Annotated in this window: 205 protein-coding genes and 2 tRNA genes (2 of these 207 running past the window's edge); 110 read left to right on the plus strand and 97 right to left on the minus strand. The window is 63.0% G+C overall.

Annotation, left to right across the window (positions count from 1 at the left end; all coding sequences use genetic code 11):
* The 11 genes from nuoL to AC6I6L_RS04465 form a co-directional block, all read right to left on the minus strand.
* A protein-coding gene (nuoL, locus tag AC6I6L_RS04415; protein ID WP_497916494.1) for an NADH-quinone oxidoreductase subunit L crosses the window boundary here: on the minus strand, window positions 1–1,413 show its 5' portion. It extends 633 nt beyond the left edge of the window; the window shows 1,413 of its 2,046 coding nt (coding positions 1–1,413); its start codon is at window positions 1,411–1,413; the stop codon falls past the left edge of the window.
* 1 nt (window position 1,414) lies between these two features.
* Entirely contained in the window at window positions 1,415–1,720 is a 306-nt protein-coding gene (gene nuoK / locus AC6I6L_RS04420; protein WP_497916495.1) for an NADH-quinone oxidoreductase subunit NuoK, read from the minus strand.
* Window positions 1,717–2,184 carry a hypothetical protein gene (locus AC6I6L_RS04425; RefSeq protein ID WP_497916496.1) on the minus strand — a complete coding sequence of 156 codons (468 nt, stop codon included), beginning with the start codon at window positions 2,182–2,184 and terminating at the stop codon, window positions 1,717–1,719. The genes nuoK and AC6I6L_RS04425 overlap by 4 nt, the downstream gene beginning before the upstream one ends.
* Window positions 2,181–2,447, minus strand: coding sequence for an NADH-quinone oxidoreductase subunit J (locus AC6I6L_RS04430; RefSeq protein ID WP_497916497.1), 267 nt, complete (start codon window positions 2,445–2,447; stop codon window positions 2,181–2,183). The genes AC6I6L_RS04425 and AC6I6L_RS04430 overlap by 4 nt, the downstream gene beginning before the upstream one ends.
* Window positions 2,448–2,489: 42 nt before the next feature.
* Window positions 2,490–2,951 carry a NuoI/complex I 23 kDa subunit family protein gene (locus tag AC6I6L_RS04435; RefSeq protein ID WP_497916498.1) on the minus strand — a complete coding sequence of 154 codons (462 nt, stop codon included), beginning with the start codon at window positions 2,949–2,951 and terminating at the stop codon, window positions 2,490–2,492.
* A complete protein-coding gene (locus tag AC6I6L_RS04440; protein WP_497916499.1) occupies window positions 2,948–4,030 on the minus strand; it encodes a complex I subunit 1/NuoH family protein in 1,083 nt (360 codons plus the stop codon). The genes AC6I6L_RS04435 and AC6I6L_RS04440 overlap by 4 nt, the downstream gene beginning before the upstream one ends.
* Window position 4,031: 1 nt before the next feature.
* On the minus strand, window positions 4,032–5,690 hold the full coding sequence (locus tag AC6I6L_RS04445) for an NADH-quinone oxidoreductase subunit D (RefSeq protein WP_497916500.1): 1,659 nt from the start codon (window positions 5,688–5,690) through the stop codon (window positions 4,032–4,034).
* Entirely contained in the window at window positions 5,687–6,394 is a 708-nt protein-coding gene (locus AC6I6L_RS04450) for an NADH-quinone oxidoreductase subunit B (protein WP_497916501.1), read from the minus strand. Before AC6I6L_RS04450 ends, AC6I6L_RS04445 begins: the two co-directional genes overlap by 4 nt.
* Entirely contained in the window at window positions 6,394–6,804 is a 411-nt protein-coding gene (locus AC6I6L_RS04455; protein ID WP_497916502.1) for an NADH-quinone oxidoreductase subunit A, read from the minus strand. Before AC6I6L_RS04455 ends, AC6I6L_RS04450 begins: the two co-directional genes overlap by 1 nt.
* Window positions 6,805–7,091: 287 nt before the next feature.
* Window positions 7,092–7,724: an AIR carboxylase family protein gene (locus AC6I6L_RS04460; protein ID WP_497916503.1), complete on the minus strand. Its 633-nt coding sequence runs from the start codon at window positions 7,722–7,724 to the stop codon at window positions 7,092–7,094.
* 20 nt (window positions 7,725–7,744) lie between these two features.
* Window positions 7,745–8,956 (minus strand): 5-(carboxyamino)imidazole ribonucleotide synthase, encoded by a 1,212-nt coding sequence (locus AC6I6L_RS04465; protein WP_497916504.1) that lies wholly within the window; start codon window positions 8,954–8,956, stop codon window positions 7,745–7,747.
* A 209-nt stretch (window positions 8,957–9,165) separates the two neighbouring features.
* Between AC6I6L_RS04465 and ribH the strand changes: the two genes are divergently transcribed.
* The 3 genes from ribH (at window position 9,166) to AC6I6L_RS04480 (ending at window position 11,124) form a co-directional block, all read left to right on the plus strand.
* On the plus strand, window positions 9,166–9,597 hold the full coding sequence (gene ribH / locus AC6I6L_RS04470) for a 6,7-dimethyl-8-ribityllumazine synthase (RefSeq protein WP_497916505.1): 432 nt from the start codon (window positions 9,166–9,168) through the stop codon (window positions 9,595–9,597).
* Window positions 9,594–10,742, plus strand: a complete 1,149-nt coding sequence (locus AC6I6L_RS04475; RefSeq protein WP_497916506.1) for a pyridoxal phosphate-dependent aminotransferase — start codon at window positions 9,594–9,596, stop codon at window positions 10,740–10,742. The genes ribH and AC6I6L_RS04475 overlap by 4 nt, the downstream gene beginning before the upstream one ends.
* A 127-nt stretch (window positions 10,743–10,869) precedes the next feature.
* The gene (locus AC6I6L_RS04480) at window positions 10,870–11,124 is read left to right on the plus strand and encodes an EamA family transporter (RefSeq protein WP_497916846.1); all 255 of its coding nucleotides are present in this window, start codon (window positions 10,870–10,872) and stop codon (window positions 11,122–11,124) included.
* 42 nt (window positions 11,125–11,166) lie between these two features.
* Here the strand turns inward: AC6I6L_RS04480 and AC6I6L_RS04485 are convergent, their stop codons facing one another.
* Window positions 11,167–11,628: a universal stress protein gene (locus AC6I6L_RS04485; RefSeq protein ID WP_497916507.1), complete on the minus strand. Its 462-nt coding sequence runs from the start codon at window positions 11,626–11,628 to the stop codon at window positions 11,167–11,169.
* Window positions 11,629–11,845: 217 nt separating this feature from the next.
* Between AC6I6L_RS04485 and AC6I6L_RS04490 the strand changes: the two genes are divergently transcribed.
* A tRNA-Gln gene (locus tag AC6I6L_RS04490) sits at window positions 11,846–11,918 on the plus strand.
* Window positions 11,919–12,482: 564 nt separating this feature from the next.
* On the opposite strand, the gene AC6I6L_RS04495 is transcribed toward AC6I6L_RS04490, so the two are convergent.
* Together AC6I6L_RS04495 and AC6I6L_RS04500 are read right to left on the minus strand one after the other, a co-directional pair.
* Window positions 12,483–13,310 (minus strand): alpha/beta fold hydrolase, encoded by an 828-nt coding sequence (locus AC6I6L_RS04495; protein ID WP_497916508.1) that lies wholly within the window; start codon window positions 13,308–13,310, stop codon window positions 12,483–12,485.
* Window positions 13,311–13,499: 189 nt separating this feature from the next.
* Window positions 13,500–15,101, minus strand: a complete 1,602-nt coding sequence (locus AC6I6L_RS04500) for a uracil-xanthine permease family protein (protein WP_497916509.1) — start codon at window positions 15,099–15,101, stop codon at window positions 13,500–13,502.
* A gap of 619 nt (window positions 15,102–15,720) precedes the next feature.
* Between AC6I6L_RS04500 and AC6I6L_RS04505 the strand changes: the two genes are divergently transcribed.
* Entirely contained in the window at window positions 15,721–16,227 is a 507-nt protein-coding gene (locus tag AC6I6L_RS04505) for a GNAT family N-acetyltransferase (protein ID WP_497916510.1), read from the plus strand.
* A 103-nt stretch (window positions 16,228–16,330) separates the two neighbouring features.
* Here the strand turns inward: AC6I6L_RS04505 and AC6I6L_RS04510 are convergent, their stop codons facing one another.
* On the minus strand, window positions 16,331–18,235 hold the full coding sequence (locus tag AC6I6L_RS04510) for a polysaccharide deacetylase family protein (protein WP_497916511.1): 1,905 nt from the start codon (window positions 18,233–18,235) through the stop codon (window positions 16,331–16,333).
* Between the two features lie 314 nt (window positions 18,236–18,549).
* Between AC6I6L_RS04510 and AC6I6L_RS04515 the strand changes: the two genes are divergently transcribed.
* The 7 genes from AC6I6L_RS04515 to AC6I6L_RS04545 all read left to right on the plus strand — a co-directional run bounded on the left by AC6I6L_RS04515 (window position 18,550) and on the right by AC6I6L_RS04545 (window position 29,205).
* Window positions 18,550–20,214 carry an alkaline phosphatase family protein gene (locus AC6I6L_RS04515; protein ID WP_497916512.1) on the plus strand — a complete coding sequence of 555 codons (1,665 nt, stop codon included), beginning with the start codon at window positions 18,550–18,552 and terminating at the stop codon, window positions 20,212–20,214.
* A gap of 112 nt (window positions 20,215–20,326) precedes the next feature.
* Window positions 20,327–22,099, plus strand: coding sequence for a carbamoyltransferase family protein (locus tag AC6I6L_RS04520; RefSeq protein WP_497916513.1), 1,773 nt, complete (start codon window positions 20,327–20,329; stop codon window positions 22,097–22,099).
* A gap of 138 nt (window positions 22,100–22,237) precedes the next feature.
* Window positions 22,238–23,431: a bifunctional sugar-1-phosphate nucleotidylyltransferase/acetyltransferase gene (glmU, locus tag AC6I6L_RS04525; protein WP_497916514.1), complete on the plus strand. Its 1,194-nt coding sequence runs from the start codon at window positions 22,238–22,240 to the stop codon at window positions 23,429–23,431.
* An 82-nt stretch (window positions 23,432–23,513) separates the two neighbouring features.
* Complete coding sequence (glmM, locus tag AC6I6L_RS04530; RefSeq protein ID WP_497916515.1) at window positions 23,514–24,845, plus strand: phosphoglucosamine mutase; 1,332 nt, start codon at window positions 23,514–23,516, stop codon at window positions 24,843–24,845.
* 119 nt (window positions 24,846–24,964) lie between these two features.
* Window positions 24,965–25,627, plus strand: coding sequence for a helix-turn-helix domain-containing protein (locus AC6I6L_RS04535; RefSeq protein WP_497916516.1), 663 nt, complete (start codon window positions 24,965–24,967; stop codon window positions 25,625–25,627).
* 278 nt (window positions 25,628–25,905) lie between these two features.
* The gene (locus AC6I6L_RS04540; protein WP_497916517.1) at window positions 25,906–27,411 is read left to right on the plus strand and encodes a right-handed parallel beta-helix repeat-containing protein; all 1,506 of its coding nucleotides are present in this window, start codon (window positions 25,906–25,908) and stop codon (window positions 27,409–27,411) included.
* A 156-nt stretch (window positions 27,412–27,567) separates the two neighbouring features.
* Window positions 27,568–29,205 carry a flippase gene (locus AC6I6L_RS04545; protein ID WP_497916518.1) on the plus strand — a complete coding sequence of 546 codons (1,638 nt, stop codon included), beginning with the start codon at window positions 27,568–27,570 and terminating at the stop codon, window positions 29,203–29,205.
* Window positions 29,206–29,352: 147 nt separating this feature from the next.
* On the opposite strand, the gene AC6I6L_RS04550 is transcribed toward AC6I6L_RS04545, so the two are convergent.
* The gene (locus AC6I6L_RS04550; RefSeq protein ID WP_497916519.1) at window positions 29,353–30,513 is read right to left on the minus strand and encodes a glycosyltransferase family 2 protein; all 1,161 of its coding nucleotides are present in this window, start codon (window positions 30,511–30,513) and stop codon (window positions 29,353–29,355) included.
* Window positions 30,513–31,790: a polysaccharide deacetylase family protein gene (locus AC6I6L_RS04555; RefSeq protein WP_497916520.1), complete on the minus strand. Its 1,278-nt coding sequence runs from the start codon at window positions 31,788–31,790 to the stop codon at window positions 30,513–30,515. Before AC6I6L_RS04555 ends, AC6I6L_RS04550 begins: the two co-directional genes overlap by 1 nt.
* A 200-nt stretch (window positions 31,791–31,990) precedes the next feature.
* Between AC6I6L_RS04555 and AC6I6L_RS04560 the strand changes: the two genes are divergently transcribed.
* Window positions 31,991–33,043 carry a glycosyltransferase family 2 protein gene (locus AC6I6L_RS04560; RefSeq protein ID WP_497916521.1) on the plus strand — a complete coding sequence of 351 codons (1,053 nt, stop codon included), beginning with the start codon at window positions 31,991–31,993 and terminating at the stop codon, window positions 33,041–33,043.
* A 94-nt stretch (window positions 33,044–33,137) separates the two neighbouring features.
* Here AC6I6L_RS04560 and AC6I6L_RS04565 read toward each other — a convergent pair whose 3' ends face one another.
* The gene (locus AC6I6L_RS04565; RefSeq protein WP_497916522.1) at window positions 33,138–34,469 is read right to left on the minus strand and encodes a polysaccharide deacetylase family protein; all 1,332 of its coding nucleotides are present in this window, start codon (window positions 34,467–34,469) and stop codon (window positions 33,138–33,140) included.
* Window positions 34,470–34,656: 187 nt separating this feature from the next.
* On the opposite strand from AC6I6L_RS04565, the gene AC6I6L_RS04570 reads away from it, so the two are divergent.
* Together AC6I6L_RS04570 and AC6I6L_RS04575 are read left to right on the plus strand one after the other, a co-directional pair.
* Window positions 34,657–36,369 (plus strand): asparagine synthetase B family protein, encoded by a 1,713-nt coding sequence (locus AC6I6L_RS04570; protein WP_497916523.1) that lies wholly within the window; start codon window positions 34,657–34,659, stop codon window positions 36,367–36,369.
* Between the two features lie 133 nt (window positions 36,370–36,502).
* Complete coding sequence (locus AC6I6L_RS04575; RefSeq protein WP_497916524.1) at window positions 36,503–37,036, plus strand: hypothetical protein; 534 nt, start codon at window positions 36,503–36,505, stop codon at window positions 37,034–37,036.
* Between the two features lie 182 nt (window positions 37,037–37,218).
* Here the strand turns inward: AC6I6L_RS04575 and AC6I6L_RS04580 are convergent, their stop codons facing one another.
* Complete coding sequence (locus AC6I6L_RS04580) at window positions 37,219–37,806, minus strand: DUF7344 domain-containing protein (protein ID WP_497916525.1); 588 nt, start codon at window positions 37,804–37,806, stop codon at window positions 37,219–37,221.
* Between the two features lie 387 nt (window positions 37,807–38,193).
* Here AC6I6L_RS04580 and AC6I6L_RS04585 point away from each other — a divergent pair, with 387 nt between their 5' ends.
* Complete coding sequence (locus tag AC6I6L_RS04585) at window positions 38,194–39,180, plus strand: DUF1616 domain-containing protein (protein WP_497916526.1); 987 nt, start codon at window positions 38,194–38,196, stop codon at window positions 39,178–39,180.
* 603 nt (window positions 39,181–39,783) lie between these two features.
* On the opposite strand, the gene AC6I6L_RS04590 is transcribed toward AC6I6L_RS04585, so the two are convergent.
* From AC6I6L_RS04590 to AC6I6L_RS04605, 4 genes are all read right to left on the minus strand, one after another.
* A complete protein-coding gene (locus AC6I6L_RS04590; protein WP_497916527.1) occupies window positions 39,784–41,778 on the minus strand; it encodes a hypothetical protein in 1,995 nt (664 codons plus the stop codon).
* Window positions 41,753–42,715, minus strand: coding sequence for a glycosyltransferase (locus AC6I6L_RS04595; protein WP_497916528.1), 963 nt, complete (start codon window positions 42,713–42,715; stop codon window positions 41,753–41,755). Before AC6I6L_RS04595 ends, AC6I6L_RS04590 begins: the two co-directional genes overlap by 26 nt.
* A 19-nt stretch (window positions 42,716–42,734) precedes the next feature.
* The gene (locus tag AC6I6L_RS04600) at window positions 42,735–43,805 is read right to left on the minus strand and encodes a DUF354 domain-containing protein (protein ID WP_497916529.1); all 1,071 of its coding nucleotides are present in this window, start codon (window positions 43,803–43,805) and stop codon (window positions 42,735–42,737) included.
* A gap of 72 nt (window positions 43,806–43,877) precedes the next feature.
* Window positions 43,878–45,326: a nucleotide sugar dehydrogenase gene (locus AC6I6L_RS04605; protein ID WP_497916530.1), complete on the minus strand. Its 1,449-nt coding sequence runs from the start codon at window positions 45,324–45,326 to the stop codon at window positions 43,878–43,880.
* 449 nt (window positions 45,327–45,775) lie between these two features.
* Here AC6I6L_RS04605 and AC6I6L_RS04610 point away from each other — a divergent pair, with 449 nt between their 5' ends.
* The gene (locus AC6I6L_RS04610) at window positions 45,776–46,459 is read left to right on the plus strand and encodes a helix-turn-helix transcriptional regulator (protein WP_497916531.1); all 684 of its coding nucleotides are present in this window, start codon (window positions 45,776–45,778) and stop codon (window positions 46,457–46,459) included.
* A gap of 616 nt (window positions 46,460–47,075) precedes the next feature.
* Window positions 47,076–48,884 (plus strand): glutamine--fructose-6-phosphate transaminase (isomerizing), encoded by a 1,809-nt coding sequence (glmS, locus tag AC6I6L_RS04615; RefSeq protein WP_497916532.1) that lies wholly within the window; start codon window positions 47,076–47,078, stop codon window positions 48,882–48,884.
* Window positions 48,885–49,526: 642 nt separating this feature from the next.
* Here the strand turns inward: glmS and AC6I6L_RS04620 are convergent.
* Window positions 49,527–50,486, minus strand: a complete 960-nt coding sequence (locus AC6I6L_RS04620) for a carboxypeptidase regulatory-like domain-containing protein (RefSeq protein ID WP_497916533.1) — start codon at window positions 50,484–50,486, stop codon at window positions 49,527–49,529.
* Window positions 50,487–50,977: 491 nt separating this feature from the next.
* Between AC6I6L_RS04620 and msrB the strand changes: the two genes are divergently transcribed.
* Entirely contained in the window at window positions 50,978–51,391 is a 414-nt protein-coding gene (gene msrB, locus AC6I6L_RS04625; RefSeq protein ID WP_497916534.1) for a peptide-methionine (R)-S-oxide reductase MsrB, read from the plus strand.
* A 25-nt stretch (window positions 51,392–51,416) separates the two neighbouring features.
* Here msrB and AC6I6L_RS04630 read toward each other — a convergent pair whose 3' ends face one another.
* A complete protein-coding gene (locus AC6I6L_RS04630; protein ID WP_497916535.1) occupies window positions 51,417–51,908 on the minus strand; it encodes a hypothetical protein in 492 nt (163 codons plus the stop codon).
* A gap of 162 nt (window positions 51,909–52,070) precedes the next feature.
* On the opposite strand from AC6I6L_RS04630, the gene leuS reads away from it, so the two are divergent.
* The 5 genes from leuS (at window position 52,071) to AC6I6L_RS04655 (ending at window position 57,272) form a co-directional block, all read left to right on the plus strand.
* The gene (gene leuS, locus AC6I6L_RS04635) at window positions 52,071–54,695 is read left to right on the plus strand and encodes a leucine--tRNA ligase (RefSeq protein WP_497916536.1); all 2,625 of its coding nucleotides are present in this window, start codon (window positions 52,071–52,073) and stop codon (window positions 54,693–54,695) included.
* A gap of 184 nt (window positions 54,696–54,879) precedes the next feature.
* Entirely contained in the window at window positions 54,880–55,170 is a 291-nt protein-coding gene (gene ddfA, locus AC6I6L_RS04640) for a DdfA family disk-determining factor (RefSeq protein WP_497916537.1), read from the plus strand.
* Window positions 55,171–55,233: 63 nt separating this feature from the next.
* Window positions 55,234–56,025 carry a J domain-containing protein gene (locus AC6I6L_RS04645; protein ID WP_497916538.1) on the plus strand — a complete coding sequence of 264 codons (792 nt, stop codon included), beginning with the start codon at window positions 55,234–55,236 and terminating at the stop codon, window positions 56,023–56,025.
* 48 nt (window positions 56,026–56,073) lie between these two features.
* On the plus strand, window positions 56,074–56,676 hold the full coding sequence (locus AC6I6L_RS04650; protein ID WP_497916539.1) for a DUF420 domain-containing protein: 603 nt from the start codon (window positions 56,074–56,076) through the stop codon (window positions 56,674–56,676).
* 89 nt (window positions 56,677–56,765) lie between these two features.
* The gene (locus AC6I6L_RS04655; protein ID WP_497916540.1) at window positions 56,766–57,272 is read left to right on the plus strand and encodes a pyridoxamine 5'-phosphate oxidase family protein; all 507 of its coding nucleotides are present in this window, start codon (window positions 56,766–56,768) and stop codon (window positions 57,270–57,272) included.
* A 13-nt stretch (window positions 57,273–57,285) separates the two neighbouring features.
* On the opposite strand, the gene AC6I6L_RS04660 is transcribed toward AC6I6L_RS04655, so the two are convergent.
* On the minus strand, window positions 57,286–58,059 hold the full coding sequence (locus tag AC6I6L_RS04660) for an ABC transporter permease (RefSeq protein WP_497916541.1): 774 nt from the start codon (window positions 58,057–58,059) through the stop codon (window positions 57,286–57,288).
* Entirely contained in the window at window positions 58,056–59,006 is a 951-nt protein-coding gene (locus AC6I6L_RS04665) for an ABC transporter ATP-binding protein (protein ID WP_497916542.1), read from the minus strand. Before AC6I6L_RS04665 ends, AC6I6L_RS04660 begins: the two co-directional genes overlap by 4 nt.
* A gap of 173 nt (window positions 59,007–59,179) precedes the next feature.
* Between AC6I6L_RS04665 and AC6I6L_RS04670 the strand changes: the two genes are divergently transcribed.
* From AC6I6L_RS04670 to AC6I6L_RS04690, 5 genes are all read left to right on the plus strand, one after another.
* Complete coding sequence (locus AC6I6L_RS04670; RefSeq protein ID WP_497916543.1) at window positions 59,180–60,136, plus strand: TIGR03557 family F420-dependent LLM class oxidoreductase; 957 nt, start codon at window positions 59,180–59,182, stop codon at window positions 60,134–60,136.
* A 188-nt stretch (window positions 60,137–60,324) separates the two neighbouring features.
* Window positions 60,325–61,218 (plus strand): ABC transporter ATP-binding protein, encoded by an 894-nt coding sequence (locus tag AC6I6L_RS04675; RefSeq protein ID WP_497916544.1) that lies wholly within the window; start codon window positions 60,325–60,327, stop codon window positions 61,216–61,218.
* Window positions 61,215–62,000 (plus strand): ABC transporter permease, encoded by a 786-nt coding sequence (locus AC6I6L_RS04680; protein ID WP_497916545.1) that lies wholly within the window; start codon window positions 61,215–61,217, stop codon window positions 61,998–62,000. Before AC6I6L_RS04675 ends, AC6I6L_RS04680 begins: the two co-directional genes overlap by 4 nt.
* Window positions 61,997–62,779: an ABC transporter permease subunit gene (locus AC6I6L_RS04685; RefSeq protein WP_497916546.1), complete on the plus strand. Its 783-nt coding sequence runs from the start codon at window positions 61,997–61,999 to the stop codon at window positions 62,777–62,779. The genes AC6I6L_RS04680 and AC6I6L_RS04685 overlap by 4 nt, the downstream gene beginning before the upstream one ends.
* A 122-nt stretch (window positions 62,780–62,901) precedes the next feature.
* Window positions 62,902–63,897 (plus strand): hypothetical protein, encoded by a 996-nt coding sequence (locus tag AC6I6L_RS04690; RefSeq protein WP_497916547.1) that lies wholly within the window; start codon window positions 62,902–62,904, stop codon window positions 63,895–63,897.
* 130 nt (window positions 63,898–64,027) lie between these two features.
* Here the strand turns inward: AC6I6L_RS04690 and AC6I6L_RS04695 are convergent, their stop codons facing one another.
* The 3 genes from AC6I6L_RS04695 to AC6I6L_RS04705 all read right to left on the minus strand — a co-directional run bounded on the left by AC6I6L_RS04695 (window position 64,028) and on the right by AC6I6L_RS04705 (window position 66,616).
* A complete protein-coding gene (locus tag AC6I6L_RS04695) occupies window positions 64,028–64,672 on the minus strand; it encodes a DsbA family protein (protein WP_497916548.1) in 645 nt (214 codons plus the stop codon).
* 108 nt (window positions 64,673–64,780) lie between these two features.
* On the minus strand, window positions 64,781–66,220 hold the full coding sequence (locus AC6I6L_RS04700) for a heme o synthase (protein WP_497916549.1): 1,440 nt from the start codon (window positions 66,218–66,220) through the stop codon (window positions 64,781–64,783).
* Between the two features lie 96 nt (window positions 66,221–66,316).
* Window positions 66,317–66,616, minus strand: coding sequence for a DUF7111 family protein (locus AC6I6L_RS04705; protein ID WP_497916550.1), 300 nt, complete (start codon window positions 66,614–66,616; stop codon window positions 66,317–66,319).
* Between the two features lie 160 nt (window positions 66,617–66,776).
* Between AC6I6L_RS04705 and AC6I6L_RS04710 the strand changes: the two genes are divergently transcribed.
* Window positions 66,777–67,682 carry a DUF3267 domain-containing protein gene (locus AC6I6L_RS04710; RefSeq protein ID WP_497916551.1) on the plus strand — a complete coding sequence of 302 codons (906 nt, stop codon included), beginning with the start codon at window positions 66,777–66,779 and terminating at the stop codon, window positions 67,680–67,682.
* A 67-nt stretch (window positions 67,683–67,749) separates the two neighbouring features.
* Window positions 67,750–68,046, plus strand: a complete 297-nt coding sequence (locus AC6I6L_RS04715) for a helix-turn-helix transcriptional regulator (protein WP_497916552.1) — start codon at window positions 67,750–67,752, stop codon at window positions 68,044–68,046.
* 109 nt (window positions 68,047–68,155) lie between these two features.
* Here the strand turns inward: AC6I6L_RS04715 and AC6I6L_RS04720 are convergent, their stop codons facing one another.
* The gene (locus AC6I6L_RS04720) at window positions 68,156–69,301 is read right to left on the minus strand and encodes an acyl-CoA dehydrogenase (RefSeq protein WP_497916553.1); all 1,146 of its coding nucleotides are present in this window, start codon (window positions 69,299–69,301) and stop codon (window positions 68,156–68,158) included.
* A 194-nt stretch (window positions 69,302–69,495) separates the two neighbouring features.
* Between AC6I6L_RS04720 and AC6I6L_RS04725 the strand changes: the two genes are divergently transcribed.
* Together AC6I6L_RS04725 and AC6I6L_RS04730 are read left to right on the plus strand one after the other, a co-directional pair.
* Entirely contained in the window at window positions 69,496–70,542 is a 1,047-nt protein-coding gene (locus tag AC6I6L_RS04725; RefSeq protein WP_497916554.1) for a phytoene/squalene synthase family protein, read from the plus strand.
* A gap of 66 nt (window positions 70,543–70,608) precedes the next feature.
* Window positions 70,609–72,210: an HTTM domain-containing protein gene (locus tag AC6I6L_RS04730; RefSeq protein ID WP_497916555.1), complete on the plus strand. Its 1,602-nt coding sequence runs from the start codon at window positions 70,609–70,611 to the stop codon at window positions 72,208–72,210.
* An 88-nt stretch (window positions 72,211–72,298) separates the two neighbouring features.
* On the opposite strand, the gene AC6I6L_RS04735 is transcribed toward AC6I6L_RS04730, so the two are convergent.
* Both AC6I6L_RS04735 and AC6I6L_RS04740 read right to left on the minus strand, forming a co-directional pair.
* Window positions 72,299–73,513 carry a hypothetical protein gene (locus tag AC6I6L_RS04735; RefSeq protein ID WP_497916556.1) on the minus strand — a complete coding sequence of 405 codons (1,215 nt, stop codon included), beginning with the start codon at window positions 73,511–73,513 and terminating at the stop codon, window positions 72,299–72,301.
* 162 nt (window positions 73,514–73,675) lie between these two features.
* Complete coding sequence (locus AC6I6L_RS04740) at window positions 73,676–74,530, minus strand: 3-hydroxyacyl-CoA dehydrogenase family protein (protein ID WP_497916557.1); 855 nt, start codon at window positions 74,528–74,530, stop codon at window positions 73,676–73,678.
* 135 nt (window positions 74,531–74,665) lie between these two features.
* Here AC6I6L_RS04740 and AC6I6L_RS04745 point away from each other — a divergent pair, with 135 nt between their 5' ends.
* Together AC6I6L_RS04745 and AC6I6L_RS04750 are read left to right on the plus strand one after the other, a co-directional pair.
* Window positions 74,666–74,959 (plus strand): hypothetical protein, encoded by a 294-nt coding sequence (locus AC6I6L_RS04745; RefSeq protein ID WP_497916558.1) that lies wholly within the window; start codon window positions 74,666–74,668, stop codon window positions 74,957–74,959.
* 69 nt (window positions 74,960–75,028) lie between these two features.
* A complete protein-coding gene (locus tag AC6I6L_RS04750; RefSeq protein WP_497916559.1) occupies window positions 75,029–75,181 on the plus strand; it encodes an AbrB/MazE/SpoVT family DNA-binding domain-containing protein in 153 nt (50 codons plus the stop codon).
* 70 nt (window positions 75,182–75,251) lie between these two features.
* On the opposite strand, the gene AC6I6L_RS04755 is transcribed toward AC6I6L_RS04750, so the two are convergent.
* Window positions 75,252–76,001 carry a nucleotidyltransferase family protein gene (locus tag AC6I6L_RS04755; RefSeq protein WP_497916560.1) on the minus strand — a complete coding sequence of 250 codons (750 nt, stop codon included), beginning with the start codon at window positions 75,999–76,001 and terminating at the stop codon, window positions 75,252–75,254.
* Window positions 75,998–77,221 carry a molybdopterin molybdotransferase MoeA gene (locus tag AC6I6L_RS04760; RefSeq protein ID WP_497916561.1) on the minus strand — a complete coding sequence of 408 codons (1,224 nt, stop codon included), beginning with the start codon at window positions 77,219–77,221 and terminating at the stop codon, window positions 75,998–76,000. The genes AC6I6L_RS04755 and AC6I6L_RS04760 overlap by 4 nt, the downstream gene beginning before the upstream one ends.
* Before the next feature lie 170 nt (window positions 77,222–77,391).
* Here AC6I6L_RS04760 and AC6I6L_RS04765 point away from each other — a divergent pair, with 170 nt between their 5' ends.
* The 13 genes from AC6I6L_RS04765 (at window position 77,392) to AC6I6L_RS04825 (ending at window position 90,854) form a co-directional block, all read left to right on the plus strand.
* Entirely contained in the window at window positions 77,392–77,985 is a 594-nt protein-coding gene (locus tag AC6I6L_RS04765; protein ID WP_497916562.1) for an SRPBCC family protein, read from the plus strand.
* Complete coding sequence (locus AC6I6L_RS04770; protein ID WP_497916563.1) at window positions 77,982–78,869, plus strand: FAD binding domain-containing protein; 888 nt, start codon at window positions 77,982–77,984, stop codon at window positions 78,867–78,869. The genes AC6I6L_RS04765 and AC6I6L_RS04770 overlap by 4 nt, the downstream gene beginning before the upstream one ends.
* Window positions 78,866–79,531 (plus strand): (2Fe-2S)-binding protein, encoded by a 666-nt coding sequence (locus AC6I6L_RS04775; protein ID WP_497916564.1) that lies wholly within the window; start codon window positions 78,866–78,868, stop codon window positions 79,529–79,531. Before AC6I6L_RS04770 ends, AC6I6L_RS04775 begins: the two co-directional genes overlap by 4 nt.
* Window positions 79,528–82,011: an aerobic carbon-monoxide dehydrogenase large subunit gene (locus AC6I6L_RS04780; RefSeq protein ID WP_497916565.1), complete on the plus strand. Its 2,484-nt coding sequence runs from the start codon at window positions 79,528–79,530 to the stop codon at window positions 82,009–82,011. The genes AC6I6L_RS04775 and AC6I6L_RS04780 overlap by 4 nt, the downstream gene beginning before the upstream one ends.
* Window positions 82,012–82,059: 48 nt before the next feature.
* A complete protein-coding gene (locus AC6I6L_RS04785; RefSeq protein ID WP_497916566.1) occupies window positions 82,060–83,169 on the plus strand; it encodes an XdhC family protein in 1,110 nt (369 codons plus the stop codon).
* Window positions 83,166–84,158, plus strand: a complete 993-nt coding sequence (locus AC6I6L_RS04790) for an AAA family ATPase (protein ID WP_497916567.1) — start codon at window positions 83,166–83,168, stop codon at window positions 84,156–84,158. The genes AC6I6L_RS04785 and AC6I6L_RS04790 overlap by 4 nt, the downstream gene beginning before the upstream one ends.
* A complete protein-coding gene (locus tag AC6I6L_RS04795; RefSeq protein ID WP_497916568.1) occupies window positions 84,155–85,621 on the plus strand; it encodes a VWA domain-containing protein in 1,467 nt (488 codons plus the stop codon). Before AC6I6L_RS04790 ends, AC6I6L_RS04795 begins: the two co-directional genes overlap by 4 nt.
* Window positions 85,618–86,595 (plus strand): Rossmann-like domain-containing protein, encoded by a 978-nt coding sequence (locus AC6I6L_RS04800; RefSeq protein ID WP_497916569.1) that lies wholly within the window; start codon window positions 85,618–85,620, stop codon window positions 86,593–86,595. The genes AC6I6L_RS04795 and AC6I6L_RS04800 overlap by 4 nt, the downstream gene beginning before the upstream one ends.
* A 10-nt stretch (window positions 86,596–86,605) precedes the next feature.
* Entirely contained in the window at window positions 86,606–87,775 is a 1,170-nt protein-coding gene (locus AC6I6L_RS04805) for an XdhC family protein (RefSeq protein WP_497916570.1), read from the plus strand.
* Window positions 87,776–87,789: 14 nt separating this feature from the next.
* The gene (locus AC6I6L_RS04810; RefSeq protein WP_497916571.1) at window positions 87,790–88,143 is read left to right on the plus strand and encodes a hypothetical protein; all 354 of its coding nucleotides are present in this window, start codon (window positions 87,790–87,792) and stop codon (window positions 88,141–88,143) included.
* A gap of 180 nt (window positions 88,144–88,323) precedes the next feature.
* The gene (locus AC6I6L_RS04815; protein WP_497916572.1) at window positions 88,324–89,025 is read left to right on the plus strand and encodes a DUF7409 domain-containing protein; all 702 of its coding nucleotides are present in this window, start codon (window positions 88,324–88,326) and stop codon (window positions 89,023–89,025) included.
* A gap of 168 nt (window positions 89,026–89,193) precedes the next feature.
* A complete protein-coding gene (locus tag AC6I6L_RS04820) occupies window positions 89,194–89,982 on the plus strand; it encodes a class I fructose-bisphosphate aldolase (protein WP_497916573.1) in 789 nt (262 codons plus the stop codon).
* Between the two features lie 2 nt (window positions 89,983–89,984).
* Window positions 89,985–90,854 (plus strand): class 1 fructose-bisphosphatase, encoded by an 870-nt coding sequence (locus tag AC6I6L_RS04825; RefSeq protein ID WP_497916574.1) that lies wholly within the window; start codon window positions 89,985–89,987, stop codon window positions 90,852–90,854.
* An 88-nt stretch (window positions 90,855–90,942) separates the two neighbouring features.
* On the opposite strand, the gene AC6I6L_RS04830 is transcribed toward AC6I6L_RS04825, so the two are convergent.
* Together AC6I6L_RS04830 and AC6I6L_RS04835 are read right to left on the minus strand one after the other, a co-directional pair.
* Window positions 90,943–91,161, minus strand: a complete 219-nt coding sequence (locus tag AC6I6L_RS04830; RefSeq protein ID WP_497916575.1) for a DUF8119 family protein — start codon at window positions 91,159–91,161, stop codon at window positions 90,943–90,945.
* A 105-nt stretch (window positions 91,162–91,266) separates the two neighbouring features.
* On the minus strand, window positions 91,267–92,430 hold the full coding sequence (locus AC6I6L_RS04835) for a hypothetical protein (protein WP_497916576.1): 1,164 nt from the start codon (window positions 92,428–92,430) through the stop codon (window positions 91,267–91,269).
* A gap of 249 nt (window positions 92,431–92,679) precedes the next feature.
* Between AC6I6L_RS04835 and AC6I6L_RS04840 the strand changes: the two genes are divergently transcribed.
* Both AC6I6L_RS04840 and AC6I6L_RS04845 read left to right on the plus strand, forming a co-directional pair.
* A complete protein-coding gene (locus AC6I6L_RS04840; RefSeq protein ID WP_497916577.1) occupies window positions 92,680–94,521 on the plus strand; it encodes an acyl-CoA carboxylase subunit beta in 1,842 nt (613 codons plus the stop codon).
* A gap of 196 nt (window positions 94,522–94,717) precedes the next feature.
* Window positions 94,718–95,068, plus strand: coding sequence for a DUF5658 family protein (locus AC6I6L_RS04845; RefSeq protein ID WP_497916578.1), 351 nt, complete (start codon window positions 94,718–94,720; stop codon window positions 95,066–95,068).
* A 54-nt stretch (window positions 95,069–95,122) separates the two neighbouring features.
* Here AC6I6L_RS04845 and AC6I6L_RS04850 read toward each other — a convergent pair whose 3' ends face one another.
* From AC6I6L_RS04850 to AC6I6L_RS04860, 3 genes are read right to left on the minus strand one after another with little or no spacing between them, the layout of a single operon-like run.
* Complete coding sequence (locus AC6I6L_RS04850) at window positions 95,123–95,731, minus strand: PH domain-containing protein (RefSeq protein WP_497916579.1); 609 nt, start codon at window positions 95,729–95,731, stop codon at window positions 95,123–95,125.
* Window positions 95,728–96,378, minus strand: a complete 651-nt coding sequence (locus AC6I6L_RS04855; RefSeq protein ID WP_497916580.1) for a PH domain-containing protein — start codon at window positions 96,376–96,378, stop codon at window positions 95,728–95,730. The genes AC6I6L_RS04850 and AC6I6L_RS04855 overlap by 4 nt, the downstream gene beginning before the upstream one ends.
* Before the next feature lie 3 nt (window positions 96,379–96,381).
* Window positions 96,382–96,852 carry a MaoC family dehydratase gene (locus AC6I6L_RS04860; RefSeq protein WP_497916581.1) on the minus strand — a complete coding sequence of 157 codons (471 nt, stop codon included), beginning with the start codon at window positions 96,850–96,852 and terminating at the stop codon, window positions 96,382–96,384.
* Window positions 96,853–97,007: 155 nt separating this feature from the next.
* Here AC6I6L_RS04860 and AC6I6L_RS04865 point away from each other — a divergent pair, with 155 nt between their 5' ends.
* Window positions 97,008–98,450: a carboxypeptidase regulatory-like domain-containing protein gene (locus AC6I6L_RS04865; RefSeq protein WP_497916582.1), complete on the plus strand. Its 1,443-nt coding sequence runs from the start codon at window positions 97,008–97,010 to the stop codon at window positions 98,448–98,450.
* Window positions 98,451–98,501: 51 nt separating this feature from the next.
* Here the strand turns inward: AC6I6L_RS04865 and AC6I6L_RS04870 are convergent, their stop codons facing one another.
* On the minus strand, window positions 98,502–99,902 hold the full coding sequence (locus AC6I6L_RS04870) for an NAD-dependent succinate-semialdehyde dehydrogenase (protein WP_497916583.1): 1,401 nt from the start codon (window positions 99,900–99,902) through the stop codon (window positions 98,502–98,504).
* Window positions 99,903–101,430: 1,528 nt separating this feature from the next.
* On the opposite strand from AC6I6L_RS04870, the gene AC6I6L_RS04875 reads away from it, so the two are divergent.
* From AC6I6L_RS04875 to AC6I6L_RS04895, 5 genes are all read left to right on the plus strand, one after another.
* Window positions 101,431–102,231 carry a class I fructose-bisphosphate aldolase gene (locus tag AC6I6L_RS04875; RefSeq protein ID WP_497916584.1) on the plus strand — a complete coding sequence of 267 codons (801 nt, stop codon included), beginning with the start codon at window positions 101,431–101,433 and terminating at the stop codon, window positions 102,229–102,231.
* 109 nt (window positions 102,232–102,340) lie between these two features.
* A complete protein-coding gene (gene glpR / locus AC6I6L_RS04880; RefSeq protein WP_497916585.1) occupies window positions 102,341–103,105 on the plus strand; it encodes an HTH-type transcriptional regulator GlpR in 765 nt (254 codons plus the stop codon).
* 523 nt (window positions 103,106–103,628) lie between these two features.
* Window positions 103,629–104,465, plus strand: a complete 837-nt coding sequence (locus AC6I6L_RS04885) for an ATP-binding cassette domain-containing protein (RefSeq protein WP_497916586.1) — start codon at window positions 103,629–103,631, stop codon at window positions 104,463–104,465.
* Window positions 104,466–104,671: 206 nt separating this feature from the next.
* Window positions 104,672–105,847: a sugar ABC transporter substrate-binding protein gene (locus tag AC6I6L_RS04890; protein ID WP_497916587.1), complete on the plus strand. Its 1,176-nt coding sequence runs from the start codon at window positions 104,672–104,674 to the stop codon at window positions 105,845–105,847.
* An 84-nt stretch (window positions 105,848–105,931) separates the two neighbouring features.
* The gene (locus AC6I6L_RS04895; protein ID WP_497916588.1) at window positions 105,932–106,909 is read left to right on the plus strand and encodes an ABC transporter permease; all 978 of its coding nucleotides are present in this window, start codon (window positions 105,932–105,934) and stop codon (window positions 106,907–106,909) included.
* Window positions 106,910–107,023: 114 nt separating this feature from the next.
* Here the strand turns inward: AC6I6L_RS04895 and AC6I6L_RS04900 are convergent, their stop codons facing one another.
* A complete protein-coding gene (locus tag AC6I6L_RS04900) occupies window positions 107,024–108,157 on the minus strand; it encodes a PfkB family carbohydrate kinase (protein ID WP_497916589.1) in 1,134 nt (377 codons plus the stop codon).
* Between the two features lie 337 nt (window positions 108,158–108,494).
* On the opposite strand from AC6I6L_RS04900, the gene AC6I6L_RS04905 reads away from it, so the two are divergent.
* From AC6I6L_RS04905 to pdxA, 5 genes are all read left to right on the plus strand, one after another.
* On the plus strand, window positions 108,495–109,277 hold the full coding sequence (locus tag AC6I6L_RS04905) for an SDR family NAD(P)-dependent oxidoreductase (RefSeq protein ID WP_497916590.1): 783 nt from the start codon (window positions 108,495–108,497) through the stop codon (window positions 109,275–109,277).
* Window positions 109,278–109,405: 128 nt separating this feature from the next.
* Window positions 109,406–110,107 carry a cyclase family protein gene (locus AC6I6L_RS04910; protein ID WP_497916591.1) on the plus strand — a complete coding sequence of 234 codons (702 nt, stop codon included), beginning with the start codon at window positions 109,406–109,408 and terminating at the stop codon, window positions 110,105–110,107.
* 70 nt (window positions 110,108–110,177) lie between these two features.
* A complete protein-coding gene (locus AC6I6L_RS04915; protein WP_497916592.1) occupies window positions 110,178–111,491 on the plus strand; it encodes a nickel pincer cofactor-dependent isomerase, group 22 in 1,314 nt (437 codons plus the stop codon).
* A gap of 145 nt (window positions 111,492–111,636) precedes the next feature.
* Window positions 111,637–112,926, plus strand: coding sequence for a four-carbon acid sugar kinase family protein (locus AC6I6L_RS04920; protein ID WP_497916593.1), 1,290 nt, complete (start codon window positions 111,637–111,639; stop codon window positions 112,924–112,926).
* Window positions 112,916–113,911 (plus strand): 4-hydroxythreonine-4-phosphate dehydrogenase PdxA, encoded by a 996-nt coding sequence (gene pdxA, locus AC6I6L_RS04925; RefSeq protein ID WP_497916594.1) that lies wholly within the window; start codon window positions 112,916–112,918, stop codon window positions 113,909–113,911. The genes AC6I6L_RS04920 and pdxA overlap by 11 nt, the downstream gene beginning before the upstream one ends.
* A gap of 245 nt (window positions 113,912–114,156) precedes the next feature.
* Here the strand turns inward: pdxA and AC6I6L_RS04930 are convergent, their stop codons facing one another.
* Both AC6I6L_RS04930 and AC6I6L_RS04935 read right to left on the minus strand, forming a co-directional pair.
* A complete protein-coding gene (locus tag AC6I6L_RS04930) occupies window positions 114,157–114,924 on the minus strand; it encodes an IclR family transcriptional regulator (RefSeq protein ID WP_497916595.1) in 768 nt (255 codons plus the stop codon).
* A 316-nt stretch (window positions 114,925–115,240) separates the two neighbouring features.
* Window positions 115,241–116,275 (minus strand): zinc-dependent alcohol dehydrogenase family protein, encoded by a 1,035-nt coding sequence (locus AC6I6L_RS04935; protein WP_497916596.1) that lies wholly within the window; start codon window positions 116,273–116,275, stop codon window positions 115,241–115,243.
* Between the two features lie 312 nt (window positions 116,276–116,587).
* Here AC6I6L_RS04935 and AC6I6L_RS04940 point away from each other — a divergent pair, with 312 nt between their 5' ends.
* Window positions 116,588–117,241, plus strand: coding sequence for a class II aldolase/adducin family protein (locus AC6I6L_RS04940; protein ID WP_497916597.1), 654 nt, complete (start codon window positions 116,588–116,590; stop codon window positions 117,239–117,241).
* 107 nt (window positions 117,242–117,348) lie between these two features.
* Window positions 117,349–118,812 (plus strand): rhamnulokinase, encoded by a 1,464-nt coding sequence (locus tag AC6I6L_RS04945; protein ID WP_497916598.1) that lies wholly within the window; start codon window positions 117,349–117,351, stop codon window positions 118,810–118,812.
* 192 nt (window positions 118,813–119,004) lie between these two features.
* Here the strand turns inward: AC6I6L_RS04945 and AC6I6L_RS04950 are convergent, their stop codons facing one another.
* Window positions 119,005–119,778 carry an SDR family NAD(P)-dependent oxidoreductase gene (locus AC6I6L_RS04950; protein ID WP_497916599.1) on the minus strand — a complete coding sequence of 258 codons (774 nt, stop codon included), beginning with the start codon at window positions 119,776–119,778 and terminating at the stop codon, window positions 119,005–119,007.
* Window positions 119,779–119,937: 159 nt separating this feature from the next.
* Here AC6I6L_RS04950 and dgoD point away from each other — a divergent pair, with 159 nt between their 5' ends.
* The 9 genes from dgoD (at window position 119,938) to AC6I6L_RS04995 (ending at window position 130,636) form a co-directional block, all read left to right on the plus strand.
* Window positions 119,938–121,095: a galactonate dehydratase gene (dgoD, locus tag AC6I6L_RS04955; RefSeq protein ID WP_497916600.1), complete on the plus strand. Its 1,158-nt coding sequence runs from the start codon at window positions 119,938–119,940 to the stop codon at window positions 121,093–121,095.
* 54 nt (window positions 121,096–121,149) lie between these two features.
* Entirely contained in the window at window positions 121,150–122,181 is a 1,032-nt protein-coding gene (locus AC6I6L_RS04960) for an NAD(P)-dependent alcohol dehydrogenase (protein WP_497916601.1), read from the plus strand.
* Window positions 122,182–122,249: 68 nt separating this feature from the next.
* On the plus strand, window positions 122,250–123,413 hold the full coding sequence (locus AC6I6L_RS04965) for an ABC transporter ATP-binding protein (protein WP_497916602.1): 1,164 nt from the start codon (window positions 122,250–122,252) through the stop codon (window positions 123,411–123,413).
* A 240-nt stretch (window positions 123,414–123,653) separates the two neighbouring features.
* A complete protein-coding gene (locus tag AC6I6L_RS04970) occupies window positions 123,654–125,018 on the plus strand; it encodes an extracellular solute-binding protein (RefSeq protein ID WP_497916603.1) in 1,365 nt (454 codons plus the stop codon).
* Window positions 125,019–125,044: 26 nt separating this feature from the next.
* A complete protein-coding gene (locus tag AC6I6L_RS04975) occupies window positions 125,045–125,980 on the plus strand; it encodes a carbohydrate ABC transporter permease (protein WP_497916604.1) in 936 nt (311 codons plus the stop codon).
* Window positions 125,980–126,825, plus strand: a complete 846-nt coding sequence (locus AC6I6L_RS04980; protein ID WP_497916605.1) for a carbohydrate ABC transporter permease — start codon at window positions 125,980–125,982, stop codon at window positions 126,823–126,825. The genes AC6I6L_RS04975 and AC6I6L_RS04980 overlap by 1 nt, the downstream gene beginning before the upstream one ends.
* Window positions 126,826–127,544: 719 nt before the next feature.
* Window positions 127,545–128,417 (plus strand): HpcH/HpaI aldolase/citrate lyase family protein, encoded by an 873-nt coding sequence (locus AC6I6L_RS04985; RefSeq protein ID WP_497916606.1) that lies wholly within the window; start codon window positions 127,545–127,547, stop codon window positions 128,415–128,417.
* Window positions 128,418–128,794: 377 nt separating this feature from the next.
* Window positions 128,795–130,051 (plus strand): Glu/Leu/Phe/Val family dehydrogenase, encoded by a 1,257-nt coding sequence (locus tag AC6I6L_RS04990; protein WP_497916607.1) that lies wholly within the window; start codon window positions 128,795–128,797, stop codon window positions 130,049–130,051.
* Window positions 130,052–130,135: 84 nt separating this feature from the next.
* Window positions 130,136–130,636 carry a DUF2062 domain-containing protein gene (locus AC6I6L_RS04995; protein ID WP_497916608.1) on the plus strand — a complete coding sequence of 167 codons (501 nt, stop codon included), beginning with the start codon at window positions 130,136–130,138 and terminating at the stop codon, window positions 130,634–130,636.
* Between the two features lie 81 nt (window positions 130,637–130,717).
* Here AC6I6L_RS04995 and AC6I6L_RS05000 read toward each other — a convergent pair whose 3' ends face one another.
* The 3 genes from AC6I6L_RS05000 to AC6I6L_RS05010 form a co-directional block, all read right to left on the minus strand.
* Window positions 130,718–132,136, minus strand: coding sequence for an FAD-dependent oxidoreductase (locus tag AC6I6L_RS05000; RefSeq protein ID WP_497916609.1), 1,419 nt, complete (start codon window positions 132,134–132,136; stop codon window positions 130,718–130,720).
* Between the two features lie 445 nt (window positions 132,137–132,581).
* On the minus strand, window positions 132,582–133,724 hold the full coding sequence (locus tag AC6I6L_RS05005) for an acyl-CoA dehydrogenase family protein (protein ID WP_497916610.1): 1,143 nt from the start codon (window positions 133,722–133,724) through the stop codon (window positions 132,582–132,584).
* Between the two features lie 121 nt (window positions 133,725–133,845).
* Window positions 133,846–135,030 (minus strand): DUF7544 domain-containing protein, encoded by a 1,185-nt coding sequence (locus AC6I6L_RS05010; protein WP_497916611.1) that lies wholly within the window; start codon window positions 135,028–135,030, stop codon window positions 133,846–133,848.
* Between the two features lie 186 nt (window positions 135,031–135,216).
* Between AC6I6L_RS05010 and AC6I6L_RS05015 the strand changes: the two genes are divergently transcribed.
* Complete coding sequence (locus AC6I6L_RS05015; RefSeq protein ID WP_497916612.1) at window positions 135,217–136,029, plus strand: RIO1 family regulatory kinase/ATPase domain-containing protein; 813 nt, start codon at window positions 135,217–135,219, stop codon at window positions 136,027–136,029.
* A gap of 212 nt (window positions 136,030–136,241) precedes the next feature.
* Here the strand turns inward: AC6I6L_RS05015 and AC6I6L_RS05020 are convergent, their stop codons facing one another.
* Window positions 136,242–139,646, minus strand: coding sequence for a PEGA domain-containing protein (locus AC6I6L_RS05020; protein WP_497916613.1), 3,405 nt, complete (start codon window positions 139,644–139,646; stop codon window positions 136,242–136,244).
* Window positions 139,647–140,043: 397 nt separating this feature from the next.
* Here AC6I6L_RS05020 and AC6I6L_RS05025 point away from each other — a divergent pair, with 397 nt between their 5' ends.
* On the plus strand, window positions 140,044–141,576 hold the full coding sequence (locus AC6I6L_RS05025) for an aldehyde dehydrogenase family protein (protein ID WP_497916614.1): 1,533 nt from the start codon (window positions 140,044–140,046) through the stop codon (window positions 141,574–141,576).
* 42 nt (window positions 141,577–141,618) lie between these two features.
* Here AC6I6L_RS05025 and AC6I6L_RS05030 read toward each other — a convergent pair whose 3' ends face one another.
* Entirely contained in the window at window positions 141,619–142,047 is a 429-nt protein-coding gene (locus tag AC6I6L_RS05030; protein WP_497916615.1) for a hypothetical protein, read from the minus strand.
* A 194-nt stretch (window positions 142,048–142,241) separates the two neighbouring features.
* On the opposite strand from AC6I6L_RS05030, the gene AC6I6L_RS05035 reads away from it, so the two are divergent.
* The 3 genes from AC6I6L_RS05035 (at window position 142,242) to AC6I6L_RS05045 (ending at window position 148,738) form a co-directional block, all read left to right on the plus strand.
* Window positions 142,242–147,191 carry a PKD domain-containing protein gene (locus AC6I6L_RS05035; RefSeq protein WP_497916616.1) on the plus strand — a complete coding sequence of 1,650 codons (4,950 nt, stop codon included), beginning with the start codon at window positions 142,242–142,244 and terminating at the stop codon, window positions 147,189–147,191.
* Window positions 147,192–147,193: 2 nt separating this feature from the next.
* Window positions 147,194–147,400, plus strand: coding sequence for a hypothetical protein (locus tag AC6I6L_RS05040; protein ID WP_497916617.1), 207 nt, complete (start codon window positions 147,194–147,196; stop codon window positions 147,398–147,400).
* A gap of 168 nt (window positions 147,401–147,568) precedes the next feature.
* Window positions 147,569–148,738: a hypothetical protein gene (locus tag AC6I6L_RS05045; protein ID WP_497916618.1), complete on the plus strand. Its 1,170-nt coding sequence runs from the start codon at window positions 147,569–147,571 to the stop codon at window positions 148,736–148,738.
* 455 nt (window positions 148,739–149,193) lie between these two features.
* Here AC6I6L_RS05045 and AC6I6L_RS05050 read toward each other — a convergent pair whose 3' ends face one another.
* The 9 genes from AC6I6L_RS05050 to AC6I6L_RS05090 all read right to left on the minus strand — a co-directional run bounded on the left by AC6I6L_RS05050 (window position 149,194) and on the right by AC6I6L_RS05090 (window position 156,367).
* Window positions 149,194–150,045 (minus strand): carbon-nitrogen family hydrolase, encoded by an 852-nt coding sequence (locus AC6I6L_RS05050; protein ID WP_497916619.1) that lies wholly within the window; start codon window positions 150,043–150,045, stop codon window positions 149,194–149,196.
* Entirely contained in the window at window positions 150,042–150,476 is a 435-nt protein-coding gene (locus AC6I6L_RS05055) for an SRPBCC family protein (protein WP_497916620.1), read from the minus strand. Before AC6I6L_RS05055 ends, AC6I6L_RS05050 begins: the two co-directional genes overlap by 4 nt.
* Before the next feature lie 165 nt (window positions 150,477–150,641).
* Window positions 150,642–150,866 (minus strand): DUF7123 family protein, encoded by a 225-nt coding sequence (locus tag AC6I6L_RS05060; RefSeq protein ID WP_497916621.1) that lies wholly within the window; start codon window positions 150,864–150,866, stop codon window positions 150,642–150,644.
* Between the two features lie 134 nt (window positions 150,867–151,000).
* Window positions 151,001–151,189 (minus strand): DUF7525 family protein, encoded by a 189-nt coding sequence (locus tag AC6I6L_RS05065; protein WP_497916622.1) that lies wholly within the window; start codon window positions 151,187–151,189, stop codon window positions 151,001–151,003.
* Between the two features lie 207 nt (window positions 151,190–151,396).
* Window positions 151,397–152,428 carry a PhoU domain-containing protein gene (locus AC6I6L_RS05070; RefSeq protein ID WP_497916623.1) on the minus strand — a complete coding sequence of 344 codons (1,032 nt, stop codon included), beginning with the start codon at window positions 152,426–152,428 and terminating at the stop codon, window positions 151,397–151,399.
* 194 nt (window positions 152,429–152,622) lie between these two features.
* Window positions 152,623–153,759: an ATP-NAD kinase family protein gene (locus AC6I6L_RS05075; RefSeq protein ID WP_497916624.1), complete on the minus strand. Its 1,137-nt coding sequence runs from the start codon at window positions 153,757–153,759 to the stop codon at window positions 152,623–152,625.
* A 263-nt stretch (window positions 153,760–154,022) separates the two neighbouring features.
* A complete protein-coding gene (locus tag AC6I6L_RS05080) occupies window positions 154,023–154,577 on the minus strand; it encodes a DoxX family protein (RefSeq protein WP_497916625.1) in 555 nt (184 codons plus the stop codon).
* 228 nt (window positions 154,578–154,805) lie between these two features.
* Window positions 154,806–156,023 (minus strand): TIGR04347 family pseudo-SAM/SPASM protein, encoded by a 1,218-nt coding sequence (locus AC6I6L_RS05085; RefSeq protein WP_497916626.1) that lies wholly within the window; start codon window positions 156,021–156,023, stop codon window positions 154,806–154,808.
* Window positions 156,020–156,367 (minus strand): Htur_1727 family rSAM-partnered candidate RiPP, encoded by a 348-nt coding sequence (locus AC6I6L_RS05090; RefSeq protein ID WP_497916627.1) that lies wholly within the window; start codon window positions 156,365–156,367, stop codon window positions 156,020–156,022. Before AC6I6L_RS05090 ends, AC6I6L_RS05085 begins: the two co-directional genes overlap by 4 nt.
* Before the next feature lie 148 nt (window positions 156,368–156,515).
* Here AC6I6L_RS05090 and AC6I6L_RS05095 point away from each other — a divergent pair, with 148 nt between their 5' ends.
* Together AC6I6L_RS05095 and AC6I6L_RS05100 are read left to right on the plus strand one after the other, a co-directional pair.
* Complete coding sequence (locus AC6I6L_RS05095) at window positions 156,516–157,658, plus strand: TIGR04053 family radical SAM/SPASM domain-containing protein (RefSeq protein ID WP_497916628.1); 1,143 nt, start codon at window positions 156,516–156,518, stop codon at window positions 157,656–157,658.
* A 53-nt stretch (window positions 157,659–157,711) separates the two neighbouring features.
* Window positions 157,712–157,918, plus strand: coding sequence for a dodecin family protein (locus AC6I6L_RS05100; protein ID WP_497916629.1), 207 nt, complete (start codon window positions 157,712–157,714; stop codon window positions 157,916–157,918).
* Window positions 157,919–158,004: 86 nt separating this feature from the next.
* On the opposite strand, the gene AC6I6L_RS05105 is transcribed toward AC6I6L_RS05100, so the two are convergent.
* The 3 genes from AC6I6L_RS05105 to AC6I6L_RS05115 form a co-directional block, all read right to left on the minus strand.
* Window positions 158,005–159,840 carry an acetyl-CoA carboxylase biotin carboxylase subunit gene (locus tag AC6I6L_RS05105; protein WP_497916847.1) on the minus strand — a complete coding sequence of 612 codons (1,836 nt, stop codon included), beginning with the start codon at window positions 159,838–159,840 and terminating at the stop codon, window positions 158,005–158,007.
* 86 nt (window positions 159,841–159,926) lie between these two features.
* Window positions 159,927–160,265, minus strand: a complete 339-nt coding sequence (locus AC6I6L_RS05110) for a DUF8022 family protein (RefSeq protein ID WP_497916630.1) — start codon at window positions 160,263–160,265, stop codon at window positions 159,927–159,929.
* A gap of 9 nt (window positions 160,266–160,274) precedes the next feature.
* The gene (locus tag AC6I6L_RS05115; protein WP_497916848.1) at window positions 160,275–161,819 is read right to left on the minus strand and encodes an acyl-CoA carboxylase subunit beta; all 1,545 of its coding nucleotides are present in this window, start codon (window positions 161,817–161,819) and stop codon (window positions 160,275–160,277) included.
* A gap of 250 nt (window positions 161,820–162,069) precedes the next feature.
* On the opposite strand from AC6I6L_RS05115, the gene AC6I6L_RS05120 reads away from it, so the two are divergent.
* On the plus strand, window positions 162,070–163,350 hold the full coding sequence (locus tag AC6I6L_RS05120; RefSeq protein WP_497916631.1) for an ABC transporter substrate-binding protein: 1,281 nt from the start codon (window positions 162,070–162,072) through the stop codon (window positions 163,348–163,350).
* 746 nt (window positions 163,351–164,096) lie between these two features.
* Here AC6I6L_RS05120 and AC6I6L_RS05125 read toward each other — a convergent pair.
* The 4 genes from AC6I6L_RS05125 to AC6I6L_RS05140 are packed head-to-tail and all read right to left on the minus strand — an operon-like array spanning window position 164,097 to window position 168,047.
* Window positions 164,097–164,801: an ABC transporter ATP-binding protein gene (locus AC6I6L_RS05125; RefSeq protein ID WP_497916632.1), complete on the minus strand. Its 705-nt coding sequence runs from the start codon at window positions 164,799–164,801 to the stop codon at window positions 164,097–164,099.
* Entirely contained in the window at window positions 164,801–165,625 is an 825-nt protein-coding gene (locus AC6I6L_RS05130; protein WP_497916633.1) for an ABC transporter ATP-binding protein, read from the minus strand. Before AC6I6L_RS05130 ends, AC6I6L_RS05125 begins: the two co-directional genes overlap by 1 nt.
* Window positions 165,622–166,938 (minus strand): branched-chain amino acid ABC transporter permease, encoded by a 1,317-nt coding sequence (locus tag AC6I6L_RS05135; protein WP_497916634.1) that lies wholly within the window; start codon window positions 166,936–166,938, stop codon window positions 165,622–165,624. The genes AC6I6L_RS05130 and AC6I6L_RS05135 overlap by 4 nt, the downstream gene beginning before the upstream one ends.
* Window positions 166,935–168,047: a branched-chain amino acid ABC transporter permease gene (locus AC6I6L_RS05140; RefSeq protein ID WP_497916635.1), complete on the minus strand. Its 1,113-nt coding sequence runs from the start codon at window positions 168,045–168,047 to the stop codon at window positions 166,935–166,937. The genes AC6I6L_RS05135 and AC6I6L_RS05140 overlap by 4 nt, the downstream gene beginning before the upstream one ends.
* Before the next feature lie 354 nt (window positions 168,048–168,401).
* Here AC6I6L_RS05140 and AC6I6L_RS05145 point away from each other — a divergent pair, with 354 nt between their 5' ends.
* A complete protein-coding gene (locus tag AC6I6L_RS05145) occupies window positions 168,402–169,751 on the plus strand; it encodes a sodium-dependent transporter (protein ID WP_497916636.1) in 1,350 nt (449 codons plus the stop codon).
* Window positions 169,752–170,010: 259 nt separating this feature from the next.
* Here AC6I6L_RS05145 and AC6I6L_RS05150 read toward each other — a convergent pair whose 3' ends face one another.
* Both AC6I6L_RS05150 and AC6I6L_RS05155 read right to left on the minus strand, forming a co-directional pair.
* Entirely contained in the window at window positions 170,011–170,733 is a 723-nt protein-coding gene (locus tag AC6I6L_RS05150; protein WP_497916637.1) for an SDR family oxidoreductase, read from the minus strand.
* Window positions 170,734–170,807: 74 nt separating this feature from the next.
* Entirely contained in the window at window positions 170,808–171,266 is a 459-nt protein-coding gene (locus tag AC6I6L_RS05155) for a response regulator (RefSeq protein ID WP_497916638.1), read from the minus strand.
* A 230-nt stretch (window positions 171,267–171,496) separates the two neighbouring features.
* Here AC6I6L_RS05155 and AC6I6L_RS05160 point away from each other — a divergent pair, with 230 nt between their 5' ends.
* On the plus strand, window positions 171,497–172,156 hold the full coding sequence (locus tag AC6I6L_RS05160) for a glycerophosphodiester phosphodiesterase (RefSeq protein ID WP_497916639.1): 660 nt from the start codon (window positions 171,497–171,499) through the stop codon (window positions 172,154–172,156).
* 73 nt (window positions 172,157–172,229) lie between these two features.
* Here AC6I6L_RS05160 and AC6I6L_RS05165 read toward each other — a convergent pair whose 3' ends face one another.
* The 7 genes from AC6I6L_RS05165 to AC6I6L_RS05195 form a co-directional block, all read right to left on the minus strand.
* The gene (locus tag AC6I6L_RS05165; RefSeq protein WP_497916640.1) at window positions 172,230–172,640 is read right to left on the minus strand and encodes a secondary thiamine-phosphate synthase enzyme YjbQ; all 411 of its coding nucleotides are present in this window, start codon (window positions 172,638–172,640) and stop codon (window positions 172,230–172,232) included.
* A gap of 86 nt (window positions 172,641–172,726) precedes the next feature.
* Complete coding sequence (gene arsN2, locus AC6I6L_RS05170; protein ID WP_497916641.1) at window positions 172,727–173,173, minus strand: arsenic resistance N-acetyltransferase ArsN2; 447 nt, start codon at window positions 173,171–173,173, stop codon at window positions 172,727–172,729.
* Window positions 173,174–173,241: 68 nt separating this feature from the next.
* Window positions 173,242–174,264 carry a HEAT repeat domain-containing protein gene (locus tag AC6I6L_RS05175; RefSeq protein ID WP_497916642.1) on the minus strand — a complete coding sequence of 341 codons (1,023 nt, stop codon included), beginning with the start codon at window positions 174,262–174,264 and terminating at the stop codon, window positions 173,242–173,244.
* A gap of 74 nt (window positions 174,265–174,338) precedes the next feature.
* On the minus strand, window positions 174,339–176,366 hold the full coding sequence (locus AC6I6L_RS05180; protein ID WP_497916643.1) for a SpoVR family protein: 2,028 nt from the start codon (window positions 176,364–176,366) through the stop codon (window positions 174,339–174,341).
* Window positions 176,359–177,690: a YeaH/YhbH family protein gene (locus tag AC6I6L_RS05185; protein WP_497916644.1), complete on the minus strand. Its 1,332-nt coding sequence runs from the start codon at window positions 177,688–177,690 to the stop codon at window positions 176,359–176,361. The genes AC6I6L_RS05180 and AC6I6L_RS05185 overlap by 8 nt, the downstream gene beginning before the upstream one ends.
* Before the next feature lie 28 nt (window positions 177,691–177,718).
* Entirely contained in the window at window positions 177,719–180,007 is a 2,289-nt protein-coding gene (locus tag AC6I6L_RS05190) for a PrkA family serine protein kinase (protein WP_497916645.1), read from the minus strand.
* A gap of 1 nt (window position 180,008) precedes the next feature.
* Complete coding sequence (locus tag AC6I6L_RS05195; RefSeq protein WP_497916646.1) at window positions 180,009–182,081, minus strand: PrkA family serine protein kinase; 2,073 nt, start codon at window positions 182,079–182,081, stop codon at window positions 180,009–180,011.
* Window positions 182,082–182,701: 620 nt separating this feature from the next.
* Here AC6I6L_RS05195 and AC6I6L_RS05200 point away from each other — a divergent pair.
* The gene (locus tag AC6I6L_RS05200; RefSeq protein WP_497916647.1) at window positions 182,702–183,115 is read left to right on the plus strand and encodes a DUF5820 family protein; all 414 of its coding nucleotides are present in this window, start codon (window positions 182,702–182,704) and stop codon (window positions 183,113–183,115) included.
* A gap of 151 nt (window positions 183,116–183,266) precedes the next feature.
* Window positions 183,267–183,713, plus strand: coding sequence for a UPF0179 family protein (locus tag AC6I6L_RS05205; RefSeq protein ID WP_497916648.1), 447 nt, complete (start codon window positions 183,267–183,269; stop codon window positions 183,711–183,713).
* Window positions 183,714–183,737: 24 nt separating this feature from the next.
* Here AC6I6L_RS05205 and AC6I6L_RS05210 read toward each other — a convergent pair whose 3' ends face one another.
* The gene (locus tag AC6I6L_RS05210; RefSeq protein WP_497916649.1) at window positions 183,738–185,021 is read right to left on the minus strand and encodes an MFS transporter; all 1,284 of its coding nucleotides are present in this window, start codon (window positions 185,019–185,021) and stop codon (window positions 183,738–183,740) included.
* A 63-nt stretch (window positions 185,022–185,084) separates the two neighbouring features.
* On the opposite strand from AC6I6L_RS05210, the gene AC6I6L_RS05215 reads away from it, so the two are divergent.
* On the plus strand, window positions 185,085–186,530 hold the full coding sequence (locus tag AC6I6L_RS05215; protein ID WP_497916650.1) for a short-chain fatty acid transporter: 1,446 nt from the start codon (window positions 185,085–185,087) through the stop codon (window positions 186,528–186,530).
* Window positions 186,531–186,635: 105 nt separating this feature from the next.
* On the opposite strand, the gene AC6I6L_RS05220 is transcribed toward AC6I6L_RS05215, so the two are convergent.
* Complete coding sequence (locus AC6I6L_RS05220; protein ID WP_497916651.1) at window positions 186,636–186,995, minus strand: winged helix-turn-helix transcriptional regulator; 360 nt, start codon at window positions 186,993–186,995, stop codon at window positions 186,636–186,638.
* 214 nt (window positions 186,996–187,209) lie between these two features.
* Here AC6I6L_RS05220 and AC6I6L_RS05225 point away from each other — a divergent pair, with 214 nt between their 5' ends.
* From AC6I6L_RS05225 to AC6I6L_RS05255, 7 genes are all read left to right on the plus strand, one after another.
* A complete protein-coding gene (locus AC6I6L_RS05225; protein ID WP_497916652.1) occupies window positions 187,210–188,097 on the plus strand; it encodes an ABC transporter ATP-binding protein in 888 nt (295 codons plus the stop codon).
* Window positions 188,094–190,061, plus strand: coding sequence for a PrsW family intramembrane metalloprotease (locus AC6I6L_RS05230; RefSeq protein ID WP_497916653.1), 1,968 nt, complete (start codon window positions 188,094–188,096; stop codon window positions 190,059–190,061). The genes AC6I6L_RS05225 and AC6I6L_RS05230 overlap by 4 nt, the downstream gene beginning before the upstream one ends.
* Window positions 190,051–191,214, plus strand: a complete 1,164-nt coding sequence (locus AC6I6L_RS05235) for an ABC transporter permease (RefSeq protein ID WP_497916654.1) — start codon at window positions 190,051–190,053, stop codon at window positions 191,212–191,214. Before AC6I6L_RS05230 ends, AC6I6L_RS05235 begins: the two co-directional genes overlap by 11 nt.
* Window positions 191,215–191,334: 120 nt before the next feature.
* Window positions 191,335–193,833 (plus strand): penicillin acylase family protein, encoded by a 2,499-nt coding sequence (locus AC6I6L_RS05240; protein WP_497916655.1) that lies wholly within the window; start codon window positions 191,335–191,337, stop codon window positions 193,831–193,833.
* A complete protein-coding gene (locus tag AC6I6L_RS05245; protein WP_497916656.1) occupies window positions 193,830–194,252 on the plus strand; it encodes a hypothetical protein in 423 nt (140 codons plus the stop codon). The genes AC6I6L_RS05240 and AC6I6L_RS05245 overlap by 4 nt, the downstream gene beginning before the upstream one ends.
* A gap of 116 nt (window positions 194,253–194,368) precedes the next feature.
* Complete coding sequence (locus tag AC6I6L_RS05250) at window positions 194,369–195,343, plus strand: aldo/keto reductase (protein ID WP_497916657.1); 975 nt, start codon at window positions 194,369–194,371, stop codon at window positions 195,341–195,343.
* Between the two features lie 292 nt (window positions 195,344–195,635).
* Complete coding sequence (locus AC6I6L_RS05255; protein WP_497916658.1) at window positions 195,636–196,631, plus strand: transcription initiation factor IIB; 996 nt, start codon at window positions 195,636–195,638, stop codon at window positions 196,629–196,631.
* 61 nt (window positions 196,632–196,692) lie between these two features.
* On the opposite strand, the gene AC6I6L_RS05260 is transcribed toward AC6I6L_RS05255, so the two are convergent.
* Window positions 196,693–197,241 (minus strand): DUF8170 family protein, encoded by a 549-nt coding sequence (locus AC6I6L_RS05260; protein ID WP_497916659.1) that lies wholly within the window; start codon window positions 197,239–197,241, stop codon window positions 196,693–196,695.
* 196 nt (window positions 197,242–197,437) lie between these two features.
* Between AC6I6L_RS05260 and AC6I6L_RS05265 the strand changes: the two genes are divergently transcribed.
* Window positions 197,438–197,854 carry a PadR family transcriptional regulator gene (locus AC6I6L_RS05265; RefSeq protein ID WP_497916660.1) on the plus strand — a complete coding sequence of 139 codons (417 nt, stop codon included), beginning with the start codon at window positions 197,438–197,440 and terminating at the stop codon, window positions 197,852–197,854.
* A 30-nt stretch (window positions 197,855–197,884) separates the two neighbouring features.
* Here the strand turns inward: AC6I6L_RS05265 and AC6I6L_RS05270 are convergent, their stop codons facing one another.
* From AC6I6L_RS05270 to AC6I6L_RS05280, 3 genes are all read right to left on the minus strand, one after another.
* The gene (locus AC6I6L_RS05270) at window positions 197,885–199,345 is read right to left on the minus strand and encodes a metal ABC transporter substrate-binding protein (RefSeq protein ID WP_497916661.1); all 1,461 of its coding nucleotides are present in this window, start codon (window positions 199,343–199,345) and stop codon (window positions 197,885–197,887) included.
* Between the two features lie 112 nt (window positions 199,346–199,457).
* On the minus strand, window positions 199,458–199,997 hold the full coding sequence (locus tag AC6I6L_RS05275) for a CBS domain-containing protein (protein WP_497916662.1): 540 nt from the start codon (window positions 199,995–199,997) through the stop codon (window positions 199,458–199,460).
* Window positions 199,998–200,054: 57 nt separating this feature from the next.
* Window positions 200,055–200,408, minus strand: coding sequence for a DUF555 domain-containing protein (locus tag AC6I6L_RS05280; RefSeq protein ID WP_497916663.1), 354 nt, complete (start codon window positions 200,406–200,408; stop codon window positions 200,055–200,057).
* A 331-nt stretch (window positions 200,409–200,739) separates the two neighbouring features.
* Here AC6I6L_RS05280 and AC6I6L_RS05285 point away from each other — a divergent pair, with 331 nt between their 5' ends.
* Window positions 200,740–200,910 carry a hypothetical protein gene (locus tag AC6I6L_RS05285; RefSeq protein ID WP_497916664.1) on the plus strand — a complete coding sequence of 57 codons (171 nt, stop codon included), beginning with the start codon at window positions 200,740–200,742 and terminating at the stop codon, window positions 200,908–200,910.
* Window positions 200,911–201,178: 268 nt separating this feature from the next.
* Entirely contained in the window at window positions 201,179–201,910 is a 732-nt protein-coding gene (gene psmB, locus AC6I6L_RS05290) for an archaeal proteasome endopeptidase complex subunit beta (RefSeq protein WP_497916665.1), read from the plus strand.
* 150 nt (window positions 201,911–202,060) lie between these two features.
* Here the strand turns inward: psmB and AC6I6L_RS05295 are convergent, their stop codons facing one another.
* Window positions 202,061–202,615 (minus strand): DUF7122 family protein, encoded by a 555-nt coding sequence (locus tag AC6I6L_RS05295; RefSeq protein ID WP_497916666.1) that lies wholly within the window; start codon window positions 202,613–202,615, stop codon window positions 202,061–202,063.
* Window positions 202,615–203,523 carry an RsmB/NOP family class I SAM-dependent RNA methyltransferase gene (locus tag AC6I6L_RS05300; protein WP_497916667.1) on the minus strand — a complete coding sequence of 303 codons (909 nt, stop codon included), beginning with the start codon at window positions 203,521–203,523 and terminating at the stop codon, window positions 202,615–202,617. Before AC6I6L_RS05300 ends, AC6I6L_RS05295 begins: the two co-directional genes overlap by 1 nt.
* A gap of 123 nt (window positions 203,524–203,646) precedes the next feature.
* On the opposite strand from AC6I6L_RS05300, the gene AC6I6L_RS05305 reads away from it, so the two are divergent.
* The 4 genes from AC6I6L_RS05305 to AC6I6L_RS05320 all read left to right on the plus strand — a co-directional run bounded on the left by AC6I6L_RS05305 (window position 203,647) and on the right by AC6I6L_RS05320 (window position 206,429).
* Complete coding sequence (locus AC6I6L_RS05305) at window positions 203,647–204,387, plus strand: proteasome assembly chaperone family protein (RefSeq protein WP_497916668.1); 741 nt, start codon at window positions 203,647–203,649, stop codon at window positions 204,385–204,387.
* Window positions 204,388–204,468: 81 nt separating this feature from the next.
* A complete protein-coding gene (locus tag AC6I6L_RS05310) occupies window positions 204,469–205,299 on the plus strand; it encodes an aldo/keto reductase (RefSeq protein WP_497916669.1) in 831 nt (276 codons plus the stop codon).
* A 71-nt stretch (window positions 205,300–205,370) separates the two neighbouring features.
* Entirely contained in the window at window positions 205,371–206,141 is a 771-nt protein-coding gene (locus AC6I6L_RS05315; protein ID WP_497916670.1) for a hypothetical protein, read from the plus strand.
* 96 nt (window positions 206,142–206,237) lie between these two features.
* Window positions 206,238–206,429, plus strand: a complete 192-nt coding sequence (locus tag AC6I6L_RS05320) for a DUF7333 family protein (RefSeq protein ID WP_497916671.1) — start codon at window positions 206,238–206,240, stop codon at window positions 206,427–206,429.
* A 58-nt stretch (window positions 206,430–206,487) separates the two neighbouring features.
* Here the strand turns inward: AC6I6L_RS05320 and AC6I6L_RS05325 are convergent, their stop codons facing one another.
* The 3 genes from AC6I6L_RS05325 to wecB all read right to left on the minus strand — a co-directional run bounded on the left by AC6I6L_RS05325 (window position 206,488) and on the right by wecB (window position 209,918).
* Entirely contained in the window at window positions 206,488–207,201 is a 714-nt protein-coding gene (locus tag AC6I6L_RS05325) for an HU family DNA-binding protein (RefSeq protein WP_497916672.1), read from the minus strand.
* A 168-nt stretch (window positions 207,202–207,369) separates the two neighbouring features.
* Window positions 207,370–208,341, minus strand: coding sequence for a phosphoadenosine phosphosulfate reductase family protein (locus AC6I6L_RS05330; RefSeq protein ID WP_497916673.1), 972 nt, complete (start codon window positions 208,339–208,341; stop codon window positions 207,370–207,372).
* A 461-nt stretch (window positions 208,342–208,802) separates the two neighbouring features.
* Complete coding sequence (gene wecB, locus AC6I6L_RS05335; protein ID WP_497916674.1) at window positions 208,803–209,918, minus strand: non-hydrolyzing UDP-N-acetylglucosamine 2-epimerase; 1,116 nt, start codon at window positions 209,916–209,918, stop codon at window positions 208,803–208,805.
* 402 nt (window positions 209,919–210,320) lie between these two features.
* Here wecB and AC6I6L_RS05340 point away from each other — a divergent pair, with 402 nt between their 5' ends.
* Together AC6I6L_RS05340 and AC6I6L_RS05345 are read left to right on the plus strand one after the other, a co-directional pair.
* Window positions 210,321–210,980: a phosphate ABC transporter permease gene (locus AC6I6L_RS05340; RefSeq protein ID WP_497916675.1), complete on the plus strand. Its 660-nt coding sequence runs from the start codon at window positions 210,321–210,323 to the stop codon at window positions 210,978–210,980.
* Window positions 210,981–211,064: 84 nt separating this feature from the next.
* A complete protein-coding gene (locus AC6I6L_RS05345) occupies window positions 211,065–211,394 on the plus strand; it encodes a cupin domain-containing protein (protein WP_497916676.1) in 330 nt (109 codons plus the stop codon).
* Between the two features lie 61 nt (window positions 211,395–211,455).
* Here the strand turns inward: AC6I6L_RS05345 and AC6I6L_RS05350 are convergent, their stop codons facing one another.
* The 10 genes from AC6I6L_RS05350 to AC6I6L_RS05395 all read right to left on the minus strand — a co-directional run bounded on the left by AC6I6L_RS05350 (window position 211,456) and on the right by AC6I6L_RS05395 (window position 220,427).
* Window positions 211,456–212,622 carry an SPFH domain-containing protein gene (locus AC6I6L_RS05350; protein WP_497916677.1) on the minus strand — a complete coding sequence of 389 codons (1,167 nt, stop codon included), beginning with the start codon at window positions 212,620–212,622 and terminating at the stop codon, window positions 211,456–211,458.
* Between the two features lie 226 nt (window positions 212,623–212,848).
* A complete protein-coding gene (locus AC6I6L_RS05355) occupies window positions 212,849–213,160 on the minus strand; it encodes a zinc ribbon domain-containing protein (RefSeq protein WP_497916678.1) in 312 nt (103 codons plus the stop codon).
* 303 nt (window positions 213,161–213,463) lie between these two features.
* The gene (locus AC6I6L_RS05360) at window positions 213,464–214,045 is read right to left on the minus strand and encodes a DUF7110 family protein (RefSeq protein ID WP_497916679.1); all 582 of its coding nucleotides are present in this window, start codon (window positions 214,043–214,045) and stop codon (window positions 213,464–213,466) included.
* A 122-nt stretch (window positions 214,046–214,167) separates the two neighbouring features.
* On the minus strand, window positions 214,168–214,512 hold the full coding sequence (locus tag AC6I6L_RS05365; RefSeq protein ID WP_497916680.1) for a glutaredoxin family protein: 345 nt from the start codon (window positions 214,510–214,512) through the stop codon (window positions 214,168–214,170).
* Between the two features lie 118 nt (window positions 214,513–214,630).
* Complete coding sequence (locus AC6I6L_RS05370) at window positions 214,631–215,950, minus strand: PQQ-dependent sugar dehydrogenase (RefSeq protein ID WP_497916681.1); 1,320 nt, start codon at window positions 215,948–215,950, stop codon at window positions 214,631–214,633.
* A 130-nt stretch (window positions 215,951–216,080) separates the two neighbouring features.
* Window positions 216,081–216,548 carry a DUF6691 family protein gene (locus AC6I6L_RS05375; RefSeq protein WP_497916682.1) on the minus strand — a complete coding sequence of 156 codons (468 nt, stop codon included), beginning with the start codon at window positions 216,546–216,548 and terminating at the stop codon, window positions 216,081–216,083.
* Entirely contained in the window at window positions 216,545–217,042 is a 498-nt protein-coding gene (locus tag AC6I6L_RS05380) for a YeeE/YedE family protein (protein ID WP_497916683.1), read from the minus strand. Before AC6I6L_RS05380 ends, AC6I6L_RS05375 begins: the two co-directional genes overlap by 4 nt.
* A 196-nt stretch (window positions 217,043–217,238) precedes the next feature.
* Window positions 217,239–218,819 carry an acetolactate synthase large subunit gene (locus AC6I6L_RS05385; RefSeq protein ID WP_497916684.1) on the minus strand — a complete coding sequence of 527 codons (1,581 nt, stop codon included), beginning with the start codon at window positions 218,817–218,819 and terminating at the stop codon, window positions 217,239–217,241.
* 238 nt (window positions 218,820–219,057) lie between these two features.
* Window positions 219,058–219,855: a M14 family metallopeptidase gene (locus AC6I6L_RS05390; RefSeq protein WP_497916685.1), complete on the minus strand. Its 798-nt coding sequence runs from the start codon at window positions 219,853–219,855 to the stop codon at window positions 219,058–219,060.
* Window positions 219,856–219,935: 80 nt separating this feature from the next.
* Complete coding sequence (locus AC6I6L_RS05395; RefSeq protein ID WP_497916686.1) at window positions 219,936–220,427, minus strand: DUF309 domain-containing protein; 492 nt, start codon at window positions 220,425–220,427, stop codon at window positions 219,936–219,938.
* Window positions 220,428–220,737: 310 nt separating this feature from the next.
* On the opposite strand from AC6I6L_RS05395, the gene AC6I6L_RS05400 reads away from it, so the two are divergent.
* From AC6I6L_RS05400 to AC6I6L_RS05415, 4 genes are all read left to right on the plus strand, one after another.
* A tRNA-Leu gene (locus AC6I6L_RS05400) sits at window positions 220,738–220,820 on the plus strand.
* A 365-nt stretch (window positions 220,821–221,185) separates the two neighbouring features.
* Window positions 221,186–221,998, plus strand: a complete 813-nt coding sequence (locus tag AC6I6L_RS05405; protein WP_497916687.1) for an inositol monophosphatase family protein — start codon at window positions 221,186–221,188, stop codon at window positions 221,996–221,998.
* A gap of 118 nt (window positions 221,999–222,116) precedes the next feature.
* Window positions 222,117–223,208, plus strand: a complete 1,092-nt coding sequence (locus AC6I6L_RS05410; RefSeq protein ID WP_497916688.1) for a DUF63 family protein — start codon at window positions 222,117–222,119, stop codon at window positions 223,206–223,208.
* 112 nt (window positions 223,209–223,320) lie between these two features.
* Window positions 223,321–224,007, plus strand: coding sequence for a DUF2391 domain-containing protein (locus tag AC6I6L_RS05415; protein WP_497916689.1), 687 nt, complete (start codon window positions 223,321–223,323; stop codon window positions 224,005–224,007).
* A gap of 68 nt (window positions 224,008–224,075) precedes the next feature.
* Here the strand turns inward: AC6I6L_RS05415 and AC6I6L_RS05420 are convergent, their stop codons facing one another.
* A complete protein-coding gene (locus AC6I6L_RS05420; RefSeq protein ID WP_497916690.1) occupies window positions 224,076–226,085 on the minus strand; it encodes an SLC13 family permease in 2,010 nt (669 codons plus the stop codon).
* 317 nt (window positions 226,086–226,402) lie between these two features.
* Here AC6I6L_RS05420 and AC6I6L_RS05425 point away from each other — a divergent pair, with 317 nt between their 5' ends.
* The 5 genes from AC6I6L_RS05425 to AC6I6L_RS05445 all read left to right on the plus strand — a co-directional run.
* A complete protein-coding gene (locus AC6I6L_RS05425) occupies window positions 226,403–227,002 on the plus strand; it encodes a metal-dependent hydrolase (protein WP_497916691.1) in 600 nt (199 codons plus the stop codon).
* Between the two features lie 137 nt (window positions 227,003–227,139).
* Window positions 227,140–227,808, plus strand: coding sequence for a hypothetical protein (locus AC6I6L_RS05430; RefSeq protein ID WP_497916692.1), 669 nt, complete (start codon window positions 227,140–227,142; stop codon window positions 227,806–227,808).
* Window positions 227,805–228,434, plus strand: a complete 630-nt coding sequence (locus tag AC6I6L_RS05435; RefSeq protein ID WP_497916693.1) for a DUF2238 domain-containing protein — start codon at window positions 227,805–227,807, stop codon at window positions 228,432–228,434. Before AC6I6L_RS05430 ends, AC6I6L_RS05435 begins: the two co-directional genes overlap by 4 nt.
* Before the next feature lie 194 nt (window positions 228,435–228,628).
* On the plus strand, window positions 228,629–229,981 hold the full coding sequence (locus tag AC6I6L_RS05440) for a hypothetical protein (RefSeq protein ID WP_497916694.1): 1,353 nt from the start codon (window positions 228,629–228,631) through the stop codon (window positions 229,979–229,981).
* Between the two features lie 218 nt (window positions 229,982–230,199).
* Window positions 230,200–230,686, plus strand: the 5' portion of a protein-coding gene (locus AC6I6L_RS05445) for an NOP5/NOP56 family protein (protein WP_497916695.1). It continues 383 nt past the right edge of the window; the window shows 487 of its 870 coding nt (coding positions 1–487); the start codon lies at window positions 230,200–230,202; its stop codon lies beyond the right edge, outside the window.

The following is a 230,686-nucleotide window of genomic DNA, read 5'->3' on the forward strand; positions in this document are numbered from 1 at the left end:
CGGTTCGCCGTGGAAGGTCAGGAAGACCATCCGGAAGGTGTAGAAGCCGGTGAAGAAGACGGCGACCAGCCCCATCGCGTACGCCGCGAGGATAACCGGATCCTCGAGACCGACGATCAGGGCGTCGTAGAGGATCTCGTCTTTCGACCAGAAGCCGGAGAACGGGACGATCCCCGCGAGCGCGAGCGCGCCGGCGAGGAACGTGTAGTAGGTGACGGGGGCTTTCTCTTTCAGGCCGCCCATTTTCCACATGTCCTGTTCGTGGTGCATCAGGACGATGACGGACCCGGCACCGAGGAACAACAGCGCCTTGAAGAAGGCGTGGTTCATCAGGTGGAAGACCCCGGCGACGTAGCCGCCGACGCCCAGTCCGAGCATCATATAGCCGTACTGGCTGATCGTCGAGTACGCGAGCACCTGTTTGATGTCGTCTTTGACGACGCCCATCGTCGCCGCAAAGAGCGCGGTGAAGCCGCCGACGAACGCGATGATCGCGAGCGCCGTCGGGCTGAGCGCGTAGTAGCCGAACATCCGGGCGACGAGATAGACGCCGGCCGCGACCATCGTCGCGGCGTGGATGAGCGCGGAGACAGTGGTCGGACCCTCCATCGCGTCGGGCAGCCAGGTGTGCAGCGGGAACTGCGCCGACTTCCCGAGGACCCCACCCAGTACGAGGAGCGCCGTGATCGTCACCCAGGTCTGTGCGTCGAAGCCGAACAGCGTCGCGCCGTCCCCGATCGCCGCGTCAGCCGCCGCGACGAACGAATCGTCGCCGGCGAACTGGACCGTGCCGAAGGTGGCGGCGATCGCGATGACGCCGATCAGGAAGAAGTAGTCACCGAAGCGGGTGACGAGAAACGCCTTCTTGGCCGCCGACGGTGCGCTCCGCGTGCGGAACCAGAAGCCGATCAGCAGGAACGAACACAGCCCGACGAGTTCGAAGAACATGAACGCCATCAGCAGATTGTCCGCGTAGACGAACGCGAGCATGCTGAACGTAAAGAGACCGAGACCGGCGTAGTATCGTGGGAGGCCGGTCTCGCCCTCGGCGTTCATGTAGCCGAGACTGAAGACGTGGACGAGGAAGGCGACGAGCGAGACGATCACGAGCATCAGCGCGGCAAGCGGGTCGATCAGAATGCCGAACGTGAATTCGATCCCCTCGGGACCTGCGGCACTGGCCGCGTCGCCGGCCGCCCACTCGTAGAGCGTCGTTTGGTAGAACCCCTCGTCGCCGGTCGCGACGGCCCAGGCCATCACCAGCGAGAGCAGCAACGAGCCACCCGTCGCGACGATACCCGGAATCGCGCCCTTCTTCGGCAGGTAGTTGCCGAACGCGAGCGCGATGACGAACGCCGCGAGCGGGAACAGTGCGATCGCCGGAGCGTAACCGAATAGAGTTGATCCTGTCATCTTACCACCTCATCGTCGTCGGAACCGTGACGTCGACATCACGGAAGTTGCGATACAGTACCAGAATGATCCCGAGTCCCACGGCGACCTCGGCGGCGGCAAGTGCCATCACGAACAGCGCGAACACCTGCCCGGTGAGGTTACCGTGATAGAACGCGAAGGCGATCAGATTGAGCGCCGCCGCGTTCAGCATGAGTTCGACGGACATCAGGAACAACAGCGCGTTTCGACGCGTCAGGATGCCGAAGAGACCGATACAGAACAGCCCCATCGACAGCAGGACGTAGTACTCGATCGCGACGCTCATTTCGCGTCACCTCCTTCGCCGTCGTCTGTCCGCGCGTCGGCGTCGTCGCTGCCGTCTCTTTGCTCGTTACCGCCGTCGGTAAACGCCCGATCGGTCGACGGGTTCCCACCGGTTCCCGCGTCGCTACCCGTGCGCGTACTCGAGAGCGCGGCAACTGGTTCGCCCTCCGTTTCGCGTTTTGCGAGAACGAGCGAGGCGTCGAGTGCGGCGTCGAGGACGACCGCGATAAGAATGAACGAGACGAGAAACGGTTCGGTGCCGGGCACGCCGTCGCTGGCTTGCAGCGCCGCGAAGTCGAACATCGCGTAGCCGAGTGCCGACGTGATCGCTACGCTCTCGGGGAAGCCCTCCATCGCGTCGAAGCCGGTGTTCAACACGATCAGGGCCATCACGCCGAAGAGGCCAACGGCGAGGAGTCCGGGTGCCAGCGTCTGGCCGAGTCGGAGTTTCGGACCGTTCGTCATGCCTGTACCACCTCGTCCGTCTCCTCGCGCTGTGTCAGCATCACGGCGAACGTGATGAGGATGAGCACCCCGCCGACGTAGACGAGGATCTGCATCATGGCGACGAACTCCGCCGCCAGCATCACGTAGTGAACCGCGACGCTGACCAGTGCCACGCCCAGCATGAGCGCCGAGTGCCACGGGTCACGCAGGAGCACGACGCCCAGAGCGCTGGCGAGCGTGACGAACGCGAACAGCGCGAACGCGATCAGCTCGTATGTCATTGTTGTATCAATATGCCCGTTTGCCGGGACGGGCGACCCGTGTTACTGGTAATCGACCTCCCCGTCGCCCTCGCCGATCCACGCGCCCCGATCGGGTTCGCGGGATTCGAGCGGATCGATGTCCTTGTACCAGGGAACGGCCTTCAGCTGTTCTTTGTTGTAGACCAGGTCGTGTTTGGTATCGCCCGTAAACTCGAAGTTCTGAGTGAGGAGGATAGCGTCGACCGGACAGACTTCCTCACAGAGCCGACAGTAAATACACTGCCCGATGTGGAGGTTGTACTGTTCGCCGTTTCGCTTGTCGTCCATCACGATCTGGATCGTGTCGTTCGGACAGACGTTCTCACACTGGCGACACCAGATACACCGCTCCTGGCTGAACTTGTGGACGCCCCTGAATCGCGGCGAGACGTCCGGTGCGGTCTCCGGATACTCGACGGTGAACGTCGAGCCGTCCAGTGCGTGTTTCATCGTCGTCGCCATCGATTTGAGTAGTCCGATCATGCTATCAGCCCCACAATTACTGCGGTCAAGATCAAGTTCGCAAAGGAAAGGACGAGCAGTCCCTTCCAGCCGATCTCGATCAGCTGGTCGATCCTGACGCGTGGCACCGCCGATCGGAGCCACTGGGTCAGGAAGAATACCGCCCAGATCTTGATGATAAACCAGACGATTCCCGGCAAGACGGGACCGGCTGGTCCGCCGAGGAAGATCGTCGCGATGATCGCACCGCCGAGGAAGATGTGGAGGAACTCCCCGAGGTAGATCAACACGAAGTAGACCGAGGAGTACTCGGTCTGGTAGCCGGCGACGATCTCGGTCGGCGCTTCGGGCGTGTCGAAGGGGTTTCGGCCGACTTCAGCGAAGTTCGCGATCAGGAACACGACGAACGCGAACGGGTTGACGATCGCGAACCACGCGGGGATCGTCACGATTCCGAGATCGACGATCGTCTGTTGTTGAACGGCGACGATCTCGCTCATTTGCAACGAGCCAGCGAAGATCACGACCGACATCCCGGTGACGACGAGCGGAATCTCGTAGGCGACGTTCTGTGCGACCGCCCGCAGGCCGCCGAGCATCGAGTACTTGTTCGAGGAGGCGTAGCCGGCCATTACTAGGCCGATACTCGCGATCCCTGCGACCGCAAAGACGTAGGCTAGGCCGACCTCGGGGTCCGCGAGGTGGATCCCGCTTCCCATCGGAATCACGGCGAAGCCGAGCAGCGCCGACGACGCGACGACGATCGGCGCGAGGTCGTAGGCCGGCCGATCGGCACCTTCGGGGATAATCAACTCCTTCGAGAGGAGTCGAACGGAGTCGGCAACGATGATGAACAGGCCGGCCGGGCCGAGCCGGTTGACGGCGATTCGATCCGTGAACGCGGCAGTAATCTTTCGTTTCGCCCACGGTCCAGCGACGCCGGTCATCGCGAGCATCAGGTTACCGACGACGAACGCGGCCAGAAACGCGGCGAGCAACTCGCCGGCGAGGCCGAAGCCGTCGAGACCGGTGAGCTCCCCGATTCGGTCGGGGAGCAACACCGTCTCCTGCAACGGAACGATCGGTACCGTCGCGGACATACTAGCGGTCCACCTCCCCGAGAACGATATCGAGGCTGCCGAGCGAGGCGATCAGGTCCGGAATGTACTCGTCTTGAACCATCTCCTCGAGCGCCGAGAGGTTGTGGAAACACGGACTCCGGATTTTGAATCGGCCGGGTTTGTCGGTGCCGTCCGATCGGATGTAGATCCCGAGTTCGCCTTTCGCGGCCTCGACGGCCCGGTAAACTTCGGTGTCCGCGTCCGGCTTGAGCGTCCGCGGAACGTTGGACTGAATCTCGCGTTCGTCTTCGGGCCACTCCTCGAGCAAGTCGAGACACTGCTCGATGATCTTCGCGGACTCCTCGACTTCCTGCATCCGGACGAGGACGCGGCTGTAGTTGTCACAGCCGTCCTCGGTGACGACGTCCCAGTCGAGGTTCTCGTAGTAGCCGTAGGGATCGTCCCGGCGCAGGTCGTAGTCGACGCCCGAGCCGCGGGCGACGGGCCCTGTACAGCCGTACTGCTTGGCCACTTCGGGTTCCAGAATTCCGGTGTCGACACAGCGAACCTGGAAAATCTCGTTCGAGGTGACCATGTCGTTGTACTCGTCGACCTTTGCGGGCAGTTCGTCGAGGAAGTCCCGCGTCTTCTCGAAGAACTCCTCGCGGGGTTCGGGGAGGTCCCAGGCGAGCCCGCCCAGCCGGAAGTAGTTGAACATCAGCCGCTGGCCGGTGAGGTCCTCGAGAATGTCCTGGACGACCTCCCGATCGCGGAAGGCGTACTGGAAGACGGCGGTGAAGTCACCGTAGACGTCGAGACAGAACGTTCCGAGCGCGAGCATGTGTGCGGCGATCCGACAGAGTTCCGCCCCCATCGTCCGGATGATCTGGGCGTACTCGGGAACCTCGATATCCGCCAGATCCTCCGCCGCGCGGGCGTAGGCCCACTCGTTTAACAGGCCCGCCGAGACGTAGTCCCACCGATCGGGGTAGGGCATAATCTGGTGGCGGTAGGTGCCCTGCTGGCACATCTGCTCTTCACAGCGGTGGAGGTAGCCCACGTCGGGGTCGACATCGACGACGGTTTCGCCGTCCAGCACCGTCTTGACGTGGAGCACGCCGTGGGTCGCCGGATGGTGTGGGCCGATGTTGAGGAACATCGTGTCCGACTCGGCGTCGTGGTGGTCCGGCTGAATCGGATTCGCGTGCTCGGAGAGGGTCACGATCTGCGGCTTTTCTTGATCGTAGTCGAGCGAGAGCGGGTGACCCTGCCACGTCTCGGGCAGGAGAATTCGGCGCGGATCGGGATGGCCCTCGTAGTCGATCCCGATCAGATCGAACGCCTCGCGTTCGTGCCAGTCGGCCGTCCGGAAGACCGGTTCGGCGGTCTGGCTGACGGGTTCGTCGGTCGCCGTCGGAACGACGATCGAGACTTCCTGCGTTGGATCGGCGTACTTCTTCAGATGGTAGATCGATTCGTACCGATCCGGATACTGCTGGGCGGTCAGACAGGAAAGGTGGTCGAATCCGGCTTCGGTCTTGAGATCGGAGAGGACGTTCTGTACGTCGTCCGGCCGGATGACGAAGCCTGGCGCGTTCAGGTGATCGTCGCGTCCGAGCGCACGATCGCCAATCAGCGCAGCAAGGTCGTCTTCGGTCACGTCGACGGCTTCCTGCCGTCTCTCGAGTCCCGTGCTCATGGCGAATCAGCCCAGTTGTACCGCATGACGAGGTCGTCCTCGTCGATCTCGCTCGCGAGTTTCTGGACGAGTTCGTCGCGAGGCAGGTCGCCGAACTCCTCGAGTTCGTACGGCTTGACCACTACCGGCGACGTTTCGCCGTTCCGGATTCGCTCCTGAAGCTTCATGACCCCGTAGACGAGCGCTTCCGGCCGCGGTGGACAGCCGGGGACGTGGATGTCGATCGGGATGATCTCCTCGGCACCCTTCACGACGTTGTATCCCTCCTGAAACGGGCCGCCGGAGATCGTACACGACCCCATGCCGACGACGAATTTGGGTTCGGGCATCTGGTCGTACACCCGCTTCATGCGAGGGCCGAACTTCGAGACGATCGTTCCGGGGACGATCATCACGTCGGCCTGTCGGGGCGAAGCGCGGGGGACGCCGGCTCCGAATCGATCGAGGTCGTGTTTGATCGCGTACGTGTGAATCATCTCGATACTGCAGCAGGCAATCCCGAACTGCAGCATGAACATGGAGTTCCCGCGAACCCAGTTCATGAACTGGTCGAACTTCGTGAGGATGAACGGAGACGCGCCGAATGCCTCACGGAGTTTCGAGTTGAAGCGATCGTCGACGCCCTCGCCCATCCGCGACTCACGGGTGTCCGTCGACGGGGCGGTACTCTCGTAGATCTCCTGCCGTGGGTTGTCGCTACTCATTATCGATCAGCTCCGGAATCTAGTTGCCGAGGCGTTTGTGCCCACTGTACGGCACCGTTGCGCCACGCCCACGCGAGTCCGACAAGCAGGATGGCGACGAACAGCAACATCGGCCCGAGCGCGTGGAGCAGTCCGTACTCCTCGGCCGCGAGCGCATCCTGGTAGACGACCGCCCACGGGAACAGAAGGACGGTCTCGATGTCGAAGACGACGAACAGAAGCGCAACCATGTAGTACTGAATATTAAACCGGATGCGCGTCCCGCCGGTCGGCACCTCACCACTCTCGTAGGTGGCGCGTTTGCTCGTTTCGGGAACGGTGGGCCGCAGGAGATACGATACCGTCATCATCCCGAACGGTATCAACAGCCCCACGAGCGCCAGCATCCCGATGGCGATCCAATCATTCATCTCCGTAACGTTCGGAAGTTCAAACCGCACGCATATAAGGGTTGATTGTTCATTTTGCGGGTCAGAGACGGCCAACAGCGCCGCCTTCGATGATTTTGAATCTCCCTGAATTGTCACCGAGTCCCATATGCGATCGTGTCAACCACAGAGAGAACTGTAACACGAGTTTACCGCTCGACGAGTGTAGCGCCAGCCAGAAATAGTAAGCAATCCTACAGAATCGGATCGAAGCGCGAACGTTTCTCCTCGTGACTGGGCGACGAATTCGTCCGCAGATGCTGGGGCGCTTACCGTTCGGAAAACGCGTCCGTTCCGCGATCGTGCAGTTCCCGAGAGACGGTCCCGACTTCGATTCTGAGGTTCTCGTGATACGCGAGGAGCCGATCGCGAATCTCGTCGTGCTGTCTGGCGAGTATCTGGGCTGCGGATAATGCCGCGTTGAACGATTTCTCCGCGTCGACGGCCACCAGCGGTGCGCCGGTCGGCATCCCAATGACGCTGTCGACGGATTTTTCCTGAACCGGGACCCCGATGACCGGCAGCGGGTACGCGATCGCCGCCGTCATGTTCGGCAGATCGGCGGATTTCCCGCCCGCCCCGGCGATGAGTACCTCGAGTCCTCGATCTTCGGCGGTCTCGGCGTATGCCGTCATTAACTCCGGTGTCCGGTGGGCCGACGTGACGTAGGTCTCGAATGTAAACCGCGATTCGGGCGGGTTCTCGTAGTCGGTTTGTTCGGCGAAGCCGAGTTCATCGACGAAGGCGTCGTAAGCCCCACGGCGACGGCCGCCGGTGGACATCACCTCGAGGTCGGAGTCGCTGCCCATGACGATTCCCACGTCCGGGGTTTCCTCGGTCGGTCGGTCCTGTTCGGCTTCGCGGTGCAGTCGATCGATCAGCTCTGAAACGGTGTCACTCATTGGTCTGGCCTGGTATTCGCTCAGTCGTCCGTCAACGTCTTGGAATCTGTGCCGCCGCCCGACCCTGTGCGCTCACTGACAAACGTCACCGAATCCTCGAGTTCGCGTGCGGTTTCGAGCAGGTCGGTCGTCGATTCGTCGTCCTGTGCGGTCAGGGTGACGTGGCCCATCTTTCGGAGCGGGCGGACCTGTCGCTTACCGTACCAGTGAAGGTTCGCGCCGGGCGTCTCGAGGATTCGATCGACGCCGTCGAGTTCGGCTTTCTGCGGTTCCTCGACGTCGCCGAGGAGGTTCACCGAAACGGTCGGTGCACGGAGCGCCGTCGCGCCGAGAGGCCACCCGAGTACCGCACGGACGTGTTGCTCGAACTGCGAGGTCTGGGCCCCCTCGATCGACCAGTGCCCGGAGTTGTGCGGGCGCGGTGCGATCTCGTTGAGCAAAATGTCGCCGTCGGTGGTTTCAAACAGTTCGATGCCGTAAATGCCGCGGCCCTCCATCACCGCGAGAACATCCGCCGCGACATCGCGTGCCGTCGCTTTCACCGCGTCCCCCGAACCGGCTGGAACGATCGTCTCTCGCAAAATTTCGTCCTCGTGGACGTTTTCTCCGATCGGGAGGGTCGCGATCTCGTCGGCTCCCTTGGCCGCGATCACAGAAATCTCGCGCTCGAAGTCGACGAACGCCTCGACCATCGCGGGCCCCCCGATGGAGTCGAGGGCCTCCTCGGCGTCGGCTTTCGACTCGACCGGGACGTTTCCTCGACCGTCGTAGCCACCCGTACGGGCCTTGAGCATGACCGGCGCGCCGTAGTCGTCGATCGCCTCGCGGATATCGTCGGCAGCTTCGACCGGCCGGAACGGCGGGACCGGAATCCCCCCATCCCGGAGTTCGCGCTTCTGGACGAGCTTGTCGTGGATGGTTTCGAGCGTCGAGGGCTTCGGGTGAACCGGCGTTCCCGAGTCCGCACTGACACGATCGAGGACCTCCTGGTCGGCGAGTTCGATCTCGAACGTCAGCACGTCTGCACGCGCAGCGAGTTCCCGAATCCCCGCTTCGTCGTCGAAGTCGGCAACGATCTGATCGCGAACGACCGGCGCGGCCGGACAGTCCGGCGTCGGATCGAGCACGACGAGTTCGACCCCGAGCGGTGCTGCCGCCTCCGCCAGCATCCGCCCGAGTTGTCCGCCGCCGACGACCCCGATCGTCGGGCCTGGCGTCTCCAGCGTTGTCATTGCGCGCCGGTTGGCTTCGACTTCGTTTAAGCGTTCTCACTTTCGGTCACGATCGTGCGCAACGCTCGGTGGGCAACTCGACGCGGTGGGCACGATCGAGAACATCGCGGCCCCGATCGGTCCCATCAATCGCCGTAGGAACCGTCTCGCTGTCGACGCAATCGCACGAGAACGGTACCTCTTTTAGGGAGCCACACCACGGCACGCCTATGACCACGCTCGGACTGGTGGTCGCGGAATTCAACCGGCCGATCACCGAGCAGATGGAGCAGGCGGCCACGGAGGCCGCGAGTACCGCCGGAGCCGAGGTGTTCGACGTCGTTTCCGTCCCCGGCGTCTACGACGCGCCGCTGGCCGCCGATCGCCTCGCGCGCCGCGACCCGGTCGACGCGGTGGTCGTCATCGGCACGGTCATCACCGGTGATACGGACCACGACCAGGTCATCACGGACGCTGCCGCCCAGCGATTGGCCGACGTGAGCCTCGATCGCGATACGCCCGTCACGCTCGGCGTGACTGGTCCCGGAATGTCCGCCGCCGAAGCACGCGAGCGCGTCGAGAACGCCGCGAAAGCCGTCGATGGCGCACTCGATCTCGCCGACGAACTTCCCGACCCAGATCCAGACGCTGATTCACAATGACGATGGAATTTACCGATCGCCTGACCCGAGTCGAACCGTCCGCCACGCTGGCCATCTCCGCACTCGCCACCGAACTCGAAAACGACGGCGCAGACGTCGTGGACCTGAGCGTTGGCGAACCCGATTTCCCGACGCCCGAAAACATCGTTCAGGCCGGCCAGGACGCGATGGACGCCGGCCACACCGGCTACACCACATCCGCCGGCATTCTCGAGCTTCGTGAGGCAATCTCCGAAAAACTGGCCGACGACGGCCTCGATCACGGACCTGAGGAGATAATCGTTACGCCCGGCGCGAAGCAAGCCCTCTACGAGATCGTCCAGGCACTGATTCAGGATGATGACGAGGTCGTCCTTCTCGACCCTGCGTGGGTCTCTTATGAGGCCATGGTCAAGATGGCCGGCGGCGACCTCACCCGCGTCGACCTCTCGGCCCACGACTTCCAGCTCGAACCCGCACTCGACGACCTCGCTGACGCCGTTTCCGACGAGACGGAACTGTTGGTCGTCAACTCGCCGTCGAACCCCACGGGTGCCGTCTACTCCGACGCGGCCCTCGAAGGCGTCCGCGATCTGGCCGTCGAACACGACATCACCGTCATCTCCGACGAGATCTACAAGGAGATTACCTACGGCGTCGAGCCGACGAGTCTGGGAACCTTCGACGGAATGGCCGATCGCACCATCACGGTCAACGGTTTCTCGAAGGCCTACTCGATGACCGGCTGGCGTCTCGGCTACTTCGCGGGTCCTGAGGACCTGATCGAGCAGGCCGGCAAACTCCACAGCCACTCGGTCTCCTCGGCCGTCAACTTCGTCCAGCACGCGGGCATCGAAGCCCTCGAGAACACGGACGAGGCTGTCGAAGAAATGACCGCGGCGTTCAGCGAGCGGCGAGACCTCGTCGTCGACCTGCTGGACGACCACGGCGTCGACGTTGCCGTTCCGGAAGGCGCATTCTACATGATGCTCCCTGTAGATGAAGACGATCAGGCGTGGTGTGAAGGTGCGATCGAAGACGCCCACGTCGCGACCGTTCCGGGAAGCGCGTTCGGCACGCCCGGCTACGCCCGCATCTCCTACGCGGCGAGCGAGGACCGACTGAACGAAGGAATCGATCGACTGGCCGCCGAAGGCTACCTGTAGCCCGACAGGTCCGATCGGAATCGCAGACTCGAACGACGGAACGCGCGGTCATCGAGCTATTCTGTCCCCGTTCACGTATCGCTCCATCCTCGGTGGTGCTTCGTGTGATACTTACGATCGCGCGTCTCTGCTATTCAGCATTCCCGCAACGGTCGTGGCCTACACGCTCTTTTTCTCGCTGCTGGAATGCCACTCGGCCATCGAGGTCACGCTCGTAACGTACCTGGTTCCGATCGTCGCGACGACCGCCGGCTGGTCGCTGTTTGCTGAGCCGGTGACGGCGACGATGGTCGCTGGATTCCTGCTCATCCTCGTCGGCTTCGGCGTGCTCAAACGACGGGAGCTTCGCGCCGAACTTCGTCGGTCCGTCGACAGCACCTGAGACTGGGGGTTACGGCGGTTCCAGCGCACCTTCGTCTGGCGCTCACCGGACGATCGTCACCGGAACGGACGCCCGCCTGGTCACCGCCTCTGCGACGCTTCCGAGAAGCACCCGCGAGACGCCCTCGCGGCCGTGGCTTCCGATGACGATGCCGTCGACATCGTGGTCCTCGGCGTAGTCGACGATCACACGCTCGGGCCGGCCGGATTCGGTCACCGTCTCGAGCGTCGTCTCCGCGGGCGACGCGTCCTCGAATCGGTGGCGGGCCTCCTCGAGCAATTCCTCCCCGCGGCGTTCGATCTCTTCGTGGGTCTCTGACCCGAAGAAGCCGCCCTCCGGGTCGGCAAAGAGACCCTCGTCGGCCGCCGCCGAAAACAGGCCGTCGACCGGGTTGAGCGCGTGTAACGCGGTGATCTGTCCGCCGCCGTGGTGAGCGAGCGCGTACTCGAAGGCTTTCCAGGAGTGTTCCGAGCCGTCGATCGGGACGAGAACGTGGGCTGTCATGTTCGTGGTACGATCGAAGTCGATAAAAACCCCGACCCGGCAGACTGCCTGCAACGCACCTGTTCGTGCTCGTGACCAGCGGTCCTACCGGGTAGATGGTGTGGGATATCGGTTGCCTCGTCGCTGGTGACAGCGATCGATCGCGAGTGAGAGAGTAACTCGGACGCGGGTCGAAAAGTAACACTATTGTACCGACGAGCGAATAGTGCGAGTGCGAAGTCCCGTGGTGTAGTGGCCAATCATATGGGCCTTTGGAGCCCACGACGGCGGTTCGAATCCGCCCGGGACTACTTCTGCCGCGAGCGGCGAATGTCCTCGCGGATTCGGGCCCAGAGGACGAGAGGATTCGAGTCCTCGCGGTTCGAATCCGCCCGGCATTATATCCATTTGTACGAATCCTCTTTTTAAGGGGTTCATTGCCAGGAGTTGCTGGTGGTGACGCCGGACTCGAACAGTCTCTGTGGCGCGCGCCAGAGCCTCCGTTCCTGACTAGTGATGTGTGCGTGTGACGCGTCATTTTGACTGGAGACCGCCACTTCGTCTAGATTACTAGTCATTTTATGGTTGTAGCGTACACCCACAGTAGTATAAATACGAAGACGGGTCGCGTACATCCTCAAAACTGCATGTAAACGACCGACTGTTCGTTGATCGAGGACGTTCCGCTCCCCCTTCGTACGCGGTGATTGACTAGCGGTGGGTTCGACTGGTGTCACCGTGTGTTCGTCGAAGGGGATCGCTCGCCGTAGCCTGATTCGATTACCGTGAGTCACATCTATGTCGAGCCACTTGGCTTCGGCTCCAAACGGTATTGAGACGACGGGGGTCGATCGACCGTCGGGCCGCTGTGAACATTACGCCGGGATGCGATCGTCGAGAAACGCCGTGCTGGCCTCGTTGAACGCGTTGGGTCGATCCTGATTGACGAGGTGTGCTGCGCCGTCGATACTCAGCCAGGTCCCGTCGTCGACGGCTGTAGCGATCGCTCGCCCCTGCTGTTTGACGAGGGGTGCCTCGTGAGCGCCGTGAACGACGAGTGTCGGGGTCTCGACGTGGGTAAGTGCCGGTGGTTCGTACTGGTAAAGCGCGTCGAACACTTTGCGAAACTCGGCCCGTGAGAACGATCCGACGGCGTCGATCGCCTCCTCGCGAACGTCTCGGGAGAGCGCCAGCCAGGGGCCACCCGTGGTCACTCGAATCGAAGCGAGCATGGAGCGAAACGTCGTCCTGGGGCCCGTCACCGCGAGCGACGTCGACAGCGCGGGAAGCGGCGACAGCCACGGCTTTGTTCCCGCCGGCAACTCGACGGGAGGCATCGACTGTACTGCACCGCCCATAATCGCGCCCGTCGCTCGATCGGGGTGGCGAGCGAGGAACTCCTGGACGACCATCGATCCCAGCGAGAGTCCACAGAGAATCGGCCGCTCGATCGCGAGGTGATCGAGAAGTGCCTCCAGATCGTCGGTAAAGAGTTCGATGGAGTACCGGTCTGGATCGGTCGCACCAGTCTTCCCGTGGCCGCGAACGTCAGTGGTGACGACTCGGTAGTCGTCGCTGAAATGTACAACCTGTGGTGTCCAGGCCTGTCCGTTCATCCAGCCGCCGTGGACGAAGACGATCGGGTGGCCCTCGCCCGTCGTCTCGTACCAGAGTGTGCCGTTTTCGCGTGAGAGTGTACTCATCCGGTAACGATCCGGGCCGAAGGCGTATAGGATTCCGGGTTGCGCATCGGATACTGGGAGGGGAAGTCCAAACGAAGCGTCCGAACGGTGGGTCGATGGGCCGTGAGGTGTCCAGACGTTCGATCGATCGCTGCGATGAACCGGCCGCCGGAGCCGTAGTCGGTCGCCCGAGAGTTGGTCGAGCGGTTCCTACCGACTGTCCGCATCGCCCGCGACTTCGTCACCGCCGAGCCAGCGATCCCAGAACGATCGGAACTCGGAATCGTCTTCCGTGATTCGCTCCCACTGTGCGAGCCCGCGTTCCTCGCGAGTGCCCGGAATGGTGTTGTCGAGGACGATCGCTGCGAGCCCTCCGACGGCCATGCCTGTCGACCCGATAATGAAGATGGTGTCGACGATCGCCTGTGCCCCTGCTGCCAGCCAGACTGCCGCGGCGGTGCCGGCGAGCGCCCCCGACTCGAGCAGCGGTGCGATCGTCGCTTCCAGTGCGATCGCCTCGCGGAACGCGATTGTGTTCGCGAAGTTGGCCATGTACTCGGGAATCGCGAGGCCGACGAACAGCGCAAAGCCGACGACGAAGACGTTCCGCGACGACTCGAGGTCGACGTGTTTGAGCGTTCCCAGGCCGACGGCGACGATCTGGGCGAACATGGCGACGAAGAGGCCGCCGACGATCGGGTCGGGGATGGTCGCGATCAGCTGCCCGAAGTACCCGAGAAAGCCGAAGACGAACATTACGACGGCCCCGACCTGGACGACGTAGCGGGAGGCGACGCCGGTGAGGCCGATCGCGCCGATATTTTCGGAGTACGACGTCGAACCGCCGGTACCCATGATCCCGGCGAAGACGTTCATCAGACCCTCCATCCCGATACCGTGGTTGATCCGTCGCTCGCTCGGTGCGGCCGCACCGGTGAGGTTCGCGACGGCGTAGTAGTCGCCGATACTCTCGACGATCGAGGCGAGCACGCCGGCAATCATCCCGACGACGAACGCCGCGGTCACCTCGGGCATCCCCCACTGGAACGGGACGATCGGCAACACGAGCGGCGCGTCGGTGACCGATTCGAGAGAGATGTAGCCCGGATGGTCACCGCCGATCGTGCCTGTTACAGAGAGGACGACCGCGAGCAGCCAGGCGATGGCGATCGCGAGGACGACCGGGTAGAGTCGGAACGCCCTGTATTCGACGTCGAGATACTGAGAAAACAACACGATGAGGCCGAGCGTCAACCCGAGTAACAGCCAGCTCTGGTCGGTACCGGTCACCTGCGGGGCGTCGAAGAGCGCAAGCCCGATCAACGCGATCGTCGGCGCGATTACGACCGGAGAGAGGAACCGTCTGAGCTTTCCGACGAGTCCGAGATAGCCCAACGCGACCTGAACGGTTGCGGCGACGATGATCGCTCCTTGGAGCTGTACCAGTGCAGTCTGCCAGTCGCCTGTCGGTCCCGGAACGCCGCCTGCGGTAACGACCCCGACGATCGCCAGCGCCGGCGCGAGCATCGAGAACGGTGCGCCCTGGACGATCGGGTATCGGTTCCCGAACGTCGTCTGGGCGAGCGTCGCGATGCCGGAGACCACGAAGAAGGTGCCGACGAACCGCGCAGTCACGTCCGATGGCATCTCCATTGCACCCGCGAGCAACAGCGGGACGGCGATGTTCGCACCGACCATCGTCAGATAGTGCTGTACGCCGAGCACCGCTGACTCGCCAAGCGGCGGCCGGTCGTCGATCCCGTATTCGATCTCGTCACCGGCACCTGACGTACCGGCGTCCTCGTCCGTCATTTCTGGTCGGCTAATAACTGGCGATCCCGTTGATATGGATGTCGGTTCGACGGCGATCGTCGGGCCGGAATGGGTCAGGCGAACGGGGCTAAATTGCCACGCCTTAGGGCGAACAGACGATGATCGCTCCGGGTAAGTCACGCCATCGCACTGACGGCGGGCTGGTTCGACGCTATCGGCGGCTGAAAACGGGGCCAAAATGACAACTGAAACGAATTGTGCATCGATCGCACTATGCGCGGTTCTCGCTCGCTATCCGTGGTTCTCACTCACTCCGTTCACTCACGGGTCACTGCTCGCGGTTCCCGTTGGTCACCGCTCGCTATTCGAGGCGCCAGGCGCCTCGCTTCGCTCCCCGTTCGCTGGCCGTGGTTCTCACTCACTCCGTTCGTTCCGAACCACGCTCGTTCCGAACCACGCTCGTTCCGAACCACGCTCGTTCCGAACCACGCTCGTTCCGAACCACGCTCGTCTCGAACCACGCTCCCGTCGTGCAATCAGGTATGCATTGACAGTCAGTGGCCACCATAGCACGTCCACCGTATCTGTGGATCCGCATCGCTCCCACCGATCGGGAATCCGAACTACCCTTAGGACGCCAGCTCCCCAACGATTCCGTATGGTTCCCTCCTCCGAGCAGCGGTCACCGTTTGAGCGTCCGCCGACGACGTTCATGGACCACGAAGAACGGACAATAACGATCGGTGCGTACGACGGCGACGTCGAGCCGCTGGTCGAGATGTACGCACACTTCGACGCGGAATCGCGGTCTCAGGGGTTACCACCGCGGACCGAGTCTCGAATTAGGGAGTGGATCGAAGACCTACTCGAAGACGGGCTGAACGCTGTCGCCCGACACGGCGACGATATCGTCGGCCACGCGGTTTTGATTCCGTTCGACGGGACGGCCGAACTGGCGATTTTCGTCCGGTCTGCGTACCAGGCGGCGGGTATCGGAACGCACCTCATTCGGGGCTTGCTCGCCTACGGACACGAACACGGAATCGATCACGTCTGGCTGACCGTCTCGCGAACCAATCGCATCGCGATGAACCTTTACCGATCAGCCGGGTTCGAAACGACGGCGCGAAAGCGCGGCGAACACGAGATGGAACTGCAGCTTTGAGGGACGCGACGACGGCGAATCGGTGCAACCCCGGTCGTAAGACGGCTACACGATCGGTCGTTAACGGCGACGAGCGGTCGTCAGACGCATCAGAGAACGCCGTTCAGGCGTCTTCGACATCGATCGTCCAGGTTCCGTCCGCTTCGACGTTGAGCCAGGTGACACCATCCGCGGCGTACGATCGCGAACTGTCGAACGCGCCGGTCTGGTTGACCAGTTGTTCGCGACTCCCGCCGACGCCGTAGCCGTCGACGGTGAACGTTTCCGTACCGTCGTGGGTGACATCGAGGCTCAGATCGTCCTCGGCCCAGAGCGGGCCGACGAATCCCGATCCGGTGTCAGAGGCCTCGATCGGCGGGTCCGCGAGGTCGTCGGCGTGGATCGCGGGTTGGGCGAGATCGATCGTCCACTGGCCGTCTGCCTCGACGGAGAGTCGGTAGGTTCCCTCTCCGACGGTGACGATCGATTCGCCGCTCGCGTCTCCCGTGGCGGTCACCAGGCGTTCGTTGGCGACGGTGCCGTCGATCGGGACCACGTCGACGACGAACGGGCCGTCGCCGTCGTGTTCGAACGTGGCGGTGAGGATCCCGTCGTCGAGACGGAACTCGTCGGACTCGACCGCGCCCGATCGCTCGAAGGAGTAGGCCTGGCCCGAGTCGAGGATCTGCCCGGTCGGCCTGTTGTCGCTCTCGTCTTCGGTCTGGTCTCCGGTGGTATCTCGGGCGATCGAGCCGTCGACCAGATCGGAGGGCGTGATCACATCGAGGCCGCGGTGGTCGATGTGATCGAGCAGGTGTTCGAAGTCGTCGAGCGTCATGACGTCGCCCTCGGCGTCATCGTCGTCTACGATCCGGGGCACGCGGATGACGGTGAGTTGCTGGTACTGATCGCAGAGGTTGATGTGCCGGCGAACGCCGTTGTGGAGCGCCGGTCCCCAGATGACGGGCGTCATGTGCATCCCGGTCGGCGGCGCGCCGGTGGGACAACTGCCAAAGAGGAACCCCGTTTCGTGGAGGTCGCGGACGATCTCGTGCGTCGTCTCGGTCATCCGCCGCCACGCGGGAGCGAAGAAGTGGCGCGCGCCGTCCGGAAAGCCCTGATTTGCCAGCGAGTTGCGGGCGGTACCGATGACCGTCCGTTGTCGGTCCTCGGGTTGGTCGGTTAGGTCGCGCTCGCTACGCGGATACGAACAGATATCCCAGCCCCGATCGCGCAGTTCTCGCAACTCCCTCAGGTCCATCTGGCCCTGCCCCCCGATGCGTCCGGGATCGACCGGGACCGCACCGGCCCAGCCCCGTTGTTCGAGTCGCTGCGCTGCGATGTCGTAGTGCGATTCGTCTCCGCCGTAGAACGCGAGAATCGCCTTCCCGTTGTCGACCGCCTCGGTCCGCCGGAGGTCGTCGACGACGATCCGCGTCGGACCGTCGTCGGGACCGACGGCGACGATATTGAGCCGGGTTACGTCCGACCGGTCCGGTTCGCCTTCGGGCTTGTGTTCGTAGCCGCAATCGAGGCGGAACCAGCCGTCGAACTCCGCCGGGATCGTCCGGACCGTGTTGAGGCGCTCGCCGCGCGTCGGGGCGATGAACTCGACGACGAGTCGGTTCGCGGACTCCGGCTTGACCGCGATTGAGGTGTCCCACCCCTCGAGATCGAGACCGTCCGGAAAGAAGATACTCGCGCCGGCCGTTCGCTCGTCGCTCTCGATGACCGCCGCCTGCGTGCCGATTCGGGCCTCCTCCGGTGCGGCCTCGATCCGCCCGGTCTGGGCCTCCCACCGATCGAGATCCTCGAAGTCCGAGAGGAGTTCACCAGCGTCGATCGCGGGCCAGGTCGTCTCCCCGCCATTGCTCCCCACTCCGTCGACACCCGTCTCCCCACCGTTGGAATTACTTCCGTCGGAGTCGCCAAACTCCTCGCCCGAAAAGACCGTCGTACAGCCGGCAAGCGCGGCCGAGGTGGTCCCGAGCGCAGCCAGTGCGTGCCGTCTGGAAATCGTCTGTTTCATCCTGCTCGTCTCGTGTCCATCGAGGCATTTGGTGATGGATTTCTTAACTGAGGTTCGCCGTTCGGAACTCCGCGTTCTCCTCTGGAACGTTCGATCCATCGCTCGGAACGTGTTGATCGGTGGCGTGCGTACGATCTGAAACGCACTTAGCCACGTGTTAAACGCCGCTTCGCCGGGTCAGCGGGGCGAACTCGTCACGGAACCGATGCAGGTTCGCTCCATCCGACACTGTTCCAGTCCACTCGTGCGACGATACGCACCGATTTTACCAGATATTAATAATCACCCCCCTGCCCGCACGATGACGTATCTAAATGACACGGACCGCCACGACCGAGGGTGAAAATATAGATCCGGCGACGAACCGGATGGACGCCTTGCTCATCGGCATCGATGCCGGTTGCCGACCGGTGTTCGATCGTCTCACCGATGAGAACGTTATCCCGAACATCCAGTCGCTACTCGAAAGCGGGGCTGCCGGTCCGCTCGAGTCTCAGATTCCGCCGTGGACGCCGAGTGCGTGGCCGTCGCTGTTCACCGGCGTCAACCCGGGCAAACACGGCGTCTTCGGCTTTACGGGCTTCGACGGCTACGATTTCCACGTCGTGAAAGGTGAGGACGTCGACGCCCACCGTCTGTGGACGCTGCTCGACCACCACGATCGATCGAGCGTCGTCGTCAACGTCCCGGTGACCCACCCGCCCGACGAGATCGACGGCGCGATCGTCCCGGGGTTCATCGGGCCGGAGGACCCGCCCTGTCACCCGGAGGGGATCCTCGACGACGTTCGCGACGCGATCGGGGAGTATCGCGTCTACCCTCGATACGCGAGGGGCGACGACTCGCTCTCGGATGCCGAGAAAATGGACGAGTACTGCACACTCGTTGGGATGCGCGGTGACGCGTTTCGCTACCTGGCCGATCGCTTCGAGCCGGATTTCGGTTTTCTCCAGTTCCAGAAGACCGACACGGTCTTTCACGAGTTCGATGGAGAGTGGGAGAAGGTCGAGCGAGTGTACGCCGCCGCGGACGAACAGATCGGCGCGGTGCTCGAGGCCTGCGAGCCCCGGCGGGTGTTCGTTGCGAGCGATCACGGGATGGGACGGTACGAAAAGCCCGAATTCCGCGTCAACGCCTTTCTCGAAGACGGCGGCTACCTCGAGACCACGCTCGGCGGCAAGGGAATGCCGACCTGGAACGTGATGCGAGACGACCTTCGGGAGGGCGAACAGGCCGACGGGTGGGAACCGAGTACCGCGGAACGGGTCGCCGCAAAAGTGGCGAGCGTCGGCCTGACGACCCACCGAATCGGCACGGTCTTGCGGCGACTCGGCCTCGCGGAGGTCGCGAAAGCACACGTCCCAGACGGCGTCGTCCGCACGGGAAACGAGCAGGTCGACTTCTCGAACTCGATAGCGTACGTCCGCGCGCGCACCGAACTCGGCGTCCGGATGAACGTCGCGGGCCGAGATCCCGAGGGGGTGGTTCCGCAAAACGAGTACGAGAACGTCCGGGCCGAACTTATCAGCGAACTCGAATCGGTGACCGCCCCCGACGGCGAGCCCGTTTTCGAGCGGGTCGCCCCCCGCGAAGAGTTCTTTTCCGGCCCGTACACCGATCGTGCTGTCGATATCATCACGATCCCGAACGATTTCCAGCATTTCCTCTCAGCTCAACCGTCCGACGAGTACTTCGTCGAGACGACCGAACCCTGGAACCACAAACTCGACGGCATCCTCGTCGCCGGCGGCGAGGGGATCGACACCGCTCAGTCCGTCGACGGCGCTCACCTGTTCGACGTCGCGCCGACGATTCTCGCGGCACTCGGCGTCCCCTACAGCGATCGCATGGACGGGCGCGTGCTCCCGATCGTCGAGCCGACGGAGCCAATGGCCTACCCCGACTACGCGTCGACCGGCCGAACAACGGTCGATTCCGCGGTCGAGAACCGACTCGCCGATCTGGGGTACGTGGAGTGATCTCCGCGATGTCTGAGCGCGATCACATCCTGATACGACTGCACGATCGCTCCTCCGGCAGCCTGGTCAGTGACACCGCAACCAGTCAACCGACTTCGAGACGATCAACGTCATGAGGGACAGCTACACGCTCTCGTTCAAGCCGGCGATCGGTCTCTACGGCCAGCACGACCCGAGTGCGGCGCTCTTTCGCGACGGGGATCTCCTGTTTGCGATCGAAGAGGAGCGCCTGACGCGGGAGAAACACGCGGTCGACACCTTCCCCGAAAACGCGATCCGGGCCTGTCTCGAGTACGAGGGGATCGAAGTCGATGATCTCGGCAAGGTCGTGCTTCCGTACGATCCGAAACTGCGATCGAAGATTCTCGGACACTACCTCAAAAACACCCAACAGCTCGACAGTCCGCTCCGAAAGCTCTCGCACCTGCAAAACGTCGCGAGCGACCAGATCAGGGCGCGGTTCGCGCCGACCCGTCGCGTCGAAACGCGACTCCGACAGATCGGGACGCCGCTGCCGCCGATCGAGTGTCGCTCTCACCACGAATGTCACGCGGTGAGCGCGTTCCACCCGTCGACGTTCGACGAGGCGCTGGTGGTGACCGTCGACGCGAAAGGCGAGTACGATTCGACCGTCGTCTGGCACGCCACGCCCGACGGCCTCACCCGCGTACGGACCTACGAACACCCCAACAGCTGGGGGCTGTTCTACGCCGCGATCACGAACTACCTCGGGTACCGGATGTTCAACGGCGAGGGGAAGGTGATGGGACTCGCCCCCTACGGGACCGACAACCCCGAAATCGAGCGTCGACTGCGCGAGCAGATCGACACCGGCGTCGACTACGACGTCACCGCCCTCACCGGCCGCTGGGGGACCGAACACGGCGTCAACGCCTTAGAAGAACTGTTCGATCGTCCGCGATCGACGACGACCGGCGAGTTCGACCAGTTCGAGAAGGACCTGGCCTACACGGCACAGAAACTCTTAGAGGAGTCCGTTACGACCATCGTCGAGACGTACGCCGAGCGACTCGGAACCGGTAACGTCGGGCTGGCCGGCGGCGTCGTCCTCAACTGCAAACTCAACAAGGCGATCGGGGGACTGCCCTGCGTCGAGGACGTCTTTATCCAGCCGGCAGCCAACGACGCCGGACTCGCACTCGGCGGCGGCTGGATCGATCGGTTGCCGAGCGAAGTCCAGCCGATGACGGACGTGTATCTGGGGCCGTCCTACGAGACCGGCGAGATCCGATCGCTTCTCGAGACGAACAAGATCGTGTCGACCGAACCCGACGACCTCGAACGCCGCGTTGCCGAGTACATCGCCGACGGGGCGCTCGTGGGCTGGTTTCAGGGCCGGATGGAACTGGGGCCGCGAGCGCTGGGCAACCGGAGCATCCTCGCAGACCCGCGAACCGAGGCCTCCCGTGACCGAGTCAACCGGTTCGTCAAACACCGCGAAGGGTGGCGGCCGTTCGCGCCATCGATGACCGCCGACGCGGCCGCCGACTACCTCGAAAACGCCGCGGAGAGCCCGTTCATGATCAGGGCTTTCGACGTGACCCCCGAGCGACGCGACGAACTCGCCGCGGTCGTCCACCCGGCGGACGAGACGACGCGGCCGCAGACGGTCACCGAGGAGCAAAATCCGCGATACCACCGGCTGCTCACCGAATTCGATCGCCTAACCGGCGTTCCCGTCCTCCTCAATACCTCGTTTAACGACCACGCGGAGCCGATCGTTACGACGCCCACCGAGGCGCTCAAGGACTTCTTCGGGATGGGCCTCGACGTGCTCGTTCTCGAGGACCTGCTCGTGACAAAGGCGTCCCAGTCCACCGGGATCGCACAACCGTTAGGTCATCAGATCGCTGGGATCGAATAACTGCTCTCTCACCAGACTCCCCGGAGGCGAATACCCCCTCTATCAGCAGACTCCCCGGAGTCGGGTACCAGTCACGTCGCCGCCCCGGCGCGCTTAGGGCCTGTATAAGAAAACCCGATCGCCGCCGATCGATCGCCCGTGCAAACCGTTATTCTCGCGGCCGGACAGGGCACGCGAATGCGTCCGCTCTCAGAATCGATGCCGAAGCCGATGCTGCCCGTCGCCGGGCAGCCGATGGTCGCTCACACCGTCGAGGCGGCGATCGCGGCCGGTGCCGACGAGATCGTCCTCGTCGTCGGGTACGAGGCCGAGATCGTCCGGGATCACTTTGGCGATCGATTCCGTGGAGTTCCGGTCCGCTATGCAACACAGGACGAGCAGGACGGAACCGCGGGAGCGCTCCGGGCGGCGAGCGAGCACCTCGACCGAAGCGAGCCGTTCGCGGTGGTAAACGGCGACATCGTCTTCGATCGCGACTCGCTCGCGGAACTCTTCGATTCCGGGCCGGCCGTCGGCGCGGTTCACGTCGACGAGCCGTCGAACTACGGCGTCTTCGAGGTCCGGGACGGGGTCGTTACCGGAATCGTCGAGAAGCCTGACGAACCGCCGGGCACGCTCGCAAACGCGGGTGCGTACGTCTTCCCGCCACGGGCGATCGAGTGCCTCGACGTGCCCCGGAGCGAGCGCGGCGAGTACGAACTGACGGACATCCTCGCACGAGTGCTTGAGGACCCCGCAATCGACGTCGGCCACGTCGAGTTCGAGCGGTGGCTCGACGTCGGCCGTCCGTGGGAGTTACTCGAGGCCAACGAGTGGAAATTGGGTGCTCTGGAACCCGACTGTCGCGGCGACGTCACCGAGGACGCGACGATCACTGGTCCCGTCGTCGTCGAACCGGGAGCGATCGTTCGGGCCGGCGCGGTGATCGAGGGACCGGCGCTGATCCGATCGGGCGCGACGGTCGGACCGAATGCCTACGTTCGCGGCGCGACGGTCGTCGGCAAGGACGCGAGCGTCGGCCACGGCGTCGAGATCAAAAACAGCGTGCTGATGGCCGGGACGAGCGTCAGCCACCTCTCGTACGTCGGGGATAGCATTCTCGGCCGCAACGTCAACTTCGGCGCGGGAACGACGGTGGCGAACCTGCGCCACGACGATCGGCCGGTCGACGTGGTCGTCTCGGGCGATCGGGTCTCGACCGATCGGCGGAAGTTCGGCGTCGTTCTCGGTGACGGTGTCAAGACGGGAATCAACACGAGTTTCAACCCCGGCGTGACGCTCTCGGCCGGGGAGACGACCGTTCCGGGTGAAGTCGTGACGACCAGCCGATAGCGAGACGCGCGGCGAATTCCTCTCCTCGATCTTAGCGACTCTATAGTAATCCGTGGATCCCGACTCGTCCATCCCATTCAGCATGTTCGGAACGAGCGGTATTCGCGGCACCGTCGGCAAGGAGATCACGGCCGAACTCGCACTCGCTGTCGGCCGGAGCGTCGCATCGGACGGGTACGATCGAGTCGTCGTCGGCCGAGACGTTCGCGAGAGCGGCGCGGTGCTGGTCGATGCACTGACCGCAGGGCTCAGGGAGTGTGGCGCGGACGTGGTCGACGTCGGCGTCGCGTCTACGCCGACGGTCGCCAGAGCCGTCTCGTGGGCAAAGGCGGATGCGGGCATCGTCGTCACGGCATCGCACAACCCCGCACCGGACAACGGTCTCAAGCTCTGGACCGCCTCGGGCAAAGCGTTCGATCCGGCCCAGCGCGAGGCGATCGCCTGGCGAATCGAATCCGAGGCCTACGACCTGCAGCCCTGGGACGGCCAGGGTTCGATAGCTCACTTCGAAGAAGCGATCGATCGCCACGCGGCGGAACTTCGCGAGGCGGTCTCGATCGACGAGCCGCCGAGCGTGGTCGTCGATGTCGGGAACGGGACCGGCGGGATCACCCCGAGGGTGCTCGCGGATCTCGGCTGTGACGTGTTGACGCTGAACGGACAGCAAGACGGGGCCTTTCCGGCGCGACCGAGCGAACCGACTCGGGAGACGCTGACCGACCTCTCCGCGTTCGTCGCGTCGACCGACGCGGATCTCGGTATCGCCCACGACGGTGACGCCGATCGGATGCAGGCCGTCGACGAGACGGGTGCGTTCGTCCCGAAAGACGTGTTGTTCGCGCTGTTCGCACGCGAGGCCGCCACGGAGGGTGACGTGGTCGCCGCACCCGTCGACACGAGCATGGCCGTCGACGACGCGCTGGCGGCCGTCGGTGCCGCGGTGAGTCGCACGCGGGTCGGGGACACCTTCGTCGCTGAGCGGGCCGCACAGTCGGGAGTCGTCTTCGGCGGCGAGCCGAGCGGGGCCTGGATCTGGCCCGAGGAGACGTTCTGCCCCGACGGGCCACTCGCCGCTTGCAAACTCGCGGCGCTCGTTGCCGACCGGGCCCCCCTCTCCGCGCTCGTTGCAGGGATCGATACGTATCCCATCCGGCGACGATCGATCGAGGTCGCGGATAAGGCGACCGTCATGAGCCGGGTTCGCGATCGCGTTCGCGAGCGCTACGACGACGTGGACGCGCTCGACGGCCTCTACGTCGACCTCGAGGACGGCTGGATACTGCTGCGAGCGAGCGGGACGGAGCCGGTCGTTCGAGTCACTGCCGAAGCACGAACGGAGTCGCGGGCCGAGACGCTGGAGATGACGGCGGTCGAGATCCTCGACGCCGCGATCGATGGCGGCAGCGTCTCCTGAACCGCGAGGTTCGCCTCACTGGGCGTGAGGGAGACAGTTCGAGGCCGTGCAACGGCCCTTACGCGGCGTATAAGTATGGACTATCGTCCCGAACGACCAGTCAGAATATCGATATCTCAATGGGATTCGTTGCAGAACTCTACCTCGTTCACGACGACCTGCCGCTGGTGCCGACGATGGGGCGCTGTCCCAGCATCCGATTTCGGTACGAGTACGGCGCGCTCGCGGACGGCACTCCGCTCCACTTCGTCTCCGCGTTCACTGACGAGTACGCGGCCGTCGAAGACGCGATGATCGACGACCCGACCGTCTCGGACCAGACGCGAATCGCCACCTTCGAGAACCGCGTCATCTACCGCATCGAGATCGCGACAGACCTCGATATCGTTCCGGGAGGGGGCGTCGAGTACGGCGTCTTCGTGTTCACGGTCACGAGTGCGACGGACGGCTGGGTCGCACGGGTTCACCTCCCCGATCGAGACGCGCTCTCTGCGATTCAGGCTCGCTGTCGCGACCAAGGAATCTCGTTTCGCATGACGCAACTGTACGACTCGTCGGTCTCCGACGACAGGACCTACTTTTTGACCGAACAGCAACGCGACATCCTCACCATGGCCTACTACACGGGCTACTTCGATATCCCGCGGGGAGCCACGCAGGACGACCTCGCCGAGCGACTCGGCATCTCCGATTCGGCGGTCTCCCAGCGAATTCGACGCGCCGTCTCGGAACTGATCGCGGCGACGATCGAAGACAATCGATCGCGGGACGGCTCGGAGTAGATCCACGGTCTGCCACCGGCGCGAACTGCGTACTGGAGGGGCGACGAACAGCCACAGGGCGCGGCGGCCGCATTTAAAGACTTGCTATCCGAACCCATAGATACTGAACCACGACAACACTCAAAAAGAAGTGACTATCAATGTCGGAACGAAAGACGGTAGAGCGCCCGAACGATGGAGATTCTCGTGACTCTCAGTCGGCCGAATCGGCCGACAGTCGGCCGGTTTTCCGCAAATTGATGCGATCGACGCGGACGAGGCGAAGACTGATACAGGGAATGGCAGCGACGTGTGCCGCAGGGTTCGGATTGACATCGGTCACAGGGGTGTCTGGTTCGTACACACAGTACGAGGACGAGTACGCGAACGTCGTCGACGTCGTCGACGCCGGTGCGGACAGTACGGGACAGGAATCGATCACGCCCGTCCTGGAAGCACACCGGGCCGACGACACGCTGTTCGTCTTTCCCGAGGGGCGGTATTTCATGGACGAGCAGTTCAGATTCACGGGGTTCGAGAACGTCGGGTTCGTCGGTCAGAACGCGACGCTCGTTCCGGCGAACTACTACGATTTCGACGGTCCCCAGTATCGCCTGTTCCGTCTCGGCGTCTCGTACCGACCGGGCCGACACCTCCGCTTCGAGGGGTTCGACGTGGATCAGACGGCATCCAACACCGGAATTCGGACGATCGAAGCCTACGTTTCCGATCGACTCGAGGTGCGCGACGTCATCATTTCCGGCCAGCACGACAGCGGCACCTGGGGTCCGGGTCTGTTCAATATCACCGACCCGGGCGGGTACGGCATCGTCGAGCGGTTCCGGGCTCCCGGCGGCGGCGCGTGGATCGAAAACACGCCCAACGACGATCGCTGGCGCGGCCCGATCGGCATCGAAGCCAACCAGAACGTCGGCACCCTCGAGTTTCGCCGCTGTGCGCTCGGACCGTTCCCGAACAACGGGCTCTACGCGGCCGGCGGCGACGGAACAATCGTCATTCACGGCGGCTATTTCAGAAACAGCAACGGGGCGAACATTCGCGTCGGTGGCCAGGGAAGCGAAATTCGGTGGCCGACGGTCGAAATCGACGCGACGCGATCGCAGGACCGGTCCCAGCGAGGAATCCGGGTCGAAAACGGACGCGACATCTCGATCTACGGCGCGGCTGTCGAAATTTCGTCACCGAAACCCACGAGCCACGCGATATCGGTGATGAACACGTGTGAAAGCGCCCGCATCGAACGAACGCGACTCGATTTGGACGGCGACGAGGTGAACCACGGAATCGTCATCTCTCCGGAAGCCGGCGAGACGGTGATCGTCGACACGGAGATCACCCACGAAACGGCCGGCGGCTATCCCCTGTGGATCCGAGATAGCGATCGAACCGAGCGAGTCCTCGCCGAACAACTCACGATTTCCGGGCGAGCGGGCGACGCGAGCGGCTTCCGGGACGGGATCCGTTGCGAACGGGACAACTGCCGGTTCAGTCACGTCGACGTGACCCAGTACGGCCGCAGCGGCGTCGATCGAAACGCGATCGTGAACACGGCCGCCGATTTAACGGTTTACGAGAGTGATCTGCGTGCCAGCCAGTACCCGTACGTCGACCTCGGTACGGACGCACTCGTTCGCGACTCCGATCTCGAGTCCTCGGGCGGGGAGGAGGCCGTCTGCCTGTATGCCTCCTGTGAAAATCCGGACTTCAAGAAGAATCGACTGGCCGGCGGCATTCGAAACCTCGGCGCAAGCGGCGTCACGACCTGGGAGAATTCCTACTCCTGATCGAATCCCGCGAATCCCCGCTGACGCCCCCTTTACCCTCCGTATAATAACGCCCCAACCGACCGATCGACGGACTATCGTGCGCCAGTTTGATCTCGATCGATCGTCCGCGCTCGGGACGCGCGCCTCACACTGCGGCTGGTCCCGAGTGATATCGTGAACAGGACCATCGCGAGCGGCGTCTTTTCGGTCGTGAGTACGAAGGTGGTCGTGCTCGTCGTCACCGCCGTCTCGACGCCGCTGCTGTATCGGTTTCTCGGCGCGTCGGCGTTCGGCGAGTACGCGTTCTTGCTCTCGGTCTTTGCGATCTACATGATCTTCGTCAGTTCCGGAATCACCGACGGGGTCAGGAAGTTTCTCGCGGAGGACCGGAACGAGGCTCACTGGAGCGAACACGTCGTCAGCTTTTACTTTCGGCTGGCGGTCCTCCTCGCCATCGTGGGGGCGATTGTGCTGGCCCTCGCGGCCCAGTTCGGACTCGTCTCTCGTGCGTTCGGTCCCGAAGTCGCGCCGTACTTCTACCTCCTTGCGCTGCTCGTGATCACGGCGCAGTTTCGCGATTACGCCCGGAAGACCCTCATGGGATTCGGACTCGAACGCTACTCCGAACCGCTGAAGATCCTCGACAAACTCAGCTTCGTCGCGGTCGCGATTCCGCTGACCTACATTGGCGTCGGCGTGGTCGGGGCCCTCGCGGGCCATCTCATCGCGAGCCTGCTCGTCGCGGCCGTCGGGTTGGCGATCGTCCACAGGCGGATTTCGCTGTCGTGCGTGCTCACGCCCGCCGGACGGCAGTTCCCGCGGCGGCAGCTGCTCACGTTCAACTCGCTGAACGTCGTCCTCGTGCTATTGATGATGTCGCTGTACCACATCGACATCGTAATGCTCCAGCGGTTTCACGAAAGTTCGGCCGTCGGTAACTACCGGGCGGCACTCACGCTCGCGGAATTCCTCTGGTTCGTTCCGCTCGCGATCCAGACGGTGTTCGTCCACTCGACGTCGGAACTGTGGTCCCAGAACCGCCACCGGAAAATCTCGACGCTCGCCTCCCGGACGACGCGCTATACGTTCCTTCTGACGGCCATCATGGCGATCGGACTCGCCTCACTGGCCGACGTCGCCGTCCCGATCTACTTCGGCTCCGAAGCCGTTCCAGCGATCGAGCCGCTCCTGTTGTTACTCCCCGGTGCCCTCGGATTCGCGCTCGCACGGCCGATTCTCGCGGTTTCACAGGGGAACGGCGCACTCCGGTACCCGATCGCCGCCACCGGCGGTGCGGCCGCGATCAACGTCGTGCTCAATCTCGCGCTCATTCCCCCGTACGGTATGCACGGCGCTGCCGTCGCAACCAGCGTCGGCTACGGAACGATGTTCGTCTTCCACATCTGGAGTGCCCGCCACGTCGGATTCGACCCGCTCGCGGACGCGAGAGTCAGCCGCGTTGCCCTCACCGCCCTGCTGTCGGCCCTCCCGATCGTCGCCCTTTCGGCAGCACTCTCGAACCCGTGGCTCGCACTCGCGATCGTCCCGCCCGTTGGCTTCGCCGTCTTCGTCGGTTTCGCCCTGCTCGTCGGCGCACTGGATCTGACCGAGCCGTTCGAGGTAGCGGCGACGTTTCCGGATCCGATCGGGGTACGGGCGGAGGCAGTTCGTCGACGACTCGAGGGGATCGCTGGCGGCGAGTCGACACCCGACTCGGTGCAGCGGCTGCTGTTCGTCGCGGGACTCTCCCTGTTTCTCTCCGGCCTCGCCTTCGGCGTTCTGGCTCCCGAAAACAGCGTATTACTTCCCTGAGGGACCGCAGCGGCCAGATCTCCGACGAGCCGTCACGGCGGGTAGGCCGCCGGCAAATCCGTGACTCCCTCCGTCTCGACACGTCGAAAGAATTCGACCCTTAGCGAAATTACCGCGAGCGAGTGTCGCTGGATGGTCCAAGACTGTCTACCGGATCTGCGTCTCGAGGTGTTCGTTCTCGGCCATGTCGAACACCATCGCGAACAACAACAGGGCGATGCCAGCGACGACCAGCAACAGACTCACAGCCCCCTGGACGATCGAGTTGCCGACGGCAACGAGCGTCGATATCAGCGTAAAAATCCCACCGAGGACGCCGATCGCTGCGGTCCCCGCACCGACGACGTAAAACAGCGCGAGCGGGTGAAAGTCCACCACGAGGTACTTCGTTCGCAACCGCCAGAGGAAGTTCCCCAACAGCATGAGCGAGACCCTCGGAATGTACTCGGAGTACCGAATGCTCGACTCCTCGTCGCCGTAGACGGCCGGCATCGCGACGTCAGCGACCCGCATCCCGCGGACGTTCAGTTTCACCAGCAGGTCGTTACAGTAGCCGTAGTACTCGTAGAGTTCCTCGAGTTCGATCGCCGCGAGCGCCTCGTGGGAGATGACGGTGTACCCGTTTTGTGGGTCCATCGTCTTCCAGTAGCCGGACGCGACTTTCGTCAGCACGGAGAGGATCGCGTTCCCGACGAACCGAAACCGGGGCATCTCGGCGCGGTACTCCCGGTTTCGGAGTCGGTTCCCCTTCGCGTAGTCGGCCTCACCATCGACGATCGGGTCGAGCAATCGGGGCAACTGGGAGAGATCCATCTGGCCGTCCGCGTCGATCGTGGCCGTCGCGTCCGTCCCGTCTTCGAGCGCGGCGAGGTAGCCGGTCTTGATCGCGCCGCCGGCACCCCGGTTCTCGCGGTGTTCGATCGGGACGACCCGGCCGATTGGATCGTGGACCGTCGCTCGCTCAGCGAGCGCAGAGATTTCGCTGGAGACCGAGAGACCACTCGCAGAGACGGCACTACCCGCGGCTACGGCACCGCCGTCGGTCAGTGCACCCTCGTCCGCTACGAGGTCGGTGGGCCGCGCGTTTGCGGCCTCGCCGGACGGACTGTCCCCGCGGTCGCCTCCCGATCGCGTGCGCGCATCCTCGCGGGCTGCGGCCTGAATTTCCTCCCAGGTGCCGTCCGTCGACCGATCGTCGATCGCGTAGATTCGGTCGACGAAGGCGGGGATGTCACGGATTACGTCGCCGACGAACCCTTCCTCGTTGTAGGCGGGCACCACGACGCCGACGGTTGCGCCCCGGTACATCAGGCCGCCTCCAGCAGTTCCGTGGCGGTGACGACCTCGACGTCGGCGTCGTCGACGGATTCGAGCAGGGTTTCGAACGCCCGTTCGCTCATCCCGTCCGCACCGATGTGTTCGAAGTGAAGGACTGCAAGCTGGCCGTACTCGGCGGCGTACTCGACGTACCGCTCCGTCTCTGCTCCCGCCGTACCCGCAAAGAAACCGATGTTATGTGGGTCCGTAAGCGGCGTTCCGGTCGGTCCGCCGCCGAACCGGAACGCTTGCTCGTGGTACTCCCTGACGAGGTCGATCGACGCCGGGCCGAGGACGTTCCGGGGTGTGACGAAGTGATTCGCGCCGTCCTCGAAACCCCGGTTCTCGAGAAACATCTTGGTGCGCCGGATCATTCCCTCCTGGGCTTCGGGGCTGAACTCGGAGAGGAACTGCGCGCCGGTTCGCGGTCGAGCGGCCATATCCCACCCGGCGTCGTCGAGTTCGCGAAGCTCCGCGAGTTCGAGTCGGCCGCGTTCCCCGACTGCCTCGGGGATGACCGCCTCGACGCCCGCGTAGCCGTAGGCCTCCATCTGCTCGAACGCGGTCGAATAGTGGCTCTCGAGTGTGCCGTCGAAGAGGAACACCACCCGGCCCGTTTCGGGACGATCGATCGCGCGGAGGTCGTCAATTTGGCAGTCGATCGACCCGGAGAGATCGCCGCGACGGCGGGCGGTCAGTCGAATCTCGCGGACGTCAGCGAGATCGGGCTGGCCCTCGATGCGGGACGTGCCGAAATCGACGCGCACCCAGCGATCGACTGGCCCTGTGAGGGTGCGCCGGAGGGTATGGACGTTTCTGGAGTTCGGGGCGAACAGTTCCAGGGTGAGCTGTAGCTGTTCCCGCCCGGTAAAGGAGACGGCGATCGAGAGGGTTTTCTCGCGGAGATCAAGTCCGCCCGAAATCGTCCTGTAGACGGCGGCATATTCGGCGTCCTCGCCGGCCGTGAGGTGAGCCGACTGCGACCCGGCGTACGGATCGCCCGTCTCGGCCGCCAGGTCGCCGGCGTCGATCATCGACACCCAGTCGTCGAGCGCCTCGAAGTCGTCGACGGACTCGCCCGGAAGGTTCGGCGGGTCGGCGCTTTCGGTGTCGCTGTCCGTGGTCTCGTTTTCGGGGGTCGGCTGTGCGACCGTCGGATCGCCGTCCTCGCCACGCCACTTCCGGACGCCCGAGAGACAGCCGGCGAGTCCGAGCGTGCCGGTCGCCCCAACCCCGGTTACGAACGATCGGCGGGTTCGGTTCGTCATCGGTCGCGGGGACGGATCGATCGGCCTTTCTTATGCAGACGGTAGCACCTCGCGGCGGGGAGGTGGCCGCTTCAGTGACCGCTTGCGAGTCCGTGCGATCGGTTGCACGAGCCACAACGGTCCGGGGCGGGGACGCGAGGGGACCCGAACTGCCGCTTAGCCGGCTGATAATAATCCGCCGTGGTGCGCACTTCCAGCGCATGACCCGGGTCAGTGTCGTTATTCCGACCTACAACAGAGCCGAAACCCTGTCGCGCGCCGTCGACAGCGCGCTCGAACAGACGATCGACGACCTCGAAGTGGTCGTCGTCGACGACGGATCGACCGACGAGACGGCCGCAGTACTGGCCGGTTACGACGACCCGCGGGTTCGGCCCGTCGTCCACGCGACCAACCGGGGGGCCAACGTCGCCAGAAACACGGGCATCGAACACGTCCGCGGAGAGTACGTCGCCTTCCTCGACTCGGACGACGAGTGGCACCCCGACAAACTCGAACGCCAACTCGCGACTCTCGCGAATCGATCGGACGAGTACGTCGGCGTCTACTGCGATTCGACGTTCGAACTCTCGGGGGCGAGTGGCGGGCTTCGGTCGGCGGCAGCCGCCGTACTCGCCCGCGGCGACGCGGAGCCGACGAGAGAGGGTGGCGAGGAACTGGCCGGCGAGATTCTGGCCGACGTCGTCCAGCCCGGTGCGGGATCGACCCTGCTCATCGAGACGAGCGTCGCCAGGGATGCGGGCGGGTTCGACGAAACGCTCGATCGGTTCCAGGATCCGGAATTTTGCCTCCGGGTGCTCGATCACGGCAGGCTCGCCTACGTCGACGAGGCGCTCGTGTACCGGGAAGAGACCGGCCACCCGCCTGCGGACGTGATCAGGGAGGCCAGCGAGCAGTATCTCGCAGCCTACGAGGCCGAAGTCGATCGGTTCGAGGCGGAGGGGTACGAGATTCGATCGACCCACCAGCTCATTCTCGGAAAGCGGTACCTGGCCGACGGAGGTCGCCTTCGAGGGCTCTGGCACCTTCGACGCGCTGGCGTCAGGCTGCGACACCTTCCGGGACTCTGCTGGGCGGCCGCGACCGGGATTCGGCGTCGGCCGGTTCCCATCGCACTGTCGGTGCTGGTGATGGTGGTGGGCCTCGCCGCGGTGCGTGGTCGGCAATCGATCGCGTCCTCCGTACGAGAGGACGAAAACCTGCCAGCGACCGGACGCGAGCGAGGTGCCCCGCGGGAGTCGTCGATCGAGTAGCCACCGGTCGGGTCCGTCGAAGCAGTGCGATCGCGAAGGGAGTGACACAGCGGCTGCCCGGACCGTAGCACGGTGGGCTGTCGAAGCCGGAGAATCAGTGGTTTTCCGTCCGCAGTTTCCAGAGATCGTCGAACGTGATGACCTCGATGTCGGCGTCGTCGATGTGCGCGAGTAACGCCTCGTAGTCGTCTTCGGGCATGGTGTTGGTGGCCTCGAAGGTGTGGAAGTTCAGGATCGTACACTGGTTGTGCTCGGCGGCGAGGTCGACACACCGCTTCGAGATGTCCAGATCGTGACCGATCGTTCGCGGAAGGACCAGCGGATCGAAGCCGTAGAGGCCCGTCGTGTTGACGTTGCCGGCCTGATTGAAGCCGCCGCAGTGGTGGTACGTGGTCGCGTGTGCGAGGCTTCGGCTGTCGAAGCTGTTGTGCGGGTAGACGATGTAGTTTGCCCCCTCGAAGTCGTTATTGATGTACCACTGTTTGTCCTGTCGGAACCGAGACTCGATCTCGGCTTCGTCTTCGTACTCGTGGATGGGCGTGTGGGTTCCGTGGACGACGATCTGGTCGCCCTCGTCCTGTCGCTCTTGCAGTTCCGAGACGGTCATGACCCCGTCGCGACCCTGTTCGGTCCACCGGGGGACGGGTGCCTGAATCGCCCGGAAGCCGTACTCGTCGTGCAACGGCGAGGCCACGTCGTAGTAGTCTCGCGAGCCGTCGTCCCAGGTCAACAGTACGTACCCCTGCTCGGGTTTCTCGTGCGTTCGCAGGTCGTCGATCCAGACCGTCGCCTGCTCCATCGAGTGCAGGACCTGCACTTCGAGGCGATCGAGGTTCTCCATCGAGGGCTCGTACTCGCTCTCCTGAAACACGCCGGGGCTCGATCGGAACCAGCCGACCTCTGGCGCGCGGTACGTAATTTCACGAAGCGAGAACACCCGATCGCTGCCGAACTGGTCGACGAGTCGCAGGTTGATCGTGATGTTCTGTGGCGTCGTCGTGCGGACCGCAAACGAGAGATCCGTGTCGGTCAGGTCCTCGCCCTCGAGCGATCGCTGGGCGACGATGTTCTGGCTGTCTTCAGACTCGAGTTTGAGACTCCGGTCGCCCTCGAAGACGACGTCCTCGTCCGCCTCGCCGTCGCCCTGGACGATTTCCCAGGCGTCGAGGTCCTCGAAGTCGTCGAACGACGTTCCCGGCTGGCGGAACCGCTCCCGGCTGTCGTAGTCGGTCTCGAGGGGCGGAACACCCTCCGTGACCGCGGATTTTGCTGTCTCCGAATCGTCCACGGACTCGTTCGAGGACTCGTTCCCGTTCCCGCCGTCGGTCGCGGATTCGATCCGGTCGGCGCAGCCGGCTACTCCGGCGAGGCCGACCGCCCCCGACAGTGCGAGAACCCGTCGCCGCGTCGCACGTTGCTGTGACATTGACGGGCCGAGCTACCGACAGAAGCCCTATTATTATAGATTCGATAGATAGCGGCGACGCCGAATCGGTGGCCGGTCGAGGTGACGGCGAACGGCCGTTTCAGCGCTTAATAATGGCATAGTTATTGGTCGTACGGGCGGAGACTGACGCGGACGGCGGACGGTATTGTCTCCGCGGTCAGTGTCGATGAACAGGGAACTCTTCGGTGTGTTCGGTGGTATCGAAACGTTCGAGCGATTCAGGGACAGAGACGAGTTCGACGAAGTACTCGACGGGGGGACGCTCACGGTCGGGATCAGGGATGCCGATCTGGGGACGCCCGGATGGAGCGCATGGTATACGGGCGACGGTGGCCGCTGCGTGATCTGGGGGGAGGTCTATACCCCCGGCGACGAACCGAACGCCGCGCGCTGGCTGCTCGAGGAATACCGGACGACCGGCCCCGAGGCGCTGTCGGCGCTCAACGGCTCGTATCTGGCGGTGCTCGACCTCGACGGGAGTGACGACGCGTTCGTCCTCACGGACCCGATCCGATCGCGGGAATGTTTCTACACCGACGACCCCGGCGTCCGGGTGTTCGGAACCGACGCGGCCGAGGTCGCCCGATCGATCGAAGCGCCGGCGCTCGACCGGAACGGGGCTTTCGAGTTCCTTCATCTCGGGGTTGCACTCGGGACGAAGACCGCCGTTACGCAGCTCCGTCGGCTTCCGGTGGACAGTCGGCTCACCCGGCGCGATGTCGACTCGCTCGATCGGTTCGTCTACCAGCCACGGCAGTTCGATTACGTGGGCGAACTCGCCGCTCGGCTCGAACGGGCGCTCGAACGACGATCGTTACTGCCGGGTCGGAAGGGACTCCTCCTCTCGGCGGGGTACGACTCGCGAGTGGTGCTCTCCCAACTCCCCGACATCGAGCACAGCTATACGGTCGGCAGCCCGGAGGCGCAGGAGGTACGGGGTGCGAGACGGCTCGCCGCCCAGTACGACGCGGATCACACCGCGTTCGTGCCGGACGAGCGATACCTCTACCCGGACGAGTCGAAGCGACGGTACTCACAGGGAATCAAGGAGTCCCTGCACATTCACCACGCCGGCTACACAGGCGAGATGAACGTCGAGACGATGTATCACGGCCTGCTCTGTGATACGTTCTTTCGCGGACATTTCACCGCAAAGGAGACGATCGAACTCTTCGGCAAGCGCGTGCCGACCGGTCAACTCGATCCCGATCCCAATCCCGTCGACACGCTCCTCGAGAAGTTCGGATACGACCGCGAGGCCAGCCGCGAACTGGCCGAGTTGACGAGAACCGGCGACGATTCCGAGGCGTTCGTCAGAACGGCGGTCGCAACCGAGTTCGAGTCGTGTCAGGCGCGATCGGACAGCGTCCAAAACGCGCTCACGTGCTGTGGCATCGCTAACCAGCCTTCGGTGCCGTTTCACAGTCAGCTGTCGGATCACTTCCTGACGTCGTTTCTGGCGACCGATCGCGAACTAATCGACTGGCACCTTCATACCCCGCCCGCCCACCGGACGACGGAGACGTTTCTCGACGCCTGCAAGCGCCTCGACGGGGACATCTTGCGGCACAGACCGCCTGACCGACCGCACGATACCGCGCTGTGCAACGAAATCGAGGGGTTCATCCGGCGGAAAACGCCGCTGCTTTCGGCTTTCGAACCGCCATGGCCGGACCGCCAGCACCTCTTCGACCGGTACGAGTTCGATCGTCGCCTGCTGGCCGACTTGCCACACGTCCACGCGCTGCCCGCCAGGCACAAACTCAGAGTCGTCGACCTGCGCGGGTGGTTCGCCCGGTGGGACGGTCTCGACCGATCGGAAATCTCGTTGTTACAGCCCCGCCAATGCCAGATTGCGCCCGATTTGGACGCGCCGTAACCGATTGTTGTCGTCGATCGAGACTGTTCTATTCAGACTCTCGGCAATGAAACCGACGCTACCGACTCGCTATACCGTTCATAACCGGTGAACCGTGCGTATACTTATATACCGAGAACTTTTACCGTGGAATATGCGTCTGACGCCGTCCTGGTTTCGCTCCTCGTCTGAAGCGTCCACAGACGACGCGACCGATACTGCCGACACGACCTCGGGGGTGACGATTTATCACACGAGCGGGAGCGAGTCCCCCGACGGCGCTGGCGGAGGCGATCGGGCGGGCGCGTTCGTTCCGGACTCCGACACCACGCTGCTCGCGGAGTTAGACGGGATGCGGACACCCGCAACCGTCGACGAAGTCACCGACCAGCTCATTAGCCCTGCTCGCCCGCCGATCGAATCGTGGGCGGCCGTCCACGAACGGCTCCACCGCGATCGACTTCCGGCACTCGATGCGACCGGTGAGATCGAGTTCGACGACTCGCAGGGGGTGATCGAACGTACAGCGGCGGAATCGACGCGGAGAAGTCTGCGATCGCTGGCGGCGCTTGGTAGCATCCCGATCGCGATGTTGATCGTGATCCTCGCACTCGTCTCGACATCCTTGCTAACTGCAATCACGGTCACCGTTTTGACGACGGTGGTGACGATCTGGATCGTTCCCTGAGAGTGGTCGTTCTCGGTGGCACCGATGATAGAGATCGTTCCTTTCCCCACCCCGGTCGCAGTAGAAACATCGTCAGTGCGGACAGCCGTCGATTGGAGGGGTCATACGGACTACTGTGAGTCGTTTCCGGCGAAACCGCGACCCGTCTGCAGTTTCACCGGGAAACCGCTACAATAGACCTATTAGTTAATGCTCCATCCGATCGTGACAACGGTGTAGAGAAAGAGAATGAGCGCACCGAGTCCGATCCCAGAGATGAACGACATGAAGGGAAGTTCCATGACGGCACCCAGCAACACCACGTAACCGACGACGGTTGCGACGATGTAGTAGTCGCCCCAATCCGGCCCGGAGGCGTCGTCGTCCGTCGACTTCGTGGATGGCTTCAGATCGAGGTACAGTTCGACGTGTTCTGCGAGCGGCTTTCGTTCGACGATACCGCGGTTTTGCTGGTAGTCGATCACCCCGGCTTCGTCGAGTTTCGAGAGGTGAGATTGGTACAGCGGGATGTAGACGCGCTGGCGCTGGGTCGAGGTAAGCTGTTCGACGGTCGTGTCGTGCTCCCAGGCTGCGACCTGTTCTGCGACATCGCGCATACGGACGGGACCGTCCGTATCGCGGAGATACTGGAGCACCAGTCGTCGGCGTTCGTTCTGCAGGAGGTGAAAGATTTCGTCTTTTGAAAACGCCTGCTCCGTGGGGGGTGAATCAGCAGCGCTATTCAACTGCTGGCTTCCCTGTTCTTCTGAACTGATATGTGTGGCGTTCATCGCACCAGTCTCTGATAAAGAGAATCGGGTAATAAAGGGATAGAACCGTGAATTTGAGAATTGCCGATTTTATCTCATTTCATAAATCTAGAAAACTGTTTCTGCTATTTTAAAACCGCTGATAAACTGCGAACTGGGGCCTGTACGGTTGAAATCTCGAATACGGCTGCGGTATTTATTACTCTATTCCTGGATATAGATTAGGTCTAGTTTACGTCTGATTTTCTCTCATTCGCCGCGTTGAGCCGAGTCAGGTGTCCGTGAGAGTAGCGGAAAGAAACCAGTGTCTTCTAGCTGAGTATTCGATCGAAGTAACTCGGCTCGCGAGGCGATCGAAGGGGCTTATCTGGGCGATAATAAACCGCGTTTGGTTCCCATAGCGAACTAATGAGCAACACCGACTGGTGGTTTCTGGACCAGGCGATCGTCATCGCAGTCACGGGTGCACTCACGTTCGCCGTCGTTTCCGGCGTTGAGGGACCTGCACGAATCGGGGTTACCGTTCCGCTCGTTTGCGTTCTACCGGGGTACGCGCTCGTCTCTGCCCTGTTTCCGGACCGACCGGACGACGAGTACCGATCGTTCGACGACGAAAAGACCGGCCTCGGGAACCTGCTGGTCGGCGGCGGTCTCGAACCGGTCGAACGCTTCGTCCTCTCAATCGTCTGTAGCGTTGCGATCGTCTCTGCGATTGCCCTTCTTGCGGCCGTGACCCCTAGGGGTTTGACCCTCGAACCGGTACTCTTCGGGGTTGCAGTCCTGACGGTGGTGTTCGCACTCGTCGCGATCGGATCTCGCTACCGGTGTGACCCCGATCGCCGGTACGTTCCGTCAGTCTCGCCAGCGACGCTGTCGTTTGCGGATGGACGATCGACGTTTCGGCGCGAGCCGAGCCGACGGCCGTACAACGTGGCGATCCTGCTCAGCGTCGTCTTGCTGATCGCCAGCGCCGGCTTCGCCGTGGCGAACCCGCCACAGCACGATGGGTTCACCGAGTTTTCAGTCGAAACCGAACCCGTCACCGGCGAGACTGAAACGATGTACGAGTCGACGTACCCCGCGGGTGAGCAGGCCGAACTCACTGCCACCGTCACCAATCAGGAACACGCAGACCGAACGTACACGATCGTCGCCGTGCTCGAACGCGTCGAGTACGACGACGGGGACGTGACCGTCCTGAACGCGTCCGAACTGGATCGCGAGACGGTCACCGTCTCTGACGGTGAGACGGTCGAGCACCCTCTCGAGATCACGCCGACGATGGACGAGGGTGAATTCCGACTGACGCTGCTTCTGTACGACGGTGAACCGCCGGGCGAGCCCGGAGCCGACGACGCCTATCGCGTAATTCACCTCCCGATCGCGGTCGTCTAGACGCGACCGTGCCGCATGGTTCCAGCTGTGGTCGTGTCGACTGTCAGCGGCCGCTGGAGCGGGCGCAGCTGATCACTCCCGGGACTCCCGACCTGAAACGCTGGCCGAATCGTCGATCGGTCGACGAGGGTCTCGATCGAGTCGCTTGCGATTCACGCAGGATCGTCCCCTCGCCCTCCGCTGTTTGACGCTGCGTCTCATCTGACCGTTGTCACTGGGTGTCGGCAGTCCGCGTTCGCCCCTGTCGGCTCGTGCTCTTCAGTGCGAGGAGCGGTTCCACAGCTCTCGCGGCCGTCCACGACTCTCGCGGCCAGGCTGGGTCGCATACCCCAGTAACTCTCCCAGTAGCCGATACTGCCGAGACAGTGCTGACGGACTCGACCCGAGCCAGCACCCACTCCGCCCGGCCTATCGGTCCACGGGCGATCGATCCGGCCAGAGACGGGCCGGTGCCGTCCTCACGAATCGGTGGCCGTGCCTGGCTCACTCGAGGCCCAGTCGCGACTCCAGCCGTCGGTTGTGGTGCGTGAAACTAGGGTTGATCGCGAGTTGGTGTATGCGGGAGAGTCGAGATGTGCCCTCAGAGACCGTCTGTGCGCACCCTCACGTGCTTGCGGGTGAAGGCGTGCACATCGTTACGTCACCGTTCGTGTAGACCGTGGCCAGGTCGGGTCGGCACAGTCGGTCCCGAGAGAACTGTTCGATCCGGGCGTTTCCGTCGGCATCCCGGACGTAGGTCGCGTCGGTAGACTGCCTCGATCGATAAACCACATACCCGTGGTCGGCGCTACCGTCGTCGGGCACCGTCGCGGTCGTCGTCGATGGATACGCGCCGGTTCGACTGAACAGCGTCTGATAGGGGTGGTCGGTGTGTAACTGCTGATCCGGCCGGATGTCGCTGCCGTCCGGCGATCCGGTCAGCGCTCCGATCGACTCGGCGGCGGCGAGTTCCGATCGATCGTACGCGAGACGTTCGTGCTGGTCGTCGAAGACCGGGTTGTCGACGTTACTCTCGGCGGCGATAACCATCGCACCCGGGTAGACGAGCACGAACAGCAAGAGCACGGAGACGGCGAGACGGGGCGAGAGCTTTCCGCTCAGGGTTCGCAGTCCGATCGCGCCGAGGATCGCCATGGGTGCAAAGAGGAAGGCGAACCAGCGAGTCGGAATGAAGTTCCGGATGCCGAACATCGGCAGGCCGAGAACGAACACGAGCATGAACGCCGCCGCGAGCAAGAGCGTAAACACCGATTGCTCGGCGCGTCGCCGGTGGACGACGTACAGACAGCCGACGAACGTCGCGCCGAGCAACAGCAGGAATCCCATGGCGTCGACGTACGGAACGGCTTGCTCTACCAGCGTCGGTGCCGCCTCGGTGCCCGCCTGTGACGGCTCGCCGGAGGCATCGCTCGCGATGTTGAGAAAGCCCGCGCTCTCTTCTAACGTCTGGGTGAAGAAGCTCAAGACGGTCGCCAGAAACGACTGCTGGCGGTACGGCGTCAGCGACCAGACGAAGATCGTGAACCCGAAGTTGAAGACGACGAGTCCGACGAGATTGACCGGTTTCTTCGCGCGGAAGACGCTCGAGTCGAGTCGCGTGAGACCGAGCGGACCGACCACGAACACGACCTGGGCGACGAATGCGGCGATCAACAGGACGAGCATAATGAACGTCGATACCTGGTGGGTGAGAATCACGGCGACGCTCATCAGCAAGAGCAACGAGAAATCACGAAGCGTGTACTCGATGCGCATCACCCGGAGCAGTGCGTAGAGCATGGCGAGAAAGAAGACGAGTCCGAGACTCGTCGGAATGAGGTGAAGCCCCCACATGGCGACGTGGCTGGCGAGCGCGTAACACGCCGCTGCCAGGGTCGCCCACCGCTTCGAGACGAGCAGGTTCGTCCCCGCGTAGACGAGCAGGATAGAAAGCGGCATCACGATTCCCACCGAGAGGAATAGGGCGAGACGGAGCGGAACGTCGTACAGCAGGGCGGACGCCGCCACCAGCAGGTGAAAAAACGGCGACGCGTAGTGCTTGTCGTGCGAAATCGCGCCGAGTGACCCCTCGGTGTAAATCGCCTGCGTCAGCTCCATGTGCGTCCAGATATCGATCCCGACGTACCCCGGCGTCACGTAGAGTCCGGTGAACCGGAAGACGAACGCGAACGCGACGATCTGGAAGAGCAGGAGCGCCGGCTTGAACTCGCGATCGCTCGTAAAGACGATCTGGGCGAGCAGAAGCGTCCCGAGAACACCCGAAACCCCGAAAAAGAGTGGCGTCCGGGCGTTCTGGAGCACGGACAGGACGACGAGTCCCGCGAGTCCGGTGAAGACGACACTCGGGAGCGCCATCGCCACTGCCGGCGGAAGCGTCGGATGACCGTTCGACTCGTCCTGTTGATATAGTGCGATGAGATATAGCGCACACGCTGTCCCGAGGAGGATTGGAACGGTGTTGAGGTAGATCTGCGAAGCGAACAGCCGCAACGGGAGCAGTGCCAGCGCCAGCGCCAGCCCGACGATCGCGGCGACGGTATCGAGTCGAAACGGCCGCAGTTCCGACACCCTGCTAACGACCACGGGTGACCTCCGCATCGACTTCTATTCGGTCACCTTCATCCGTTACCCGTCGATACACTCGGCAGAGACGGTGGCCTAGCGCGTCGAGTCCGAGACCGTCGATCGACTCGCGGCCGTTGGACTGCCCGCCGTCGTCGACGACCCGTTCGAGGCCGGCGATCAGCGTTTCGTCATGATCGCTGACGACACAGTGTTCCAGGCCGTCGATCGTCTCCCGGACGAAGCCGACGTCGGTCGAGACGATCGGAAGGTTACACGCGGCAGCTTCCTTGACGATCATCGGCCCGCTCTCGCGTTTCGAGGTGACGAGCAGCAGGTCGCTCGCGTTCATGTAATAGGGAATCTCCCGGTGGTCGACGCCGGAGACGGTCCGTAACTCGAGATCTGCGTCGGCTCGGTCGACCAACTGACGTGCGCGAGGGAAGTCCTTGACGGTCCGCGTTCGGTCGTAAGGAAAGAGCGCGATCGGTCGGTCAGTCTCCCAGCCGACGCGCTCGCGGGCCTCCCGCCGCGGAATCGGCTTGAACCGGGCTGTGTCCACGGCGAAGGGGATCAGATCGTGTGCGGCGTCGAGTTCGCGCGCCATCGGCCGGCTCGGAACGATCGCGGCGTCGGCGTGGCGAGCGCCGAACCGACTCAGCGAGGTGAGCCAATCGCGATCGCTCATGAGGTCCGACCCCCACAGCGTGAGGACGACTGGGCGAATCGGCTGGGCGAGGGCAAACGGCGCGACCAGTCCGTAATTCGCGTGAACGAGGTCGTACTCTCCGGCCCGGACGGCCGAGAGCGTCCGTCGGTAGAACTGTGCGTACGCCGTCGGCGATCGCGAGGCGTCCCCGCCGTGTTCGTCCGGCACGGCGAGTACCGTACTTTCGACGCCGTACTCCTGGAGTGCCGAGACCTGCTGTTCGAAGAACGGTCGCGGCGACGTAACCAGTTGGAGGACGTTCATGTGAAGGAGTGGTGTTCCGTCATTGGTGGTCTGTGTCAACGGCAGCCGTCGATCGATCCGGCGCGGCCGATCTGGCAGCTGCCTCGAGCTGGCCGACGACAAACGCCGTCACGTCGATTCGATCCGCGAGCATCCGCTCGCGGCGATCTGCCCACGGCTCCGAAGCCCCGTCGGCGATCGCGACGGCCTGTTCGAGACCGCGCACGTGTCGGTGTTCGCCGTCGTAGGCGAACAGCAGGCCGTACTCTGCGAGTTCGTCCGTGTACCCGAGCGAGAGCGGGTTCACGTAGACCGCAGGCGTCCCGAGAACAGCGGCTTCTGCGGCGGTCGTTGCCCCTTCGCTCAGGACGACGTCAGCGAAGGAAAGCAGGTCGTGGAGCCGCTCCGGGGCGGTCGAGAACTGGTAGGATTCGAGGTCGATCGGCGGCTCGCCCTCCGCGGCGAGCAAGACGCGAACGCCCGCGTCCTCGAATCGATCGACGATCTCGCGCGGGTCGTCGAACCCGGCGTGACCGACGTCGTGTGAGGCCTCCCAGCTGCCGAGTCGGACGATAGCAAACGGCTCGTCCGGTTCGAGACCGACAGAATCCAGAACCGACGGATCCGCCTCGAACCGGTCCGGGTGGAGGTAGGCGAGTTCGTGGTAGCCGGGGTACGTTCGCTGTTTCGAGCCAATTTCGTCGCCGTAGCAGTCGGGTGTACAGATCACGTCTGCAAACGGGTAGCCGAGGGTCGTGATCAGCGTCGCGTGTTCGGTGTCGTAGAAGACGACGCTCTTTGCCCTCGTGATCGAAGCGACGTGGGCAGCGGCGACGCCGCCGATCGCCGTGATCACGTCCGGATCGATCCGGCGCGCTCGCCACAGCAGCCGCGCTTCGTAGGTCGCCTGCACCGCCGCCAGCGAGAGGAGTCCCCGCGACCGGCCGGCCAGCACCTCGTGGTCGATTCCGCAGGCCTCGAGCAACGCGATCGCCACGTCGTTTTCGCGCGCGAAGACGTGGACCTCGTGGCCCCGAGCGCGCAGATCCGCGATCGGGTTGCGAAAGAAGTGGACGTGTCCGGGATGCTGGATCGTTACGACGACGCGCATCGGTGGTCCACCTCCGCGGGGGTGACGGTCACGTGTCGATCCTGCACGGTCGTGTGTCGGTCCCGCATCGTCTCACAGCCTCCGGTAGACGAAGCCGGCCTCGGCGGCCTCGGCTTCCGTGTACGCACCCGCCACGTCGATCAGCGCGGGCTCGGGTTCGAGTTCGGTCGCCACCGCCTCGAGGTCCATGCGTTCGAACTCCGTGTGGGGCGTCGCGAGGACGATCGCGTCGAAGCCCTCGAACGAAAGTGTCTCCTGTACGTCGATACCGAAGGCCTCCCGAATCGCGTCGTCGTCGGCAAATGGATCGAAGCCCTCGATCGCGATGTTGTACTCCTCGAGTGCGTCGATGACGCGGCTGACTTTCGAGCTTCGGATGTCTCCGACCCCCGGCTTGTACGACAGCCCGAGGACGAGGACGCGACTCTCACACAACGTTCGGTGACAGCGGTTGAGCGCCTTGATCGTCAGCTCCGCGACGTGGTCGGGCACCGACTCGTTGACCGCCCGCCCTGCGCGGACGAGTTCGGGGCTGTACCCTGCTTTGGCTGAACGGTACGCCAGAAAGTACGGATCGACGGGAATGCAGTGACCGCCGACCAGCCCTGGTCGGTAGTCGTGGAAGTTCCACTTGGTCCCCGCGGCCTCGAAGACGGCTCTCGCGTCGACGTCGAGGTGGTCCAGCGCCATCGTCAGTTCGTTGGCGAACGCGATGTTGAGGTCTCGCTGGGCGTTCTCGACGACTTTGCACGCTTCCGCGACCTCGATCGAGGGGGCGCGGTGGACGCCCGCGTCGACGACCGACTCGTATAGCGTCGCGACGTCTTCGAGCACCGCGTCTTCCCCCGCGCCGACGACTTTGACCACGTCCGCGAGGCCGTGGTCGGGATCGCCGGGCGTCGCTCGCTCCGGGGAGTAAGCGACGGCGAACTCCTCGCCCGCGTTCAGACCGGAGGCACCCTCGAGTGCGGGTACGAGGACTTCTCGGGTCGCTCCCGGGTAGACCGTCGACTCGAGGATCACTGTCGTTCCGGGCGTCAGTTCCGCGCCGATCGTCTGCGCCGCGCTCTCGACGTAGCGCAGGTCCGGTCGGTCGTCCTCGTCGATCGGCGTCGGAACGGCGACGATCACGTACTCGCTGTTGCCGATCGCGTCCGGGTTGGTCGTGTACGAAATATCGCCGTCCAGAATTACGTCGTCGGAGAGGTCGCCCGTCGTGTCGATCCCGTTCTGGAGTCGCTCGACCGTCGCGGCATCGATGTCGTACCCGACCACGCGGTAGTTCGCCTGCGCGAAGCCGACGGCGAGTGGCAGTCCGACGTAACCGAGACCGACGACGCAGATCGTCGCCGCTCGCGTGGCGTCCGCCTCGACGTGTTCGAGGGTCGTTCCCCCGGTCGAGGCCGAGTCGATCGATTCGCCCGACGACCCGTCTGCGTCCCGGTCGCCGTCTCGGTCGTCCGTACGATGCTCCGCGTCGTCTCGATCGTCCGCTTCCGTATCGTTGAGTGTCGGTGTCATGGATGAGACAGTATCGTTCGCCGCCTGACGACCGCACTGGCCGAGCGGTTCCCATTGCGGTGCGGTCCCCCGCGTTCTGCGGGGCGGTCCTTGCTGCCGTCGACTCACCAGGGGCGGTTTACTATCCCTCGGATAATCGGTTGCAACAGTGAGACGGCACGAGCGACCGCGGCCCAGCGGGGCTGTCTGTCGAATCTTGCCGTCTGCCAGATTCGCGCCGAAAGCGTGTTATACGGGTGTTAAACGCACCTGTACAGCCGTATAATGAAGTCCGCTACACACGCAGCGAGCATTGCGGTCGGCGAGTTCACGAACGTCGTGACTCTCGTACGGATCGTTGTAACACGGTACCCGTGATCGCTGTCTCGGTCAAACGACCACACCGGTACCGAATCACAACAAACCGTCTCACGCACCGATCGCGGTAGAACAGCACCCTGCGACATCCCATGGTCACCACCGCTCCGATCGAATCCGGAACCGCATCCGCATCGCCCCTTCCAACCGTGTCGTTCGAGGCGGTTCCGGCTTCCACGTACGGTCAGCACGCGGAGGCAGCCACAGCCGTGGCTGTCGGTCACTGGCCCAGCGTCGGCACCGCCCCGCTCCGGGCTATCGATCGAACCGGGTGGGTGCCGATCTGGCCCCAGTCGGTGGCCGTGACGGGCGTCTGGGAAGTGGCCCTGGTCGCTGTTCTGTTCTTGCTAATCAGCGGACTCGTCGCATTTCGAGTGACGCAAGCGCTCTCGAAGCGCGACGTCGAAGCGCAACTTCGATCGCTACTCGCAAATCTCGGTGGTGAGTCGGGCGACCCGACTCCCTCACGCATCGACGGTCACCGGGCGAACGGATGGAACCTCTCGCCCGACACGCCACCAGAACTGCTGAGCGACGAGGGGAAGGTCGTCAGATTACTCGTCGCGAACGACGGCTGTGTACGGCAACACCGGATCGGCGAGGAAACCGGCTGGTCGAAATCGAAGGTCAGCCGGATCTGCTCGCGGATGCACGACGCTGGCACAATAACGAAAGAATCGGTCGGTCGAGAGAACCTCATCACCCTGTCCGAACCCGATCGGGGCAGGGACGACGGCGACGTTCAGCCAGACGACGTCGGAAATCCGGCTGCATAATCGGAGAGCGATCCGTTCACGTCTGTTCGCGTAGATCGGTTCTATTCGTCCAGCGTTGCGTGGACAGCTCTCTCCTGTTCACTGTCGCACGGTTCGGATGCACGCGAACGTCACGAGCCGGTCAGTTTTTCGACCGGTTTCGGTGGGTGGTCGCTGCGTCGTACTCGTGATATCGAGTCCGATCGCGTCGAACAAGGCGGTCGTTTGCCTCCTGACCAGCTTCGGACCGGAACCCCACCGCGGCAGATTGTTCGTATGCCTCCCCGTTTTCGACTGACAGACGCGGTGGCTGATCAGCCCACTCCGGAAGCCGAACACCCCTCTCGTCGCCGGATTGCACGACGTGAAACCATCCGCGATCGCGTCGCCAGAATACCGAACGACTTATTCGTCGTATAGTAATGGCCGATATTCACCTTGGGTTGGGTACCGACCCCGCCGTCCGGACGTGGACGACGCGGGACCCCAGACCAATGACACGAATCAGTACTCCAATCCGGACGGCACTGTCGACCCGAGTTGCTGGAACCAGCGTCGCCGTCGATCGCCGCAGCGTCCGACGATCGGTGAGCGAGACGAACCCGGCCGACTGCGCTCGAACGGGGGTGAGCGACTAATGTGCGGAATTATCGCCCGCATCGGACACGGCGAAGCGGCGGAAACGCTGCTATCGGGCCTCGAAAACCTCGAGTACCGCGGGTACGATTCGGCGGGCATCGCCGTCCAGAACGGTTCGGGCGTAAAAGTTCATAAGACCTCCGGCGAGGTCGACGACCTCAAGTCGTCGCTCGAAACGACCCCGCACGGGAACATGGGTATCGGCCACACCCGGTGGAGTACTCACGGGCCGCCCACCCAGACGAACGCCCATCCGCATACGGACACCGCAGGCGACGTCGCGGTCGTCCACAACGGCGTCATCGACAACTACGACGACCTCCGGGCAGACCTCGCGGAGAAGGGCCACGAGTTCCGAAGTGACACCGACACGGAGGTCATCCCGCACCTCGTCGACGAGTACCTGACGACGACCGACGACACCGAAGAAGCCATTCGCCGGGCCGTCGACACGCTCGAGGGCAGCTACGCGATCGCGGCGCTCGTCGACGGCGAGGAACGGGTCTACGCGGCGCGAAAAGGGTCCCCGCTCGTCCTCGGTCTCGATGAGGACGAGTGGTTCCTCGCGAGCGACGTCCCCGCGTTTCTCGAGCGGACCGAGGACGTGATCTACCTCGAAGACGGCGACTTCGTCGTCCTCGAACCCGACTCCTACCGGATTACGGACCTCGCGGGGAACCCAGTCAACCGATCGATCGACACCGTCGACTGGGACCCCGAGGACGCGGGCAAAGGCGAGTACGACCACTACATGATAAAAGAGATCCACAACCAGCCGACCGCCCTCTCGAACACGATCGAGGGGCGGATCGACGACGGCACCGTCGTCTTCGAGGCGCTGCCGGCGGGGACGTTCGCGGACGTGGAAACGGTCCAGTTGGTCGCCTGCGGGACCTCTTACCACGCGGCGATGTACGGCGCGCAGCTATTGCGAGCGAGCGGCGTCCGGACGGAAGTACTCCGCGCCAGCGAGTACGAAGCCGTCTCCGGACCCGTCGACGAAAACACGCTCGTCGTCGCGGTCACCCAGAGCGGCGAGACCGCCGACACGCTCGAAGCGCTTCGGACGGGTGCCGGTCGGGGCGCACGGACGCTCGCGGTCACGAACGTCGTCGGATCGACGGCCGCGCGCGAGGCCGACGACGCCATCTACATCCGCGCGGGCCCTGAGGTCGGCGTTGCCGCGACGAAGACCTACTCCTCGCAGGCGGTGACGCTGGCGCTGCTCGTCCAGCGACTCGCTGACGACGTCCCCCACGCCAGCCCCGCGGACGATCGAGCCGCGATGCTCGAGACGCTCGCTGACCTCCCGGATCACGTCGAACACGTGCTGGAAACGAGTCGTGCCGAGACGCTGGCCCGCGACTACCTCGACAGCGAGTCGTACTTTTTCGTGGGCAGCGGCCTCGGCCACTCGGTCGCGCTCGAAGGGGCGCTGAAGTTCAAGGAGATCACCTACGAGCACGCCGAAGGCTTCGCCTCCGGACAGCTCAAACACGGCCCGCTCGCCCTCGTCACCGAGGCGTCGCCGGTCATCGCGGTCGCGACCGGCGGCGACGACCAGAAGACGAAGACGAACGCGATCGAAGCCCAGTCTCGCGGCGCGCCGATCGTCGCGGTCGCCTCCGACGAGCGGTCGATCGTCGACGTCGCGGACGACCACCTCTCGATCCCCGACACCCACCCTGTCTGGGCCGGCCTGCTCGCGAACGTCCAGCTCCAGTTGCTCTCGTATCACGCCGCGAATCTGCTCGACCGACCGATCGACAAGCCGCGGAATCTGGCGAAGAGCGTCACGGTCGAATGATCTCGACCGATCGGTAACACTGGATTTTTCTGGGGGTCTCAGTGGGGCGGTTGCCGTCGTTCTTCAGCATCGTCGCGGCGCAGTTGCCCTCGTGTCAGAGTGGCGGCTTTCTCAGATCTCTCGAGACCGTCAGAAGTGGCGGCGGCGATCGCTCCCGCTCGGTCTACCGCCGCCGATCGAGCCGGAAGCCGAACCACCCACGGCGCGCTGGATCGACTCGCACAGGCGCTCGACGGTCGCACCGTGGGTCGAGTCCTGGCGGACAATCGGTTCGGTGCCGTCGATCGACGGCGAGAGTGGCGATCAGTTCGATATCGGCAGTCCCATCTCTCCACTCGAAACGACCGACGTCACAGAGAACGGAACGATGCATCTGCTCTGGACACCGGGATCGGTAGTGTCCCACCCACTTTCGAGTCGCGAAACTGCAGGGAGGCCAGCGACGTGGACTGGCAGCGTTCACGGGCAATTTCGATTTCAGTGTTCCGGTCTGTCGCTTCCGGCATTCGGCCCGTCGCGGCGATCGAAAGCACAACGAGATCCGTCGGAGTTGTAAGCGGTAGCATTATCCTGGCCGACGGGGGTCGCGGTTTCGTCGGACACACAAAAAGCGCAAAAAGCGCGGCGTCTTCGGTCGGGGAATTAGTCGTCTTCGAGCGTCAGCGTGAGCTGCTCGTCGTCGCCGTCGATCTCCACCTCATCCTCGGCTTCCTCGTAGTCATCGGCGGCCGCGGCGATCAAGTACTCGCCGTCCTCGAGATCGTCGAACTCGACCTCGCCGTCGCCGTCGGTTTCGGCCGCGTCTTGCGGGCCGAACAGGCTCGGATCGAGTTCGACTGCCGCGTCCTCGATCGGATCGCCGTCGTCGTCTTCGACGAACACCGTTAGCGTGTAGGGCGGTCCGTCCTCCGCCTCCTCGAGTAGGAGGGTGACCGACTCGTCGTCGCCGTCGATCACCACCTCGTCCTCGGCCCCCCCGTAGTCATCGGCGTCCGCGACGATCGAGTACTCGCCGTCTGGGAGATCGAACTCGGCCTCGCCGTCGTCGACGTCTTGCTCTTCGATGGAGCCAGACTCGTTCTCGACTTCGACGGTGGCGTCCTCGATCGCGTCGCCGGCGTCGTTTTCGACTGTCACCGTCAGGGCGTGCGCCTCGCTGTCCTCGTCACCATCGCTTTCGTTAGCAGTTCCATTTTCGCCATCACCGTCGCTCTCACTATCGGTTTCAGCGTCGTTACCCTCGCCTGCGTCACCGCCGCTGTTGTCGCCCTGATCATCCCCGTCGCCGCCGTCCCCGCTATCGGTTTCGTCAGCGTCGGCGTCAGTATCGTCCGCGTCAGCATCGCCCGCGTCAGCGCCTTCGTCACCGCCAGTATCGTCAGCCCCGGTGTCGTCATCTGCGCCGTCGGTTTCGTCGGCAGAGGGGCCAGCGTCGCCCCAGTCGTCGCTTACAGCGCCGAGTGTGCCGGCGATCGACGCACCGCTCGCTGCGAACACCAGCCCGACGATCAACAGAACGATGCCGGAGACGGTGAGCAACACCTGAACGCTGGTCTGAATCGATCGGGAGTTCGTCTGTTGGGTTCGGGTATTTCGGCGCATAGTCGAGGAGGGAGCGGAGCTATCGGGGACGTTTCGCACTCGTCACCACGTCGCGTCTCGACGGAACCGACTCGATCCGCTTGCGTCTTGATGGCCGTGACCCGGACCGGCCGTCGGTCGGGAGTGGTCCGGCCCACGAGGTCGTCGGTCGGCGTCTCGTCGGTGATGCCGCGATCGGGCGTGATTCCTGGCTCCGCAAACGGGATCGGTGCCACCGGTCGCCTCGCGCTCGGAACGCAGTGAAAGAGGGTGTCATTGCCAGCTGTTTCGCCTGTCGGGGGGTTACTATACTGTCGATAAACGGTTTCAGCCGATGAAACGGTCGGATTTCGTGACTGAACGGGTCGAGACCGTGCTCGATCGGCGCTCGAATCGACCCCACCCTCAATCGTGTGCCGACCACAGACCGAACACCGACTCCCGGGACCGAGCCCCGGTCCCCAGATTGCGTCGGGGCCGCACTCAAATGCCTTCGGCTCGTACCGGGGATCATGAGCAACCGATCAGACGCAGACGAGCGACCGAGGACCGACGACGAGTGGAAAGAGCGACTGTCCGACGAGGAGTACCGCATCCTCCGGGAGTGTGGCACGGAACCGCGGGGCACCTCGGAGTTGCTCGATGTCTCGGACGACGGCATCTTCCGCTGTGCCGGCTGCGGCCAGGAACTGTTCCGAAGCGACGAGAAGTTCGGCTCGGGCACCGGCTGGCCGAGCTTCTGGGACCCGGCCGACCACGACGCAGTCGAGACGAAGCCCGATCACAGCCACGGGATGGTCCGCACCGAGGTCGTCTGTCGCAACTGCGGGGGCCACCTCGGCCACGTCTTCGACGACGGCCCGGAGCCGACCGGGAAACGCTACTGCATCAACGGGATCGCCCTCGAGTTCGATCCCAGGGAATAAGGACGCCGGCGTTTCGTGCCCTCCGTTATGATCGTCGGGGCTGGTTCCGTTCGGCGTGTGCTGGCGGTCCGCGATCATCAGCACGACCCGATGGGCCGCTGTTCCCTGCCCGTTCTGGCGGACCAGGATTTCGAGCGTGTTCGGGCGGTCCCCCGTTTCGAGCGTGTTCGGGCGACTCGGCGTCGACACTCGCCCGTTCCGCCTCAGCAGGCGAGTCGGAACTATCTGCCCCAGACACCTCACCAGTAGGCTGCGATCGATCATCGTCCGGCTGCCCGCCGTCACTATCGGCCGTTCGATCGTCGCTGTCACCCCGTTCGTCGCGCTCATCTCGTTCGTCGCCCCCGTTTCGATCGGTAACGATCGGCGCGTCACCGGCGTCGACCTCGGTCCCGTCCGATCGGTTGGGGAGCAGGTCCGGCACGAGGGCGACGGCGAGCACGCAGATCGTCGCCAGAACGACCGCAACCGTGAGCAAGACGGCTCGATCGGAGGGTTCCGGATCGTCGCGTGACATACGACGAGTGAGGATCGCTGTCGGTTTTGTTAGGCACAGCCCACAGTTGTGGATGGGTGGATCAGATGGGGTCGGGGGACCCGAACGGACGATCGACAGCGATCGCGCGGCCGAACAATGATATAGCCGGCACACCGAGTGAAAGGCAACGATTTCCCCAGAATGACGAATCATTACGATCACGCGCAAGTACAGGAGTTCTGGCAGTACGTCTGGGAGCGCGACGACGTCTACACGCTCGACGAGGACGCCGCGGACCCGACGTACGTCCTCGGAATGTTTCCCTACACCTCCGGGGAACTTCACATGGGCCACATTCGGAACTACGCGATCACGGACGCCTACGCGCGCTACCGCCGGATGCGAGGCGACGACATCCTTCATCCGATGGGGTGGGACGCGTTCGGACTACCGGCCGAAAACGCCGCCTACGAGCGGGCCAGCGATCCCGGTTCCTGGACGCAGGCGTGTATCCGTCGGATGCGCGAGGAACTCAAGACGATGGGATTCGGGTACGACTGGTCCCGGGAGATCACCACCTGCGAGCCGTCGTACTACCGCTGGAACCAGTGGCTGTTCAAACGGCTCTACGAGGAGGGCCTGGTCGAGTACGAGGGGGCCACGGTCAACTGGTGTCCGGACTGCGAAACCGTCCTGGCAGACGCTCAGGTGGTTGAGAACGGGGACGATCGGCGCTGCTGGCGGTGTGAGACGCCGGTCGGCCGCCGGGAACTCGATCAGTGGTTCTTTACGATCACCGACTACGCCGAGGAACTGCACGACGGTCTCGACGACCTCGAAAAGTGGCCCGACGGCGTCCGCGAGATTCAGCGCAACTGGATCGGTCGCCAGGAGGGTGCCAGGATCACGTTCGAGGTCCCCGACGCCGAGGCGGGGACCGTCGACGTGTTCAGTACTCGTCCGGAAACGGTGTACGGGGCGACGTATCTGGCCGTTTCTCCGGGCCACGACCTCGCGCGGGAACTGGCCGAGACGGACGACGACGTTCGCGAGTACGTCGATCGCGTCCGTGAACAGCGACCCGGCGAAGCCGGATATTCGGGAATCGAAACTGACGCGACGGTGTCCCACCCGCTCACGGGCGAGGAACTGCCGGTGTACGTGGCCGGCTACGTTCTCGAGGACGTCGGCACCGGGGCCGTCATGGGCGTTCCCGGCCACAACGAGCGCGACCACGAGTTCGCTCGCGAGCAGGGTCTCCCCATCGAACGCGTGATCGCGCCGAAAGACGCCCCGGTGGACATCGATCTCGAAGAAGCGCCCTACACCGGCGAGGGAATTCTCGAAGCGAGCGGAGAGTACGACGGCCTCGAAAGCGAGACGGCCCGCGATCGACTCCTCGCGGACGCGGCGGCGATCGAACCGGACGTGACCTATCGGCTTCGCGACTGGCTCATCTCACGCCAGCGCTACTGGGGGACGCCGATCCCGGTCGTCCACTGCGAAGACTGTGGCCACGTTCTCGTCCCGGACGAGGACCTCCCGGTCGAACTGCCGGAATTCGTCCGCACGACGGGGAACCCGCTCGAAGAACACGAGTCGTTCCGCGAGACGGACTGTCCCGAGTGTGGCGAACCCGCCCGGCGCGAGACGGACACGATGGACACCTTCGTCGACTCCTCGTGGTACTACCTGCGCTTCCTCTCGCCGGATCTCGAGGACGCCCCGTTCGATCTCGATCGCGCTGCCGAGTGGCTGCCGGTCGACGTCTACGTCGGCGGCGACGAACACGCGATTCTCCACCTGCTCTACATTCGGTTTTTCACCAGGGCACTGGCCGATATCGGCCTGCTCGAACAACGTGAACCCGTCGACAAACTCGTCAGCCAGGGGACGGTGCTCTACGACGGCGAGAAGATGTCCAGTTCGAAGGGCAACGTCGTCACGCCACAGGAGTACGGCGCGGAGACGACCCGGCTGTTCTTGCTGTCGGCGGCCCACCCCGAACAGGACTTCGAGTGGACCGCGAACAACGTTCGCGGGGCCTACGACCTCCAGCAGACGATCCACCGGATGGTGACTTCGTTCATCAACGAGAGCGACCTGCGAATCGAGCGACGCCCACACGACGACTACCTGGCCGCCGAGATCGATCGAACGATCGCCGCCGCGACCGACGAGTACGAGCGGTTCCGGTTCCACCGGGCGACGACGGAGATCCGGGAACTGGCGCGGCTGCTTCGTCGCTATCGTGCGTTCGACCGGCCACACGGGGAGCTGTACCGTCGCGGCCTGTTGACCGTCACCGCCTTGCTCGCCCCGATGGCACCCCACCTGGGCGAAGAGCTGTGGAACAAACTCCGGGGCGACGGCCTCGTCGTCGAGGCAGACTGGCCCGAGCCGGAGCGGCGGATCGACGCCTACGAACGCGAACGACAGCTGATCGCGACGACGATCGACGACGTTCGCGATATCGTCGACATCGCGGCGATCGACGATCCGGCACAGATCGACCTGATCGTCGCCCCCGACTGGAAGTACCGCGTCACACAACTGCGGGCCGACGACCCGGAGAACGTCGTCGATCGAGCCGTTGCCGACAATACGGTCGACGTTGACCGGGAAACCGTCGGGACGTTCCTCGGCGAGTTGGGATCGGAAACCGGCCAGCGGCTGTCTGCCGATCGGGAGCGAGAACTCTTAGAGCAGGCGGCGTGGCTCGTCACCGACGAGTTCGACGCGCCCGTGACAGTCCGGACGGCTGGGCCGGTGGACGACGCGGCGACGAAAGCGCGGCCCGGAAAGCCCGCGATCCACATCGAGTGAGTCACCCCCGGTTCCCGAGAGCCTCGATCTTCGGTGGCCGCTCGTTTCGACCGAACTCCGCGCGCAGACAGCGTCGTTCCCGTCTCGTCCCTTCGGTATCGAAGGATTGACTCGGACGGAATTCTCAATAGCGCAAGGTGAAGAGATACATTTATTCGACCGGGATGGAAACGTCCGAATCGAAATGCAGGGGGGTGACGACGCCGCTGATGCGACCGTTCGACAACCGCCGAGCCAGGCCGTTGTCGAAGCGATCGCAGCGAGAGAGGGAATACCACCGAACAGACTGGTGCCACCAGAGTACGAACCACTTCACGCAGCGATCGATCCGGAGGCGCTCGATGCGCTCTTTGCCGATCGCGCCGATGGCAGATACCGATCTAACGGGACCGTTTCGTTCACGTACTGTGGGTATTCTCTCACCGTCGAACGGGATGGGACGGTGAGAGTCGAGGAATGCGAAACTGAACAGTAAATTGAATCGCCGGTAAACGCGGGACGGAAAGACTCTTTTCGTTTACGCAGAGAGTAGGCCACGATGGAGAGCCACTACGAAGCCCTCGAGTTGTCGCCGGACGCCGACGAGGCAACGATTCGGACGGCATACCGGGAGCTTTTGAAGGAACACCATCCCGACCACGGTGGTTCTCGAGAGCGTTTTCTCCGGATCAAGACCGCCTACGAACAGCTACTCGACGAGCGTGCACCGGTCGCCCGCGAAACCGACGGCGGGTCGATTCCTGCCGACACCGACGGCCAGAGAGAGCGGCCCGCCGATCCGACCTACGATCCGATCGACTGGGAGCCGGCAAGTGAGCACGCACTCACAGTCAGCGGGGAGTATCTGACGCTCGCGCTCTCGGGACTGGTCCACGTCGACCTCGACACGCTCGTCGGTGGCACCGTCAACGTGGCCACCGAGCGGACGATCGCGTTCTTCGAGGTTCACAACACCAGCGACCGATGGCTTCACTGGGACGGAAACGCGAATACGAGCTTCATCGGCGACGACGGCTTCCTGTACGAGGGATCGCGCATCGTCGCCCCCCACGCCGATCGACTCCCCCGGCGGTGGTGTGGGACCGACGTCGATCTCCCGCCCGGACGGGCGCTCAACGCGGTCGTCATCGCGACGGATATTCCGGACGACGTCAGCGTGCGCAAGGTCGTCTATACGCAGCGCGTTCAGGGCGACGACGAAGACGCCGTCGCGGACACCGAACGGTACCTCTTCGAGATCAAACCCCTCGTCCGCAACCGACTCGATCGACTGCCGTTCGAGGCGGGGGCTGGCACAGACCCCGGCTTCGGTCCCGGACCGGCCCCGTAGCGGTCCGGAAGGACAAGACAAATACGAACGCTTTCCTAACCACCGATAATGGCAACTGCGGACGCGAGACGGCGACTTCGAGAGCGACCGATCGGCGCGACGGTCCTGCTGACGATCGTGGGCTACGCGCTGGTCATCGGCACGTTCGTCCTCGACGTCCCGTTTTACCCCGACCTCACGAACGCGCAAGTGAACCTCCTGACGCACGCGATCGCCGTCATCAACGCGGCGGCGACGGCGTGTCTGGTCGCGGGCTGGTACTGGATCCGTGCCGGCGAGATCGAGAAACACCGCCTCGCGATGGGCAGCGCGTTCGGGCTCATCTTGCTCTTTCTCGTCGTCTACCTGATCCGGGTCGGCGGCGGCGGCGAGAAGTACTTCGATGGGCCACCGCTCGTCTACGACGCCTACCTCGTCATGCTGGCGATCCACATCATCCTCTCGATCGTGGCCGTGCCCGTCGTCCTCTACGCGTTGATCCTCGGCTTGACCCACACCCCGGCGGAACTGCGCGACACCGCCCACGCTCGAGTCGGCCGGATCGCCGCCGGCTCGTGGATTCTGAGCCTCGTCCTCGGCGTGGTTACCTATCTGCTGTTGAACCACATCTACGACTATACGTTCGATCCGGCGCTGTTGCTCCCGGTCTGACCTGCCGACGATCGAATTACAGATCCCCCGGCGGACGTTTCTGGCGATCGCAACGTGTACTTATATTCATCGCGATCGAGTGTCGAGACATGAAGATTCGCGGCTCCCGCTCACGGGCCGAGATACAGTCGTTCGTCCAGAAGACGACGATACCGGTTCGGCTGGCCTGCGAGACGCCCGCCGGTCACCTCTGGATGGTGTCGCTGTGGTACCGCTGTCGATCGATCGACGAGGCAGATACCAACGACTGGGTCCTCCAGTGTGCGACCGGGACCGACGCGGACATCGTCACGTACCTGCGTCACGATCCGGCAGTCGCCTTCGAGATTTCGACGAACCAGCCGCCTTACGCGGGCGTCCGCGGCCGCGGGACGGTCTCGATCGAGCCGGACCCCGAGAAGGAGACGCTTCGGGACCTCCTCGATCGGTATCTCGGGGGGACCGATTCGACGCTGGCGGCGACCCTCCTCGACGACGATCGCGAGGAAGTGACGATCACGATCGATCCGGCCGTGGTGTACGGCTGGGATTTTGCCGACCGAATGGCCGACGTCGAACCCACCGAGAGCGACGGCCAGCAGCCCGCCGACAAGTAGCGCCCGATGGCGATCAGTCCGTCCGCGGAATCGATCGCGCACCGAGGGCGAATGTCCCCAGCGCGAGTACGGCGAGGATACCGAGATTCGCCAGCGCAGGATCTATTCCGGCGATTGCTGGCGTTCCGGCTTCCGGGTAGGTCACAGCCCGGACGCCGCGCGCGAAGTACGTCAGCGGCGAGAGGTTCACGAACGGCTCGAACCAGCCCGGAAGCTGCTCTATGGCGATGAACGTCTCCGAGAGAAAGAGCAAGGGGAGCCCGATCGCGTTACTGGCGGCGATCGCGCCGTCCTGGGAGTCGGTGTAGCTTCCGAGTATCGCGCCGACGCCGCAGAAACAGATGACGCCGACGAGGACGTACGGGATCAACAGCGGCGAGAAGACGATCTCCGCCCCCGTCAGAACGACGACCAGTCCGAGGATGAGCAGGCTCGCGAGACCGATGATGACGGCGTTGACGACGGTCTGGGCGAGCAGCCACTCGGCCCGAGAGAGCGGCGTCGTCGCGAGCTTCTCGAAGCGATTGCCCTCGCGGTGGCGCGCGACTTCGCTGCCCATGCGCGACAGCGGCGTAAAGAGCACGACCACGGCGAGGTAGCCGGGGACGTAGTACGCCGGTGGCTCGGTGAACAGTCCGTCGCCCGTCGGGTCGGTCCGGACGAGCGCCCCGAAGATGACGATCAGGATGACCGGGAAGAAAAACGTAAAGAAGACTGCAGTCCGGCGGCGGACGAACGATCGCCAGCCGGCGGCGGTCTCGGCGCGGACGCGGCCGACGCGGCTCACGCCGTCTCACCTGCCCGAGCGAGTGCTGACCGCTGCCCGTCGACGCGATCGGTTCCGGCGCGTTCGACGTCGTCGGCCAGCGCGAGATAGACGTCTTCCAGGCCGGGTTCGGCCCACGTCAACCCGGTGTACTCGATGTCGAGATCGTCGAGGTGGTCGACGACGGTCCCGATTTCGGCGGGCGTCACGGCTCCGACGACGATCGCGCCGTCGCGCGAGTCGACCGGAAACGCGAGGTCGGATACTGCGGCCACCTCGGCGTCCGTCTCGACGGTCAGACGACTCTCGCCGCCGTGGTCGGCAACGAGCGCCTGGGGTGTACCCTGGGCGACGATCGATCCGTTTGCCAGCAATCCGACGCGATCGGCCAGCCGTTCGGCCTCGGCCATGTCGTGCGTGGTCAGGACGACGGTCGTGCCGGTGGCCGCGAGATCCTCGATCAGCGTCCAGATCGTCCGCCGCCCGGCGGGGTCGATGCCGGTCGTCGGCTCGTCCAGAAAGAGCACGTCGGGGTCGTTGACCAGCGTCGCGCCGACGCAGACCCGGCGCTTTTGGCCGCCCGAGAGATCCTCGTACCAGGTGTCGCCAGCGTCTGCGAGACCGACGTCGGCCAGTACGTCGTCGGGGTCGCGCGCCTCGTCGTACAATCCCGCATAATACACGAGCAGTTCACGGGCGCTCAGCCGGTCCGGCGGCGAGAACGCCTGTGGGAGCACTCCGAGGCGTCTGCGATCGACGGTCGTCGGCTCGGTACCGAGAATCCGTACCGTCCCGGCGTCGGGATCGGTCGTTCCGGTTAGCGCGCGGACGAGCGTCGTCTTGCCGGCCCCGTTCGGTCCGATCAGTGCGAAGACCTCGCCCGACTCGACGGCGAGCGACGCGCCCGACAGGGCCGTCGTTTCCCCGTAGGTTTTCCGTACGTCCGTCGCCTCGACCACGGCTTCCATACGGGGCGGTATCCGCGCGTGGCGGGTAAGGGGTTCGGTTCTCCGAGACCGGGTCCCGTTCGATGTTTCGACTCACGGATTCGCGCTCTAGGCTCCGACCCTGGTCTGTTCCGCCTCGGTGGCTGCCGTCGCAGGGCCAACGCTTAGCACGCAGTTCCTCGTCGGAACGTCTCATGGTCGAACTCGGATACACCCTCTCGAGCGAGGAGCACGGGCCGAACCGACTGGTCGAGATCGCAGAGCGAGCCGAGGCAGCCGGCTTCGATTTCCTCTCGATTTCGGATCACTTTCACCCCTGGATCTCACAACAGGGTGAGTCGCCGTTCGTCTGGTCGACGCTGGGAGCGATCGCGAACGCGACCGACGAGATCGAGGTCGGCGTCGGCGTCACCTGCCCGACGATCCGAATCCACCCGGTCAACGTCGCCCACGCCGTCGCCACGGTCGACGAGATGTTCGGCGATCGGTTCACGTTCGGCGTCGGAACCGGCGAGAACCTGAACGAGCATGTCACGGGCGAGCGCTGGCCCGAACACGACGTTCGCCTGGAGATGCTCGAGGAGGCGATGGCGGTCATGCGGGACCTCTGGACCGGCCGGAACACGAGTCACCGCGGCGAACACTACACGGTCGAGAACGCTCGCCTCTACACCGTTCCTGACGAGCAGCCGACGACGATCGCGAGCGCGTTCGGCCCGCAGACGGCCCACTGGGCGGCAGACCACGGCGACGGCCTCTGGACCGTCGGCCCACAGGAGAGTCTCATCGACGCGTACGAGGACGCCGGCGGCGAGGGGCCGGCGTACGCGCAACTCGACGTCTGCTACGCCGAGACCGAGGAGGAGGCGATCGACACCGTCTCCGAGCACTGGCCAAACGGCGCGCTCCCGGGTGAACTCACCCAGGAACTTTCGACGCCGGCCCACTTCGAGCAGGCCGTTCAGATGGTCGACAAAGACGATATCGCGGCGGGAAGCACCGTTACCGATCCCGGCCCGCAGGCGCACATCGAGAGCATCGAGGACGCGATCGACGCCGGCTTCGACCACGTTTACGTCCACCAGATCGGCCCCGAAGAGGAGCGGGCGATCGAGTTCTACGAGGAGGAGGTGTTGCCGTCGGTCGCGTAATCGACGTCGCCGTCCGGGGGCGTACAGATCTCACTTCGGACCGATCGACGATCCGCTTCGAACCGATCGACGACCGCGAACGCCGGGGCGACCGAATATGTTCGGCTCAAATCCCGCACACGCTGCGATCAATTACTCTGCCGAGATGACAGGCCCGGTTTTACCTTTCGCGATCGTGTATCGACTCCATGCCGACGATCAGGATCGCCGGTCTCACCAAACGATACGGGGAGATCGTCGCGAACGACGAGGTCACCTTCGACGTCGAGTCGGGCGAAATATTCGGCTATCTGGGCCCGAACGGTGCGGGGAAGACGACGACCATTCGCCTACTGCTCGGGCTCATCAAACCGACCTCGGGAACCGCCGAACTGCTCGGTGCGGACGTTCGTGACCGACGGGCGCTCACCGAGGTGAAAGCGAACGTCGGCTACCTGCCAGACACCCTCGGGTTCGAGGACCGACTCACGGGCCGGCAGGCGCTCGATTACTTCGCCCGAATGCGCGGCGACGAGCGCCGAGAGGAGTTGCTAGAACTGTTTCCCCCGCCGCTCGAGAAACCGATCGAGACGTACTCGGCGGGGAACCGACGGATGCTCGGCATCGTCCAGGCGTTCATGCACGACCCCGACCTCGCTATCCTCGACGAACCGACCGCCGGGCTGGACCCGCTCAAACAGGATCGGATGCACGCCTTCCTCGAGGCGGAACGCGACGCCGGCAAGACGATCTTTTTCTCGTCGCACGTTCTGAGCGAAGTCCAGCGCGTCTGCGATCGCGTGGGCATCATTCGAGACGGGAAGCTGGTCGCCCTCGAGGAGATCGACGAGTTGCTGAAACGCGGCGGAAAGCACGTTCGGGTGCAACTGGCGGGCGCGGTCGCAGAGGACGAGTTCGTGACGGCGGAGATGATCGACGTCGAAACGGTCGACAGTACGGTTCGATTCACGTACACCGGCGAATCCGCCGCGCTGCTGACGCACCTCGTCCAGTACGACGTCGAAGACGTCGACATCGGGGATCCGCAACTCGACGATATCTTCAAACACTACTACGGTGACGAATCCGCGGAGGCAGGATGACGGCAATTCTGCGGGTCGAGTCGCGGAAGCTGTTTCGCGGGACCGTCACCCTGACTGGACTACTCGTCATGCTCTCGGCGTTCTTCCTCGTGGTGTTCCCGAGCATTCAGGAGGAAGCCGCGCTACTCGAAGCGGTGTATCCGGAATACATCCTCGAACTGCTGGGGATCGAAGAACTTCACACGATCGAGGGATTCGTCGGCGGCTACATCTTCCCGTTCATCTGGATTCTCATCGGTGGGATCTACTTCGCCTACGTCAGTGCGGGTATGATCTCGAGAGACGTCCGCACGCGGCGGATGGATCTCACGCTCTCGAATCCGGTCTCGCGCGAGTCGGTCGTCCTCCAGAAGGTCGCCGCCCTCTGGGTCCCACTGGTCGGGTTGAACGCCGGATCGGTGGCCGTGTTACTCGTCGGTGCGATTCTTCTCGAAGAGTCGATCGGTCCCGTCCCCCTGGCGATGGTTCACCTGCTCGGGATTCCGTACCTGCTGGTCTGTGCCGGGATCGGTATCGTCCTCTCGGTCGTCGTCGATCGCGTCGAAACTGCCCAGACAACGGCGATCGTGCTGGTGTTCGTCTGCTGGCTGGTCGACGGTCTCTCCCACATGAACCCCGATTTCGAGTGGGTCGGAGCGTTCACGCCGAGTCGATACTACGATCCGTCGGCGATCCTCGTCCACGAGGAGTACGCCATTCTCGATGCCGGGGTTCTCCTGGTGGCCTTCCTCGTTCTGGTGGGCATCGCCGTTCTCGTCTTTGCCCGGAGGGATCTCGCGTGACGGCTATTTTGCGACTCGAATCCAGAAAGCGAGTCCGGAGTTCGATCCTGCTGGTCGCCGTCTTCGCCGTGTTGTCGGCGCTGTACTTCTCGATGTTCCCCGGCATTCAAGAAGAGATGGACGTACTCGAGGACGCGTTCCCGGAGTACATGTTCGACATGTTCGGCATCGAAGAACTCCACACGATCGAGGGGTTCATTGCCGCCGAACTGTACTCGTTCTTCTGGGCCCTCCTCGTCGCGATCTACTTCGCGTACGTCGGGGCGGGGCTGATCGCTACCGACGTTCAGGACAGGAAGATGGATCTCACGCTCTCGAATCCGGTTTCGCGTGAATCGGTCGTCCTCCAGAAGGTCGCCGCCCTCTGGGTCCCCCTGATCGCGTTGAACGTCGGCGTACCAGGTATCGTCTACGTCGGCGCGCTCGTCATCGACGAGTCGTTCGATCCCGTCGCCCTGGCGATGGTTCACCTGCTCTCGATCCCGTACCTGCTGGTCTGTGCCGGAATCGGTCTCGTGTTGTCCGTCCTGGTCGACCACGTGAGGCGTGCCAGAGCAACGGCCCTGACCCTCGTATTCGTGCTCTGGCTGGTCGACGGCGTGTCCAGCGTCGACCCGGATTACGAGTGGGTCGGTGCGTTCACGCCGAGTCGATATTACGACGAGACGGCGATCCTCGTCCGCGAGGAGTACGCGTTCGCCGACGCCGGGATTCTCATCGTGACGAGTCTGGTCCTGATTTCCCTTGCCGTCGTCATTTTCGTGCGGAGGGACATCTAGAGCGATCCGGCCGTCCGCCCGACGACAGGTGGTCCAGCAGTCTTTCCGACACTGCGCCGACAGTCAGAGAGCGATACAGCTGGGGTCTGCCTATAACCGAATCGGTGGTGTAGCGATCCGCTATGACAGCCAACCGACGAGGGTTCCTGGCGTTCGCGGCGGCGACGGCGACTGTCTCGACGATCGGACCTGTGAGCCTGCGTACAGCCACTGCACAGGAGGGAGCCGACGACGAACGCCCGGCGTACACCGACTGGCTCGCGATCGACGACGACGGACTCGAGTTCGTCTACGTCGACTGGGCGACCCTCGAGGAGTACGTGGCCGACGAACTCGAGGAGACGACACCGGACGAGGAACTACCAGCGGAGTACGAGACCGATCCGATGATCGCGCCCGTCTCGGAGGGACTACTCTCGACGTACCTCTTCGTCGGGCTGGATCTCGGCCAGTACAGGCTCGGCGGCCTCCTCGACGAGGCGGCGTTCGAGTCGACGGTCGAGGAACTGATCCGGACCCCCGAAACGATCGTTCTGACCGGGGACGTACGGCCCGCGGAAATCGACGCTCAGATAACTGCCGCATCGGACCTCGAGTTCGTCAGGCAGATGCAACGGACGGACGAAATCGGGGAGTACGCGGTCTACACGCCGGTCGACGGCGAAGAAGCGGCGATCGGGGTCGGGGAGAACGCGCTCGTGGTCGTCAGTGAGGGGGCCGAAGACCCGACGACCGCACTCGAGACATCAGTCGGAGTTTCGGAGGGCGACGTCCCCCAGGCGACGGACGAATCGACCTCGGTCGAGTGGCTCGTCGGAACCGCTGGCCGCGGTGACGTCGCGGTCGGACAGTACGGCGATCGGGTCGGGGCGGAAGACGGGGTCGTCGATCTGTCGTTCGAGGAACTCGAGAACGCCGAGGGGGTCGTCTCGTCGCTCACCGTCGAGGACGCGGAGACGTCGACAGGCGATTTCGCGGCGATTATCGACGATCCAAACGAAGCGGAACTCGAGGAGGTACTCGGTGCCTCCGCGGACGAGCGGACGGTCGACGTCGAGGAGGATCGCGTTACCGCGACCGGGACGTGGCGAGCGGTGGCGTCGACGATCGACGACTGACGGCGGGACTCCGTTCAGTCGCGGCTACCCCACTCTCGTGTTCAGTTTCCGCTCGCTGGGGACCCTCCATGGAGTACACGACCTCGGAAACAGTGGACCGGCCGGCTTGTTATGGCACCTGTCGCCTCGCTCAGGCCGCGTCCTCAACCGCGCCAACGACCGCCCCCGACTCGAGTGGGTCGTCGACTTCGTCCCCGTCGACGAAGACCGTCGGCGTGCTGTTGACGCCGTTTTCGTCGCCACGAGTCCAGTCGGCGGCGAGCGTCGGGTAGTAGGCACCGTCTGCGAGCGCGTCGCGAACGACACTCTCGTCGACATCGACCTCGTCTGTAGCGATCGTGGCCAGCCCGTCGTCGCTCCAGTCGTCAGCGTTGATGACCGCTGTCTTGTACTCGAAGAACGCGCCGGCGGGCTCCTCGTCGGTGCTCGTCTCGGCCTGGACCGCTCGCGCAGCGTTCGCCATCGCGATCGATCGATCGTCGGCCGGCAGCGGAAAGTCGAAGTGGCGGTAGGTCGCCTCGTCCGAGTCGAGCAATTGCGACTCGAGTTCCGGGAACACGTCGGCCTGGAAGTCGTGGCAGTGCGGGCAGCCGAAATCCTCGTAGACATCGATCGAGACCGGACCGGACGCGATCGTCGGAACCGGAAGCTGGTCGGCGTTCGAGTCGACGTCTTCGAGTTCGTCGGGCAGCGACGCGTCGAACAGACCCAGACAGCCGGCGACCGAGAGCGAGACTCCCGTGCCGACGGCCGTGAGCATCGAACGGCGGTTCATTATTCGTGGCTACGGACGGAGCGGTTGATAGGGGTGTGGGTTTCCGATCGCCAGCACTCGAAGCGACTCGCAGGTGTTCGGAGACGGTCGAGACGGTGGACGAACCGATCAGAACGCCGATCCCGAAAGCAAGAGGGCGTCGACGAGAATTGCGACGAGCACCGCACCGAGGAAGGCGTTCGAGGCGTGGAACGATCGGAACGCCGCGGCCTCGGTCTGCTCGAAGTGGAGGCGAACCGCGGCCCAGAGGAAGATGCCGCCGAAGACGACAACCGTCCCCGCGTACAGTGCACCGAGGTCGGTGATCCAGGCGAGCGCGATCGTGCTGCCGAGCGTCGCCGCGATGTAGTAGACGATGTGTTTGCGCGTCTCCGTCTCGCCGCGGACGACGGGCATCATCGGGAACCCGCCGCGAGCGTAGTCGTCCTTGTACGCCAGCGCGAGGTTATAGAAGTGCGCCGGCGTCCAGAGGAAGATGACGCCCGCGAGGACGAGTCCGGGCAGCCCGATCTCGTTGGTCACCGCAGCCCAGCCGATCAGGGCCGGCAGCGCGCCCGCCGCGCCGCCGATAACCGTGTTCTGGACCGTATTCGGTTTGAGGAGGAGCGTGTAGATGACGCTGTAAAAGACGATCGCGACGAAGCCCAGCGCGGCCGCCAGCCGATTGATCGTCAGGAAGACGGCCATCGAGGCCCCCGTCAGGAAGAACCCGAAGAGCAAGGCGTTGCGCACCGGCACGAGGTCCGTCGCCAGCGGTCGATCGGCCGTCCGGGACATCTTTCGATCGACGTCGCGCTCTAGGACGTGGTTGAACGTCCCCGAGGCACCGATCGCGAGTACGCCGCCGCCGAGGGTTGCGACGATCGTGGCTCGATCGAGGGTTGGGCCGGCGGCCAGCGCCATCCCGGCGGCGGCGACCAGACAGAGCAACCACATCAGCCGCGGCTTCATCATCTTGAAGTACGCGAACGCAGTGAGTCGTGCGCGAGCGAGTCCCCCCGAAGGGAGCGTGCGCGGGGGTTTACCCTCCGCGTTCACGGCGTCCTCGATCGGTTCGGGCTGTTCGATGACATCGTCGGACCGCCCAGTCGTCAGTTCGAGGTCCCACGCGAGCGCGAGCACGACGGCCGTGAAGATGACGAGACCGAGCGCGAGGTGCAGCCCCGGAACGATCGCTGCTGGGCCGATGGTCGCCGTTACCGCGCCGACGCCGACTTGAACGACGTAGAGGACCGCACCGGCGAGCAAGGCAAAGCGCACGCGACGGGAGACGTTACCGAAGATGGCGGCGACGGTAGTCGCTGCGACGAGCAGGCCGACGAGAACGGCGGCGATCCGGTGGCCCCACGCGATCGCCAGTTCCGTCTGGCTCAGCGGATCCGCGGGGGTGTGACAGGTCGGCCACGTCGAACACGCCGCGGCCGCGTTCGTCAGCGATGTCGTCGCACCGACGATCAACAACAGGTAGACGCCGACCGCTGTTGCGGCCAGTAGCGCGGAGAACCGTCGATGGGTGCCGATCGGACGGGGAAACGACTCGGTTATCACGGCTATTCTTGTTTACTCCTTCGACTCCGCGTATTTAGGGGTCCCGCTTTTTCCCACGTAGGAGTCCCGCTTTTTCCGCGATCACGACCAGTTACCTCACATACCCATATCTTCGGCCGCTTCCGGAATCGGCAGCTCGTGTGGCGAGACCCCGAGGAGTTCTCCCGCGTGATCGAGTGCCATGTCGAACCCGTAGTACCGCTCGAGTTCGTCGCCCTCAACGGTCGGTCGCACTTTCAACATTGCGTACCCCTCGATGTTCTGGGCGATCGCGGCGGTTCCGCTTCCCGGCGTCGCCTCGTCGGCCACTCGAAACGTGAGTATTCGCTCCGTCTCGGTTTCCTCGTAGGTCGCGCGGAGGCCGTTCACTTCGGCCGTGTCGTCGGTGTCAGTCACACTCAACAGTCGGGAATCGAACACCGGGAAGCTATCGGTTCCGGCGAACGGTCACCCATCCGGCAGGGGGCGATCGATTCGACGACAATGAGCGATCCGACTCGGTGGCCCGCAGGATTCGACCGACACGGCTTTTTTGCCGCCCTCGAGAGTGGGAGACGTGACAGCGACGGAGTCCTGCGCGGCGACCGAGCCACGACCGATCGCAGTGATTCGACGGACGCGGACGGCTGCCGTCCAGACGATCGCAACCTCCGTGGTCGCCTTTTTCGCCTTTGGCTACGGGTTCGGTCGCCTCCGGGCTGTAATCCGTGGGCAGTCGTTCGAGCCGATCGTCGTGCCGGCGGCCGCGCCGCCGACCGTCCGTCGCTGGCTCGCGCTTTCGCTCGCGCTCGTCGCGCTCGTCGTGCTCGTCCACGAACTGGTCCACGGGTTGTGTCTGGCCAGATACGGCGGACGGCCGACCTACGGCGTCGGGCTTTCGAACTTCCTCCTGCCGTACGCCTACGCCGCGACGGCCGGAGCGAGCTACAGCCGGAACCAGCTTCTGGTCGCCTTGCTCGCCCCGTTCGTCGGGATCACGACCGTCGGGTTCGTGGCGATGGCGATCGTTCCGTCGCCGCTGCTCGTCGTCGTCCTCGCCGCGAATGCGGCGGGTTCCGTGGGCGACCTCCGGATGGCTGCCGTCTTGCTCCGGTATCCGGCCAGCGTTCGAATCACACAGCCGCCGCGGACGGGTGCCGGTGGATTCGCGATCTACGGGTCGGGTGGCGAGGACGGTTCCGGGCCATCTCCCGGCGTCGCAACCCTCTCGTCGATCGTCGCGGGGTCCGTCGGCACCCTCGTCGTCGGCACGGGACTCGTCGTTGCGCTCGTCTTTCATTCGCTGGCCGTCGGCACCGGCGACGTGTTCCTCGGCGGCGACGGCTGGCTCCTCTTTCGCCACGAACTCGACGACGACGGCAGCGCCTACCTCGAGATCGGGGTCCGGTATCTGTTCGGAATCGCGATCGCCGGGGGCCTCGCGTGGGCGGCGATCGATCGACTCCGGTATGCACCAGAGTAGGAGCGATGACTCGTCGCCTCCGAACCAGACCGTAACGTTCGAGCGATTGCCGGACCGAAGTCGAGGTATGGCGAAGTGGCTTCAGAGCGGCCGACGGCGCGACATCTGCTACCTGCTTGTTGACGGGGGCGAGATGCGCGGCCAACAGCTCAAATCGGCCCTCGAATCCCATTACGACGATCGAATCGAGCCGAAAACGTTCTACGGTACCCTGTCGGCGCTGGTCGACACGGGTTTCGTCGACAAACGGACGGAGGGACTTCACGACGTGTACGCCCTGACAGAGGCCGGCGAACGGCGACTGCGAGACCACTACGAGTGGGTTCGATCGTGTCTCGAGGACGGTTCACAGGGACCGTTGTAATTCCGTACCGACGATAGCTGCCCCGTTCGAGCGATCGTCGGTAACACGGTACAACGGTCCCGATCAGAGGCCGACTCGATCGATTCCTAATCCGAGCCGTTTCTGGCGACTACTCGTCGAGTAACTGGTCGCCGATCGTGTTCCGGAGCACTTCGCTCGTCCCCTCGTAGATCTCGTTGAGTTTGGCGTCGCGGTAGAATCGCTCGGCGGGAAAGTCCTTCGTGTAGCCGTAGCCGCCGTGGATCTGGATGCCTTCGTTGGCGACCTCGCGGCTCACTTCCGAGGCGTAGAGTTTGGCCTGGGCGGCGTCTTTGATGTAGTTCTCGCCGCGAATCTTCCTGTCCGCGGCCTTGTGCATGAGTAGCTTCGCGGCCTGAATCTTCGTGTCCATGTCAGCGAGTTTGTGCTTGATCGACTGGAACTCGCCAATGGGCTGGCCGAACTGTTCGCGCTCTGTGGCGTACTCACGGGCCTCCTCGAAGGCGGCGCGAGCGATGCCGACGCCGCGAGCGGCGATCGTGATCCGACCGCCGTTGAGCGTCTTCAGGGCGTGGACGAAACCTCGTCCCTCCTCACCGAGACGGCGGTCCTCGGAGATCCGAAGATCGTCGAAGCGGAGTTCGGCGGTCGGACAGCCCTTGTCACCGAGTTTCTCCTCGGTTCCTTCGACGAAGAAGCCGTCGTCCTCCTCGGGCCGGATAATAAACGAAGAGATGCCTTTGTTGCCCGCGTCGGGGTCGGTCTTGGCAAACAGCGTAACCGTATCCGCGACCGATCCGTTCGAGATCCAGAGTTTCCCGCCGTCGATGACGTACTCGTCCCCGTCTCGTTCCGCGGTGGTCTCCATCGCCGGCACGTCGCTTCCCGCGCCAGCCTCCGAAAGAGCGAACGCGCCGATGTCTCGGCCGTCGGCCAGCGGCGTCAGATACTCCGCTTTCTGTGCTTCGTCGCCAAACTCGTAGAGCATGTTCCCCGCAAGCGAGGTGTGGGCCGCGACGACCGTTCCGAGGCCGCCCGAACCGCGGGAAATTTCCTCGAGACCGATCGCATAAGCGTGGTAATCGAGGCCGGCACCGCCGTACTCCTCGGAGAAGGGCATTCCAAGCAATCCGAGGTCGGCCATCTCGCTCACGAGGTCGGCGGGAAATTCGTCGGCGTGGTCGATCTCGTCCGCTACAGGGACCACCTCTTCGTCGACGAATTCCGCCACCATGTCTCGAATCTGCCGTTGCTCGGCTGAGAGCGCGAAGTCCATGCGCGTGATATCGGCCGGTCGACCCTTTACTGTTTGTGCACGGGTAGTCCGTTCACTCGCGTGGTTGTGCGTTCGTTCGCGCGATCGTCTGGGTATTTCCGTGGGCTGATATGCAACAGAACCTATCACCGTTCGGAATATCCCGCCGGGACCGCGGCGTTTTTCCGGGATGGGAACAAACCACTCTCGAGTAGATGACCACGGCTCAGCACGAAGGCACAGCCGATACCGATCTCGAGTGGTGTTTCGAGGCGGTTCACGGCGTTTCGCGGACTTTTTCGATTACCGTCGATCGGCTCGACGAGCCGATGGCGCGACATATCTGTCTGGGGTATCTCCTCTGTCGGGTTGCAGACACGATCGAGGACGCGGGCCACATTCCGCCGGAGACGCAGACGGAGCTATTGAGCGCGTACGATCGATTACTGGACCCGGATAGCGACGTGACGGGCGACTCGTTCATGGCCGACGTCGAGCCGTGGCTCCCCGAGGAACGCAACGAGGACTGGGACGTCGTCGCCCAGACGCCGCGGGTGCTCCGCACGTTCGAGTCCCTCGACGAAGAGCCGCGGGAGATCATGCGCGATCCCGTCCGCGAACTCGTCGGCGGCATGGCGAAGTTTACCGATCGATACGCCGAGGAAGGCGGACTCCGCTTGCAGACCCTCGAAGAACTCGAGGAGTACTGCTGGTACGCCGCCGGTACCGTCGGCACACTCATCACCGGGCTGGTCGCCCGCGGAGCCTCACACGACCGCGCCGACGAACTGCGCGCGAACGCTCGATCGTTCGCGCTCCTGTTGCAACTGGTCAACATCGCCAAAGACGTCGAGAACGATTATCACGAGGAGAACAACGTCTACCTCCCCGCCGAGTGGCTGGCCGAGGAAGACGTCGACCTCGACGCCGTCACCGACGAGTCCAACCACACCGGGGTCACGAACGTGATCAAACGCGTCACCGGTCGCGCCGAGACCTATCTCGACGACGCCCAGCGCTACCTCGAAGTCGTGCCGGAGAGTCACGGAAACCGCCTTTCGGCGTGGGCGATCCCCTACCTGCTCGCAGTCGGAACGATGCGCGAACTCCGCGAACGCCCCGAGGACGTTATTCGAGAGGGTGACGTGAAAGTGTCGCGAGCGGAGGTGTTCGCCCTCCTCCAGCAGTTCGAGGAGGGGGTCTCGCGATCGCGTCTCGACGAACTTCGCGCCACGATGGCGGAACAGCCCCTCCACCAGTAGCGACCGGTGGCGACGCGGCTGCCCGTCCAGCGATCGAGACCCCGATGAGGACACTCTATTTCGGCCATGACCGACACCGACACCGGTTTCGCCCCGTCGAGAGCGGGCCGATTTCGAGCGCGCACTCGCGACGCACTCCACCGGCGACTCGGCGTCGACGTGCGTGCGCTGGCGGCGTTCCGTATCGCACTCAGCCTCATTCTGCTGTTCGACATCGGCCACCGCTCCCGGAATCTCCGCACGTTCTACACCGACGAGGGGGTGCTTCCGACGGCCGTACTTTACGACCAGTCCGCGATCGGGAGCTACTCGCTTCACGCGGTCTCGGGTGAGCCGTGGGTACAGGCCCTCTTGTTCGGCTGTGCGGCCGTCGTCGCCGTGGCGCTACTCGTCGGCTACCGGACGCGGACCGCGACCGTCCTCTCGTTGCTCCTGCTCGTCTCGGTGCAGTACCGGAATCCCTTCCTGTTGAACGGCGGCGACAGGCTCCTGAGCGAACTGCTGTTTCTCTCGGTCTTCGTGCCGCTTGGCCGCCGCTGGGCGATCGATACGCTGGGAACGACTGACGGGGGCGACGACGATCCCGCCGGAGAAACCGAATCCGCAACCGGATCCGGTCGTACAGTAGGGTCCGGGTGCGAAACCGACACCCGGATCACGACGCCGGCGACCGCAGCGATGCTCGGCTACATCGTCGTCGTCTTCGTCAGCAACGCGCTCCTCAAAGCCGAGGGAGACACCTGGCACAGTGGCGAGGCACTCCACTACGCGCTCCGGCAGGATCACATGACCGTTCTGCTGGGAAATCACCTCGTGAACTACCCGTTCGTTCTCGACGCAGGCACCTACATCTGGGCGGGGCTGGTGACCGGCGCGCCGCTCCTGATCGTGCTTTCGGGCCGGCTCCGAACCGCGTACGCCACCGCGTTCATCGCGGCGGTCACCGGCATGGCGTTCTCGATGACGGTCGGCCTCTTTCCCGCCGTCCTCGCCGCTGCCTTCTTCCTGTTTCTCCCGCCGGGCGTCTGGGATACCCTCGACCGCGTCGCCACCGCGGTCATCGATCGCGTGGGGGTTCTCGAACGCGGCGCGGCGACGATCAGGAAGGGGACCGATCGGCTGAGCCGGCCGCGGCCGCTGGGGCCGGTGCTATCGAAGCCGGCCCAGCGACGGAAACAGCAGTGCTGGTCGGTCGTGATCGTTGTACTGTTACTCGGCGTCTCGCTCTGGAGCGTCGGACTACTCGGCATCGTCGACGCGTCCGAACCGATCGACGCGGTCGACCCCGAGGACCACCAGTGGACGATGTTCGCCCCAGACCCGAGTACGAGCTACGGCTGGTACGTCGTCGAAGCGGACCTCGGCGGCGAGGAACCGATCGACGTACTCGCCGGCTCGCAACGCCGCGTCGACCGACCGCCGGACGCCGCCGAAACGATCCCGAGTTTCCGCTGGCGAAAGTACCTGAACTCGCTGTCCGCCAGCGACGAGCGCGCCGATCGGTTCGCGCTGTACATGTGTTCGGAGGCGAGCGCACAGACCGACGCGCCCGTCGATCGCGTCACGGTGACCTACACCCAACAGCCGATCGGTCTCGACGGCGAGAGCGAACCGCCGTCGACGCGGACGGTCGTCGAACGATCGTGTCCATCATCCGAGACGGTATGAGACGGACTCGTGTGCCGCGTTAGCTGATCGCCGTTCCGGTCGAGCGCTCGGCGGTACCGGGTTACATCACACCCTCTCAGTCCCCGAGCTACTGCTCCTCGGCGGTCTCGGTGGCGGCAACGCGTCGCCCGACCAGCGAGAGGGCGTATCCGACGGCGACGGAACCGATCGTCAACGGGGCGAACAGCAGCCAGGCGGCGACTGGACCGAATCCGGAGCCGTAGTACGGTGCAAACGCGATCGTCGCCCCGAGCGGGGAGCCGACAGCGAGGAATCCGAGTCGCCACCGGGATTCATCCCGCTCGAACGCGTAGCCGAGCGGGAGAAACGCGGCTGCCGCGAGTCCGAACGCACCGAAAACGATCGCCCAGCCGAGACCGAACAGGAGCCAACTGACGGCGGTGGCAAGCGCCACCGGCCCGACGGCGATCACGACGAGCGTTCGTCGATCGAGTTTCCATCCGATCCGGCGACGGGCGCGTTCGAGCACGACGCGTCCGGCTTCACCCGCGGATCGACCGGCGCGGCTTCCGAGGCCGACTCGTCCACGCCCCAGTCGTCCCGCCGCGACGGTCCCGATCGCGACGATCACGACCGAAGCGAGGCCCGCGACGAGACCGTCTGATAGCACCAGCGATCCGAAGACGACCGCCGGCGACGTCATCGCGTCGAGCGTTCCGGCGGTCCCGCGCGGGCCGTAAGCGACGTACGTCTTCTGGGCGATGCGATCGCCGTCGGGACGCGTCCACGTCACCGAGCCGTCCGCGACGCGTGCATTCGAGGGGCCGTTCGTCACCCGCATTCCCTCGGGGACGTGAACCGTCACGCGATCGGCCCGGAGATCGTACCTGTGTTGTGTGCCACCGGCGTAGAGGTAATCGAAGACCCATCCGTTACCGACGCCGGATGTGGCGACATCTGCGACGGTGTACTCGACGCGGACCGTTCCGTCCTCGACCGAGGCGTCGACGTTCCGGGCGTCGTCGTAGGCAACGTCGTAACGATACCAGCCCTCGTCGACGGCACTCTCGAGAGCGGTCTGGTTGGTCCGGTAGGTTTCGGCGGCGCTCTCGGTGACCGGAACGCGGGCGATCCATCGGGAATCGCCGTCCGCGTCGACGCGAACGTCGAGCGTTCCAGCGTCGGTCGCGCCGTCTACCGAGTCGCAGACGCCACAGACCGACAGGGGAGGATGGCCGCCGGTAGCGACGCCGCCTGTGACGATCAGGACGGCGAGAACCAGGAGAGAGATTCCGACGAGACGATAGCGACGGCGACGGGAGGGGGGAGTCGTGCGGGACACGTCCCCAACGTTCGTCCGCGAAGAAATAAAGATATTCCAACAGTTTGACGAAACGGAGGTCGGTAATTTCGGGTTCGTGACTCGCCCGGACTGCCGTCGGTCAGTTCCGGCCCACGGCAACCCGGCTGTGAGACCACCGACGAACGGGAGCAGCCATCCCTCTCAATCGTACTCGTAGAAGCCCCGGCCCGTCTTCTTGCCAAGATCGCCCGCTTCGACTTTCCGTTTGAGCAGGTACGCCGGCCTGTACCGATCGCCGAGTTCCGCTTCGAGCGTCTCGGAAGCGTGCAGACAGATATCGAGTCCGATGTGATCGGCAAGCGTCAGCGGCCCCATCGGGACGTTCGTCCCGAGTTCCATCCCGGCGTCGATGTCTGCTTTCGTGGCGACGCCCTCGTCGTAGGCTCTGATCCCTTCGTTGATCCAGGGCATGAGAATCCTGTTCGTCACGAATCCGGGTTTGTCGTCGGACTCCCAGGTAGTCTTTCCAAGATTCTTCGCGATCGCGTGTGCCAGCTCTGTGGCCTCTTCAGTCGTCTTCTCGCCCACGACGACCTCGACGCCCTCCATGATCGGGACGGGGTTCATGAAGTGGAGTCCGACGACGCGATCGGGCCGATCGAGGCCCGAGGCGATCGACGTGATCGAGAGCGTGCTGGTGTTCGTCGCGAGCAGAACGTCGTCGTCGCAGACGCCTTCGAGATCCGCGAAGATGTCTCGTTTGATTCCCATCTCCTCGATCGCGGCTTCGACGACGAGGTCGCAGTCTGCGAGATCCGCGAGATTCGTTGTACCCTCGATTCGATCGCGGATCGTGCCGGGATGGTCCGGGAGCGCGTCTTTGCTCTCGAGGCGATCGAGGCTCCCCTCGATGGTCTCGAAGCCGTTTTCGACTAACGCCGGTTCGATGTCGCGCATTCGGACGTCGTAGCCGTGCGTGGCGGCGATCTGTGCGATCCCGCTGCCCATCGTCCCCGCACCGACGACGCCGATTCGATCGATCTGCTCGCGGACCATACGGGCGGTACTCCGAACGTCCCGGTAAGCCTACCGGTGGGAGTCAAGACGCCCGCCGAGGTGGTGACGTGAACCGACAATCGTCTGTATAGTCACGTCAGAACGCTTAACAGGGTCCCGCGCGACGTACTCGTCATGTGTCGGGAGACGAAACGCGAACCCGCCTGGGTGTCAGCGATCAGGCTGGCGTTTCTCGAGGGACGGGTCGACGTGCCGGGAGTCATGGAAGAGGCGAACCTGCGCCCGGGCCGCGAGGGGACGGTTCGAGACGTGCTCTCGACGATGGCCGATCGCGGCCTGCTCACGCCGATCGACGGTGGGGATGACCGGTACGTTCCCGGTCCCGTTCTCATCGAGTCCGATCGCTTCAACCTGGATTTCTCGAAGGCTTCCGACGGCGGCGCACACCGGTGGCGATCGACCGGCTAGTCGGCCGCGGCGGTATCGCGTCGTGGTATAGCACAAACTATGTATCCCCTAGGGATGTACTCGGTACTAATGGGACGACTTACCGATACGAAAGTATCTGAAAAAAATCTAACCACGGTGCCGAAGCCGGTCCGGAACTTCCTCGGCGTCGGTGCCGGAGACAGGGTCGAGTGGCACGTCGAAGATGGTCGAATTATCGTCGAAAAGCTCGACGACGAGTAGAGACACAGGCTGGTTTCCGACGCAGAGGCGGCGGGGAACGGGTTCTGTAGCAAACCGCGTCAATTCTGGGTCACAGGTCCTCGGGAGCGTCGATATCGCGGCGTACGCCCGGATCGTCGACGGCGACGAGCGCGCTGGCGTCGCTCTCGAGGAGAATCTCGCGGCCGCCGATGTCGCCGTCGACGGCAGAAAGCGGCCCGAAAAATCGCTGGTCGAACAACACGGGGTTCCCTCGATCGCCGTCGTACGCCGCCGCGAGCGCGTCGCCCGCGCCGCGCTCGTACGCCGTAACTAGCGCGTTCACCGTCGCCGGTTCGACGAACGGCATATCTCCGAGGCCGACGACGACCGCGTCCGCACCCACTTCGCTGTCTCGAATCGCCCGGAGACCCGCCCGAAGCGAGGCGGCCTGTCCGCTGTCGTACGCCGCGTTGTACGCGGTGTCGACCGGCAACTCAGCGATCGCGTCTCGAACCCGATCGGCCTCGTGACCGAGGACGACAACGACCGGATCGACCTCGCTTCGGACGAAGGTCTCGACGGCCCGACGGGCGATCGGCTCGCCGTCGATCGGTGCCAGCAGCTTGTTTTCCTCGCCAAACCGGCTGCTCGTTCCGGCGGCGAGCACGATCCCCGCCACCGTCGGCGTGGGGGTGTCCTCGGCAGCGCAGCTAGCAGGGTCCGCTCGTTGCCCCCGATCGGAGTTGCGGTCCACCTCGACGATCGGGAGACCACCGGTCCCGTCCCCGCCGGTCTCCGAGTTGCGACTGCCGGATCCGCCGCGAGCGTTCAGGTCGCGATCGTTCGTGCGCTCGGTCATCGTTCGAGGACGCTGTAAGGGACGACGCCGACCTGTTCGTCGGCCGCGACGGCGGTCTCCGTCAGGACGATCCCGTCGGCCCGACTCGCCCGAGTACTCGAAGAGAGCACGCTCGGGTCGAACGTCTCCTCGTAGACCGAAAGCGGCGAGTCGACGTGGCCGAGCGGCGTCGCAGTTTCGTCCTCGAGCACGATCGGAATCGCGTACGTGAAACCCGGTGTCGAAATCCCGACGTCGTGCGTCAGCTTCGCAGGAATCGTGGGAAGTGAGGCGTCGCCGGTGAAAAACGGGCGAGCGACGAGCGAGGTGACCAGGTGTGCACCGATCGGTTTCCCCGGAACCGCGATCGCTACCGCCTCGTGGTCGGGCAGACGGGCGAACGCGATGGGCTTTCCGGGCCGGAGTCGCACCCGGTGGAAGAGGACCTCACCGAGAGTGGCGAGCGATCGAATAACGTAGTCCTTCGTGCCGACGCTGGTGCCGCCGGTGGTAACGACGACGTCGTATTCGCGGGCCAGTTCGCCGATGCGCGACTCGACGCGATCGTCGATATCGGGAACGGAGCCCTCGTAGGTCGCGTCGTGACCCCACGCGCGAATCAATCCGGCGAGCATCGGGGAGTCGAGGTCACGGTGACGGCCCTCGTGGATTTCCGTTCCCGTCGCCAGCAAGGCGACCGACAGGCGCTCGCGAACCGACACCTCGTCGATGCCGAGGTCGCCAAGCAGTATCGCGTCTTTCGGGCCGAGTGACTCGCCCGCCTCGAACAGCTGCTCCCCCTCGCTGACGTTGCTCCCGCGCTTGTAGACGTAGGTCCCCGGCTCGATCGTCGACCCGGTGAGTTTCCCGCCCTCGACGGTCGCCTCCTCGCGTTTGAGCACCGCGTTCGCGGCGGGAGGAACCGGCGCGCCGGTCGCGATCCGGACCGCGGTTCCGGGCTCGATCGCCGGCGGTTCGTCCTCCGGATAAACCGACTGGTCGATCAGATCGAGCGGGTACTCCTCGGTCGCGTCGAAGGCGAACCCATCCATCGTCGCGTGACTCTGTGCGGGAACGTCTACCGGCGCGTCGATCGGCTCCGCGAGCACGCGATCTCCCAGTTCGTCGATCGGGACGCGTTCGATGCCGAGCGACGAAAACCACTCACGTCGAAGCGCGAGCGTGCGATCGACGGCCGCGTCGAGTTCGATCAGGTCGTCACCGCCGTGAACGTCGCTCATACGGCCCGCGTTCCCTCCAGCAGTGGATGCGAACACAAACTAACACGAACGTTTATTTGGATGGTGCAGTATATCATACGGTGTGGTAAATAGTATGCACATAGTGCAGGGTTATAAAAGATGATGGCAGGCAACGCACTTCGACCGCCGGCTCGAGGCGGGTGGTCGTAATGGAGTTCAACGGCGAATTCGAACTCGAGGATGTGCCGCCGGAAAAAGCGTGGGTCGTCCTGTCCGATCCGATCGCAGTCCGAAACGCGTTGAAGGGCTGTCGGTACATTACGCCGATGGACGACGATTTTAGCTTCGACGAGTACGAACCCGAAGAGGACGTCGAAACGCTACCGGAGGCAGACCCCGAGGTCGTCGCCGAGCGCGCGTTCAAAGAGGGCCAGACCTACGCCGCGTTGATGCAGGTCGGCGTCGGGAGCGTCAAGCCGAAGTTCGAGACGACGGTGACGATCGAAGAACGCGATCACGACGACTTCATCATGACCGCGACCGGTAGCGGCACCGCGAGCGGGAGTAGCTTCAGCATGGAGTCAGGGATGCAGATTCACCCCGCGGAGGACGGCGACGGATCGCGGATCGAATGGTGGACCGAAGCCGACATCTCCGGTCGCATCGCCCAGCTCGGCTCGCGGGTCATCAACCCCGTCGCCAACAAGATCGTCGGCAACTTCTTCGGCAACATCGAACAGCAGATGAGCGACGTCGAGGAGACGGATTCGAGCATTACTGATCGAATCCGCGGAATGCTATGAAAGCAGCCCAGTTCGAACAGCACGAACCCGAGACGGTCGACGAAGCCGTCAGCCTGCTGGAGAGCCTCGATAACCGGGCAGTACTTTCGGGCGGCCAGAGTATGGTCCCGATGCTCCGATTCCGGCTCGCCGTTCCGGACGCGATCATCGACATCAACCGAATCGACGGTCTGGACAGCCTCGAAGAGGACGATGGGGACCTCAAAATCGGCGCACTCGTTCGCCACGCCGACGTGGAGGACTCCGACCTGATCGCTGATCGGTACGGAAGCTTCGCTGACACCGCGCCGCTGGTCGCGGACCCCCAGATCAGAAACCGGGGAACGATCGCCGGCTCGGTCGCGCAGGCGGACCCGAAAGGCGACTGGGGAAGCGTCCTGCTGGCCCACGAGGGCGAGGTCGTCGCCCACGGTCCCGACGGCGAGCGGGTCATTCCAGCGGACGAGTTCTTCCTCTTGCCCTACGACACGACACTCGACGAGAACGAACTCATCACCGAGCTTCGCGTCCCGACGCCCGCGGCTCGCGAGGGGAGCGCCTATCACAAGCTCAAACGGAAGGTGGGCGACTACGCGATGGCCGGAGCGGCCGCGCGGCTCGTCCTCGACGAGGACGGTCGGATCGACCAGGTCGGCATCGGTCTCACGGCCGTCGACATCACGAACGTTCGGGCGACCGACGCCGAGGACCATCTCGAGGGCGAACGGCCGGGAAGCGACGTGTTCAAGCGAGCAGGTGAACTGGCAGCCGAACAGTCCAATCCCGAGTCCGACGAGCACGGTGACGCGAGCTACAAAGAACGCATGGTGAACGTCCTCACCCAGCGGGCGCTCGCAGATGCTACCGAGCGCGCCGGACTCGTAACACGGAGGGTATCACAGTGACAACACGAGAAATCACGCTGACTGTCAACGGCACCGAACACACGATCGACGTCGAGCCGCGCCAGCTGCTCGTTCACGCGATTCGCGAAGAACTGGACCTGACTGGCACTCACATCGGCTGTGACACGGGCAACTGCGGTGCCTGTACCGTCGTCAAAGACGGCGAGCCGATCAAGTCCTGTCTCATGTTCGCGACCCAGGCCGACGGGAGCGACCTCATGACCGTCGAGGGGATGGAGGAATTGCCCGAGGCCCGCGGCGAACTCCACCCGCTGCAGGAGGGCTTTCGCGAGGAACACGGCCTGCAGTGTGGCTACTGTACCCCCGGCATGATCATGTCCGGGAAGGCGCTCCTCGACGAGAACCCGGACCCGAGCGAGGACGAAATCCGCGAAGCCATCAGCGGCAACCTCTGTCGGTGTACCGGCTACCAGAACATCGTGAAATCGATCGAATACGCCGCCGACAAACTCGACGAGGTCGCGGCTGCAGACGGCGGCGTCAGTGTGGTGGACGGCGATGTATCATCGCCGCCGACCGAAGCCGCTCCCGACGCCGCAACCGTCGATGCCACCGAGGACGACGAGTTCTCTTGCGGCGTCGAGAACTGCTGTGGCGGCCCCGCGGCCGATCGCGACCAGAGCGGAGGTGACCCCAAATGAGCAGCGATCCCGAAGAGTTCGTTCACGCGGACGATGGCGGTCCCCAGCCCGAGAAACACTGCGGCCACGGCCGTGGCGGGATGGGTGAAGAAGTCAAGCGAAAGGAAGACCAGCGGTTCATTACGGGCCGGGGCAACTACGTCGACGACATCAAGAAGCCGGGGATGCTCCACTGCGAGATCGTTCGCAGTCCACACGCACACGCCCGGATCGAGGACATCGACAAGTCACGCGCGCTGGATGTCGACGGCGTCGTCGCAGTGCTCACTGCAGAAGACTTAGCGGAGTACGATCTGGCGACGATGCCGACGCTGATGGCCGACACGCAGGACGTGCTGGTCAACGACAAGGTCAAGTTCCAGTCCCAGGAGGTCGCCGCCGTCATCGCAACCGATCGGTACACGGCGAAAGACGGCGCAGAGAAGGTCGTCGTCGACTACGACGTCCTCGATCCCGTGGTCGACGCCAAGAAGGCCCTCGAAGACGACGCGCCGCTGATCCGCGACGACATCGAGGACAAAGAAGACAACCACTGTCTCGACTGGGAGACGGGTGACAAGGAGGCGACGGGCAAGGCCTTCGACGAAGCCCCGGTCACCGTCAAAGAGCAGATGCTCTACCAGCGCCTGCACCCCGCGCCGATCGAGACCTGCGGTGCAGTTGGGGACTACGATCCCGGCAAGGACAAGCTGACGGTCCACATGACCTCGCAAGCGCCCCATATCCACCGGACGCTGTTCGCGCAGGTCTCGGGCATTCCGGAACACAAGATCCGGATCGTCAGCCCCGACGTGGGTGGCGGCTTCGGCAACAAGGTACCGATCTATCCGGGCTACGTCGTCGCTGCAGCAGCGTCGTACGTGCTCGAACAGCCGGTGAAGTGGGTCGAAGAGCGATCGGAGAACATCCAGTCGACCGGGTTTGCCCGCGACTACGACATGACGGGCGAACTCGCCGCGACCGAAGACGGCGAGATTCTGGCGGTCAGGACCGACGTGCTGGCAGACCACGGCGCGTACAACGCCGTCGCCCAGCCGTCGAAGTTCCCCGCCGGCTTCTTCAACATCTTCACCGGCTCCTACGACATCGACACCGCCTACGGCTCGCTGACGGCGGCCTACACCAACAGCGCGCCGGGCGGCGTCGCCTACCGGTGTTCGTTCCGCGTGACGGAGGCGGTCTACCTCATCGAGCGGATGGTGAAGGTACTCGCGGACGAACTCGACATGGATCCCGCCGAGATCCGGCGAAAGAACTTCATCCAGCCCGATCAGTTCCCCTACGAGAGTCCGACGGGTTGGAACTACGACTCGGGCGACTACGAGAAGGCCCTCGACAAGGCCCTCGAGATGGCCGACTACGACCACTACCGCGAGGAACAACAGCGCCGAATCGAGGAGAACGCCGACAAACTGCTCGGCATCGGCATCTCCTCGTTCACCGAAGTCGTCGGCGCGGGTCCCGGGAAGACCTGTGACATCGCGGGCGTCGAGATGTTCGACTCCGCCGATATCCGGGTCCACCCGACCGGCAACGCGACGGTCCGAGTCGGCGTCCAGACGCAAGGGCAGGGTCACGAGACCACGTTCGCCCAGATCGTTGCCGAGGAACTCGGCATGGATGTCGACGATATCACCGTCGAACACGGCGACACCGACACCGATCCGTACGGCCTCGGCACCTACGGCTCGCGGAGTACGCCCGTCGCCGGTGCGGCGGCCGCCGTCGCCTCGCGCAAGGTTCGAGAGAAGGCGAAAGCGATCGCCGCGAACGAACTCGAAGCCGCCGAGGAGGACATTACGTGGGACCGCGAGAGCGGCGATTTCCACGTCGCCGGCGCGCCCGATCGATCGATCTCGATCACCGAGATCGCCGCCGGCGCGTACATGAACAAACCCGATGGCCAGGAGCCCGGTCTCGAGGCGGTCAACTACTACGACCCGCCGGAAATGACGTATCCGTTCGGATCGTACATCGTCATCGTGGAAGTCGATCGCGAGACCGGCGAAGTCGACTTCGAGAAGTTCGTCGCCGTCGACGACTGCGGCAACCGGATCAACCCGATGATCATCGACGGCCAGATCCACGGCGGCCTCGCCCAGGGTATCGGCACGGCGATGATGGAGCACGTCACCTTCGACGACAACGGCAACGTCACCGGTGGCGACTTCATGAACTACCTGCTCCCCACGTCGATGGAGATCCCGAACTTCGAGACGGGACACACGGTCACACCCTCTCCCCACCACCCGATCGGGGCGAAAGGCGTTGGCGAGTCGCCAACCGTCGGGTCGCCGCCGGCGATCGTCAACGCGGTCGTCGACGCGATGGCCCACGGTGGCATCACGCACGTCGAGATGCCGATGACCCCCGACGTCGTCTGGGAGAAACTCGACGAAGCGGGGCTGGCGATGGACCCGGCCGACACCCTCACGATCGAGTTCGATGATCAGGCCAGCGAGGAACCGGCGGACGACTAAGCGCTGTCGCGCCCGTTCCCACCGAATCCGACGATCGAGACCACTGCTATGACAGGAGACGACGCAGACGACGGGGCCGAACCACCCGACGATCGAGCGCCCGCCGCGACCGAGGGCGATCTCGAGCGTCGAGAGCGATCGCTGCGAGAGCGCGGCAAGCCGTACGCTCGCGCGACGGTCGTTCGTCGAGAGGCACCCGCCTCCGCCAACGTCGGCGACCGCGCGATCGTCACGGCCGACGGCAACATTCACGGCTGGATCGGCGGCGCGGCCTGCGCGCAGTCGCGCGTCGAAAGCGAGGCGCAGGCGGCGATCGCTGACGGCCAGACGCGGCTGATCGGAATCGCCCCAGATCCGGACGCCATCGATCGGCCAGGACTCGACGCATTTCCGATGCTGTGTCACAGCGAGGGGACCCTCGAGATCTTCATCCAGCCCGTGATCCCGACGACGACCTTGCTCGTCGTGGGGACCTCGCCAATCGCCCGATCACTGGTTGCGCTGGCGACCGAACTCGACGTCGACGTGACGGTCGTCGACCCCAACGGAGACGACGCGGCGCTTCCGGCGGGAACGACAGTTCTGACGACGATCGAGCCGGACGAGATAGCCGAGGCGGTTGGCACCGGGCCGTTCGTCGCCGTCGCCTCCATGGGCGAGTACGACGCTCGCGGCGTCGCTGCCGGCGTCTCCGTCGACGCACCGTACATTGGCCTCGTCGCGAGTTCGAATCGTGCAGAGCGCGAGATCGATCGGGCGGCCGGGCTGCTCGATCGAGATCCTGAAACGGTTCGAGAAGCGGTGACGAACCCGGCCGGCGTCGATATCGAGGCCAGGACGCCGCCCGAGATCGCCACGAGTCTGCTCGCAGAAGTGATCGACGTGCGAGCGGCCGCAGAGACGGCTCTCCCGTCCGAAACGGAAGCGACAGCCGACGATTCCGAGACCGACGAGGGCGAGTGCTGTAGCGACAGGGCGGACGCCGAGGTCGTTACCGATCCCGTCTGCGGAATGACGGTCGATCCGATCGACGCGCCGAATGTCACCCACGAGGGAACGGCCTACCACTTCTGCTGTCAGGGCTGTGCGGATTCGTTTCGAAGCGACCCCGACGAGTATCTCGAAACGGACGAGGAGGGTCCGATCGAATCAGTATGACTGACGACACGCCGGTCGTGCCGGTCGAGAGGCTCACCGAGTCGGTCCTGCGCGACCGGTTCGAGGCGCTCGACTACGTCGCGGACGATCGAGTGGTAACGACGGTCTATCTCGCACTACAACTCGGACGACCGCTCCTGATCGAGGGACCACCCGGCAGCGGCAAGACCGAACTCGGGAAGGTACTCGCGGAAGGGTTCGACACGGAGCTGATCCGGCTGCAGTGTTACGAAGGCCTGACCGCCGAGAACGCCCTTTACGAGTGGAACTACACCAAACAGCTTCTTGCAGTCCAGTCGAACGAGGGGCGCGTGACGGAGCGATCGAGCGATGCGGGGGTCGATAGCGCGAGCGTTTCGGGCGGACGATCGCACTCCGTTTTCGACGACGAGTACCTGCTCGAGCGGCCGCTGTTGCGCGCGCTCACCGCCGGCGACGATCGATCCCCAGTGTTGCTGATCGACGAGATCGATCGCGCCGACGAGGCCTTCGAGGCGTTCTTGCTCGAACTGCTCTCTGACTACCAGGTGTCGATTCCGGAACTGGGAACCCTCCGCGCCCGGCACCCGCCGATCGTCCTGCTCACCTCGAACCGGACGCGGGGACTCAGCGATGCGCTCAAGCGGCGCTGTCTGTACCTTCACGTCGACTCGCCGTCGTTCGAGACGGAGTACGAAATCGTCTCGCGCAAGGTGCCGGAACTCGATGCGGCGGTCGCAGCCGAGGTCTGTGCCGTCGTCGATCGCCTGCGCGAGGAGTCGTTCCTCAAGCGGCCGGGCGTCGCGGAGACGCTCAACTGGGCGCGGGCGGTCGCGGTGCTCCGGGCCGACGGCGACGCGAGTTCGCTGTCGACCGACGAGATCGAGCGGACGATCGGCTGTCTGTTGAAGGAGGTCGAAGACGTCAGCCGAGTCGACACCGACCTGCTCGAACGGCTCCGCGAGGCCGCGCTCGCGGCCGACGACCGACTCGAGACCACAGAGGCATGAGCCCGAGCCGGACCCCCGCAGACGCCGACGATCGCCCGGACCGAGACCGCCCTGTCCAGCGATCGTCGCCGCAGTCCGAAATTCAGGGCCTCGATCGATCGATCGACGGCGGCCTCCCGGATTTCGAGGCCGCGCGAAAACACGTTCTGACGGAACTCGTTCGGTTCGTCGATCGACTCCGCAGCGACGGCGTCTCGGTTCCGGCAGACGGCCCGCTCGAAGCCGCTCGGGCACTCGCAGTCGTCGGATTGGCGGATCGAGATCCCGCTGCGGACGCGCTCCGCGCGACGCTGCTGACCGAGGCGGGCGATCGCGAGGCGTTCGCGGAGGCGTTCCCGACGTTCTGGCACCGTCTCCGGACCGGGATCGATCGGATCGCGACCCACGAGGGGCGATCCGGTGCGGATGATGACGACCACTCGGAGTCAGAGAACCGCCCGGACATCTCGCTCGAGGCCGACGGGCCGGACTCCGATCCCGTCCCCGACGCCGAGGCACCCTCGCCGGAGGGCGAGGACGGTTCGGAGACGCCCGAGGTGCGAATCGCGACCGGCCGTCGACACGCGAGCGGCGAGCGACCGAGCGGCGAGGGCGGCGACGACGCGCGCAGCTACAGTTCGGTCGGCGGGCGCGAACGCGTCTCGGCCGACGCGCTCTCACTCGCGGACGGTGAACTCGCGGCGATCGATCGGTTCGTCGACGCGCTGGCGACCCTGCCGGGTCGTCGAACTCGACTCGCTGCCGGCGGGAATCGGATCGACGCGCGGCGGGCCCTGCGATCGAGTCTGGGGACCGGCGGGACGCCGATCGAGTTGCCGACTCGCGAGGCCGTCCCGAGCGAACTCCGTTGCTGTCTGCTGATCGACGTCAGCGGCTCCGTCCTCGATACGATCGATCGGGAGACGCTGCTCGCCGCGGCCGAACGGCTTCAGGAGCGGGCGCGTCAGGGCTCGGTGTTCCTGTTCGACACGGACCTCGTCGACGCCACCGAGCAGTTCGCACGAGCCAACGGCGACCCCGCGAGCGCGTTGAGCCGCGCCGAAATCGAGTGGGGCGGCGGAACCCAGATCGGCGCGGCGTTCGAGACGCTCCGGCGGGACCATCCCGACGCCGTCGATCGGCGGACCGTCGTCGTCGTGGTCAGCGACGGGCTCGATGTCGGTGACCAGAAGACGCTCGAGGACGGCATCACCTGGCTGGCCCGGCGCGCCGACGCGATCGTCTGGCTCAACCCGCTCGCGGTCTCGTCGGCGTACGAACCCCGATCGCGGGGGATGGCGACGAGTCTGCCGTACGTCGATACCCTGTTCGGATTTGCCGAACCGGCTGACCTCACGGAGGCGGCTCGACAGCTTACACGCCGCGGAATCGACGGCCAAATCGGGTACGAGTACGACTCCCGTCGCATTCGGGCCGGCGGAGACGAAGACGCCCATCGCGGATCCGGAGGTGAGTCACCGTGACCGAGTCGGTCCTTCCGGCGGTCATTGACCGACTTCGATCCCGTGGCGCGATCGACGGCGCGACGATCGAGCGCATCACCGTCGGCGACGCGGCGGTGCTGGTCGAGGTGGCGGGTGAAGGTGGCCGAAAGAGGTCCACAGAGGGGAGCGGGGGGCTGAACGATCGAGACCGGAGCGCCGGACTCGCTCACCGACCGACGGGAGCGGCCCCGGAAACGGTCGATGTGGACGTCGAGGACGTGCTTCAGTGGGCAGTCAGATCGAACGATCAGCTCGACGATCGGTCGCCCGCGCAGTCCGAAGTCGAAACCGCGATCGGCGTTGCGACGATCAACGCGCTGTCCGCGCCGTACGTCGACTGGAAGAGGGGCGATCCGATGGCCCTGCTCGATCCGACGGTCGATCGGATCACGACCGTCGGGCTGTTCCGGCCCGCGTTCCGGAAGTTCGCGAACGTCGAGGTCCGGGTGATCGAACGCCGTGATGTGGGCGACGTGGCGGTACCCGAGGGGGGTAGTGTCGCCACCTTCCGGCCGGAGGAGACCGAACGGGCGATGGCGAACGCGGAGGTCGTGTTCATTACAGGCTCGACGTTCGTCTACGGCGGCCTCGACCGGTATCTCGCGGCAGCCCCGTCGACGGCGACGACCGTCCTGATCGGCGCGACCGCGTCCGTCCTGCCCGAGCCAGCCTTCGAGGCGGGCGTCGACGTGCTCGCCGGTGCGGCGGTTTCGGACCCCGATCGCGTCCGAGCAGCCGTTCGAGACGGCGCGTGCGGGACGGCGTTGCACGACGCCGGCGTCCGGAAGGTGTACACCATCTCCGACCGTACGGTCGACTCGAAGGCCGCCGATCGGGTCACCGGCCGTCCCGCTGACGACTCGAGGCGATCGAACGCCGCTGACGACTCGAGGCGATCGAACGCCGCTGACGACTCGAGGCGATCGAACGCCGAAGACGGCGGATCACACTGAGGAGACTGCTATGACACGAAGCAACTGGAGTGTTCCCGAAACCGAAGTACTGCAGCGCATTCACGATCGACTCAACGCCGACGGAACCGACGTCCTCGCGACGATCGTCGACGTCGAGGGAAACGCCTACCGCCGTCCGGGGGCGAAGATGCTCCTCGACGAGGCCGGTGCGGGTGTCGGAGCCATCACGGCCGGCTGTCTCGAGGACGAGTTGCTCGCGGCGGCCGAGTCCATCCGGGCCAGCGGTCAGCCGAAGCTGGTGACCTACGACCTGATGGACGACGAGGACGACGTCTGGGGACTCGGCGTCGGCTGTAACGGGATCATCGACGTTCTGCTGGAGCCGCTTTCGGACAGCTACCGGCCGGCCGTCGAAGCCTTTGCGGATGGCCGCGATATCGCCGTCCTCACCGTCCTCGACGGCGGGGACGGTCCGCTCGGTCGCGGCGATCGAGCCTACTACCAGCCGGACACAGGCAGGATCGAGACGCCCGAGGGTGAGCCGGCGGCGGACTGGCCGACGACGCTCGACGAGCCAGCGGCAGACCTCGCGGCCCGTGGTCGGGCCAGCGTCGTCGAGATCGAGTCTCAGGGCGAGTCACTCGAGGTGTTCATCGACGGACTCGCCGCCCCGGCGGAGCTGGTCATCTTCGGTTCGGGCCACGACGTCGGCCCGGTCAGCGAACTCGCGGCAAAAAACGACTTTCGCGTAACTGTCGTCGGTTTCCGCGGCGGTGTCGACCTCGAATCACGGTTCCCTGACGCCGACGCGACAGTGACAACCTCTCCTGGAACGCTCGAAGAGGCGATCGATCTCGACGAGAATACGCACGCCGTCGTGATGACCCACAACTTCGTCGACGATCGGCTGACGGTCGAACAACTGCTCGACTCGCCGGCACCCTACGTCGGGTTGATGGGACCGAACGAACGGTTCGAGGAGATGGTCGAAGCGTTCGAAAGCGAGGGCCGGCGCTTCGACGAGGACGCGCTATCCTCGCTGTACACGCCGATCGGACTCGACCTCGGCGGTGGCTCGCCGTATCAGATCGCCCACAGCATCGTCGCGGAGATATTGGCAGTCTCGAACGATCGAAGTCCGGATCACTTGCGCACCCGCGAGGGCCACATTCACGATCGGGTGTCGATCGGTTCCGAGGAAAACGCGCCACAGCAGTGACGCTGGCCGTACCGATGAGCACTGATGAGATTCCCGCGGGTTGCGTGCGATCCACGGCTGAGACCGGGACGCGACGGTGTTCGCTGTGCGACGTTCGGACTCCGGCGCGGTCGATCAGCGATCCCGCCGTCGATGGCTCGTTTTGCTGTCAGGGGTGTCTGGAAGTCGCGCGAGCGATCGAAACCGTGGCCGACGCCGAACGGGGGTCGCGGTCGAGTGACGCGATTGCCGGCGACCGTGACGGACCCCGGCGATCGACGAATGGAGAGTCAAACGGCACTGTCAGGCCTAGCGTGCGTCGGTACTGGGCGATCGCCGCAGTCTTGCTCGCCGGTGCGGTGCTGGCGGCACTCATCGTTTTCATCTAGCTGGTTGGTACGGGGGATCGAGGGAAAGGATCCACTCGCCACAACGACGCGCTGACGGTGGTCTCCGTCCGATCGATCGACGATCAGGAGCCCGAACGTCTGTACGGTCCGCGAACGTGTCACTGGGCAGTAGTTCAGGGCAACTTTCAAGAACGGACGGTGTGAGTATTACGTACTCTGGTGACCCCCGTGAGCAAGGACTCCGTACCCGGCGAACCCGCTGTGGACGGTCTCTCCGATCGATCGAGACCGGGAGAGCGTCACCCGGATGCCGGCCGGCAGAACGTGGTGGTCCGCCCGAACGGGGAGTCGATGTCGCCGGCCGAACTCGTCTTCGGGATGGGACCGCCGCCGGAGGGCGTCGATTCGAGGATCGATTCTGACGAGCGGGACGCACTCGACGCGGCCGGCGTCGATCCAGATTCGGTCGAGGACAAGGAATACTCCTACAGGATGCTGCTCGACGCGGGTGTCCCGGACTCGCTGGCGACCGACCTCCGCCGTCGACTCTCGTTGCCCTGGTCTCACGAGAGCGACGGCGACCTGGGTCGTCGATCGAGCGAGGTTCGCGGTCTCGGCGCGGCCGAACGCGAGTGGATCGCCGCCAGCGAGGACGAGGACTGGCAGTCGTTCGAGTACGCACAGTCCCGCAATCTCGACATCGACCGGGAGGCACCCGCCGAACGACCCTGGCCCAGACCGACCCCGGTAACGAGAGTGACCGGCGTCGGTCCCGACGACGCAGACCGGTTGGCCGACGCTGGCGTGGTTTCGGCCGAACGGCTGGCGACGGTCGACGCGTTCGCGGTGGCAAAGGCGCTGGATCTCGACGTGTTGCACGTGCGAACGTGGCGTCACAACGCCCGCGAACTGCTCGAGTAACAACACCATACCGTGGCAACTGGTGACGTTTTTGATTGGCTTCCGTCCGGTACCCACGCCCAGAGACGAGAATCGGTCGGCTACCGGCAAAGAATTACTACGCTTGTACGTAATTTAGATAATTGGAACCACCAGAGATATATACCGGCCTAGTGGACGAGTTATCAGATGATTCCGATCGACGACAGTCCGATCGTACGCGACGGGAAGACAGTGATACTCGCGATGGATCACGGGCTCGAACACGGGCCGGTGGACTTCGAGGCGGTGCCGGAGAAGCTCGATCCGTCGGCGGTCTTCGAGACGGCGACTCACGACGCCGTCACGGCGATGGCGGTCCAGAAAGGGATCGCGGAGGCGTATTACCCGAGTTACGAGGATGACGTGAACCTGCTGTTGAAGGTCAATGGGACCTCGAACCTCTGGATGGGCGAGTACGACTCGGCGGTGAACTGTTCCGTCGACTACGCCGCCGAACTCGGCGCTGACGCCGTCGGTTTCACCCTCTACGGCGGCTCGAACCACGAGGTGGAAATGGCAGAGGAGTTCCGCGACGTCCAGGAGGACGCCCGCGAGCACGACCTGCCGGTCGTCATGTGGTCGTACCCGCGCGGTCAGGGACTCAAAAACGACACCAAGCCAGGGGTCATCTCCTACGCGACTCGCATCGCCCTCGAACTGGGTGCCGACATCGCGAAGGTCAAATACCCCGGTAGCACCGACGCGATGGAACACGCCTGCAAGGCGGCAGGAGACATGAACGTCGTCATGAGCGGTGGCTCGAAGGTATCCGACTACGAGTTCCTCTCGACCGTCGAGGCGGCCATCAACGCCGGCTGTACGGGACTCGCCGTCGGCCGGAACGTCTGGCAACGGGAGAACCCGACCGAGATCCTCGACGCCCTCGAAAAGGTAATCTACGAGGAAGAAACGGCCGACGCCGCACTCGAGGGATAACTGTGACCGTGTCCGATCCAGTCGTCGACACCGTCGTCGCGACGATCGGCCGATCGGCGATCGAAATTCGACAGGGGCTGATCGGTCGCCGCGGGACGGTCGACGACGAAAACCCGAGCGGCGAGACCCAACTCGAAGCGGACGTCTGGGCCGACGACCTCCTCGCTGATCGACTGACGGCCATCGACGGCGTCGGTCAGTACGCCAGCGAGGAACGCCAGGAGCCGATCGACTGCGGCGCTGACCCGGCGGAGACGGGAACCTACGCGGTCGCGGTCGATCCGCTGGACGGCTCCTCGAACCTCAAGTCGAACAACTCGATGGGGACGATCTTCGGACTCTTCGACGACGCCCTGCCGGCTGCCGGCGAAACGATCGTCGCCGCGGGCTACGTGCTCTACGGCCCGATCACGACGATGGTGCTCGCGACCGAAGAAACCGTCACCGAGTACGAACTGACCGGCGGCGAGCCGACGGTCGTTCGTCGCGACGTAACCCTTCCAGAAGAGCCGGTCGTCTACGGTTTCGGCGGACGGGTTCCGGACTGGCCGGCCGACTTTCGGGAGTACGCCCGCGCGATCGAACAGGAGCTCAAACTGCGGTACAGCGGCGCGATGATCGGAGACATCAATCAGGTGCTCACCTACGGCGGGACGTTTGGCTACCCCGGCCTCGAGTCTCGCCCCGAGGGAAAGCTCCGCCTCCAGTTCGAGGGCGCGCCCATCGGCTACCTCGTCGAACAGGCCGGCGGACGTTCCTCGAACGGGACCCAATCGCTTTTGACCGTCCGACCGGACGACCTCCACGAGCGAGCGCCGCTTCACGTCGGTAACGCCGGATTGATCGATCGGCTCGAATCGACGCTCGAGTAGCTGCTCGCCCCGTTTCTGTCCGAAGGACGACTCGATCGCTTCCCGTCGTTCCCCCATCGAGGGCACACACGACGGTCCTTCGCCCCTCTCAGAGCCAGTCTGTGGTGAACGTGACGTACGCACCGACTCCGAGGAGCAGTGCGACGTAAAACGCCCACCACGACAACCCGGTCGTGAGAGCGACCAGCGTGAGAAAGACCACCCAGAGGGTAATGATGAGGACGTCGGCGAGCAGCCGCACGCCGGTTCGAAGCGGTCGACGGCCCGCGGCGGCTCGCGTCGCTTCGGACGAACGATCGTTACTCATCGGTTTTGGCGGTGTTCGTCGCGCAGGCGGTCGTCGATCGGGCGCGGCGTGGTGTCACGGTCATCGTCAAATCGGGCGCGGCGTGGTGTCACGGTCATCGTCAATTTAGAAATGATACCCGTACATGTCGGTCAGTTCGTAGGCGGCGACCCCCCAGACGTAGCTCTGTCCCGGCCACCAGGTTCGGGCGTTGTTGAACCCGGCAACGAGCACTTCGTCGTCATCCCCCTGCGGGTCGGGATGAAAACTCACCGACCCGCTATCACCGTCGGTCAGGTCCATCTGTCCACCCCAGCGGATCTGGCCGGGGCGGCAGAAATCGTCGGTGAAACAGGTGACCGCGTCGATTCCCTGAATCCGACCGGACGTGTGACCGGTGAGGGCACCGACTTTCTGGAGTTCTTCGCCCCGCGCGACGAGGTCGGCAAGCCCCCACCGGGTGAACTGCCCGAGAACCCTGTGGGTGGTCGGAGTATCGATCTCGCTGGCGGGCCTGATCCGACCGGCCGGTTCCACCGCAGCGATATCCTCGACCGAGTGGGCGTGGGCCACACTCCCGAGGTCGAGCGTTTCCGCCCCATCGACCGGCAACGACAACCGCGCATCGTCGACCGCATCGTCGAAGGCGTGTGCTGCCGTTACGAAGAACTGGCGCTCCCCGTCCGGATGATAGAGCGCCGGACCGAGCGTCGCCGTACTCGAGGGGGTTCGACAGGCGACCCCGCCGGGAACGAACCCGTCGGTAACGGAGTCGATGTACCGCGGTTCGAGCGCTTCGAGGCCGTCTTTCGGTCCCTCCGCGTCGACGATCGTTTCGACGTCGATGGAGATTCCGTCTCTGAACTCGTCGAGAACCTCCAGCAGCGAGTCGGCGTCGCTGGAAACCCCGACCGAGAGCGTTGCCGTGCCGTCCGCGTACGCCCCGGGAACGACCGCGCTTCCGAGATACCCGGTAAAGCCGAACTGTGCGAGGAGTTCGTTGAGTTCGATCGCCTTCTCGACGGAGGCGTACCAGTCGGCCGGGACCTCTCGCGTTCGTTCCTCGAGCGACCACGGATCGTCGGGGTCCGTGCGGGCGAGCGCCGTCACGATCGGCACCGCTCCGTCGTCCGTGCCGAGGAAGTCGTCGACGCCGAGGAGGTGGGCCGCACCGATCGCGTAGCCGCCGGTCGCAACGGTTCGGAGGAACTTACGGCGGTCCATGCCCGCGTCGAGTCGATCGCGAACGGTCGAAAGGTGTGTGGATGGTCCAGACTGGGTATCAGACATTTATCGTACCGGTCTCGAAGCGTCGAGTCGTCTGCTGATGGGCCTCACCGCATCAAAGCTAATCTTCACCTACGCTGTCGTAGTAACGGAATACTCGTGGAAATCGAGAATAGCAGTTGTGCCTGCACGTGCCGAGCGAGCACCCGGTACCGGATCGAGGCGACGCACACAGAACCACTCTCGACCGCTGGCTGAATCGGGAGCCGCCGGGGGAAAACGACTTGTACTGGCGCGGTAACAAATTTTGCCATGAAGGTCCGAATCGCGGCAGGGGCGTCGGACGAGGAGGCGTCAGCGATCGCCGCTGCGCTTGCCGAACACGTCGGGGAGACGATCGAGGTGTACGTGGGTCGCGACGACGAGCCGGTGGCCGTTCACGAGCACGCCGGTGCGCCCTCGCCCGGTTCGGACGCGAACGGCCAGGAGTCTGGCTCACGACCTGCCGAGGCGAGCGGTGCGCGCCCGGGCGGCGGGAGCAGCGTCGAAGACGCCGCAGGGGCGACTTCCGGCCGGACCGATCGCGAAGCGTTGCTCTGGGAAGAGATCGAGGATATCCTCGCGGGCGGCCCCGAAAAGTACCGTGAGCAACTGCCCGAGGAGGGAAAACTCTTCGTCCGCGATCGTCTCGACCTCTGGTTCGGCGGCGATGACGACGCCTTTCTCTTCGAGGACGGGAAGTTCGCGGCGTTCGACGACTGGCATCCACGAGGTGCAAACGTCGACGCGGAATCCGACGACCGACTCCCGGCGGACGGCCTCATCACGGGGGGTGCGACCTTCGAGGGGCGGGACGTCCATTTCATGGCCAACGACTACACCGTCAAGCGCGGGAGCATGGCCGCAAAGGGCGTCGAGAAGTTCCTCCGAATGCAACAGCGGGCGCTCAAAACCGGGAAGCCGGTCTTCTACCTGATGGACTCCTCGGGCGGACGCATCGACCAGCAGACCGGCTTCTTCGCGAACCGCGAGGGAATCGGGAAGTACTACTACAACCACTCGATGCTCTCGGGGCGCGTACCACAGGTATGTGTGCTCTACGGTCCCTGTATCGCCGGGGCGGCCTACACGCCCGTCTTCGCGGACTTCACGATCATGGTCGAGGGGATGTCCGCGATGGCGATCGCGTCCCCGCGGATGGTTCGGATGGTCACCGGTGAAGAGATCAGCCTACAAGAACTGGGCGGCCCAGACGTCCATGCCCGCGAATCGGGTTCCGCGGACCTGGTCGCGACCGACGAGGAACACGCCCGCGACCTCGTCGCCCAGTTGCTCAGCTACCTGCCCGACAACGCCGACGAGAAACCGCCTCGCGGAGAGGCGATCGAGCCCGCAACGTCGCCCGCGACGATCGACAGCATCGTCCCGGAGCACCCGAACAAGGGCTACGACGTGACCGACGTGATCGACGCGATCGTCGACGAGGGGTCGTACTTCGAGTTACAACCCGATTACGGCCGGGAGATCGTCACCGCCTACGCCCGTATCGATGGCCGGCCGATCGGTATCGTTGCGAACCAGCCCGCCCATCGCGCGGGAGCGATCTTCCCCGACTCCGCGAAGAAGGCCGCGGAGTTCATCTGGAAATCGGACGCGTTCAACATCCCGCTACTCTATCTCTGTGACACACCGGGGTTCATGGCCGGTTCTCAGGTCGAAAAAGACGGCATCTTAGAACAGGGGAAGAAGATGATTTACGCGACCTCCGCGGCGACGGTCCCTCAGCAGACCGTGGTCGTCCGCAAAGCCTACGGCGCGGGGATCTACGCGATGGGCGGCCCGGCGTTCGACCCCGAGAGCGTCATCGGCCTCCCGTCGGGTGAGATCGCCATTATGGGTCCCGAAGCGGCGATCAACGCCGTCTACGCTCGCAAACTCTCGGCGATCGACGATCCGGACGAACGCGAGCGAACAGAACGGGAGCTGCGCGAGGCCTACCGCGAGGACATCGATATCCACCGAATGGCCAGCGACGTCGTCATCGACGAGATCGTACCGCCCAGTACGCTGCGCGAGGAACTGGCCGCCCGGTTCGAGTTCTACGCCGACGTCGAAAAGGATCTGCCGAACAAGAAGCACGGAACGGTAATCTGAGCGCTCGACATCCGTCGGTCTCGATCGAAACCGATCGGTAGCGACGGGTTCCTGGCGGTTGTCCGCCATTACTCCCGCCCTCGATCGCCCTACGATTGCCATAACAATACCACGGGTAGTGGAATCGCCGCCTGCGACATCGCCACACACTCTCCCGTGGGCCGGTTGCGATCGGTTCGATTCCGATCGAGAGGCTATGAGTTCCGACGGCGCGTACCTGCGTCACCGACTGCCCGGAGATGCGTTTCTCGCCGATCTCGAGCGGTTGCTGTGGATCCTCGTCGTTCTCTCGCTCGTCGGCGACATCGTGACGACGTTCGTCGGCTTACACCTCGGTCTGAGCGAGTCGAATCCGGTCGCTCGGAGCGTGATCGACGACTACGGCGTCATCGGCATGCTCGCGTTGAAGGGGGTTGCGATCGCGATCGGACTGATCTGCAGGCCGATGCTCCCCAAAGCCTATCGCGCGATCGTTCCGGCGGGGCTTGCGATCCCGTGGACGGCAGCCGTCTTCGTCAACGTCTACATGATCGCGACGGTGGCCTGAGGCTCGTCGTTCCCGGCCCATCGAGCCACACTGTCCGGGCAGCGACAGCAGACCCTATCGTCGAATTCGATCGATCGTGCGCCGCCACGCACGAACTTCCGCACGGACGGACAGCCACTGTTCGCGAGTGCCGGGAAGCGAACGCGAGCGGGTCTCCCGTTGGGCGTCGAGTCTGGCCCTGATCTCGGCCGGTGACTCGACGTTCCAGAACTGGAGTTCGAGACCGCCGGCGGTCTCGATCGTGACTCGGCCGTAGCCGATCAGTCGGCCGATTGGACCCTGAGTGACGCTCGTATTTTGAATCCGATCGAGCGTGACGACGCGGACGGACACGCCGAGAACCCCGTTCCTGACGGCGACCCGACGGTTCGTGATCAGAAAAGCCGTCCGCGAGACCCGAGCGTACTGCCAGCACGCGGGGACGAGAACGATCGGAAGCCAGACCAGCCCGAGCGGCGACACGATATTGAGTCCAACGGCACTACCGATCGCGAAAATCCCGGCGATGCCGAGGGCGACCCAGGGGTAGACGGTCTGGAGCCGCGGCCGGCCCTGCCACCGGACGGCTTCGCCAGCCCCGGTCGCGAGCCAGTCACTCTCCCCGACGGACTGGGGCGCGTCGGCCTGCACGCCGTCGGTCGAACGGAGATCCGAACGTGTCATCGGGAGGGATGGGAGTCGTCCGGCGTCGACCGTGTGTCCGGGTCCGTGCTGGGTTTCGACTCCCGTGGGGAAGAGGACTCCTCGACGGCCTCGCGAATCGCACGGAGTTCTGCGAGGATTTCAGTGAGGACGTCATCCACCGGCTGTTCGTCGTCGCCTCGGGGTCGATCGCGATCGACGAGATCGCTGATCCGTTTTTGAACCGCTCGCGGGTCGGGGACGGATCTGAAGGAGAGTTCGACGCCGGACCCCCCCGCCGTAGAGACTTCGACCGTCCCGTAGCCGAAGTAGTTCCCGACCGCACTCTGGGAGTAGGAGATGTCCTGGACCTTCCCGTGTTCGATCCGCTTGACGTCGCGAGAGAAGACGCCGGTTTTCTTGTAGAGTGCCTGGTCCGTGACGACGTAGTGGGTGTTCGTGACGCGCAGATACTCGCCGGCGATAATGAGGATGCCGATCAGGATAATCGAGAGCGGGATACCGACGGCGAACGCCGGGACGAGCGTGCGTCTGTCCGGTCCGCTGGCCCACACGATCTCTTCGTCGTCTTCGAGGGTGAGCCAGTCGAGGTCGGTGGGGTCGAGGCCGGTCGAGTCGGGGCCAGCGGAATCGGGTCCAACGGAATCGAGATCGGTCGATCGAGCCATCGATCACTCACCCTCGCCGTGTGCCCGTTTCAGTGAGAGGACGGTTCGATCGAACGAACAGACGAGCGGTTCCGCTGGGTCGTTCGCTTTGAACACCTCGACGCGCATCGTCACGATGCCACGGTCGCCGTCGCTGGTCTCGCGTTTGTCGGTAACCGTCGACTGGACGCGGATCGTATCACCGTGGTAGACGGGACGAGGATGCTCGACGTCGTCGTAGGAGAGGTTCGCGACGATCGTTCCGTCGGTCGTCTCGGGGATGGTGACGCCGACGGCCAGGCTCATCGTGTAGAGGCCGTTGACCACACGCGCTCCGAACTCGGTGTCGGCCGCGAACGTCTCGTCCAGGTGCAGCGGTTGCTGGTTCATCGTCAGGTCGCAGTAACGCTGGTTGTCGCTTTCGGAGATGGTCCGTCGCCGTTCGTGGTCGATCGTCTCCCCGACGACAAACTCGTCGTAGTACAGTCCGGCCATAGGTCCGCCTCACGGAGGGAACACAAAAACGTGACTCCCACCCGAAACTGTCCCCGGAGCAGGCCAAGAACCCATCGATCGAAAAACCACCAGCGATCGTCTGTATCGTTCGCGCGGCCGGAACGTTATTTTGCCCCCGTTCTGTACGTAATCTTGTGAGTTCGGGGTCGATCGAGGACTGGCGAGTCAGGGCGGTCGTCGTTGCGGTGGGAGTCGTCGGTCTCGTCGCGATCGCAGGGACGGCCGCCGTCGGCGCGGCCGTTCAGACCGACGGGAGTAACGGGACGGCGACGGTCGAGGGGGTGCTCGCAAACGAAGCGGGGGCACCGCTTGTGGACGCGCCGGTGTCGATCGACGAAACGGGCCAGGTGACGACTACGGACGACGATGGCGCGTTTTCGTTCGCGGTCGGTCCGGGCGAGTACACGGTCTCGTTCGACCCTGAGGAATACGACCAGCGCTCCGAACGCGTCAGCGTCGACGAGGGCGAGACGGCGACGATCGACGCCGAGTATCGAGTTATCGAAGGAACGGTGGCGGACAACGAAACTGGCGACAGCGTCCCCAACGCGACCGTCAGCGTCGAGGACTGGGAGACGAATGTCGAGGACGACGGCTCCTTCGAACTCGCCGTCTTGCTCGAGGGGCAGGGTCAGTACACCGTCGTCTCCTCGGCCGAAAACTACCACACCGACCGCGAGCGCGTCGTGTTGTTCGGAGAACCTCGTAGAACCGTCTCGCTCTCGCTCGATCCCGACAGGCCCCCGCTCCGAACCGGGTACGTCGAGGGAACGGTAACCGATCGAAACGGGACGCCGGTCGAGGGTGCATCGATCGAGGCCGACTCGCTCGACGCCGACGCGGTAGCCGGTGGCGATTCGATCGACACCGAAGCGCTGACAGACGCCGACGGCCGGTTCAGGATGGAACTCCCGGAAGGAGACAGCCGACTGACAATCGCCGCGGACGGCTACGACACTGGGACCGTCGAGCCGACCGTCTTTCCGAACGTCCGGACCGTCCAGAACGCGACTCTCGATCCCGCCCCGATCGAGATCTCCGGGATGGTCCGGTACGACGATGGGACGCCGATCGCGGACGCGACCGTTACCGTGCTCGAAGCTGGCGAGGAAGCGACCACCGGCGGCGACGGAACGTACGCCTTCGAAATCGAAGCCGGCGCGTACGCGGTGACGGCGGAGACGACCGACAATCGCTCGATCGAGACGACCGCGTCCGCCGATCCCGGCGACACGCACGTCCACCATTTTACCTTCTCGACGATCGAAGACGATGACGACGACGCTGACGACGGCGAGTACGTCGAGGAGGGCGAACCGGGTGACGCCGACCCGGAGACCGACCTTGCGGAATCACCAGCCGACACGGAGGGCAGCGCCGCTGGCGACGCTGACGGAGGTGGGGACGCAAGCGAGTCCGGCCCGACGATCACCCGACACCCTACTGAAACCGGTTCCACGGCCTCGTTTTCGCAGTTCGGAACCGTGCTCTTCTATGCCAGTACCTTCCTCGCGGTGTTGATTTCTGCCGCAGGGGTCGGACTCTACCGCGATCGGCGGTACCAGCGCGAGGAGTGAGACGTTCGCCCCGACGGGTGAGCTACCCGACGAGTCGACCGAACTCGAGCGCTACTCGACCATCTCGGTTTCCTCGCCGGCCTCGTGTTGCACCCAGATCGTTTTCGTGTTGACGAACTCGTGGATACCTTCGCGGGCGAGTTCGCGGCCGTAGCCGGAGTCTTTCACCCCGCCGAAGGGCAGTCGCGGGTCGGATTTGACGAGTTCGTTCACGAACGCGAGACCGGACTCGAACCGGCGGGCGACGCGCTCGCCCCGTTCTAGGTCGTCGGTCCAAACGCTCGCACCCAGGCCGAACCGGGTGTCGTTCGCCTTTTCGATCGCCGTCTCCTCGTCCGGCACCTCGAAGACCGTCGCGACGGGGCCGAACAGTTCTTCGCTGTCTGCAGGTGCATCCTCGGGAACGTTCGTCAGAACGGTCGGCGGGTAGAACGCGCCGTCACGATCGATCGGCTCGCCGCCGAGTCGACACCTGCCGCCCCGGTCGATCGTCTCCTCGACCTGGTCGTGAAGTTCCTCCATGAGGTCTTTGCGAGCCTGCGGGCCGATGTCGGTGTCGTCGTCCATCGGGTTGCCGACGGTCTGGGCCGCCATCTCGTCGACGAATCGATCGACGAACTCGTCGTAGACGTCGGTGTGGACGATAAACCGCTTCGCGGCGATACAGGACTGGCCGTTGTTAATGAGTCGGGCCTGCACCGCCGTCTCGACGGTCCGGTCCATCGGTGCGTCGTCGAGGACGACGAACGGATCGCTTCCGCCGAGTTCGAGGACGCTCTTTTTGAGTTCGCTTCCGGCCGTCCCGCCGACAGCACGTCCGGCCCCGTCGCTCCCGGTGAGTGTGACGCCCCGAATTCGATCGTCCGAAATCACCTCGCCGACTTCGTCGGAGTCAATCAGCAGCGAGGTGAACGCCCCCTCTGGATAGCCGGCCTCGCGAAAGACGTCCTCGATCGCCCGGGCACAACCAGGAACGTTCGAGGCGTGTTTCAGCAGGCCGACGTTGCCCGCGGTGAGATTCGGCGCGGCAAACCGGAACACCTGCCAGAACGGGAAGTTCCACGGCATGACCGCGAGTATCGGTCCCAGCGGCTGGTAGGCGACTTTCGTCTCCGCGTTCGGATCGCCCGCAACGGCTTCGTCACCGAGAAACTCCGCCGCGTGTTCCGCGTAGTACTCACAGACCCAGGCGCACTTTTCGACCTCGGCTCGAGCCTGGCCGATCGGCTTCCCCATCTCGTCGGTCATCAAGGTGGCGTACTCCTCGCTGTTGTCCCGCAAGATCTCGCCTGCCGTCGCGAGCAGTTGCTGGCGCTGTTCGATCGGCGTTTCGTGCCACTCCTCGAACGTTTCGGTCGCCCGCTCGATTCGCTCGTCTCGGTCGGCTTCGGAGTCTTCGTCGAATGTGTCGACGACTTCCCCGGTCGCCGGATTGATGCTCTCGATCGTCATGGAAGTGTCGTCCACGACGAGCGGCTTGAAACGGGACGCGTCACGAGCAAGGTCGACGACGGAACCGCATAGAATCAGTGTAGTGGCGATCGGAGTCCGAGACACCCCGGCCGTCGAGTAGACTGCGACATAATAAACTATTCTATGTTTATTATTAGCGGTGCTTGGCGTTTCACGTGTCTTTTTGGAATTCTGTTTTGTACGGTTGTAGATATCCGAATCAGTCATCCGGATCGAGCGATACTCAGATTACTATCGTCTACAATAACGCAGATTACACGGGTAGAAAATCAGCTATAATCGGAATTTAGCGTGTTATATCCAGTGTATTGGTAAATAGATGCGTGTTCGTATAATCCTGAGATGAAAATCAACTGGAGGGCTATTTTGTGGTAGTTATTTGTGGTAGTTATCGATCGATCGAGACTAAACGAGAGTGAGGTTATAACGGCGTAGAAGCGCTGAAACCCATCGATTGATTTCCTACCGACGTTACGAGTCATCGATCGAGATTCGTCTTCGTTCGGCTACCCTCCTCGATCTCGAGCTATCATCCAGTGTCTGAGTATTTGTCGAATATTGGATACTATGTTCAGTTATCGATGCTCCTATAACAGATTCCGACCATAATAAACAAAATTGAGTTTCTAATATATCGCGTGCGGAGATATCTCACCAGTATCGGAACCGTGCCGGTGACTCTTTGCGGAATCGAGTTCGGTCGTCGTGTGGTTTGTTTTACAAACATACCTGTGTAAGGCTAGCGGGTCGATCGAGGCTGGACTCACAGCCGCTCGTGGGTCCACCGATCGATACTGTCGACACGCTCGTCCGGGGGCACCGAATGAACGTTTTCCGTAGTGGTATCGAGCCTCTCGTGGTGTCTCGACGAACGGTGTATCACGGCTACACCGGTGAACTTGTTACATATGTACAATTGTAATCTACTGCCAGGATAGTACACGCGCCAGATATCCGGATAGATTTCCAGTAGACACTCATTCACACTAAGTGATTGAATGATACATTTGAGTGTAGTCAATCTATTTCAATCGAATTTTGAGCAATACTATCCATCCTATCACTCAATATAATATCCACCTTGCCACTTCGTTACTGATTGTCATTGTGTGAGAGACCAGTGACATTCCCAACTCTACGTGGAATTTTTTACTGAGGTGACTTTGTCTGCGCATTTCTTCTGGAAAACTATCTTCGAAACACGCAATAATATGAACCGCTGCGTGAGAACTGCAAATGAATAGATCAACCTACTTGAACTCGCAACGATTCCAGCTCACGCACTATCTGTACAACGTTGAACTGGGGTAGCCGTCTCGATAGAACTGACTCGCTCACATGTGGCGCTTCGGAGACGATCGCCACTCCTTCAGGAGGAATTGCCCAGATAAGCGTTATCGAAAGTCAACCCCATCCGCTCCAACGGACAGGTAGCCAACCAACTGGACTAACCGCAATAAATAGAAACGAATATATACATCGATCCTATTTTTTGGACTGAAGTTCGATGTCAGAGATACCGCTCCTCGATACCCCGTCAGGGAATTCAGTCGTCGTAGCGCTCGATCACGGACTCAGTCTCGGTGCGCCAGATGGGTTCAAAACGCCAGAAAAAACGCTCGACAACGTACTCCAAGGAAACCCGGACGGCGTCCTCGTTGGCCCTCACTTTGCTCGTCACTATCAGGACCGGCTTCAAGAAGCCAACGTAGACGTCGTCCTCACAGCGGATGTCGTCACGTGGTCGACCAGTCCCGGCAGGGATCACGGTGAAGACCTCTGGACTCCGGCTTTCGATACCGAGTTTCTGCGTGAGTTCGACCCCGCAGGCGTCAAAGTCGTCCTCGTGTTTGGGAGAGACGACAACGAGACATTCCGCCGAAATGTCGAATACGTCTCTGGGTTAGCCGAAGACCTTCGTGGTACTGGGATTCCGCTGGTTGTCGAACCCGTAATGTGGGGCGAACGCATCCCCGACCAGTTAGAAACCGATTCCGAGTTCGTTGCCGATGCCCTTCGACTGGGCTGGGAGTTTGGAGCGGACATCCTGAAAGCCCCTTATACGGGGAGCATCGATTCGTTCGAGCCGATCGTTTCGAACGCGCCTGTTCCTGTAATGATTCTTGGCGGTCCCGCGTCGGGAACGACGCGTGCTATGCTCGAATCCGTCGAGGAGTCGGTAGCGGCCGGCGCTCGAGGGCTAATGATCGGCCGAACGATCTGGAAATCCGAAGATCCGGCCCAGACAGTTGACGCCCTCACAAAAATCGTACACGAAAACGCGTCCGTCAGCGACGTCTGGGACTGAAACCGACACTCGGGTAAGTCGCCGGTGGATATATATCTCCACACGAAAAAACATCTTTTATGCATACCCCACTGACGTGGCAGGCGGCCGTTTCCCGTGGTGAGACGGCATGAGTACGCCGGAAAAGCGCCGCCGTACCATCGTCGAGTTAGTGACGAAACACGGTGGACTCACAGTGGAAGAGTTAGCGGATCACGTTACCGTTTCAGAATCCACGATTCGGCGGGACTTAAACGAACTCGCCAATCGAGATCTGGTGGAGCGAACTCACGGAGGAGCGGTCCCCATAACGAACGTTGGTATCGAACGGTCGTTCGACCGGCGCGTTGTCCAACAGCTCGATCGCAAACAGGCGATCGCCAACCGTGCAGTTGAGGAGATACAAGAAGGTCAGGTCGTCTATTTCGACGCCGGAACGACGACGATGCAGGTCGCCAGGGAAGCGCCAGCCGACGGGTCGTTCGTCGCCGTGACGAACTCCCCGCTTCTCACGCCCGAACTGGGCACGGAGAACGGCACAGTCAAATTGACCGGTGGAGAGTTCCGCAGCGAAACGAAGGCGCTCACTGGCCCTACGGCCGAGGAGTACATCCGCACGTCGAACTTCGACGTGGCGTTTCTCGGGGTCAACAGCGTCGAACTGGATGGAACTCTGTCGGCCCCGAACGAGGCCGAAGCGAACCTGAAACGTCTCGTCGCCGCGAACGCGGCTCGAACCGTCGTCGTTACGACGACGGAGAAATTCGGCAAGCAGAGTTTTCGCCAGTTCGGATCGATCGACGATATCGAGGTCCTGATCACGGATGGCAAGGTTCCCGACGACTTCCGAAAACTGTTCACGGACATCGAACTTGTAGAAAATACCTTTGAGTGATCGAAAAGCGGGTATCCACCCGGTATCGTCGATAGACTTCGTTCATCTTTCACTTGCCGGTGCGATAGGGGAGAGAATACGGCCGGCTCACGGTCCTGAACGCTAGTCCGCTTCAAAACGTCGGTTGATGTGTGAAAACCGATGACTGCCATCGGGTTCACCCACCGGTTCAGGCGTGGAATGCGACTAGTTCCTCACGAGAAATTTTTAGCCAAGCCGGGTCACAGTCTCCGTTTCGTCGTTGGTTACTACGATCGGTTTGGTTTTCCCCGATGATCGGCGGGAAAGTGTCGCTGTGCAGTGCTGCAAGTCCCTGTTTATACCCCTGAAAGATCGACCGAGCACAACTCCGGCAAAATTCTCACAGGGGCACAGAACACCTGCCGTCTGTCGTACGTAATTTCTATCCTCTCTATCCAATACCCAATATCGGGTACAGCCGTAGTCTTGGGGGTTTACCGAAGTTTTTTATACTGAATGTGCATAGTTACCATCGATCTGCACGACGCAGTATGAACCTTTCATGACTTCAGACCCCAATCAACCGCGCATCGAGGTGGAGAATCTTCAGAAACGATTTGGTTCCGTCGAGGCCCTCTCAGACGTTACTCTCACTCTTAGAGACAACGAAGTCTTGGGCCTCGTTGGAGACAACGGCGCGGGAAAGTCAACGTTCGTCAAAACGCTAGTCGGTATTCACCAACCCGACGCTGGTGAAATTCGCTTCCGTGGCGAATCAGTCGCTATCCACGGACCTAAACATGCTCGTCGTCTTGGCGTGGGCACTGTCTACCAAGATTTAGCGCTGGTCGACGAGCTCTCAGTCGCAGAGAACCTGTTCCTCGGCAGAAAACCGGTAAAGAAAGTTGGTGGGGTGCTCCCGATCGTCGACTACGAGGAGATGAAAAAAGAAGCCGACCGAATCCTTGGTGAATATCTGAACATCGATATCGATCCGGAAACGCCCGTTGAGTATCTCTCCGGCGGGGAACGACAGGCGATCGCTATCGGACGTGCACTCGTGACTGATCCAGACATAGTGCTTCTCGACGAACCGACATCGGCGCTCTCAAAGGCGGCCGTTGAACAGGTCGAAGACCTGGTTCAGCAGCTGAAAGACTCTGGCCACTCGGTTATCCTCATCGATCACAATCTCGAAGAGGTGCGGTCGATGACCGACCGCATTGCCATACTGTTCAACGGAGAGATCGTTGACGTCGTTGAGACTGGCGATGTAACACGCGACGATATCGTCAATATGATGGTTTCCGGACAACCGGTCGACGCGCCAGAGCAGGAGGGCGACCGTTCGATAGATCGGCGTTCGCAAAACGAGTCAACAGAAGTGTCTACTAGCTGAGCACTCCCAGCGTCTTCCAACGACCGATGTAGGTACGAGAGATCGGTAGCGAGCGTCAAATGGCGAATCAATTCGCACGAAGACTCCCCAAATAGAACGTTCTCCCTCAATATGACTCAGTACCAGTTATTATCCATAATTATGAATATAAAGTATTAAGTAGTGTGGGAGGTATGGGAGTTATCGGGTACACAACCCGTGCTAACATGACTAATAGAAGAAAGCTCCTGAAAGGGATCGGTGCAGCAAGCGCGATCGGACTTGCAGGATGTCTCGGAGAGGATGACAACGGTGGAAACGGAGGCAGCGGTGGTAACGACCTTGAGACCGACGACGACACGCAGAACATCGTCGTTTCGATGAAGTCGATGGGACAGGCCGGCCTATACGTGCAGGGCCAGGCAGCCAACTGGTACACCCAGGACATGGATGACGTAGAGATCACCATTCTGGATGCCCAATTCGACGCTTCGAAGCAGACTCAAGACGCGATCAACGCGATCAACCAGGGGGTCGACGGCATCTTGCTGAACCCCTACGACGGACAGGCGTCAGCTCAAATCGTTGAGGCAGCCACGGAGGAGAACATCCCTGTGATGAACTTCGATACGGCGACGCTATCTGAAGACGTGTTGATCGGCGCTTTGTTCGGACAGTACGAAGGCGGTCGCGTTGCGGCCGAACAGTTCACCGAGATGATTGAAGAACAGGGAATCGACGAACCAAAAGTGATTACCAGCGTCTTCAACTTCGAATCCACGACGAGTCAGGAGCGCCTCTACGGGTTCACCGAGAATATTCCCAGCGACGTCGAAATCGTCAATCGCATCGAAAGCGACGGAACCCCCGAAGACTCGGCACCGGACACACAGAGCGCCTTACAAGCTAACCCCGATGTCGATGCTATCTACTCGAACAACGTCGGCAGTGGGATGGGCGCGTTGACTGCACTGGATCAGATGGATATGTACCACCCCTCGGATCACGAAGACCACGTTATGGCCTTCGGCATCGACGGTGGGCCGGAACTCAATCAGCGAATTGCGGACGGCTATTACGACTTCGCTGTCGACCAGCCACTTCACATGTACGCCCCGCTCACGCTTGAACTAATGTGGGACTATCTCGAAGGGGGCGAAGACGCGCTTCCGCAAGTCGGCGACACGGTCACTCCCGGAGAAGAACTCTCGATCGAGAACAAGGAAGTCGAGGGAATCAACCCATGGGAAGAACAGTTCTGGGGGCCTGCCGACATGACCGAGTATGAAGCCGACGACCAGACCTGGTGGCCGTGGCTGAAATGCAGACACGCAATGATCACGCAGGATAACGCCGAGGCGGCATACCTCTACGGAAACGTATACCGCGAGATCGAGGGTTGATCGAGACGCAACTCTTCCACAAGAATGAGTGTAACATCTAACTTGACCTCCAGAATCTCTCAATTGAGGGAGGACCGGACTCGGATGATGTTGTTCACGCTGGACAACCTCATTTGGCCGATCCTGCTGGTAGCGTTTGTAGTCTTCTCCATACTACTGCCGGATGTCTTCACTCAGTACAACAACATCGAATTCTTGTTGTACATGAGCGCAGGACTGGGTGCAATTGCTCTCGCAGAAGCGATTTGTCTACTCAGCGGGAACTTCGATCTCTCGGTCGGTTCGGTTGCGGGTTTCTCTGCGATGGCAGCTGCGCTGTTCCTCACGGAGTGGTTCCCGGGAGCACCGGGGGTCGTGGGGATCCTGGTTCTTCTGGCAGTCGGCGGCACGATCGGATTCCTGAACGGGTTCTTCATCGCCAAGTTCGATGTCAATCCGTTCCTGCAGACGCTCTCAACGCTCATCATATTCGAGGGAGGCATATTGGTGCTGTCCACACGATCAGTCTACGGCCTGCCGGAGAGCTATCTGTGGCTTGGCGGCGGGAGTGTGTCTCTCGGAGGGCTGCTCGCCCAGGCTGTCCCGGTTGCCATTTTCTTCCTTCTGGCCCTCTACGTTGTGACGTGGTTCATGTTAACGAAAACGCGGTTCGGAAGAAAGGTATACGCCGTCGGCGGGGATGAGGAGTCCGCCGCTGAAGCGGGCATCGACACAGACCGCGTGGTCATCGCCGTCTTCGTCCTTTCAGGAATGCTAGCTGCGTTGGGAGGATTGCTCCTCACTGGATTCAACGGCGGTGCCACTCCGACGCTGGGAACGGCACAGCTGTTTCCGGCGTTCACGGCGGCGGTTATCGGAGGGATCAGCCTGTTCGGTGGTCGCGGCAACGTACTCAACGCTCTCGGTGGAGTACTGCTGCTCGGCACTATCGCTGCAGGATTGGTGATGCTGAATATCGATCCACAGATTGTCCAAGCGATCAACGGGGTAGTGCTGTTCTCTGCAATCATGTTGTACACCTTCGTACACCGGTACCGGGAACGACTCCTCTCGGCCCTCTGATCGCTGCGCGTCTTCACCGTTTTACTCCTCACTTCTGGCTCGAAGACGACGCTTGGCAGACGGACTTCGTCCTACAGACGGCCGTACCGTAAAGAACGATTTGGAGACGACGGGTTAGTCGAACTGGGTGCCGTAGGATTCGACGGCAGAGACGACGTCAGGATAGCACGGCGTTTCACCGGTTCGGACGAACTCGCGGGCGAGGGCATTCCCGAGGACGACAGCGGCGTCGTCCGGTAGCCCCTCGATGAGGCCGAGGGTCACACCAGCGTTGAAATGGTCTCCCGCACTCGTCGTCAGCTCGGGCGACTCGACGGGCGGGACGGCGACGCTGGCCACCTGTTCTTCGTTCACGACCACCGATTCCGTGACGCCGTGGCCGACGAACCGGTCGACATCGAGGGCGTCAAACGCAGTCCGAGCGTCGTCGACGATGCTGTCGCCGGCGCCATCGCCGAGTTCGGCGGCCAACACTTTCGTCTCGAACCGATTCGCGGAGACGGTCAGGTCGACGACCTCGTTGAGACGTCGCGTTGCTGAAGCGATCTCCGCAAGTTTCGATCGATCGAGTTCTCGGATGTTGGCCGGATCGAGCAACACGTGTCCAGGCGGGCTGGAGAGTTTCGGAAACACGTGCTCCCGTACCCCGTCGAGGATACCGGCGAGGGACGGAATTACCGACCAGTATCCGATTCCGAGCAGTCGCGCCCCGTCGAGTTCGTCGATCAGTGTTTCGACACCGACTCGAGACGTGAGCAAGTCCCAGTCGAGTCTCCCGGCGTCGCCGCTTTCCATCAGCATGAGCTTACCGTCGTCGAATTCGATAGCGTCGGTGACGCCCGGATCGCCCAGCGAGTGGATGGTACAGTCGACGAACTCTCTCTCGAAGATGTCGAGGAGCGGATCACCGCACATTCCAAGCATCGTCGGGTCGAATCCCATACCCTGGTACACTCGCGAGAGGTGGCTGGTATGGCCGCCGGTTCGTCGCCGCTCGTTCTCCCACGACACCGAGAGTGAACTGTTGGCTGCCGCCGACGTCGACACCTCAGCACCGAACTCGTCGAGCGTCGTGATACGTTCTTGGAGACCGTCGTCAACGTTTCGTCCAATCGTTCGCACGTTGTCGACGTATCCGTCGAAACCGAAAACGACATCTCCCCCGATCGGTTCCGGCGGGAGATGGTTACGACAAGTGAGTACTGCATCACGCGTTTGCCTGTCCGGGAAGGGGTTTTCAGTGTTCATATCGGTTCAGTATTCATTTCTGCATCATTAATCCTTCTTGTGTAGTTTCTATCAGAAGATCTACGTTTATTCGTCGATCGTACATCGGTTTGAACACCTAATCGAGGTTGCCTGACGATCGGTCATAGGCGTGTATGTCGTCATTTTCGGGATCGTAAATAAACCTTCACACGCAGATGACCAGATACCGCGTAGTTTTCCCTAACGATGTTCGTGGAGGTGCGGTGGTTCCTGTTCCGGTCACTCCCGCTACTGTCGACGAACAGATTGCGCGTTTGCCGAAACCTGTCGACAGTTCGTGGTAAGATATATAACGGTTGATAAAAAGTACTCTCCCATGGGTACGCTTAACCCGAATTTCGAGGACGAGACTGTGATCGTGACGGGCGCAACGTCGGGAATCGGCCGGGAAATCGCCCTCCGGTTTGGCAACGCAGGAGCCGCCGTCGTCGTCGCGGACATCGAAAAAGAACCGAAAGATGCCGAGATTCCGACTCACGAGGCGATCGAAGACGAAGGAGGGACTGCCGAGTTCGTGCAGGCCGACGTCACGGACTACGATCAACTGACAGCCCTTGTCGACGTCGCGCGCGACTACGGGGGCGTAGACGTGATGGTCAATAACGCAGGCCTCTTCATTGGCGGATCGATTCTGGAACTCACCCCCGAGGAGTTCGACCAGATTCACGCAGTCAACGCCCGCGGCGTGTACTTCGGCACGCAGGTAGCTGCGAACGATATGATCGATCGCGGTGAACCCGGCGTGATACTCAACACGGCATCGATCAGCTCGAACCACGCCCAGTTCGATCAGGTGCAGTACGACTCGACCAAGGGCGCCGTACGGATGATAACCCGAGGCGCGGCGCTCGAGTTAGCCGAGGAAGGAATTCGCGTCAACGCCGTCGCACCGGGACAGATCGGGACCGAGTTTATCGACGGATGGAGCGAGGAGGCACCCGAGGCGGCAGAAAACGACGACCTGATCAAACCGGTCCCGCTCGGGAGAGCAGGGACGCCCGAGGATGTCGCCGGTGCGTATCTCTTCCTCGCGAGCGAAGACGCCGGGTACGTGACCGGTGACCTCGTCTCCGTCGACGGCGGCTGGCAAGTCTTCTGAGTTGACCGCGAGAAGCCGTTCCTCGCCAGCCATTCTGGCCTGTCCTACCGTCTGAGACGCAACTCCAGTCGCTATCGCCGCGACTGGTGGCAAACTTTTATTAGATCTGCTTGAATCGATCAGTGTGTATGTTTCCAGCACCAGATGAGATCGTGGACCTGAGTAATCCGATCGAAGAGGGAATCCCCACGTGGCCGTCGTTCCCCGGCGTGAAATGCGAACAGACCGACTGGGCGGCCCGAGACGGTTTCACCATGGAACACGTCGAAATGCGCTCGCACACGGCAACGCACATCGACGCCCCGCTGCACTTCATTCCGGAAGGAAAGACGCTCGACGACTTTTCGATCGAGAAGTTCATGGGTGAGGGAATCGCGCTCGACTTGACTCCCAAAGAGCCCGAAGAGCCGATCACCGTCGACGACATCGAACCGTTCGAGGACCAAATTCGGGAAGACGACGTCATCATGCTCCACACCGCCTGGGACGAACACTACGGGTTGACGCCCGAGTACCTGTTCGAGTTCCCGTACCTGACCGGCGAGGCGGCGGAGTACCTCGCTGACATGAACCCGAAGGCCGTCGGAACGGAGGGGGGGAGCGTCGGCGGGTGGGTCGGGGAAGCCCCCAACCACGGTCCCGCGACGGACGTCCAACCCGACGAGTCACACCTTCCGTTGCTGGAGAACGAGATCATCCCCATCGAGGAAGTGAGAAACCTCGATCAAGTGTTGCAAGGGGAATCGAGTCGGCGGGCGTTCTTTTTCTATCCGCCGCTGAACTTCCAGGGAACGGGCGGGAGTTCGGTCCGCGCGTTCGCGTTCTTGTAGCACCCCCATTATCCGCTGGCCGGATATAGCAGGTAGAATTAAGTACGTTGGTACCTCGGTGTGAGCATATATGGTCGAGATTCGGTTCCCCGATCGAGAGCGATTAGAAGGTGTAAACGACTACGAGATCTCGGATTTTCCTCGGTTCGCCCCCGCTCGACGCGATCGCTCACAGCCGACGGTGGACGACGTTGCGAAGCGAACGATCGAGGCAATCGACTCGATCACCGCCCTAGACGCGCTCGATTCGGGCGCGGAAGTCGCGATCACTGCCGGAAGTCGCGGCATCCACGATATCCCCGAGTTGCTCCGGGCCGCCGTTAGCGAACTGAAAGACAGGGGATTACAGCCGTTCATTTTCCCGGCGATGGGGAGCCACGGTGGCGCGACCGCAGACGGGCAAGTCGAGACGTTGGCCGCTCTCGGGATTACAGAAGAGACGATGGGGTGTGAAATCCGGTCGTCGATGGACGTCCGAGCCGTGGGGACCGACAGCGAGGGATGGCCGGTGTACGCGTCGATCGACGCGCTCGAAGCGGACGCGATCGTGCTGGCGAACCGCGTAAAGTTGCACACCGACTATCGCGGGCCGATCGAGAGCGGCCTCTGTAAGATGGCAGTCATCGGACTGGGAAAACACCGCGGAGCCGAAAGCATGCACAACGCCGCCCTGACGAGGGGGTTCGAGAATGTGATTCCCGAACGGGCCGACATTCTGGTCCGCGAGACGGACATCGTCGGTGGCATCGCACTCGTCGAGAACGCCTCCGAACGCGCTGCCCACATCGAAGGCCTCCCGGCGGAGGACCTGCTCGATCGAGAACCGGAGCTGCTGGATCGATCCGAGGAACTGTTCCCGCAACTCCCCACGGACGACCTCGATCTGCTGATCGTCGACGAGATGGGGAAGAACATCAGCGGAACCGGACTGGACACCAACGTTCTCGGCCGGTACCTCTTTCACGGGCAGGAAGAACCGGAGTCTCCGGACGTGACACGAATCTACGTCCGATCGCTCACCGAGGAGTCTCACGGCAACGCACTCGGGATCGGGCTGGCGGATTTCGCTCACGGGGACCTCGTCGAGAGCGTAGATCTCGAAGACATGTACGTGAACATCGCGACCAGCGGCGAGCCGGCGAGAGCGCGCCTGCCGTTTACCGTTCCCTGTGACAGGACGGCCCTCATCGTGTCGGCGTCGATGACCGGCGTCCGATCGCCCGAGGAGATGCGGGTCGCGCGCATCGCCAACACGCTCGAGCCCGACACCCTGCTGGTATCGGAGCCGCTCGTTCCGGAACTCGAAGCCCATCCCGAAGTGACGGTCGGGACACCTCGATCGCTCGAATTTACCGGCGGCGGTGACTTCTCGTCCTCGCTGTAGACGAGGTCTGCCAGAGGTAGACGAGGTGACCGAGACGGGTATCGGTCCCGGAGGAGGCCGCAAACGACATCTCCGCGAGGTTGTGGGAGCAACGCGCCGGACGCGACCCGCATACTCTTTTAGGTATCGCCGCTAAACGGAGGACATGCCCAGCACGGAGTGGTTAGTCGTCGCTGACGATCTGACCGGTGCGACCGACACCGGCCACGAATTCGCGAGGCGTGGATACGAGACGTCCTTGCTCCTCAGTGACGACGGAGAATCGAGAGAGACAGACGTTACCGTGGTAAATACCGATTCCCGGTACTCGCCGCCAGAAATCGCCGGCGACCTGGTCAGCGAGGCGGTTCGATCCGCTCCGGGAGCCGCCGTGTACAAGAAGGTCGATTCGACGTTACGAGGGAATCTAACCGCGGAAATAACTGCTGTGCTCGAGGAGACGGACGTTCCGCTGGCCGTTCTGGCCCCCGCCTTTCCGGCGAACGACAGAACGACTGCGGCCGGGTACCACCTCGTCGACGGACGGCTAGTGACGGACACGACGGCGGGAAGAGACCCGGACAAACCGGTGGCCGACGCGCACGTACCGACGCTGCTCGCGACTGCCGATCGGCCGGTCGAACACGTCGACGTCGGGACCGTCGCACGGGGAGCGAACGCCGTGTACGAGGCGCTGATCGCGATGGCTGCTCGCCACGATCGATCACCGATCGTCGCGTGCGACGCCACCCACGACCGCCACCTCGAGACGATCGCAACGGCCACGACGCGGATGGATCCACGGCCGCTGTACGTCGGCAGCGCCGGATTTGCGCGGGCCCTCGCGGCGTCAGCGGGCGATCCCGCCCCAACGTGGTCAGTCGAACGGGAGTCTCCGACGAAATCCGGCGCTCTCGGAGTCGTGGGGAGTACGAATCCCCGGACGCTTTCGCAACTCGAAGCGATCGATGACTCGAATATCGTCTCTCTCGACCTCGCGGCGACCGTCACCGATCCCGACGCGGCGGCACGGTCCGTCGTTCCGGCAGTAGTCGAACGCTTACGTGAAGCGTCGTCCGTCGTTGTGACCTCCGCGACGTCCGAAGACGACGTCCAGGTCGCGCTCCAGGCGGCGAAAGAGGCGGGAATCGATCCAGACGATGCCCGTGACAGAGTCGCACGTACCCTCGGGAGAGTGGCCGCCGACATCTTCGATACGCATCGACCGTCCGGCCTCTTCCTCAGCGGGGGTGCGGTGGCCACGAACGTGCTGACGACCCTGAACGCGACGGAGATTCGGCTGGCCGGCGTCGCGCTCGAAGCGGGGATCCCGGTGTCCCGGGTTCACGGCGGCGTCGCTGATGGAACCGCCGTGATAACGAAGGCGGGTGCATTTGGCGAGAGGGAAACAGTAATCAGGGCACTCTCGTATCTAGAAGCTACGGATGACCGATAGCAAGCCGATCGTCGGAGTGACGATGGGAGATCCCGCCGGTATCGGAAGCGAAGTGATCCTCAACGCGTTCGAGGAGAGTTCACAGTTCGCCAGAGTGGTCGTGATCGGCGACGCCGACGTGTTGCGCCGCACCCGCGATCGCTGTGACGTCGACGTCGAACTGGACGTCGTCTCGGACATCGACGACGCAGATCCATCTTCGACGTCTCTTACCGTAGTCGATCTCGACAACGTAGACACCGTCGAGTACGGTGAACTGAAACGCGAGTACGGCGAAGCCAGCCTCGAGTACGTGGAGACGGCGATCTCGCTCGCACTCGACGGAACGATCCACGCCATTGCGACCGCGCCGATCAACAAACAGGCGACGCGCCTCGCCGGGAGCGAGTACGCCGGACACACCGGCATGCTCGCGGACTACACCGATACCGAGGACTACTCGATGATGCTCATCGAAGACGACCTTCGCGTCACGCACGTAAGTACGCACGTCCCCCTGCGGGATGCCTGCGATCTCGTCACTGCCGAGAACGTGTTCCGCACCATCGACGTGACGAATACTGCCCTGCACGATCTCGGCGTAGACGACCCGAAGATCGCCGTCGCGGGGTTGAACCCCCACGCCAGCGACGGCGGGTTGCTGGGTGACGAAGAACGGGAGGAAATCGAACCGGCCGTCGAGCGGGCCAGAGCGGACGGGATCAACGTACACGGTCCCGAATCACCAGATACGGTGTACGTGCAAGCCGCAGCGGGCGAGTACGACTGCGTCGTCTCGATGTACCACGACGAGGGACACATTCCGATCAAGATGCTGGGGTTCCAACAAAGCGGCGACGTCAGCGGCGTCAATATGACGATCGGGCTGCCGATCGTTCGAACGTCGGTCGATCACGGTACCGCGTTCGACATCGCCGGTGAGGGGATTGCGTCTGCCCGAAGCATGATAGACGCGATCGAAGTCGCATCGTCGGTTTCCTCATAAGAGAGTCCGTTCGCACGCATCGGCTACGCGACGGACAAAACGGCTACGCGACGGACAAAATAACACGCCAGTGGTTACGATCGTGGCACCGGCAACTGGTACGCAATCTCCTCAGTACCACCGGATAGTCATTTAAGAGAACCATCGTTCGGGGAGCAACAGAACGACGTTCCCAACTTCCGACGGGATTTCGAGTGGGTCTTCTCGACTACCGGACAACCAACAGGGGACGAGTAGCGGTCTGGTTAGTCGCTTGTCAGATCAACCTGAATGGACTTCGCTGTGCTCAGTACCTGTCCCATAACGTCTTCTTCGAGGTATCGCCCGTTCAACCGGCTCACCGGGCCACTGATCCCGACTGCAGCGGGAGTGTTCCCCGAAATGCTCGGAATCGGAACCGCAATCTCGACGATGTCGTCGTACTGTTCTTCTCTGCAGAACGAGATGCCGTCGTCACGGATCCGACGAAGTTGGGCCTCCAGTTCGCTCCGATCGCTAATCGTCGCATCGGTAGGGGCGATCAGATCGATCTCAGTGAGGATATCGTCGACTAGCTCGTCCGAAAACACGGAGAGGAGAGCCTTTCCGGAAGCGTTTACATGCAACGGGATCGCATCACCTTCTCGGTACGGGGGCGACCAGCTGCCGGACGTCTCGGCGATGTGGATGGGAATGCCTCGCGTTTCTTCAGCGACGAACAGCGTCGTGGTTTCGCCAGTTGCGGATGCGAGGTTCTCGACCTGCCCTCTGGCGGCATGATACACGGACAATCGCTCGCGCACGCGACTGCCAAGTGAGAGGAGCCGAAGCGATGGCTCGTACTGTCCGTCCTGTTTGATTACGTAGTCGTGTACCCCGAGCGTCGACAGGTGATTGTGCACGACACCTTTGGAGACGCCGACCTCCTCGGATATCGCCGTCACCCCGAGTGGTTTCCCGGCGTCGATGAGGGTCTCCAGGACGGCAAGCGACGTTTCCGTCGCGTCGACCGTGTACCGTGTTTCGTCCGTCATTCTGCATGTTGTTACAACGGGCGCTGATATATAGATTGTTCTTGCCTGCAGAACGAGACCCGTTCGTCGCGATCGATGCGCCGCTAGTGGTAGTGTGTGGCACGGAACTGGGAGAAAACGTGCGGTTCGTTACCTTAATGAATAATAATTGTTTTGCAGAGCAGAACTGCATACGGCGCCGGCAATCGCGAGAGCGCAGCGACCAGACGCGGTCAGGACTACGTGGATGAATACGGCGACGATCGGCGCGAGACCGATCCGGATCAGCGAGAGAAAACGAGCGAGTTCGACGGGTTCGTCGGCCGTGGAGAGTCCGTCACTCCGTCGAACCTGGGTGGACGACCTTCTTTAGCCCGTCCGCATTCCCCATTCGTTCGAACGCAGACGGAAGCTCTTCGAGCGCGATGCGATCGGTAATCAGGGCTTCGGCGTCGATTCGATCGGTTTGGAGCATCGTCACCGCTCGCTCGAAGTCGGCCGTGGTCAACGAGAAGGACCCTCGATAGCCGATTTCGTTGTAGAAGATGTCGAACGGATTGATCTCGATCGTCGTCTCCTGGTCGGGGACGCCGAAAATGAGCGTCGTGCCTCCCGGTGCCGTCACCTCGTTTGCCTGTTGAATTGTGGGACCGAGTCCGATCGCTTCCACGCCCACCTCGACCTCACCGCCCGCGGCTGCACGGATCGCGGGAACGGGTTCGTCCTCGTCAGGGTTGACGACTGCGTCGGCACCCAGTTCGGCGGCCAGTTCCCGCCGGTCGTCGTCAGGTTCGGAAACGACGATCGGACCGGCGCCGCGGTTGCGGAACGTCTGCATCAACATAAGCCCGATCGGGCCGGCGCCGATAATGGCGACGCTGTCGCCCTGGTCGAGGTCGACCTGATCGACCCCGTGGATGCAACAGGCAAGCGGTTCGGTCAGGGCAGCGTGCTCGAAGGAGAGATCGCCGATTTCCTTGACGTTCGAGACCGGGACGCGAACGTACTCCGCGAACGCGCCGTCGAGGACAGTATCCGCAGCACCCCCGATCGACGTGCTGTTCTCACAGAGGTGGGTTTCACCGCGCTTGCAGTACGAACAGTTGTGACAGTGGACTGTCGGATTGACGGCGACGCGATCGCCGGCCGAGAACTCCGAGACGGCGTCACCGACCTCGGTGACGGTCCCGGCGCTCTCGTGGCCGAGCACTAGCGGCGCCTCGACGGCGAACGTGCCGTGGTACATATGGTAGTCGGTCATGCAGACGCTGCAGGCGCCGACCTCGACGAGCACCTCGTCGTCGTTCGGTTCGGGCCGTTCGTAGTCCTGTACGTCGATGGTTCCGTCGTCGGTCAACACAGCGGCACGCATGGTTACAGTCCCTCGGTACGTCGCGGTGTCGTCCCCGAAACGAAGTGCTTCGGGTCGTCAGTAGCTGTCTGGTTCATAGTCATACCGGTGAGCGTCTGAGCGATGCACTATCTGCGCCACTCAGACACGCTCCGTCGCGGGGTAGTATTCGGACGCAATATAAAAATTTGCCGGCAGGGAACCGACCGACGGCCCGAATCGCGACAATTCTCGGCCGATACGACAGCACTCGGCGGTTGGGATAGTAACACCGGCAGCTGCGGGACCACTGGCGCCGAAAACCATTTGTATTCCTGCCTGAATTTACAACCGATGTCCGAGCAGAACGCACTCCATCACGACGCACGAGCCTCGATTTGTGAGTACGGCCGTCAGCTACTCGACGACGAACTCACGACCGGAACCGGCGGAAACCTGAGCGTTCGCCTCGACGAGGATCACATCGCGATCAGTCCCTCGGGAATCCCTTACGAGGAGGTCACCGTCGACGACGTGCCGGTCGTGACGATGGACGGGACCGTGGTCGCAGGCGAGGGCGAACCGTCGACCGAGCTCCCGATGCACCTGTCGGTCCACGAGTCACGACCCGACGTGGACGGCGTCGTACACACGCACTCGCCGTACGCGACGACGTTTGCCTCACTCGGCGAGCCGATTCCGGCGTCTCACTACCTCGTCGCCTTTGCCGGGACGGAGGTTTCGGTGACGGAGTACGAGAGCCACGCGACCCAGGCGCTTGGCGACGCGGCGGTCGAGGGACTCGGTGACTCGGCCAAGGCGACGCTACTGCGAAATCACGGCGTCCTGACCGCCGCCGAATCGCTCGACGACGCCTATACGGTCGCGTTGATGACGGAGTACTGTGCACGCATTCACTACCAGGCACGCGCCATCGGGGAGCCCGAAATCCTGCCGGACGACGAAATCGAGCTGTTGCAGGACAAACTCGACGGCTACGGACAGTGATCGTCGATGGCCACGCACACGAGTACGACGAACGATCGACTCGAAACGAACGACCGATTCGTAACTGATCGAACGGCCACCGAGCGTCGATCGACGGGCGATCAGGGATGAATCACGTCGCAATCGACATCGGAGCCAGCGGCGGAACCGTGTATCTCGGCCGCGTGACGGAGTCGACGTTCGCCGTCGAAGAAGTCGATCGGTTCGAGAACGGGCCAGTCGAGGCAGGCGATCGCTACGTCTGGGACTGCGATGGGCTTCGAGAGCGAATCCTGGCGGGGCTTCGAGCTGCGGATGGACGCGCCGACGGAATCGACACGGTCGGCATCGACACCTGGGGACTCGACTTCGGTCTGCTGTCCGACGGGACCCTGCTCCGCGACCCGACATCGTACCGCGACCCGGAGGCGGTCGCCGCGAGGGACGCGCTGTTCGAGACGATCGACAGACGAGCGCTCTTCGAGCAGACCGGCATCACGAACTGGAACACCCCGAACACCCTCTGGCAGCTGTACACGATCGCTCGAGCGGAGCCGACGTTGCTGGAACGCGCCGACAGGCTACTCATGATGCCACAGCTCCTGTCGACTCTGCTCGGCGGGCGAGCGGCCGGCGAGGTGACGATCGCGTCGACGACCCAGATGGTCACTCCCGAACGCCGGGAGTGGGCGACCGAACTCCTCGAAGAACTCTCATTGCCGACGGACCTGCTGCCAGCACTCGAAGATCCCGGGGCCCGACTGGGAACGGTCGGGACTGATGTAGCCGACGCGCTCTCGACGACGCCCGAACTCGTCGCGCCCGCGAGCCACGACACCGCCTCGGCCGTCGCCGGATTGCCCCTGACCGACGACGCGGCATTTCTCTCGACGGGGTCGTGGTTCATCCTCGGCGTCGAACGCGAGGAGCCGTTGCTCACCGACGACGCATTCGAATTGTCGCTTTCGAACGAACTCGGGGTGGACGGGACCGTCCGGCTCCTGAAGAACGTCAACGGCTTCTTCTTGCTCGAAACGTGTCGGGACGCGTGGCGGGCGGCCGGCGATACTGTCGAATACGACCGACTCCTCGCAGCGGCGGCGGCCGCACCCTCGCGGCGATCGCTCGTCGACCCTGACGACGACTCGTTCGGGATCGAGGGCTCGATGCCGGAACAGATCCGCGCCTACTGCCAGCGAACCGACCAGCCGGTTCCGAACGCACAGGGCGAGATCGTTCGGTGTCTCCTCGAGAGTTTGGCAACGAAAACCGCGCTGATCCTCGAACAACTGGACGACGTCGTGGAGACGCCGCCGTCGCATATCGTCCTCGGTGGTGGCGGCGTTCGAAACCACCTGTTCTGTCAGTTGCTCGCGGATGCAACCGGGCGTCCCGTCAAAACCGGGCCGACCGAGGCGACGGCGATCGGGAACGTGTTGACCCAGGCGATCGCTGCCGGAACCGTTCCGGACGTCGAAACCGGGCGGCGACTGATCGCTGAGCAGTTCGACCGGCGGACGTACGAGCCGCGAGGTGATGACTGGAGCCGGGCCCGCGATCGAATGGCGGAACTCGCCGCAGTGGAGGAGTAATGTCGTCCTCGCAAACGGGGTACAAGACAAAAATACGTCCGCGTGCTGTCGTTCAATCCGCCCTCAATCGTCGACTGCAGGGGCGGTTCCCCTCCGACTTCGGCTGTTGTCGATACCACGAGACCGCGATTTTCGCGATCGAGCTGTCGGAACTCGATCGTACCGAATGTTCGATATCGTGCGGAATGTTCGCTATCGTGCGGTGTAGCCGCCGTCCATAACGACGGTCGAGCCGGTCATGAACGAGGAGGCGTCTGAGGCGAGATAGACGACGAGTTCTCGCAGTTCTTCCGGGCGACCCAGTCGTCCCATCGGGGTGTTCTCGAGCCACGTCTCCGCCATTTCGGGATGTTCGTCGAGCACGTCGTCGACGAGATCGGTGCGCATGTATCCCGGCGCGATCGCGTTCACCCGGATACCGCGGTCGCCCCACTCGACGGCCAGCGATTTGGTCAGCATCGAGACCCCGGCCTTCGAGGCGTTGTAGCTCGCTTGCTTCTGTGGAACGTTGACGTCGAAGCCGGACATCGAGGCGATGTTGACGATACGTCCCTCGCCGCGCTCGAGCATCTGCGCGCCGACGTGTTTGGCACAGAGGAAGACGCCATCGAGGTTGACTTCCAGAACCCGTTTCCAGGACTCGAGCGAGGTCTCCTCGGCCGGGGATTGCTCGACGATCCCCGCATTGTTGACGAGCACGTCGATCGGCCCCAGACGATCGGTCACCGTCTCGACCATCGACTCGACCGACGGCTCGTCGGTGACGTCGACCTCGACGGCGATCACCTCGGTCTCACCGTCGAGTTCTGCCGCGGTTTCCTCCGCGGTCGCCGCGTTCACGTCGGCAATCGCGACGTCGGCACCCATCTCGGTCAGCCCGATCGCCATCTGTTTGCCGAGTCCCTGCGCGCCGCCGGTGACGATCGCCGTCTCTCCGTCGAGCGAAAAGCTGTCACGAATACTCATGCGTACGACTCCTACCAGCCACCGCGTGGTTATTAAATCTATGCGAAGATACTGTTTCGCCCTCGATACCGGGGTCAGGGTCGTTGCTGCAAGATGGCTGCCGGGAGAGTGAGACATCGGCCCACACGTTTCAAGTAGGGTCTCGTACGTATACTATGCATGCAAATCACCGACTACGAACTGTTCGCCGTGCCGCCCCGGTGGCTCTTTGTGAAACTGGAGACCAGCGACGGGACGGTCGGGTGGGGCGAGCCGATCCTCCCTGGTCGACTGGAGACCGCCAGGGCCGCAGTCAGCGAACTCGTCGAGGGATACTTGCTCGGCGCGGATCCGTTGCGTACCGAATACCACTGGCGAACACTCTACCAGAGCGGCTACTTCCGCGGTGGACCAGTCCTGATGAGCGCGCTTTCGGGGATCGACATGGCGCTGTGGGATATCAAAAGCCGCCATTACGACGCCCCGATCCACGAACTACTCGGCGGCCACGTTCGCGATCGAATGCTGGTCTACGACTGGATCGGTGTCGTTCCGGATCCCCCCGACGAAGTCGCCGCATCTGCCCGCGAGAGCGTCGAGAACGGATACCAGGCGTTGAAACTCAACTTCCCCGGCGAGTTCCGACCGCTGGAAACGCCGGCGACGGTCGATCGAGCAATTGACCGCGTCGCGGCGGTCAGAGACGCCGTCGGCGACGACACCTTCATCGGTATCGACTTTCACGGACGGGTCTCGAAGCCGATGGCGAGCGAACTCATCAGTCGCCTGGAACCCTACAAGCCGATGTTCATCGATCAGCCGTTGCTTCCCGAACACGCCGACTCGTTCGACGACGTAAGCGCCGGGACCACCGTGCCGATCGCGACCGGCGAGCGATTCTACTCGCGGTACGAGTTCAAACAACTCCTCGTCGACGACGCCGTGTCGCTCATTCAGCCAGCCGTCACCGGCGTCGGCGGGATTAGCGAGATGCGGAAGGTCGCGACAATGGCCGAGGCGTTCGACGTCTCGGTGATTCCCCACTGTCCGCTCGGCCCGATCGCCCTCGCAGCCAGTCTTCAGGTCGGGTTCGCGACTCAGAACGTGATCATGCAAGAACAGAGCCTTGACGTACACGACCCGGAATCGAGCCCCGGCCTCGAGTATCTGGAGGATCCGGGCGCGTTCACCTTCGCAGACGGCTACGTCGAACGACCGACGGAACCGGGCCTCGGCATCGAGGTCGACGAGGCGTACGTGCGTCAGCAGGCCCAGACTGAGATCAACTGGCACAACCCCACGTGGCACCACGAGGATGGAAGTCTGGCCGAGTGGTGAGCGGCCGACGGGACAGCCCGCACTTTTTTCTATTTCCGTCGCTTCGACTCGGCTATGCAAACCGCAGTACTGGCTGAACCCCGCCGGTTCGAACTAAAAGATCGTGATAAACCGTCCCCCGGACCGCAGGACGTTCTCGTCGCGATTCGTGACGTCGGCATCTGTGGCTCCGACGTCCACTACTACGAACACGGTCGCATTGGCGACTACGTCGTCGAAGAGCCCCTCGTCCTCGGCCACGAGAGCGCCGGCGACGTCGTCGAGGTTGGCGACGACGTCGACGGATTGGCCGTCGGCGATCGCGTCGCCCTCGAACCGGGCGTTCCCTGCCGGCGGTGTTCACACTGCAAGCGCGGCGACTATCACCTCTGTGCGGACGTGACATTCATGGCTACGCCCCCACACGACGGGGCGTTCGCGGAGTACGTCTCCTGGCCGGCGGATTTTGCGTACCAACTTCCGGACGCCGTCTCGACCACTGCGGGCGCGCTCTGTGAACCGCTCTCGGTCGGCATCCACGCCTGTCGGCGCGGGGAGGTTGGGACCGGCGACACCGTCCTGATTGCGGGTGCCGGCCCGATCGGACTCGTGACGATGGAGGCCGCCCGCGCTGCCGGCGCGACGGACGTCATCGTCACCGACGTCGTCTCGGAGAAACTCGAGTTCGCGAGCGATCGCGGTGCAGATCTGACGATCGACGTATCCGAATCCGATCTCGAGTCGACGGTCACGGAGTACACGGACGGGGTAGGCGTCGACGTGGCGATCGAAGCATCCGGCGCGGAGCCATCGATTCGCTCGACGATCGACGCCGTCCGTCGCGGCGGCACCGTCGTTCTCGTCGGACTGGCCGAGGAGGCCACTGTGCCGCTCGATGTCCTCGAGATTATCGATAACGAGATCGACGTTCACGGCTCGTTCCGGTACAAGAATACATACGCCGCCGCCGTGGATCTGCTCGCTGACGGCGTCGTCGATGTCGAAGGAATCGTCGACTTCGAGTCCTCGCTCGACGAAATCGAGGACGCGTTCCAGCACGCGATGGAGCCGACCGTCGTGAAAGGGATGATCTCGATTTCGGAGTAGACTGGCCTCGTCGCGTCGCCGTGAATCCGTATAAACATTTATTACGATGGGTACGCCACTTCTCAGCCATGGCTGGTGTTACGCTCGACGCTGTCAGAAAGGTGTTCGAAAGCGGCGATGGCGAAATCGTCGCGGTCGACGACGTCGACCTCGAGGTAAGGGACGGCGAGTTTGTGGTGCTCGTCGGCCCGTCGGGAAGCGGAAAATCGACGCTGTTGCGAATGATCACCGGACTCGAACGACAGACTGACGGGGACATCATCATCGGTGACGAAGTGGTAAACGATCAGAAGCCCCGAAAGCGAGATATCGCGATGGTCTTCCAGAGCTACGCACTCTACCCGACCATGACCGTCCGGGAAAACATGAGCTTCGGGCTGAAGATGTCGACCGATCTCTCGAAAGACGAAATCGACGCAAAAGTCGAGGACGCCGCGGAAGTGATGGGCATCGACGACCTGCTGGAAAACGACCCCAGTCAGCTTTCCGGCGGCGAGAAACAGCGGGTCGCACTCGGCCGGGCGACTGTTCGCGATCCGAGCGTATTTCTGATGGACGAACCGCTCTCGAACCTGGACGCGAAACTGCGGACGGCGATGCGGACCGAGATCAACCGCTTGCAGGAGCAACTCGGCGTGACGACGATCTACGTGACCCACGACCAGACCGAAGCGATGACGATGAGCGATCGGCTCGTCATCCTGAACAACGGCGAGGTCCAGCAGGTCGGAACACCCCTCGAGTGTTTCTATAAGCCGAATAACCGATTCGTCGCCGGCTTCATCGGGAGTCCGTCGATGAACTTCTTCGAGCTCGATGTCGACGGGGACACCCTCGTCGGCGACGGCCTCTCCTACGAACTACCCGACTCGATCGCCGAGACGGTAGCTGGACGGTCGTCGGTAACATTTGGCGTGCGACCAGAAGATGTCTCGGTTACGCTGACCCGGCAGTCACCGAACGACACCGAGTGTACTGTTGACGTCGTCGAGCCGATGGGCAGCGTCAAGTACGTGTACCTCCGGACCGCCGATACGGGAACGGAATTCGTCACCGAAATCGACGGCCAGAAACCCATCTCCAACGGCGAAACAGTGTACGCACACATTCCCGAAGAGACGGTGTACCTGTTCGACCAGGAGAACGGGACGGCACTGCATCATCGCTCGGTTACCGAGGAGACCGAAGTCGAGTTCTCGGCGACGGTCGAAGAACACGCCGTCGACGGATAGCGGCACGTTCGATCGCGCTGAATTCGATCCCGCATCCGCCGTCTTTACCCTCTGTCTTCCATTTTCACCCCGAACTAGAAGCTCGACGTTGCGGTGATAGTCGTCCCGTGGGTGGGGGATTCGATCGTCCGATGATGAATCATCCCTTCGCCGTTTCATTTGTTTTTTGATATTATATCGGATCGCATCGTTAATACCCAAATTTTAAATGGTCATGGTAAGTTGTTTGGTACCACAGCCATGGATAGCAATAGGCGTGCGTTCATGAAAACGGTTGGTGCGGGTAGCATTGGTGCTGTGACTGGGTTGTCCGGATGTCTCGGTGAAGAACAGGAGGAAGTCGACGATTTTGATACCTCGACGATCGAAGATGCGGATATCGAGTGGGACCGTCACGAGGGGACCGAACTAACCCTGGGGTTCGTCGAACATCCATTCGTCGACAACTTCGAGCCCCTCCAGTCGCAGTTCGAGGAACTGACCGGTATTTCCCTCAACTGGGACGTCCTTCCCGAATCCGAGTTCCGGACCCAGCGCGACACCGACATCACGACCGAAGGGGGGAACTGGGACGTGTTCATGGCGGATCAGGTCGTCACACAGTACTACGAGTCCGACTGGCTCCAGCCACTCGACGGTTACATGGACGACGACGGTCTCTTCGACGAGGACTGGTACCAGACCGAAGATATCTTCGACGCATCGATCGAGGCCTGTCAGGCGGCCGGAACGGCCGACGAGTGGACCGGACTCCCGATTACGGTCGAGGTTCAGACGCTGTTCTACCGCGAGGATCTCTACGAGGAGTACGACCTCGAGGTGCCAGAAACGATGGACGAACTGCTCGACAATATCGCGACGATCGACGAGAACGAAGACATGCCCGGCGTCGTCTCCCGAGGAGAGCGCGGGTACGGCATGAACATCTACGTTCTCAACGCGTACATCCGGTCGTGGGGCGTCGATCTCTGGGAGGAGTACCCGGAAGAATCCGCCCTCGATAGCGACGAGGCGATCGAAGCAGCCGAGTTCTACGTCAACATGCTCCAGGACCACGGTCCGGGCGACGCCGCTAGTTACGAGTGGTCGGACGTGCTGGCGACGTTCCAGCAAGGAAGTGCCGGGCATATCGCCGTCGACGCGAACATGTTCCACCAGGATCTTTCCGACGAAAACGAATCAGTCGTCGCCGACGATTTGGCAATGGCCGAGATGCCCGTACCCGAGGGCGGGCGGTTCGCCCCGAACGCGTTCACCTGGCAGATCTCGACCCAGCAGGCATCTGATAACACGGAAGCGGCGTGGCTGTTCATGCTCTTTGCAACGTGTCAAGAAACCCAGGAGTGGCTGGGCCAGCAGGGTGCGCCCTTCCTCACGCGGGCCTCAGCGTGGGAAACGGACGAATACCGCGGACATGTCGGCGAAGAGTTCGCCGAGGTCTCGATGTCCTCGCTGGACGGCGCAATCGGCGACACGTTCGACGTACACTACCCCGAGTGGGGCGAAGAGTACTCGACGGAACTCCAGGCGGCGATCGACGGAAGCAAGACGGCTGAAGAAGCGATGATTGCCGCCGCGGAGACGGCCGAGGATATCGTCAACTAACCACAGAGACGTTCTATTATCGAACAATGGCAACTGAAACGAAACAAACAATCGAACGGGGCCGCTACCGAGAGCAACTCTACCAGCTCTGGGAAGACCACCTTCCCGTCTGGTTCATGCTACCGATGGCGCTCTTCCTGGTGGTGGTCACCTTCTTCCCGGGTGCCTACAACGTCTACCTGAGTGTTACCTTCTGGGACCTTACGAATCCGGATCTCACGGGTACGTTCGTCGGTCTCGAGAACTTCGTCGACGCCTGGAGTCGGGGGTCGACGTGGGTTTCGGTCCGAAATACGCTCGTCTTCGTGTTCGCCAGCCTCGCGTTGCAAACGACGATCGGGTTCGTGCTGGCGGCGCTGGTCGCCGGCGTCACCAACGGAATGAAGACGGTCTACCGGATCGCGTTTATTCTTCCGATGGCCGCCGCGCCGGTTGCACTCGCGACCATGGGTCAGATCATGCTCAACCAGCAAATCGGCATTATCCCGTATCTGGTCGAGACGATCCTCCCGATGAGTTCACCGGCGTTCCTTTCCGGCGATTATTCGATGATGACCGTCATCCTGGTCGATACGTGGAACTGGACGCCGTTCCTGTTCATCGTCTTTTATGCCGGTCTTACGTCGGTCCCGAACGACCTGAAAGAGGCCGCGAAAGTCGACGGTGCACCGCTGTGGCGCATCTACGCACACGTCATCATCCCGTACATGAAACCGCTTATTTTCGTCGCGGTCCTCATCAGGATGATCGACCTCTTCCGGGAGTTCGGGATGGTATACTCGCTGACCAGAGGCGGCCCCGGAACCTCGAGTCGGTTACTCAGCATCCAGATCTTCGAGATGGGGTTCACCGGGAGTAACCTCGGGACTGCAGCGGCAGTGTCGATCGTCTACCTCATCTTCGTCATCGCGCTGTGTACCGTCGTGATACTCAAGGTCGGCTTCGAGGGGGTGTGGGACTGATGGCAGCACTCTCGGTGGAACGGAAACGCCGGCTCAAGGAACTCGGCCGTCACGGGATCCTCATCAGTTGGTTACTATTCGCGCTGTTCCCGTTCTACTGGATCACAACGATGTCGCTAAAGGAAACTGCCGACGCACTCGCGATCCCGCCGGAGTGGCTCTTCGTCCCCACGTTCGATAACTATCTCGAACTCATGCGGGATCCCGACTTCGCGTTCGCGCTCGGCAACAGCTTCCTCGTCGTCGGTGGCTCCGTACTGATCGTGCTCCTCATCGGTATTCCCGGTGCGTACGCGATTTCGCGGTACGACATCCCCGCCGAACGCGACGTCATGATCTGGATCCTGTCGTCGCGAATGCTGCCGCCGGTGGCAGTCATCGTTCCGTTTTTCCTTCTCTATGGCCGACTCGGCCTGCTGGATACGCGGGTCGGTCTCACGTTTATACTGACGACGATCAACATCGCGATCGTCGTATGGGTGATGAAGGCGTTCTTCGACGGCATTCCCATCGCGCTCGAGGAGGCCGCGATGGTCGACGGCGCGACGCGCTTCCAGGCCTTTCGCCGCGTAGTGCTTCCGGCAGCGGTTCCGGGAATCATCGCCGTTGCGATCATCAGTTTCATCTTTGGCTGGATCGAACTCGTCTTCTCACTCGTCCTCACCGGGACCGAAACGCGAACCGCCCCAATCTACATGTACCAGTTCATCGGCTCCCGCCAGATCGACTGGGGGATGCTCGCAGCCGCGTCGACAGTGATAATCATGCCGATCGTCTTGTTCCTCATCCTCGTGAACAAGTATCTTGCCGCGGGTCTGAGCTTCGGCGTCGCGCTCAAAGAGTAGCCGCGACGCGTTTCGGCCACTCATCCTTTTTGGGTCTGACGATCGAGCATCGGGAGCGGCGATTCAATTACCACTCCAATCGGTGCTGGGGCTGGATGCTCGAGTCCTTCAACCCGATATTCTCCAAAATACCATATTTATATAATACTAGTTTTAAACTCATATCTGACTCATTTGCAATCACACATGGTCAATTAGTTGTGCCAACGGAGTCGACCGACGATTGCAAATCGATCGCGATACGACCGTTCGGACGCGTTCAAGTGATTCTAGGCTCGCGGAGCCGGAGTTATCACGCGATCGACGGCAGTTCGATTCCGGGATGGTGGTACGGTCGACCTTTCTCAGCCGAAACGCTCTTCCGGGGACCCTTGAAGAATCCACAGCACGGGATCTATATCGAGAGTATACGAGATATTCGAAGTACCACTGTCTCCATGTCCGACGCGCTTCGGTTCACCGTTCGTATTTTTCGAGCCAGTTTAACGATCTCCCTTTGAACACTACTGGATAGTTATGTTATTCGTTACCCACCAAACTATTGTCACAAATAGATCAGAGCGTCCGCGACGCGTTTCGACGCGTTACTGCGGAGTCGAAACTGACTGTGTAGAGATCGATCTTCGGGCCGCCGTTTCCATCGACGACGTCGGAATCCGCGGGGCGGTCGATCTCGGTCGGATGGGCACGTCTTTACTCGTGGCCCGGTAATCGGTCGTATGGTTCGCCGAAGCGTTCTCTTCACCCCAGGCGACCGCCCCCAGATGTTGCGAAAAGCCTCCGATTCGGGAGCCGATGTGATCGTTTTCGACCTCGAAGACGCCGTCGCACCGGCAGAAAAAGCGACCGCACGCGACGCCGTTCACGAGGTGCTGACCGATCCGGACTTCGACCCTGACTGTGAGGTCTGCGTTCGGGTAAACGCGACAGCGGAGGCGATCGCGGACGATCTCGACGTCCTCCTGAAATCACCGTCCGGGATTCGACTGGACGGCCTCGTGCTTCCGAAAGCGGACGGGCGATCGGACGTGGCGGCACTCAGCGACGCAGTCGAGATGCGCGGCGCGTCGGTGCCGGTGTTCGCGATAATCGAACGCGCTCACGGGGTTCTCGCTGCTCCCGAAATCGCCGCTCATCCGGCGACCGACGCGCTGATTTTCGGTGCCGAAGATCTCTCGGCGGATATCGGTGCGACCCGCACCGCGGACGGGACCGAAGTTCTGTACGCACGACAGCGAGTCGTCGTCGCAGCGGCCGCGCGAGACTGCGACGCGATCGATACGCTCGTCACCGATTTCGAGGACGAGGCAGCCCTCAGGGAGGATATCGAGCGATCGATCCGGTTTGGCTACGACGGCAAACTCGCGATCCACCCCGTACAGGTCGGCCCGATCAACGACGCCTACACGCCAGACGCTGATGCGATCGAGTGGGCACGGTCGGTTCTCGCGGCCAGAGACGCGGCGGCGGCCGAGGGACGGGGCGTCTTCGCGGTCGACGGGGAAATGATCGATGCGCCCTTGATCGCGCGGGCCGAACGAATTCGCGAACGAGCCAGCGTCGCAAACGAGTGGGAACGGAGAGTATCGTAGCCATTGACCGCCAGTGCGCACTCGATCGCACGACAGATGCGTGGTCCTCACTCACTCCGTTCGTTCCGAACCACGGCCAGCGAGCTGGGAAGTTGTGCCCCGCGAGCAACGACGGGGGCGAGAACGACGAACAGTGCGATCGGTGTTAAAACAGTTCCGGCTCTTATTTTTGGAGGAAACATCGAGTCGGCGGCCGGGGTCGAATTCCCGACTGCTGGCAGATCCGACCCGACTACCGCATCCATCGAGGCGGTTCCGAGTCACGGTGGTTGACACTCGTGTACAATCATACCGAATATAATATCCTTATATTGTGATCGTTCGACTGTTCGGCAACATTCGCCATGCTTATTTTGGTATCCTGGGAATAGCCAGGTATGTCAACCGAAGTCAACCCGTTCGAGAGTTTGCAGTCTCAGATCGACGAGGCTGCGGAATACCTGGACGTCGGCGACGGCGTAATCGACCGACTCAAACACCCCGAGCGGGTGCTCGAAACTAATCTCACGATCGAACGCGATGACGGCACGCTCGAGCGGTTCGAAGCCTACCGATCGCAGTTCAACGGCGATCGCGGTCCCTACAAGGGCGGCATCCGCTACCATCCCGGCGTCACGCGCGACGAAGTAAAGGCGCTGTCGGGCTGGATGGTCTACAAGTGTGCGACGGTAGACATCCCCTACGGCGGCGGCAAAGGCGGGATCACGATCGATCCGGACGACTACTCCAACAGCGAACTCGAACGGATTACGCGCGCGTTCGCAACGGAACTGCGCCCGCTGATCGGTGAGGATCGTGACATCCCCGCACCCGACGTGAACACGGGCCAGCGGGAGATGAATTGGATCAAAGACACCTACGAGACGCTCGAAAACACCACCGAACCGGGCGTCATCACGGGTAAGAACATCGCCAGCGGCGGCAGCGAGGGCAGGGTCGAAGCGACCGGTCGATCGACCGTTATCGCCGCTCGTGAAGCGTTCGACTACCTCGGCAAAGATCTCGAGGGTGCGACGGTCGCCGTCCAGGGCTACGGGAACGCCGGCTGGATCGCGGCGAAACTGATCGACGAGATGGGCGCGACCGTCGTCGCCGCCAGCGACTCGAGCGGTGGCATCTACAACCCCGAGGGGTTCGATCCCGTCGCGGCGAAAGACCACAAAAACGAGACGGGAACCATCGTCGGCTACGACGAAAGCGAGAAGGAACTCACCAACGAGGAACTGCTCACGCTCGACGTCGACCTGCTCATCCCGGCCGCACTCGAAAACGCGATCGACGCTGACCTCGCAAAGGATGTCTCGGCAGACGTCATCTCCGAAGCCGCAAACGGTCCGCTGACACCCAAGGCTGACGCTATTCTCGCGGAATCTGACGTGTTCGTCGTCCCGGACATCCTCGCGAACGCCGGTGGCGTCACCGTAAGCTACTTCGAGTGGGTCCAGAACCGACAGCGCTTCTACTGGACCGAACAGCGAGTCAACGAGGAACTCGAAGCGATCATCGTCGACGCCTTCGACGCACTCGTCGAGACTATCGACGAACACGACATCGACAACCCACGAACCGCTGCGTACGTAGTGGCGATCGAACGCGTCGCCAACGCCTTCGAGGAAGCCGGCAGCTTCCCGTAACCGTACACACATCTGACACCTCCGCCGTGCTGGCGGGTTGCGGACGATATCTTTTTGCTGGTCGGCCGTAATCCACCGCACAGAGTGATCCGCGATCGACTGGCCCGCTATCGCGACCGATTCCGAAGCGCGTTACTCGCGGCATTTCGGGAAGAGCACACTCCCCACCAGATCGGTCTGAGTTTTGGACTCGGGATTTTCATCACCGCCTTTCCCACAGGGGGGCTCGGGATCGGGCTCTTTTTTGTGTTCATCGGGTTGTGGCCGTGGATCAGCAAACCCGCGATCTTCGCAAGCGTCGCGGTTCTCAACCCGTTCGTCAAACCGGTTGTCTACGTTGCGAGTTTCCAGACCGGTGGACTGGTTCTTGACTCTCCCTCGGTAGAGTCGAGCGAATTGACGGTCGAATTAGCTGGAGTCGCCCTCCGGCAGTTGCTCCTCGGAAACGTGATCGTCGCGCTCTGTCTCTCGACCGTCGGATACGTGCTGGTCGTCCATCTTGCTCGGACCTATCGCCGTCATCAGCGACGGCGAACGGGACCGTCACTGGTCTCGACGCTGCGCGACCCGTTCCGTCGCCAGTAACCGACCGATCAGGTGAGTGTGTCCGGGTTCGCCGGTGACCAACCGGTCGATCCGATCGATTGCCGGCGAGTCGAGGCCTGATCAGTCGTCGTCGGCGGGAGTTGCTTCGGTTCCCTGTGCAGTCGAATCGATCGCCGGCCCGGAGTCTCGACCGGCGGCTTCGTCGGCCCGGGGGAAGTTGCCGATCGTTGCACTGCGGAACGCCGCTTCGTCGAACTCGTACTCGCCGTCGAGGAACTCGATGACCCGGTGGGTGTCCTGCATGGCGTTTTTCAGGCAGGTCGAGGCACCCGGCGACGGGGTGATGTTGAAAATAATGTCGTCGCCGACGATCTTCGCTTCGCCCATGTCGAGGGATTTGTTCTTCGTGTCGACGATCTGCGGGCGGACGCCGCCGTAGCCTTTCGCGCGTTCGATGTCCTCGAGTTCGACGCTCGGGACGACCTTCCTGACGTTCGGGAGGAACTGCCGGCGACCGATCTCGGGCATGTCGTAGACGAGGTTTCGGAGCACGTACGGCAGGAGAATCCGGTCTGCGAGGATGTTTCCGTAGCTGAGAAACGCCGCCGCGTTCAGTCCGAAGACGTCGATGAAGTCTTTTACGGTGGAGATACGGCCGCGTTCGAGCGTCGGAACGAGTTTTGCGGTCGGTCCGAATCGGGTGATGCTGGCGTCGTGAACGTCCGCGTCCCCGTGGACCGCGGCGAAGGGGAGTTTCTTCATCTGGAGCGTGTAGACCTTCCCGTTCAGGAGGTCGTCGGCGAGGAAGAAACTGCCCGCGATCGGGAGCAACACCTTGTGCTCGCCGTAGCCGAGTTCGTTCGCAATCTGGAGACTGTGGGAACCGGCGGCGACGACGGCGGCGTTGCAGTCGAACCGACCGTCGCTCGTCCCGATCGTGTAGCCGTCGAGGGTTTCCGTGATGTCCTTGACTTCCGTCCCGGTGTAGATGTCGACGCTCGCTTCTTCGGTCGCGCGATCGACGAACGATTTCGTCGTCTGGCCGTAGTCGACGACGTAGCCATCGGGCGTCTGGAGCGCGCGCATCTCCGTGTCGGGGTCGCGTCCCTCGACGACCTTCGGTTCGAGTTCCGCGATTTCCTCGCGATCGATCGGGCGGAGTTTCGGATAGAGGTCGCCAAAGCCCTCCTCGTCGTAACGCGCGTCGAGTTCGGTCACTTCTTCCTCACCGACCCCGAGGACCATCTTGGATCGCTTGGCGTGCATCTCCCGATCCGGGTCTTCGGCCTCCAGATATCCCGCGAGGAGTTCCGCGCCCTCTTTGACCTCTTCGGCCTTCTCGAGCGTGTAGTTGGTCTCGATGTCACCGAAGTGAAGGGTTTGGGAGTTGTTCGTGTGGTGGGAGTTGATCGCCGCGATCTCCGATTCTTTCTCGATCAGTGCGATAGAGTCGATATCAGTGAATTTCGCCGTCGTATACAGAAGCGACGCGCCACTGATACCGCCGCCGACGATGACGAGGTCGTATTTGCCAGACATGGTTCTGTGAGACTAACTATTTCGCCAACTGTACTCCGGGTAAATAACTGGTCTTTTTTCGGTCAGCATCTCGGTAATCGACGAACGGGCTTTCGACAACGAATGTCCAGTTTCGGAATTATCTGACGGACCGTATCTGAGAACCGTAACTTCTCCGTCGAGAAACGAGAGACACGAGACTGGACAGACAGTTCCCTCGTAGTGTCCGGTACGACGATCGTGGTCTTTCGACGAGAGACCGGAGGCGATGCAGCCAAGGCCGACGATCATCGAGGCGACACCAGTTCCCCGCGCCACCCGAATCCGGTCGCTCGCATCGATCACGTCCTCGTCCGCACGGGGCTATTCCCTGTCGCTACCGGGCGGTGACAATAACGGGGCGTGCTGGATCCCACCGAACCCTACGGCAAGCGAAACGAGCACGACGCCAGTCACCGGCTCGGTGCTACAGGCCGAGTTCTCGGCCGATGACGAGGTGTTGAATCTCGCTGGTTCCCTCACCGATCTCCATCAGTTTGGCGTCGCGGTAGAACCGCTGGGGGGCGAAGTCGGTGGTGTAGCCGTAGCCACCTAGCACCTGAACGGCGTCCTCTGCGACCTCGCGGGCGGCCTCGCTGGCGTCGAGTTTCGCGAGTGCGGACTCCTTCGTGACGGACTCGCCCCGATCGTACCGGTGGGCCGCGCAGTAGGTGAGCAGACGGGCGCGCTCGGTTTTGCGGTACATCTCGACCACTTTGTCACGGATCGCATCGAACTTCGCGATCGGCTGGCCGAACTGTTCGCGTTCCGTACTGTATGCTTTCGCGTGCTCGTAGGCACCCTGGGCCAACCCCGTCGAGAGCGCGGCGATCGAGATTCGACCGCCGTCGAGGGTCTTTTTCGTCTGGTCCCAGCCGTCGCCCTCCGCGCCGAGCAGTCGGTCTTCGGGGAGTCGAACGTCGTCGAACTGGATTTCACAGGTCGGCGAGGCGTTCAGGCCCATCTTCTCCCAGATGGTCGTCACCTCGAAGCCGTCATCTTCGCGGGGATCAACGATGAACGTCGAGATGCCGTCGTAGCCGGCGTCGGGATCGGTGACGGCCTTGACGAGAATCGAGCCGGCTTCCGAGGCGTTCGTAATAAACTGTTTCGTGCCGTTGAGCACCCAGTCGTCGCCCTCCTTGCGCGCCGTCGTGTCCATATCCGAGGCGTCGGAGCCGCTTCCGGGTTCGGTCAGCGCCCATCCGCCCAGATACTCGCCCTCCGCAAGCGGGCGGAGCCAGCGCTCTTTTTGTTCGTCGGTGCCGAACAGCTCGATCGGCTTCGAGGCCAGCGAAACGTGTGCGACGTAGGAAAGCCCGATAGAGCCGGAGACGCGGCCGATCTCCTCGGCAACGAGCGCGTACATGAGCGTGTCGCCGCCGAGGCCGCCGTAGGTCTCGTCGATCGGGACGCCCATCACGTCGAGGGCGGCCAGTTGGTCGAAAATCTCCGCGGGGAACCGGTGGTCGTCTTCGATCTCCTGGGCGATCGGCTCGATTTCCGCCTGGCAGAACTCCCGGACGGTGTCCCGAATGAGCCGGTGTTCGTCGGGAATGTCGAAGTCCATACGCAATACTTGCCGGCGCGGTGGGTAAATCCACCGGCGAGCGATCGCATTCGGGTCGAGCACCGGCCGCCGGGGTTCGTGCCAGTTCCCCTTGTGCAGGCTACCGATTCCCCGACGCCGACTACCAGCCGCGATCGGTGTCGTCGCGATCGCCGGACTCGTCGTCGGTCGAATCGCCCCAGAGATCCCCGTCGTCGTCCCACGAGTCGTCGTCTCGTCCGCCGGAGTCGGTTCCGGGGTCCCACGTGTCGGTCTCCTCCCGGCCAGCGTCGCCCCAGCGTCCGTCGGGGGAGCCGTTTTCGCCGCCAGCGTCGCGGACAGCGGACTCACCGCCATCCGATCGGATCGCCGCCCGCTGGTCGGGAATCAGATCGAGGTCCGCGTTGGTGTCCCCGAGCAACAACAGCGCGTAGTACTTGAAATACGATCGGATCGGCATCCAGACGAGACCGTAAAATAGGGTGTAGGTGATGAACGCGAGGATCCCGATCGGAATCAACAGGAACGTCCCGACCTCACCCAGCGCGAACGCCAGGACACCGAGAATGACGAACGGGATGGCGAGCAACAGGCCGCCGAAGACGAACACGAACCCGAGAGCGATCTGGACGACGGCGACGAGAATCCAGGCCAACAGCAAGTAGACGACGTACTCTTTCCAGTTCGACGTGAGCGTCCCCCAGAGTCGACGCCATCCGCCGAGGACGCCGCGTTCTTCGAGGAGCATAATCGGAGCCACGAACTCGGAAGTAAACCGCATCAGAACCGCGTTCAGAGCGTATACCGGGATGGCGAGCAAGAAGATCGGAATCGCCCACAGCAACACGGCGTCGAGCGAACCCTGCACCAGAAACAGGTAGGCGATCGGTCCCAGGACGAGCGAGAGGACCACCAGGCCGACGAGGGCCCGGAAGACGAACAACCGGAACCCGCGGCCGACGTTCTCGCGTGCGTACTGGCGAATGTGAACCTCGGTCGTTCGGAGCGACTCGATGAAGACGAACTCCATGATCGCGCCGATGAGTGCAAACACAAGCCAGAGCACCAGCAACGCGACGATCGCGATCGCGACGTACAGGAAGAAGTCCTCCGGAAGGTCTTCGAGAACGGTGTCGATGTCGGGCTGTGCGCCGGGGTCTTCGGTAACCGTTCCCGCGTCTCCACCCGGAAACGTCGGTCCGCCGGTACTGAAGCCCACGACGAACAACACGACGATCGCGAGTTTGAGCCACATCACCGGGCGAACGGGCATCAGGAGGTTTCGCGTCGCATCGATCGCGTCACTGAGATCGTCGATAGCGTCCATGTCGTGTGGCCAATGGTTGGCGGTCGTGAAAATGGTGGGGTTTACTTTCTCGGTCGGAAATCGGCTCGAGTTACCCGGTTCTCGATCGGTTGTGCGTCTGAAATCGCCATCCGTTCGGCCGCTCGAACATCACTCCCGACAGACACTTCGGGAGGCATTTAACCCGGAGTATCCACTGGTTCCTGTATGGACCTTCGCCAGCTCGCTCGCGGTAGCGTCGAGTGGGATCGCGTAGAGCGCGTCGTCCGTACGCTGGCGGATCGCCACGATCGCGAGGAGGTTCGCGTGGAGTTTCTCGAGGCCGACAACTGGCTCTCGACACCCTGTGTCATCGACGACGAGTGGTTCGTCAAGATCGTTTCCCGACAGAACGCGCTCGTCCACGCCGTGTTGACGACGGGCCGGAACGTCGGCGCGTTTACGTCGAGAACGGGCGGCTTCTTCGGACGGTTCGATACCCCACGCCAGATGGTCGAACACGAGTACGAAGCCACCCAGCGGATGCGCGAAATCGGTATCAACGCCCCACAGCCGATCGAAGCCTTCGAGGTCAACGGCCTCGGCGTGCTCGTTCTCGAGTACCTCCCGGAGTTTCAGTCCCTGGAGGACGTGCCGCGAGACGTCGTCGAAGAGCGGGCCCCGGAACTGTTCGCGATGCTCGCCCGGATGCACGACAACGGTCTCGCTCACGGCGATCTTCGAGCCGAAAACATCCTCGTTTGCGACGGCGACCTCTACTTTATCGATGCGACCAACGTCTACGAAGACCGGATCGCGGAGACGACCGCGTACGATCTCGCCTGCGCCCTCGCAGTGCTCGAGCCCAGAATCGGCGCTCGATCGGCCGTCAACGCTGCGTTAACCGTGTACGATACCCAGTCGTTACTCCGAGCGAGAGAGTTCCTCGATTTCGTCCGGCTCCGCCCGGATCACGAGTTCGATTCGACGACGCTCAGAAGCGAAGTCGAGAAGGCCGCCGATCTGGGCCGACGAAGATAGGACGATCCGACTCGATCTGTTCATCGACTTTCGTCACCAACGGGTTTTCACGACCGTCATTTCGTGGCTCTCTGGTGCTCTGGCACCGCTGATCGAACCCAGTCGAACCACCCCAGACGAGACGAGCAGTGAATGGGCGATACTCGGTCCGATGGGGTCCACTGAACCACCGCTTGCTGAACGATACTTCGGGAATATCGTCGACTGTTAGATCACTGAGTAACTCTGGCGACGAGAAGCGCGGCAAGCACACTGGTGATGGCAGCGGTGACACCGAAACCGGGTTGGCCGTCATTGCCACCTTCGAGAGCGATCCCGTTGTTGCTCTCGTCATCTCGCTCGCCCTGCTCCGCTCCCTCGCTCTCCGGTCTCGTTTCATCGTCTTCGGCTTCTTGTGGTCGCTCATTTCCGTTCCGTTCCGTGTCGCCGTCCTCGGCGGCCTCTCGATCGGTCTGCTCGGCATCGAGGGTCGATTCGTCACTGTCTGTCGCTTCGGTGACCACGAGGTCGATCGTATCTGTGAGTGTACCGTCGGTAGTTTCACTATCGAATGCCGCTTCGATTGTGACGGTACCCGCGCGCTCACCGGTGACGGTCGACCCAGTGACCGTTGCGATCTCAGTATCGGTGCTCACGAGCGTTGCCTCGTCGGTTATTTCGTCGACAGCACCGCTATCGTCCTCCGCAGTGACCGTTACCGCTGTAGATTCGCCTCGCTCGATCGTCGGTTCGTCGAGCCTAATATCGATACCCGGTTCGCCACCTTCGACTGATTCTACGGTTACAGTTTTCCGTTCTGTGACGCGGTCTCCACCGCTGTCGACCAGGAGGTCTACCGAGGGGGTGTCACCCGTTTCCGTTACGTACGTCATCGTTTCGGTCGTCGTCTCACCGCCGTTCAGTTCGACCGTAACGGTATCTTCGACCTCACCGGCGACCATCAGTGTCATCGTCCGTTCGGCGGTCTCATCGCCCTGGTTCGTTATCGACACGTCCACGTCGAGTCGCTCCCGTTCCTCGATCGAATCGGGGACGGCATCGAGTGTGAACTGGAACGGGGTATCGCCTTCGCGAGAACGGATCTCGATGGGTTCCGTCGCAGTCTGGTTCTCGCTCGAGACAGTAGCGGTGTAATTGCCGGTGATCTCCGACGTGGCCGCCACTGTGAATTGTTCGGTTGTCGACGCACCGCCGTCGAGGGTCACACGCTTGCTATCGGTATTCGTGATTCCGTCGACCCCGAGATCGATCGTCTGGGTCGCAGCGTCCTCACCGGTATTCTCGATTTCGGCGGTAACCGTTAGCTCATCCCGTGGGGTTTCTGAGACGCTCACGTCTTCGATCGTCACCTGTAAAAACGGAGCATCGGTGAGTTCATCGAGGTCGACGTGGACGCTGTCGCCCGGTGAAATACCGGTGCGAGTTGCGGGCCGATAGCCGTCCGTGTCGACTTCGAGATCGTATGAGTCGGCCACCGGTCGCTGGTCGCTCCAGGGCGTCGTTCCGACGCGCTCGCCGTCGAGGTAGACGGTCGAACCGTCTGGTGTGGCGGTCACTTCGAGCGTGTCGGTTTCCGGATCGAGTTCGAAGTGCTCGTCGCTTCCGGGAGACACACCGACTCGAGTTTCGGATTCGTAGCCGTTCGTCTCGACTTCGATGTCGTAGGTGTCTGTCACTGGCAGGTGTTCGCTCCAGGGTGTCGTCCCGACGTACTCCCCGTCGAGGTAGACGGCCGAGCCGTCGGGCGTGGCGGTTACTTCGAGACGGTCGGTCTCTTGACCGAGGTCGAAATGCTCGTCACGTCCGGGCGACACCCCGACCCGAGTTTCGGATTCGTAGCCGTCCGTCTCGACCCTCACATCGTACGTGTCTGTCACCGGTCGTTGTTCGGCCCAGGGTGTCGTCCCGACGTAATCCCCGTCGAGATAGACAGACGCACCGTTGGGGGTCGAACTAATCGAGAGTGCTTCGGTCTCTGCATCCGGGTCGACGCGAAGCGACGCTGGTGGTTGAACAGCGTCGAAAGAGCGTGTTTCGTGCTCATCGAACTCAACCCGAACATCGTAGGTGTTCGCTACTGGCAGTTCCTCCGATAATGGCGCTGATCCGATATATCGGTCGTCGATATAGACCTCACCACCGGATGGCTCGGAACTCACCTCGATCGTATCCGTTACCGAATCGAGATTGACGTGTTCGTTCGCAGGCGGCGAGACACCGGAGAGGGTCTCCGAATTGTAGTTATCTTTCTCCACCGTAATATCGTACGAGTCGGTTATCGGTCGGTGTTCGCTCCAGGGTGTCGTCCCGACGTAGTCTCCGTCGAGATAGACGCTCGCCCGGTCGGGCGAGGAGTCGACGGACAGCTCTTCGGTCTCGGGTTCCAGCGTGAAATCGACGTGTTCCCCGGGTGAGACGGACGCTTCGGTTTCGGACTGATAATTGCGCTTGTCAACTTCGATCTCGTACGACTCCGTGATCGGCCGATCTCCGTTCCAGGGTGTCGTTCCGACGCGATCGCCGTCTACGTACACGTCGGCCCCGTCCGGGGACGAATCAACCGACAGCGCCTCTTCCGTAACGCTCCACTCGAAGCGGACGTTCGAGATTTCGTAGGCGCTACCGGCGCCGACGAAGTAATTGATCGCCAGATTATCGCCCCCTCGCTCACGCATCTGGTCGAGAACGTCGATTTCGGCAGTTCCCGACGCTCGTCCCGTACTGAAGAGTTCCTCGAAGTTGGGTGGTGCTGCTGGAACGTCCTGTGCCTCGACGAGGAGTGTCGGATCAGCGTCGTGAAACGCCTCGCTCGTTTCCGTTCTCGTGTACTCGAACGTGAGCGTCGCCTCTTCGAGTTGGTCTGCGGACGCGGACGGCTGCTCGAGAGTTTCCGTTCGTATAGAGTTCGGTTCCGTTCGCCAGCCGACGAATTCGACATTTCGAATGTCCCAACTTCGATACCCATCGTCGGTAAATTGGACGCTAATCTCGTTATAGGAGTTACTGTTCTGATGCCAATTCTTGAATGCCTCTCCATCGACACGAACGGTATGCGTTTCCCATCCGTCGAGTGCACCCATCTCCACGGATTCGACGCCGCTGAAGACGCTGTCTTCTCCGGCAGCGCCAATAACCTCGGTGATGTGTGGTTGCAACGTGCCTCCCAGAGACTTCTTGTTCGCCTCGAACCGCAAATACAGGTGGTCGTTACTGAATTCGGTAACTGGCCGTACGCTCCCGATTTCGAATCGATCTGATGTAAGTACCAGATGGTTTATCGATCCTTTCGACGTAAACGTCTCGTCAGTCGTCCCCCGAAGGCGTCCCTCCGAAACTTCGTACCAGTTCTGCAGCTCTTTTTGAGTTGACCCATCCTCGAACGAAACGTCCGCATTCGTCGTGACCGCGGTCACCTGACCGGTCGAGTTCGCGACGGTTCGAGTCGCGTCGTACTCGGTTGTCGACGTAACGTGTGGTCCCGGTTTCGCGGAGTGCTCCGTTGCAGCGCTTTCGGGAGCCGATATTCCGGCCGGAACCACACTCAGCACGAGTAGTACGACGATCCCGAGAACGATCGCGACCTGTCGCAGGTCCCGTTCTCCGAGTTGCTTACTCATACTGCGGAACAGACGTCGTGTGAGAATTCGCCGTTTCCATCCGACGAGTTCCGTTCATCGACCGCTGCCCGACAGTATCACCGGAGCACATCCTCCAGCAGAATCGAATCGTTACAGCTACCACGGTTGCCCGTCCGGTAACCCACCTCGTTGCCCACTCGAAATGCTCTTGCTGACGCCCGCGAGTACCCCCACACCTCATTGAGTGTGAGTTGTTGACAATGAGTTATATATTTTTGTATGACCTTTCAACCGCTGCGCAAAATATCTCCTGTCGTCTAGTTCCTCGATCTCGAGACAGTGTCGTCGTCCCCGTTGGTCGGCGTTCCCGCTGTGATCGGATCGACCCCTGTGACTCACCACTACTGTTTTCACTGCAGTCGTGGTCACCTTGGATATGAGCCAGCACGCCACTGACCAGGTGTACGGCCACTACATCGACGGCGAGTGGACCGACGGCAGCAGTTCTGACACCTTCGAGAGCGAGAACCCGGCCACCGGTGAGCCGCTGGCGACGTTCCAGCGCGGGACGGCCGACGACGTACAGACGGCCCTCGCCGCCGCCGATCGCGCCTTCGAGGAGTGGCGATCGCTCTCGTACATCGACCGCGCCGAGTACCTCTGGGAGATCTACCACGAGTTGCGCGATCGACACGAGGAACTCGGCACGATCGTCACGAGAGAGTGCGGCAAGGAGATCAGCGAAGGCAAAGCCGACGTGACCGAGGCCTGGCACATGGTCGAGTGGGCCGCCGGCAACGCCCGCCATCCCCACGGCGAGGTCGTTCCCTCGGAAATCGCCGGGAAAGACGCATACATGCGGCGCAAACCGCGGGGCGTCGTCGGCTGTATCACCCCGTGGAATTTCCCCGTCGCGATCCCGTTCTGGCACATGGCGATCGCGCTGGTCGAGGGCAATACGGTCGTCTGGAAACCCGCCGAACAGACGCCGTGGTGTGGCCAGATCATCGCGGAGATGATGGATGACTCGGAAATTCCCGACGGCGTCTTCAACCTAGTCCAGGGCTTTGGCGATGCCGGCGCGGCGATCACCGAAGACGATCGCGTCGATACGGTGTTGTTCACGGGATCGGCGGAGGTCGGACACGAGATCGGCGGGAAAGTCGGCGGCGAACCCGGCAAACTCGCGGCCTGCGAGATGGGGGGCAAGAACGGGATCGTCATCACCGAACACGCCGATCTGGACGTCGCCGTCCATTCAGCCATCATGTCGAGTTTCAAGACGACCGGCCAGCGCTGCGTCTCGAGCGAGCGTCTGATCGTCCACACCGACGTCTACGACGAGTTCACACGCCGTTTCGTCGACCTCGCTGCGGACATCGCCGTCGGGGATCCGCTAGCCGAAGAGACGTTCATGGGACCGGTAATCGAGACCGACCACGTCGAGAAGATCCGCAAGCACAACGAACTCGCCCGACAGGAGGGAGCGGAAGTGCTGGTCGATCGGTTCGAACTCGACGACGAGCCGATCGGACGTTTCGAGAACGGCCACTGGGTCGGCCCCTTCGTCTACGAGATCGAGTACGATACCGATCTGCGGTGTCTCAAAGAGGAGTGTTTCGGTCCCCACGTCGCCCTGCTCGAATACGAGGGCGACATCGATCGCGCGATCGAGATCCACAACGACACGCCGTACGGGCTGGCGGGGGCGGTCATCTCCGAAGACTACCGTCAGCTACACGCTTTCCGCGATCGCGCCGACATCGGGCTGGCGTACGCGAACCTCCCCTGTATCGGCGCGGAGGTCCAGCTCCCCTTCGGGGGCGTCAAGAAATCCGGGAACGGGTATCCGAGCGCGCGGGAAGCGATCGAAGCCGTCACCGAGCGGACGGCCTGGACGCTGAACAACGCCGAAGACATCGAGATGGCTCAGGGGCTGTCGGCGGATATCACGACGCGCGAAGAGTAAGCGGCGATCCGGGACCGATGGGGCGGTCGGCGCTCTCGCGTTTCAGGGAGACGCTGAGCGATCGGTTTCTCGGCTCAGGTCGACGTCGAGCGCCGCGGCGAGAATCGCCGTCTGGACGGTCTGGAGGTCGGTATCCTGAATCGTCGCTGCGGCCTCGAACAGTTCCCGTAGGCGCGCGACGCGCTCGGGCGTGCCCGCGAGGTAGACGAGGTCGAAGGCGTCGTGGTCGATTCGACCGGCCGCGCCGAATCTCGCCTCGTCGTACACCGCGGCGAACTCGTTCGCGACGGTCGCCAACAGCGCGTCCGCCGCCTCGGCACCCGGGTCACCTTCCGGAAGCGATCCCGCCGTTTCGTCGAAGTAGTCCTGTAGATCGATGATTCCGGCGCGCTCGTAAAGCGAGTCGCCGAGCGCGTCGGCGATCGGACGCGTCACGTAAACGCCGTACAGCGTGTATCGACCTTCGGTCATCGGTTCGTGTTTCTCCCGCTCACTATTTATAAATGGTCGCAGATCGGTTCACGCTCCGACCGCATCCGCCTCGTCGCTACCCGTTTAGACTCGGTTTGACAACTTACTGACAATACAGATAGAAATGTTTGCCGCGCCGAACAGTACTTCGGCCTTAACGTTCATGCTTCCGTGACCGTCTATCTATGGTATCAATGCGCGCTGGAGTGAGCCTTTTCGTCGCAGTTATTATAATATTAGTTATATTTGGCCTCGTTGGTGGTGGGGCGGCCGCTACTGGCCCGGAAACCGACGAACGTTCGCAGCCGGCGATCGAGATCCATCCGGCGATCGCAGATGCCGACGGCGAGACCACCGTCGTGGTTCGCTTCGAGGAGCGGTTCGACGGGGAGATAGCGACGACGGCGGCAGACGTGCAAGCTGCGTCGATGCAGTCTCACGCGGCCGAGACGCAGTCTGCGTTCGAGCGCTTCGCGGCGGGGAACCCCCACATCGAGATCGACCGCAAGTTCTGGCTCACGAACGCGATCGTCGTGACGGTCGACACCGATAGGGTCCCCCTGGAGCGACTCGGGATGGTCGATCACGTGACCGAGATTCACGACGACTTCGCGGTTCGCGGGCACGAAGCCACAGCCGTCGGAAGCACGGAGTTTGGAGGCACGAAACTCGAGAGCGTGGGCTTCGGTGGGGAGGCGATCGGAGGTGACACACCGGCGGTGACGAGTGCGGCGACAAGTTCGGAGTACACCGACGGACTCGACCGAATCGGCGTTCCGGAGACGTGGGACGCGTTCGACTACCGGGGCGAGGGGGTCAGGGTCGCGGTGCTCGATACGGGCGTCGACGGCGAGCATCCGGACATCGACGTCGCCGGCTGGAAGGACTTCGACGCGGATCCGTCCACGGAGCCGATGGACTACGGCGACCACGGCACCCACGTGAGCGGGACGGTTGTCGGCAGCGACGCCAGCGGCGTCCACATCGGGGTCGCACCCCAGGCGGAACTGTACCACGGTGCGGTGTTGACAGATTGCGGCTCGAACGGCTGTGGCGGCACGTTCAGCCAGATCATCCAGGGAATGGAGTGGGCGATCGAAAACGACGCCGACGTGCTCAGCATGAGCCTCGGCGCGGAGGGGTACCATCCCGAGTTGATCGACCCGGTTCGCAACGCCGAGGCCGCCGGAACGATCGTGGTCGTCTCGAGCGGTAACAGCGGCAACGGAACGAGCACCTCCCCCGGAAACGTCTACGAGTCGTTCAGCGTCGGTGCCTCTCAGGGCGAGGCCGGGGACGAGTCGATCGCGAGCTTTTCGAGCGGCGAGGAGATCGACACGAGCGACGCGTGGGGCGTCGAAGACCCGGAAAACTGGCCAGACGAGTACGTCGTACCGGACGTCGTCGCACCGGGAGTGTCGGTCTATAGCGCTGCTCCCGACGGTGGTTACGCTGCGTTCGACGGAACGAGCATGGCCGCCCCGCACGTCTCCGGTGCGATTGCGCTGTTTCTCTCGAACGCCAACGCTGACTTCACGCCCGCGGAACTCCGCACGCTGTTCGCGGACACCGCCGTCGACGTCGGTGAAGCCAAGCACAGACAGGGAGCAGGGCGAATCGACGTCTACGAGTCCGTTCTCACGCACTCGCGAGCGACGATCGACCCGACGTTCGCACCCGAGACGACGACCACGTCGGAGCCGACGACCATCACCGTCGACGTAGATCACCCCGTCGAGCACTACGAGTGGTCGTTCGAGGACGGAACGACGGTGACGACGGACGGTCCGTCGGTCGAACACCAGTTCACAGAGCCTGGTACCGCCACGGTCACCGTAACCGTGGTCGATTCGGGCGGGCACGTGACTGCGACGACGACGATCGAGGTCGTCGACGACACGCCCCCCGTCGCCGTCCTCGCGGCTGATCCAAACGAGAGCGTGGAAGTCGGCATCGACGCGGTCACACTCGACGCTGGCGCGTCGACGGACAACGGCGCGATCGTCGAGTACCGGTGGACGTTCCCCGACGGAACTGCGGTGAATACGACGGATCCACTGATCACCCACTCGTTTGCCGAACCCGGACCGCGACCGGTTTCCGTCACCGTGGTCGACGCCGCCGGCAACGAAAACGCGACGACGACGGACGTGGGAGTCGTCGACACCACCCCGCCGATGGCAATCTTCGACGCACCCGCGGACGCGCTCGTCGATTCGCCGGTGACACTCGACGCCAGCGAATCGGCCGACAATCACGCGATCGAGGGGTATCGATGGACGTTCTCTGACGGCACCACGGCGAATACGACGGACCCAACTCTCACCCACACGTTCACTGCAACTGGCGTCGTTGCGGTGAATCTAACCGTGGTCGATCCGAGCGGGAACGAGAACGCCGCGAATGCGACCGTCACGGTTCGCGGACCGCCGTCCGTAACCGCCAGGTCTCCCACGGACGGCGAGACGGTCGAGACGGCAACCCCCACGATCGAGTACGCGCTCGTGGATACAGACCTTGGCGGGGCTGCCGCCGTCGAGTACCGGATCGACGAGATCGACGCGCCGAACGGTGGCGACCCCGTCGTCGACTGGACGAGCGCCCCGTTCGAGACCACAGACGAGGAACGGATCCTCAGCGTTCAGCCCGAACCACTACCGAACGGCGAGTACACCGTCTCGTTGCGACTGACCGACGAGGCAGGTACCCCACTGGAGGACGGGACGGCCAGCGACGAGATCGCGATCACCGTCGATCGATCGTCCGAACTTGACCTCGAGGTTCGTCCGGCGGACGAGAACTACGCCAAAATCGGCACGCAGAACCCGGCACTGGTGAACGCAACCGTGACGGACGACCGCCATGTCTCGACCACGGTCGCGATCAGCGACGGAGAGGAAACCCGTATCAGGGAGTGGGACCGCTCGAACGAAACCGGTGGCGGCGAGGTGGCGACGATCGAGTGGGGCGCGATCGATGGCGCAAACGAACCGGTCCCGAGCGGACCGTACACGGTCACTGCGACCACGATCGACAATCTCGGGAACGAGCACATCGCGTCCCCCCAGACGATCGCTGTCGACACGGACACGCCGACCGTCGAGGTCGAGTCGATCGCGGGCAGCGGCGACCACGACGGCGTCGTCACTCTCAACGAATCGATCGAACTCACCATCGCCGGAACCGCCACCGACGGCCGGAACTCCCCAGACGCGGTCGAGGCGGTCTCGGTCGTACTCGACGCGACGCTCACGAACTATCGGCACGCGGAATCTGCGACGATCGACCCCGCCGACGGGACGTGGACGGCGACCGTCGATCCGGCCGCGGTGCCGGACGACGGCGAGTACCGGGTCCGCGCCATCGCGACTGACGCGGCGAAAAACCGAAACGAAACGCGTGCCGAGACCCCGGTTGCCCTCGATCGCGTCCCGCCTCGAGTGAGCGCCGTCGTCACCGACTTCGACGGGGAGAACGCGTCGGTGGCGATTCGGTCGAGCGAACCGCTCGCGGACGAGCCGACGATCGAGGTGACCGACCCCGATGGAGCCGCCGTTTCCTTCGACGGGCCTGCGGCTACCGACGGCGGGGAGACGCACTGGACAGGGTCGTTCGCGATCGAGGACTCGGGGACCTACGAACTGACCGCGACCGGGACCGATCGCGCGGGGAACCGGGATACCGACATTGCACGAACGACCGTCGAGACCGCGACGACCACCGACAACCGGACCGCGACGGTCACGAACGAGCGGACGGGCACGTTCGTCCGACTCAACACGACGGGCGACGTCTCGGACTCGTTCGTGGCGATGTCTGAGACCCGCACGCCGCCACACGAACTCGCGGCCGACGCACTCGGCGTCGAGTTTCTGACGACGACGCTCGGTGCCGACCTCGATTCGGACCTCTCGAACGCGACGATCGCCATCCCGGCGAACGAGAGCGCGCTGCCCGACGGGGTCGCCGTCGACGACGATCGCGTCGGCCTGCAGTGGTACAACGAGAGCCAGGAAGCGTGGGAACACCGCCCGCTCGACGTGCGCACCCTCGCCGTCGATCGGGGCGGAGACGGGGAGCCGGTCGAAGCCGAGTACTGGACCGCCACCGTCGACGGGTTCTCGACGTACGGCGTAACTGTGACCGACGACACCCCGCCCGAACTCACGAGCGTCTCGCCGTCCGCTGGCGAGACGCTCCCCTCGGACACTGACTCGGTGACGATCGACCTCGCCTACGAGGACGACCTCTCGGGCGTCGACGTGTCGTCGATCGATCTCCGGATCGACGGACAGTCTGTGACCAACGACGATCGAACCCGGGTCACCTCGCGTTCGGCCGTCCACGAACCGTTTGCGGTCGAGCCTGGCGAAACCTACGATATTTCGATCGCGATTGCGGATACGGCCGGCAACGATGCCGTCTACGACCGCAGTTTCGCGGTCGAGCCGGCGGAGTCCGGAGACGGTGATTCCGACGGCGGTGGTGACGGGGACTCCGGGGGAAACGGCTCCGATGACGGTTCGGACGACGGAAACGACAGCACCGACGATTCAGACGGTGGGAACGCCGGTAGCGGCGGGGGTGGTGGTGGCGGCGCTGGCATCGTCCCGCCGGGTGCGTCGGAACCCGACCATCTGAAGCCGTCAGCCGCGATCGACGTGCATCCCGATCCCGCGGCGACCGGCGAGGAGGTTACCCTCTCCGGCGCGAACTCCGTCGACGCGGAGCGCCCCATTACCGGCTACGAGTGGGTGATCGACGGCGACTCGTTCAGCGGGGAGACCGTGATCATGGCGTTCGACGCGGCCGGGAGCTACGATGTCGAACTCACGGTCAGAAACGATCTCGGAGAGACGGATACGGCAACCGCGACCGTGACCGTAGAGGACGCCGTACCGGAACCGCCCGAGCGAGAGGGGATCAGTGACGAAGCGGAAGGCGACACGGTCGAGGAGCGTGAAACCGGCGTTTCCGAGGGCGAAGACACAGGTGCGAACGAGGAGGAGTCGGCAGCCGACTCCCGACCGGAGGCGAGCGATGGTGCGGTGAGCCACGAAGATGGGCTCTCCGGTTTCGGACTGTTCGCCACCATCGTCGCACTCGGTTCGATCGTCCTGGTCGCGATCCGCAGGCGGCAGTAGCGGTGACGATCGGATACGATACCGGCGTCGATCGACGGGAGACGGGTCCCGACCAGAAACGCGTGAAGCTGTCGCCCGCTCCCCAGACGGTTCCTCGTAGCGTGTTACCGGTGATCATCCTCCCCGTTCGAGTGACCACCGGTAACGAATTCCGGGAGACCGTCTCACGGGATATCGACGATCCTTCGCTGAGCGTCCCGCTACCCTGAATTTCGTGCTGTTTAGAATGCTAGACAACCTGATTTGTGGGAGAGTACGGCAAGTATAATTAAGCACAAATATCAATATGTTTGAGTATAATACCGCGAACATATCTACCATCCAAACAGTTTAGTAGTCGGACATGATACTAACGCCGATGACGGGGCGGGGATATCATGGGAACACTATACACAATCGAAGATGCGGGAGTGACACTGACGAAAAACGTCGATTCTGACGGTGAGGAGGTACAGATCGGACTACGACTCAAGTCGTCCCGAGAACAGCCGCTGACCGTCCGCGTCGTCGATACTATCCCAGAGGCGTCGAGCGTCGAGACGATTCGGGCTGACGAACTGTGTTGGTCGACGACCGACGAAACGGTGGTGTACGAGCGAACGGTCGGGCCGGAGGAATCGATCACGACGGAGTATCGCTACACCCAAGAGGAGGTTACTCTGGAGGATCATCAGCCACCTAATCTCGTGGTCGACACCGACTTCACGCGGGGAGGGACCGACGTTCGGACAGGAGACGATAGCTCCGGACTCTCTGTCCAGTCCCAGGAGGCCCTAGAAGACGACGAGTTCCAGATGGAAGAAGACGAGTTCACCATGGCGGAAATGGTGGGCGACGGCACAGAGACGGAAGCGAACCGCCAATCGAAGACGAGAGCGTCCGTAACCGACAACAGCTTCGAGACCGGGGATCGAAACGACGAACCACCCGCCGATCGAGAGGTAGAACTGTCATACGCAAACGAACAACCGGCAGACCGCATCGATGAGCTACTCGACGTGATTTGCCGGACGATAGACGCGGATCCGACGGCGGCCGAGCGCGATCGGCTGGCGCGAGAACTGCGAGCGATCGAAACCCCACGTTCGAGTCTCGAGTTGCGGGTTGGTCGCTTGCAGTCTCAGTTTCACGATCTCGAGACGTATCTCGACGCGATGGAGGCGTTCATCGACGAGCGCGGAACCGGAGAGGACGTGCTCACCGAGGTGCTACACGAGTTGGCTGCGGTCCGCGACGAGGTCGCGGACGTTCGTGACGAACGGACATCCCTCGAAGCGCGTCTCGACGAGATCGACGAGCGAGCAGATCGCCTCGAGTCGACGGTCGAGCACCGACAGGACACGCTGGAAGCGGACTTCGATCGACTCGAAGCGGCGGTCGAGAACCGGCAGGGAACCGTCGAGGGGCAACTCAGCGATCTCGAGAACAGGATCGACGAGATTGCGGCCACCCAGCGATCGGTTCAGGAACGGATCGAAGAGTTTGCAGAGTTCCGGGAAACGATTCTGGGCGCGTTTCAACAGGAGCCGGTCACGACCGAAGACTGAGGTCGGCTCTCCGCGACCGGGAGAGACTCACAAGCGTCTGTATCGGGGCTCGACGGTATTTTCGACCGGCTGGTGGTGTCGAATGCGCCCCGAGGTAGTCACCGCCGGCTCGGGAACGTGCTCGTGTACGATCGACGGCGGCAGCTTCGCTGTCGATTGCGTTCCGTTTTCGTCCCGTTTCAGTTGGTGGTCCCGGTGTCGGTAGGGCTGGTAAACGACCACGGGTCGGGTGACCCGTGGAACTCTCGCTGTTTTCTTTAGAAAACGTGGGCTGGCGAAAGGTGAGGCGAGGAGACGGGTGTGCTCGTTCCCGGGAACGAGCGGTGCGACGGGCCGGAGCGACGCGCAATGCCGGTACTGACGTGAAAAGCGTCCGTGCCGGCGTCCGGAACAATACGGGATGGAGATAAAAACTCAGCGATCGGGTACAAACTAGCCGGTTTTCCGCACGACGCTCACAGCCGTCGGTCGCGAAGCGCGGGGAACTCCTCGCGCACCGACGCGACAGCCCCGGGGTCGATATCTGCAAACACGAGCGCCGGGCCGTCACCGCTCGAGGCGAGGGAGACACCCCACGGATCGTAGACGGTCGATCGGCCGAGCAAGGTCGCCCCCTCGAACTCGCCGCTACCGTTGACCGTGGCCACGAAGCACTGATTTTCGATCGCGCGAGCGCGCGAGAGCGTTTTCCAGTGTTCGATGCGCGGATACGGCCACGCGCTGGGGACGACGACGAGTTCGGCCCCCGAATCGACGAGTTGCCGGTAGAGTTCCGGGAACCGCAGGTCGTAGCAGGTGGTCACGCCGACGGTGAACGGACCGATCGATGCCGTATCGATTCGCTCACCGGGAACGAGGAGTTCGGACTCCGCGGAGTCGTAGCCGAACAGATGGTGTTTCCGGTAGACGAGTCGCCGATCGCCCGCCGCGTCGAACAGGACTGCAGTATTGGCGAGCCCCTCGTCGGCCGGCGTCTCGACCGTCTCGGTCGCCGCGAGATCCTCGACGATCGAGCCCGCGAGCACCGCGACGTCGTGGTCGCGAGCCCCGTTGCGAATGCGAGTGAGCGTCTCACCCTCGATCGCTTCTGCTCGTCGTGCGTAGTTGTCGAACGCGAAGTACCCGACGTTGAATAACTCTGGAAGGGCAACGAGGTCTGCGCCGCGTGTCGCCGCTCGCGAGATTGCCTCGAGTGCTCGATCGACGTTCCCCTCGACGTCTCCCCGCTCGATCGCGATCTGTGCGAGTGCGAGTCGCATGGTCCCGTCGCCGCCGGAATCGGTCGATGAGGGCTGGTCACCCATCATTGGTTCGTTTCGAGGTCCCGTTCCAGTGCTCGCCGGAGGTTCTCGAGTTCGCCGTCTAAGTTCCGCTTGAAGAATTTCTCGACACCGGGAAGTTTGCCGTCGACGACGAACCGGTTTTCCATGCGGGTACCGGTGGCCGTCTCGATGATTTCGTGCTCCCCCGTGACGGTCATCACTTTCGATCGACCGGTGAATTTGACGTACTCCGGCGGACGGCGAGTGACGTCCTCGGTGTCGACGGCGACCGTTTTCCGGACGAGTGGGATCGGTAACTCGACGTGCCAGGTGGCTTCGTGTCCCGTCTCGTCTCTGACGGTGTAATCTGAAACGACGCTGATCGCACGCGCGCGGTTCTCCGGGTCCGAAATGAACTCCCAGACGCGATCGGGCGAGGCCGACACCTCGAACGAACGGGCGACCTGTACTGTCATGCTACTACGTCAGTGAGTGACGAACAAAAACACCGTGGACCGGGACCGATCGAGCGACCTGAGAAATGCCGTGAGTGCGGCGTTGGACTCATACGGTCTGTTGTGATTTGGCACCGGTGATCGCCTGGCCGGGCGATGACTGGTAACACGGTACACCGAACCGTATCATCCTATAGTCACTTTCCACGTCGTCGACCTGGCTCGGCCCCACTTTTCGATATCGACCTCGTCGGATTTCTCCGCGAGGTGTGGTAGCCGTACACCTACTTGCTTCGACGAGAGTCCGATCGCATTCGCGATGTTTTTCGCCCGGAAGTACCGCTCGCCACGGGCGGCACTCTCGCGGAGATACGAGAGGATTCGCTGCTCTTCGTCGGAGTAGTCGGTCATCGTCAGCGAGTACTTGGTCGTGCGTAGTCTTAACTGTTAACTGCAACTCCAGTACAGTGATATTGATACTGTTCTCCGAAGACGGGATCGCGATAGCGACGGGACGTCGAGGACGGTTTTTGTGCGGCGACCAGTCAGTGCCAGTAGAGGTGGATCGCGACGACCGCAAACGAACTAAAGACCATCGCGGCCGCAAAACCCCAGGCGGCCTCGATGTCCGGTGCACCGGCAAACATGAGCACCGCGCCGATGACTGCGATCGCACTGAGCGCCAGCGTGAGACCGACACCCTTGTCGGTCGTCGACTCGGATTGCGTTGTCATAGTCGAGGATTTCGAGTCGGGTCTCTTAACTGTACTCGTTCCGGAACGAGCGGCGGGAACGGACGGACACTGCGTGGCGGCCACCCGAACGGGTGACGCTCTAGAGCCAGATTGATCGGCGTGTGATCGGACTCCAGCGGCTCGCTGGGCTACTGTAGTCACCCAGCGGCGTCAGCCGATCACGGGTCTCAGGTTACACCACCCCTCTCAGTTGATCGTCGTGTACTCGGATTCCTCGTTCAGGGCGAGGTTGGCCGCGATCTCCGCGTTTCGCATCGCGTACTGGGCGGTTTGCTGGAGGCTGACGAGCACTTCACGCACCCGAAGCAGATCCTCGTTTTTCATCTCCGGCAGCGCCGAGAGGATTTCCTGTTCTTGCTCAGAGATGTCGTGGAACAGCTTGCGAACCTCGTTCGACTTGTCGTAGTCGCGTTCGACTGCCGCCTCGACCGCTTTCGAGGTAATCTCGTCGACCAGTTCGTTGAGTTCGCGAATGTCACGCATCACCGAACTGTCGATGTCCAGGCTGTGGCCTTCGATTTCGATCACGATCTCACCGATATCTTCGGCATTGTCCGCCGTAAGTTCCAGATTCTTCGCGATCGATCGGTAGCCGATCAGCGGGAAGCCGCTGTTGAGTCCCACCGCGCGGGCAAGGTTGGGGTTCTGGTAGGCCGTAAAGATCAGACGCAAGAGGAGCACGAAGATCTTGTTGGCCTGGCGTTCCCGGTTCAGGGCGCGCTGTGCGAGGTCGGGATTGCCGTGAGCGAGAGCCTTGATCGCCTCGCTGCGCATCGTCTGACCGGTTCGCTCGAGTCGTTCGAGCAGGTTGTCGAGCGTGAAGTCCTCCGGATCGACCGAACACCGGATCGAGATGCTCTCGGGAGTCTCCTCGATGACGCCCAGTCCCATCAGCTGCGTTTCGGCCTGATAGACGGCGTTGATCGTCTCCGATTCGAGCGCGCCGTCTTCGCAGACGACCCGGATGACGCGTCGGCCGAGGACGTACTGGGCGACGATCGCCCGTTCGACGGCGGCGGCGTCCAGATCATCCGAGTGGATCACCGCTTCAGTTTCCTCGGTACTCGCAGATTCGGGCATCACCGTCAACGTCCCCTTTCCGCTCGTCCGAAGTGACACCTCGTCGCCCTTCTCGACGCCGTGTTCGGCGGCCCACTCCGCCGGCAGCGTCATCGCAAGGGTCGATGGACCCAGTCGTTGCACTTTCCGCGTTTCCATATTCCTCCGTAGGATCGACCCGACCTTAATCCTGACTATATCACAATTATATCTGCCGCTGTAGTTATATCGTTGAGAAGATGGTGCCGATTCCGGTGCACCTTATACAGAATTTTTCCCAACGGCGCGGAATACACAGGACTCCAACGGCGCGGAATACACAGAATCTCCTCGTCGACGCGAAAAGAACACCCTCAAACGACTTTTACGAGCCGCGTCGTGAACCGCCCCGTCCGGACCTGTTGCCAGCCACGTAGCTCCTCGTCCAGTTCCTCATCGTCCGTATCGACCCGAAGCGAGGAGATGCCGTCGAGTTTCTCGTCGGAGGCGACGATCTCTACCTCGTCGGCGCGCCTGATGACATCGGGGGAGAGCTGGTGATTCCCGCGGCCGAAAACGAATCCTTGCCCGCCGATCGGTGAGACGACGATCGTCGCCGGCGTTTCGAGCACGTCGAGGATGTCGGCTTCGGCGGCGTCCCGGACGAGCACCTCGCCGTCCCGCCAGACGTCGACACCGAGCGGCGACGGGTCGATACCCAGTTCGGACTCGATCGCCCCGACGGTGCCGCCGGGGCCGAACACGTAGGTTCGACCGGTCTCGACCTCGCGAGCGAACCCCGACGCCAGCGAATCGACGCTCCCGCTCGCGACCTGTTTGCCCGACTGAACGTCCGGCGCGACCGGTACCGAAACGATCGCTTTCAGTTCCGACCTGACCTCTCCCTCCCGGTAGGCGTCCTCGTCGATGTCGTTCACTTCGCGGTCTTCGACGCGATCGAACTCCGCCGCGATCCGGCCGGCGTCCGCTGGCGTGACGGCGAACACTGAGGAGTAGATCTTGACCCCCGCAGGCACGCCGAGCATCGGCGTGTCAGTACCCTCGCTCTCGAGGACTTCGGCCACGTCGACCGCCGTCCCGTCGCCGCCGACGAACAGGATCAGGTCCACGTCGTGATCCAGCAGCGCGCGAACGGCCGCGCGGGTATCCTCGGCCGACGTGCAGGGGTCAGCAGGATCGATCGCTCCACTGGAACCATTCGGTCCGTCCTCGGGCGTGTTCTCCTCGTCCGCGTCGCCGGGTTCGTAGACGACGGTCGGCTCGTAGCCCGCATCACGCGCTGCGTACTCACCCATGACCGCTTCAGCGGTGTATACCGTCAAATCGGGCTTGCGACGGTGAAGCACCGACAGTGCCTGCCGCGCTCGATCTGGCGATCGCGGCTCCGCGCCGAGCCGGCGCGCCTCGGCAACCTTGCCGTCGGTTCCTTTCAGTCCGACCCGTCCACCCATCCCCGCGATCGGGTTGACGACGACGCCGAGAGAGTCCATGTCGGACCAATGAAGGCCGAGATAAAGAGCGTGTGGTCTTCTCGGTTTTCATCAGGACTCGCGTAGCGTGTCATACGTTCCAATATGGTAGATGACTGGCATTATAGAATCGGTGTGCAAGACTTAGAGGATTAGTGCAGCACGACGATTTCGCTTATTTCACACCGGAAGCGGTGAATCATCAGTTCACTACACGTGTTAACAACACTCTGTCTACATTTCCAGGCTCATCTCAGTGAATACGGTTTGGTTACGGGAAGGCGTTACCCGAGGAAATATCCCGTCCATGGATACCGCTCGATCAGTGGTTGCCCATCTATTTCATACTGTTCGATATACCTGTCGATTCCAAATATGCGGCCAGCGCCGAAGGCAGCAACTGAGAGGAACACAAGCAGGTATGCAAAGTCACCATTGATGTAGCCATGGGAAACATCCCAGTTTCCAAAATAAAACAGAAGCATCATGAACGCGCCCCAGAACGCTGCAAGACGGGTCAACGCGCCGAAGAGTAGCCCAAGTCCGATGAGAGTCTGTCCCCAGGGTACAGCGATGTTGACAAAGTCGATGAACCAGGGTGTACTTCCCATCGTAGCGAAGAGTTCGGCAAGAGGACTACCATTCGCTGCGGGAGCGTTCTGCAGATAGCCACTCGCAGAGAATTCACCTCCAAGAATCTTGCCAAGCCCAGCTTGGAAGAATGCTAGCCCCATCATGAGCCTTAGCGCGAGAATGAACCACACGCTCAAAGTGTGGAGTTTTCCTTCTGCAGTGAATCCGGCGACTGTACTTCGAAGTTCTACTTCTTGAACAGACATTATATAGAATACACATACCTTCTTGTTAAAGGTACTCTCTCAAACCAAAAAATTGTAAGATGTGGAGATCGATCCTGACGGATACCTGCCATCTCTGTACTTTGCGATTAGTAACCCTCGAAGACCGCCTCTCAGTCTGTGCCACATTCGCGCTGTATATTCAGCAAATGCTATCTCTCAACTACTGGAGAAAAATGGAACAACTATCGGTCGCGTTACTACCCCTTATCAATCCGCCGCGCCACCGACGATCGATCCGGCCCCGTCGCCGTGAATCTCGGCGTCCGAGAGGTAACACTGCGGGTCCGGCGCGAACAGGTCGCCCGTCGCCGCGAGCGCGCGGAGTCGGGACCCGCCGCGACAGATCGACTGATACTGACAGTCCGCACAGTCGCCGTTCAGGTGGTCCTCGCGGTTGCGAAGCGCCCGCAGGAGCGGGTTCGACTCGTCCTCCCAGATCTCGCCGAAGGGGCGATCGCGGACGTTTCCGAGACTGTAGCCCTGCCAGAACTGGGTCGGGTGGACGTTCCCCTCGTAGTCGACGTCGGCGACGCGCTCGCCCGTCGGATCGCCGCCGTTTCGTTCGAGGTGGTCGTAGACGGCGCAGGCTTTCGCCTCGCCGAACTCCTCGCGAGCGTACTCGACGAGGAACGCGGCGTCGGCGTAGTTGCCGACCAGCAGCGTCTCGATCTCCTCGTCGCGACTATGGTAGTCCAGCGTCATCTCCGCGAGTCGTTCGACGGCAGCCCGCTTCTCTTCGGGGCAGAGGTCGAGATCCGCAATATCGGCCCCGCGGCCCCCGTAATCGAGGTGGTAGAAGCAGAATCGATCGAGTCCGATGTCGACGAGGAGGTCGACGACGCCCTCCAGGTCGGGCGCGTTCGCTTCGGTGATAGTGTATCGCAGCCCGGTTTTCAGCCCGACGTCGAGACAGTTTTCGATGCCGCGGACGGCCGCATCGAACGCACCGTCTTCCCCCCGGAACGCGTCGTTTCGCTCGGGGAGGCCGTCGACGGAGATACCGGCGTACTGGAGCCCCGCATCTCGCAACGCGGCCGCTTTCTCGCGGGTCAACAGCGTCCCGTTCGAGGAGAGAACGGGCCGCAAGCCGCGATCGGCGGCGTAGTCGACGAGTTCGACCAGATCGTCTCTGACGAGCGGCTCGCCACCCGAAAAGAGGATCACGGGTGCGCCGTACTCGGCTAACTGGTCGAGAAACGTCTTCGCTTCCGCCGTCGTGAACTCGCCGGCTCCGGGTTCGAGGTCGGCCCCGGCGTAGCAGTGCGAACAGTAGAGATTACACCGGCGAGTCGTATTCCAGACGACGACCGGCTTTTGCTGTTTCGTTTCGGTGATCTGGGGCTTCGAGGACTCGTCTGCCGCGTCGTATCGCAGTCCGTCCCCTTCGGCGTCGAGGTCACAGAGGAGTTTGCTGATCGAAATCACGCGTCTCTCACCCGCGGCGTTCCTTCGGTTTCCTCGTAGACGCGAGGTTCCTCCTTCTCGTCGTCGCCCACCGGAACGGTTTCCTCCCGATCCTCCGCCTCCGACGCGAGTCCCCGCGTCGAGTAGCGCTCGATCGACTCGGCGGGACAACACCAGACGTCGACGGCGAACCAGCCGAACAGCCGCGAGGCGTGTTCGTGGGCCTCGGTGGCGCTTGCGGCGGCGACGCTGCCGACGTGACGCATCGGTCGATCGTCGTCCTCCCGGACGAACACGTCCCACTGCGGGGCCGGGTTCCCGCGATCGGTGCTCTCGACGCGCGATCGGTCTGCTTTCTCGACCATACGTAGGCGTACGATACCGGGGCGAAGGCCGTTCCCCAAACTCCCAGTCGATGGGAAGATCGGGTCCGGAGCCGAACATCTCTGCCCGTGTTCTCGAGTGGCGAGAAGAACGGCGACTGCTTTGGCCGGCTGCACGCGAGACGAACGCATGCGTCCCGGTCAACTCGATACGTCCGATCGACCGTTCGTTCTCGTCTGGGAGCTCACGCAAGCCTGTGCGCTGGCCTGTGATCACTGCCGAGCGGACGCGAAACCGACCCGCCACCCCGACGAACTCTCGACTGCGGAGGGAAAAGCGCTGCTCGAACAGGCGACCGCGTTCGGTGACGGCCAGTTGATCGTCCTCTCTGGCGGCGACCCGCTCGTCCGCGAGGACGTTATCGAACTGGTCGCGTACGGCGACGACCTCGGCCACCGGATGACCATCACACCCAGTGGGACCCGCTCGCTGACCGCCGATCGCATCGCGGCCCTGGCCGACGCCGGACTGAAGCGGATGGCCGTCAGCCTCGACGGCGCGTCGGCGGAGAGCCACGACGCGTTTCGGGGCGAGAGCGGCAGCTTCGCTGAGACGATTCGAGCCGTCGAAGACGCCCGCGAGGCCGGGATTCCCGTCCAGGTGAACACGACGGTTTGCCGGGAGACCGTCGACGAGCTGCCGGCGATCCGGGACCTGCTTTCCGAAATCGGGGCCGTGATGTGGAGCGTCTTCTTCCTCGTTCCCGTCGGTCGCGGCCGGATTCTCGAGCCGATCGATCCCGAGGAAGCCGACGCCGTCATGGCGTGGCTCGACGACGTTAGCGACCGTTCGCCCTTTGGCGTCAAGACCACCGAGGCACCGCACTACCGGCGCGTCTCGCTCCAGCGCCGGGCGATCGACTCGGTACGGGACGCCGACGCTCCCGACTTGCCCGCACGAAACGAGGGCGTCGCTCGCCGTACCGGAATCGTCGCCGGCGACGGCTTTGCATTCGTCAGCCACACCGGCGAGGTCTTCCCCTCGGGATTCCTGCAGAAATCGGCCGGCAACGTCCGCGATCGGTCGGTGTCCGACATCTACCGGACCGCCCCGCTGTTCGAGTCGCTTCGCGATCGCGACCGACTCCGGGGGAAGTGTGGCGCGTGTCCGTACCGATCGGTCTGTGGCGGCAGCCGATCGCGAGCCTTCGCGCACACCGGCGATCCGACCGCGAGCGATCCGCTCTGTCCGTTCGTTCCCGACGGGTACGACGGCCGGCTCCCCTGGGATCGATCCGGAGACGCGAATCCGGGTCTCCCGAGTGCCGACTGACGGGCGTCATCCCCCAGTTATATACCCTGAACCGATGTCCGTTGGCACGGACCATGTCGAGTACTGCGAAAGTGATCAAACTCATCGGCAACTCGAGTGAATCCTGGGAGCACGCCGCACAAAACGCGCTCGACGACGCGGACGAGACGCTCGAGAACATCAACGGCATCGAGATCGAGTCACAGACGGCGGAGGTCGAAGACGGACAGATCCAGCACTATCGGACGACCGTCCACGTCTCGTTCGAACTGCAGCGGTAGCGTCGGAGTGGGCGATCGTTTCCGGGACGAATTCGGCAAGAAGCGGTACCGACCGTTCCCCCGAAGCCCTGTTTCGCGGCTGTGCCTTATTCGAGGACGACCAGCGTATCGCCCATGTCGACGCTCTCGCCTTCTTCGACGGCGATCTCGGAAACCGTTCCGCCGCCGGAAGCGACGATGTCGTTTTCCATCTTCATCGCCTCGAGCACGACGAGAACGTCACCGGCAGCGACCTCGTCGCCGACCTCGACGGCGATGTCCAGAATCGTCCCCTGCATCTCGGCGTCGACGGTTTCGCCGTCCGCCGTGGTCGCGCCGCCGCCGTCGCCGCCGGAACCCCCAGCGGGCTGTGGCGGGCTGGTCGCCTGCGTGTTGCCACCGGAGCCACCGGTCGGGATCGCCGGCGCGCCGTGTTCTTCGAGTTCCACCTCGAATCGCTTACCGTTGACCTCGACCGTGAACTCTCGCTCGATCGACTCCTCGTCGTCGCCCGCGCCGTCACCGATGTCACCGCCCCACTGGGCCTGGGCCTCCTCGATCCGGCTCTCGTCGAGTTCCTCGTCCAAGTACTTCGTCGTGTGCGTGCTCTCGACGAACGTTTCGTCGGTCAACATCAGGCGATGGAACGGGATTATCGTCGGGATACCCTCGATCTCGTACTCGCGTAGCGCCCGAAGCGATCGCTCGAGACACTCGTCGCGATCGGCCCCCCAGACGACTAGCTTTGCGATCATCGAGTCGTAGTCGGTGACGAGGTCGTCACCCTGCCGAAGCGCGTCGTCCATGCGGACGCCGATCCCGCCCGGCGGGTCGTAGGTCTCGAGCGTGCCGCCGGTCGCGGGTGCGAAATCCTTGGCGGCGTTCTCGGCGTTGATCCGGAACTCGATCGCGTGACCGTCGATCTCGACCTCGTCCTGTGCGAAGCCGATCTCCTCGCTGGCGGCGATCCGAAGCTGTTGCTTGACGATGTCGATCCCCGTGATCTCCTCGGTGACGGTGTGTTCGACCTGGATCCGCGTGTTGACTTCGAGGAAGTAGAAGTTGGCATCCGGGCCGAGTGGACCGTCCCGGCCGGGTTCTTCCTCGACGAGGAACTCGACGGTGCCGGCGTTGGTGTAGTCGGCCGCAGCAACGCCGCGGCGTGCGGCGTCGCCAATCTTCTCGCGGAGGTCGTCGGTCAGCGCCGCCGACGGTCCTTCTTCGATGACCTTCTGGTGACGACGCTGGAGCGAACAGTCACGCTCCCCGAGGTGGCGGACGTTACCGTGTTCGTCGGCGACGATCTGGACTTCGATGTGACGGGGCTGTTCTAAGTACCGCTCGAGGTAGACCGAGTCGTTGTCGAAGTAGGCCTCTCCCTCCCGCTTTGCGCTCTCGAGTTGGTCTTCGACCTCGCTTTCGTCCCAGACGACTTTCATCCCACGACCGCCGCCGCCTCCTTCGGCCTTGATCGCGATCGGGTAGCCGTACTCCTCGCCAAACTCTTTGACTTCCTCCGGGTCCGTGACGGGGTCGGTCGTCCCGGGAACGATCGGGACGTCGGCGTCGTTCATGATCGTTCGGGCTTTCGTTTTCTCCCCGAGCGACTCCATCGCTTCGGCCGACGGGCCGACCCAAGTAATCCCTTCGGTGGCTTCGACTTTGCCCGCGAATTCGGCGTTCTCCGCGAGGAAGCCGTAGCCAGGATGAATCGCGTCGGCGTCGGCCTTCCGCGCGGCCTCGATGACGGCCTCGTGATCCAGATACGAGTCCGCCGCCCGCGCCGGCCCGACGTTGTACGCCTCGTCGGCGTAGCGGACGTGCCCCGAATCCTTGTCGGCCTCGGAGTAGATCGCGACGGTCCCGATATTCAACTCCTCACAGGCTCGCATTACTCTGACAGCGATCTCCCCGCGGTTTGCCACGAGCACCTTCCGGAACATTCCTGTTGAAAGCCTCACGGGGGCACTACCTTACTTTTTCGCAACGGTGAGGGTCCATTCGGCCGCCGATACCCCGGTCAGTGAGATTAGAACCGATCGGTTCGGCCGGCAGCGGACCACGGATTCGTCGGTGCATCGCGCGGCACGCGCACGGTCCGGGCCTGCTGCTCGCGAACGCGGCCGGCAAACGCCCAGCGCTTTTCGTCCCACGTCTCCTCGCCGGCAGCAGCTGCCGCCGCAACTGCCAGGGCGTGATCGTGGAGGTGGGCACCGACCGCGGCGGCGATCGCGGCTGCCTCCTCGTCGTCCGCGTCGTCGGGAATGTCGATCTCGATCTCGGATGGGAACAGACCAGGAGCCACGCCGCCGTCCTCCGGGGTGGTGCGGGCGGATTCGCCTGCATCTGGCTGGTTCTTGGATGCCATTGAAGCTGATTACAGCGGGATGTTACCGTGTTTCTTGTCCGGATTCGACTCGCGTTTCGTCTCGAGCATCTCGAGGTCGTCGATCAGCCGCGGCCGGGTTTCGGTCGGGACGATCACGTCGTCGAGAAAGCCTTTGTCCGTTGCGGTGTACGGGTTGGCGAACTCCTCGCGGTACTCCTCGATGAGTTCGTCCCGGAGTTCGTCGGGGTTGTCGGCCTCGGCGAGTTCGTTCCGGTAGAGGATGTTGACCGCGCCCTGTGGTCCCATGACGGCGATTTCGGCGGTCGGCCAGGCGTAGTTGACGTCCGCCCCGAGGTTCTTCGAGGCCATCACGCAGTAGGCACCACCGTAGGCTTTCCGCGTAATGACCGTCAGCAGCGGCACCGTCGCCTCGGCGTAGGCGTAGAGCAACTTCGCGCCGTGGCGGATGATCCCGCGGTGTTCCTGGTCCGTGCCAGGCATGTAGCCGGGAACGTCGACGAAGGTGACGATCGGGATATTGAACGAATCACAGAAGCGAACGAACCGGGAGCCCTTCATCGACGAATCGACGGTGAGGGTTCCGGCGTTGACCCGCGGCTGGTTCGCGACGATTCCGACGGAGCGGCCGTCGAGGCGACCGAATCCGACGACGATTTCTTTCGCGAAGTTGTCCGCGACCTCGAAGAACGAGCCCTCGTCGACCACCGAGTCGATGACGTCGATCATGTCGTAGGGTTTCTGCGGGCTTGCCGGCACGATCGACGTAAGTTCCTCGTCGCGTCGATCCGGGTCGTCCCAGGGCTCGACTCGCGGCGGGTCCTCGACGTTGTTCTGTGGGAGGTACGAAAGCAGTCGCTTGATGTCGTCTAAGGCCTGCTCTTCGCTTTCGCAGGCGAACTGGGCGACGCCGGTCTTGCCGGCGTGGGTCATCGCGCCGCCGAGTTCCTCGTGGGTGACTTCCTCACCGGTGACGGTCTTGGTGACGCCCGGCCCGGTGATGTACATGTGGCTCGTATCTTTGACCATGAAGATGAAGTCGGTGATCGACGGCGAGTAGACGGCACCGCCGGCACACGGGCCCATGATCGAGGAAATCTGAGGGACGACGCCGCTTGCTTCCTGGTTGCGTCGGAAGATTTCGGTGAAACCGGCGAGGCTCTTGACACCCTCCTGAATTCGCGCGCCCGCGGAGTCGTTGAGCCCGACGATCGGCGCACCGACTTCCATCGCCATATCCATCACCTTACAGATCTTCTCGGCGAAGACCTCGCCCAGTGAGCCGCCGAAAACGGTGAAATCGTGGGCGAAGACGAAGACGGTCCGCCCGTTGACCTCGCCGTAGCCCGTGACGACGCCGTCGCCCGGAATCTTCTTCTCTTCCATTCCGAACTGGCTCGTCTGGTGGGTTCGGAGCTGATCGAACTCGGTGAACGTTCCCTCGTCGAGGAAGTATTCGATCCGCTCGCGGGCGGTCATCTTCCCCTTGTCGTGTTGTTTTTCGATCCGCGCTTCGCCGCCACCCAGGCGGGCCTCCTCGCGCAACGCTTCGAGCTCCTCGATTCGCTCTTCCATTGTCATGAATGTTCCCTCCCGATAGCGGTCATCGGCCAGAGAAACGGTGACGCAAATGAAAAGCGTTCTGCAATTCGTTATGGGTATCGAATCGACACCATATGGTCGTTTACTAAGTCGGCATCATTGACCGATTTATCGGACAGCTCGATCGGGTGTTTGCTCGGGTTAGACGCGAAACTGGGGGGTTTTTCGAGAGCATCGTGTGATTCACACAAACTCTTTATATTATCGGATGTGTCTTTATCGCATGGTGCGGCGACTCAACCGACGACGGGTGCTCAGTGGAATTGGTGCAGCTGGTGCAATCGGTCTTGCCGGCTGTATTGGAGACGAAGACGCCGTTGAAAGCGACGGGCCAGACGTCCTGAACATCATCGGATATCCGGAAAGTGGGATCCAGATCTTCCGTGATTATTACTCCGACTTCGACGATGGGACCGAGATTATCGTCCCCGACGGCCTCCAAGACCCCGCGCTTCCCGACGAGGTGGGCAACGAGATGGCCAACGTCAGCGGTACCGCGCCGTCCTCACAGGGTCCAAACAGAGATGCCCTGAACGACCTCTACGAGGACGAATACGGGGAAACGCCAGGCGTGTTCATTACCCACACGTTCGACGCCGTTGCCGTCTGTATGCTCGCGAACATCGCAGCCGGCGAGAACGACGGACAAGCGATTCGCGACCAGATGCGACGCGTCGCAAATCCCGGCGGCGACGAGTACGGACCGGGCGAACTCGAGGAGGCCGCGGAAGCGGCGGCAGCGGGCGAAGAAATCTCGTATCAGGGCGGCTCGAGTAGCGTCAACTTCGACGACGTTGGGGACCCCGCCGAGGCCGCATACGACGTCTGGGAGTTCGGCGGTGACGGGATCGAAACGGTCGACACCATCAGTTTCGAGGGGCAGGACCCCGGCGGGGATATGGCCGACGAATCGCCCGGCGGGACCGATCGCGACGAGATTATGATCGCGATCTTGCTCCCAGAAACCGGCGACCTCGGAGAACTCGGCTCGCCGATGATTCAGGCCGGTGAACTGGCGGCCGCGCAGTTCGAGGGCGTCTTCGACGTCGACGTGCAGGTCGAGGACACCGAAACCGACGAAGAAACGACGCTCAGTAACGCCGGTGCGCTCATCGACGCGGGGTACCCAGCGATCGTTGGGGCCGCGTCCTCGGGGAACTCCGTTCCGCTCGTGGGGGAGACGAGCAGCGCGAACGTCGTCCAGTGTTCGCCCGCGAGCACGGCGCTTTCGCTCTCGAACGTCGACGACGACGGCTACTTCTTCCGGACGGCTCCGAGCGACCTGCTGCAAGGGCAGGTCATGGCGGAAGTCTCCGCAAGTCGACTCGATGCCGAACGCGTTGCGACGCTGTACACCAACAACGACTACGGGCAACAGCTCTCCGATCAGTACGTCAGTTCGTTCACCGAAGACCAGGGTGGAGAAGCCTTGAATCAGGTTTCCTTCGAATCCGAACAGGGCTCCTACACCGGCGAACTCGAGTCGGCACTGTCCGGAAACTAACGCCCCACCGGCGACCGTCAGCGATCGGTTTTTTGTGCTACGGCTCCCGAGAATCGCGACTCGTGTGGGGACTATTATTCATAACACCAAACAACAAATTTAGAATTGATAAATCAGTAAGTACGGTTGCGGACGCACCGTTGAGTGTTCTGTCGACTGGGGGCACTCGTGAAGCCGTGCAAGATACAGCGCACCATTGTGTGTCTGATCGGACGAAAAATCGAATCAGATCGAGGATGGCGAATACTCGGCCACCCGTCGGAAGGTTTCCTTAACGATAACGACTATCGTAAGACCCGCGCCGACAAAAAACAGTAGAATCCACGCACTACCGTCTTCTCCGGCTATTGTACCAGTAATCGATAGCTGGATGGCGATAGTCATTAAAAGAATGTCGTTAATTCGCTCGTCTGTCATACTCAGGTGTGCTAGCAGGGTCGTAAAGAAATCCCCGCTTTCGAGATTCGGTCTACTGTTGACCCTGACCTCTAAATCCCCACGATTCCCGACGAAGACCGGACGAAGCGAAACTCACGGCGATACCAAGTCCCCGTGCTTCCCGCGAGACTCACAGCGTCTCCTGTGTGAAAAAGCCCGTCCACGATTTACTGAGACTTACAGACGTACACAGGGAACGCGTCGACGGGCGAGCGACGGATGGCGACCGATAACCCGCGCAACGAGAGGCGACGACCGGCCGCTACTGATCGAGACCGACGCGAGGTCGCTCTCGAGGACCGATCGAACTACCCGCCGAGGAACTGTTGGCGGACCTCCTCGTCGTGTAACAGGGCATCGCCGGAGTCTTCGTACCGGTTCGAGCCCTGAACGAGGACGTAGCCGCGATCGCACCGGCGAAGCGCCTCTTTCGCGTTCTGTTCGACGACGAGGACGGCGGTCCCGTTGTCGTTGATCGCGTCGACGTGGTCGAACATTTCGTCGACGAGATCGGGTGCGAGTCCAGCACTGGGTTCGTCGAGCAACAACAGGTCGGGATCGAGCATCAGCGCCCGTCCCATCGCGACCATCTGCTGTTGGCCGCCGCTCATCGATCCCGCCTTCTGGTCCTGACGCTCGCGCAGTATCGGGAACTGTTCGAAGACGGCTTCGAGCGCAGATTCGGGCACCTCGTCGAGGATGTACGCACCCATTTCGAGGTTCTCTCGAACCGTCAACGACGGAAAGACGTTCTCGTTCTGTGGGACGAAACCGATCCCTTCGTGAATGATTTCGTCGGGCGATCGACCGGTGATGTTCTGATCGTTGAACGCGACGGACCCGCCCATGTAGGTCGTTAGTCCGAAGACGGATTTCATCGCGGTGGACTTGCCGGCACCGTTTGGGCCGACGATGACCACGTACTCGTCCTCGGCAACCTCGAGGTCGATCCCGCTCAGAATCTGGAGGTCGCCGTAGCCCGCGTCGAGGTCGCTCACTTCGAGCATTGCCATCAGACGTCACCCCCGAGGTAGGCTTCGATAACTTGCTCGTTCGAGGTGATCGTATCGGGCGGACCTTCCGCCAGCACCGACCCCTGGTGCATGACGATAACGCGTTCGCAGTTTTCCATGATGAGATCCATGTCGTGTTCGACGATCAGAAACGTGTAGCCATCTTCGCGGAGGTCGTGGATGTGCTCGAGCAGTTTCTGCTCCAGGGTGGGGTTGACACCTGCGAAGGGTTCGTCCAACAGGAGCATCTCCGGGTCGGTCATCAGCGCCCGCGCCATCTCGAGGAGCTTTCGCTGTCCGCCCGAGAGGTTCCCCGCCTTCTCCTCAGCGATGTGTTCGATCTCGAAGAATTCGAGGGTCTCCCAGACCCGTTCGAGGAGGTCGCGTTCCTCCTGTTCGACCTCGTCGCGGACGACCGGAAGCACCGATCGCCAGAGAGCTTCGCCCGACTGGTGTTTCGCCGGCAGCATCAGGTTCTCGAGGACGGTCATGTTCGCCATCTCGCGGGCGATCTGGAACGTTCGGACGAGACCGTAGTCGGCGCATTGATACGGTCTGATGCCGGTAATGTCCTGACCCTGGAATCGAACCGTTCCGCCGTCGGGACGGTGGATGCCGGTGATGCAGTGGAACGTGGTCGATTTCCCCGCCCCATTGGGGCCGATCAGCCCTGTCATTGCGCCGGATTCGATCTCGAACGACGCACCGTCGACGGCCGTAATCCCGCCGAATCGCTTGACGAGTCCGTCGACAGCCAGTTCGACGTCCTCACGCGGGAGGCCGCGATGGTCGCGTTCGTCGGACTCGACGGTCGTGTCGCTCACGGTGACTCACCTCCGCCGTCGGCAGCGGGATGGCTCTCGGGTCGTCTCGAAAGCGGAATCGCTGCCGCTGTTTCTTCTCGATGGCCGAGCAGTCCCTGTGGCCGACGATGCATGAGGACGATGAGTGCTACCCCCATCAGGACGAACTGGAGGGTCAGGAACTCATCGAACGTGTACCGAAGGAGGGGGAGCGGGTTTGCCGAGAGAAGCGGCCCGACGGCACCCGCGAACGTGTTGGGCGCGTCACCGACGGTGATCACTTCGAGGATGATGCGGCGGACGTACCGTGGCCCCTCGAACAGCACGGCGACGAACAGGCCGGAGCCGAGGACGCTTCCGGTGTTCGAGCCGGCACCGCCGATGATCAGGGCGATCCAGATGTAGAACGTGACGTGCGGTCGGAACGCCGTCGGAGTCACCCCCGTACGCCGGAACCGCCAGAGGATGCCGGCGAGTCCCATCAGCGCACAGCCGAGGACGAACACCTTGATCTTGAACATGTTCGTATTCTTCCCGAGCGACTGGGCGGCCTCTTCGTCCTCACGGATCGCTTTCAGGACGCGGCCGAACGGCGATCGGCTGGTGCGCTGGATCAGCCAGTAAAAGCCCATCAGGACGACGACCAGCACGAACGAATACGCGAGCGCCCGCGCCTGCGTCGGTCCGAATCCGAACAGCGACTCGGTGAGGTCGACGAACGAACTGAACGCCTCGAGTTCGAAGATGATGTTCATCGGGTCGCCGTAGTTGCGGGTGAGTCCGCGGCCGCCGCCGGTCCCGGTTTCGATCCCGAGAATCGGGATCGTGAACTCCTGTGCTGCGCCGGAGGTTATGCCGAGCCGGACGATTTCTGCGAACGCGATCGTCGTAATCGCGAGATAATCGGCCCGAAGTCTGAGTGCCGGAATCGCGACGATCAACCCGGCCAGGCCGGCCGCGACGACCCCGCCGATGATCGCGATCGGCATCGGGAGGCCGAGGCCGGCGTACTGCGCTGCGCCCGCTGGATCGGTGGGCTTGGCCAGCATCATCGTCACGTACAGGCCGATGGCCATGAAGCCGGCGACGCCGATGTTGAACAGCCCGGTGTACCCCCAGTGGAGGTTGAGCGCCAGCGTCACCATCCCGTAGACGGCGATCAGGTACGTCATCCGCCGCAAGGTGTTGACGATCCCGTCCAGCGAGTAGCCGAGGAAGAGTCCGATCGCCGCGTAGGCGATGTAGATCGCCCCGATCGTGACGAGGATCTTTACCGCGTCGTGTTCCCAGAGCGATTCCAGTTGGGCGCGTCTATCCGTCGTGTTCGTACTCATGCTGTCGTCTTCCCTCCGAAGAGACCGGATGGTTTGATAAGCAAGACGAGGATCATCATCAGGAACGCGGTGATCGTCGTGAAGTCACCGCCGGGCAGCCAGATCATCGACATGTGCATCGTGACGCCGATGATCAGGCCGCCAAAGATTGCCCCGTAGATCGAACCGATTCCGCCGAGGATCACCGCCGCGAAGATCAACAGCAGCAACAGCCAGCCGAACTGCCAGTCGATCGTTCCCGTCCACAGGACCATGAGGTAGCCGGCGCTGCCGGCCAGGCCGCCGCCGATCATCCACGTCCAGCGGATCACCTGTTCGGTCGGGATACCGGTGATCAGCGCCAGATCCCGGTTGTCCGACATCGCCCGCATCGCCTTTCCGAGTTTCGTCCGCTGGAGGAGAAGGTGGACGCCGAGCATCAAAACGACGGCCGCGAAGATCAGCGTCGCGTCGTGGGCGTCGATCGAGACGTAGCCGTCGACCAGGAGAATGTCGGTCGAGGGCACGCTCGCGGTCGTCCCGCGCGTTCGGCTCGAAAAGACGAACACGATGATGTATCGGAGTGCGAACGCAACCCCGATACTCGTAATCAAGAGGGGTATCCCGCCCGATCCCCGGATCGGTTTATACGCGATTCGATCGATCGCCAGCACGAACAGCGCCGTCGCGACGCCGGCAAAAAGCAATCCCGCGAGGATCGCAAACGGCGTGGCGGTGATCGCGATATCGAGTTGTGCGCCGCCGACCCCGCGCTGGGGGGCGACGAGGACGAGATGACCGACGTTCGCGACGCCCCACCCGGCGATGAGGTAGGTTACGCCCCACCCGAAAAACGCCCCGGAGGTCACGTAATCTCCGTGTGCGAAATTCGCGAAGTTGAGGATGCTGTAGGTCATCGAGAGCCCGATTCCGGCGAGTCCGATGATCAGTCCGTAAAGGATGCCTTCGGTCACGTATCTGGCGACACGCGAGAGACTGTACGTTCCGCCTGCGAGGCCAACGATCAGGTCCCCCAGTAACACCACTGCACCGACCCCCACGATCAGTACTAATAGTTGCTCTGTGGAAAGATTTCGGCCCCGGGTAACGACCTCATCTACTGTAGACATTTATAGCCCTCCGTACTGACCGATACTTTCAGCCTACCCATGTTATATGTTATGGTGGGCTGTGACACAACATGGCGGGCCTGGAGTACGTTACGGCGTGGCGTCCCCGTCGAAACGATCGTGCGAGTGTGGTACGATCGTGCGAGTGCGGTGAAGGGCGACCGTGGAATGACACCGCCGCCGCGCGTAATCGAGACCTACCGGCCCTGAACGGCCATCGGATGGCAGGTGTCGGTTCCATAGCGGACCGGATCGGCGGTCGCTAAGAGAGAAGAACCGTGGTATGTGACAAGCTACATAGGATAATTCGGGAATCTAGGAAGATATTTCCACGAGTATTTTCTTCTCCGGCATATGAACGAACGTGAGACGTGGGCAACGAGAACCGGTTTCATTCTGGCGGCCGTCGGAAGCGCCGTCGGACTGGGTAACGTCTGGCGGTTTCCGTATCAGGTCGGTGAATTCGGTGGGGCGGCGTTTCTGGTCGTCTACCTGGCGCTGATCGCGGCCGTCGGGTTCCCGGTAATTCTGGTCGAATTTACCGTCGGCCGGTACACGGATCGAAATCCGGTCGGGGCGCTCAAACAGATCGGTCGGGGTCCCTGGAAACGGATCGGTTGGGTGTTCTTCGTCGCCGGCTTCGTCATCCTGTCGTACTACAGCGTCGTCGCCGGCTGGATTCTGCAGTACACGGCGTACGGCCTGCAGGGTAATTACGCCACGGACAGCGCGGCACAGTTCGCAGCGACCACGGGCGGGGTAACCTCCGTTCTCACCCACGCGATCTTTATGGCCGCCGTCATCGCGGTCGTCGGCTTTGGTATCCGGCGAGGTATCGAATTCTCGGTGAGAGTGATGGTTCCGGCGATTATCCTGCTCGTCGTCGGGCTGGGGATCTACGCAGCCACGCTCTCTGGTGCCGGAGACGCGTATGCGTACTACCTGTCTCCCGACCTCGGGACCATCGCCGCGAACTGGACTGCAATCCTCCCGGCCGCCGCCGCGCAGGCGTTTTTCACCCTCTCGCTCGGGATGGGCGTGATGATCACCTACGCCTCCTACCTCGGAGAGGACCGCAACCTCGCGAAGGACGGACTCATCATCGTCGGCTTCGACACGGCGATCGCGTTCGTCGTCGGCCTGGTGGCGTTCCCGATCCTCTTTTCGGGTGACCAGGGGATCGACGAGATCGTCGCGATCGGTGACGGTCCGGGATTCATCTTCATCGCCCTCTCGCAGGCGTTCGCCAACCTTCCCCTCGGGAGCATCCTCGGAACGATCTTCTTCGCCACCGTCGCCATCGCGGCGCTCTCGAGTGCGATCAGCATTATGGAGGTCGTCGTCTCCTACCTGATCGACGAACACGCGGTCGACCGCTTGCCCGCGACCGTCGGAATCGGCGGCGCAATCTTCCTCCTCGGCGTCCCCGTCGCCTACGACGGATCGCTGAGTTGGCTCACGGTCTACGACGAACTCGCGAACAACATCTTGCTCATCCTCGGGGCGCTGTTGCTATCGATCTACATCGGCTGGGTTCAGACCGACATCGGACTCGAGGAACTCGGCAAGGGCATCACAAACCTCGGTTCGTGGGGAACGTACTGGATATGGGCCCTCCGGGTACCCGTCATCGTCACCCTGACCGTGATCCTCGCGCTGAACGCGATCGGTGCGTACGAGGCCATCTCCGGTATCGTCGGCTGATCGGTCACGAATTCTTTTTTCGCACATCGCGTGGGCCGCTGTACTAGACGGACTGCTGTGTCACGCGGGCCGCTATCCGTTAGTTGCGATCCAGCCGCGACCCGCTTGCGATCAAACCGGTACACCGGGACGGAAATCCCTATCAAGCCTCGCGACACTCCGGGACGGGAATCCGTCTCATACGGATTCGTGTCATCAATTACCGCCGATCGCCCAAGACGGTTCGCCGTTCGGCGGTAACCACGGACACTACTCCGTATCAGGCCTCTCCATAGACCGGCACGGCTGCACCGCTGGTCACCGACGCGCCGTCGCTGCAGAGAAACGCCATCACGTCCGCGATCTCGCGCGGCTCGACCCACGAGTCGTGATCCGCGTCCGGCATCATCTCCCGGTTCATCGGCGTGTCGATCACGCTCGGCATGACGCAGTTGGCCCGGACGGTACTGCGATTCTCCTCGGCCAGCGTCTCGGTCAGCAGTCGAATCCCGGCTTTCGTGATCCGGTAGGGACCGTCCCCTTCGCCGCCCTCGAGCGACGATCGGGCGCTGACGCTGACGATCGATCCCTCGCTCTCCTGGAGGTGGGGAAGGGCGTGCTTCGAGGCCAGAAACGCCGTTTTCAGGTTCACGTTCATCAGGAGTTCGTACTCTGCGAGGTCGGTCTCCTCGATCGGCTGGCCGCCGCGCCAGGTGCCGGCGATGTTCAGCAGGTGATCGATCCGGCCGTGGTCGTCGACGATCGACTCGAGGAGTTCCGAAACCCGGTCCTCGTCGGTCAGGTCCGCCTCGTAGAAGTGAACGCGATCGTCGGGATCGAGTTGGCTGTCGTCGTCGTCCGGTCCGACGACGTCGACGGCACAGACCGTCGCGCCCGCCTCCCGAAACCGATCGACGGCTGCGCTTCCCAGGGCACCGCTCGCGCCGGTGACTACCGCGACGGTTCCATCGAAGTCGACTTCGAACGCTGTCGTCGCTTCCATACCGTCTCTATCGTCGTCCGGAAGGATCAATGACGGGGGCCGGTCGACGCCGGCGAGGATCGAAACCGGAGGCCTCAGAGCGAAACGGGCGGCAGCGCGACCTGCTTGAACCAGAAGTCCTCGACGGCGCGTGCGATCGCAACGAACTCGTCGGGATCGGTCGGCTTGGTGAGATAGGCGTTGGCACACTTCTCGTAGCTCTCGCGGACGTCTTCGGCCGCCTCCGAACTCGTCAACACGAGCACGGGGAGGTTCGCAAACGTCGGGTCGTCCCGGATCGTCTCGAGGAACTCGAACCCGCTCATTCGCGGGAGGTTCAGGTCCAGCAAGACGAGATCCGGCATCGATTCTGACGAGTCGTCCCGTCGCGTAGTGAGATAGTCGATCGCCGTTTCGCCGTTTCCGACGGCGTCTAATACCGTCTCAGTCGAAATCGAGTCGAAGGCCTCCTCGGTCAGTCGGACGTCGCCGGGGTTATCTTCGACGATGAGGACGTTGATCGGATCCGAAAGCGAGGCCGGCCTCCCTGTCATGATCGACGTCCATTCCTGAGTGAGAGTGATTGAGGCCGAGACATGCGATTATAAACAACCATACCTATCGGTTCCCCTTAACGGTGCCTACTACACACTTTGGATCTTGCACTCGATCGTGAGATGGAGCCCTCCGGGAGGTCTGAACCGCCCGCGACAGACGATAGCGGACCCGCCCGTCTCGGACGTGACGGGACACTCATATCGATCGCACTCGTTGGCCGGAACGAATGCGTCTGATCGCACACCGCGGGTTCGCCGCGACGGCTCCCGAAAACACGATCGCTGCCGTCCAGTCCGCCGCCGAGTACGCCGACGCCGTCGAGTTCGACGTCCGTCGGTGTGGCTCCGGCGAACTCGTCGTCATTCACGACGAGACGATCGATCGGGTGACCGACGGCATCGGTCCCGTCGACGAACTGGCTCTCAGCGACTTACAGACGGTGTCGGTACTCGGCTCCGGTGAGCGCGTCCCGACGCTCGAGGAGATGCTCGCGGCGGTACCGCCCGACGTCGAAGTTAACCTCGAGATGAAACAACGAGGAATCGCCGCGGACGTCCTCGATGCGCTCGAGGGGGTCGACAACCGGGTCGTCACCACGTCGTTTATCCTGCCCGAACTGGAGTCAGTTCGCGAACTCGATCGCGATCAACCCACCGGTCTGCTCGTCAGCCGACGGCTCGAGACGCCCGTGACGACGGCCGTCGAACTCGACTGTGACGTGATCGGGGCCAACTACTGGCGCTGTCTGAGTACGGGACTGATCCCCCGAGCCAAAGCCGTCGACCTCGAGATTCACGCCTGGTCGATCGAGCGCCGCCCGGTCGCCACACTGCTCGGACTGAAGGGCGTCGACTGCATCTCGGCCGATCGACCGATTCGTGTGTGAGCGCCGCCGGCGACCGTCGTCCGCTCGTCGTCGTCGGTTCGACTCGGTCACGGAGACGGCTCCTGCCGGGGAGTCAGTCAGCAGCGCCCTCGCCGACGGTCGTCACCGAAACCGTCCGCGTCCGCGGGCCGTCGCACTCGACGAACAAAACTGACTGCCAGGTCCCGAGCGCGAGCCGACCGTGTTCGATCGGAACCGTCACGTCCGGCCCGAGCAGTGCGGCGCGAAGGTGCGAGTCAGCGTTGCCGTCCAGTTCGTCGTGGGCGTGCCCCTCGTCCGGAACCGCGTCTCTGAGAAACGACTCGATGTCGCCCCGAAGCCGGGGTTCGTTCTCCTGAACGAGCAACCCCGCGGTCGTGTGCTGGACGAACGCCGTGGCCGTTCCCGACTCGCAGTCGTCGGGGACCGCGGCGGCGATCCGATCGGTCACGTCGACGGTCGCGAGTCGATCGTCGGTCTCGACGGTGAACGCTGCGCGTGACATACTCGAGAGACGGTCGCGGACGAAAAGACCGTTGTGTCGACCGTCGTCGCTCGGGGTTCTCCTCGAACGGCGGCGATCGGTACTCTTCACTCCAGAGTCGCGTGCATGCAGGTCGCCGTCTCCGGACAGAGATCGTCGAACTCCGTCGTCTCCCGGATCGCGGCGGGCGCGTCGGCGCGATCGATCTCCGCGTAGCCCCGGCCCGCAAAGAACGCAGCAGCCGTCGTCGTGAGCAGGTACAGGTCTTCGACGCCGTCGGATCGCGCCGTGGCCTCCAGCGCGTCGCAAAGCGCCGTTCCGAGTCCGTTCCCACGGGCCGATCGCTCGACGACGAGCGAGCGAAGCAGTCCCTCGGTCCCGTACTGTTCGATCCCACCGACTCCGATCGGCTCGCCGCCCTCGTATGCGACGTAAAAACAGTCGAGGTGCGATCGAACGTCCCGGTGGGGCAGCTCGTTCGCCGCCAGCATGGTTTCGACGACGGCTAGCGAGTCGTCGTCGGCCTGTCGGATCGAGATGGCCCGCTCGTCCATATTCGGTTGTTTGGGTGACAGGACCAAGACGTTTGTCGGTCGTTTTGCGGTAGCCCCGCGCTCGACGGTCAGTCCAGACGATCGAGCGCCCAGAAGGCCCGATCGCGGACCATCGAATCCGGGTCCGTCTCCGTTAGCTCCTCGAGTCGGGGCGCTGCCTCGCTGACGCCGCCGTAACCGAGTGCGAGACAGGCGTTGGCCCGGACGTGAGCGTCGTCGTCCTCGAGCAATGAACACAGACGGTCCCGCGCGGCGTCGACTGCCGACTCGGTTCCGGCGGCGACGCGCGCGATCGTGACGGCGGCGTTCGCTCGAGTGTTCGGATCGTCGCTCTCCAGTGCCGTCGCGATCTGCGGACACGCCGCTTCGACGACCGCCGGGTTGTGATGGGCGACGTCACCGAGACAGCCGATCGCGTTGTTCCGAAGCGTGCCGTCGTCGTGGTCGACCAGCGCGACGGCGTCGTCGACGAATCCGAGCGACGAGGCGGTGCCCTCGGCGCGGGCGATTCGGCCCAGCGTCGACAGCGCCGGGATGCCGTGGGCCTCCGGGTCGGCCGCGAGGGCCTCGGTTAGCACCGGAACCGCGCCGGCGTCCGCGATCGGTTCCGGGTACTCGACAGCGAGCGCCGCGAGCAGGCGCAGCCCCCACTTGTCGTAACCCGATCGACACTCGAGTACGTCGACGACGACGGGTGCGTGATCGACGACTGCGTCGGGGCGCTCGGTCCCGACGGCCTCGAGACACCGCAACAGCGCGCCCGTCGCCGGTTTCGTCTCGTTGTCGCTGATAAAGGAGACGATTTCGTCGACCGACGGCGCGACGTCCGCGGCCGACTCCTCTGCGAGGTCGGCCAGACAGCGAGCCACCTCGTCGTGAAAACCGATCGACGGACGGCCGAGTAGCGCCCGCAGTTTCGGGACGGTCGGCAGACACCGCGAGGGATCGTCGTCGATCGCCTCCAGGATCGTCTGAACGGCCTGGCGTTGCGTGGTCGGATCGTGATCGTCGAGTTGGACGAGTATCGACGGCAGATTGAACCCCGCTGCGTTGCGACGCTGCTCGACCGCCTCGCCCCCATCCCCATCCATCGTACTCCCTCATGCTCGAAAGACTGCAAAAGTGTTGCGACAGTTTTGTTAGTTGGACGATCTCGAAATAAATATTAGGCGAGCCACTCGTCGGGCTTCGTGTCGTAATCGACATCGTCTGCCGCGAGATGGTCGACCTCCTCCCAGGGCACGTCCTCCATCGTTACGTCGTCGCCGTCGTAGCGAATCAGTTTGCCGCGCTCTTCAGGCTCTGGCTCGCGGTTGCGTCGTTTTGCGACCTCGATATCGTGTTCGTCGACCTCCTTGACGATCGTCAGGAGGTTCACCGGGCGACCCCACAGCTCGAAGACCCGCTTCAAGGTCTCCCTGGCCTGCCCCAGGTCGAGCATGACGCCGTTGTACTGGTGGCCGAGCAGGAGTTCGTTGGCGTTGTTGTAGTTCCCGTCGTAGACCGCGATCGTCGGCTTTCCGAAGTTGGTAAACTGCAAGAGGAGCTTTTTCTTGACGTCGTCTGCGGCGTCGCTGGCGACGTGGAACTGGCCGGTCGCCGCGGAGTGTTCGTACGTGAAGTAGTTGTTCGCCGTGATGAACTCCTCCGTGAGGAACTCGTCCAGGAAGGTGACGTCGTTGTGACTCTCGCGAACGTCGTACATCCGGTCCCATCCCGCCGTGAAGTCGACGTCGTCGAGTGCCTCTTCGACTGAGGCGTACCGGGCGTCGTCGAACAGATACCGACCGATTCGCTCGAGTTCGTTCTGGCTGACCCGTTTCAGGAAGCCGCGGTGCTGGCGTTTCACCAGCGAGTAGTGACGGCGGGCCAGCCCCTCGTAGGTGAGCACCTTCCAGGGATAGCGATCGACATCGATCTCTCCGTTGCGGGTGCGTTCGAGCGCGTCTCGATCGACCCACTCGTCGGGCGCGTCTGCGAGTTCGTCGAGCGTCTCCGTGGTGACGTTGTCGATCGCCGCCGGCGGCTCGAGGGTCTCGAGCACCTCGTCGAAGTCGACGACGTCCATCAGGTTCCGCCACGAAATCCCCTCGACGCGAAGCAGTCGTTCGAGCACTTCGCGGCGGTTCGTCGTGTTCTCGACGTACTCCCACAGCTCGAAGCCGAGGCTGTAGGGGTTGAGACCGGGCGAGGCGAGCACCTTCGCCATGTGATCGGCGTAGTTCATGAACTCGTCGTCGCCGGCGAAGGCCTCGTCGGCCATCATCAGCGACTCCCAGTAGGCCGCCCAGCCCTCGTTCATCACCTTCGTCATCTTCTGGGCGGCGAAGTAGTACGCCTCCGCGCGCATCATGTCGAGGATGTCTCGCTGCCACGGCTCCATCTCGACGCCGCGACCAGCTTCCGGGTCGTACTGCTTGCCGTACTCGCGGACGAACGCCAGCACGTCCTTCTGGGGCTCTTCGGGGAAGTTTACCGGCGTTTCCTCGCCCTCCAGCGCTTCGAGCCACTCCTCGTCGAACACCTCGCTTTTGATCTCCTCGGAGAGGTTCAGTTCGTCCAGTTTTTCCGCGAGGTCCTCGTCGATCGCGTCGGCCAGCCCCTCCATGTCGAGGCGACGCTGGAAGATCCGGTGCTGGTCGATGTTGTCTTCCAGACTGAGACAGTGGTCGATCCATTTCTCGACGTCGGCGCGATCGATCTCCGGGTCGGACATGTACTCGTCGATCGCGCGAGCGTGGCGCTCGAGCATGGCGGCGGCGTTGACCTGGGCCTCGTCGGTTTGCCCCCTGGTGAAGAGACCGAACCACTCGTTGTTCGCGAAGAAATCGGAGTGAGCCTCGACGTGGGTGATGACGGCCTTCTGGTCGGCCAGCGTGTTCGACTCCTGCAAGAACGCGTGAGCGGGATTGTCGTTGTTGACGATCTCGAACGCTTTCCCGCCAGTATACTGACCCTGTTTTTGCTGTTTGTCGTACTGCATTCCCCATCGCCAGTGTGGGTATCGCGACTGGAACCCGCCGTAGGCGATGAGTTCGTTCATCTCGTCGTAGTCGACGATCCAGTACTTGACCGCGTACGGCTCGAGACCGAGTTTCAGCGCCAGGTTTCTGGCCTCCGTCACCGGCTCTTCGAGGTCAGTCGCGATCGCCTGTTTGCGGAATCGATCGGCGTTGGAGTTGGATTTACTCATCGGTATCACCCTCCGTCGAGAGGATCTCGTAGATCGCGTCGGTCACGTCCGCTTTGTCGTTGACGTACGCCACCGCGATGTCGTCGGCGTCGGTGCCGAAGTGTCGTTCCAGTTCCTCGGCGTGGGTGGCGTTGATCGCGTTCCCGCTCGGCTGGGTCTCCACGTAGGCGTGGAGGTTCGCCGGAATCTCCTCCATCAGCGGGATGACGCGCTGTTCGGTGTCGTTGCTCGAGTTTTCGGAGTCGCCCGCGGCGAAGACGTAGCGGTTCCAGTCGGCCCACGGGTACTCCTCCAACAGCACGTCGGCCAGTTCGTACGCGCTCGAAATTTTCGTTCCCCCGCCGCTGCGAATGCCGAAGAACTCGTCGCGTTCGACCTCCCAGGCGTCGGCGTCGTGGGCGATATAGACGAACTCGGCGTTGTCGTATTTGCCCTGGAGATACCAGTCCAACGGTGTGAACGTTCGCTCGACGAGTTCGCGCTTCTTCTCGCGCATCGACCCCGATACGTCGCGGATGTTGACCACGACGACGTTCTTCTCCTTTTCCTCGATGATCTCGGGGTAGCGGTAGCGTTCGTCCTCCCGGCGGAAGGGGACGTGTTTGATCCCCTCCCGTCGGATCTTCTGCTGGACGGTTTCGCGTTCGGCGTTCGCCTCCAGTTCGTCGATCGATGCCCACGTGTCCAGTTCGTCGTCGGGGATCTCGCCGTAGGCCTCCTCGACCCAGGCCATCGAGACCGGAATGTTCTCGCCGCGGGCCCACTCGAAGACGTCGCGTGGTCCCCAGCCGTCGATCTTGCAGACCTCCCGAAGGAACTCCTCGTCGAAGTCCATCGCGAGTTTTCGCTTGAGTCCCTCCTTGAACATTCGCTCGAAATCGAGCGTGCTGTCCGGCCCCGACCGAGTCAGGTCCGTGAAGGGGCCTTCCTTCTCCTCGATGACCTTCTTGCCCTTGGGTTCCAGCTCGAGACCGAGTTCCTCGTCCAGCTCCTGGGCGAACTCCTCGGGGTCCATCTCGTAGTACTCGTGGTCGCCACCGTCCTCGCCGGGTTCGTCGCCGTCGCCGTCGTCGCTATCGCCCGGCTGGGGCTGTGGCTGGCCGACCGGCTGGCCGACGTCGGGCGTCCCGCCGTCGCCTTGCCCGACGCCGCCCTGGTCGCGCTGGTCGTACTGGAACTCCGGCAGCGAAACGATCTTGACCGGGATGTTGATCTGGTCCGGCCTGCTGCCGCCGAGGTCGCCGTACTTGATGAAGTCGGCCAGATCTTCCCGTCGCTGTTCGCCCACCTCGCGGAATCGATCGAGGTCGTCTCTCAGCCCCATAGCGATCCCTCCGTGTCGGTCTTGATCATCAGTCCCATCGGTAACACACCTGTCCCATAACGTGTCTACTGGTTAGCTCGGCCGAGGCGGGCGAGTAGTCGAAGAGATCGACCATCGTCTCGATCGTCGCCTCCTTGACCGCCTCGGTCTCCGTTCCGCTCGGCGGATCGTCCCACTGGCGCGGATCGAAGTCCTCGAAGGTCCGCTCGACGTCGTCCCAGTCGTGGCTCTCGAGGACGGTCTTGATGACCGGAATCGCCGTCAGATCGACGTCTTGGACCGCAAAGTCCTCGTCGCGGTGTTCCCACGCGTGGCGGTTCAGGGACGTGATCACCTTCTCCCGTCGGAAGTTTCGGACGCTCTCGCGGGGGAGGTTCCCCTCGTAGTCGACTTCGCTGAATCGCCCGAGGTGTTCGACCTCGAACAGCTTCATCTTCAGCGGATCCGGCTCGACGCGTTCGCCCCGATCGTTGTACAGCGGTTCGTCCGTCTCCCAGGCGTAGACGTGTTCGACGTACTCCGCGACGGTCTCCTCGTCGACCCGTTTCTCGTGCATGATCGCCTCGATGACGTCGGACTCCTGGCGGTCGAAGATGTAGTTTTTCACGGGCACCACGCGATTTTCGAACTCCGATCGCTCGCCCGTCGAGAAGACGGGCGCGTCGGCCATCCCCTCGGCCATGCCGTTTAGCACGTCCCGGGGCATGACCACGTTCTCGACCGGCAACTCGGGATGGTGGCGGTCTCGGTCGGCTCGCAGCAATTCCGCAAGGGTGTCACGCGTGTACGTGACCGGGACGCCGTGTTCGCCGTCGTGGCCGTCGTCGTCGAAGTCGAACTCCGCGTTCTCGCGGCGGGTGTCCCCCTCCTGAAGGTAGCCCTGGTCGTAGATCAGCGCCTTGTCGACCAGATCGAGCCCGTTCGGGAGGTCTTCCTCGTCGAGTCGGGTGACGACGGCGTACAGCGCGGCCGCCTCGATCGCGTGGGGGGCGAACTCCTGGTCGCTCGCCTCGCCGTGACGATCTTTCACCGTTACCCGGACGGGTTCGCGGATGTGGTCTGCGAGTTCGTCGTAGCTCGTCGCCGTCCAGACCGTCGTTTCGTTCGTGAGTTCGCGCCGGATCAGCTCACACTCGAGGCTCAGGTTCGTCAGGTAGCCGAACTCGTGCTTGTCGAGGCGGCGCTTGAGCGCCTTCAACGGGTCCATCCCGTTTCGATCGGCGTGCTGGTTGAGCTGGGCCTCGAGGTCGGGGTTCGAGATGATCAGCATCTGCGTGTCGACGTCCATTCCGATTCCCTTGTCCAGCTTGACCGACTGTTCGTCGGGCACGTTCAACAGCTTCTGGAGCAAGTCGGCGTGCTGGGCGGCGTCCTCGACGATCGTCAACACGCCGTTGCCCTGCGAGAGCACGCCGTCGTAGGAAAACGCCTGCGGGTTCTTTCGCCCGCGCGAGTCGAGTTCCTGAAGCATTCCGTGCATCCACGAGCCGACGAGGCGCTCTTTGGGCGGCCCGTCGTCCTCGCTGTGGAGGACGCCGACGCCGTGGCCCACGTCGACGACGTAGTTTTTCACCCGAAGGTGTTTGTCGTCGCTGAGCGCGGAGAAGAGATCCGCCTCGCCCTCGCGACGGTAGCGCTCCTCCAAGAACTCGTAGGCTTCCCGCGAGAACGGATCGAGCGCGGCGTCGACCCGAACCGGCACGTGGTCGTCGAGTTCCTCGTTGAGGTCATCGAGGATCCGCTCGCGAACCTCCTCCGGAAACACCGACAGCGGATGGGCCTGAACCGGACTCTCGTACCAGTGTTGTTCGTCGCCGGCGGTCGGGTCACCGCTCCCGTAGCTCAACCCCCGTTCTTCGGCCTCGGCGGTCGTGACGTTCCATTCGACGGTGTAGCGCCGTCCCTCCGGCGTTTTCGAGTACTCCCGGAGGCCATTGACGAGACAGCGCTTGAGTTCCGATTTGCCCGTCGCGGTCGGCCCCTCGAACCAGATGATCTTCTCGTCTTTCGCCCGGCCGGCGGCGATCGATCTGAGGTCGTCGACGAACCCGTTCAGGACCTCGGTGTTGCCCAGGATCGCGTGCTCGCCGTCGTTGTTCGGATCGTCGAAAAAGCGGTAGCGCTCTTTCTCCTCGCCCTCTTCGACGACCGCTCGCGTCCCGGCGGCTTCGATCGCTTCGAGCAGGTACTTCGAGGCGTGGGAGGCGACCGTCGGGTTCTCGAAGACGCGATCGACGTAGGAAGCCAGGTCCATCGGCTCCTCGTAGGTCTCTTCGAGGGTGCGATCGGCCGCGGACACGTAGTCGTCGCCAGTCATGTTAGCGGTCAATTTCGGCCTTGGCGACCTCCGCGCCGGCGAACTCGAGCACTTCTTTCGCGCCACCTTCGGAGTAGCCTTGCTCCATCAGCGCGTCGATCCACGAAGAGCGTTCGTCGTCGTCGAACTCGTTGGCGCTGACCAGCGCGGAGAAGTTGATGTTGTGTTTCTTGTCCTCCCAGAGTTTGCGCTCGAGAGCGCGGCGCAGGCGCTCGTTGTCCTGCGGATTGAACGCCTCGCCCTCGCGGGCGCGCCGGGAGACCCAGTTGCTGACTTCCTGACGGAACGACTCCTTGCGGTCCTCGGGGATGTCGAGTTTCTCCTCGACGCTGCGCAGGAAGGTTTCGTCGGGTTCCTGCTCGCGACCCGTGAGTTCGTCCTCGATCGTGTCGTCGTCGATGTAGGCCATCACGTGGTCCATGTACTTCTCGCCCTGGCGCTGGATCTCGTCGATATCGTAGGCCAGTGCGTGGCGCACGTCCTCGATCGCGCGCTCGCGGTACTCCTCGCGCACGGTTTCGAGGTAGCGGTAGTACTTCTCGAAATTGTCTTCCGGGATGGAGCCGTGGTGTTCTAAGTTCTCCTCGAAGAAGTTGAACACCGTCAGCGGGGAGAGGAAGCCGCGCTGGCGGTGTTTCGAGTCCATGATCGCCTCGGCTATCTCGTCGCCGATGAAACGCGGGGAGATGCCGACCATCCCCTCACCGATTTCGGCTTTCGCGGCGGCTTCCTCGCGGAGCTTTTTGATGTCGATGTCGTCGCCCTCGTCGATCTCGCCGTTGTAGGCTTTCGCTTTCGAGAGCAGATCGACGGTTTCGGTGTCGGGTTCTTCGATCCGGGTGAGGACGCCGAACAGCCCCGCCATCTCCAACGTGTGTGGCTCGACGTTGATGTCGGGAACGTCGGCGTTTCGCAGCATCTTCTCGTAGATGTTGGCCTCGTCCTCGTAGGAGAGGACGTACGGGAAGTCGATGCGCTTGGTGCGATCGTTGAACGCTTCCATCTTCTCGTCGCCCTTCTTGTCCTTGTACTCGGGCATGTTCGTCCGCCCGACGATCACCTGGTCGATGTCGATCCGGGGGTTGTTCTTGGGCTTGATCGTCTGCTCCTGGGTCGCGTGCAGGAAGTCATAGAGGAACTCCCGCTGGAGTTTGAGCAGTTCCTCGCCGCTGAAGATGCCGCGGTTCGCGTTACAGAACGCTCCGGAGTAGTCGAACGCCCGCGGGTCGCTCTCGCCGTAGATGGCGATTTTCGAGTAGTTGACGTCGCCGGTGAGTTCGGTCTCGTCCTGGTTTTTCTTGTCTTTCGGTTCGAACGTCTCTAAGCCCTGGCGCTTGTTCTCGTCCGCGACGAAGCGGATGATCTCGACGTGATTTTCGAGGACCTGCTGGAGGTCGTCGTCGTAGTACGCCAGCAACCGATCCATGTAGAACTCGCTTTCGGGGTCCAGCGCCTGCTCGTTCTGGATCGTGTAGGGGGCGTCGAGTCGCTCGTTTAAGTCGTCGATCACCTGCTGGCGCTGCTCGATCGGGAGCAAGACCAGCGGGTCCTGATTCATGGGCGATCGGACCGTGTCGTCGGCGGGGTCCTGGTCCTGGATGACATCACAGAGGTTGGTCCACGTGAAGGTGTACATCCGCCCCTCGTCGCGGAGCGTGTAGTCCTCGAAGTAGTGGCGGACCTGTTTGTCGAAGTGGGACTTCCCGGAGCCGACCGGCCCGAGCAAGAGCTTGATCCGCCGTTCCGGGCCGAGTCTGCGGGCACCGGATTTGACCTTGTTGACGAACTCGTGAATCGACTGGTGGATCACCTTCCCGTAGAAGGTGTTCTCACCGTCGTTCAACGGATCCTCGGAAGCGAGTCGGTACTCGACCATGCCTTCGGTTTCGTCGTAGGTCGTCCCGTAGTAGTCGAACATGTCCGCGACGCGCTGGTGGGCGTTGCGAGCGATCTTCGGATCGTCGTACACCCCTTTCAGGTACCAGTCGAAGGACTTGGTCTCCCGCAGGTCTGCGGGCATCGATTCCTTGTAATCCGTGCTGAGCTTCTCGAGCGTTTCGATGTCACCGGTCATGATATCATTGCCAGGTTGATGGTCCCCTGTCTTCGGTCAGCACCGGTCCGAGTGGAGTCGGTGCAGGTGCAAAGCCGGCGTCGGTCGATCGCCTGCGACGCCGGCCGGTCGGATACCCGATCCGCCGAGGCGTGTTACGACGAGACGTATGCCACGTGCTCACTTGACTTCGCTTGGTAGCTCTCGGAGAGCGCGAATCCGTTTGGGCGGCGATCTGTCGTGCCATCTGTGAGCGAGTGCCGTTTCGTCGTGCCGGAACCGTGCTCCGGTGGTCACGACGTGCGCCGGGGATGGGCGCAGTAGGCAATCGGTCCGACGAGCGGATACCGATAGTATTTAATGAGTGAGTAATCCAGCAACTTAAGCTTAACCCCAAAAGATATTTATTAGGAGTTAATTACGGACAAATATTGCCAGAGACTTGTATCGTCATTCGAGATCACGAATCACGTAGAGGGTGGGCGAGAAAAAGTCGCCGGCCTGCAACCGCCGGCCGAACTCGTGGGGTCCTCGGTTACATCGCTGCGCGACCCGGACCCAATCCTCGAGTCTACCGAGTGCGGTCCCGGCAGACGCCATCGGACGACGAGGTTTTAGGGTCGACCGACGTACCGACGGACATGACGGGGTTCTGTGAGTTACCCGATAGCTGGAACGTCTGGAGCGAAGAGCACGACGGACGCACAGTCCTCGCCTACCGCCCAGACGTTTTCGACGGAGATGAATTTCCGGCGGCCTGCCTGCCGACGCTGTACGTCACCCACGGCAAGCGGACGCGCCGGCCCGGAACCAACCCGACGTCCCGAACGACTGCGGAAGACTGGTTCGTCACCTTCTATCTCGAACCCGACGTGACCCTCCCCGACCACCACCGATTCGAAGATCGATCGACCGCCGTCGCGTGCGCGGTGGATCTGGCGCGCCAGTTCGACGACGGCGAAATCGATTACCGCGATCTCTATCAGGTGCCGCGGGAACGCTACTTCGATCGCCTCGACGAACTCACCGGCCGATCGTCGGAGTCAGAGTCCTGAGTCCGGATGCCGAAGTGCCGGCGTCGCCGTCGGAACCCGCTCGCCGTGGCCGGCACCGAACCGCGACCGATCGCCACGGGGGATACCAAATCGTCACCGCACCCGGCGACTCGACGTGAGGCTTAACCGCCGCCGGGGTGTATCGGTTCCCATGTCGACCGTTACGCTCATCGGAACCCGGCTGGCCGAACCGGGGACCGAGTTCGTCTACCACGGCGAGGCCGACGGCTGTGCCGGTTGTCCCTACCGGAGCCAGTGTCTCAACCTCGAACACGATACCAAATACCGAATCACCGCCGTCCGAGAAAACGCCCAGACCTTGGACTGTGCGATGCACGACGGCGGCGTCCGGGCCGTCGAGGTCGAACCCGTCTCTATTACCGCGAACATCACCTCGAAGGGTGCTTTCGCCGGGAGCAAGACGAGCCTTCCCGGTCCCTGCCCGTACGTCGAGTGTCCCAGCCACGAGTACTGCGAACCCGACGGACTCGAGTTCGATCGGGAGTACCGCATCCGAAAGAGCCGCGGCGACCCGCCACACGACGTCTGTCATCTCGACCGATCGCTCGAACTGGTCGAACTCGAACCGGAAGACTGAGACCGATCGGCGGCCGCCGGGCTCTCATGCTCTGGCCCCGGCACTCGCGATCAATCCCGCGCCGAGCACGCAGGCGACTCCGACGCCGACGAACGCGGGCGTGTACGTTCCCCAGAGATCGTACGCGAGTCCCGCGGCCCACGGCGCGACCAGCCCGGAGATAGCCAGGGACAGCGAGATCATCCCGAAAATCGCGTTCGCATTCGCGGTGCCAAACAGGTCCGCCGTCAGCGGCGAGAGCAACGCCCCGTTCCCGCCGTAGGCGATCCCGAAGGCGATCGCGAACGCGTAGAGCCCGACGGCCGTGTCGACGATCGGGAGGGCCATCGTCGTCAGCCCCATGGTTATCGAACAGGCGACGAACGTGCGGACGCGACCGACGCGGTCCGCGAGACCACCGACGACGACCCGAGCGCCAGCGGTCGTGAGGCCGATCGCGGCGAGCGCGATCGCACCCGTTCTTTCACCGAGACCGATGTCGCCAGCGTGGGGGACGACGTGGACGAGCACCGCATAGAGCGTCCCGTAGACGAAGACCCAGCCCGCAAATACCAGCAGGAACGTCCGCGAGGTCGCGACGGCGACCACGTCCCGCCGGTAGGTCGCCCACTCCGGCGGATCGGGATCCGGAACGCTCCCGTAGAACTCGGTCCCAGGGTCGACGCCGGCCGATGCAGGATCGGTGGCGAACAGCGGCGTCACGATGGCGAGTACGACTGCAGCCCCGACCACGAGCACGAGGATGGCCCCGCGCCACCCGACGGAGTCGACGAGCGCGCTCGCGGCGGGTGCCACGACGACCATCCCGATGCCGAGGCCGGCCGTGGTAACGCCGGTGGCGAGGCCGCGACGGCGCTCGAACCACCGGGGAACCGTCGCGTACGAGACCACGTAGATCGAGCCGAGTCCGATCGCCGTGACGATCCCGTAAGCGACGAGCAGTCCGGCGTACGTCTCGGCCTGACTGGTCCAGACGCCACCGATCGCGAGCGCGAGCGCGCCGACAAGCAGGAATCGGCGGACTCCAAAGCGGTCCGCGAGGACGCCGAGGACGGCCGCAGCGACGTAGATCACGACCGTCTGCAGAGAGAAGACGAACGAGACGCCCGACCTGGAGAGACCGAGTTCTCGCTGTATCGGCCCGAAGAAGACGCCGAAGGCGTACGAGAGGCCGAAGACGACGAACGCGCCGACGAACCCGCCTGCAACGACGTACCAGCCGCGGTAGATCGATCCCTCGGACCTGTCGGCTACCGTATCTATCCCGTCGTTGCCTGTCGTCCGCTCGGACCCGACGCCATCTTTCATTCAATCGAATAGATGTATTATCATCACATAATTATTAGTATGTGTATTGCTGACGTGTTGGTGATGTCGTCATCAGAGACAGCGGCGGCGGGTGGTAACATTATCGAACGCATGGGCGACCGAATCGCGAACGTGGTCGAACGGTGGATGCCGGCACCGTTCCTGTTTGCGATCATCCTGTCGTACCTCGTGTTCGTCGTGGGAATGGTCGTCGAAGGCCAGGGACCGTCGGAAATGGTGTTTCACTGGTACGACGGATTCTGGGCCTTCCTGACGTTCGCGATGCAGATGGCGCTGATCATCATGACCGGATTCGTGATCGCGTACCATCCACGAGTCAACGATGGCCTCCAGTGGCTTGCGGGGGTACCCACCGACCGAAAACAGGCGGTCGTCCTCGTGGGCGTCGTCTCGATGGCCCTGGCCTGGGTCCACTGGGGACTCAGTCTCGTCGTCGGCGCGATCTTCGCCCGCGAAATGGGCAAGGTCGCCTACCAGAAGGGGATCGACGCCCACTATCCGCTCCTCTGCGTGGCGGGGTACATGGGCCTCGGGCTCACGTGGCACTGGGGGCTGTCCGGGTCTGCGCCTCTGATGCTCGCGACCTCCGGCAACGAGTTCATCGAACTGGGGATCATCGACGACCCGATCGCAACCTCCGCGACGATCTTCAGCACGTACGCGCTCACGCTCACCGCACTGTCGATCGTCTTCGCGGCGATCGTTCTCTACTTGCTGGCGCCGTCACCGTCGCGGGCCACCGATATCACCGAGTACATCAGTGAAGACGAACTGTTCGAGACGACGACGGACGGCGGCACGGTCGTCGACGAAGCGTCGCCGGAACCGGAGCGAGATCGGTCGGACGGTCGTGATCCCGTCCCCGCGGAACGGATCGACAACAGCCGGATCCTCGGCGGGATCATCGCGCTGACCGGCGTTGCCGTGGTCGGCTGGCAGTTCTGGACGCAGGGACTCGACGCACTGGATCTGAACGTGTTGAACTTCGCGTTCCTGTTCGTCGGTCTCGCGATCTACACCCAGCCGGCGGTCTACCGAGAACGGTTCGGTGAAGCCGCGGAAGCCGCCGCAGGGATTATTCTCCTGTTCCCGTTCTTCGCCGGAATCCAGGGGATGATGGCCGGTTCCGGGCTCGCACAGACGATGGCAAACGGCCTACTTGCGGTGTCGACGGCGGAGACGTTCCCCGTAATCGCGTGGCTTACCGCCGCAGTCGTCAACCTGTTCGTCCCCTCCGGGGGCGGCGAGTGGATCGTCCTCGGCCCGTCGGTCATCGAAGCCGGCCAGAATCTCGGCGTTCCGGTCGGACAGACGACGATGGCCTACGCCGTCGGTGACGCCCACACGAACCTGTTGAATCCGTTCTGGGCGCTCCCGCTGCTCGCGATCACCCGGATCCGCGCACGAGAGATGTTCGGGTACGCCGTCGCGATGTTGCTCGCATTGATCCCGTTCCTGGCGATCGTACTGTACGTCGTCCCGTACTGATCGCGAACACCCTCCGTTTCGATTTTTTAGCGGCCGTCGGTCGCTGAGAAGCGGCGATCGACACTCGAAAAACCGTCGACTGTCGCGGATTCGATCGCGGCGACGCTACTCGGACTCGATCGCGTCTTCGTCGAGCCACGACCCCGCCCAGCACTCGATCTCACCGAAGACGGGTTCGAGCGACTCGCCTTTCGCCGTGAGGCTGTAGTAGGTCGCGATCGGCGCATCCTCCTCGATACGGCGTTCGACGAACCCCATCTCTCCGAGGTCGTCCAGCACGCGCGAGAGGGTCCGCGCGTTGGCCCCGGTCGATCGCTTGAGTTCGTTGAACCGCTGTTCACCATCGAGCAGCGTGTGAAGGACGGCGAGTCGCCACTGCGACCCGATCTGTTCGAGGGACTCGATAACGGGGCAGGCTTCGGCGTTGTGTTCGCGGGTGTCGGCGTCGGTCTGTACGGGTGGCATCGATACCGTCTCGTTGGGCGTCGACCACTATAGCAGTTCGGTATCGTACCAGCTAACGCTACGTTATCACTACGATCTTCGAAGGACGGTCGCCGGAGTCGGAGCGATCGGTCTCGGCGGGCGAGGACCGAACCTGTGTCGGGATGGATCGGTATCCGAGACAGTCACTGGCCGCTAGACTTTACTACAGTGGCTCCCTCGGTCGATTCAATCAATGGCGATACTCGAAGTGGACGCCCTCCGCAAGGAGTACGGCGGGTTCGTCGCCGTCGAGGGCAGCACGTTCTCGATCGATCGCGGTGAGGTCTTCGGCGTCGTCGGTCCCAACGGCGCGGGGAAGACGACGACGCTGAAGATGCTGGCCGGCCTCGTCGAACCGACCGAGGGAACCGCCGTCGTCGCCGGCCACACCCCCGGCGAGCCGGCGATGCAGCGACGGCTGGGATTCCTTCCGGAGGAATCACCGCTTTACGAGGAGATGACTGCAGTCGATTACCTTTCGTTTTTCGCGGACCTCTACGACGTCCCCGCCGACGTGGCGGCCGATCGAATCGGTCGCTCCCTCGATCGACTCGACCTGGACCACCGCGATCGACAGATCGGAAACATGTCGAAGGGAATGACGCGGAAAGTCGCCATCGCGCGGGCGCTGGTGAACGATCCCGACGTACTCATCTTCGACGAACCGGCCTCCGGACTCGACCCCCTGACGACGAACTACATCATCGAGTTCACCGAGGAACTGGCCGCCGAGGGGAAAACGATCGTCTTCAGCGCCCACAACCTCTTTCACGTCGAGAGCATCTGCGACCGGGTCGTCATCATGAACGACGGGCGGATCATCGCGCGCGGGACGATCGAGGAAATTCGCGACGCCCACGGCGGAACGGAGTACCACGTTTCCGCGACGGTCGACGCCGGGAACGCGATCGAGGAGAACGGTCACTACCGACACGTCGTCTCTGACATGGACGCAGTGGAGTCGGTTCGCGAGGCGATCGAGACCGAGGGCGGTCGCGTGACGGACATCCAGACGCGGACGTCGACGCTCGAAGACATTTTCCTCGAGGTTGCCGGCGGTGCGGAGGAGGCGGACACGTGAGCGGGTCGGATGGAGGACGGACTGCGGTCGGCGGCGCGGAAACCGATGGAATCGACGGTGACGACGCGGCGACGACCGACCATCGATCCGGACCCAGCAACCGATTCCTGGGCCGGGTGTTCCGAACCGGACGGATCGCCCGCTGGGAGGTGTCACGAAGCGCCGGAACGGTCGATCGCAAGACCGTTGCGCTGCTCGTGGCGGTGGTGCTAGTTGCGGGCGTCGTCGGCCTCTCGGTGGCCGAGGATGGCGTCGGTCTCGAGGACCAAATCTACGTCGCCGGCGTCGACGAGGAGAGCCCGTACTACGACGTCGCGATCGAGAGCGACCAGTTCAGAGCGGTTCCACTTCAGGCCGTCGCGATCGACGAAGATGGAAGCCACGCAAACGTCGACGTAGTAGTCACCGATCACGGCGACGCGACTTTCGACGACGGCGAGACCGTCGACCTGTCCGGACCACCGACGCGGATCGAACTCACGGCATACGGCGACACAGGCGCGCCGGCGGCCGACGCATTTCACGACGCGATCGAACACCACAACGAGGCGTTGATGGCTCAGGAGGAAGACGAAGCGGCCGCCTACCCGGTGGCGGTGACGATCGAGTACCGAGATCGCGGAGTCGAGACCGCCTCGGATTCGTCGGCATCGAACTCAGAAACCGACGGCGATGCCGGGAACGGCGGGGACGGGGACGACGAGGGATCGACTGACGGGTCGGCCGACCGGACTGGAACCGAGGCTATAGACGGAGCCGAGGACGAACGTATGCAGGTTCCGGATGTCGGCGGCGCTGCGGGCGACGGTCTCGAGAGTGGGACGCCGAGTACAATCTCACCCCCGTTCCCCTTCGAGTCGCTGATTCTCGCCTTTCTGTTCGTCGTCCCGATGAATTTCGTAATTCAGGCCTACGGGAGTACGATCATGGACGAACGCGTCAAGCGCCGGGGCGAACTGTTGCTCGTCTCCCCCGCATCGCGCCACGAGATCGTCGCGGGAAAGACGCTTCCCTACCTGTTCGGCCTCCTCGCGATCGTCGTCGGGATCGCGACCGCGGTCGAGGGCGGCCTCCAGTCGATCGCCGCGACGATACCGATCGCGCTGCTTTTCCTGTCCGCGACGTTCGCCGGCGCGATGCTGGCCCGCTCGTTCAAGGAACTCACCTTCGTGACGGTGACGATCAGCGTCTTCTTGACGACGTACACGTTCATTCCGGCAATCTTCACCGGCGTGAATCCGATCGCACTCATCTCGCCGCTGACGCTCGTCGTGATGGACCTGCAGGGAGAGACGGCCAGTCTGGGCGCGTACCTGTTTTCGACCGGCCCGTTCTACTGCAGTTCGGCCGTCCTGTTCCTGCTCGGTCTCGGCAGCTACCGCGAAGAGGACATGTTCGACCAGAAGCCGATTCCGGCGAAGGTTCTCGACGCGATCGCCAGCCGGCTTCACGGCCCGCGAAGCGTTCCCCTGCTTTCGATCCTGTTCATCCCGTTCGTCTTCGCGTCGCAGTTGCTCGCCGTCTCGTTGCTGTTTGCGGTCCCCGAAACGGTCGCGCTCCCGGCCATCGTCGTCGTGGCCGCGGCGATCGAGGAGGTCGCAAAGAGTATCCACGTCTACGCCGGGTTCGCCCGGTCGCGCTTCGAGGCGACGCTCCGGAACGGGGTCGTGCTCGGGACGCTCTCGGGCGTCGGCTTCTTCCTCGGCGAAAAGGTCACCCACGTCGCCCAGTTCGTCGGGATGCCGGAGCTAACCGTCGGTGTCGCGGCCTTCGGGCCCGCACTCTCGAGCAACCCGGTTGTGCTCGTCGCGGTCTTCCTCGCGCCGCTGGTCTTGCACGTCCTCACGGCGATCATCTCGGCCACCGCCGCGACGCGGGGGCGAACCGCCTACGCGATCGGATTTCTGATCGCGACGCTCGTCCACGCCGCGTACAATCTGGGGGTGATCGCGCTTGTCGCCTGACCCGGAGTCCTGGCGATCGACCGGCGAATCGGGACCACGGGGACCAAACCCGCCGACCTCGGACGCCGCGCCGACCCAGCGGGCCGAATCGAGGAGCGCGAGCCGCCGCGCGAAACTGGCGGTCGGTCGCCGCGAGTTGCGATCGTTGCGCTCCGAAAAGACGATTCTGCTCGCGGTGGCCATTCAGCTGTTCATCGCCGCGTTTTCGTCGTTTCTCGTCGTCGGACTCGTTTCGCTGTACGATCCGGGTGCCGTCGAGGGGTACGAGACCGAGGTCGCGATCACGGGTGACGATCCGGGACAGGTGCTCCGCGTTGCGGACGAGCAGGAGGGACTCACGCCGACGCTGTACGAGAACCGTGCAACCGCCGACGCGGCGTTCGACGGCGGGCAGGTCGCCGCCGTCCTCGACGCCAACAGGGGTGACGACGGGCGGTTGCAGGTCTCGGTGACCGCCCCCGAGGAGGGTCTCGAGACGACCCTCGTCGTCGTTCAGCTTCGAGACGCCCTGGAGACCGTCGAGCACGCCGAGCGCCAGACCAACGCCGATCGGCTTACCGAACAGCCCCTCGACTTGCCGACGGACGTCGAGGCGAGCCCGTACGTCAGCTTCACCTACACGGTACTGTTGCCGCTCTTGCTCTTTCTTCCGGTGTTCATCAGCGGCTCGATCGTCGTCGACTCCCTGATCGAGGAGCGCCAGCGGGGGACGCTCGCGCTGCTCCGCGTTGCACCCCTCTCGCTTGCGGACATCGTGGACGCGAAACTCGTCACCATTGCCGCGCTCGCGCCGGTGCAAGCGGTCGCCTGGCTCGCTTTGCTCGCGTTCAACGGGACCGCGATCGCTTCCCCGGTCGCGCTGGTCGTCCTCGTCGGCGCGCTCTCCGCGCTTATTGTAGGGCTGGGAACGATCGTTGCGCTGTACGCACCCGACAGGCGACAGGCGCAACTGCTGTACTCGGTCGGGATCGTCGGCGGGCTGGTCGTCGCCAGCCTCTTGCCCGAGCACCCGGCGAACACGGTCGCGAAGCTTGCGATCGGCAATCAGACGACGACGACCTGGCTGCTTGTCGGGGGCTACTGTCTGCTGGGTATCGCGGCGTTCCTCGCGGTTAGAGCGAGCGTCGCGAGCGTCGAGCCTGGGTCCCTGTGACCGAGACGGTCAGTTCTTCGCCCGGCGCGATCGACCCCGAAGCCGTCGAACAACTCGCTACCCTAGCCAAACACGTTGACAGCGTGACGATTAAGCCCCGTGGGCCGCATTGGAGTGATAGTGCCATCAGAGACCACACGCCGTGGCGTACTCGCCGGCGCGCTCGCCGCCGGCATCGGCGGACTCTCGCTCTCGTCGGCGCGCGAGCTCCTCGCGCAGTTCGCGCCCCTCTCGGGTCGCGCCTGGAACGCCGCCGATCGATCGCTTTCGGAAGTCGTCGACAACCCGTACGGCGAGGCGAACGTCCGGCACGACGAGTACGGCGTTCCACACGTCGAAAGCGACGACGAGCGCGCGGCGTACTTCGCCGTCGGCTACCTCCAGGCGTTCGATCGACTCTTTCAACTCGACCTCCAGCGCCGCGTCATGCGGGGCCAACTTTCAGAAATCGTCGGTGAAGCCACGCTCGAAAGCGACGAGTTCCACGTCGCGATGGATTTCGCAGGGGCGGCCGAGGCCACGTGGGATCTCGTCTCGGAGACGCCCGCTGGCCCGCTCGTCGAAGCGTACGCCGACGGCGTCAACGCCGCGATCGCGGGCGAACAGCGCCCCCTTGAGTTCGAGCTCCTCGATTACGAACCCCGCGAGTGGACTCCCGTCGACTCGATGCTGATGGAGAAACAGATCAGCTGGACCCTGACCGGGAATTTCGGTGAACTCAGGCGCGCCCTGGTTGCCGATCGCCTCGGAGACGACGTCGCGGCCACCCTCTATCCTGAGCGTCTGGACCACGAGACGCCGATTTTGCGAGACGAGATCGATGCCCAGCGACTCGACGATACTGAGGGGAACAACGGTGATGGAGACGACAGCGACGACTCTGGAGCCGAAACCGGTAACGGGAGCGATCGACTCGCAGACGCAACCGAGAACACGGGCGCGGACGGCTCGATCGGCGGCGAACTGACCCGCTATCTCTCCCGATTCGAGTCACCGACCGGCGTCGGCTCGAACAGCTGGGTCGTCTCGGGTGCACACACCGAGGGCGGGAGCCCGATCGTCGCTTACGACCCCCACCTCAGCCTGATGACGCCCCCGCTGTGGTACGAACAGCACGTCGAGACACCCGAGACGTCGGTCCGGGGGGCGACCTTCCCCGGCGTCCCCTTCGTCATCACCGGAGCTAACGATCGCGGCACGTGGTCGTTCACCAACGTCGGCGCGGACGTCCTCGACTGCTACACCTACGAAATCGACGACGACGGCGAGCGCTACCGCTACGACGACGAGTGGCGCGCCTTCGAGACCGAAGAGCGCGAAATCGCCATCGCAGGCGGCGAGAATCGGACGATCGAGATCAGAAAGACCGTTCACGGGCCGGTGATCGAACGCGAGGAGCAGACCGTCGGCGTCGCCTGGACCGGCCACACCGCCACCCGGACGACGGAAGCCATTTACGAAATCGGGCGCACCGACGGTCTCGAGTCGATGCTCGAGGCGACCCGGAAGTTCGATCTGCCGACCCAGAACCTCGTCTACGCCGACGCCGACGGGCGGACGCTCTACTACGCGACCGGGAAGTTGCCGATCCGGACGGTAGACGGCGAGGCTGTCTCCGGATACCGGGTTTTCGACGGCTCCGCGGGCGAAGGCGAGTGGGACGGGTTCACCCCCTTTGGCGAATCTTCCTGGGAGGGATTCGTTCCGTTCGCGGAGAAACCCCACGCGATCGACGCGGATCTCCTCGCGACGGCGAACCAGCGAGTCGTCGACGATCCGGCACACTACGTCGGCGTCGCCTACGCCTCGCCCTACCGCGGCGCGCGCATCTACGATCGGTTAGACGAGCGGGTCGAGGCGGGCGAACCGATGGATCACGCGTTCCACCGCGACGTACAATCCGACACCCGCGACGGTCGGGCCGACCAGTTCCTCCCCGACCTCATCGACGCCGTCGACGATCGCGAGGACCGCGCTGGCGGGGTCGACAAGGAGGGTTCTGTCGGGCTCGAAGATGCCGCCGAAACGCTGGCCGGCTGGGATCGCCGGATGGACCGCGATTCCGACGGTGCCCTCGTTTTCGCGCGCTGGATCGATCACTTCCGGGACCGCGTCTTCGAGCCGACATTTGCGGAGGTAGATCTCGACGACTCCTACTACCCCCGCGACTGGGTACTCGCGACGCTGCCCGAGGCGGAGCCGTTCTTCGCGGATCGATCGCGAGCCGAGACGATGGTCGCGGCGCTCGCGGACGCCCTCGAGGAGATCGACGGTCAGGGCTGGGACACCTACGGCGACTGGAACACGACCGCCGTCGTCCAGCACCCCTTCGGCGGGGAGGCACCGTTCCTCAACTACGCAGAGCGGCCGGCGGACGGCTCCCCGGCGACCGTGATGAACTACCGCGTCGATTCCGCCGTCGGATCGAGTTGGCGGATGGTCGTCGAACCGGGCGGGGAGGCCACTGCGATCGTTCCGGGGGGAAACTCCGGGGATTACTTTTCGCCCCACTACGGCGACCAGTTCGATCGCTGGCTCCAGAACGATCAGAAGTCCATGGGCCGATCGATCGACGACCGCTGGGCGGTTGCGGTTTCCTTCGAGGAGGAGTCGTCATGAGTTCGCGAGAGGCGGACGAGGCGAGGGACGGAGGGGCGGAGGCCGGACGAAACGCGGACGCCGAATCGGAAGCTCCGGGGACGGAGTTGACGCTGCCGGACGCGCTCGATCGAGCCAGAACCGAGCCGCGAGTCCACGCGCTTGCGATCGTCGCCGCGATCGCGATCGGGCTGGTCGCCGCGTGGCTCCACTGGCTCGGTCTCGTTCTCGGCGGTACACTCGTCGGCCTCGTCTCCGCCACGCTCCCGCGGGCGCTTCTCGGGGCCGTCGGCTTCGGCGCGCTCGTCCTCGTCGTCTTCGCGCTCTCGGTCTGGGGATCGGTCGGGGCGGTGCTCGGAATGACGCCGGTCGTCTATCTGGTCGTCGCCAGCGCGATCGGACTGCCGGTGCTCGGATCGCTGATCAGGGGGATCGTCTGAGAGAGACGCGCGATCGCGCGTCTCGGACAGCAAACCGGCCGGATAGAAATGGCGAGCGTCGCGAGCTATTTGCCGGGCCAGGTACTGTTTTAGCGCGCTCCTGTGTACGCGTGGGTATGGAGTATACGACGCTCGGCAATACCGGCATGGAAGTCAGTCGCCTCTGTCTGGGCTGTATGAGTTTCGGTTCGAGTGACTGGCGCGAATGGGTGCTCGAAGAGGAGGAGAGCCACGAGATCATCGATCGCGCGATCGATCTCGGGATCACCTTCTTCGACACGGCGAATATGTACTCGAAAGGCGAATCCGAGCGCATTCTCGGGGAGGCGCTCGAAGGCTACCGAGAGGAGTCGGTCGTCGCGACGAAAGGCTACTTCCAGATGCGCGAGGACGACCCCAACTCCGGGGGCCTCTCCCGGAAGGCGATCGAACAGGAGCTCGCGGCGAGTCGGGAGCGACTGGGAATGGACACGATCGACCTCTACCAGATTCACCGCTGGGACGACGAGACGCCGATCGAGACGACGATGCGGGCGCTCGACGACGCCGTTCGCCGGGGCCACGTCCGGTATCTCGGCGCGTCGTCGATGTGGGCCCGCCAGTTTGCCGAGGCGCTACACACCAGCGATCGACTCGGACTCGATCGGTTCCTCACGATGCAAAATCACTACAACCTGGTCTATCGCGAGGAGGAACGAGAGATGCTGCCCCTCTGTGCGAAGGAGAACGTCGGCGTCCTCCCGTGGTCGCCGCTTGCACGCGGATATCTCACGCGCCCGCACGAGGAAATCGACGCGACGACGCGCGGCGAGACTGAAGAGCACATGTACGACCACCCATACCGCGAGGGTGGCGGCCGGGAGATCAACGAACGGGTTGCAGAGATCGCTGCTCAAGAGGGCGCGACGATGGCCCAGATCGCCCTCGCGTGGTTGCTGCACAAAGACTGGGTGGACGCGCCGATTATCGGAACCACGAGCGTCGAACACTTAGAACAGGCCGTGGAAGCGCTCGAAATTTCATTGTCTACGTCGGACATCGCCTACCTCGAAGAGCCGTACGAACCAGTGCCAGTGTCGGGCCACGACTGAACCGGCTGTCGTAGTGTCGCCAGCGACGGCAGGAGTCTGTACTCGGAGTACCGACTGGAAATTGGTTCGACGATTCGCCGGCATCCAGCCGCCGTATTTTTTGATTATCACGATCGATCGTTCGTGAACCGCGGCGCAACCTTCTTCGGAAGTAAACCAGATGTGGTTTCACCAAAACCGATGTAGGGGAAAGAGTAATTAGAGTTCATTACAACGAATCACCCACACCGACAGTCTCGGACCCGTCGGAGCGATCGACGGCCGGCTTCGGCCGGTCACCGACTATAGACCAATGCCACACACGACATTCGACACGTCATCGTCGACTACCGAACGCCCGAGCGAGCGATCTCGGACCGACCGACACACAGCACAGTCCCGAACCGACGCCACCGCGACCACGACCTGTCCCGAGTGTGATGGACGACTGGTTGCAGACGACGAGCAGACCCACTGTGAGGACTGCGGGCTCGTCGTCGACGAAGATCGCATCGATCGCGGTCCCGAGTGGCGCGCGTTCGACGCTGCGGAAAAAAACGAAAAGTCCCGCGTCGGTGCCCCGACGACGACGATGATGCACGATCGCGGGCTGTCGACGGTGATCGACTGGCGAGACAAAGACGGCTACGGCTCGGCGCTTTCGGACCGGAAGCGCCGCCAGTTCCAGCGGCTCCGAACCTGGGACGAGCGCTTTCGCACCAAGGACGCGAGCGATCGCAACCTGAAACACGCTCTCGGCGAACTCGAGCGAATGGGCTCGGCACTCGGCGTTCCGGACGCCGCCATCGAAACCGCGAGCGTCATCTACCGTCGCGCACTCGAAGAAGACCTCTTACCGGGACGATCGATCGAGGGGATGGCGACGGCGTCGCTCCACGCCGCGATTCGACAGGCAGGAGTTCCGCGGTCGATCGGCGAACTCGCAACCGTCAGCCGGATCGACTACCTCGAAGCGGCTCGATCGTACCGGTATCTGGTCAGGGAACTCGAACTGCCGATGGCTCCGCCGGATCCGCTCGAGTACCTGCCCCGGTACGCCTCGACGCTCGAGGTCTCGACCGAGACGGAGCGACGCGCACACGAAATCCTCGAAAACGGGATCGAGTCGGGACTGCATAGCGGCAAACATCCGGTCGGACTCGCTGCCGCTGCGATCTACGCCGCGAGTCGACTCACGGGCGAAGATCTCACGCAGGACGACGTCTCGGCTGCTGCGGACGTGAGCAACGTGACGATTCGGAACCGGTACCAGGAGCTGCTCGAACACGAGGTAGCGGGGTCAGCGTAACGGCGTCAGCACCGATCGCGGGCGACTGACTGCCACCACCTTGCAGCTTCGGAGACCGCTGTCAGGGAAGCGCTCCCGCCGCTGCGATCAGGTCGCCTTCGGTTTGCCAGCGATGGAGGCGGCCCCGTTCGTCGAGCACCTCGAAGACGCCGTCTTGCATCCAGCCGAACGGATGTTCTTCGTCCGGATACTCCCGTTTGAGGACGTGACTCTTCTCGACGTACTCCTCGGATCCGACGAGCAATCCCTGTTCGACGAGGAAGTCGCTGCGCTCCTTTTCCGCGACGCCGACGACGTGCGTCACGAGATCCGCGATCAGGGCGAACTTCTGGATGCCGTTCTCCCAGTCGCCGCGCACGTCGACCATCCGGAACGCGTAGGCGTCGGGTCGGCGGTTGAGTCGGTCGACGACCAGGTTCAGCCGCCGAATCGGCTCGCGATCGTAGTTGCCGAGCACGAAATACGATCGCTCGTGTTCGAAGACCGGCCGCAGTTCGGAGATCGAGTGGAGAATCGCTTCGTTGTCCGCGAGCGTGAGGGAATCGTCCGCGAGGCGATCGCTGACGCTGGTGGGAATCTCGTCGGAAACCGGCGTCTCGTCGGGGGGCATACGCAGACATTCTGGCCAACCACAAAAAGAAGTTACCGGGTCGGTTCCGTTTTTTCCGATTCCGATTTACTCGTCTCCGTGCGCGATCGCGTCTCGACGCCTCCGAATATCTGTAGTGGCTCTCTCCGGAGTACATCGACGCAGAGTAATTTACCCAGGGGTAAGCTACTTGCCGGTAGACTCCGTACGGGCCCGTATGAGTACCGACGTGGGGGCTTCCGAGGGGGCCGCAAACCGCGAGCTACTGCACTTCGTGACCCAGGAGACGCGGTTCGCGCTGATACACAACGTGGTTCAACATCCCGAGCAACTGCCGTCGATGTACGAACTGGAGCAACTGAACCCGAGCGTGAGCGAGGCGACGGTCTACAAACACGTCCAGAAACTGATCGACGCCGGCATTCTCGAAGCCGTCGCGCTCCCGGACGACGAACGGCGGCAGGGCTACCCCTGGAAATTCTACGGGTTGACCGCCGCGGGACGCCAGTTCCTCGAGAATCACAACCTGCTTGCAACCGAGGAGACGCTCCAGCGCATCTACGAGACGATTTCCGATAAACCCGAAAAGATGGTCAAATACGAACACGCACCCCGCCCCGACCGCGATCGGTGATGCGGTTCGCTTGCTGACCCGATTAACCTGCTACGTCGCCCCCAGCGCCGCCTCGAACGCCGGCAGATTGATCTCGCGCATCTGGCCCAGGTAATCACCGTAGCCTGCCTCGAGCCACTCCTCGGTCGTGCTCTCCGCTGGCGTAACCATCAGCACGTCTTCGACCGTGTCGGCGGCGTCAGCGATCGTTCTGGCGAGTCGATCGCCGTCGAAGTAGTCCCAGAGGACGTATTCGATACCCCGCTCCTCGACGAACGCGACGGTGTCCGCGAGTTGTTCGCTGGCCGGTTCTGCGTTCGGTGAGAGACCGACTGGCGTGTGAATCTCGAAGCCGTATCGCTCGCCGAGATACCGGAAGGAGTCGTGACCCGCGAGAACGACGGCGTCGTGATTGCGATCGGCAAGTCGTTCGGCGTAGCGTCGGTGGAGCGCCGCCAGTTCCTCGATGTAGGCCTCGGCGTTGGCCTCGTACACGGACTCGTTATCCGGATCGATGGCGATCAACTCGTCGCGGATCGTCTCGACGCCGCGCTGTGCGAGCACGGGATCGGAGAAGAACTTCGCGTCGTACTCGCCGTGGCTGTGGTCGTGGTCGCGGTCGTCGTGGTCGTGGTCGCGGTCGTCGTGGTCGTGGTCGCGGTCGTCGTGGCCGTGGTCGCGGTCGTCGTGGCTATTGTCGTGATGGCCATCGTCGTGGTCGTCGTAATCGTGGCTGTGGTCCCCGACTTCCGTTTTGAGCGGCGGCGTTTCGTAGACGATATCACCGTCCGCCAGCAGTTGAAACGCGAGTTCCACGAAGCCGTCGTCTCGCGCCGTAAGATCGACGCGATCGGCGTCACCAGTCTCGGTATCGACGCCGACGAGGGCAGCGTCACCGTCGACGGTCCGCACGCCGAGGCGGTACTCGTCACCGATCGCAATCGGAACGCCGTTTTCGCCACGAACGTTGACCGTGATCGATCGGTGTGTCTCGGTCGGAACCGACAGCGGATCGCCGTGCCAGTGATCGCCGTGGGCGTCCGCGAGTTCCGAACCGTGGGCCCGATCGACGAGACGGACGCTCGTGACCGCGAGGTCGTAGGCGTCTCCGTGATCGTGACCCGAGTCGTCGTACTCGAGGAGGTCGATCCCACCGAGCGCGTCGATCAACACCACGTCGTCGTCGTAGTTCGACTCGAGTTTCGGGACCGCATCGTCGACCCAGCGCTGAAACCCATCGACGTCGAGGTAGACGAACGCGTCCGAATTGACGATCTCCGGCAGCAACGAAGTCGTCGGCTCCCAGCCGTGGCCGTGTTCGCCGACGGGAACGGGGGTTTCGACCGATCGGCCCTCGACGATCGCGTCGGTAAACTCTCGGAGCGTAAAGAACGAGGCATAGACCGCGTCGTCCGTGGTCTCTCTCCGATCGGGCTCCGCCAGACAGCCGGCGAGTGACGCCGTGAGGGCACCACCGGCGGCCGACAACACGTCGCGGCGTCTCCGACTCATACTGGCATTTGCTGGTCGGATAGCAAATACCCTCCGTGTTACGGAGTGGTCGTGGCGGTCTGATCGATCGGTGGACGCTTCGACCGATCGATCGATCGGGCATCCCTCGGGCCTACGAGAGACGGGCTGCGATGTCGGCTTCGGTGATGATGCCGACAGTTTCGCCGGCTTCGGTGATCATGACGGCTTTGTAGTGTTCGAGCAGGTTGCTAATTTCGTCCAGCGTCGCGTCCTTCGAGACCGTCGGGAAGCTCTCGCTCATATGGTCCTCGACCGGTTCGTCCCGCGCCTCGGAGTCGACGTGGACGAGGTCACTCTGGCTAATCGAACCGACGGGGATTCCCTCCTGAATGACCGCCAGTTGTGAGTAGGCCTCGGCTTCCATCTTCTGGGCGGCTTCGCTGACCGAATTGGTCGGGGAGACGCTCACGACGGCTTCGTTCATCAGGTCCTCGGCGCGGATGACGTCGCTTTCGGCCTTTTCCAAGGCGTTGACGATCCGCCGGAGCGTCGACAGCCGCGGATCGACGTCACCGCCCTCGATCCGGGCGATCAACGGCTGTGAGACGTCTGCGGTGTCGGCGAGTTCGCTCTGGGTAAGCCCGAGTTCGGTTCGACGCTGGCGGAGGTCCGCGGGTGTCGGGAGTTCCATATCAGCACATAACTGCTAGTTATAGAAAATTGTTTGGGTGCCGGGACCCGCCGGACTCTACTCGTCCTCTGGCACTTCGATGACTTCGACGACCGACAGCGGGACGTCTCGGAGCGCACCGCCAACTTCGCTCTTTGCGATTCGAGAGGCGTGTTCCTCGCCGTCGGCGTTGAAGACCTCCATCTCCAGACCCAGCCCGACGAGTGCGGTGTCGGCGGCAATAAACGCCGAATCGAACGGCTCGCCACAGGCCGGACAGCCCGTCGCACCGACCTCGACTTCCACGTAATCCAGATCTTCGCTGTTGAGTCGCTTTCCGGCTTCGCTCACTGCGACGCCGATCGCGTCGTCGATCGCGTCGACGTCACGGACCAGCCATGCAGCTTCCATCGCGACGAGATAGTTGCCCATACGTCGTGGTCGGTCCGGGGGGTTTCCTGCTTTGCGGTTCCGATCGAGGGCGCGCACAACTCCGGCGGGACTCGCCTCTCGGTCTGGGCAGGGGACCCGCGCCCGGGGAGCGCACGTGAATTGGATAATGCGCATAAGTTACGAGACAGCAGTGGGTCAATTCCCGTCTGGATAACCGTATTTCGATCAGAGTGCACCTGCAGTGGTCCCAATTTCAACCTGGCTTGAATCGCAAGCAGGCGTCGACCTCGTCTGAAGATACTAATCATTACATATCTCTCAAATCAAGAAGATTTATATACAACCCTGGACTGAGCACGGTTGAACGTCGATGAAATCCCGCGTGTACCACGCGACGCTGTTCGCACTGTATCAGCTGTGCATTGTGATCGGTATCCTCGCAATGCCACTTGCACTTCTCACCCGCCAGGCCGGGTTCACACTGCCGATCCACCGGCTCATCGAAACCGTCGGTGAGGCCCACGACGCCGCACAGTACTGAACAGGAGCGGACCTACCCCACACGTTCTTTCACCGTCGATCGCCTAGGGGCCGCGATCGGTGACCGTTCGTCCTTTGTTCGAGTGGCGTCGATCGCTATCGAGCTTCCGTCGACTTTCTGGGGACGAACGCGACGCGACCACGAATCAACGCATCGGCGGTCGAACGAACGGGTTCGACCATGCGCCAGATCCCGAGTACCGACGAAAGCGGAAACCCGCGCAGTGACCGCCGGGGTTTTATATCGTGCCGGTCGTAACCTTCGGTCAATGCGCCACCCGACACAGCACTCGGACTTCTCTCGGACGGTCGACCAGCTGGCCGACGATCCGAACCCCTACGAGCCCGAAATCGGCTCGCTGCCACAGAACGATCTCTCACGTACTGATCTCGACAACGTGAACAAGACCGGGACGACGACGATCGGAATTTCGACTGCCGACGGCGTCGTCATCGCGACGGACATGCGAGCCAGCCTCGGCGGCCGGTTCGTCTCGAACAAGAACGTCCAGAAGGTCGAACAGATCCACCCGACCGGCGCGTTAACGCTCGTCGGCAGCGTCGGCGGTGCTCAGTCGTTCATCAGCAGCCTCCGGGCGGAGGTCAACCTCTATGAGTCCCGTCGCGGCGAGGACATGAGCATCGACGCGCTGGCCACCCTCGCGGGTAACTTCGCCCGCGGCGGCCCGTTCTTTGCGATCCACCCGATCCTGGGCGGCGTCGACGACGAGGGCAGCCACGTCTACAGCATCGACCCCGCCGGCGGCGTCATGGAAGACGATTACACCGTCACCGGCTCCGGGATGCAACTCGCCTACGGTCACCTCGAACAGGCGTACGAACCGGACATGTCCAACGAGGAGGCGAAGACGGTCGCCGCCCGCGGCATCAAATCCGCCGTCGAGCGCGACACCGGCTCCGGAAACGGGGTCTTCCTCTGTGAGATCACCGACGAGGGCGTCGACATCCACGGCCACCACGACTTCGACGAAGTCCTGTAATCGGCCGCCACCGGTTTTCCACCGTTCACAGTACCCGCCAGCGATCGCTCCGTCGCTCGATCGATCGAATAGAATCCCCTCTCCGAACAGCAATACGATTCTCACGACTGTCCTCTCCGGTCAGCGGCCCGGCCCCACCGACCGCTTCGCTCAGAGCTCTCGCTGGCGTCCTTTCGGCACCATCGATCGTAACTCGCCGTGGACGAACAGGCCGACTCCGAGCGGTGTCCGCTCGCCGCCGAGGTCGTGGGCGGCGATCAGATATCCCCAGTCGCCGTCCCACTCCAGTTCCTGATCCTCACCGGCGGCGAACGCTCGCGCCTGCCGGCGATCGAGGTCGATCACGCACTCGCTGGCGTGCTCGCCAAAGCGCTGGACGAAGTCCGTCGTCGGCTTCCAGTGTTCCTGGCGCGTCCGCAGACAGGTCATCCCGATCGCCTCGATTTCGATCGGCGCCGGCGCGTCGCCGACGTAGATCCAGATCTTGCCCGCGCCTTTCTCCCAGAAGGTGTACTCGTCGAACGTTTCGGGCGGGATGGCGAACCGATCGTCGAAGTAGTCGACGACCGATTCGCGGCTGGCACGGCCCTCGACGGTTCGGTCCGCGTCGGTCACGGGAAGGCGACCGAACCGTCGGCCGACGTTTTGCTCGAGGTCGCCGTCCCGACCGTTCGGTCGATCGGCCGTCCCGTCGCCGTCCGTCATCAGGCGATCACCTCCAGTTTCGCGACGAAAAAGCCGCCGGTGTCGTTCTGGTGGGGATAGATTCGGGCCGCCCGTTCGAGGCTGTCGTCGTACTCCTCGCCGTCCCACGCCGTGAGGCCGGGGGAGTGATCGAGTCCGAGATCGAAGTCGACGACGCGACAAGATTCGGTGTCGAGGGCGTGCTGGACGACCGCCTCGTTCTCCTCGGGGGCGAACGTACACGTCGAGTAGACGAGCGTGCCGCCCTCGCGGGTCGCCTGGACGGCCCGGCGGAGGATTCCCTTCTGGATCCCCGCGACGGACTGGATACCTCCCTCGGACCAGTTGTCGAGCGCGTCGGGGTTCTTCCGGATCGTCCCCTCACAGGAACAGGGGGCGTCGACGAGGGTTCGATCGAACGCGTCGAAGTCGAACCGAGAGAGCGAATAATTTCGGGCGTCCTCGTTGGTCACGGCGAGACTCGTCGCGCCCAGCCGTTCCGCATTGAACCGGAGCGCCGAGATGCGCCCCAGATTGTTGTCGTTGGCGACGACGGTCCCCCGGTCGTCCATCAGGGCGGCGAGCTGGGTGGCCTTCCCGCCCGGCGCGGCACAGCAGTCCCAGACGCGATCGCCGGGCTGTGGGTCGAGGACGACCGGCGGCACCGCCGAAACCTCCTCCTGTCCGTGGGTAAAGCCGTGAAACGAGGTCCACGTCGATCCCGGCGAGTCGGTCTCGAGGCGGAGCACGCGGGGGTTCCAGTCGGCTTGCTCGTAGGCGACGCCGTCCTCCTCGAGCGCCGCGAGCGTGCGATCGACCGAGGCCTTGATCGTGTTCACGCGAACGGCGTTGCAAAGCGGCCGCTCGCAGGCGGCGAGAAACGCCTCGAAATCGTCGACGACGGGTCGATACCGCTCGAGTGGCTCCATTACCGGCGGATTCGATCGGCCGGCGTTTGTGGGTTTCGAAGCGGGGGCAGTCGCCGACGACACGCGATCGGTGGCGAAGACCCCGCCTCAGCTTTTATGGCGCTGTCTCGCCATCGTATCGATATGGCAGGAATTCACATGCAAGGGCCCGAAGCGGACCTCGACGATCCCGTTCTCGTCGAGGGGTTCCCGGGACTCGGACTCGTCGGCAAGATCGCAACCGATCACCTCGTCAACGAACTCGACATGCGCCACTACGCGAGTGTCGACTGCGAGGGGCTTCCACAGGTCGGCGTCTACCGCGCCGGCGATCGAACCGTCCGGCCGCCCGTCCGCATCTACGTCAGCGAGGAGCACGACCTGCTGGCCCTCCAGAGCGACACGCCGATCGCCGCGCAGGCGGCCAAGACGGTTGCCGGCTGCGTCACCGGATGGATCGTCGCTGAGGACATCACGCCGATCTACCTCAGCGGCTTTCCCGCAGAGCGAGAAGATCGGCCCGCCGTCTACGGGATCGCGACCGGCGACGCCGGCGAGGTGCTCGCAAGCCACGACATCGCCGCACCGCCAGAAGACGGCGTCGTCACCGGTCCGACAGGAGCGCTGATCAACCGCGCCGCGCAGGGAAACCACGATAGCTTCGCCCTCGTCGTCGAGTCGAGCGCGCAGTTTCCCGATCCCGAGTCCGCGAGCGTCCTGGTCGAGGACGGAATCGCGCCGATCGTCGACCTCTCGATCGATGTGGCAGACCTGATCGATCGGGCCGAAGAGATCAAAGAGCAACGAGAGCAGTTCGCCCAGCAGATGCAACAGATCGGACAGGACGAAAGCTCGCAGGCCCAGCCGTTGCGAATGTATCAGTAGCCCGCTTGCACGTTCCGGGTCCTCGCCGCGGATGCTTCCGCTTTCACAACCCCTTTTCGCGTCCTCGACGACCCTCCGGATATGAGCGACGAAATTTCTCCGGATATCTGTCCGATCGCGAACGGAATGCCGATGCTCGGGCTCGGAACCTGGCAAAACGTCGACGAAGAGGAGTGTGTCGAGAGCGTCCAGACGGCCCTCGAAATGGGGTACCGACACATCGACACCGCACAGGCCTACGACAACGAGGCCGCCGTCGGTGAAGGGATCGCTCGCGCGGACGTCGATCGGGACGACGTCTTTCTCGCGACGAAGGTCTGGATCTCGAATCTCGCACACGACGACGTTCTCGATACGGCCCGGGAGAGCCTCGATCGACTCGGCGTGGAGTACGTCGACGCGCTGTACGTCCACTGGCCGTCACGGACGTACGACCCGGAGGACACGTTTTCGGCCTTTGCGGAGCTGTACCAGGAGGGGCTAGTCGAGAACGTCGCCGTGAGCAACTTCCTGCCGGAGGACCTCGAGGTCGCGATGGACGTCTCCGACGTCCCGATCTTCGCGAATCAGGTGGAACTCCACCCGTTGCTCCCGCAAGCCGACATCCGCGAGATCTGTGAGCGCCACGACGTGGAAGTCATCGCCTACTCCCCGCTTGCCCGTGGCGCGGTGTTCGATCAACCCGAGATTCAGGAAGTCGCCGCCAAACACGACGTTAGCGAAGCGCAGGTCAGTCTCGCGTGGCTCCGCGAGAAGGGCGTCACCGCGATTCCGAAAGCGACCGGCGAGGAGCACCTTCGTGACAACTGGGCGTCGCTCACCGTCGACCTCGATCGGGAAGACGTCAACGCGATCGACGCGATCGAGGAGACCCACCGCGAAGTCGATCCGGGATTCGCCCCCTGGAACTGACCGTCCGTAAACCGGTTGGCTTCGAAGAAAAAGCAGGAAAGTTTACGGTATGCGGGTTTTATGTCTGGCGTATGTCCACCCGCTCACGACGCGGTGGCGGCGGTGGCGTGGTCGGCGCGATCAGGGCCGACCTCCAGCGGTTACACGGCGCCTGGATGGAACTCGTCTTTCCGCGCCAGCGCGGCCGCGGCCACTCCGTCATGGGGAAGTGGAAGCCCGAGAGCCTTCCGCAGAAAGTCGGCTACCACGGCTGGAGCGCCCTCGGAACGCTCGGGCTAGTGCTTCTCTACCCGCTTACCGTCCTCGGACTCGCAACCCGCTACTACGCGGCGAAACTCGACTCCACCAGAACGCGACTCGGCATCGTCGGCGTCACCGGGATCGCGCTGCTCGGCTGGGGACTGCTGACGATCGCCTGGGGAGCCATGTCTTACATGGAGCAGGTCGATATCCCGCTGGATGCGGTCCTCGCCGTTGCAGCAGCAAGCGGCGTCGCAACCGTTTCGACTGCGCTCGCCGCAACGTTCTCGAAGGTCGGCGGCCGGGGAGTCACGGTCGTCCTCGCGTATCCGTTCGCGATGACCGCGCTGTTTCTCCCGCCGGTCGTCGCGGCACTGGTGACCCCCGCCCTCGAACCCTACGTGCTCGAACCGAGCTACGCCTTCGCCGTCTGGGTGCTCGACAGCGTCCTTTTCGTCGGCGGCCTGAACGAGGTGCTCCGGGCGAACTTCCAGCTCGAAGGCGCGGCCTACGCGGCGATGTGGTTTGGGCTTTCGCTCCCGCTCGGCTGGTTCCTCGGTCTCGTGATCGCGCTCGCAAATATCGTCCGACCGTCGTCCTGATCGACCTCGGGGACGGTCGACGTTCGGTCTCAAAACGATCGTGAACGGACTGCCGATTCCCGACATCATTTGGTACCCGCTTCCCAACCGACGGATATGGACTTCGACTTACCCACGACAGCAGCGGTCTTCATCGCTCTGATCGCCGTCGGTACGGGCGGTATGATCGTCTCGGACATGATGCCCACGAATACGATTCTGATGATGGTGACGCCGTCGATGGTGATTTTCGGCCTCCTCATGCTCGCGATCGGGGTCAAACATGGCGAGTATCGCACAGCACCTTGAGAGGGCGCGTCGGGGTTCCGTGCCGACGATTGCCGAGACGTGACGACGAGAATTCCGTTCAGTTGACTGCTTTGGAGAGTTCAGCCCCAGCCTTGAACCGAACCTCCTTTCTGGCCCGGCTCTGGATCTCTTTTCCGGTCTGCGGATTCCGACCGGTCCGCGCCGATCGCTTGGAGATGCTGAACGATCCGAACCCGACAAGAGAGACGCGATCGCCACCGAGTAACGCCGTCGCCGTCGCGGTGATGAAACCGTCGAGCGCCTTCTTCGCGGTGCGCTCCGAGAGCCCCCGATCGCCCCGGCGTGCGGTCTCGCTCGCAATCAGTTCCGCATCGACGACGAGGTCGGCGTCCTGACCGAGCGAGCAGGACTGATTGCGGCGTTCGTCACCCCGCCCCGGAATCAGATCCAGTGAAGCGGCAAATTCGGGGCACGGATCGAAGCTGACCGCCGCGGTCTCGGAGCTGGCTCGCCCAGCCCGCCGCGCACGCTTTGAGACGCTGAACGATCCGAATCCGACCAGCGCCACTCGATCGCCCGCTTCGAGCGCCGTCGTCGTCGCGGACGTGATGCCGTCGAGCGCTTTTTTCGCATCTGCCTTCGAGATTCCGGCAGTACTCGCCATCGCCTCGATCAATTCCGCCTTGTTCATCGCCTGCGCAGACCCCGACAACGCGGCGAGTCCGAACCCGGCAGCGATCGTTCCAGCACCGGCTTTTCGGAGTACGTTTCGACGAGAAAAAACCCACTGATCTTGTGTATCACGGTTCATGAATGATCACACATCTATACTATCTATGAGATGATAACTACTTCTGAAATTTTACCTACAGTACAGACCTGTTGATTCAATTGCTCTACCAGAGACTTTCTCGAGATCGGGCCTCACCGAGTGACCGCAAAAACCGAAATTCCGTGCTACACCGATACTACCGACGAGTCACATGTAGCCGAGATCGCGCAGGCGCTCCATCAGGTCCTCTTTGTCCTGGGCGCGGCCCGCACGCTCGGTCGTGCCGGCGAGGTCCTGCAGCCAGGCCGGTTCCTCTTCGCTCTTTTCGGTGCTGATCTCGCTGCCGAGCGATCGGAAGCCGGCGAAGTACTTCGGTGAGATCGGGATGTCGTCCTGGTCGACGCCTTCGGGAAGGTCGTCAGCACTTTCGGGGACGTAGCCGTCGTCGGGGAACGCCGCGACGGTGTCGGGGACGACGAAGTTCCAGAAGGCCTCCCAGACGGCCGCCTCGTCGAACTGCAGGATGGGCTGGATGCGATCGTGAGGCGGGTAGATGTCGGGATCGTGGCGCGGCGAAAAGAACGTCTCGTCGGCGCGGGCTTCCTGTTCGTCCCAGCGGACGCCGGAGATGACGCCGTCGATGTCGTGTGCCTCGAGCGCGTCGTTGAGCGCGACCGTCTTCAGCAGGTGGTTGCCGACGTAGGTATCGAGCAGGAACGGGAACGTGTCCTCCTCGTACTCGAGGATGTTCTCGACGTGGTGTTGGTTGTGCTCGGAGAGTTCGGAAATCTCGATATCGTCGCCGGGTTCGAGACCGTGTTCGTCGACGTACGCGCCGACGTCCTCGTTGCGCGCGTAGTGGACTTCGAGGTCCCACTCGTCGGCCCAATGCTCGACGAAGTCGTGGATCTCGTCGAAGTGCTGGTAGTGATCGATGAACACCGCTGGCGGAACTTCGAGGTCGAATCGGTCGGCGACCTCCTTGATGAAGTAGAGGGTGAGCGTCGAGTCCTTGCCGCCGGTCCACATGACGGCGGGATTCTCGTACGCTTCGAGCCCCTCGCGGGTGACTTCGATCGCCTTCTCGATCTTATCCTGAATGTGCGGATAGTCTTCCGGGTCTTGACCACTGCCGTCGTCGTAGTCGACGTCGACGTAGTCGGGGAAGTTCTCGGTCATCGCGTGTAATTACATATAATTACCACATGTAAACCGTTTTGGGGAGCGGAAACCTCTGACGGAAGCTGGGAGGTCGCGATCGAACCCGGGCAGGTCGAACACGAACGGATCGCCAGTACTACCACGCCAACGCTAATCAGCCGGGAGACGCCAATACGTGGCTTCTCGAGAACAATTAATACCGAACGTTCCGTGTTCAGTACCGTGTGTGACGTTCTCTACCCACCCGGACGTAACGGCGACCGGTCCTGAATCGACTGCCCGAAGAACAGGCAATATTGGGCTGTACCACAACCTGATGCGTTCGCAGCTGTCGTCAACTCGGCTTCGATCGGCGCGAGCGTCGCGTCGACCGGAGAGACGAGTGAGGATCGCCGGAGGCTGTGGGACTGCCAGCACGATCGCCAGTCAGAGAGATGAACGGGGTGCGGACAGTCGTCTCCAGGGATGCCTGTCGAGTATCAGGTTATCGGAGACATCTCCGGTTCGAGTCCCCTCTCGGGTTCGCCGTCGTCGACTTCCCGAGCGAGCGCGGTAACGATCCGCCGTCCCGCTCGTCCGTCGCCATACGGTTCTACGTCCGATCGTGGGGTTCGATCGGCACGGAGTGCCTTGTGGATGCGGGCAGAATCCGGACCGACGAGGACGTTCCAGCCGCTGTCGACGGTTTCGGTCCACTCGGTTTCGTTTCGCAACGTGACACAGGGCGTCTCGAGGAAGAACGCCTCCTTCTGGACGCCGCCGGAATCCGTCGCCACGCGCTCGGCCGCCTCCAGCAGTCGAACGAAATCCAGGTAGCCGAGCGGGTCGATGATCTCACACTCCCGTCTGGCGTGCTCCCAGAGGTCGTACTCCTTCAGGCTGGCGACCGTCCGCGGATGGGCGGGAAAGACGACGGGATGTGGCGCGTCCGCGAACCCGTCGAGGATTGCCGTGAGATTCGATCGAACGTCGGTGTTGCTCTCGCGGTGGACGGTCGCGAGGATAAACTGGTCCGGTTCGAGACCGAGGTCATCGAGAATCGTCGAACTCGCCAGCGCCCGATCCCGCACGTCGAGGATCGCGTCGTACATCACGTCGCCGGTGTGGTAGACGCCGTCGGTGATCCCCTCGGCAGCGAGGTTTTCGACCGCGCGCGCACTCGGCGTGAAACAGTACTCGGCGGCGTGGTCGGTGAGGATGCGATTGATCTCTTCGGGCATCTCCCTGTTGTGACTCCGGAGACCAGCCTCGACGTGAGCGACGAGCGCGTCGGTCTTCGAGCCGACGATCGCGCCCGCGAGCGTCGAGTTCGTATCCCCGTACAACAACAGGATATCGGGGTCGTGTTCCTCGACGATCGGTTCGATCGCGGCGATCATGCTCGCCGTTTGCTCCCCGTGCGGGCCGGAGCGGACGCCGAGGTTGTACGCCGGTTCGGGAATGTCTAATTCCTCGAAGAACACGCTCGACAGTTCGTCGTCGTAGTGTTGGCCGGTGTGCACCAGCAGTTCCTCGCCCACCGATCGAAGCTCTCGGGAAACAACCGCGGCTTTGATGAACTGCGGGCGCGCGCCGACGATCGAGCAGACGTCCATCAGTACACCCCCCGAGTGGCAGCCGTCGTCGGGTCCGTGCCGATCGAGCGTCCCACACCACCGGTGAATCGCGTCCCGCAGGTATCGCCGACGAGTATCGCCGGGGCAGCGCTACTCGAAAGTGGCGGAACCGATAGACTGGAAGCGGGCCTGTCTCTCATTCGTTCAGGAACACCTTGTAGACGCCTCTTCCAGTAGATCGACCATAGTTAGTAACGAGATAATTGACAGTAGCGCCACGCTGACGATCGCGATCGCTAACCGATTATCGAGCGCCGTCAGCAGTCCGGTCGCTACCCAGTCGTCCGGTCAGCGTTCGGAATCGCCGGTCCAGAAACGGTTGTGAATGCAGATACTCACGAACCCAATTATTTAACCGCTGTTGATACGTATACCGGAGCGATGATAGACCTAGCCAGTGTCGCGCTCGTCGTCAGCGGTGCGGTACTCCTGTTCGCGGGCGGTGCGCTCTCGGTATACGGTGTCGTGCTCCTCGGAACGCTACTCGGGGGAAGTGGCGGCTACCTCGTCGGCCCAACCGTCGCTGCCGTCGTCGGACTCGAGGGATTCGCGGCCGTCGTCGGCCCGGTCGCGATCGGGATCGTCGCCGGCGGCTTGCTCGGGTACGTCCTCCTGTCGGCCGCCGTCGCTGCGATGAGTTTTCTCGTCGGTACGTTCGCTGGTGCGACGGTGCTCGCCCCCCTGCTCGTCGACGGCCAGTGGTACGTCGAGTGGGGCGTCGCGATCGGCATCGGCGTTGCCGCCGCGATCCTCGGGATGCTCCTGACCAAGTGGATGATGGGACTGATCACGTCGTTCATCGGGGCCGCATTCGCCTCTCGATCGCTCACGATCGAGCAGTTTGCGGCCGCACGGGACGCACTCCATCCCGATCCGCTCCTGTTCGACATCGCCTCCCCCGTCTTCTTGGCCCTCGTCACTCTCGGCATCCTCTCACAGATCGGGCTGTTCAAATTCGGCTACGTAACCCGAATCGCCCGCCACCTTCCCGGCTGGAAGGCTCTCCCTGATCGTCGGCGTGACGAGTCCAAACCGACGTAGTCGCCAGTTGTGTTCGCCGCGGACAGCAATCGACCGTCTCGGTACGATCTGGCTTTTTTGTTCTTCCCGACGAATCGCCCGAGTATGGGACTCGATCGATACCCCGAAACAGTGTCGGAACTCGAACCCAACGACGGTGACGTCGAAACCGGCGAACTGGTCGTTACCGACGACGTACTGGTCAAAGCGTTCGCACTCGGTCCCGGAGCGGAACTCGACCCCCACGAGCACGCCGACAGCACGAACGTGTTTCACGTCCTCGAGGGAACGGTCACCGTGGTACGGGACGGGGACAGCGAAGCCGTCGACGCTCCCGGCGTCGTCCTCCACGAACGCGGAGCCGTCCACGGCGCGCGCAACGAAACCGACGAGACGGTCGTGTTCACCGCGAGCCTCTGCCCGTTGCCGTCCTGAGCGCTCGTCAGCTGGTTGTCGATCATGATACGAAACGTCGTTCGCGAAAACGGTGTTCGCCTCAGCGCTGGTCGGGTTCGGCGTCCTCGGCCCCCGAATCGCTGCCGGGTTGGGGACCGGTTGCTGCCTCCGAAACGCGTTCGATTTCCCCAGGGTGGTCTGGCACGTCGTCTCCTTCCTTGATCGCCTGGGCCTCTTGTTCCATTGCCTCGACGTCGAGTTCGGTCTCGGATTCGATCTCGCCAATTATTTTCGCAATGTCATCGAGACCGATCAACTCACGCGTTTCGTCGTCAAAGTCGAGGCTCTCGAGTTGCGCGCCGTTCTCCTTGACGTCGCTGCCCGAGAGGTGTTTGCCGTACCGACCGATCATCGAGGAGAGTTCCTGTGGCAACACGAACGTCGTCGACTCGCTGTGGCCGATCTCAGTTAGCGCGTCCATCCCCTTGTCGATAACGGCGCGTTCACCCATCGACTCGGCCGATCGAGCCCGGAGGACGGTCGAGATAGCATCACCCTGTGCTTCGAGGATCTGACTCTGCTTTTCACCCTGGGCGCGGATGATGTTGGACTGCTTTTCACCTTCTGCCTTCTCGACGGCGCTGCGGCGTTCTCCCTGCGCTTCGAGGATCATCGCACGGCGACGGCGCTCGGCGGAGGTCTGTTGTTCCATCGCGCCCTTGACGTCCCGGGAAGGGGTCACCTCGCGGACCTCGACGCTTTCGACGCGGATTCCCCACTCGTCGGTGGGTTCGTCCAGTTCCGTCCGAATCCGCTCGTTGATCATCTCCCGGCGGCTGAGCGTGTCGTCGAGTTCCATGTCACCGATGACGGCACGGAGCGTCGTCTGGGCGAGATTCGAGACCGCACGTTCGTAGTTGTCGACCTCGAGAAACGCGCGTTTGGCGTTCATGACCCTGATGTAGACGACCGCGTCCGCGGTGACGGGCGAATTGTCACGCGTGATCGCTTCCTGGGAGGGGACATCGATCGTCTGCGTTCGCATATCGAACGTGTACACGCGCGAGACGAACGGCGGGACGATGTTGAGACCCGGCTCCAGGAGTTTTCGGTACTCGCCGAAGACAGTGAGCGCGCCCCTGTCGTAGGCGTCGACGATCTCGACCATCGAAAAGACGGTCACGATGGCGACGACGAGTACGAGTGCGCCGACGATCAGCGTGGGATCGACGGCAACTTGAAGGGGGATGGAAGCCAGTGCGAGCATTACGTACGAAACGTACCGTAGCCGAATAACGCTTGGGCCAACGGACCCCCTTTTTCAGCAATCGAGGCACGCAGAGAGGGGTGTCAGCGTTAGCACAACGCCGCCTCGATCCGCTTTTCAGTCGGTGTATCTCCCGTGAAAACACTCTCTGCTCGCGTGCCCGTTTGATTATGAACCGATACTGGGAACAGACGTTCACCGATCGTCATCGATCGAACGTCCCCAGTCACGACAGGCGGGCGAGACACTCCCTGCAGTAGATCATCTCCGATCGGTTCGGGCACGCACAGGCAGGACACGGCGTCACCGATTCGTCGGGTGCCATGCCGACGCCGTCGGCCAGGACGGCGAGGACGTCGTCGGACGGGAGGTCCTCGGGATCACGTCCCTCTGTCAGTGCCCACTCCGCGAGAAACGCGTCGTCGCGTAGCGCCTCCAGTCCGCGGACCAGCCCCAGAAAGAGTATCGTGGGCGCGACGATCACGAATGCGGCCATCGCGAGCCGGCCCACGATCGAATACGTTTCAGGATCGTCCATAGATCCAGTATGGCGTCGACCACAATACGTTGATCGTCGGTTACTCGATTGATATGGCCGCCGTCGTTCTTTACGGGTATCGGCGTCAGACTCCGTGAGTGCGAACGCACCCTCGGTCGCGGGTGTCCCAACGTCGTTCCAGGTCGACTCGAATTGTCACCGGGTCTCGGTATCGTCTCGGGGGGCGGGATTCACGAGACGAAGCCGAGACGGCCAGATCGAGTCTGCGGACGCCGATTTCGAGGAGAGTAGCGCCTCTTCGTGGGTCGAAACGTGGCGCTGCTGGAAAATCGGTCAGTCCGTTCAGTCGCTGATGAACTTGTTATCTCGCCAGTTGACGCCACCCTGTCCGGCCCCAGAGTCACCCGGCCCTTCGACGACTTCGATGTCCGCGGGACGGGATTCGCCTTCGACAATCCGCGTTGCCTCCAGATCGCCGCCGCGTTCGGAGATTGCTGTCAGCGTGCCCTTCTCGGCCGTCTCTGCGATCCCACAGAGGACGAGGAACATCTCGTACTGGAGCAGCGAGTTCTGCAGGACGGTCTCGCGATCGCCCTTGAACGCTGCGAACTCGACGAGTTCGGACTCGATTTCGTCTTCTTCCTCTTCGTCCCAGCGGAAGGAGTTGCGTCGCTCGTCCGGATCCTCTTCGTATACCCGATTTTCCGTGACGCTCGCTTTGAGCTGTGCGGTCGGCGTGTATTTGCTGACTGATTCGTCTTTGGCGACGGCTTTGAGAATGAGGGTGTTGTTTCGCCGCGTAATTTCCACGTCGGTGATCCCGTCCGGGTACTCCGCGTTTTCGATGTGGTCCCGAAGGTCTTCGAGTGGCAGTTCGAGGGTCGAGTGCAACCGATATACGTGTCTGGATTCCTCTGTTGACATAGTGGGAAGGTGTGCGGCGACAGTCGCTGGGTTCCTAGTACGAGGGCGTGACTTATATGATCTGCTATTATATGCGTCAGCCACGTGATTGGATAAATTTAACTCTAGTCTGTGGGGTGTTACTACTCGGCCTGGAGCGTCTCGTCGAGTTCGCCGCGTTCGTCGAGTTCCTCCAGAATATCCGACCCCCCGACGAACTCGCCGTCAACAAACGTCTGAGGGATCGTCTCCCAGCCGCTGTGGGTCTCGAGTGCGGCGCGGTACTCGTCGAGGGATTCGAGGACGTCTACCGTCTCATACTCGTCGCGATACTGGTCGATCAATCCGAGCGCCTTGCGGGAGTAGCCACACTGGGGCATGAGCGCGGTCCCCTTCATGAAGAGGACGACCTCGTTCTCGGCAAGGGCGTCTGCGACCTGTTCGTCGACCTCGTCCTGATCGAGTCCCTGGTTCGGTGGGAAGTCCATGCCCGACAGTATGGCCGTGATCGGGATAGGCTTTGCGTCCTCGACCGTGGTCCATACCGCAAGCTTCCGACGACGGCGCTTTCGACGCGGCTCGATCGCTCCGGCGCTAACCCACGACTCACGCGGTATCGAGCCTGACGATTCGATCGTCGCCCTCGCGCGGAAACGCACCGCTGGCCCGGCCGTCGCGGTTCGACGTGAGCAAGTACAGCGCCCCATCTGGTCCCGTTTCGACATGTCGCAGTCGGCCGTATTCCCCCTCGAAGAGGGACTGTGACACCGCCGTTACTCGATCGTCGAGCCACGGCGCGTCGTAGACGACACCCGTCTCGCTCTCGGGTGGATCGGCGGCGTACAGTGACACGGCGTACAGCGTCTGCGAGACGAGCCCGCAGACGAAGACGCGACGGTGCCAGTTCTCGATCGAATCGTCGTCGTACACTGCCAGTCCCGACGGTCCCCACGTCGTATCGGGGCCGGTGTTGATAACCGGCGGCGTCACGTCCGCGTAGTCGTCGTAGCTCTCGTACTCCGGGTCCTCGGGACCGCCGCGGACGAGGTCCCAGCCGTAGTTGCCGCCCGGCCGGACGGCCGCGAGTTCGTCGCGCGCCTGCGGCCCGTGCTCGGCCAGTATGGGTGTGTCGTCCGGCCCGAACCCGATCCCCTGTGGGTTCCGGTGCCCGAGGGTGTACGTTCGGGGGTCGCCGTCCCCACCCCAGTCCGGATTCCCCGTCGCGGCGTCGCCGTCCGGCGTCACCCGCAGGACGGTCCCCGCGAGCGAACTGGGGTCCTGGGTCAGCGCGGGGTCCTCCGCGTCGCCCGTAAGCACCCACAGATGCCCCGCCGGGCCGAACGCGATCCGGCCGCCGTTGTGGGTCGTCGCTCCCGGAATCCCCTCGACGATCAGGTCGAGGCTCTCGCTCTCGGTATCGTATCGAACGACGCGGTTGCCGACCGTACCGTCGTCAACGGTGTAGTAGACGAATAGCTCGGACCGATCGGGATACTCCGGATGGGTGGCAACGCCGAGCGTGCCGCCCTCGCCCGGAGCCGCCCGATCCGGAAGATCGTCGGCCTCGATCACCGCGGTCGCGTCGCCGGGAGTGTGGCCCTCCCCGTCAGTTAGCGTTGCCGTCTCGAAGCGGTAAACGCCGCCGTCGCGTTCGGTGACGAACGCATCGTCGCCGGCGAACGCGAGGTCCCACGGAATCTCGAGGTCGGAAACGACGGTGGTCGTCGCGACGTCGTCCTCGATCGGCGGCTCCGTCGCTGGTTCCCACGTCGACGGGTCCCACTCGTCGTCGGGGGTGCGCTCCGGCGTCGCCAGTTCGATATCGTCCTCCTGACCCCGAAATTGACCGAGACAGCCGGCTGTCGCGATCGCTGTGCCCGTCGCGGCTGTCGCGAGGAGGTACTGCCGTCGATTCGGCGGTGACATACCACGAGTACGAGGCGTAGATGGTAGACGGTTGTGTGAAACAATGTTGGGTCCCGGACGACTGTGGGGTCCCGAACGCGTGTGACAGCCCCACGCGGGCAGTTTCGAGCGACCCGAGAGCACTCGCCGGTCAGTCCGCCGTCGCCGCAGGCGACCCACTGTCGACCCGGGTCGATCGCCAGAAGCCCTGCGCGTACGCGCCGATGAACATTCCGGCGATCCCCCAGAGGATCGCGTAGTTTCCGATGCCGAGGCTGGCGTAGGCCGCGCCGGGGCAGATGCCCGACAGCCCCCAGCCGACGCCAAAGATCCCGCCGCCGATAACGACGTTTTTGTCGAGCGTCTTCAGCCGGCGGGCGTAGGCTCTCCCCGTCAGGGGCGCGTTCGATCGGACCCGTTTCACGCCGAAGAACGTGAGACCGGTCACGATCGCCGCGCCAAACATGACGAACAGCAGACCGAAGTCCTCGAACTGCAGGAAGCTCAACACGACCTCCGGCTGGGCCATCTGGCTGAAGCCGATCCCGAAGCCGAAGACGAGTCCGCCGACGAACACCAGCGGCATAAACAGCCGGTGTTGCTCGTGTTCGCCGCTCATGGCGCGACCCCCGCCGCCATGACGAGTTGTGCCGTTCCGATCGCGATCAGGAGGAAGGTCGCGACGCCGACGAACGAGGCCACAGAGACCGACCCGACGCCACAGACGCCGTGGCCGGAGGTACAGCCCTTCCCGACTCGAGTGCCGATTCCGACGAGGATGCCCCCGAAGAGCAGTCGCCACCACTGTACGTCGGTCGTCCAGAGACCGTCCTGTGGCGAGACGGTCACGGCGTAGATCGCCGCTCCCGCGACGATGCCGAGCGTGAAGACGACGCGCCAGTCACGCGAGGGGCGATACTGCTGGAACCGCGAGAGATTCGAGCCGTACGAGAGCGTCGACTCGAGGAACGTACTCGCACCGACCGGAATGCCGGTTCCGAGGTAGATCACGGCGACACCGACGCCGACGAAGAGCCCGCCGATCGCGTAGTGGCTGATCCCGTTCGGGAACAACTCCGCGACCATCGCAACGATGAGTCCTGTAGCCGTCATTGCATCCGCAAAGGGGGTACCGGGGTATCAATGCTCCCGACGCGGGGAAAATTGTGCGTACCTCGGTCGACGTTCCGGCATCGGCTCGTCGGTACCCCCGCCGCGATCGATCCGACCCGACCCGATCGTCGAATCGAGAAAGCAACGGACAAGCCGCTGCTGGCCGGTACCCGAGGAACGAGAAACCGGCCGCCAGTCAGTCGAGCGCGAGTTCGACGAGTGCCAGTTCGTCCGAGGGGACGACATCCGAGAGAATCCGATCGAACTCCGTCCACGTGTCGGGACGGTACCCCGCGATGTCGAAGCTCTCGGCGAACGCGACGAAATCGGGATTTTCGAGTTCGGTTCCGAAGTGTTCCTCGCGGTGTTCGACCTGCTTCTCCGAGATGAGACCGTAGTCCTCGTCGTTGAACACGATCACGGTGAACTCGCAGTCCAGACGGGTCGCCGTTTCGAGTTCCGCGGCGTTCATCAGAAATCCGCCGTCACCGGTTGCCGCGACGACGTTGGCGTCGGTGGCGATGTCCGCAGCGAGCGCGCCGGGCACGGCGATTCCCATACTCGCCAGTCCGTTCGAGATGACGCAGGTGTTCGGCTCGTAGACCGGAAACGATCGCGCAATCGCCATCTTGTGGCTGCCGACGTCTGAGACCAGTACGTCTTCGTCGGCCATCGCCTCTCGGAGCACCGGCAGCGCGTTCTCGACGGTGATCGGATCGCCGGCGTCCGGCGATTCGGTTACCGCATCGCACAGCCGAGCGTGGAGATCCGAACACCAGAGCGAGCAGGCTCCGTCGGGGATGCGCTCGTCGATCGCCGCGACCGCCGCACCCACGTCCGCGACGATCTCTACGTCGGGGTCGTAGTGGCGGTAGACCTCCGCGGGCTCGTGGTCGACGTGGACGATCGTCTTTTCTACGGTCGGGTTCCAGCCCGCCGGATCGTGCTCAGCGATATCGTAGCCGACCGCCACGACGCAGTCCGCCCGGTCGATCGCGCGGGCAGCCTCGTCGTCCGGGCCCGAATCGAGCGTCATCAGCGATGCCCGTTCCCGATCGGAGATCGTTCCTTTCCCCATGTACGTCGAAACGACGGGAATTTCGAGGCGATCGACGAGGTCTCGGATTGTGTCGGCCGCGCGCGTTCGAACGGCACCGTTTCCCGCGAGGATGATCGGGTACTCGGCCTCCGCAAGCAGCGTCGCGGCTCGATCGGCGGACTCGTCGTCCGGGTCCGGCCGTCGAACCGGCTCGCGGCTCGGAATCGGCGTCGCGGCGGTTTCCTCGCGAGCGACGTCCTCCGGAAACTCGAGGTGCGTCGCCCCCGGTTTCTCGTACTGTGCGAGTTTGAACGCCTTGCGAACGGATTCGGGAACGATCGCGGCGTCTGCGATCTGCGTGTTCCACTTCACGATCGGGTCGAAGATGTCCACGACATCGAGCGCCTGGTGGCTCTCTTTGTGCAGTCGCTCTCGTCCCCCCTGTCCGGTGATCGCGACCACGGGGCTCTTGTCGAGGTGGGCGTCGGCGACGCCGGTGATGAGATTCGTCGCGCCCGGACCGAGCGTCGCCAGGCAGACGCCTGCATCGCCGGTTTGACGGCCGTAGACGTTCGCCATGAACGCCGCGCCCTGTTCGTGGCGGGTCGGGACGAACGCGATCGAGGAGTCCCGAAGCGAGAACAGCAGATCCTCGATCTCTTCACCCGGCACGCCAAAGACGAACTCGACGCCCTCGGTTTCGAGACACGTGACCAGCAGGTCGGATGCTGACTGCATGGATGATCCCTATCACGTTCCTCGCAATGATATCCCCCTCAGAAAATCCGACACGTTCGGTGGCGGACGGTTGCGGTGGCGCTCCTCGTCTTCCAGCCTGTACCTGATCGGTCGCACCTCGACTGTCGCGCCCGACGCTCGAGCCAAGTCTCGCGATCGTGTCCGCTCCTACGGTCTTCGTTACCGGTGGCCGTCGCTCCGGTCGGGCGGTCTCCGGTACCACGTACAACGATCCGAATCAGTCGGCCACCGTCGGCGTTTGCAGGACATCGACCTTCTCGGCGGCGTAGCCGAAGACGTCCCGGTACCCGTTCGGAGACATGAGAATCGGATAGAACGGCTCCTCGGCAACCTGTATGTCGCCGTCGGCGGCCGCAAACGCGTTGCCGGATTCGACCTCGGTGAAGTTTTCGACGAACACTTCGTAGGTGTCGGCCCGGTCCTTGCGAATAACGTCGGTCAGTCTGAACACCGGCAGATCGCGGCGTACGGTATCGCCCGGCAGCGCGCCGACGGCCGTCAGAAACGCCCGCGTCAGCCGATCGGCGTTCTCCGCGGCCGTCTCCGATCCCTGAAGGCCGCACTCAACTTCGATCGTCTCGATCGACGAAAAGAGTCGCCCTTCGGAGAAGTTACTCGTTTCGACCATCGCGACGACGGGCAGTTGCGGACAGATCTCCGTTGCCGTCTCGCTGATTCCGTTGACGATCGCGAACGGTTCGGCGTGGCTCTGGGTCGAGTGCATCGAGAAGGTGAGACAGCCCTCGAGTTCCTCGACGAGGCGGTGTGCGAGTCGTCCCTCGTGTGTGTCTGCATCCGGATCGCCCGGAAACGCGCGGTTGAGATCTTCGTCGACGTACCGAACCCGACGCTCTAGTGCGTTTTCGTTGACGACGACGAGTTTGACCGGGCGTTCGACGTGCGGTCGTTCTTCGAGGAGGCGCTCGATCGCTCGGACACCCCCGGGTTCGTCGCCGTGAACGCCGGCGACAACCGCGAGTTCCGGCGTCCCCGACCCGAGCTGTGCAACTCTCATTATCTGATAGTTGGTCCCTGGCTTCAAATGCAATTCGGTCTTTTCCGGTTCGAGAGTCGATCGCGCCACGCCGGTGTGCGTTACTCGTCGATCGACTCGGCGTAGGCGTAGTCCGCCGGACCGGCGGTCGGCCGATCGCCGTCGAGGGGAATGCGCCAGCCGTCGATCGCGGACGGCTCGGTGAGGGCGTTCGTGAGCGTCGTGCGAACGGCGAGCACGTCGACGCCGTAGTAGTCGTTCGGGACGCCTCGGAGGTACTGGAGCGCAGTTCGAAACAGCGATCGCATTCCGTCAGGGTTCTCGAAATCGACGTACTTGTACGCGCCCGCTGCGACCTGAACCATGCCGTGGCAGAACGCACTTTCGCGGGTTCCGCGCCCGTAATTGTACCATTCGATCTCGAAACAATCGTGTGCCTCGTGATACGCGCCGGCGTTGAACAGCCTGACCCCGTGACCGACCGCTCGCCGGAGGGTGCCGTGCTCCCAGCGATCGTCCGCGGAGAGCCAGCCTGCCGGGGTGGCGCTGCCGGCCGGCGGAGTGGCGGTCGGATCGCGAGTGTGATCGTCCATATGTATTCGTCATGCGGGGAGCAACACCGCTTTTGTGGTCAGAATGGCCGCCTTACAGTCCCGTAATCTTATCCTGATCCGGTGTTTGCGTTCATACGAAGACGAATGCACTATCCGTACGGGAACTGCCGGGATTGCGGAGAGCGTCTGTACTCCCACGTCGAGGGCGGCTACCAGTGTTTGAACTGCAACAGACGCTACTCGGACGCCGAGTTCGAAGACGCCGGTCCCTGACAGCCAACCACGGGCGTCGATCGCCCTCTCCAAACCGTAGGGTATTCATACGGTTGCACCTAACTGGAAACTGCGTGCGAGGGTAGCCAAGCGGCCAACGGCGGCGGACTCAAGATCCGCTCTCGTAGGAGTTCGTGGGTTCGATTCCCTCCCCTCGCATCGTAGCGACGTGCATGACGCACGGAGCGAGATGCAGGAGGGATCGAATGACGCCGGGGTTCTGCGCTTCGCGCAGGTTCCCGGAGGTGGTTCGATTCCCTCCCCTCGCACTGACAATCAGTGCGGCAAGAGCAGTATCTTGCCCTCGCAACCTTCTGATGAGACAGGCGGGATAGCCGTGCTTCTATCCTGTGCCCACCGGTCCCGTCTGAGGGCGGCGAACTGAGAAGAGCGAACGATCGCGTGACGAGCAAATCGCCCGCCAAATCGCACACGGATTATCTCCGCGTCGGCGCTTGCAGGAACGATCGAACCAGCACCGCTAACCACCACCCTCTTTCCCGTTCGTTCGTAATGAGTGACCAATGAGCGAATTACACGAGCGACGAGAGCGGACGAGGGTCGCCCTGGATGCGGCCACTGCCGGCGCAGATATCGCCGGTGACGTATTTCGGACGAACATCGACGTCGAACACAAAGACGGGAAAACGGACGTGGTCACCCAGGCCGATCGAGACGCCCAGACGGCCGTCATCGATCGCATCGAGGAGGCGTTCCCGGACGATCCGATCGTCGGAGAAGAAGACGGGGCGCTGAAGCGTGTCCCCGAGTCCGGGTCGGCGTGGATCGTCGATCCGATCGACGGCACGAACAACTACGTCGACGGCATTCGCGCGTTCGGGACGGCCGTCGCGGCGGTCGTCGACGGCGAACCGGTCGCCGGCGCGATGGTCTGTCCGGCACTCGAGGACGTCTATCACGCCGGTCCGTCTGAGGCGGTTCGAAACGGCGACCGGCTGTCGGTCAGCGAAGAGAGCGATCCGGAAATCTGTACCGTCTGCCCGACGTTCTGGTGGGATTACGACGAGCGTGCGCAGTACGCCGCCGCCACGGAGGCGATCGTCGAGCGCTTTGCCGACTTGCGTCGTTTCGGCTGTGCACAACTCGAACTCGCGATGGTCGCCTCCGGCGAACTCGACGGCGTCCTGACGAACCTGCGGGCGAACTCGTGGGACACCGTCGCCGGCGTCCACATGATCCGTGCGGCGGGGGGAACCGTCACCGACCTCGCGGGCGATCGCTGGCGACACGACAGTACGGGGCTGGTCGCCTCGAACGGCGCGGTCCACGACGAGGTGCTGGCGGCCGCACGGGAGATCGACGCCGCGATCGACTGAGCCGATCCGTCGGCGTCGCGGGCCGTCCCGCACAATCGAGGTGCCTTGGGTCGTAGTTCGATCCGCCGATGCGTCAGAAACCGGAAACGGTAAGCGGCCACCGTTCCGGATATCGACCATGGACGAGTATCTCGATCGGTACGGTCCCGTTCGCCTCTGGGCCGCCACCGTCGTACTCCTCGCGGCTGGAATAACACTCGCCGCCGTGGTGTTCCCCCAGCGCGTCTACGTCGATCTCATCTGGCAATACTACTGGGGACCGGTCGTCGCGGACGCGTACGGGTGGAGTTGTATCACGTGGGCCGGCGGTGAGCAGGTACACTGCAACGAGGCACCGACCGATCCCGGACCGACCGCCGCACCCGGCTACACGTTCGTCTCCTACGCGGGCTACATCCCGACGCTCATTCTGATGGCGGTCGGGATCGTCTTCCTGATCCAGCGCCTCGACATCGAGCGCTACCGGGCGGGGTTCTACGGGCTGTTTCCGTTTTTCCTCTTTGGCGGCGCACTGCGCGTCGTCGAGGACACCAACGTCGCGGCCTTCCGGGAGACGGGCGAACTCGCGATCCAGCTTCCGTGGTCCGGATTTTTGATCAGTCCGCTCATCTATTTCACCGTCGCCGCGATCGCGGCGGTCGCAGTCGCCGTCTCGATCTGGCTCGATCGAAACGGCTACGTCTCGGGCTACGAGTACCCGCTGTTTGCGATCGGAACCCTCTGCCTGACGGTGACAGTGGCTTCCCTCAGCTACGCGGCAGCCTTCGAGACGTACGCGACGTTCTATCCGCTGTTGTTGATCACGACCCTGGTCGGTGCGACGCTCGCGACCGCGATCACCTGGGTCGCAATCGATCGGTTCGCTCCCGAAATCAACCGCGGCACCAGGTACATGGGACTGGTCGTGATCTGGGCGCACGCGGTCGACGGCGTCGCGAACGTCATCGGTCTCGATTACGCGACGCTGTTCGGACTCCCGGCGAACCTCTCGCCCAAGCACCCGATCAACGCGGCGATCGTCGACACTGCGGGTGCGGCCTGGCCGTTCTTGCTCGTCAAACTCGCCGCCGCGGTCCTCGTCGTCTGGCTGTTCAACGAGGAGTTCTTCGAGGAGAGTCCGCGCTACGCCTACCTGTTTATGATCATCGTCGTCGCGGTCGGACTCGGGCCGGGGACGCGCGATATGCTGCGGGCGACCTTCGGCGTCTAGGACGCCGGCCGGCCGTCGACGTTCCGGGCGTTCAGCCGAATTCTCGATCGCTGGCGCACGTGATCGATGCGGGCCGACGCGCTTTTAGGTCCCCTCTCGGATATGCGGGTAGATGTCCGATCGAGATGCTACCGTAGCCCCGTCGGCCGAGGAGGGAACCGACCCGGAATCGATGGCGGTTGACCCCGATATGGATCACCTGCTCGATCGACTCGCGGAACTCGAAGAGCTAGTCGACGATCCGGAAGAGCGCAAGCAGGTTCGCGAGACGATGTCCGTCGCGCGCCGGATTCCCGGCCTCGCGGCCGTCGAGGACGGCATCAAAAAGTACACCGCTCGCGACATGGCCGAAGCGTTCGTCGGGAGTATCCTCCTCTCGCTGCCGTTGCTCGTCGAGGACGGTGTCTTCTCGATCGCCGAACACTTCGTCGAGAGTACCGTTTCCGGGGTGCCGGTCTTTCTCGTCTCGAACGTCCTGTTCATCGCCCTCCTGACGATCGGGGTGCTCTACTGGACCGACATTCGCACCGTGACCGTGACGAAGCCACTGTTTGGGTTCGTTCCGAGACGCCTGGTCGGCGTCCTCGCAATTTCGTTTCTCACAGTGGCCGGGTTGATGATCGTTTGGGGGCGACTCTACGAGGGAGATCCGACGACCCTGGAATCGTTCTCCCGAATCACGGTCATCTGGGCGGCCGGCGCGTTCGGCGCTGCACTCGGGGATATTCTCCCCGGCGAAAGTGCAGGCCACGACGTGACGATCGAGAACTTAGACGAGATCGTCTCACCGAGAGAATGATCGGTTCGTCGCGATCGATCGGACTCCGATTTTCGGTACTGAACGGGGAGCACGCGGGGTCGTGCCGTTCAGAGACTCCAGATGGACACGATCGCGAGCGTCGTGACGACGGCGAGCAGAAGTTGCAACGGACCGCCGACTTTGACGAAGTCAGTGAACTCGTAGCCGCCGGGACCGTACACCATCAGGTTCGTCTGGTATCCGACCGGCGTCATGAACGACGTCGCGGAGGCGAACATTACCGCCAGCAGGAACGAAAACTCGTTTGCGCCGAGGGTCGCCGCGGCGTCGACCGCGATCGGGATCATCAACACGACCGTCGCGACGGGTGTAATGACGTTCGCGAGCAGGCCGGTGACGATCGTAAACAGCAACAACACGGCGACAAGCGGGAGCACGTCGGCGGTCGCGACCAGCATGGAGGCGATGAACTGCGATCCCGCAGTCGCCTCGAGGGCGACGCCGAGGGGAATTACGCCTGCGAGCAGGAAGATTATGTTCCACGAGACGGCATCGTACGCCTCGCTGGTCGACAGGCAGCCGGTAACGATCATGCAGAAGACGCCCGCGAGCGCCGCGATCACGATCGAAACCACGTCGAGTGCGGCCGCGCCGACGACGCCGGCCATGATCGCGATCGCGATCGGCGTTTTCGGTGACAGTGGCGCGATCTCGTCAGCGTCCTCGTCGACGAGTCGATCGATCGCGTCGTCGTCGATGACGATGAGGTCGACCGAATCGACGAAGTGGTCGATCGATGCGGTGACCGTCTGGAGCAAGAGCACGTCGCCGGCGGCGAGTTTGAAGTCTGCGAGGTCGGTTCGGAGCAACTCACCATCGCGGCGCACCGCTAGCACGGTCGTTCGGTAGACGGATCGGAGATTGGTCTCCGCGAGCCGCTGGCCGACGAACGGCGAGTCCTCCGGGACGACAGCCTTCGCGAGCTGATCCGGACTCGAACTCTCGTCGAACGTATCCTCGGTCACCTCCCGTCTGAGGAGTTGACGCAGTTTCTGGCGCTCGACGAAGCGGTTGACTGCCTGCAAGTTGCCGTGGACCGTGAGGACGTCCCCCTCCCGGATTCGCTGGTCGGAATCGACGGCGACGAACGTCTCGTCGGGGCGATCGATCGCCTCTGACGCGGTGTCGGTGTCGTCGCGGGTCGTGAGCCGCTCGCCAGAACCGCCCGCGGTCTCGGCGCTTGCCGGTGTCTCCAAATCGGAGTCGTCGCCCGCGTACTCGAGGACGCGATCAGTGCCCGGCGACCGTCCATCGACGCTGCCGCCCCGACGAAGCTGGAGGATGCGGACGTTCGATTCGGTTCGGTCTTCGAGTTCGCTTACCGTGAGTCCGACAGGAGAGGAGTCTGCCTCGACGCGGACCTGCGTGAGGTGATCGACCATGTCGAACTCGTCGACGAGGTCAGCGTCGACCGGAATCCGAGCCGGCGTGAGCCATCGGCCGACGGTCATCAGGTAGGCAAGGCCGACGGCCAGAACGAGGAGACCGACCATACTGAACTCGAACATGCCGATCGGGCCACGATCGATCAATCCGGCGGCGAACTCGCTTGCGAGCAGGTTCGTCGATGTCCCGACGAGCGTCAGCGTACCGCCGAGGATCGCCGCGTACGACAGCGGCAAGAGTAGTTTCGACGGCGAGATGCCGCTTTTCTCGGCCAGCTCGGAGATCATCGGGACGAAGATCGCAACGACCGGCGTGTTGTTGATAAAGCCCGCGATCGGTCCCGTCGTACCGATCGTCGCGGCCAGCGCGCGGCGTTCGCTGCCCCTCGCGAACGCGGCGAGCGAGAGGCCGAGTCGCTGGACGAGACCGGTCCGCTGGATACCGGCACTGAGCATGTACATGGCGACGATCGTGACCGTCGCGGTGTTGGCAAAGCCCGAGATCGCGATGCGATGGCCGACGCCCGTCAGCGGCTCCAGGGCAGCCAGCGAGACGATAATCCCGATCGCGGTCACGTCGGTCGGAATGAGTTCAGTGACGAACAAGACGAGAGCGACGGCGATGAGTCCGAATACGACGATCGCACCCGTCGAGAGCCCCGATCCGATCATCGTGAATCCGACCTCCTACGATGGGAGCGACGGCCATTCGTTGTGAGTATCGGTGAGTCCCACGCGGAAACGGGGTCCCGTTCCCGACGGCCCCTCCGTCCAGCCCCTGCTGTGGGATCGAATGGAGTGTCACCGTCAAGGTGGAATTCGTCGGCCATACTCTCCTGTATGATGGCTTCTGATAGATCCGTCTTTCGAGAACATGTTGGTAGCCACGGCCAGAGCCACGTTCGTATGCGAACCGTGGAGTGGTCGGCAAAAACAGGACTCATAAGCCGTTCGTACATTGGGGTCTCTCAACGAGGTTCCGGAACCCAATGATGCTCCCTACACATGCGGTGGTCGGTCTGGCCATTGCGACACCGATCGTGTTTCTTCGTCCCGAACTCGCCTCAGCCGCGCTCATCGGAGCGCTCGTCGGCAGCGTCTTTCCAGATCTCGATCTGTACGCCGGCCACAGACGGACGCTTCATTACCCGACGGGCTACGTGATCCTTGCACTCCCGGCTGTTGTCATCGCGATGGCCGTGCAGACTCCCGTCGCCGTCGGTGGTGCAGCCGCCGCCGTCGGGGCGGCCGTTCACTGTCGGATGGATCGGTACGGCGGCGGGCTCGAACTCCGACCGTGGGAGGAAACGTCCGATCGGGCGGTCTACGATCACGTCCGCGGGCGCTGGCGGCGACCGAAACGCTGGGTTCGGTACGACGGGTCACGGGCGGATCTCCTGCTTCTGGTGTCCATCGGGGCTCCGCTGCTCGTCGTTCTCGACGGCCCGTTTCGGGCGATCGTCGCCGCCGCGGTCGGCGTCGGATGCGTCTACGCCGGTCTTCGTCGTCGGCTGGCGACCATCGCACCCGTCGTCTTCGGTTACGTCCCGGCCCGCCTGGCGCGGTACGTTCCCGAGCGGTATCGATGAAACGGTCGCTCTCACAACGGTTTGGGGACGAAGGAGTCGACCGAAACCGATTCCCGACGGATGAAACCATCAGGTGTCAGTGACGAATACGGTACTGTCGGTGGGATTTATAAGGTGTGCGTCACACCGGCAGACTGATGAAAACCGAGGGAGCCGAACGGGGGACTACTGTCGACGACGAGCCGGAAGACGTACTCGCACGGCTGTTCCGAAGCACTCGGACCAACGCGATGCTCTCGTGGGTTCTCATCGGGATCCTCTGTCTCGTGTTCGTCGAGAGCGTTCTCGACGCCGACAGACTGTGGATACTCTTCGTCGCCGCGACGGCGACGATCGTCCTCGCCCCGCCCGTCGCCTACTGGAACTGGCGGATGATGCTTCCCTGGGAACTGCTCGTGATCGCTCTTCTCCCGATTCTCGTTCGCGGGCTGTTCGGTGGTGAACTCGGGACGTTCGGCTACTACCTGTCGGTCGCCGCGCTGGCACTGCTCCTCATCGTCGAGTTCCACATGTTCGCCGTCACCAGCCTTCGACTGACCCACTGGGCTGCCATCATGCTGGTCGTCCTGACGACGTTGGCGTCGGTCGCGGCGTGGTCGATCGTCCGCTGGAATATGGACGTCCTGTTGGGGACGACGTTCCTGATGGAACCGGGGATGACCCAGGACGAAGCGAACGCGGCGCTGATGATCGAGTTTATCTGGGTGACGATCGCCGGATTCGCCGCCGGGATTCTCTTCGACGCGTACTTCAAACGCCGTGGCCGCTTCCTCCGTCGCAGACTTCGGCGGGTGGTCCGTCGATGACGATCCTTCCTCGTCCGTCTCTGGGAACCCAGCGCCGACTCACTCGCGGGATGCAACTGCTGTTGGTCGCGATCGTCGGCTACGGCGTGATCTACTCGCAACCGAAGGCGATCGTGAACGGGAGCGTCGCACTGGGTGTTACGTTCTTTCCGGCACTGCTCGAGAAGAACTACCGTATCCCACTCGATCCGTGGCTCGGACTCTGGATCACGCTCGCCGTGTTCCTGCACACGATGGGCTCTGCCGGCCTCTATGGTGCCGTCGGCTGGTGGGACCACCTCACTCACGCGATGTCGGCCTCGCTCGTCGCCGGAATCGGTTACACGTCCGCTCGCGCCGTCGACCTCCACAGCGATCAGATTCACATTCCGCGACGGTTCGCGTTCGTCGTCATCCTGATCGTGGTGATGGCGTTCGGCGTCATCTGGGAACTGTTCGAGTTCGGTCTCGACATCGCTGCGGACGCGACAGGTGTCAGTATGCCACTGTCACAGAACGGTCTCGACGACACCGTGCGTGATATGATGTTCAATACGCTCGGCGCGATCGTCGTCGCAACCTTCGGACAGGTCCACCTTGCAGGCGTCGCAGAAGGCATCAGAGAAAGTCTGTTGACAACCGAGTGAGCGGGCGTCGATTGGACAGCACGGGGTACCGAATCCGTTCGGACGCACGCGTCGCTCCGTCGCGTCAACCACGCTGAACCCGGTTCGACCCGTTCTCGATCGGCCGACTGTCACCCCCGTTTCGTCGATCGAAACGTGAGAACTCCGCTGTGACCACAACAGATATGTTCTCGTAACCGAACCTGATTTGCGCAGTGAAACACAGTTCGTCGAGACGATTGTTTCTCGCGGGAGCAACTGGACTTGCGACCCTCTCGTCGACAGCGACGGGGACGGCTAGGTCGCCGGCGAAATCGTTCGAGCCCGTACAGCACGGCTTCGGCTTTCGCAACTGGTCCTCGCGAACCCAGAATTTCGATGTTTCGAGCGCCGATCTCTCCCGAACGAGCGTCCAGGAACGGATCACCTCCGACTGGCGATCACCAGCGCGATCGGTTCTGGATCTCGGATTCGGATCGGCCACAGATGCCCTCGTCGAGACCATTACGTCCCAACTGCACGGTACGTTGTTCCAGCGGGCGGGAACGAACGGTCACTGCTACGGAATGGTGCTCACGACCCAGCAGTACTTCGAGCGTCCGGAGACGATTCCGCTGGACAGGACGTCGTCTTCGGAGATCGTGCACCCGGCCGAACCGTTCGAAGATCCCGATGCACCGGTGTACCGGAGTATCGTGACCCACCAGACCGACCAGTTCTTGCGGTTTCGGGCCTGGTTCGGTCGGCGAATGATGCTCTGGCCCGACCAGATCGACACCGCGGCCCAGCTCGCCGACGTCCGGACCGTAATCGACAGCTTCGGAACTGCTGGTGTCTCGATACTCTCTTCACGGCGATACGGACATCAGGTACTCGCCTACGACTATACGGACCACGCGGACGGGACGACACTGGCTATCTACGATCCCAATCAGCAGGCCGCGGCGTACGCGAACCGCCGCCGGTATCTGAACTTTCGCGTGACTGACGACGGGCTCGAGATGGAGCCGTACGGGAAGTACGAACACTTTCTGTTCAACCGGTGGGATCGTATCGCCAACGCGACTGGTCGCGAAAACGCATCCCCGCTCGATCACCTCGAACTCGGGGTCTCCGAAGTTCGCGACTCGCTGTTCCCGATCGCCCTGGTGACTGCCGATAGCAGCGACGTCGAGCTATCAGTTCAGCGGCCGGACGGCGATCGGCTCGGCCGGCTCCAGTCGGATTTCATGGACCCGACGCGCGGATTCCGACTGCGGTTCGGGTACGGCGCTGAGGATGGTTCGTATCGGATCGGCGTTCTCGGACGTCGGGAGACGAAGTACTCCCTTCGAGTTCGGATTGCCGACCGCACCGGTGCTCGTCTCGATGCGACACACGAGACGACGATCGGATCTGGCGAGACACAGGAGTTCGTTGCGACGGTGCCGGCTTCCGGCGACGACGTGGGAAGCCTGGAGCCGATCGAGACACGCTGTAACTGGCAAACCGCTGCAGGTCTGGCTGGTGGCGTTGCGGGCGGTCTCGCGCTCGGGGCAGGTGCGTATTACCACTGGAACCGACAGTGAGTACGGAAGCACTACCGAGGTGATGCTCGATGGGGTGGATTACTCCGCAGAAGAACGATCGATCGTCCCGCACGGTCTGCGGGTGGGGTCGATGATTCACCCCCCGTGTGAATTGAAGACACCCGACCGATGGGTGACGCCCCCTACGCGGAGGAACGGACCGAGATCGCGGGGCGTTTCGGGAACGCATTTACAACCGCGAGGTCTAACGGGCTGTAATGACTGACGAGCTGGAGACCGTGCAGGCGGGCTGGTTTTCTGATCTGGATTCAGGGGAGGTCCAGGCCGCCAGCGACGCGATCATCGAGGGGAGTGCCGAAGAGCCCGACGACTGGCCACGACTCGCCGTCGAAACGGGGTACGCCGATTCACCGGACGAGTACTACGATCAGCTTCACCGCAGAACGATGCAGGCGACGCGACGGACGGTCCGTGAACGCGAGCGTGCCGACGATCAGGGCATAAAACACGGTATTCGTGCCATGGACGACTGTACGCGAACGGCGAACGAACTCGCGGAGCGACTGACCGAGTGGGCCGGCACGATCGATCCGGACCACGGAGCCGGAGTCGAGTACGCACGGAGGATAGTCGACGGCGAGGCGACGCTCGAGGGCGATTCGAGTCCCGTTCGATCGCTTGCCGAGCGCGTGGTCGACCTCGCGGACGAAGCCGACGAGTTGCGGGCGTTCGTCGAGCGACGGA

Source organism: Halosolutus sp. DAT137 (assembly GCF_059736405.1).

Coding starts and splice junctions, on each gene's coding strand:
- AC6I6L_RS04570 (WP_497916523.1), top strand. CDS start 34,657: ATGAACAGGGAACTCTTCGGTGTGTTCGGTGGTATCGAAACGTTCGAG.
- AC6I6L_RS04630 (WP_497916535.1), bottom strand. CDS start 51,908: ATGTCACGCGACGATCCGGAACCCTCCGATCGAGCCGTCTTGCTCACG.
- wecB (WP_497916674.1), bottom strand. CDS start 209,918: ATGGACGTCTGCTCGATCGTCGGCGCGCGCCCGCAGTTCATCAAAGCC.
- AC6I6L_RS05385 (WP_497916684.1), bottom strand. CDS start 218,819: ATGCAGTCAGCATCCGACCTGCTGGTCACGTGTCTCGAAACCGAGGGC.
- AC6I6L_RS04870 (WP_497916583.1), bottom strand. CDS start 99,902: ATGACGATCGAGAGCATCAATCCGGCGACCGGGGAAGTCGTCGACACA.
- AC6I6L_RS04715 (WP_497916552.1), top strand. CDS start 67,750: ATGGCGAAGTGGCTTCAGAGCGGCCGACGGCGCGACATCTGCTACCTG.
- ribH (WP_497916505.1), top strand. CDS start 9,166: ATGACCACGCTCGGACTGGTGGTCGCGGAATTCAACCGGCCGATCACC.
- AC6I6L_RS05345 (WP_497916676.1), top strand. CDS start 211,065: ATGGGACTCGATCGATACCCCGAAACAGTGTCGGAACTCGAACCCAAC.
- AC6I6L_RS04690 (WP_497916547.1), top strand. CDS start 62,902: ATGACAGCCAACCGACGAGGGTTCCTGGCGTTCGCGGCGGCGACGGCG.
- AC6I6L_RS04650 (WP_497916539.1), top strand. CDS start 56,074: ATGGCAACTGCGGACGCGAGACGGCGACTTCGAGAGCGACCGATCGGC.
- AC6I6L_RS05195 (WP_497916646.1), bottom strand. CDS start 182,081: ATGACCGGTGACATCGAAACGCTCGAGAAGCTCAGCACGGATTACAAG.
- AC6I6L_RS04855 (WP_497916580.1), bottom strand. CDS start 96,378: ATGGCTCGATCGACCGATCTCGATTCCGTTGGACCCGATTCCGCTGGC.
- AC6I6L_RS04795 (WP_497916568.1), top strand. CDS start 84,155: ATGAGCCCGAGCCGGACCCCCGCAGACGCCGACGATCGCCCGGACCGA.
- AC6I6L_RS05355 (WP_497916678.1), bottom strand. CDS start 213,160: ATGGACGATCCTGAAACGTATTCGATCGTGGGCCGGCTCGCGATGGCC.
- AC6I6L_RS04960 (WP_497916601.1), top strand. CDS start 121,150: ATGCAAACCGCAGTACTGGCTGAACCCCGCCGGTTCGAACTAAAAGAT.
- AC6I6L_RS04830 (WP_497916575.1), bottom strand. CDS start 91,161: ATGAGTAACGATCGTTCGTCCGAAGCGACGCGAGCCGCCGCGGGCCGT.
- AC6I6L_RS05120 (WP_497916631.1), top strand. CDS start 162,070: ATGGTGCGGCGACTCAACCGACGACGGGTGCTCAGTGGAATTGGTGCA.
- AC6I6L_RS04975 (WP_497916604.1), top strand. CDS start 125,045: ATGGCAACTGAAACGAAACAAACAATCGAACGGGGCCGCTACCGAGAG.
- AC6I6L_RS04980 (WP_497916605.1), top strand. CDS start 125,980: ATGGCAGCACTCTCGGTGGAACGGAAACGCCGGCTCAAGGAACTCGGC.
- AC6I6L_RS04445 (WP_497916500.1), bottom strand. CDS start 5,690: ATGAGCACGGGACTCGAGAGACGGCAGGAAGCCGTCGACGTGACCGAA.
- AC6I6L_RS04605 (WP_497916530.1), bottom strand. CDS start 45,326: ATGACACCGACACTCAACGATACGGAAGCGGACGATCGAGACGACGCG.
- AC6I6L_RS04765 (WP_497916562.1), top strand. CDS start 77,392: ATGGAGTTCAACGGCGAATTCGAACTCGAGGATGTGCCGCCGGAAAAA.
- AC6I6L_RS05350 (WP_497916677.1), bottom strand. CDS start 212,622: ATGCTCGCACTGGCTTCCATCCCCCTTCAAGTTGCCGTCGATCCCACG.
- AC6I6L_RS04550 (WP_497916519.1), bottom strand. CDS start 30,513: ATGTACCGGGGCGCAACCGTCGGCGTCGTGGTGCCCGCCTACAACGAG.
- AC6I6L_RS05255 (WP_497916658.1), top strand. CDS start 195,636: ATGCCACACACGACATTCGACACGTCATCGTCGACTACCGAACGCCCG.
- AC6I6L_RS04790 (WP_497916567.1), top strand. CDS start 83,166: ATGACTGACGACACGCCGGTCGTGCCGGTCGAGAGGCTCACCGAGTCG.
- AC6I6L_RS05125 (WP_497916632.1), bottom strand. CDS start 164,801: ATGGCAATGCTCGAAGTGAGCGACCTCGACGCGGGCTACGGCGACCTC.
- AC6I6L_RS05260 (WP_497916659.1), bottom strand. CDS start 197,241: ATGCCCCCCGACGAGACGCCGGTTTCCGACGAGATTCCCACCAGCGTC.
- AC6I6L_RS05015 (WP_497916612.1), top strand. CDS start 135,217: ATGGACCTTCGCCAGCTCGCTCGCGGTAGCGTCGAGTGGGATCGCGTA.
- AC6I6L_RS05115 (WP_497916848.1), bottom strand. CDS start 161,819: ATGGAAGAGCGAATCGAGGAGCTCGAAGCGTTGCGCGAGGAGGCCCGC.
- AC6I6L_RS04430 (WP_497916497.1), bottom strand. CDS start 2,447: ATGACATACGAGCTGATCGCGTTCGCGCTGTTCGCGTTCGTCACGCTC.
- AC6I6L_RS04510 (WP_497916511.1), bottom strand. CDS start 18,235: ATGAAACAGACGATTTCCAGACGGCACGCACTGGCTGCGCTCGGGACC.
- AC6I6L_RS05145 (WP_497916636.1), top strand. CDS start 168,402: ATGAACGAACGTGAGACGTGGGCAACGAGAACCGGTTTCATTCTGGCG.
- AC6I6L_RS04565 (WP_497916522.1), bottom strand. CDS start 34,469: ATGTCACAGCAACGTGCGACGCGGCGACGGGTTCTCGCACTGTCGGGG.
- AC6I6L_RS04940 (WP_497916597.1), top strand. CDS start 116,588: ATGTCCGAGCAGAACGCACTCCATCACGACGCACGAGCCTCGATTTGT.
- AC6I6L_RS05065 (WP_497916622.1), bottom strand. CDS start 151,189: ATGACAACGCAATCCGAGTCGACGACCGACAAGGGTGTCGGTCTCACG.
- AC6I6L_RS04600 (WP_497916529.1), bottom strand. CDS start 43,805: ATGCGCGTCGTCGTAACGATCCAGCATCCCGGACACGTCCACTTCTTT.
- AC6I6L_RS05100 (WP_497916629.1), top strand. CDS start 157,712: ATGTCGAGTACTGCGAAAGTGATCAAACTCATCGGCAACTCGAGTGAA.
- AC6I6L_RS05005 (WP_497916610.1), bottom strand. CDS start 133,724: ATGGACTTCGACATTCCCGACGAACACCGGCTCATTCGGGACACCGTC.
- AC6I6L_RS04590 (WP_497916527.1), bottom strand. CDS start 41,778: ATGCGGAGGTCACCCGTGGTCGTTAGCAGGGTGTCGGAACTGCGGCCG.
- AC6I6L_RS04695 (WP_497916548.1), bottom strand. CDS start 64,672: ATGAACCGCCGTTCGATGCTCACGGCCGTCGGCACGGGAGTCTCGCTC.
- AC6I6L_RS04560 (WP_497916521.1), top strand. CDS start 31,991: ATGACCCGGGTCAGTGTCGTTATTCCGACCTACAACAGAGCCGAAACC.
- AC6I6L_RS05165 (WP_497916640.1), bottom strand. CDS start 172,640: ATGTCACGCGCAGCGTTCACCGTCGAGACCGACGATCGACTCGCGACC.
- AC6I6L_RS05190 (WP_497916645.1), bottom strand. CDS start 180,007: ATGACTGGCGACGACTACGTGTCCGCGGCCGATCGCACCCTCGAAGAG.
- AC6I6L_RS05045 (WP_497916618.1), top strand. CDS start 147,569: ATGGGAACACTATACACAATCGAAGATGCGGGAGTGACACTGACGAAA.
- AC6I6L_RS04780 (WP_497916565.1), top strand. CDS start 79,528: ATGAGCAGCGATCCCGAAGAGTTCGTTCACGCGGACGATGGCGGTCCC.
- AC6I6L_RS05060 (WP_497916621.1), bottom strand. CDS start 150,866: ATGACCGACTACTCCGACGAAGAGCAGCGAATCCTCTCGTATCTCCGC.
- AC6I6L_RS04770 (WP_497916563.1), top strand. CDS start 77,982: ATGAAAGCAGCCCAGTTCGAACAGCACGAACCCGAGACGGTCGACGAA.
- AC6I6L_RS04850 (WP_497916579.1), bottom strand. CDS start 95,731: ATGACACGTTCGGATCTCCGTTCGACCGACGGCGTGCAGGCCGACGCG.
- glmM (WP_497916515.1), top strand. CDS start 23,514: ATGTTCGGAACGAGCGGTATTCGCGGCACCGTCGGCAAGGAGATCACG.
- AC6I6L_RS05025 (WP_497916614.1), top strand. CDS start 140,044: ATGAGCCAGCACGCCACTGACCAGGTGTACGGCCACTACATCGACGGC.
- AC6I6L_RS04905 (WP_497916590.1), top strand. CDS start 108,495: ATGGGTACGCTTAACCCGAATTTCGAGGACGAGACTGTGATCGTGACG.
- AC6I6L_RS04745 (WP_497916558.1), top strand. CDS start 74,666: ATGTGTCGGGAGACGAAACGCGAACCCGCCTGGGTGTCAGCGATCAGG.
- AC6I6L_RS04435 (WP_497916498.1), bottom strand. CDS start 2,951: ATGATCGGACTACTCAAATCGATGGCGACGACGATGAAACACGCACTG.
- AC6I6L_RS04460 (WP_497916503.1), bottom strand. CDS start 7,724: ATGAGTGACACCGTTTCAGAGCTGATCGATCGACTGCACCGCGAAGCC.
- AC6I6L_RS04860 (WP_497916581.1), bottom strand. CDS start 96,852: ATGGCCGGACTGTACTACGACGAGTTTGTCGTCGGGGAGACGATCGAC.
- AC6I6L_RS05435 (WP_497916693.1), top strand. CDS start 227,805: ATGACGATCCTTCCTCGTCCGTCTCTGGGAACCCAGCGCCGACTCACT.
- AC6I6L_RS04840 (WP_497916577.1), top strand. CDS start 92,680: ATGAAGGTCCGAATCGCGGCAGGGGCGTCGGACGAGGAGGCGTCAGCG.
- AC6I6L_RS05365 (WP_497916680.1), bottom strand. CDS start 214,512: ATGGACTTCCCACCGAACCAGGGACTCGATCAGGACGAGGTCGACGAA.
- AC6I6L_RS05305 (WP_497916668.1), top strand. CDS start 203,647: ATGGCAGGAATTCACATGCAAGGGCCCGAAGCGGACCTCGACGATCCC.
- AC6I6L_RS04945 (WP_497916598.1), top strand. CDS start 117,349: ATGAATCACGTCGCAATCGACATCGGAGCCAGCGGCGGAACCGTGTAT.
- AC6I6L_RS05360 (WP_497916679.1), bottom strand. CDS start 214,045: ATGTCAACAGAGGAATCCAGACACGTATATCGGTTGCACTCGACCCTC.
- AC6I6L_RS05405 (WP_497916687.1), top strand. CDS start 221,186: ATGAGCGAATTACACGAGCGACGAGAGCGGACGAGGGTCGCCCTGGAT.
- AC6I6L_RS05000 (WP_497916609.1), bottom strand. CDS start 132,136: ATGTCTGGCAAATACGACCTCGTCATCGTCGGCGGCGGTATCAGTGGC.
- arsN2 (WP_497916641.1), bottom strand. CDS start 173,173: ATGGACGAGCGGGCCATCTCGATCCGACAGGCCGACGACGACTCGCTA.
- AC6I6L_RS04555 (WP_497916520.1), bottom strand. CDS start 31,790: ATGACGAACCGAACCCGCCGATCGTTCGTAACCGGGGTTGGGGCGACC.
- AC6I6L_RS05280 (WP_497916663.1), bottom strand. CDS start 200,408: ATGGGCAACTATCTCGTCGCGATGGAAGCTGCATGGCTGGTCCGTGAC.
- AC6I6L_RS05210 (WP_497916649.1), bottom strand. CDS start 185,021: ATGAAAGATGGCGTCGGGTCCGAGCGGACGACAGGCAACGACGGGATA.
- AC6I6L_RS05390 (WP_497916685.1), bottom strand. CDS start 219,855: ATGAGAGTTGCACAGCTCGGGTCGGGGACGCCGGAACTCGCGGTTGTC.
- AC6I6L_RS05285 (WP_497916664.1), top strand. CDS start 200,740: ATGAAATCCCGCGTGTACCACGCGACGCTGTTCGCACTGTATCAGCTG.
- AC6I6L_RS05135 (WP_497916634.1), bottom strand. CDS start 166,938: ATGAGTACGAACACGACGGATAGACGCGCCCAACTGGAATCGCTCTGG.
- AC6I6L_RS05150 (WP_497916637.1), bottom strand. CDS start 170,733: ATGGAAGCGACGACAGCGTTCGAAGTCGACTTCGATGGAACCGTCGCG.
- AC6I6L_RS04930 (WP_497916595.1), bottom strand. CDS start 114,924: ATGACGGACGAAACACGGTACACGGTCGACGCGACGGAAACGTCGCTT.
- AC6I6L_RS05415 (WP_497916689.1), top strand. CDS start 223,321: ATGTCCGATCGAGATGCTACCGTAGCCCCGTCGGCCGAGGAGGGAACC.
- AC6I6L_RS05095 (WP_497916628.1), top strand. CDS start 156,516: ATGCGTCCCGGTCAACTCGATACGTCCGATCGACCGTTCGTTCTCGTC.
- AC6I6L_RS04990 (WP_497916607.1), top strand. CDS start 128,795: ATGTCAACCGAAGTCAACCCGTTCGAGAGTTTGCAGTCTCAGATCGAC.
- AC6I6L_RS04965 (WP_497916602.1), top strand. CDS start 122,250: ATGGCTGGTGTTACGCTCGACGCTGTCAGAAAGGTGTTCGAAAGCGGC.
- AC6I6L_RS04475 (WP_497916506.1), top strand. CDS start 9,594: ATGACGATGGAATTTACCGATCGCCTGACCCGAGTCGAACCGTCCGCC.
- AC6I6L_RS04910 (WP_497916591.1), top strand. CDS start 109,406: ATGTTTCCAGCACCAGATGAGATCGTGGACCTGAGTAATCCGATCGAA.
- AC6I6L_RS05205 (WP_497916648.1), top strand. CDS start 183,267: ATGTCGACCGTTACGCTCATCGGAACCCGGCTGGCCGAACCGGGGACC.
- AC6I6L_RS05080 (WP_497916625.1), bottom strand. CDS start 154,577: ATGTCTGTTCAAGAAGTAGAACTTCGAAGTACAGTCGCCGGATTCACT.
- AC6I6L_RS04920 (WP_497916593.1), top strand. CDS start 111,637: ATGCCCAGCACGGAGTGGTTAGTCGTCGCTGACGATCTGACCGGTGCG.
- AC6I6L_RS05320 (WP_497916671.1), top strand. CDS start 206,238: ATGGACTTCGACTTACCCACGACAGCAGCGGTCTTCATCGCTCTGATC.
- AC6I6L_RS04540 (WP_497916517.1), top strand. CDS start 25,906: ATGGCAGCGACGTGTGCCGCAGGGTTCGGATTGACATCGGTCACAGGG.
- AC6I6L_RS05110 (WP_497916630.1), bottom strand. CDS start 160,265: ATGGCATCCAAGAACCAGCCAGATGCAGGCGAATCCGCCCGCACCACC.
- AC6I6L_RS04885 (WP_497916586.1), top strand. CDS start 103,629: ATGACTTCAGACCCCAATCAACCGCGCATCGAGGTGGAGAATCTTCAG.
- AC6I6L_RS05070 (WP_497916623.1), bottom strand. CDS start 152,428: ATGGAAACGCGGAAAGTGCAACGACTGGGTCCATCGACCCTTGCGATG.
- AC6I6L_RS05310 (WP_497916669.1), top strand. CDS start 204,469: ATGAGCGACGAAATTTCTCCGGATATCTGTCCGATCGCGAACGGAATG.
- AC6I6L_RS05275 (WP_497916662.1), bottom strand. CDS start 199,997: ATGGAACTCCCGACACCCGCGGACCTCCGCCAGCGTCGAACCGAACTC.
- AC6I6L_RS04580 (WP_497916525.1), bottom strand. CDS start 37,806: ATGAACGCCACACATATCAGTTCAGAAGAACAGGGAAGCCAGCAGTTG.
- AC6I6L_RS04785 (WP_497916566.1), top strand. CDS start 82,060: ATGACAGGAGACGACGCAGACGACGGGGCCGAACCACCCGACGATCGA.
- AC6I6L_RS05185 (WP_497916644.1), bottom strand. CDS start 177,690: ATGGGGCTGAGAGACGACCTCGATCGATTCCGCGAGGTGGGCGAACAG.
- AC6I6L_RS04645 (WP_497916538.1), top strand. CDS start 55,234: ATGGAGAGCCACTACGAAGCCCTCGAGTTGTCGCCGGACGCCGACGAG.
- glmS (WP_497916532.1), top strand. CDS start 47,076: ATGTGCGGAATTATCGCCCGCATCGGACACGGCGAAGCGGCGGAAACG.
- nuoK (WP_497916495.1), bottom strand. CDS start 1,720: ATGAGCGTCGCGATCGAGTACTACGTCCTGCTGTCGATGGGGCTGTTC.
- AC6I6L_RS04895 (WP_497916588.1), top strand. CDS start 105,932: ATGATGTTGTTCACGCTGGACAACCTCATTTGGCCGATCCTGCTGGTA.
- AC6I6L_RS05215 (WP_497916650.1), top strand. CDS start 185,085: ATGTCGTCATCAGAGACAGCGGCGGCGGGTGGTAACATTATCGAACGC.
- AC6I6L_RS05380 (WP_497916683.1), bottom strand. CDS start 217,042: ATGACGGCTACAGGACTCATCGTTGCGATGGTCGCGGAGTTGTTCCCG.
- AC6I6L_RS04740 (WP_497916557.1), bottom strand. CDS start 74,530: ATGGTCCGCGAGCAGATCGATCGAATCGGCGTCGTCGGTGCGGGGACG.
- AC6I6L_RS04900 (WP_497916589.1), bottom strand. CDS start 108,157: ATGAACACTGAAAACCCCTTCCCGGACAGGCAAACGCGTGATGCAGTA.
- AC6I6L_RS05180 (WP_497916643.1), bottom strand. CDS start 176,366: ATGAGTAAATCCAACTCCAACGCCGATCGATTCCGCAAACAGGCGATC.
- AC6I6L_RS05270 (WP_497916661.1), bottom strand. CDS start 199,345: ATGAGTCGGAGACGCCGCGACGTGTTGTCGGCCGCCGGTGGTGCCCTC.
- AC6I6L_RS04680 (WP_497916545.1), top strand. CDS start 61,215: ATGACGGCAATTCTGCGGGTCGAGTCGCGGAAGCTGTTTCGCGGGACC.
- AC6I6L_RS04730 (WP_497916555.1), top strand. CDS start 70,609: ATGACCGACACCGACACCGGTTTCGCCCCGTCGAGAGCGGGCCGATTT.
- AC6I6L_RS04985 (WP_497916606.1), top strand. CDS start 127,545: ATGGTTCGCCGAAGCGTTCTCTTCACCCCAGGCGACCGCCCCCAGATG.
- AC6I6L_RS05250 (WP_497916657.1), top strand. CDS start 194,369: ATGGAGTATACGACGCTCGGCAATACCGGCATGGAAGTCAGTCGCCTC.
- AC6I6L_RS05220 (WP_497916651.1), bottom strand. CDS start 186,995: ATGCCACCCGTACAGACCGACGCCGACACCCGCGAACACAACGCCGAA.
- AC6I6L_RS04505 (WP_497916510.1), top strand. CDS start 15,721: ATGGTTCCCTCCTCCGAGCAGCGGTCACCGTTTGAGCGTCCGCCGACG.
- AC6I6L_RS04720 (WP_497916553.1), bottom strand. CDS start 69,301: ATGGACTTCGCGCTCTCAGCCGAGCAACGGCAGATTCGAGACATGGTG.
- AC6I6L_RS04455 (WP_497916502.1), bottom strand. CDS start 6,804: ATGAATGATTGGATCGCCATCGGGATGCTGGCGCTCGTGGGGCTGTTG.
- AC6I6L_RS05160 (WP_497916639.1), top strand. CDS start 171,497: ATGCGTCTGATCGCACACCGCGGGTTCGCCGCGACGGCTCCCGAAAAC.
- AC6I6L_RS04875 (WP_497916584.1), top strand. CDS start 101,431: ATGTCAGAGATACCGCTCCTCGATACCCCGTCAGGGAATTCAGTCGTC.
- msrB (WP_497916534.1), top strand. CDS start 50,978: ATGAGCAACCGATCAGACGCAGACGAGCGACCGAGGACCGACGACGAG.
- AC6I6L_RS04890 (WP_497916587.1), top strand. CDS start 104,672: ATGACTAATAGAAGAAAGCTCCTGAAAGGGATCGGTGCAGCAAGCGCG.
- AC6I6L_RS04425 (WP_497916496.1), bottom strand. CDS start 2,184: ATGACGAACGGTCCGAAACTCCGACTCGGCCAGACGCTGGCACCCGGA.
- AC6I6L_RS05265 (WP_497916660.1), top strand. CDS start 197,438: ATGAGTACCGACGTGGGGGCTTCCGAGGGGGCCGCAAACCGCGAGCTA.
- AC6I6L_RS04495 (WP_497916508.1), bottom strand. CDS start 13,310: ATGAGTACACTCTCACGCGAAAACGGCACACTCTGGTACGAGACGACG.
- AC6I6L_RS05030 (WP_497916615.1), bottom strand. CDS start 142,047: ATGACCGAAGGTCGATACACGCTGTACGGCGTTTACGTGACGCGTCCG.
- AC6I6L_RS04515 (WP_497916512.1), top strand. CDS start 18,550: ATGACACGGACCGCCACGACCGAGGGTGAAAATATAGATCCGGCGACG.
- AC6I6L_RS04675 (WP_497916544.1), top strand. CDS start 60,325: ATGCCGACGATCAGGATCGCCGGTCTCACCAAACGATACGGGGAGATC.
- dgoD (WP_497916600.1), top strand. CDS start 119,938: ATGCAAATCACCGACTACGAACTGTTCGCCGTGCCGCCCCGGTGGCTC.
- AC6I6L_RS04755 (WP_497916560.1), bottom strand. CDS start 76,001: ATGACCGAGCGCACGAACGATCGCGACCTGAACGCTCGCGGCGGATCC.
- glpR (WP_497916585.1), top strand. CDS start 102,341: ATGAGTACGCCGGAAAAGCGCCGCCGTACCATCGTCGAGTTAGTGACG.
- AC6I6L_RS05375 (WP_497916682.1), bottom strand. CDS start 216,548: ATGAGCGGCGAACACGAGCAACACCGGCTGTTTATGCCGCTGGTGTTC.
- AC6I6L_RS04485 (WP_497916507.1), bottom strand. CDS start 11,628: ATGACAGCCCACGTTCTCGTCCCGATCGACGGCTCGGAACACTCCTGG.
- AC6I6L_RS04575 (WP_497916524.1), top strand. CDS start 36,503: ATGCGTCTGACGCCGTCCTGGTTTCGCTCCTCGTCTGAAGCGTCCACA.
- AC6I6L_RS05225 (WP_497916652.1), top strand. CDS start 187,210: ATGGCGATACTCGAAGTGGACGCCCTCCGCAAGGAGTACGGCGGGTTC.
- AC6I6L_RS04655 (WP_497916540.1), top strand. CDS start 56,766: ATGAAGATTCGCGGCTCCCGCTCACGGGCCGAGATACAGTCGTTCGTC.
- AC6I6L_RS05430 (WP_497916692.1), top strand. CDS start 227,140: ATGAAAACCGAGGGAGCCGAACGGGGGACTACTGTCGACGACGAGCCG.
- AC6I6L_RS04835 (WP_497916576.1), bottom strand. CDS start 92,430: ATGTCTGATACCCAGTCTGGACCATCCACACACCTTTCGACCGTTCGC.
- AC6I6L_RS05075 (WP_497916624.1), bottom strand. CDS start 153,759: ATGGACTCTCTCGGCGTCGTCGTCAACCCGATCGCGGGGATGGGTGGA.
- AC6I6L_RS04845 (WP_497916578.1), top strand. CDS start 94,718: ATGAGTTCCGACGGCGCGTACCTGCGTCACCGACTGCCCGGAGATGCG.
- AC6I6L_RS05020 (WP_497916613.1), bottom strand. CDS start 139,646: ATGAGTAAGCAACTCGGAGAACGGGACCTGCGACAGGTCGCGATCGTT.
- AC6I6L_RS05090 (WP_497916627.1), bottom strand. CDS start 156,367: ATGGTCGAGAAAGCAGACCGATCGCGCGTCGAGAGCACCGATCGCGGG.
- AC6I6L_RS05315 (WP_497916670.1), top strand. CDS start 205,371: ATGTCCACCCGCTCACGACGCGGTGGCGGCGGTGGCGTGGTCGGCGCG.
- AC6I6L_RS04950 (WP_497916599.1), bottom strand. CDS start 119,778: ATGAGTATTCGTGACAGCTTTTCGCTCGACGGAGAGACGGCGATCGTC.
- AC6I6L_RS05035 (WP_497916616.1), top strand. CDS start 142,242: ATGCGCGCTGGAGTGAGCCTTTTCGTCGCAGTTATTATAATATTAGTT.
- AC6I6L_RS04810 (WP_497916571.1), top strand. CDS start 87,790: ATGAGCACTGATGAGATTCCCGCGGGTTGCGTGCGATCCACGGCTGAG.
- AC6I6L_RS05175 (WP_497916642.1), bottom strand. CDS start 174,264: ATGGATGGGGATGGGGGCGAGGCGGTCGAGCAGCGTCGCAACGCAGCG.
- AC6I6L_RS04670 (WP_497916543.1), top strand. CDS start 59,180: ATGGTCGAACTCGGATACACCCTCTCGAGCGAGGAGCACGGGCCGAAC.
- AC6I6L_RS05200 (WP_497916647.1), top strand. CDS start 182,702: ATGACGGGGTTCTGTGAGTTACCCGATAGCTGGAACGTCTGGAGCGAA.
- AC6I6L_RS05370 (WP_497916681.1), bottom strand. CDS start 215,950: ATGTCACCGCCGAATCGACGGCAGTACCTCCTCGCGACAGCCGCGACG.
- AC6I6L_RS05245 (WP_497916656.1), top strand. CDS start 193,830: ATGAGTTCGCGAGAGGCGGACGAGGCGAGGGACGGAGGGGCGGAGGCC.
- AC6I6L_RS04805 (WP_497916570.1), top strand. CDS start 86,606: ATGACACGAAGCAACTGGAGTGTTCCCGAAACCGAAGTACTGCAGCGC.
- AC6I6L_RS04595 (WP_497916528.1), bottom strand. CDS start 42,715: ATGAACGTCCTCCAACTGGTTACGTCGCCGCGACCGTTCTTCGAACAG.
- AC6I6L_RS04440 (WP_497916499.1), bottom strand. CDS start 4,030: ATGTCCGCGACGGTACCGATCGTTCCGTTGCAGGAGACGGTGTTGCTC.
- AC6I6L_RS05300 (WP_497916667.1), bottom strand. CDS start 203,523: ATGGAGCCACTCGAGCGGTATCGACCCGTCGTCGACGATTTCGAGGCG.
- AC6I6L_RS05050 (WP_497916619.1), bottom strand. CDS start 150,045: ATGATGGGTGACCAGCCCTCATCGACCGATTCCGGCGGCGACGGGACC.
- AC6I6L_RS04535 (WP_497916516.1), top strand. CDS start 24,965: ATGGGATTCGTTGCAGAACTCTACCTCGTTCACGACGACCTGCCGCTG.
- AC6I6L_RS05425 (WP_497916691.1), top strand. CDS start 226,403: ATGATGCTCCCTACACATGCGGTGGTCGGTCTGGCCATTGCGACACCG.
- AC6I6L_RS04450 (WP_497916501.1), bottom strand. CDS start 6,394: ATGAGTAGCGACAACCCACGGCAGGAGATCTACGAGAGTACCGCCCCG.
- AC6I6L_RS04760 (WP_497916561.1), bottom strand. CDS start 77,221: ATGAGCGACGTTCACGGCGGTGACGACCTGATCGAACTCGACGCGGCC.
- ddfA (WP_497916537.1), top strand. CDS start 54,880: ATGCAGGGGGGTGACGACGCCGCTGATGCGACCGTTCGACAACCGCCG.
- leuS (WP_497916536.1), top strand. CDS start 52,071: ATGACGAATCATTACGATCACGCGCAAGTACAGGAGTTCTGGCAGTAC.
- AC6I6L_RS04465 (WP_497916504.1), bottom strand. CDS start 8,956: ATGACAACGCTGGAGACGCCAGGCCCGACGATCGGGGTCGTCGGCGGC.
- AC6I6L_RS05105 (WP_497916847.1), bottom strand. CDS start 159,840: ATGTTCCGGAAGGTGCTCGTGGCAAACCGCGGGGAGATCGCTGTCAGA.
- AC6I6L_RS04585 (WP_497916526.1), top strand. CDS start 38,194: ATGAGCAACACCGACTGGTGGTTTCTGGACCAGGCGATCGTCATCGCA.
- AC6I6L_RS04915 (WP_497916592.1), top strand. CDS start 110,178: ATGGTCGAGATTCGGTTCCCCGATCGAGAGCGATTAGAAGGTGTAAAC.
- AC6I6L_RS04665 (WP_497916542.1), bottom strand. CDS start 59,006: ATGGAAGCCGTGGTCGAGGCGACGGACGTACGGAAAACCTACGGGGAA.
- AC6I6L_RS04935 (WP_497916596.1), bottom strand. CDS start 116,275: ATGCGTGCCGCTGTGTTGACCGACGACGGAACCATCGACGTACAGGAC.
- AC6I6L_RS04970 (WP_497916603.1), top strand. CDS start 123,654: ATGGATAGCAATAGGCGTGCGTTCATGAAAACGGTTGGTGCGGGTAGC.
- AC6I6L_RS05325 (WP_497916672.1), bottom strand. CDS start 207,201: ATGAACCGTGATACACAAGATCAGTGGGTTTTTTCTCGTCGAAACGTA.
- AC6I6L_RS05410 (WP_497916688.1), top strand. CDS start 222,117: ATGGACGAGTATCTCGATCGGTACGGTCCCGTTCGCCTCTGGGCCGCC.
- AC6I6L_RS04520 (WP_497916513.1), top strand. CDS start 20,327: ATGAGGGACAGCTACACGCTCTCGTTCAAGCCGGCGATCGGTCTCTAC.
- AC6I6L_RS05340 (WP_497916675.1), top strand. CDS start 210,321: ATGATAGACCTAGCCAGTGTCGCGCTCGTCGTCAGCGGTGCGGTACTC.
- pdxA (WP_497916594.1), top strand. CDS start 112,916: ATGACCGATAGCAAGCCGATCGTCGGAGTGACGATGGGAGATCCCGCC.
- AC6I6L_RS04620 (WP_497916533.1), bottom strand. CDS start 50,486: ATGCGCCGAAATACCCGAACCCAACAGACGAACTCCCGATCGATTCAG.
- AC6I6L_RS05140 (WP_497916635.1), bottom strand. CDS start 168,047: ATGTCTACAGTAGATGAGGTCGTTACCCGGGGCCGAAATCTTTCCACA.
- AC6I6L_RS05330 (WP_497916673.1), bottom strand. CDS start 208,341: ATGACCGAGAACTTCCCCGACTACGTCGACGTCGACTACGACGACGGC.
- AC6I6L_RS05395 (WP_497916686.1), bottom strand. CDS start 220,427: ATGGACGATCACACTCGCGATCCGACCGCCACTCCGCCGGCCGGCAGC.
- AC6I6L_RS04725 (WP_497916554.1), top strand. CDS start 69,496: ATGACCACGGCTCAGCACGAAGGCACAGCCGATACCGATCTCGAGTGG.
- AC6I6L_RS04820 (WP_497916573.1), top strand. CDS start 89,194: ATGATTCCGATCGACGACAGTCCGATCGTACGCGACGGGAAGACAGTG.
- AC6I6L_RS05055 (WP_497916620.1), bottom strand. CDS start 150,476: ATGACAGTACAGGTCGCCCGTTCGTTCGAGGTGTCGGCCTCGCCCGAT.
- AC6I6L_RS05155 (WP_497916638.1), bottom strand. CDS start 171,266: ATGACAGGGAGGCCGGCCTCGCTTTCGGATCCGATCAACGTCCTCATC.
- psmB (WP_497916665.1), top strand. CDS start 201,179: ATGCGCCACCCGACACAGCACTCGGACTTCTCTCGGACGGTCGACCAG.
- AC6I6L_RS05295 (WP_497916666.1), bottom strand. CDS start 202,615: ATGACGGACGGCGACGGGACGGCCGATCGACCGAACGGTCGGGACGGC.
- AC6I6L_RS05010 (WP_497916611.1), bottom strand. CDS start 135,030: ATGGACGCTATCGACGATCTCAGTGACGCGATCGATGCGACGCGAAAC.
- AC6I6L_RS05420 (WP_497916690.1), bottom strand. CDS start 226,085: ATGATCGGATCGGGGCTCTCGACGGGTGCGATCGTCGTATTCGGACTC.
- AC6I6L_RS04750 (WP_497916559.1), top strand. CDS start 75,029: ATGGGACGACTTACCGATACGAAAGTATCTGAAAAAAATCTAACCACG.
- AC6I6L_RS04500 (WP_497916509.1), bottom strand. CDS start 15,101: ATGACGGACGAGGACGCCGGTACGTCAGGTGCCGGTGACGAGATCGAA.
- AC6I6L_RS04610 (WP_497916531.1), top strand. CDS start 45,776: ATGGTCACCACCGCTCCGATCGAATCCGGAACCGCATCCGCATCGCCC.